Annotated in this window: 212 protein-coding genes, 2 tRNA genes, 1 other RNA gene and 1 riboswitch (1 of these 216 cut by a window edge); of the genes, 106 read left to right on the top strand and 109 right to left on the bottom strand. The window is 48.0% G+C overall.

Going from position 1 to position 230,686, the window contains the following annotated elements; translation table 11 throughout:
• On the bottom strand, positions 1-1,142 hold the 5' portion of the coding sequence (locus ABD846_RS11020) for a trypsin-like peptidase domain-containing protein (RefSeq protein WP_344826688.1). 325 nt of this gene lie to the left of the window's left edge; the window shows 1,142 of its 1,467 coding nt (coding positions 1-1,142); its start codon is at positions 1,140-1,142; its stop codon lies beyond the left edge, outside the window.
• A 213-nt stretch (positions 1,143-1,355) separates the two neighbouring features.
• Here ABD846_RS11020 and rnr point away from each other — a divergent pair, with 213 nt between their 5' ends.
• From rnr to ABD846_RS11005, 3 genes are all read left to right on the top strand, one after another.
• Positions 1,356-3,395 (top strand): ribonuclease R, encoded by a 2,040-nt coding sequence (gene rnr / locus ABD846_RS11015; RefSeq protein ID WP_344826685.1) that lies wholly within the window; start codon positions 1,356-1,358, stop codon positions 3,393-3,395.
• A 430-nt stretch (positions 3,396-3,825) separates the two neighbouring features.
• The gene (locus ABD846_RS11010; RefSeq protein WP_344826683.1) at positions 3,826-5,445 is read left to right on the top strand and encodes a hypothetical protein; all 1,620 of its coding nucleotides are present in this window, start codon (positions 3,826-3,828) and stop codon (positions 5,443-5,445) included.
• 10 nt (positions 5,446-5,455) lie between these two features.
• Entirely contained in the window at positions 5,456-5,890 is a 435-nt protein-coding gene (locus ABD846_RS11005) for a hypothetical protein (protein WP_344826680.1), read from the top strand.
• Between the two features lie 177 nt (positions 5,891-6,067).
• Here ABD846_RS11005 and rnpB read toward each other — a convergent pair.
• Positions 6,068-6,432: RNase P RNA component class A (rnpB, locus tag ABD846_RS11000), an RNA gene on the bottom strand.
• Between the two features lie 342 nt (positions 6,433-6,774).
• Positions 6,775-6,887: riboswitch (SAM riboswitch) on the top strand.
• Positions 6,888-7,065: 178 nt separating this feature from the next.
• Between rnpB and ABD846_RS10995 the strand changes: the two genes are divergently transcribed.
• Together ABD846_RS10995 and ABD846_RS10990 are read left to right on the top strand one after the other, a co-directional pair.
• Positions 7,066-8,250 carry a trans-sulfuration enzyme family protein gene (locus ABD846_RS10995; protein WP_344826678.1) on the top strand — a complete coding sequence of 395 codons (1,185 nt, stop codon included), beginning with the start codon at positions 7,066-7,068 and terminating at the stop codon, positions 8,248-8,250.
• 36 nt (positions 8,251-8,286) lie between these two features.
• The gene (locus tag ABD846_RS10990; RefSeq protein ID WP_344826675.1) at positions 8,287-9,558 is read left to right on the top strand and encodes a homoserine dehydrogenase; all 1,272 of its coding nucleotides are present in this window, start codon (positions 8,287-8,289) and stop codon (positions 9,556-9,558) included.
• Here the strand turns inward: ABD846_RS10990 and dprA are convergent.
• Complete coding sequence (gene dprA / locus ABD846_RS10985; protein ID WP_344826673.1) at positions 9,555-10,679, bottom strand: DNA-processing protein DprA; 1,125 nt, start codon at positions 10,677-10,679, stop codon at positions 9,555-9,557. The genes ABD846_RS10990 and dprA overlap by 4 nt on opposite strands.
• A 46-nt stretch (positions 10,680-10,725) precedes the next feature.
• Here dprA and ABD846_RS10980 point away from each other — a divergent pair, with 46 nt between their 5' ends.
• The 4 genes from ABD846_RS10980 to lptC all read left to right on the top strand — a co-directional run bounded on the left by ABD846_RS10980 (position 10,726) and on the right by lptC (position 13,946).
• Positions 10,726-11,229 carry a DUF6438 domain-containing protein gene (locus ABD846_RS10980; RefSeq protein WP_344826670.1) on the top strand — a complete coding sequence of 168 codons (504 nt, stop codon included), beginning with the start codon at positions 10,726-10,728 and terminating at the stop codon, positions 11,227-11,229.
• A gap of 114 nt (positions 11,230-11,343) precedes the next feature.
• The gene (locus ABD846_RS10975) at positions 11,344-12,096 is read left to right on the top strand and encodes a type III pantothenate kinase (RefSeq protein WP_344826668.1); all 753 of its coding nucleotides are present in this window, start codon (positions 11,344-11,346) and stop codon (positions 12,094-12,096) included.
• 25 nt (positions 12,097-12,121) lie between these two features.
• The gene (gene bamG / locus ABD846_RS10970) at positions 12,122-13,360 is read left to right on the top strand and encodes a BamG family beta-barrel-assembly machinery protein (RefSeq protein ID WP_344826665.1); all 1,239 of its coding nucleotides are present in this window, start codon (positions 12,122-12,124) and stop codon (positions 13,358-13,360) included.
• A gap of 115 nt (positions 13,361-13,475) precedes the next feature.
• Positions 13,476-13,946: an LPS export ABC transporter periplasmic protein LptC gene (gene lptC, locus ABD846_RS10965; RefSeq protein ID WP_344826662.1), complete on the top strand. Its 471-nt coding sequence runs from the start codon at positions 13,476-13,478 to the stop codon at positions 13,944-13,946.
• A 30-nt stretch (positions 13,947-13,976) separates the two neighbouring features.
• On the opposite strand, the gene ABD846_RS10960 is transcribed toward lptC, so the two are convergent.
• Both ABD846_RS10960 and ABD846_RS10955 read right to left on the bottom strand, forming a co-directional pair.
• Positions 13,977-15,149, bottom strand: coding sequence for an AIR synthase related protein (locus ABD846_RS10960; protein ID WP_344826659.1), 1,173 nt, complete (start codon positions 15,147-15,149; stop codon positions 13,977-13,979).
• A gap of 66 nt (positions 15,150-15,215) precedes the next feature.
• Positions 15,216-16,715 (bottom strand): murein hydrolase activator EnvC family protein, encoded by a 1,500-nt coding sequence (locus tag ABD846_RS10955; protein ID WP_344826656.1) that lies wholly within the window; start codon positions 16,713-16,715, stop codon positions 15,216-15,218.
• Positions 16,716-16,823: 108 nt separating this feature from the next.
• Between ABD846_RS10955 and ABD846_RS10950 the strand changes: the two genes are divergently transcribed.
• Both ABD846_RS10950 and clpB read left to right on the top strand, forming a co-directional pair.
• Positions 16,824-18,776, top strand: coding sequence for a M1 family metallopeptidase (locus tag ABD846_RS10950; protein WP_344826654.1), 1,953 nt, complete (start codon positions 16,824-16,826; stop codon positions 18,774-18,776).
• 188 nt (positions 18,777-18,964) lie between these two features.
• Entirely contained in the window at positions 18,965-21,568 is a 2,604-nt protein-coding gene (gene clpB, locus ABD846_RS10945; protein ID WP_344826650.1) for an ATP-dependent chaperone ClpB, read from the top strand.
• A gap of 76 nt (positions 21,569-21,644) precedes the next feature.
• Here the strand turns inward: clpB and ABD846_RS10940 are convergent, their stop codons facing one another.
• A complete protein-coding gene (locus tag ABD846_RS10940) occupies positions 21,645-23,003 on the bottom strand; it encodes a DUF58 domain-containing protein (protein WP_344826647.1) in 1,359 nt (452 codons plus the stop codon).
• A 189-nt stretch (positions 23,004-23,192) separates the two neighbouring features.
• Between ABD846_RS10940 and ABD846_RS10935 the strand changes: the two genes are divergently transcribed.
• Both ABD846_RS10935 and ABD846_RS10930 read left to right on the top strand, forming a co-directional pair.
• Complete coding sequence (locus ABD846_RS10935; RefSeq protein ID WP_344826644.1) at positions 23,193-23,888, top strand: ferritin-like domain-containing protein; 696 nt, start codon at positions 23,193-23,195, stop codon at positions 23,886-23,888.
• 11 nt (positions 23,889-23,899) lie between these two features.
• Positions 23,900-24,715, top strand: a complete 816-nt coding sequence (locus tag ABD846_RS10930) for a ferritin-like domain-containing protein (protein ID WP_344826642.1) — start codon at positions 23,900-23,902, stop codon at positions 24,713-24,715.
• Positions 24,716-25,107: 392 nt separating this feature from the next.
• Here ABD846_RS10930 and tatC read toward each other — a convergent pair whose 3' ends face one another.
• Both tatC and tatA read right to left on the bottom strand, forming a co-directional pair.
• Complete coding sequence (tatC, locus tag ABD846_RS10925; protein ID WP_344826640.1) at positions 25,108-25,935, bottom strand: twin-arginine translocase subunit TatC; 828 nt, start codon at positions 25,933-25,935, stop codon at positions 25,108-25,110.
• Positions 25,936-25,950: 15 nt separating this feature from the next.
• Positions 25,951-26,160: a twin-arginine translocase TatA/TatE family subunit gene (gene tatA / locus ABD846_RS10920; protein ID WP_344826638.1), complete on the bottom strand. Its 210-nt coding sequence runs from the start codon at positions 26,158-26,160 to the stop codon at positions 25,951-25,953.
• Positions 26,161-26,306: 146 nt separating this feature from the next.
• On the opposite strand from tatA, the gene ABD846_RS10915 reads away from it, so the two are divergent.
• From ABD846_RS10915 to ABD846_RS10905, 3 genes are all read left to right on the top strand, one after another.
• Positions 26,307-26,975 carry a YceI family protein gene (locus tag ABD846_RS10915; RefSeq protein ID WP_344826636.1) on the top strand — a complete coding sequence of 223 codons (669 nt, stop codon included), beginning with the start codon at positions 26,307-26,309 and terminating at the stop codon, positions 26,973-26,975.
• 102 nt (positions 26,976-27,077) lie between these two features.
• Positions 27,078-29,246, top strand: coding sequence for an FUSC family protein (locus ABD846_RS10910; protein ID WP_344826634.1), 2,169 nt, complete (start codon positions 27,078-27,080; stop codon positions 29,244-29,246).
• Positions 29,247-29,266: 20 nt separating this feature from the next.
• Complete coding sequence (locus ABD846_RS10905; protein ID WP_344826632.1) at positions 29,267-30,040, top strand: SDR family NAD(P)-dependent oxidoreductase; 774 nt, start codon at positions 29,267-29,269, stop codon at positions 30,038-30,040.
• On the opposite strand, the gene recN is transcribed toward ABD846_RS10905, so the two are convergent.
• From recN to ABD846_RS10870, 7 genes are all read right to left on the bottom strand, one after another.
• Entirely contained in the window at positions 30,041-31,702 is a 1,662-nt protein-coding gene (recN, locus tag ABD846_RS10900; RefSeq protein WP_344826630.1) for a DNA repair protein RecN, read from the bottom strand.
• A 33-nt stretch (positions 31,703-31,735) separates the two neighbouring features.
• Positions 31,736-32,191: a hypothetical protein gene (locus ABD846_RS10895; RefSeq protein ID WP_344826627.1), complete on the bottom strand. Its 456-nt coding sequence runs from the start codon at positions 32,189-32,191 to the stop codon at positions 31,736-31,738.
• Between the two features lie 23 nt (positions 32,192-32,214).
• Positions 32,215-33,189 (bottom strand): glycosyltransferase family 2 protein, encoded by a 975-nt coding sequence (locus ABD846_RS10890; protein ID WP_344826624.1) that lies wholly within the window; start codon positions 33,187-33,189, stop codon positions 32,215-32,217.
• A gap of 15 nt (positions 33,190-33,204) precedes the next feature.
• Entirely contained in the window at positions 33,205-33,786 is a 582-nt protein-coding gene (locus tag ABD846_RS10885; RefSeq protein WP_344826621.1) for a DUF4199 domain-containing protein, read from the bottom strand.
• Between the two features lie 5 nt (positions 33,787-33,791).
• Positions 33,792-35,060, bottom strand: coding sequence for a dihydroorotase (locus ABD846_RS10880; protein ID WP_344826618.1), 1,269 nt, complete (start codon positions 35,058-35,060; stop codon positions 33,792-33,794).
• A gap of 4 nt (positions 35,061-35,064) precedes the next feature.
• Positions 35,065-37,092, bottom strand: coding sequence for a BatA domain-containing protein (locus ABD846_RS10875; RefSeq protein ID WP_344826615.1), 2,028 nt, complete (start codon positions 37,090-37,092; stop codon positions 35,065-35,067).
• A gap of 84 nt (positions 37,093-37,176) precedes the next feature.
• Positions 37,177-38,700 (bottom strand): amino acid permease, encoded by a 1,524-nt coding sequence (locus tag ABD846_RS10870; RefSeq protein WP_344826612.1) that lies wholly within the window; start codon positions 38,698-38,700, stop codon positions 37,177-37,179.
• 164 nt (positions 38,701-38,864) lie between these two features.
• On the opposite strand from ABD846_RS10870, the gene ABD846_RS10865 reads away from it, so the two are divergent.
• Positions 38,865-39,749, top strand: coding sequence for a hypothetical protein (locus tag ABD846_RS10865; protein ID WP_344826609.1), 885 nt, complete (start codon positions 38,865-38,867; stop codon positions 39,747-39,749).
• Here the strand turns inward: ABD846_RS10865 and lipB are convergent.
• Positions 39,746-40,480, bottom strand: a complete 735-nt coding sequence (lipB, locus tag ABD846_RS10860) for a lipoyl(octanoyl) transferase LipB (RefSeq protein WP_344826606.1) — start codon at positions 40,478-40,480, stop codon at positions 39,746-39,748. The genes ABD846_RS10865 and lipB overlap by 4 nt on opposite strands.
• A 152-nt stretch (positions 40,481-40,632) precedes the next feature.
• Here lipB and ABD846_RS10855 point away from each other — a divergent pair, with 152 nt between their 5' ends.
• From ABD846_RS10855 to ABD846_RS10845, 3 genes are all read left to right on the top strand, one after another.
• Positions 40,633-41,124, top strand: a complete 492-nt coding sequence (locus tag ABD846_RS10855) for a YajQ family cyclic di-GMP-binding protein (RefSeq protein WP_344826603.1) — start codon at positions 40,633-40,635, stop codon at positions 41,122-41,124.
• Positions 41,125-41,148: 24 nt separating this feature from the next.
• Complete coding sequence (locus ABD846_RS10850; RefSeq protein WP_344826601.1) at positions 41,149-44,568, top strand: DUF4175 family protein; 3,420 nt, start codon at positions 41,149-41,151, stop codon at positions 44,566-44,568.
• Positions 44,569-44,789: 221 nt separating this feature from the next.
• Positions 44,790-45,179 (top strand): hypothetical protein, encoded by a 390-nt coding sequence (locus ABD846_RS10845; protein WP_344826598.1) that lies wholly within the window; start codon positions 44,790-44,792, stop codon positions 45,177-45,179.
• Between the two features lie 73 nt (positions 45,180-45,252).
• Here ABD846_RS10845 and ABD846_RS10840 read toward each other — a convergent pair whose 3' ends face one another.
• Together ABD846_RS10840 and ABD846_RS10835 are read right to left on the bottom strand one after the other, a co-directional pair.
• Positions 45,253-45,882 (bottom strand): response regulator, encoded by a 630-nt coding sequence (locus tag ABD846_RS10840; protein ID WP_344826595.1) that lies wholly within the window; start codon positions 45,880-45,882, stop codon positions 45,253-45,255.
• 25 nt (positions 45,883-45,907) lie between these two features.
• Positions 45,908-47,827: a tetratricopeptide repeat-containing sensor histidine kinase gene (locus ABD846_RS10835; RefSeq protein WP_344826592.1), complete on the bottom strand. Its 1,920-nt coding sequence runs from the start codon at positions 47,825-47,827 to the stop codon at positions 45,908-45,910.
• Positions 47,828-48,205: 378 nt separating this feature from the next.
• Here ABD846_RS10835 and ABD846_RS10830 point away from each other — a divergent pair, with 378 nt between their 5' ends.
• Together ABD846_RS10830 and ABD846_RS10825 are read left to right on the top strand one after the other, a co-directional pair.
• Positions 48,206-48,709, top strand: coding sequence for a LytTR family transcriptional regulator DNA-binding domain-containing protein (locus ABD846_RS10830; protein ID WP_344826589.1), 504 nt, complete (start codon positions 48,206-48,208; stop codon positions 48,707-48,709).
• 275 nt (positions 48,710-48,984) lie between these two features.
• Positions 48,985-49,599, top strand: a complete 615-nt coding sequence (locus ABD846_RS10825; RefSeq protein ID WP_344826586.1) for a hypothetical protein — start codon at positions 48,985-48,987, stop codon at positions 49,597-49,599.
• 218 nt (positions 49,600-49,817) lie between these two features.
• Here ABD846_RS10825 and ABD846_RS10820 read toward each other — a convergent pair whose 3' ends face one another.
• The 8 genes from ABD846_RS10820 to ABD846_RS10785 all read right to left on the bottom strand — a co-directional run bounded on the left by ABD846_RS10820 (position 49,818) and on the right by ABD846_RS10785 (position 61,735).
• Entirely contained in the window at positions 49,818-52,649 is a 2,832-nt protein-coding gene (locus ABD846_RS10820; protein ID WP_344826583.1) for an outer membrane beta-barrel protein, read from the bottom strand.
• A 274-nt stretch (positions 52,650-52,923) separates the two neighbouring features.
• A complete protein-coding gene (locus tag ABD846_RS10815; protein ID WP_344826580.1) occupies positions 52,924-54,747 on the bottom strand; it encodes a T9SS type A sorting domain-containing protein in 1,824 nt (607 codons plus the stop codon).
• Between the two features lie 126 nt (positions 54,748-54,873).
• On the bottom strand, positions 54,874-55,182 hold the full coding sequence (locus ABD846_RS10810; protein WP_344826577.1) for a rhodanese-like domain-containing protein: 309 nt from the start codon (positions 55,180-55,182) through the stop codon (positions 54,874-54,876).
• Between the two features lie 11 nt (positions 55,183-55,193).
• A complete protein-coding gene (locus tag ABD846_RS10805; RefSeq protein WP_344826574.1) occupies positions 55,194-57,044 on the bottom strand; it encodes a T9SS type A sorting domain-containing protein in 1,851 nt (616 codons plus the stop codon).
• 56 nt (positions 57,045-57,100) lie between these two features.
• A complete protein-coding gene (locus ABD846_RS10800; RefSeq protein ID WP_344826570.1) occupies positions 57,101-57,958 on the bottom strand; it encodes a PASTA domain-containing protein in 858 nt (285 codons plus the stop codon).
• A gap of 10 nt (positions 57,959-57,968) precedes the next feature.
• A complete protein-coding gene (locus tag ABD846_RS10795; protein ID WP_344826567.1) occupies positions 57,969-58,964 on the bottom strand; it encodes a D-alanine--D-alanine ligase in 996 nt (331 codons plus the stop codon).
• A gap of 263 nt (positions 58,965-59,227) precedes the next feature.
• Positions 59,228-60,814, bottom strand: coding sequence for a DUF349 domain-containing protein (locus ABD846_RS10790; RefSeq protein WP_344826564.1), 1,587 nt, complete (start codon positions 60,812-60,814; stop codon positions 59,228-59,230).
• A gap of 141 nt (positions 60,815-60,955) precedes the next feature.
• Complete coding sequence (locus tag ABD846_RS10785; RefSeq protein WP_344826561.1) at positions 60,956-61,735, bottom strand: DUF4197 domain-containing protein; 780 nt, start codon at positions 61,733-61,735, stop codon at positions 60,956-60,958.
• Positions 61,736-61,877: 142 nt separating this feature from the next.
• Here ABD846_RS10785 and ABD846_RS10780 point away from each other — a divergent pair, with 142 nt between their 5' ends.
• From ABD846_RS10780 to ABD846_RS10770, 3 genes are read left to right on the top strand one after another with little or no spacing between them, the layout of a single operon-like run.
• Positions 61,878-62,705, top strand: a complete 828-nt coding sequence (locus ABD846_RS10780) for an alpha/beta fold hydrolase (protein WP_344826558.1) — start codon at positions 61,878-61,880, stop codon at positions 62,703-62,705.
• The gene (locus ABD846_RS10775; protein ID WP_344826555.1) at positions 62,702-63,844 is read left to right on the top strand and encodes a glycosyltransferase; all 1,143 of its coding nucleotides are present in this window, start codon (positions 62,702-62,704) and stop codon (positions 63,842-63,844) included. The genes ABD846_RS10780 and ABD846_RS10775 overlap by 4 nt, the downstream gene beginning before the upstream one ends.
• 13 nt (positions 63,845-63,857) lie before the next feature.
• On the top strand, positions 63,858-64,268 hold the full coding sequence (locus ABD846_RS10770; RefSeq protein ID WP_344826552.1) for a hypothetical protein: 411 nt from the start codon (positions 63,858-63,860) through the stop codon (positions 64,266-64,268).
• A gap of 54 nt (positions 64,269-64,322) precedes the next feature.
• On the opposite strand, the gene ABD846_RS10765 is transcribed toward ABD846_RS10770, so the two are convergent.
• The 4 genes from ABD846_RS10765 to ABD846_RS10750 all read right to left on the bottom strand — a co-directional run bounded on the left by ABD846_RS10765 (position 64,323) and on the right by ABD846_RS10750 (position 70,283).
• Positions 64,323-65,462, bottom strand: a complete 1,140-nt coding sequence (locus ABD846_RS10765) for a pyridoxal phosphate-dependent aminotransferase (protein WP_344826549.1) — start codon at positions 65,460-65,462, stop codon at positions 64,323-64,325.
• A gap of 83 nt (positions 65,463-65,545) precedes the next feature.
• Positions 65,546-66,052 (bottom strand): response regulator, encoded by a 507-nt coding sequence (locus tag ABD846_RS10760; RefSeq protein ID WP_344826546.1) that lies wholly within the window; start codon positions 66,050-66,052, stop codon positions 65,546-65,548.
• Positions 66,053-66,146: 94 nt separating this feature from the next.
• Entirely contained in the window at positions 66,147-68,771 is a 2,625-nt protein-coding gene (locus ABD846_RS10755; RefSeq protein ID WP_344826543.1) for a tetratricopeptide repeat-containing hybrid sensor histidine kinase/response regulator, read from the bottom strand.
• Between the two features lie 24 nt (positions 68,772-68,795).
• Positions 68,796-70,283 (bottom strand): peptide MFS transporter, encoded by a 1,488-nt coding sequence (locus ABD846_RS10750; RefSeq protein ID WP_344826540.1) that lies wholly within the window; start codon positions 70,281-70,283, stop codon positions 68,796-68,798.
• A gap of 153 nt (positions 70,284-70,436) precedes the next feature.
• Here ABD846_RS10750 and ABD846_RS10745 point away from each other — a divergent pair, with 153 nt between their 5' ends.
• The 3 genes from ABD846_RS10745 to ABD846_RS10735 are packed head-to-tail and all read left to right on the top strand — an operon-like array spanning position 70,437 to position 72,923.
• The gene (locus ABD846_RS10745; RefSeq protein WP_344826537.1) at positions 70,437-71,312 is read left to right on the top strand and encodes a YicC/YloC family endoribonuclease; all 876 of its coding nucleotides are present in this window, start codon (positions 70,437-70,439) and stop codon (positions 71,310-71,312) included.
• Positions 71,313-71,326: 14 nt separating this feature from the next.
• On the top strand, positions 71,327-71,947 hold the full coding sequence (locus ABD846_RS10740) for a gliding motility lipoprotein GldH (RefSeq protein ID WP_344826534.1): 621 nt from the start codon (positions 71,327-71,329) through the stop codon (positions 71,945-71,947).
• 4 nt (positions 71,948-71,951) lie between these two features.
• Positions 71,952-72,923, top strand: coding sequence for a sensor histidine kinase (locus tag ABD846_RS10735; RefSeq protein WP_344826531.1), 972 nt, complete (start codon positions 71,952-71,954; stop codon positions 72,921-72,923).
• Positions 72,924-72,931: 8 nt separating this feature from the next.
• On the opposite strand, the gene ABD846_RS10730 is transcribed toward ABD846_RS10735, so the two are convergent.
• Genes ABD846_RS10730 through ABD846_RS10720 form a run of 3 tightly spaced genes read right to left on the bottom strand, consistent with a single transcriptional unit; the run spans position 72,932 to position 74,631 of the window.
• Positions 72,932-73,351, bottom strand: a complete 420-nt coding sequence (locus ABD846_RS10730) for a hypothetical protein (RefSeq protein WP_344826528.1) — start codon at positions 73,349-73,351, stop codon at positions 72,932-72,934.
• Between the two features lie 20 nt (positions 73,352-73,371).
• Positions 73,372-74,037, bottom strand: a complete 666-nt coding sequence (locus tag ABD846_RS10725; protein ID WP_344826525.1) for a hypothetical protein — start codon at positions 74,035-74,037, stop codon at positions 73,372-73,374.
• Between the two features lie 30 nt (positions 74,038-74,067).
• A complete protein-coding gene (locus ABD846_RS10720; protein ID WP_344826522.1) occupies positions 74,068-74,631 on the bottom strand; it encodes an RNA polymerase sigma factor in 564 nt (187 codons plus the stop codon).
• A 120-nt stretch (positions 74,632-74,751) separates the two neighbouring features.
• Between ABD846_RS10720 and ABD846_RS10715 the strand changes: the two genes are divergently transcribed.
• Positions 74,752-75,105 (top strand): carboxymuconolactone decarboxylase family protein, encoded by a 354-nt coding sequence (locus tag ABD846_RS10715; RefSeq protein WP_344826519.1) that lies wholly within the window; start codon positions 74,752-74,754, stop codon positions 75,103-75,105.
• Positions 75,106-75,118: 13 nt separating this feature from the next.
• Here the strand turns inward: ABD846_RS10715 and bshA are convergent, their stop codons facing one another.
• A complete protein-coding gene (bshA, locus tag ABD846_RS10710) occupies positions 75,119-76,321 on the bottom strand; it encodes an N-acetyl-alpha-D-glucosaminyl L-malate synthase BshA (RefSeq protein WP_344826516.1) in 1,203 nt (400 codons plus the stop codon).
• Positions 76,322-76,341: 20 nt separating this feature from the next.
• A complete protein-coding gene (locus ABD846_RS10705; RefSeq protein ID WP_344826513.1) occupies positions 76,342-77,478 on the bottom strand; it encodes a glycosyltransferase family 4 protein in 1,137 nt (378 codons plus the stop codon).
• Between the two features lie 73 nt (positions 77,479-77,551).
• Here ABD846_RS10705 and ABD846_RS10700 point away from each other — a divergent pair, with 73 nt between their 5' ends.
• From ABD846_RS10700 to ABD846_RS10690, 3 genes are read left to right on the top strand one after another with little or no spacing between them, the layout of a single operon-like run.
• A complete protein-coding gene (locus ABD846_RS10700; protein WP_344826510.1) occupies positions 77,552-78,583 on the top strand; it encodes an endonuclease/exonuclease/phosphatase family protein in 1,032 nt (343 codons plus the stop codon).
• Positions 78,584-78,589: 6 nt separating this feature from the next.
• A complete protein-coding gene (locus tag ABD846_RS10695) occupies positions 78,590-79,858 on the top strand; it encodes a M28 family metallopeptidase (RefSeq protein ID WP_344826507.1) in 1,269 nt (422 codons plus the stop codon).
• Positions 79,859-79,869: 11 nt separating this feature from the next.
• Positions 79,870-80,565 carry an SIR2 family NAD-dependent protein deacylase gene (locus ABD846_RS10690; RefSeq protein ID WP_344826504.1) on the top strand — a complete coding sequence of 232 codons (696 nt, stop codon included), beginning with the start codon at positions 79,870-79,872 and terminating at the stop codon, positions 80,563-80,565.
• On the opposite strand, the gene ABD846_RS10685 is transcribed toward ABD846_RS10690, so the two are convergent.
• The 3 genes from ABD846_RS10685 to ABD846_RS10675 all read right to left on the bottom strand — a co-directional run bounded on the left by ABD846_RS10685 (position 80,562) and on the right by ABD846_RS10675 (position 83,180).
• Positions 80,562-81,506, bottom strand: coding sequence for a YihY/virulence factor BrkB family protein (locus tag ABD846_RS10685; RefSeq protein ID WP_344826501.1), 945 nt, complete (start codon positions 81,504-81,506; stop codon positions 80,562-80,564). The two genes, ABD846_RS10690 and ABD846_RS10685, sit on opposite strands and share 4 nt — an antisense overlap.
• A gap of 165 nt (positions 81,507-81,671) precedes the next feature.
• Positions 81,672-82,229 carry a calcium-binding EGF-like domain-containing protein gene (locus ABD846_RS10680; RefSeq protein WP_344826498.1) on the bottom strand — a complete coding sequence of 186 codons (558 nt, stop codon included), beginning with the start codon at positions 82,227-82,229 and terminating at the stop codon, positions 81,672-81,674.
• Positions 82,230-82,313: 84 nt separating this feature from the next.
• A complete protein-coding gene (locus tag ABD846_RS10675) occupies positions 82,314-83,180 on the bottom strand; it encodes an N-acetylmuramoyl-L-alanine amidase family protein (RefSeq protein ID WP_344826495.1) in 867 nt (288 codons plus the stop codon).
• A gap of 108 nt (positions 83,181-83,288) precedes the next feature.
• Here ABD846_RS10675 and ABD846_RS10670 point away from each other — a divergent pair, with 108 nt between their 5' ends.
• The 7 genes from ABD846_RS10670 to smpB all read left to right on the top strand — a co-directional run bounded on the left by ABD846_RS10670 (position 83,289) and on the right by smpB (position 91,000).
• Complete coding sequence (locus tag ABD846_RS10670; RefSeq protein ID WP_344826492.1) at positions 83,289-85,931, top strand: putative LPS assembly protein LptD; 2,643 nt, start codon at positions 83,289-83,291, stop codon at positions 85,929-85,931.
• A gap of 50 nt (positions 85,932-85,981) precedes the next feature.
• Positions 85,982-87,244, top strand: a complete 1,263-nt coding sequence (locus ABD846_RS10665; RefSeq protein ID WP_344826489.1) for a sugar MFS transporter — start codon at positions 85,982-85,984, stop codon at positions 87,242-87,244.
• An 11-nt stretch (positions 87,245-87,255) separates the two neighbouring features.
• Positions 87,256-88,053 (top strand): hypothetical protein, encoded by a 798-nt coding sequence (locus tag ABD846_RS10660; RefSeq protein WP_344826486.1) that lies wholly within the window; start codon positions 87,256-87,258, stop codon positions 88,051-88,053.
• 56 nt (positions 88,054-88,109) lie between these two features.
• Entirely contained in the window at positions 88,110-88,637 is a 528-nt protein-coding gene (gene pyrR, locus ABD846_RS10655; protein WP_344826483.1) for a bifunctional pyr operon transcriptional regulator/uracil phosphoribosyltransferase PyrR, read from the top strand.
• Between the two features lie 41 nt (positions 88,638-88,678).
• Complete coding sequence (locus ABD846_RS10650; RefSeq protein WP_344826480.1) at positions 88,679-89,611, top strand: aspartate carbamoyltransferase catalytic subunit; 933 nt, start codon at positions 88,679-88,681, stop codon at positions 89,609-89,611.
• 103 nt (positions 89,612-89,714) lie between these two features.
• Positions 89,715-90,542 carry an acetyl-CoA carboxylase, carboxyltransferase subunit beta gene (gene accD / locus ABD846_RS10645; protein ID WP_344826477.1) on the top strand — a complete coding sequence of 276 codons (828 nt, stop codon included), beginning with the start codon at positions 89,715-89,717 and terminating at the stop codon, positions 90,540-90,542.
• An 8-nt stretch (positions 90,543-90,550) separates the two neighbouring features.
• Entirely contained in the window at positions 90,551-91,000 is a 450-nt protein-coding gene (gene smpB, locus ABD846_RS10640) for an SsrA-binding protein SmpB (RefSeq protein WP_344826474.1), read from the top strand.
• A 9-nt stretch (positions 91,001-91,009) separates the two neighbouring features.
• On the opposite strand, the gene ABD846_RS10635 is transcribed toward smpB, so the two are convergent.
• Together ABD846_RS10635 and ABD846_RS10630 are read right to left on the bottom strand one after the other, a co-directional pair.
• Complete coding sequence (locus tag ABD846_RS10635; RefSeq protein WP_344826471.1) at positions 91,010-93,046, bottom strand: hypothetical protein; 2,037 nt, start codon at positions 93,044-93,046, stop codon at positions 91,010-91,012.
• A gap of 21 nt (positions 93,047-93,067) precedes the next feature.
• Positions 93,068-94,060, bottom strand: a complete 993-nt coding sequence (locus ABD846_RS10630) for an AAA family ATPase (RefSeq protein WP_344826468.1) — start codon at positions 94,058-94,060, stop codon at positions 93,068-93,070.
• 134 nt (positions 94,061-94,194) lie between these two features.
• On the opposite strand from ABD846_RS10630, the gene pfkA reads away from it, so the two are divergent.
• Positions 94,195-95,166: a 6-phosphofructokinase gene (gene pfkA / locus ABD846_RS10625; protein WP_344826465.1), complete on the top strand. Its 972-nt coding sequence runs from the start codon at positions 94,195-94,197 to the stop codon at positions 95,164-95,166.
• Positions 95,167-95,168: 2 nt separating this feature from the next.
• Here pfkA and ABD846_RS10620 read toward each other — a convergent pair whose 3' ends face one another.
• From ABD846_RS10620 to ABD846_RS10610, 3 genes are read right to left on the bottom strand one after another with little or no spacing between them, the layout of a single operon-like run.
• Complete coding sequence (locus ABD846_RS10620; protein WP_344826462.1) at positions 95,169-97,049, bottom strand: OmpA family protein; 1,881 nt, start codon at positions 97,047-97,049, stop codon at positions 95,169-95,171.
• Between the two features lie 41 nt (positions 97,050-97,090).
• Positions 97,091-97,717, bottom strand: a complete 627-nt coding sequence (gene rsmG / locus ABD846_RS10615) for a 16S rRNA (guanine(527)-N(7))-methyltransferase RsmG (protein WP_344826459.1) — start codon at positions 97,715-97,717, stop codon at positions 97,091-97,093.
• Positions 97,708-98,916: a glycosyltransferase gene (locus ABD846_RS10610; protein WP_344826456.1), complete on the bottom strand. Its 1,209-nt coding sequence runs from the start codon at positions 98,914-98,916 to the stop codon at positions 97,708-97,710. Before ABD846_RS10610 ends, rsmG begins: the two co-directional genes overlap by 10 nt.
• 18 nt (positions 98,917-98,934) lie before the next feature.
• Between ABD846_RS10610 and ABD846_RS10605 the strand changes: the two genes are divergently transcribed.
• The 3 genes from ABD846_RS10605 to ABD846_RS10595 all read left to right on the top strand — a co-directional run bounded on the left by ABD846_RS10605 (position 98,935) and on the right by ABD846_RS10595 (position 100,826).
• Positions 98,935-99,591 (top strand): tetratricopeptide repeat protein, encoded by a 657-nt coding sequence (locus tag ABD846_RS10605; protein WP_344826453.1) that lies wholly within the window; start codon positions 98,935-98,937, stop codon positions 99,589-99,591.
• 5 nt (positions 99,592-99,596) lie between these two features.
• Positions 99,597-100,148, top strand: coding sequence for a hypothetical protein (locus ABD846_RS10600; RefSeq protein WP_344826450.1), 552 nt, complete (start codon positions 99,597-99,599; stop codon positions 100,146-100,148).
• A gap of 66 nt (positions 100,149-100,214) precedes the next feature.
• Positions 100,215-100,826, top strand: coding sequence for a superoxide dismutase (locus ABD846_RS10595; protein WP_344826447.1), 612 nt, complete (start codon positions 100,215-100,217; stop codon positions 100,824-100,826).
• Between the two features lie 65 nt (positions 100,827-100,891).
• On the opposite strand, the gene ABD846_RS10590 is transcribed toward ABD846_RS10595, so the two are convergent.
• Positions 100,892-101,761, bottom strand: coding sequence for a sigma-70 family RNA polymerase sigma factor (locus ABD846_RS10590; protein WP_344826444.1), 870 nt, complete (start codon positions 101,759-101,761; stop codon positions 100,892-100,894).
• Between the two features lie 270 nt (positions 101,762-102,031).
• On the opposite strand from ABD846_RS10590, the gene ABD846_RS10585 reads away from it, so the two are divergent.
• Together ABD846_RS10585 and ABD846_RS10580 are read left to right on the top strand one after the other, a co-directional pair.
• Positions 102,032-102,415: an START-like domain-containing protein gene (locus tag ABD846_RS10585; protein ID WP_344826441.1), complete on the top strand. Its 384-nt coding sequence runs from the start codon at positions 102,032-102,034 to the stop codon at positions 102,413-102,415.
• Positions 102,416-102,469: 54 nt separating this feature from the next.
• The gene (locus ABD846_RS10580; protein WP_344826438.1) at positions 102,470-102,817 is read left to right on the top strand and encodes a hypothetical protein; all 348 of its coding nucleotides are present in this window, start codon (positions 102,470-102,472) and stop codon (positions 102,815-102,817) included.
• 56 nt (positions 102,818-102,873) lie between these two features.
• Here the strand turns inward: ABD846_RS10580 and ABD846_RS10575 are convergent, their stop codons facing one another.
• Positions 102,874-103,377, bottom strand: a complete 504-nt coding sequence (locus ABD846_RS10575; RefSeq protein WP_344826435.1) for a DUF1761 domain-containing protein — start codon at positions 103,375-103,377, stop codon at positions 102,874-102,876.
• A 229-nt stretch (positions 103,378-103,606) separates the two neighbouring features.
• Here ABD846_RS10575 and ABD846_RS10570 point away from each other — a divergent pair, with 229 nt between their 5' ends.
• A complete protein-coding gene (locus ABD846_RS10570) occupies positions 103,607-105,640 on the top strand; it encodes an alpha-ketoacid dehydrogenase subunit alpha/beta (RefSeq protein WP_344826432.1) in 2,034 nt (677 codons plus the stop codon).
• A gap of 113 nt (positions 105,641-105,753) precedes the next feature.
• Here the strand turns inward: ABD846_RS10570 and ABD846_RS10565 are convergent, their stop codons facing one another.
• The 3 genes from ABD846_RS10565 to ABD846_RS10555 all read right to left on the bottom strand — a co-directional run bounded on the left by ABD846_RS10565 (position 105,754) and on the right by ABD846_RS10555 (position 108,108).
• Positions 105,754-105,960, bottom strand: a complete 207-nt coding sequence (locus ABD846_RS10565) for a hypothetical protein (protein ID WP_344826429.1) — start codon at positions 105,958-105,960, stop codon at positions 105,754-105,756.
• 98 nt (positions 105,961-106,058) lie between these two features.
• Entirely contained in the window at positions 106,059-107,498 is a 1,440-nt protein-coding gene (gene asnS / locus ABD846_RS10560; protein WP_425568031.1) for an asparagine--tRNA ligase, read from the bottom strand.
• A 40-nt stretch (positions 107,499-107,538) separates the two neighbouring features.
• Positions 107,539-108,108 (bottom strand): inorganic diphosphatase, encoded by a 570-nt coding sequence (locus ABD846_RS10555; RefSeq protein ID WP_344826426.1) that lies wholly within the window; start codon positions 108,106-108,108, stop codon positions 107,539-107,541.
• Positions 108,109-108,498: 390 nt separating this feature from the next.
• Between ABD846_RS10555 and ABD846_RS10550 the strand changes: the two genes are divergently transcribed.
• The 6 genes from ABD846_RS10550 (at position 108,499) to ABD846_RS10525 (ending at position 114,404) form a co-directional block, all read left to right on the top strand.
• Entirely contained in the window at positions 108,499-109,338 is an 840-nt protein-coding gene (locus tag ABD846_RS10550; RefSeq protein ID WP_344826423.1) for a MotA/TolQ/ExbB proton channel family protein, read from the top strand.
• A gap of 121 nt (positions 109,339-109,459) precedes the next feature.
• Positions 109,460-110,122, top strand: a complete 663-nt coding sequence (locus ABD846_RS10545; RefSeq protein ID WP_344826420.1) for an ExbD/TolR family protein — start codon at positions 109,460-109,462, stop codon at positions 110,120-110,122.
• A 52-nt stretch (positions 110,123-110,174) separates the two neighbouring features.
• Positions 110,175-110,765 carry an ExbD/TolR family protein gene (locus ABD846_RS10540; protein WP_344826417.1) on the top strand — a complete coding sequence of 197 codons (591 nt, stop codon included), beginning with the start codon at positions 110,175-110,177 and terminating at the stop codon, positions 110,763-110,765.
• A gap of 42 nt (positions 110,766-110,807) precedes the next feature.
• Positions 110,808-111,623, top strand: a complete 816-nt coding sequence (locus tag ABD846_RS10535) for an energy transducer TonB (protein ID WP_344826414.1) — start codon at positions 110,808-110,810, stop codon at positions 111,621-111,623.
• Positions 111,624-111,727: 104 nt separating this feature from the next.
• Positions 111,728-112,144 (top strand): hypothetical protein, encoded by a 417-nt coding sequence (locus ABD846_RS10530; protein ID WP_344826411.1) that lies wholly within the window; start codon positions 111,728-111,730, stop codon positions 112,142-112,144.
• Between the two features lie 13 nt (positions 112,145-112,157).
• Positions 112,158-114,404 (top strand): poly(ethylene terephthalate) hydrolase family protein, encoded by a 2,247-nt coding sequence (locus ABD846_RS10525; RefSeq protein ID WP_344826408.1) that lies wholly within the window; start codon positions 112,158-112,160, stop codon positions 114,402-114,404.
• 74 nt (positions 114,405-114,478) lie between these two features.
• On the opposite strand, the gene kbl is transcribed toward ABD846_RS10525, so the two are convergent.
• Both kbl and ABD846_RS10515 read right to left on the bottom strand, forming a co-directional pair.
• Positions 114,479-115,666, bottom strand: coding sequence for a glycine C-acetyltransferase (kbl, locus tag ABD846_RS10520; protein ID WP_344826405.1), 1,188 nt, complete (start codon positions 115,664-115,666; stop codon positions 114,479-114,481).
• A gap of 70 nt (positions 115,667-115,736) precedes the next feature.
• Positions 115,737-116,225, bottom strand: a complete 489-nt coding sequence (locus tag ABD846_RS10515) for a PaaI family thioesterase (protein ID WP_344826402.1) — start codon at positions 116,223-116,225, stop codon at positions 115,737-115,739.
• Positions 116,226-116,251: 26 nt separating this feature from the next.
• On the opposite strand from ABD846_RS10515, the gene ABD846_RS10510 reads away from it, so the two are divergent.
• From ABD846_RS10510 to ABD846_RS10495, 4 genes are all read left to right on the top strand, one after another.
• On the top strand, positions 116,252-117,922 hold the full coding sequence (locus ABD846_RS10510; protein ID WP_344826399.1) for a hypothetical protein: 1,671 nt from the start codon (positions 116,252-116,254) through the stop codon (positions 117,920-117,922).
• 126 nt (positions 117,923-118,048) lie between these two features.
• Positions 118,049-120,781 carry a 2-oxoglutarate dehydrogenase E1 component gene (locus ABD846_RS10505; RefSeq protein WP_344826396.1) on the top strand — a complete coding sequence of 911 codons (2,733 nt, stop codon included), beginning with the start codon at positions 118,049-118,051 and terminating at the stop codon, positions 120,779-120,781.
• A gap of 76 nt (positions 120,782-120,857) precedes the next feature.
• Positions 120,858-121,805 (top strand): arginase, encoded by a 948-nt coding sequence (locus tag ABD846_RS10500; RefSeq protein WP_344826393.1) that lies wholly within the window; start codon positions 120,858-120,860, stop codon positions 121,803-121,805.
• A gap of 1 nt (position 121,806) precedes the next feature.
• Positions 121,807-122,280, top strand: coding sequence for a 23S rRNA (pseudouridine(1915)-N(3))-methyltransferase RlmH (locus ABD846_RS10495; protein WP_344826390.1), 474 nt, complete (start codon positions 121,807-121,809; stop codon positions 122,278-122,280).
• Between the two features lie 75 nt (positions 122,281-122,355).
• Here the strand turns inward: ABD846_RS10495 and ABD846_RS10490 are convergent, their stop codons facing one another.
• The gene (locus tag ABD846_RS10490; protein WP_344826387.1) at positions 122,356-123,027 is read right to left on the bottom strand and encodes a hypothetical protein; all 672 of its coding nucleotides are present in this window, start codon (positions 123,025-123,027) and stop codon (positions 122,356-122,358) included.
• 109 nt (positions 123,028-123,136) lie between these two features.
• The gene (locus tag ABD846_RS10485; RefSeq protein WP_344826384.1) at positions 123,137-124,384 is read right to left on the bottom strand and encodes an MFS transporter; all 1,248 of its coding nucleotides are present in this window, start codon (positions 124,382-124,384) and stop codon (positions 123,137-123,139) included.
• A gap of 96 nt (positions 124,385-124,480) precedes the next feature.
• Between ABD846_RS10485 and ABD846_RS10480 the strand changes: the two genes are divergently transcribed.
• The 8 genes from ABD846_RS10480 (at position 124,481) to ABD846_RS10445 (ending at position 130,070) form a co-directional block, all read left to right on the top strand.
• On the top strand, positions 124,481-125,743 hold the full coding sequence (locus ABD846_RS10480) for an ABC transporter permease (protein WP_344826381.1): 1,263 nt from the start codon (positions 124,481-124,483) through the stop codon (positions 125,741-125,743).
• Positions 125,744-125,753: 10 nt separating this feature from the next.
• Positions 125,754-126,251, top strand: a complete 498-nt coding sequence (locus tag ABD846_RS10475; RefSeq protein WP_344826378.1) for a phosphoribosyltransferase family protein — start codon at positions 125,754-125,756, stop codon at positions 126,249-126,251.
• An 11-nt stretch (positions 126,252-126,262) separates the two neighbouring features.
• The gene (locus tag ABD846_RS10470; protein WP_344826374.1) at positions 126,263-126,775 is read left to right on the top strand and encodes a GNAT family N-acetyltransferase; all 513 of its coding nucleotides are present in this window, start codon (positions 126,263-126,265) and stop codon (positions 126,773-126,775) included.
• Positions 126,776-126,820: 45 nt separating this feature from the next.
• On the top strand, positions 126,821-127,795 hold the full coding sequence (ftsY, locus tag ABD846_RS10465; RefSeq protein ID WP_344826371.1) for a signal recognition particle-docking protein FtsY: 975 nt from the start codon (positions 126,821-126,823) through the stop codon (positions 127,793-127,795).
• 78 nt (positions 127,796-127,873) lie between these two features.
• Complete coding sequence (locus tag ABD846_RS10460) at positions 127,874-128,422, top strand: DUF6580 family putative transport protein (RefSeq protein ID WP_344826368.1); 549 nt, start codon at positions 127,874-127,876, stop codon at positions 128,420-128,422.
• Between the two features lie 48 nt (positions 128,423-128,470).
• Positions 128,471-128,716 (top strand): hypothetical protein, encoded by a 246-nt coding sequence (locus tag ABD846_RS10455; protein WP_344826365.1) that lies wholly within the window; start codon positions 128,471-128,473, stop codon positions 128,714-128,716.
• A 234-nt stretch (positions 128,717-128,950) separates the two neighbouring features.
• Positions 128,951-129,631 carry a bacteriocin fulvocin C-related protein gene (locus tag ABD846_RS10450; RefSeq protein WP_344826362.1) on the top strand — a complete coding sequence of 227 codons (681 nt, stop codon included), beginning with the start codon at positions 128,951-128,953 and terminating at the stop codon, positions 129,629-129,631.
• Positions 129,632-129,638: 7 nt separating this feature from the next.
• Positions 129,639-130,070, top strand: coding sequence for a DUF1573 domain-containing protein (locus tag ABD846_RS10445; protein WP_344826359.1), 432 nt, complete (start codon positions 129,639-129,641; stop codon positions 130,068-130,070).
• A 205-nt stretch (positions 130,071-130,275) separates the two neighbouring features.
• On the opposite strand, the gene ABD846_RS10440 is transcribed toward ABD846_RS10445, so the two are convergent.
• From ABD846_RS10440 to ABD846_RS10420, 5 genes are all read right to left on the bottom strand, one after another.
• Positions 130,276-131,139 (bottom strand): TraB/GumN family protein, encoded by an 864-nt coding sequence (locus ABD846_RS10440; RefSeq protein ID WP_344826356.1) that lies wholly within the window; start codon positions 131,137-131,139, stop codon positions 130,276-130,278.
• Between the two features lie 6 nt (positions 131,140-131,145).
• Complete coding sequence (locus ABD846_RS10435) at positions 131,146-131,892, bottom strand: ZIP family metal transporter (protein WP_344826353.1); 747 nt, start codon at positions 131,890-131,892, stop codon at positions 131,146-131,148.
• 143 nt (positions 131,893-132,035) lie between these two features.
• Positions 132,036-132,878 (bottom strand): hypothetical protein, encoded by an 843-nt coding sequence (locus tag ABD846_RS10430; protein ID WP_344826350.1) that lies wholly within the window; start codon positions 132,876-132,878, stop codon positions 132,036-132,038.
• 131 nt (positions 132,879-133,009) lie between these two features.
• Positions 133,010-133,939, bottom strand: a complete 930-nt coding sequence (mdh, locus tag ABD846_RS10425; protein ID WP_344826347.1) for a malate dehydrogenase — start codon at positions 133,937-133,939, stop codon at positions 133,010-133,012.
• A gap of 125 nt (positions 133,940-134,064) precedes the next feature.
• The gene (locus tag ABD846_RS10420) at positions 134,065-135,519 is read right to left on the bottom strand and encodes a DNA recombination protein RmuC (RefSeq protein ID WP_344826344.1); all 1,455 of its coding nucleotides are present in this window, start codon (positions 135,517-135,519) and stop codon (positions 134,065-134,067) included.
• Between the two features lie 42 nt (positions 135,520-135,561).
• Between ABD846_RS10420 and ABD846_RS10415 the strand changes: the two genes are divergently transcribed.
• A complete protein-coding gene (locus ABD846_RS10415; RefSeq protein WP_344826341.1) occupies positions 135,562-135,909 on the top strand; it encodes a TfoX/Sxy family protein in 348 nt (115 codons plus the stop codon).
• A 335-nt stretch (positions 135,910-136,244) separates the two neighbouring features.
• Here ABD846_RS10415 and ABD846_RS10410 read toward each other — a convergent pair whose 3' ends face one another.
• The 5 genes from ABD846_RS10410 to ABD846_RS10390 form a co-directional block, all read right to left on the bottom strand.
• Positions 136,245-136,706, bottom strand: coding sequence for a hypothetical protein (locus tag ABD846_RS10410; RefSeq protein ID WP_344826338.1), 462 nt, complete (start codon positions 136,704-136,706; stop codon positions 136,245-136,247).
• A 37-nt stretch (positions 136,707-136,743) separates the two neighbouring features.
• A complete protein-coding gene (locus ABD846_RS10405; protein WP_344826335.1) occupies positions 136,744-136,929 on the bottom strand; it encodes a CsbD family protein in 186 nt (61 codons plus the stop codon).
• 121 nt (positions 136,930-137,050) lie between these two features.
• On the bottom strand, positions 137,051-140,509 hold the full coding sequence (locus tag ABD846_RS10400; RefSeq protein WP_344826332.1) for a hypothetical protein: 3,459 nt from the start codon (positions 140,507-140,509) through the stop codon (positions 137,051-137,053).
• A gap of 58 nt (positions 140,510-140,567) precedes the next feature.
• Positions 140,568-141,290 (bottom strand): ATP-binding cassette domain-containing protein, encoded by a 723-nt coding sequence (locus ABD846_RS10395; RefSeq protein WP_344826329.1) that lies wholly within the window; start codon positions 141,288-141,290, stop codon positions 140,568-140,570.
• A gap of 249 nt (positions 141,291-141,539) precedes the next feature.
• Positions 141,540-142,202, bottom strand: coding sequence for a peptidase associated/transthyretin-like domain-containing protein (locus tag ABD846_RS10390; RefSeq protein WP_344826326.1), 663 nt, complete (start codon positions 142,200-142,202; stop codon positions 141,540-141,542).
• 122 nt (positions 142,203-142,324) lie between these two features.
• Here ABD846_RS10390 and ABD846_RS10385 point away from each other — a divergent pair, with 122 nt between their 5' ends.
• Positions 142,325-143,419, top strand: a complete 1,095-nt coding sequence (locus ABD846_RS10385) for an Mrp/NBP35 family ATP-binding protein (RefSeq protein WP_344827512.1) — start codon at positions 142,325-142,327, stop codon at positions 143,417-143,419.
• Between the two features lie 113 nt (positions 143,420-143,532).
• The gene (locus ABD846_RS10380; RefSeq protein WP_344826324.1) at positions 143,533-144,720 is read left to right on the top strand and encodes an Omp28-related outer membrane protein; all 1,188 of its coding nucleotides are present in this window, start codon (positions 143,533-143,535) and stop codon (positions 144,718-144,720) included.
• Between the two features lie 20 nt (positions 144,721-144,740).
• Here the strand turns inward: ABD846_RS10380 and ABD846_RS10375 are convergent, their stop codons facing one another.
• Positions 144,741-145,334, bottom strand: a complete 594-nt coding sequence (locus tag ABD846_RS10375) for a hypothetical protein (protein ID WP_344826321.1) — start codon at positions 145,332-145,334, stop codon at positions 144,741-144,743.
• Positions 145,335-145,665: 331 nt separating this feature from the next.
• Here ABD846_RS10375 and infA point away from each other — a divergent pair, with 331 nt between their 5' ends.
• The 7 genes from infA (at position 145,666) to rplQ (ending at position 149,535) form a co-directional block, all read left to right on the top strand.
• The gene (gene infA, locus ABD846_RS10370; protein WP_425568030.1) at positions 145,666-145,884 is read left to right on the top strand and encodes a translation initiation factor IF-1; all 219 of its coding nucleotides are present in this window, start codon (positions 145,666-145,668) and stop codon (positions 145,882-145,884) included.
• Positions 145,885-145,909: 25 nt separating this feature from the next.
• On the top strand, positions 145,910-146,026 hold the full coding sequence (ykgO, locus tag ABD846_RS10365; protein ID WP_133992781.1) for a type B 50S ribosomal protein L36: 117 nt from the start codon (positions 145,910-145,912) through the stop codon (positions 146,024-146,026).
• A gap of 47 nt (positions 146,027-146,073) precedes the next feature.
• On the top strand, positions 146,074-146,454 hold the full coding sequence (gene rpsM, locus ABD846_RS10360; protein ID WP_344826304.1) for a 30S ribosomal protein S13: 381 nt from the start codon (positions 146,074-146,076) through the stop codon (positions 146,452-146,454).
• A gap of 114 nt (positions 146,455-146,568) precedes the next feature.
• A complete protein-coding gene (gene rpsK / locus ABD846_RS10355) occupies positions 146,569-146,970 on the top strand; it encodes a 30S ribosomal protein S11 (protein WP_344826300.1) in 402 nt (133 codons plus the stop codon).
• Between the two features lie 136 nt (positions 146,971-147,106).
• The gene (gene rpsD / locus ABD846_RS10350; RefSeq protein ID WP_344826297.1) at positions 147,107-147,712 is read left to right on the top strand and encodes a 30S ribosomal protein S4; all 606 of its coding nucleotides are present in this window, start codon (positions 147,107-147,109) and stop codon (positions 147,710-147,712) included.
• Between the two features lie 142 nt (positions 147,713-147,854).
• Complete coding sequence (locus ABD846_RS10345; protein ID WP_344826294.1) at positions 147,855-148,853, top strand: DNA-directed RNA polymerase subunit alpha; 999 nt, start codon at positions 147,855-147,857, stop codon at positions 148,851-148,853.
• Between the two features lie 157 nt (positions 148,854-149,010).
• The gene (gene rplQ, locus ABD846_RS10340; RefSeq protein WP_344826291.1) at positions 149,011-149,535 is read left to right on the top strand and encodes a 50S ribosomal protein L17; all 525 of its coding nucleotides are present in this window, start codon (positions 149,011-149,013) and stop codon (positions 149,533-149,535) included.
• Positions 149,536-149,776: 241 nt separating this feature from the next.
• On the opposite strand, the gene ABD846_RS10335 is transcribed toward rplQ, so the two are convergent.
• From ABD846_RS10335 to ABD846_RS10320, 4 genes are all read right to left on the bottom strand, one after another.
• Positions 149,777-150,349 carry a hypothetical protein gene (locus tag ABD846_RS10335; RefSeq protein ID WP_344826289.1) on the bottom strand — a complete coding sequence of 191 codons (573 nt, stop codon included), beginning with the start codon at positions 150,347-150,349 and terminating at the stop codon, positions 149,777-149,779.
• Between the two features lie 114 nt (positions 150,350-150,463).
• A complete protein-coding gene (locus tag ABD846_RS10330) occupies positions 150,464-150,874 on the bottom strand; it encodes a DUF4783 domain-containing protein (RefSeq protein ID WP_344826287.1) in 411 nt (136 codons plus the stop codon).
• A 570-nt stretch (positions 150,875-151,444) separates the two neighbouring features.
• The gene (locus ABD846_RS10325) at positions 151,445-152,617 is read right to left on the bottom strand and encodes a trans-sulfuration enzyme family protein (RefSeq protein ID WP_344826285.1); all 1,173 of its coding nucleotides are present in this window, start codon (positions 152,615-152,617) and stop codon (positions 151,445-151,447) included.
• A 32-nt stretch (positions 152,618-152,649) separates the two neighbouring features.
• Positions 152,650-153,072 (bottom strand): OsmC family protein, encoded by a 423-nt coding sequence (locus ABD846_RS10320; protein ID WP_344826283.1) that lies wholly within the window; start codon positions 153,070-153,072, stop codon positions 152,650-152,652.
• A gap of 66 nt (positions 153,073-153,138) precedes the next feature.
• Between ABD846_RS10320 and ABD846_RS10315 the strand changes: the two genes are divergently transcribed.
• The gene (locus ABD846_RS10315) at positions 153,139-154,155 is read left to right on the top strand and encodes a homoserine O-acetyltransferase family protein (RefSeq protein WP_344826280.1); all 1,017 of its coding nucleotides are present in this window, start codon (positions 153,139-153,141) and stop codon (positions 154,153-154,155) included.
• Between the two features lie 62 nt (positions 154,156-154,217).
• Here ABD846_RS10315 and ABD846_RS10310 read toward each other — a convergent pair whose 3' ends face one another.
• Positions 154,218-155,102, bottom strand: a complete 885-nt coding sequence (locus tag ABD846_RS10310) for an NAD(P)H-binding protein (RefSeq protein ID WP_344826277.1) — start codon at positions 155,100-155,102, stop codon at positions 154,218-154,220.
• Positions 155,103-155,237: 135 nt separating this feature from the next.
• Between ABD846_RS10310 and ABD846_RS10305 the strand changes: the two genes are divergently transcribed.
• Complete coding sequence (locus ABD846_RS10305; RefSeq protein ID WP_344826274.1) at positions 155,238-155,606, top strand: winged helix-turn-helix transcriptional regulator; 369 nt, start codon at positions 155,238-155,240, stop codon at positions 155,604-155,606.
• A 42-nt stretch (positions 155,607-155,648) separates the two neighbouring features.
• Here the strand turns inward: ABD846_RS10305 and ABD846_RS10300 are convergent, their stop codons facing one another.
• The 11 genes from ABD846_RS10300 to ABD846_RS10250 form a co-directional block, all read right to left on the bottom strand.
• A complete protein-coding gene (locus ABD846_RS10300; protein ID WP_344826271.1) occupies positions 155,649-156,149 on the bottom strand; it encodes a hypothetical protein in 501 nt (166 codons plus the stop codon).
• 17 nt (positions 156,150-156,166) lie between these two features.
• Complete coding sequence (locus ABD846_RS10295) at positions 156,167-157,252, bottom strand: efflux RND transporter periplasmic adaptor subunit (RefSeq protein ID WP_344826268.1); 1,086 nt, start codon at positions 157,250-157,252, stop codon at positions 156,167-156,169.
• Between the two features lie 26 nt (positions 157,253-157,278).
• Positions 157,279-160,503: an efflux RND transporter permease subunit gene (locus ABD846_RS10290; RefSeq protein WP_344826265.1), complete on the bottom strand. Its 3,225-nt coding sequence runs from the start codon at positions 160,501-160,503 to the stop codon at positions 157,279-157,281.
• Between the two features lie 57 nt (positions 160,504-160,560).
• Positions 160,561-161,937, bottom strand: coding sequence for a TolC family protein (locus ABD846_RS10285; protein WP_344826262.1), 1,377 nt, complete (start codon positions 161,935-161,937; stop codon positions 160,561-160,563).
• 93 nt (positions 161,938-162,030) lie between these two features.
• Positions 162,031-162,354, bottom strand: coding sequence for a hypothetical protein (locus ABD846_RS10280; RefSeq protein ID WP_344826259.1), 324 nt, complete (start codon positions 162,352-162,354; stop codon positions 162,031-162,033).
• Positions 162,355-162,598: 244 nt separating this feature from the next.
• A tRNA-Glu gene (locus ABD846_RS10275) sits at positions 162,599-162,670 on the bottom strand.
• A 70-nt stretch (positions 162,671-162,740) separates the two neighbouring features.
• Positions 162,741-162,812, bottom strand: a tRNA-Glu gene (locus ABD846_RS10270).
• A gap of 66 nt (positions 162,813-162,878) precedes the next feature.
• Positions 162,879-163,649: a triose-phosphate isomerase gene (gene tpiA / locus ABD846_RS10265; RefSeq protein WP_344826256.1), complete on the bottom strand. Its 771-nt coding sequence runs from the start codon at positions 163,647-163,649 to the stop codon at positions 162,879-162,881.
• Positions 163,650-163,673: 24 nt separating this feature from the next.
• On the bottom strand, positions 163,674-164,861 hold the full coding sequence (locus tag ABD846_RS10260) for a GlmU family protein (RefSeq protein WP_344826253.1): 1,188 nt from the start codon (positions 164,859-164,861) through the stop codon (positions 163,674-163,676).
• A 66-nt stretch (positions 164,862-164,927) separates the two neighbouring features.
• Positions 164,928-165,179, bottom strand: coding sequence for a type B 50S ribosomal protein L31 (locus tag ABD846_RS10255; RefSeq protein ID WP_344826251.1), 252 nt, complete (start codon positions 165,177-165,179; stop codon positions 164,928-164,930).
• Between the two features lie 87 nt (positions 165,180-165,266).
• The gene (locus tag ABD846_RS10250) at positions 165,267-165,791 is read right to left on the bottom strand and encodes a TlpA family protein disulfide reductase (protein WP_344826247.1); all 525 of its coding nucleotides are present in this window, start codon (positions 165,789-165,791) and stop codon (positions 165,267-165,269) included.
• A gap of 145 nt (positions 165,792-165,936) precedes the next feature.
• Between ABD846_RS10250 and ABD846_RS10245 the strand changes: the two genes are divergently transcribed.
• From ABD846_RS10245 to ABD846_RS10225, 5 genes are all read left to right on the top strand, one after another.
• Complete coding sequence (locus tag ABD846_RS10245) at positions 165,937-167,061, top strand: Re/Si-specific NAD(P)(+) transhydrogenase subunit alpha (RefSeq protein WP_344826244.1); 1,125 nt, start codon at positions 165,937-165,939, stop codon at positions 167,059-167,061.
• Between the two features lie 11 nt (positions 167,062-167,072).
• Positions 167,073-167,396: an NAD(P) transhydrogenase subunit alpha part 2 gene (locus ABD846_RS10240; RefSeq protein ID WP_344826241.1), complete on the top strand. Its 324-nt coding sequence runs from the start codon at positions 167,073-167,075 to the stop codon at positions 167,394-167,396.
• A gap of 22 nt (positions 167,397-167,418) precedes the next feature.
• Positions 167,419-168,849 (top strand): NAD(P)(+) transhydrogenase (Re/Si-specific) subunit beta, encoded by a 1,431-nt coding sequence (locus ABD846_RS10235; protein ID WP_344826238.1) that lies wholly within the window; start codon positions 167,419-167,421, stop codon positions 168,847-168,849.
• A 409-nt stretch (positions 168,850-169,258) separates the two neighbouring features.
• Positions 169,259-171,505 (top strand): RelA/SpoT family protein, encoded by a 2,247-nt coding sequence (locus ABD846_RS10230; protein ID WP_344826235.1) that lies wholly within the window; start codon positions 169,259-169,261, stop codon positions 171,503-171,505.
• A gap of 13 nt (positions 171,506-171,518) precedes the next feature.
• Positions 171,519-172,034: a hypothetical protein gene (locus ABD846_RS10225; RefSeq protein ID WP_344826232.1), complete on the top strand. Its 516-nt coding sequence runs from the start codon at positions 171,519-171,521 to the stop codon at positions 172,032-172,034.
• Position 172,035: 1 nt separating this feature from the next.
• Here ABD846_RS10225 and rlmB read toward each other — a convergent pair whose 3' ends face one another.
• From rlmB to ABD846_RS10195, 6 genes are all read right to left on the bottom strand, one after another.
• On the bottom strand, positions 172,036-172,812 hold the full coding sequence (rlmB, locus tag ABD846_RS10220; RefSeq protein WP_344826229.1) for a 23S rRNA (guanosine(2251)-2'-O)-methyltransferase RlmB: 777 nt from the start codon (positions 172,810-172,812) through the stop codon (positions 172,036-172,038).
• Between the two features lie 15 nt (positions 172,813-172,827).
• Positions 172,828-173,538, bottom strand: a complete 711-nt coding sequence (locus tag ABD846_RS10215; RefSeq protein WP_344826226.1) for a YebC/PmpR family DNA-binding transcriptional regulator — start codon at positions 173,536-173,538, stop codon at positions 172,828-172,830.
• Positions 173,539-173,612: 74 nt separating this feature from the next.
• Positions 173,613-173,942: a hypothetical protein gene (locus ABD846_RS10210; RefSeq protein ID WP_344826223.1), complete on the bottom strand. Its 330-nt coding sequence runs from the start codon at positions 173,940-173,942 to the stop codon at positions 173,613-173,615.
• 9 nt (positions 173,943-173,951) lie between these two features.
• A complete protein-coding gene (locus tag ABD846_RS10205) occupies positions 173,952-174,572 on the bottom strand; it encodes a MiaE family protein (protein ID WP_344826220.1) in 621 nt (206 codons plus the stop codon).
• Between the two features lie 76 nt (positions 174,573-174,648).
• The gene (locus ABD846_RS10200) at positions 174,649-176,127 is read right to left on the bottom strand and encodes a hypothetical protein (protein ID WP_344826217.1); all 1,479 of its coding nucleotides are present in this window, start codon (positions 176,125-176,127) and stop codon (positions 174,649-174,651) included.
• Positions 176,128-176,224: 97 nt separating this feature from the next.
• Complete coding sequence (locus ABD846_RS10195) at positions 176,225-177,376, bottom strand: hypothetical protein (protein WP_344826213.1); 1,152 nt, start codon at positions 177,374-177,376, stop codon at positions 176,225-176,227.
• Positions 177,377-177,487: 111 nt separating this feature from the next.
• On the opposite strand from ABD846_RS10195, the gene proS reads away from it, so the two are divergent.
• Entirely contained in the window at positions 177,488-178,969 is a 1,482-nt protein-coding gene (gene proS, locus ABD846_RS10190) for a proline--tRNA ligase (RefSeq protein ID WP_344826210.1), read from the top strand.
• Here proS and ABD846_RS10185 read toward each other — a convergent pair.
• From ABD846_RS10185 to ABD846_RS10155, 7 genes are all read right to left on the bottom strand, one after another.
• Positions 178,966-179,583, bottom strand: a complete 618-nt coding sequence (locus ABD846_RS10185; RefSeq protein WP_344826207.1) for a TrmH family RNA methyltransferase — start codon at positions 179,581-179,583, stop codon at positions 178,966-178,968. The genes proS and ABD846_RS10185 overlap by 4 nt on opposite strands.
• A 73-nt stretch (positions 179,584-179,656) precedes the next feature.
• On the bottom strand, positions 179,657-179,926 hold the full coding sequence (locus tag ABD846_RS10180) for a hypothetical protein (protein WP_344826204.1): 270 nt from the start codon (positions 179,924-179,926) through the stop codon (positions 179,657-179,659).
• A gap of 122 nt (positions 179,927-180,048) precedes the next feature.
• Positions 180,049-181,203 carry an aminofutalosine synthase MqnE gene (gene mqnE / locus ABD846_RS10175; RefSeq protein ID WP_344826201.1) on the bottom strand — a complete coding sequence of 385 codons (1,155 nt, stop codon included), beginning with the start codon at positions 181,201-181,203 and terminating at the stop codon, positions 180,049-180,051.
• Position 181,204: 1 nt separating this feature from the next.
• Complete coding sequence (locus tag ABD846_RS10170) at positions 181,205-182,512, bottom strand: zinc-dependent metalloprotease (protein ID WP_344826198.1); 1,308 nt, start codon at positions 182,510-182,512, stop codon at positions 181,205-181,207.
• Positions 182,513-182,522: 10 nt separating this feature from the next.
• Complete coding sequence (locus ABD846_RS10165) at positions 182,523-183,119, bottom strand: bifunctional nuclease family protein (protein WP_344826195.1); 597 nt, start codon at positions 183,117-183,119, stop codon at positions 182,523-182,525.
• Positions 183,120-183,185: 66 nt separating this feature from the next.
• A complete protein-coding gene (locus ABD846_RS10160) occupies positions 183,186-185,708 on the bottom strand; it encodes a DNA gyrase/topoisomerase IV subunit A (RefSeq protein WP_344826193.1) in 2,523 nt (840 codons plus the stop codon).
• 144 nt (positions 185,709-185,852) lie between these two features.
• On the bottom strand, positions 185,853-186,275 hold the full coding sequence (locus ABD846_RS10155) for a DUF4190 domain-containing protein (protein WP_344826190.1): 423 nt from the start codon (positions 186,273-186,275) through the stop codon (positions 185,853-185,855).
• Between the two features lie 108 nt (positions 186,276-186,383).
• On the opposite strand from ABD846_RS10155, the gene ABD846_RS10150 reads away from it, so the two are divergent.
• The 4 genes from ABD846_RS10150 to ABD846_RS10135 are packed head-to-tail and all read left to right on the top strand — an operon-like array spanning position 186,384 to position 190,260.
• Positions 186,384-187,352, top strand: a complete 969-nt coding sequence (locus tag ABD846_RS10150) for a stage II sporulation protein M (protein ID WP_344826187.1) — start codon at positions 186,384-186,386, stop codon at positions 187,350-187,352.
• A gap of 19 nt (positions 187,353-187,371) precedes the next feature.
• Positions 187,372-188,067, top strand: coding sequence for a DUF4129 domain-containing protein (locus ABD846_RS10145; RefSeq protein WP_344826184.1), 696 nt, complete (start codon positions 187,372-187,374; stop codon positions 188,065-188,067).
• Positions 188,064-189,296 carry a DUF4350 domain-containing protein gene (locus ABD846_RS10140; RefSeq protein ID WP_344826181.1) on the top strand — a complete coding sequence of 411 codons (1,233 nt, stop codon included), beginning with the start codon at positions 188,064-188,066 and terminating at the stop codon, positions 189,294-189,296. The genes ABD846_RS10145 and ABD846_RS10140 overlap by 4 nt, the downstream gene beginning before the upstream one ends.
• Complete coding sequence (locus ABD846_RS10135) at positions 189,271-190,260, top strand: AAA family ATPase (protein WP_344826178.1); 990 nt, start codon at positions 189,271-189,273, stop codon at positions 190,258-190,260. The genes ABD846_RS10140 and ABD846_RS10135 overlap by 26 nt, the downstream gene beginning before the upstream one ends.
• Here the strand turns inward: ABD846_RS10135 and ABD846_RS10130 are convergent.
• The 4 genes from ABD846_RS10130 to ABD846_RS10115 all read right to left on the bottom strand — a co-directional run bounded on the left by ABD846_RS10130 (position 190,257) and on the right by ABD846_RS10115 (position 192,854).
• The gene (locus ABD846_RS10130) at positions 190,257-190,679 is read right to left on the bottom strand and encodes a hypothetical protein (RefSeq protein WP_344826175.1); all 423 of its coding nucleotides are present in this window, start codon (positions 190,677-190,679) and stop codon (positions 190,257-190,259) included. The genes ABD846_RS10135 and ABD846_RS10130 overlap by 4 nt on opposite strands.
• Positions 190,680-190,752: 73 nt before the next feature.
• Positions 190,753-191,346, bottom strand: a complete 594-nt coding sequence (locus ABD846_RS10125; RefSeq protein WP_344826172.1) for an alpha-ketoglutarate-dependent dioxygenase AlkB family protein — start codon at positions 191,344-191,346, stop codon at positions 190,753-190,755.
• Positions 191,339-192,310 (bottom strand): YitT family protein, encoded by a 972-nt coding sequence (locus ABD846_RS10120; protein ID WP_344826170.1) that lies wholly within the window; start codon positions 192,308-192,310, stop codon positions 191,339-191,341. Before ABD846_RS10120 ends, ABD846_RS10125 begins: the two co-directional genes overlap by 8 nt.
• Positions 192,311-192,407: 97 nt before the next feature.
• Entirely contained in the window at positions 192,408-192,854 is a 447-nt protein-coding gene (locus ABD846_RS10115; protein ID WP_344826167.1) for a type I restriction enzyme HsdR N-terminal domain-containing protein, read from the bottom strand.
• A 128-nt stretch (positions 192,855-192,982) separates the two neighbouring features.
• On the opposite strand from ABD846_RS10115, the gene ABD846_RS10110 reads away from it, so the two are divergent.
• Positions 192,983-193,714 (top strand): C40 family peptidase, encoded by a 732-nt coding sequence (locus ABD846_RS10110; protein WP_344826164.1) that lies wholly within the window; start codon positions 192,983-192,985, stop codon positions 193,712-193,714.
• On the opposite strand, the gene ABD846_RS10105 is transcribed toward ABD846_RS10110, so the two are convergent.
• From ABD846_RS10105 to plsY, 3 genes are all read right to left on the bottom strand, one after another.
• Positions 193,688-194,347, bottom strand: a complete 660-nt coding sequence (locus ABD846_RS10105) for a spermidine synthase (RefSeq protein WP_344826161.1) — start codon at positions 194,345-194,347, stop codon at positions 193,688-193,690. The two genes, ABD846_RS10110 and ABD846_RS10105, sit on opposite strands and share 27 nt — an antisense overlap.
• A gap of 41 nt (positions 194,348-194,388) precedes the next feature.
• Complete coding sequence (locus ABD846_RS10100) at positions 194,389-194,715, bottom strand: DMT family transporter (RefSeq protein ID WP_344826157.1); 327 nt, start codon at positions 194,713-194,715, stop codon at positions 194,389-194,391.
• Positions 194,716-194,785: 70 nt separating this feature from the next.
• On the bottom strand, positions 194,786-195,442 hold the full coding sequence (gene plsY / locus ABD846_RS10095; protein ID WP_344826154.1) for a glycerol-3-phosphate 1-O-acyltransferase PlsY: 657 nt from the start codon (positions 195,440-195,442) through the stop codon (positions 194,786-194,788).
• 97 nt (positions 195,443-195,539) lie between these two features.
• Here plsY and ABD846_RS10090 point away from each other — a divergent pair, with 97 nt between their 5' ends.
• Positions 195,540-196,094: a glucosaminidase domain-containing protein gene (locus ABD846_RS10090; protein WP_344826151.1), complete on the top strand. Its 555-nt coding sequence runs from the start codon at positions 195,540-195,542 to the stop codon at positions 196,092-196,094.
• Here the strand turns inward: ABD846_RS10090 and ABD846_RS10085 are convergent.
• Entirely contained in the window at positions 196,069-197,313 is a 1,245-nt protein-coding gene (locus ABD846_RS10085; RefSeq protein ID WP_344826148.1) for an O-antigen ligase family protein, read from the bottom strand. The two genes, ABD846_RS10090 and ABD846_RS10085, sit on opposite strands and share 26 nt — an antisense overlap.
• Before the next feature lie 374 nt (positions 197,314-197,687).
• Here ABD846_RS10085 and ABD846_RS10080 point away from each other — a divergent pair, with 374 nt between their 5' ends.
• The 4 genes from ABD846_RS10080 (at position 197,688) to lpdA (ending at position 202,941) form a co-directional block, all read left to right on the top strand.
• Positions 197,688-198,986: a heparinase II/III domain-containing protein gene (locus ABD846_RS10080; RefSeq protein ID WP_344826143.1), complete on the top strand. Its 1,299-nt coding sequence runs from the start codon at positions 197,688-197,690 to the stop codon at positions 198,984-198,986.
• Entirely contained in the window at positions 198,979-200,175 is a 1,197-nt protein-coding gene (gene wecB / locus ABD846_RS10075; protein WP_344826140.1) for a non-hydrolyzing UDP-N-acetylglucosamine 2-epimerase, read from the top strand. Before ABD846_RS10080 ends, wecB begins: the two co-directional genes overlap by 8 nt.
• Before the next feature lie 158 nt (positions 200,176-200,333).
• On the top strand, positions 200,334-201,395 hold the full coding sequence (locus tag ABD846_RS10070) for an MraY family glycosyltransferase (RefSeq protein ID WP_344826137.1): 1,062 nt from the start codon (positions 200,334-200,336) through the stop codon (positions 201,393-201,395).
• A gap of 139 nt (positions 201,396-201,534) precedes the next feature.
• Positions 201,535-202,941, top strand: coding sequence for a dihydrolipoyl dehydrogenase (gene lpdA / locus ABD846_RS10065; RefSeq protein WP_344826133.1), 1,407 nt, complete (start codon positions 201,535-201,537; stop codon positions 202,939-202,941).
• Between the two features lie 371 nt (positions 202,942-203,312).
• On the opposite strand, the gene ABD846_RS10060 is transcribed toward lpdA, so the two are convergent.
• Positions 203,313-203,501: a helix-turn-helix domain-containing protein gene (locus ABD846_RS10060; RefSeq protein WP_344826130.1), complete on the bottom strand. Its 189-nt coding sequence runs from the start codon at positions 203,499-203,501 to the stop codon at positions 203,313-203,315.
• A 168-nt stretch (positions 203,502-203,669) separates the two neighbouring features.
• Between ABD846_RS10060 and ABD846_RS10055 the strand changes: the two genes are divergently transcribed.
• Entirely contained in the window at positions 203,670-205,091 is a 1,422-nt protein-coding gene (locus ABD846_RS10055) for an exonuclease domain-containing protein (RefSeq protein WP_344826127.1), read from the top strand.
• Here ABD846_RS10055 and pdeM read toward each other — a convergent pair.
• The 5 genes from pdeM to ABD846_RS10030 form a co-directional block, all read right to left on the bottom strand.
• On the bottom strand, positions 205,088-205,738 hold the full coding sequence (pdeM, locus tag ABD846_RS10050; protein ID WP_344826124.1) for a ligase-associated DNA damage response endonuclease PdeM: 651 nt from the start codon (positions 205,736-205,738) through the stop codon (positions 205,088-205,090). The two genes, ABD846_RS10055 and pdeM, sit on opposite strands and share 4 nt — an antisense overlap.
• A gap of 5 nt (positions 205,739-205,743) precedes the next feature.
• The gene (locus tag ABD846_RS10045; RefSeq protein WP_344826121.1) at positions 205,744-208,179 is read right to left on the bottom strand and encodes a ligase-associated DNA damage response DEXH box helicase; all 2,436 of its coding nucleotides are present in this window, start codon (positions 208,177-208,179) and stop codon (positions 205,744-205,746) included.
• On the bottom strand, positions 208,166-209,773 hold the full coding sequence (locus ABD846_RS10040; RefSeq protein ID WP_344826117.1) for an ATP-dependent DNA ligase: 1,608 nt from the start codon (positions 209,771-209,773) through the stop codon (positions 208,166-208,168). The genes ABD846_RS10045 and ABD846_RS10040 overlap by 14 nt, the downstream gene beginning before the upstream one ends.
• Positions 209,760-210,788: a ligase-associated DNA damage response exonuclease gene (locus ABD846_RS10035; RefSeq protein WP_344826114.1), complete on the bottom strand. Its 1,029-nt coding sequence runs from the start codon at positions 210,786-210,788 to the stop codon at positions 209,760-209,762. Before ABD846_RS10035 ends, ABD846_RS10040 begins: the two co-directional genes overlap by 14 nt.
• Positions 210,789-210,887: 99 nt before the next feature.
• A complete protein-coding gene (locus ABD846_RS10030; RefSeq protein WP_344826112.1) occupies positions 210,888-211,268 on the bottom strand; it encodes a hypothetical protein in 381 nt (126 codons plus the stop codon).
• A 130-nt stretch (positions 211,269-211,398) separates the two neighbouring features.
• On the opposite strand from ABD846_RS10030, the gene htpG reads away from it, so the two are divergent.
• Both htpG and ABD846_RS10020 read left to right on the top strand, forming a co-directional pair.
• On the top strand, positions 211,399-213,291 hold the full coding sequence (gene htpG / locus ABD846_RS10025; RefSeq protein ID WP_344826109.1) for a molecular chaperone HtpG: 1,893 nt from the start codon (positions 211,399-211,401) through the stop codon (positions 213,289-213,291).
• Positions 213,292-213,407: 116 nt separating this feature from the next.
• Entirely contained in the window at positions 213,408-215,030 is a 1,623-nt protein-coding gene (locus tag ABD846_RS10020) for a T9SS type A sorting domain-containing protein (RefSeq protein ID WP_344826106.1), read from the top strand.
• Between the two features lie 47 nt (positions 215,031-215,077).
• On the opposite strand, the gene ABD846_RS10015 is transcribed toward ABD846_RS10020, so the two are convergent.
• Positions 215,078-216,043 carry an AAA family ATPase gene (locus tag ABD846_RS10015; protein WP_344826103.1) on the bottom strand — a complete coding sequence of 322 codons (966 nt, stop codon included), beginning with the start codon at positions 216,041-216,043 and terminating at the stop codon, positions 215,078-215,080.
• Between the two features lie 76 nt (positions 216,044-216,119).
• Between ABD846_RS10015 and ABD846_RS10010 the strand changes: the two genes are divergently transcribed.
• The 5 genes from ABD846_RS10010 to ABD846_RS09990 all read left to right on the top strand — a co-directional run bounded on the left by ABD846_RS10010 (position 216,120) and on the right by ABD846_RS09990 (position 219,170).
• Positions 216,120-216,464, top strand: coding sequence for a nucleotide pyrophosphohydrolase (locus ABD846_RS10010; protein ID WP_344826100.1), 345 nt, complete (start codon positions 216,120-216,122; stop codon positions 216,462-216,464).
• Positions 216,465-216,468: 4 nt separating this feature from the next.
• Entirely contained in the window at positions 216,469-217,164 is a 696-nt protein-coding gene (locus ABD846_RS10005) for an SDR family NAD(P)-dependent oxidoreductase (RefSeq protein WP_344826097.1), read from the top strand.
• A 75-nt stretch (positions 217,165-217,239) separates the two neighbouring features.
• Complete coding sequence (locus ABD846_RS10000; RefSeq protein WP_344826094.1) at positions 217,240-217,830, top strand: LemA family protein; 591 nt, start codon at positions 217,240-217,242, stop codon at positions 217,828-217,830.
• A 66-nt stretch (positions 217,831-217,896) separates the two neighbouring features.
• Positions 217,897-218,358 (top strand): TPM domain-containing protein, encoded by a 462-nt coding sequence (locus ABD846_RS09995; protein ID WP_344826091.1) that lies wholly within the window; start codon positions 217,897-217,899, stop codon positions 218,356-218,358.
• Complete coding sequence (locus ABD846_RS09990) at positions 218,355-219,170, top strand: TPM domain-containing protein (RefSeq protein WP_344826088.1); 816 nt, start codon at positions 218,355-218,357, stop codon at positions 219,168-219,170. Before ABD846_RS09995 ends, ABD846_RS09990 begins: the two co-directional genes overlap by 4 nt.
• Before the next feature lie 3 nt (positions 219,171-219,173).
• Here ABD846_RS09990 and ABD846_RS09985 read toward each other — a convergent pair whose 3' ends face one another.
• Positions 219,174-220,232, bottom strand: coding sequence for a DUF4421 domain-containing protein (locus ABD846_RS09985; RefSeq protein WP_344826085.1), 1,059 nt, complete (start codon positions 220,230-220,232; stop codon positions 219,174-219,176).
• 110 nt (positions 220,233-220,342) lie between these two features.
• Between ABD846_RS09985 and ABD846_RS09980 the strand changes: the two genes are divergently transcribed.
• The 4 genes from ABD846_RS09980 to ABD846_RS09965 all read left to right on the top strand — a co-directional run bounded on the left by ABD846_RS09980 (position 220,343) and on the right by ABD846_RS09965 (position 228,333).
• Positions 220,343-220,951, top strand: a complete 609-nt coding sequence (locus ABD846_RS09980; RefSeq protein WP_344826082.1) for a peroxiredoxin family protein — start codon at positions 220,343-220,345, stop codon at positions 220,949-220,951.
• 285 nt (positions 220,952-221,236) lie between these two features.
• Positions 221,237-221,371, top strand: a complete 135-nt coding sequence (locus ABD846_RS09975) for a hypothetical protein (RefSeq protein WP_344826079.1) — start codon at positions 221,237-221,239, stop codon at positions 221,369-221,371.
• A 44-nt stretch (positions 221,372-221,415) separates the two neighbouring features.
• On the top strand, positions 221,416-227,418 hold the full coding sequence (locus ABD846_RS09970) for a T9SS type A sorting domain-containing protein (protein WP_344826076.1): 6,003 nt from the start codon (positions 221,416-221,418) through the stop codon (positions 227,416-227,418).
• 135 nt (positions 227,419-227,553) lie between these two features.
• Positions 227,554-228,333: a M90 family metallopeptidase gene (locus ABD846_RS09965; protein ID WP_344826074.1), complete on the top strand. Its 780-nt coding sequence runs from the start codon at positions 227,554-227,556 to the stop codon at positions 228,331-228,333.
• A gap of 73 nt (positions 228,334-228,406) precedes the next feature.
• Here ABD846_RS09965 and ABD846_RS09960 read toward each other — a convergent pair whose 3' ends face one another.
• Positions 228,407-229,186: a porin family protein gene (locus tag ABD846_RS09960; protein ID WP_344826071.1), complete on the bottom strand. Its 780-nt coding sequence runs from the start codon at positions 229,184-229,186 to the stop codon at positions 228,407-228,409.
• Between the two features lie 94 nt (positions 229,187-229,280).
• Between ABD846_RS09960 and gldB the strand changes: the two genes are divergently transcribed.
• Both gldB and ABD846_RS09950 read left to right on the top strand, forming a co-directional pair.
• A complete protein-coding gene (gene gldB / locus ABD846_RS09955) occupies positions 229,281-230,339 on the top strand; it encodes a gliding motility lipoprotein GldB (protein WP_344826068.1) in 1,059 nt (352 codons plus the stop codon).
• A 6-nt stretch (positions 230,340-230,345) separates the two neighbouring features.
• The coding region (locus ABD846_RS09950; protein WP_344826065.1) for a DUF3078 domain-containing protein at positions 230,346-230,686 on the top strand (341 nt) is incomplete at its 3' end.

Raw genomic sequence — 230,686 nt, 5'->3', positions numbered from 1 at the left:
ACACTGGTGCTTTGCTCACGGCCGTTACGCAGGTAGGTGACGCTGATATGATCCCCCGGTTTGTAGCGTGCAACCTGTTCGTTGAGCTCCGGTATGGTAGTTACTTTGCTGCTGTTGATCGCCGTAATGAAATCACCTTTCTGAATACCTGCGGCTTTTGCACCACCTTTATCTGATACTCCGGCAACAAATACGCCTTCCGTTTCGGTGAGCTTATACGTTTTGATTTCATCCGGAGTGGCGTATTTGAAGTCTCTCGGTTCGATGCCCAGGAAACCGCGTTGTACCGTACCATACTGGATAATATCGGCTGCTGCTTTTTTTACGATGTTTGCCGGTATGGCGTAAGAATAGCCGGTGTAGCTTCCGGTGAGCGAAGCGATGGCAGAGTTGATGCCGATCAGCTGACCTGTGGCATTTACAAGCGGACCGCCGCTGTTGCCCGGATTTACCGCAGCATCTGTTTGTATGAACGATTCTATCGCCGAACGTCCCCTTGTACCTGCGGCACCGATCGTGCGGCCTTTGGCGCTCACGATACCGGCCGTAACGGTGGCGTCAAGAGAAAGGGGATAACCCACCGCCAGTACCCATTCGCCGAGGTGCACATCATCGGAATTGCCGAATTCCATAAAGGGCAGGTTTTTCTCGTCGATCTTCAGAATCGCGATATCGGTTGAAGGGTCGGTGCCGATCACTTTGGCTTGTCTGGTATTACGGTCGTTAAAAGTAACTGTAACCACATCGGCGCCGTTCACTACGTGGTTGTTGGTAACGATATATCCGTCGGGAGAGATCACCACACCGCTGCCGGAACCCATTTGCTCGGGTGTGCGGTATTGGCGGAAATAATTATCACCGAACATTTCTGCAAAGGGGTCTCGTGCCACAACCGTACGGGAGTTAATGGTTGTCTTAATATGTACGACTGCCTTTACGCTGCTTTCCGCCGCATTACGGAAATCGACGGGCGCGCCTTTGACGGGCCCGTTTTCAGAGCTGTAGCTCACATAATTCACGGGTAACTGTCGGGAAGAATCCCAGAGTACCGGGTCGCTTTTTGAAAACTGTTTGACCGCAAAAATCGTGCCCACACTGGTGAGCGCGGCTGTAAGGATTACGGGAACAAGATTGCTTTTCATGATTTGTTGTGTTTTGCGTATCCAAAAATAGAAATCAGTAAAAATTGGAAAAAGTTAAATGGAACTTCCGTTTACGGATTTAACGGTTTTTTAAATTGCTGTTCATGGAAGTTACCCATACCTCCGGCACCTTCGCAGCGTGCAGGAGGCAACGGAATCCGGCACGTAATAACTATCTTTAAGCAATTACAAAAAAAAGCGTAGTTCACCTTTATGGGACATAAGCATATAAAAAATAAAAAGAGCCGTCCGGGACAGGAAGCAACAAAAGTCCTTTCGCTGAGCGGGATTATAGATATTGCCCGTAGCGGCATGGGGTTTGTGGCAGTGGAAGGACTGGAGCGGGACATCGTTATTTACCCGGAAAACCTGAACACTGCCCTTAAGGGGGATAAAGTGAAAGTGGATGTGATGGTACGCAAAACACGTGACAATAAGCGTGTGGAGGGTGTGGTGAAAGAAGTGCTGGTGCGTAAGCAAAGCGAGTTTCTCGGCAGGCTGGATGTAAAGCCCACATTTGCGTTCCTGGTGCCGGACAATGAAAAAGTACCGGTTGATATCTTCATTCCGATCGATAAACTGAACGGTGCAAAGGACGGAGACAAAGCAATGGTGCGGGTGACTGAATGGCGCCGGTCGAAAAATCCGGTTGGAGAAGTATTGCGCGTGCTCACGCAGGAAGATGCGAATGAGATTGCAATGCAGGAAATATTAAGTGAGAATGGTTTCCCCCTGGATTTTCCGGACGATGTTCTGGAAGAAGCAGCCCGTATACCGGATGTGCTGGACAAAAAGGAGATTGCCCGCCGGGAGGATTTTCGCGATGTGCTCACGATGACCATCGATCCGATAGATGCAAAAGACTTTGACGATGCGATCTCACTTCGTACGCTGAAAGGCGGTTACTATGAAGTGGGCGTGCATATTGCGGATGTGAGCCATTACCTGCAGCCGGGAGGCCCGCTGGACGAGGAGGCGCTGAACCGCGCTACCAGTGTGTATCTTCCGGACCGTGTGTTGCCGATGCTGCCGGAACACCTGAGCAATATGCTTTGTTCGCTGAGGCCGGATGAAGATAAATTTACGTTCTCAGCTATTTTTACGATCAATAAAAAAGGTAAGGTAAAAGATTACCGCATTGCGAAAACTGTGATCCGTTCCGACAGGCGCTTTACCTATGAGGAAGCACAGGAGATCATTGAGACCGGTGAAGGTGATTATGCCAAAGAAGTGCTCACGCTGGACGCCATCGCGAAAGCATTACGGGCAGAGCGTTTTGAGCATGGAGCGATTAACTTTTCTTCCTCAGAGGTACGGTTCCGACTGGATGAGCAGGGTAAACCGATCGGTATCGTGGTAAAAGAAAGTAAAGATGCGCACAAGCTCATCGAAGAACTGATGTTGCTGGCGAACCGGTACGTTGCCGGGTATGCGCAGGAGTTTACCTATAAAGGGAAGCCATTGCCGTTTCCGTACCGTATCCACGACCAGCCCATAGAAGAGAAGCTCAGCGCCTTCGCGTCATTTGCTTCCAAATTCGGCTATCGCCTGAATCTTCAGTCGCCCGAACTGATCGCACGCTCATTCAATGAAATGCTGAAAGAAGTGAATGGCAAGCCGGAGCAGCATATGCTGGAATCACTGGGCATCCGTACCATGAGCAAAGCGATTTACACTACGGAGAATATCGGGCACTATGGTCTGGGTTTTGAGCATTACTGCCATTTCACCTCGCCGATCCGACGTTATCCGGATGTATTGGTACACCGCATTGTGCACGATCTGCTGCGCGGCAAAGTCGAGCCGGTAAAGGGACTGGAAGAGATGTGCCGCCATTGCAGTGATCAGGAACGGAATGCTATGGAAGCAGAGCGTACAGCGACGAAATACAAACAGGTGGAGTATATGCAGCAGTTTGTGGGAGATGTGTTTGAGGGCGTGATCTCCGGTGTAACTTCTTTCGGGGTGTTTGTAGAGACCATTGAGCACAAATGTGAAGGTATGCTTTCGGTAAATGATCTTTCCGCTATAGACCGCTTCGATTTCTCCGAATCGGAATATGCGCTTGTAGGTAGATATACCGGTATCCGGTTTACGATCGGACAGCACCTGATGATACGCGTGGTGCGTACCGATCTCGATAAACGTCAGATAGACTTTGAGCTGGCTGAAATGCCTGCACAAAAAGTTGCGAGAAGGATTGCGAAGGGAAAGGATAGGCAACAGGAGCAAAAGAAAAAACGCAAAAAATAGACTGGTGCCGTGCTTCTGAACTTTTCAAAGTGTAATTAAAAACGGGATTTTGCTGCCCCCAAAGGTAAAACTTATTGGGGGCATTTTTATGCGCCGGAACATCTAATTTCATTGTTTATGTTAACCATAAAATTGGATTCTATCATAAGTATGTAATCTTATGATTTTTAACTTAATTGGTACTTGCGAGCTGTTATTGTAATTTGTATTATTCGCTTATTTCAATTGATTATTAATTGCTTTAGTATATATTTTTTAAAAATTTGTTCTGATTTTTTTTTGCTAGCTTTAAATTTCTCTTTTATTTTGCTCAAATATCACGGCCACTATAAAGAGCAGTCTTTAGCTATTATGACTGTTTTTTATCGCGAGATTGTTTACAAATTTTGTATACAATAAGACATTTACAATACGATAAAAGAAACAAAAGATGAATAGGAAAAAAAGCAAAATTTTAGGCTTGGCATTAGTAGCATTTGTTATATTTGGATCATGCAAAAAAGATGATTTCACTTCGTCGGGGAAACGCAATCTAACCTCGAAAAATTCTGACGATTATTCACATTCGATAAATTTGGGAACTCATTTGCGTAATCCGTATACTATCAGCGTAATGGACAGCGCGAAAGCTATCTTAGAGCTTAGCAGTCCAACCGACGCTTCTAAATTTATCGTAAGAGTTACACATAGATATGTGAAGTTTAAACCACAAACCTGGGACCAATATGATTTACTTGTCGCAGATACTAGTTTGGACTTGTATGATTACCCGTTGGATTATGAGGTTAGTATTGGAGATGAATATCACGACCCGCAAGTTCCGATAGATTCGCCAACTTATCAATATGCAGCGGTGCCAGCAAACTATACTTTTTTATCCAATGTTCCGTATGAAATATTGGCAGACTTATATTTGCCGGAACAAGATCCCAATTTGTTTTTTGACGGACTATCTAATTCCGATCTGATAAATAAGCTCGTGGATAAAGCAATGATGCTTACGGGCAATTTTGACGATACAATTGGTACAGAGGCTTATACGGGTAACAATCTTAAAACAACTTTTGATCCTTCAGGAAATGTACAGATATATGATTATGGATTTACACATCCTTCGCCTGCATTTACAAATAAATATATTCCCTTAGAAGGCGTAAAAATCCGTGCAAGACGTTGGTTTACTAGTAGGTGGGCGTATACTGATGCTGCCGGCAACTACGTTATTAGACCAGGATTTAAAAGGCCAGCCAATTATTTGTTGGTATTTGAAAGAAAAGACTTTGACGTAAGGAAGGGCACTTTTGGGCAAGCCACGATTAACGGACCAAAATCAAATTTGCCATGGAATTTATTTATATCAGATAGAAGGCAGTGTTTTGAAGGGCATATATTTAGAGCGGCTTTCGATTATTATTACGATTGCATATCAGGTATAGGAAGGCCTCCAATAAAAGGTTTCTTAAGGCCAAAAGTTAAGATTGCAGCTCATAATAAGGACAAGGCTTATAATGCTCAAACCCATCCTTGGGTAAGGTTACTTGGATTTTATTCAATGATTGACGTTTGGAAACCAGATCGTGCCAGCGCCGAAATTTACAGTACCACAATTCACGAGCTGGGTCATGCTGCTCACTGGGACAGAAATCACCGTAAATATAACGCATGCGAGAATAAGGTTGCTGAAAGCTGGTGCCGAGGAATTCAATATGTATTTACACAGCGTGAATACTTGGATAGGATGGGACTTACGGGGTTTGATTTTTGGCAAGGTTGGCAATATCTTAGCACGTCAAACGCTACAGATGTAAAACATATGCAAGACGGCTATACTCCAATTGTAATTGATCTGATGGATACATTCAATCAAAGGGTGTACGGTAATTCGTGGGTAGATGATAAAGTTTCTGGTTTCTCAATACAGGAAATTTGGAATACCTTGAACACCGCAGAAACTTTGGATGATTGGAGAAATAATCTTAAAGCTTTGGGGAAGCCGGGGGTTAATCCGAGTGATTTAGATGATTTGTTTGACTACTATATTTCCATATAAATTACAAAAGATGAAAAATATAATTTTAGTTTCTACAATATTAATGTTGTCTGGTTGTGGAAAAACGATTATAGACTATGGTAATACGGCACAAACGAAATTTGTAAATAGCCTTTCAACAACGGTTACCTTGGACGCATATTCAAGTGGGAAGATCGGTTTATCCTCAAATATTAGTCCTGGTGATACATTTTCTTTAAATGACAAGGAAGAAGGGACGAGGCCGGGATTTTTCAAATACGATTCTTTAAAACTTCAAACCTCAGGTAAAAGCAAAGTTGACGTTAACTGTTTTAATCTAAATTCTGATTCAGAAAAGGCACGTTGTAGCAGCGATACTGTGAATATTTTTGACTTTTCAGATTATGCAATAATTAGCGAAGGAGATCATAGCTCTGTTTATTTTTATAGTATTAGTTACGCTGATTCCCTGGAGATGAAATAATTGTTTCAAAAATGCATCTCTGTTTTTGGCTTTTATGTTGACTGTTTTATCCCGTTGTTTGATATTGCCGACGATGCGACATGGAAACACGAATATGTTCGCTGTCTAGCGTTTCATAAACTACAAATATGTAAAGGAAAGCCCCGGCGCATGCGCCGGGGCTTTCCTTTTTTTAAAAAAACTACAAACCGTTAAGCCGGATTCTGTCCCTCCCGGAGGAAGTGGCCGTCATTTATCTGCGATGCTGTTCACACAACACCTGTATCTGCCTACCCGCATACATCGGGCGAGCAGCCCTCAATCGTATGCCTATTGGGCATTTCAGCACGCAAGGTTTACCCCGTACTACCGTTACCGGCAATACGCACAGTTGCTTAAGCTGTGTTTTCACCCTTACCCTTCAACCAGTTCGGGGCGGTTATTTTCTGTGGCACTTTCTGTATTTCCCTTGCAGGAAACCGCAGCCGTTAGCTGCTGCGCTGCTCTGTGCTGTCCGGACTTTCCTCCCCGGACAAGCCCGAGGCGACAGCCTCGCTTTGTAGTGCTGCGAAATTAATTAAGAAAGTCCAGCTATTGAAATTGAAAGTTATATATGGTAATTTTATTGCAGAAACCCTGCAGCTATGAGACGTTTTCTGTCGTTTGTGCTTATCTGTTGCCTGTTTGCATGCTGTTCGGCTGAGCAGAAACAGATTGCCGTTTACCATACGAGTCTGCAGGTATTCGGCTTCGGGGGCACATGCGCTTATCCGGAAAGAATAAAAAATATCCCCATGAAATGCTTGTCTGTAGCGGTTTTCAGGCACTTGCATCCTCCTTTTTCTGAAATTTTTTTGGAAAATAGAAAAACAGGCATTTACCTTTGCATCAGTTCTTCAAAAGATTACTTATCAAGAAAGGCAGAGGGATTGGCCCTGTGAAGCCTTAGCAACCTACCCGGTGTAATAGCCGTCGAAAGGTGCTAACTCCAACGTACAAACAGTACGGAAGATAAGTCAGTATTAGTTTTGATCATCAGGCTTTCGCCTTCAGATAATTAAAGCTCCTCTGACTTGTCGGAGGAGCTTTTTTGTTTGTTCCGGTTTTTCCGGCGCAGATGATAAAGCACTCCGGCAGGCATTTCTGATAAGTTTTTTTTGTGGCGTAAACATTCGTAAACAAAAAACATACATATCATGAGCTTCGCTACAGAAACCATTCACGCCATTCCCGTTTGCCCGCTTACAGGTGCAATTGCAGTTCCCATTTACCAGACGTCCACCTTTGTGCAGGAAGCTCCCGGCGAACACAAAGGGTTCGATTATGCACGCAGTAATAATCCAACGCGTAAAGTGCTCGAAGACCTGATCGCGCAACTGGAGCACGGTGCAGCGGGAGCGGCCTTTGCCAGCGGCCTTGCGGCGATCGATGCAGTGGTAAAACTGCTTTCGGCAGGAGATGAGATCATTGCGGTGGACGATATTTACGGCGGAGCATTCCGGCTGTTTACGCAGGTTTACCAGAAATTCGGTATCAGCGTAAAATACGTGGATACCTCCGATCCGGAAAACGTTGCTGCAGCTATCGGTCCGAAAACAAAGCTTGTATGGCTGGAGTCGCCGAGTAACCCGACACTCAAGATCAGCGATATTTCGGCCATTGCAGATATTACCAGGGCACATGGTTTGTTGCTTTGCGTGGACAATACCTTTGCCTCTCCTGTATTGCAGCGTCCGCTGGATCTGGGTGCAGATATCGTTCTGCATAGCGCAACGAAATATATTGCAGGCCACAGTGATCTTATCGCCGGACTGGTGGTGACAAAGACAAAAGAGCTGGGCGACCAGATCCGCTTCATTCAGAACGCCAGTGGAGCAATACTGGGTCCGCAGGATTGTTTTCTGACAATCCGTGGCATTGAAACCCTGTCCCTGCGCGTACTTCAGCACTCACGCAATGCCTACCGTCTGGCAGAGGTATTGCAGCAGCACCCTGCGATCGACCGGATTTATTACCCGGGATTGCCTGATCATCCGAATCATGCCGTAGCTGCAAGGCAGCAAAAGGCTTTCGGAGGTATTGTTTCATTTACACTGAAAGATGATACTGTCGAGGCAGCTCGGACTGTTGTGAGCTCCTGTCGGTACTTCAAGCTTGCTGAAAGTCTCGGCGGAGTAAAAAGCCTTATCTCTCACTCCGCGTCTATGACGCATAAGACCATTCCCGCAGAACAACGTCGCAAGGCAGGAGTAGCGGACAGTCTCATTCGCCTGAGTGTCGGACTTGAAGATGTGGGCGATCTGATCGTGGATATCAGTGAAGCGCTTTCCCTGTTACCCGAAGTTGCGGAATGGAATGAAAATCTGAACGTGCAAGCATAAAAATTATCTGATAACTGTCTCAACAAAAACGAAAAAATGTCTCAACAAAAAAAGAAACTCGTAATCGGCCTGTTTGGCTTTGGTGTGGTAGGTGAAGGATTGTACAGGGTGTTGCAGCAGACACCCACCCTCGATGCGACCATTAAAAGTGTTTGTATCAAACATCCGGATAAGCCGCGTAATGCACCGCACAGCCTGTTTACCACAGATGCGGAAGCATTGCTGAACGACCCGGAGATCAATGTGATCGTAGAACTGATCGACGATGCCGATGCCGCGATCCGCATTGCGCGAAGTGCGTTGAGTTCCCGTAAGGCACTCGTGAGCGCCAGCAAAAAAATGATCGCCCGGCACCTGCCTGAACTGCTGGAATTGCAACGTCGCTACGAAACACCGTTTTTATATGAAGCGGCCTGCTGCGCCAGTATTCCCGTGATCCGTAATCTTGAAGAATATTACGATAACGACCTGCTGCGCTCCGTGCAGGGAATCGTCAACGGATCGACAAATTATATTCTTACCCGTATTGCCGAGGATAATCTGAGCTTCGGCGCAGCCTTGCAGCTCGCGCAGGAAAAAGGTTTTGCAGAAAGTGATCCATCGCTTGATATCGAAGGCAAGGATGCTGTTTTCAAACTTGCCATATTGCTCGGACATGCATATGGTATTGTACATGAGCCGGAGCGGATAACGCATGCAGGAATCACCGGCATCAAGGAAGGAGATGCGGTTTTTGCACGGGAAAAAGGATTTAAGATCAAGCTGATTGCGCAGGCTTCCAAACTGAAGAATGGTAAGGTGGCTGCATTCGTGCTGCCGCGCTTTGTACACCATGACAGTAATCTGTATCTCGTGAGCAATGAGTACAACGGTATTGAAATCGGGAGCGGGCTTGCCGATAAGCAGTTTTTCTGCGGAAAAGGCGCCGGCAGCTTCCCTACTGCTTCGGCTGTATTAAGCGATCTGTCTGCGTTGCGCTATGATTACCGGTATGAGTATAAGAAATTGCTTGCCAACGAATCTGACCGGCTGAGTAATGATTTTTACCTGCATGTATATGTAAGCTTCAGGAAACTGCACCAGGTACCGCATCATTTATTTGCGCGCATTGACGAATGGTCGAGCAACCAGCATGGATGCTCTGTTTCCGGACTTATTCACTTCTCACGTCTGGAGCACGACTGGTGGAAGCAGGATTTTGTATCCCTGATTACCTATCCCGACGCGGTGGTAGACCGTGAAGATTTTGAGGCATCGGGTAGCCTTGAACCGCTACAGGCAGAGTGGCGCGAAGCAAGCGTACACTAGCTCAATGCATACCGCTTGCCCGGCAATGTTTTGATGATGCCCTGCATTTCGAGATGCAGGAGTATGCCGGCGAGCGAAGAGCTATCCCATCCGGATAGGAGCAATAATTCATCTGCATGACGGTTTGTGCCATCCTGAAGCAGGTCGATCAGTTTTTGCTCTTCGGCAGAAAGGTGCAGCATCAGTTGCTGCGCCTTTTTTATTGTCTTTGCCGGTTGTTCCCAGGACATCAGCTTCAGGATATCTTCTGCCGATGTGACGAGCGCCGCCCGATTGTCGCGTATAAGCGCATTCGTGCCGGAGGATTTAGGGTCGTCGGTTCTGCCCGGGAACGCGGCGACTTCACGGCTGTAGGAATTGGCAATGCGGGCGGTAATAAGGGCACCGCCCGTCCGGTCGCTTTCCGTAACCACACATACGTCGCACATGCCCGCAATGATGCGGTTGCGGGAAGGGAAGTTGCCTTTCTCCACTTTGATCATACGGCCGAATTCCGTGAGCAGACAGGCGCCCGGTTCCGTCATCTGCCGTGCAAGCTGGCGGTTGGCAGACGGATAGATCGTATGCAGCCCGTGACCCAGTACACCCACGGTAGGTATCTGGTGCTGCAAGGATTGTTTATGTGCAATAGTATCGATACCCGCGGCCAACCCGCTTACCACCACGAGGTCCGGAACACCGGCCAGCTCATTTATGAGCTGCGTCGTGATTTTGCGGCCGTATTCAGTGAGGTTGCGCGTACCCACAACGGCGATCATGCGTTTGCGGTTGAGCAGGAAGTCGCCTTTGTGGAACAGCAGCAGCGGTGCATCGGGGCAATGTAACAGTCTTTCCGGAAATGCTTCGTTCTCCCGGAACAGAATCCGGATCTGCTCCCTCGTGGTAAACTCCAGCTCCGCTTCCGCATAGCGTTTCCCGTTCCCGCTTCTGATGGCTTGCGCCCGGGTTTCACCGATTCCCTCTATTTGCAGTAATTGCTTCAGGGAAGCTTTAAATACGGCTGCGGCAGATCCGAATGTTTTCATCAGATCTGAAGCCAGTCGCGGTCCTACCTGTTCGGTATAGTACAGAGCCAGTCTGCAAAAATCTTCCATTCCTGAATCTTCTGTTTTTTTTGTCATATAGTTTTTGCTGAAGCGGTTACCTTTGTTCAAATTCAAGAATCATATGCCACGTCACACGTTCAAAGTTTTATTATTTCTGAGTATCATTTTTTCCTTTGCCGGGGTGCAGGCCATGCATAAGGGCAAGAAGAAACAGAAGACTGCCAGTGCTGCCGTTACCAACAAAAGCGGTCTTAAATCTGTACTCATGGGCCGCTCGGCCTGCTTCGGCACTTGCCCGGTTTATTCGGTTGAGGTATTTGAGAACGGTATGGTTCGCTACATCGGTAAATCGCATGTGGAGCGCGTAGGTACTTATGAGAAAATGGGTAGCAAAAACGATGCCGTAAATCTGTTCAACGATTTTGCCGTGATCCGTCCGGATACATTGCACCGTATATATAAGCAGAAAATAGCCGACCTGCCTGGCTTTTATTTTTTCATTTCTTACGCAGACAGTGTTCATAAAGTATTGAATGCGGATGCCGGTCCTGAGTTTTTACGCGATTGGGCCAAGCGCTTCGATACTTTCGGAAACGTGGACGACAGTTGGAAAAAGGTTGAATAATAACACGAACTAATGTGTAGGGGATGGAGCAACAACAAAATGTTGCTCTTTTTTTTTGGCTTTTCCGGCCTGGGCATTATCTTTAACCCTATTCAACCCGAAAACAACTCGTCTATGTCTACATCTAAAATTTGTGTCGATTGGGGAAATACCCTGGTAAAAATTGCCCTTTTTGATGAAAATGATAAGATTACGGAACGCTATTCCTTAAAGGCGGAAGAAGTGGTGGATCAGTTGCACCGGGAGATCGCGCCTCGTCGCAGCTTCTCCGGAGCGATCGTAAGCTCCGTGACCAACCAGCACCATGAGCTCGTGGAAGCATTGCGCGAGTTGACACCTCTTGTAATCGTATTGGACAATAAAACCTCATTGCCCATCCTGAATGCCTACAGTTCCGCCGAAAGTCTCGGTGCCGACAGGGTGGCACTGGCATGTGCAGCATATGGAGCGCATCCGGATAAAAACTCATTGGTTATTTCCGTGGGAACCTGCATTACGTATAATTTTATTGGTAAAAACAGGACTTTCCGTGGTGGTGCAATATCACCCGGCCTGCAGATGCGCCTGACCGCAATGCATGAACATACCGCAAAATTACCTTCCGTAAAAGTAGACGGGGATCTGATGCTGGTAGGCTACGATACAGAGTCCTGTATGCGCAGCGGCGCTATTTTCGGGGCTGCAGCTGAAATCGATGGAATGATTGCAATGTATGAATCACAGTATCCGGACTTTAACGCAATCTTAACCGGCGGTGATGCACCCATCTTGGCGGGCAAACTGAAAAATAAGATATTTGCAGACCCTGAAATTCTGATGAAAGGGCTGAATCAAATACTCAAGCATAATGTTCCTAAAGCCCGCTAGACTTTTCATTACCATTCTGGGGTGTTTGCCCTTTCCTGTTCTCGCTCAAAATATCAGTCGTCCTTACGAGAATAATCCGTATTCACGATACGGTGTAGGGGAGGAATTCAATGCAATCAATCCCGCAATCAAGGCCATGGGAGGCATTTCTGCGGTTTATCAGGATCCTTATATTGTCAATACAGAAAATCCGGCTTCCTACGCTACCATAAAGAACTTCACTTATGAAGGCGGTGCAGAAGGTCGTTCCCGCACTATTATTTCAGGCAACAGCCGGTATCGTACCGGTGCATTTGCCCTTTCCTATCTGAACCTGGCGATCCCGATGGGTAAATATGCCGGTGCGGTGATCGGATTTAAACCGGTAACCAAGGTAAACTATTTATTGTATGATACCGTTCAAAGCCTTATAGGGCCTACATCTTACGAATACAGTGGCACCGGGGGGCTCAATAACTTTTTCATTGGGGCTGCAGCTAAGATCAAAGGCTTGAGCGTGGGTGTGAATTTCGGTTATATGTTCGGCACGATCCGCCAGTCCAACTGGTACAAAACAACCGTTACGACCAACTACGTGAATAACTCTGAGTTTATTTCCTCCAACAGTATGGGAGGTTTTAATTTCAAGCTCGGACTTACCTATGAGCATGATCTGGGTAAAGACTATATGCTCCGCATAGGCGGAACTGCCGATCTGAGTCAGAAAATCAATACAGAAGTAAGTGAATTCTGGATATCCCATCCTTTCTATTCTTCGGATACCACTGGTTCAGATACCGCCTATTCCGTAAAAAGTGCCATGAGGAAAATTACCTTGCCCGGCTCTTATTCCGGAGGTATTTTCCTGGCTAAAGGAGATCGTTGGGGCGTAGGGGTTACCTATAAAACGACCAACTGGAGCCAGTTCAGTAAGCCCAATATTATTGACTCGATCGGATCAAGTGCCTATAAGGTTGCTCTGGGAGCGGAATATACTCCCAATGTGCTCAGCCTGTACAAGTACTGGCAGCGTGTTACTTATCGCGCCGGATTCAATCTGGGTAACGATTACGTGAGCATCAACGGTAAGCAGGCCAACTATTATGCCGCAACGTTCGGATTGAGCCTGCCATTCCGCCGCACAAACGATCGTATACACACATCGTTTGAGATCGGGAAACTGGGTAACAGTGCAAATGGTTTGCTGCAGCAGAATTTTATCCGTTTCAATATCGGGGTTTCTTTCAACGACAAATCATGGTTTGTGAAGCGTAAGTATGACTAACCGCTATTGTTATTTTTCTTCAATGCATATTGCCCGGCTTTTGTTGTCGGGCTTTTTGTTTTGTGCATTACCGGCCTGCAAAAATTCGGATGCGGATATCAACAAAGTCCGCACTATGGACGACCGGAAGATGAAGGATCATGCAAACGATGTTGTGATCTATTACAGCGATCGCGGGCAGGTAAAGGCGGTGATCCATGCGGCTGAAATGTTTCGCAACGAAGCCGCAAACCCCTCCTACACAGATATCCGTAAAGGCCTGAAAGTTGAATTCATGAACGACAGCCTGGAGGTGGAAAGCACCCTCACGGCACGATCGGCTAAAATATTTGAGGGGGAAGGAAATGTGATCGTGCGCGACAGTGTGGTTGTCGTTAATAAAAAAGGAGAACGCCTGGAAACGCAGGAATTGGTATGGAACCAACGACTGGATAAGTTTTACACCACCAAAAACGTGGTTATCCGTACTCCGCCAGATCAGGTGATGAATGGTACCGGTCTGGAAGCCAACGCCGATTTTACCTGGTATAAGATCACGAAACTCCGTGGAAACATCACGGTCCAGAATGAAGAAATCCCGCAATAATATTGCGGGATTTCTGTTTCATAAGGTATGCTAACGATACTCGAAGGTTCCCATCGGGCTGTCTACGACCACTTCTTTTGTGTCTGAAGCTTCTACCCGGCCTGAGATCTGCGCATCTATACCAAAACTTTTCGAAATAGCTATGATGGCTGCTGCCGTTTCCGGATCGGTATAAAACTCGAGTCTTTGTCCCATATTGAATACTTGGTACATTTCCTGACCGGAAGTGCCTGCCGATTCCTGGATCATCCGGAACAGCGGAGGCACCGGCAGCAGGTTGTCTTTCACCACGCGTAAGGGTTGCGGCAGGTAATGCAGCACCTTGCTTTGTCCCCCTCCGCTGCAATGAATAATGCCGTGTATCTTATCAAAATATTGTTGCAGCACTTTCAATACTACCGGCGCGTAGGTGCGGGTGGGAGAGAGGATCATTTTGCCGACATTGAGCGGCGTCTCCGTGGCGTCGGTTACGCTGAAACGACCGTTGTACACAACTTCCCGCGGGATATTGGGATCAATGCTTTCGGGGTATCTGGCAGCGTATTCCTTTTGCAGCATCTCGTGACGGGCACTGGTCAGACCGTTACTGCCCATTCCGCTGTTATAGCTATCTTCGTAAGTAGCCTGTCCATAGGAAGCCAGTGATACGATCACATCGCCCGCTTTCATTTTTTCTGTGGTTACCAGTCGGTCGCGGCGCATACGGCAGCTCATTGTGCCGTCTACGATCACGGTGCGGACGAGGTCGCCTACGTCTGCCGTTTCACCACCCATGAGGTGTACGTCTATTCCGTATTCAGCCAGCCGGTTGAAATACGATTGTGTTCCGTTTATGATCGCGGAGATCACTTCTCCCGGAATCAGGTTTTTGTTGCGGCCGATGGTGGAAGAATAAGTAAAGGGCCCGGTTGCTCCGACGCACAGAAGGTCGTCGATATTCATCACAATAGAGTCGATCGCGATACCTTCCCATACGCTCAGGTCTCCTGTTTCGCGCCAGTATACATAGGCAAGCGAAGACTTGGTGCCGGCGCCATCCGCATGCATCAGATTGCAGTACGCATCGTCGCCACCCCAGTAATCAGGGTAGATTTTGCAAAAGGCGTTGGGAAACAGTCCTTTGTCCAGCTTGGCAATAGCCTTGTGAACATCTTCTTTCTGGGCTGAAACCCCTCTTAAATTATAGCGATTTTGATCAGACATCAGGTTTTGTTTTACCGAAGCGCAAAGGTAATAAACAAACCCGTAGACTGTTAGCCCTCAGGCGACTTACATAGGAGCAATCCAGGACTGCGGATTCATCTTATCGCCTCCTTTCCATACCTGGAAGTTAAGGATAGACACACCATCCTCGTTATTACCTACGGTACCGATGCTTTGTTTGGTATTCACATTATCGCCCATTCTCACGTCCACAGAGGAAAGTCCCGAATAAACCGAAAAATATTTACCGTGATTGATCAATATGGTTTGTCCGAGTCCTGCGATGGAAATGATCTTCGTTACGGTACCTTCAAATACGGCTCTTGCTTTCGCGCCGCGTGTAGTCTGGATGTCGATACCATTGTTTTCTACTTCCACGCGTGTGGCCACGGCATGTTTGTGTTTTCCGAACTCATCAACCACCACGCCGCTGGACACGGGCCAGGGAAGACGTCCACGATTGTTTTCAAAACCTTTCGTAAGTTCTGCGGTTTCCGGTGTTGCCATAGGCGTGTAGTTGTTACGCTGGCGCTGATGCGGTGTGTTGTCCACGGTGTTGGCGACCGGATGATAATTGGCTCCTGCTCCGTTTGCTGCCGTTGGTTTATTGTTTGCACCGGAAGCTGCTGTTGGGCCGGTTTTTCCGGTATTGGGAGTTCCGCCTGTTGCGGGAGCTGCCGGTACGTCATATTTCGCACCTCCCGCCAGGATCACCTTGTTGCCGCCGCTGCCATATACACTTCCTGAGGAGTTGGTTTTTTCCGCTGCAAGTGCCGCAGCAGCTTTGCGCTCTTCTTCCTGCCTGCGGCGGCGTTCTTCCTCTTCCGCTTTTTTACGTGCCAGCTCAATTTCCTTGCGGATCGCATCGGCAATTGCGTTATCGAGCCGCTTGGTCATTTTGCGCTTGTTCTCCGCATCGGCCATCAGCTCTTTTTCGCGGCCTTTCAATTCTTCCACTACTTTATTCGTCTCATTTTTCTCCGCTTCCAGTTCCGTTTTCTGTTGCTCCTCCGTAGTCAGCAATTGTCCTTTCTGATTCTTTGCATTGCTGAGCACCGTAATTTTCTGCTCGATTTTGTTTTGGGTATTCCTGATCGCAACAACCTGATTGCGGCGGAAATCGCGGTATTTTTTCATGTACTTCAGGCGACGCAACACATCATTGAAGTCGCTGGCCGAAAAAACAAAAGCCAGCGTATTATAGGAACTGCGGTTTGCGTAAGCATAGCGTATGGATTGGGCGTAGCGTTCCTGCTGCACTTTAAGGTCGCTTTTCAGTCCTTTCACTTCAGAAGCGGAATTGCGGATATCCTTATCCAGCGCATTCAGTTCCATGTTGATATTATGGATCAGTCTTTCGCGCGCAGCCAGCTTGGCTTTCAGCGCATTGAGCTGACTCATGCTTACTTTGTGATCTTTTTTGGTTGCCTCAAGTTGTTCCTGAGTTTCCTTAAGTGATTCTGCGAGCGCCTGCCGCCTTTTCTCCAGTTCACTGCGTGAGGTCTGCGCACCGGCAAACAGGCCGATGAATAACAGGCAACATAATAAAACCGCGCTCTTCTGCATGTACTTAGGAATTTACGTATCCCGACAAAAATAGTCAAATATTTACGAAAGGCGCTTGCTTTTGGCGAGGTGGTTTTTTGTTATTTTGTGAGGTATAAATCCGCTGCCATGACCCGTTTCGTCTCTCTTCTATTACTGTTGCTTGTGTTTACGCGTATCGCACGTGCGCAGGAAGACGAAGCGTATTGCAAACAAATGTCGGCTGTTCAGGAAAATGAAATGCGCATTGCCGAACGCCGCCTGCAGGGACGTATCACGCGTGTCACGGCTTCGGAGGACATAGATATACATTATCACCGTTGCAACTGGTATGTGGATCCGGCGGTAAATGCTATTTACGGAACAGTCACCACTTATTTTTCCGCACTCCGCGATCTGAATACCGTTTATTTTGATCTTACCTATAATATGCTTGCCGACAGCGTGCTGTATCACGGAAAGCGCCTGTCTCACGGCCGCAGCGGTGATTCTTTATCCTGCCCGCTGCCGGTGGGTATCTCTTCCGGTTCTTTCGATTCAATAACCGTGTGCTATCATGGTGCACCGCTCAGTTCCGGTTTCGGTTCCTTCGTGCTCGGAAAGCATGCAGGCATTCCCGCTATGTTTACACTCAGCGAACCTTACGGAGCAAAAGACTGGTGGCCATGCAAGAATTCCGTAGATGATAAGATCGATTCGCTGGATGTGACAATCCGCACGCCTGTAGCCTATACCGGCGTTTCCAACGGACTTCGCACAGGTTCTTATACTTCCGGAGATACGGCTGTGAATATCTGGAAACACCGGTATCCCATCACCAGCTATCTCGTGGCAATCGCTGCAACCAACTACCAGAAGTTCGATAAGCGTGTGCAGTTGGGATCGGTGCTGCTGCCTATGGAGACCTTTTGTTATCCCGAAAGCTTTACCACTTTTGAGTCGCAAACGCAATCAACACTGGACGCGCTTCAGCTGTACCATAATCTGTTCGGACCTTATCCTTTCCTGAAAGAGAAATACGGACATACACAATTTGCCTGGGGCGGCGGAGAGGAGCATCAAACCAATTCATTTGTGAAAGATCCCGGAGAATCGCTTTGTGCGCATGAACTGGCTCATCAGTGGTTCGGCGATAAAATCACCTGTGCTGCTTTTACGGATATATGGCTCAATGAGGGCTTTGCAACACATTCCGCTAGTATGTTTATGGAATCCCGGCATCCGGAAAGCACGCTGACGACACGCCGGTCTGAAATCAGCAATATCACATCAAACCCCGCAGGTTCTGTCTTTGTAGATGACACTACATCCGTAAGCCGCATTTTTGATTTCCGGCTTACGTACCTCAAAGGATCTCATTTGCTGTATATGCTGCGCCTGCAGATGGGTGACGCCGCTTTCTGGCGCGGAGTACAGCAATACCTGAAAGATGAACGTCTGGCGTACCGCTATGCGCGGACCCGTGATCTGCAGCAACACCTGGAAGCCTCATGCAACTGTACGCTCGATTCATTTTTCCGGCAATGGGTATATGGTCAGGGATATCCATCTTACCGTATCGATTGGACGCAGATCGGTACGGAGACCGTTAAATTCCGGATCAGCCAGTCGACATCTCATTCCTCGGTAGCTATGTTTCAACTAAAGGTCCCGATCCGCTTTTACGGCAAAGACCGCGATACCACCTTGCTGGCCGACAATCAGAGCAATGGACAGTTATATATACGGGATATCGGCTTTGTCGCGGATTCGGTAGCTTTCGATCCGGATCTCTGGCTTATCTCCGGAAACAACCGTGTGCAGCGCAATGATTCGCTTGCTGCGCCGGACCGTAATATTGTAATTTACCCGAATCCCTTCCACGAAGAATGTGAAGTAATGCTTACGGATTTTCCGGGTGCTTATGCCGCGGTCATCATGTACGGTGCTAACGGGCAAACGCTGTTCAAAAACGTGCAACCCCTGTACCAGGGTAAAGCATTTGTGCGTATAGACGGACGCCGGCTTGCAGCCAGTACTTATTTCCTGTTGCTGATCGATCAGGACGGACGCAAAACAACTGTTCCGGTTCAGAAGTTTTAAGCTGCATTACACAACCCTAAATGTCTGCTAAAATTGCAGTCTTTTTAAAGCACGACCGCCTTTCTGGCATTGGTACACCTGGCTGTTGCGCCATTTTTTCTTAAATTCATTTGTGGAAAATAATTTGAAGTATAGTAGGCAGCACAACCTGAAAAAAGTGTGTGTATACAAACTCAAAAACGACCCGTATGAATTTAAATAATTTCACAATCAAAGCGCAGGAGGCAATTCAGGCAGCGCAGCAAAGCGCATATAACAACCAGAGTCCGAATATCGAGTCGGGGCATCTGCTCGAGGCATTGCTTAATGACGATAACGGCGCGGTTTCTTTCCTGCTGAAAAAGAACAACGTGAATCTCGCGCATCTGCAATCGAAGCTGAAAGAGCAGATCGGCAGATATGCAAAAGTGCAGGGTACGGAGCCCGCGCAGACCATCAGCCGGGATCTGAATAATATTGTACTGCGCAGCAGCGCGAACCTGAAGCAATTCAAAGATGAATTTGTAAGCGTGGAGCATTTGTTGCTTTCCATGCTGCAGGTAAACGACGAATCCGGCAAGTTGCTGAAAGATTCAGGATTGACGGAAAAAGGGCTGATCGCTGCGATCCAGGAATTGCGTAAAGGAGCTACTATCAACTCTCAGACCGCCGATACACAATTCAATAACCTGCAGCGATACGCAAAGAACCTGAATGAACTGGCGCGTGAAAATAAGCTGGATCCTGTTATCGGGCGCGATGAAGAGATCCGCCGCACGTTGCACATCCTTTCCCGCCGGTCTAAAAATAACCCGATCCTCGTCGGCGAACCGGGTGTGGGAAAAACCGCTATCGTGGAGGGACTTGCACACCGTATCATTAACGGTGATGTCCCCGACAACCTGAAATCCAAGGTGATCTACGCACTGGATATGGGCCTGCTGATTGCGGGTGCCAAATATAAAGGCGAATTTGAGGAGCGTCTGAAAGGCGTGGTGAAAGAAGTGGCAGAAAGTGACGGGTCCATCATCCTGTTTATCGATGAAATACACACCCTGATCGGTGCCGGTGCCGGCGGAGAAGGCGCTATGGATGCCGCCAATATCCTGAAGCCTGCTCTTGCAAGGGGCGAGCTGCGCGCTATCGGTGCTACGACCCTGAATGAATACCAGAAGTATTTTGAAAAAGATAAGGCACTGGAGCGTCGCTTCCAGAAAGTACTGGTGGATGAACCAGGTGAGGAGGATGCGATTTCTATCCTCCGCGGATTGAAGGATCGCTACGAGAGCCACCATCAGGTGCGTATCCTCGACGAAGCGATCATCGCAGCCGTGCAATTGTCTTCAAGATATATCACCGACCGTTTCCTGCCGGATAAAGCGATCGACCTTATCGACGAATCGGCTGCCAAGCTGAAACTCGAAATGAACTCCATGCCGGAAGAGCTCGATGAGCTGGAACGCAGGATCCGCCAGCTGGAAATTGAACGCGAGGCCATCAAACGCGAGAACGACGAAGAGAAATTGAAATCACTTTCTCAGGATATCTCTTTGCTTACCGTGCAGAGGGATACGCTGAAGGCAAAATGGCTCAACGAGAAAGAGATCGTGGACCAGATCAATCATGCCAAGTCGAAGATTGAACAATATAAGAACGAGGCGGAACGTGCTGAGCGGGAAGGTGATTATGGTAAAGTAGCGGAGATCCGGTATGGCAAAGTGCAGGAAGAAGAAAAGGTTATTGCAGATCTTTCGCGTCAGCTGGATGAAATGGACAGTCAGCACAAACGTTTGCTGAAAGAGGAAGTGGATGCCGACGATATCGCTGAGAATGTTGCAAAAGCTACGGGTATTCCAGTGCAGCGCATGTTGCAAAGTGATCGTGAACGACTGTTGTCGCTGGAAGAAGAATTGCACAAACGCGTAGTGGGACAGGATGAAGCTATTTCCGCAGTGGCGGATGCCATACGCAGAGGACGTGCCGGTCTGCAGGATCCGCGTCGCCCGATAGGTTCCTTTATCTTCCTCGGTACGACCGGAGTGGGTAAAACGGAATTGGCAAAAGCGCTCGCCGATGTATTGTTCGATGACGACAATATGATGACGCGTATCGATATGAGCGAATACCAGGAAAAACACAGCGTAAGCCGTCTGGTGGGTGCGCCTCCCGGATACGTCGGTTACGATGAGGGAGGCCAGCTTACCGAAGCGGTACGCCGTAAGCCTTATTCCGTTGTGCTGCTGGACGAAATTGAAAAGGCGCATCCCGACACATTTAACGTCCTGCTGCAGGTGCTCGACGACGGCCGTCTTACCGATAATAAAGGCCGGGTGGTGAACTTCAAGAATACGATCATCATCATGACCAGCAATATGGGAAGCCATATTATCCAGCAGAATTTCGAGGATGTGAATGACAAGAATCTGGATGAAGTGGTGGACGCTACGAAAGAACAGGTGATGGATTTGCTGCGTCAGACATTACGTCCGGAATTCCTCAATCGCGTGGACGATGTGATTATGTTCCATCCGCTGATGCGCAAAGAGATACGAGGTATTATCCGCATACAGATGAATGCGATCAGGAGTCAGCTGGCAAAGCAGGGTATTGAGCTTGAATTCTCAGACTACGCGGTCGACTATCTTGTGAACAATGGCTTCGATCCGCAATACGGAGCCCGTCCTTTGAAACGCGTAATTCAGAAAGAAGTGATCAACCTGCTCAGTAAGAAGATTATTGCAGGTGAAATAGATAAGACAAAACCCGTGCTGATCGACGTATTTGACGGCACTGTGGTGATGCGCAACAACTAGGTCTGAAAGTAAGCAGGAACAGCATAAAGCGAGGTTTTCTCAGCAATGAGGAAGCCTCGCTTTTTTTTCAGTTGCTTTATGAATGGTGCTGCTTCAATATCTGCGCAATCGTTTTTTCGTTTTTAAGTACACGACGACGCAACGGTGTGAGTACCCAGTTTGCTTTCAGTTTGGCGAGCCTGTCTGTTCCGGGAAGGAATAACAGGCGGGAGATCCAACGGAATACATACAGGTTGCGGAAGCATTGTGACAAGGGCACAAACATAATACGTAAAGACGGATCGGCCTCTTCGATGATCTGTTCAATTTCCTTAGGATCGCTGAACGAGTGTACAAGCAGCACACTTCCTTTTTTTGTTGAAAAATAAGCGCGTAGCGAAAGATCTTTATGCCAGTCGCTGTTGCTCACAAGCCGCTCCACCTGGGCCCTGCTGTCTGTACTGCCGCCTGTTCTCAGTTCCTGATCCGGGATATATTTCACCTGCCATTCTTTTTTTGACAGTTCATTGTACACAGACCACACCTGGGATTTATAATAGTTCAGCATCTCCGCGGCATAAGCTTCGTTGCCCGAGGTCGTCAGGTCTTTATAAAAACTTGCATAAAAGTAGATATGTGATGCATAAGGCTCCATGCGTTCAGGAACGCGTACCACGAGACTTCTGTTGCGCGCAAATAATTTCCAGACTATTCTGCGCACATCGTCCCCGGATTCATAATCCTTGTAGTTCAGGTATTCCCCTTCCACTTTACGTAGCTCGTCGATACGCACATCCAGTGTGTCCGTTTTCTTGGGATTGATGTTTTCTTCCGGCAGTTCCAGCTGAGTGGGTGCCTGGTAAAAAGAACCGGACAAGGGTTGGGCGACCGGCAGGGAGATTAATTGCAGGATGTCTTCAAAAAACAGAATGCCGCCTTTTAACTGGTATTCTTTAATGTCGGGCAATTGCAGCCTGTTTTTACCGGTTACCGCAGCTCTGAGCAATGAATTCTTTTTGCGTTCTGAAGACTGCATACTGAACTTATCCGTCAGTTGCAGGTCGTCATAATACAACCTTCCCTTTATATAGCCCAGTAAAGGTTTCCAGGCTTTGGGCAGGCGTGCATTCAGGAACGTGCCTTTTTTGCGGGTGTCGCCGGATACGGTTATTTCCAGTTTTGATCTGCCGTTCCGGTACAACCACAGGAAATATAACCAGCTGCCCAGCGTGCTGATCAGCGAGAGCCCGACGAATGCCAGCAATACCCATCCTGCATAAGCAGACATAATCCGTATAAAAGGAAGCGTGGCATTTTCCGGCTGCTCTTTTACTGATGGCGCCTGCAACAGTCGTATGCCGGAGTACGTAACTATTACCGCAATGAGCGTATTGCGTGTAAACGGTAAATACTGCAACCGGTAGCGTAATTTTTTAAACAGGTTTTTTCCTTTCATGCCGCACAATGTTACAAAAGAATGGCATATCTATTTGTTAGATTTTGTGAAAATAAACAGTCGCTTCAGGCATTTCCTGCACGCAGGGCTGCAAATCGGAAATTTCTTTAGGGAGATTGTAAAACCGTTCTTTCTTTTTTCTCGTACCTGAATTGATAAACACTTTTTCAAAAAACAAAAACCTACTTTATGAAACCAGAAAAAGAAACAACAACGGCACAATCTTCTATTGTGCAACCGGTTTCGCGCCGGCGCTTCTTCACACTGGCGGGCATCGGAGTGCTTGCGGCCTCCACCATTGCTTCCTGCAAGAAAGATGATGCACCTATGGTTACGGACACCTCTATCGATCTCGGAAGCGGAGACGTAGGTATCCTTAACTACGCTTACGCGCTCGAGCAGCTGGAGGCAGCCTTCTATACCAAAGTTGTCTCCTCATTTTACAGCGGAGCCACTGCTGATGAAAAAAGCCGCCTGGCGGAGATCCGTGATCACGAGATCGCACACCGCGAATTTTTTAAGAATGCATTGGGTTCCAAAGCAATTCCCGGACTTGAAGTGGATTTCTCGAAAATCGATTTTACCAGCAGGGACAGCGTATTGGGTACTGCAAAGGCGTTTGAAGACCTGGGCGTATCTGCTTACAACGGAGCAGGTCAGCTCATTGTCAGTGCCGATTACCTGCTGCTGGCCGGTAAGATCGTTTCAGTAGAAGCGCGCCATGCAGCTTACATCCGCGACATGATTTCCAATGGCTCATTTGCAGATGCAACTGCTATCGATGCGAATGGACTGGATATGTCTAAAATGCCGTCTGAGGTGCTGTCAATCGCTTCCGGCTTCCTGAAATCTAAAATCACTGCAAACAATTTACCCACCTCTTAAAAATTTGTCCAATGAATTTCGGTAATATTTTAAATCAGATAGGCAAAGTAGATCCGGAGGTTTTCGAAAAGACATCCGGTCGCCGCGACATATTCAAACATTTCGGCACGAAGGTTGCAGTAGCTGCCTTGCCAATGGCTTTAGGCTCCATGTTCAAAAAGGCATACGGTAAGTCCACTTCAGCTATCGGCGATGTGCTCAATTTTGCGCTTACGCTGGAATATCTTGAGGCGCGTTTCTACAACACAGCTACGTTGAATGCATCTCTGTTTCCTACAACAGCGGCATTCAATGCAATCAAAACCATCGCCGGTCATGAGACCGCACACGTTTCGTTCCTGAAGACTGCTATCAGCAGCATGGGAGAAACTCCCGTTTCCGAGCCTACATTCGACTTTACTGCCGGAGGAACTTTCCCGGGCGTGTTTTCGGATTACGCGACCTTTCTTGCCGTTGCGCAGGCATTTGAGGATACAGGTGTGCGTGCCTACAAAGGTCAGGCAGGTAACCTGATCTCCAGCAACGCCGTACTTACCGCTGCATTACAGATACATTCCGTTGAAGCAAGACACGCTTCTCATATCCGTCAGATGCGTAAAGCAAACGGGTTCGGTGATGTGAAGCCCTGGATCACCGGTAATAATTCCGGCATCGCTTCTTCCGCTGTGCAACCTATCTATAACGGAGAAGAGGTCACAACTCAGGCGGGTGTGCAGATCGTAAATATCAATGGCATGAGCATCAGCAGCGACGCCGCTTCTGAAGCATTCGACGAAGCGCTGAGTAAAGACCAGGTGCTGGCCATTGTCGATCCATTTATTGTGTAGTTATTGGTTTTAGTTTTAGTGTACAATTGGTACAAATCCCGACTCTTTCAAGAGCCGGGATTTTTTGTTTACAGCAAGTTGCGTCGATAACGTACCGCGTGTTTAACAGGTACGCGTGTCTCTGTATTCGGTATCTGCGTGAAGCTTCCGCCACCAGGAACGCGTGTATTTCGTTGTGCATTGCTGCAGGAAAAGGCTGGCTCTTGAAAGAACCGGTCTTTTTTTATGGTAAGTTGTACAGATACTGTTCGATGTCTAACAGGTATGCGTATCTCTGTATTCGATAGCAGCGTGAAGCCTCCGTCACCTAGAATGCTTGTATTTCGTTTGTGCATTGCTGCACGAAAAGGCCCGGCTCTTGAAAGAACCGGGCCCTGGAAACCAGTAATGGTTTATTTGTTTTTAACGCGATGTACTGCTGCGCTGATCCAGATGCTTACATGATACAATCCTGCGAGTGGTATAGCCACAAGCCAGATGCTGAGCCAGTCGGGAGGAGTAACGACTGCCGCCAGCACAAAAATGATCAGTACTGCGAACCTGTAATAACGGCGCATCAGTTCCGGGGTGAGTATAGAAAGACGTGAGAGGAAATAGACAAGCACGGGTAGTTCGAAAACGAGTCCCATACCCAACACCAGATCATTCAGTGTGTCATAATAATTGTATATGGTAATAATGTTCTGGAATTGAGGACTGAGTTGGTAGCCCGCAAAGAAATTGATCGTGAATGGTACAATGATAAAATAGGCAAACAATGTACCGGCAACGAATAAAGCGGCCATCCAGAAAACGATGCCTCCGGTACGCTGAATCTCCTTCTCGGTCAGTGCGGGTTTAACGAAGCGCCACAACTCCCACAGGATGTAGGGAGACGCGATAATAATGCCCGCCACCAGCGAAGCAGAGAAGCTCATCATGAATTGTCCGGAGAGTTCCGTGTTCTGAAAGCTGATTGTTGCAGACTGCATGCAGAGGGCATCCGTATGCAGTATTTTGCCCAGGCGGCAGAACATCCGGTAGGAGATAAAATCCGGGTTAGCCGGGGCCAGTAATATATGCGTGAATATCCATTCTATATGAAAGAAACACCATCCTGCCGCTAACAACACCACACAAAGTGCGCGTACGATATGCCATCTGAGCGACTCAATGTGATCCGTAAGCGACATTGCTCCGGATGGATCTTTCCAACGGGTGAAACTGCTGATTATGCTCATGACAGTCCGTTTTAGCTATTCAGTTTCGCCTCTTTGATCCGTATTGCCGGCGGCGCCGTCTTTGGCATCTTTGAATTCTTTCACTCCGCGACCAAGTCCGCGGGCGAGTTCCGGTATTTTCCTGCCCCCGAAAAGGACAAGGACAACGAGCAGGATGACCAGCATTTCAGAGCCGCCGGGCATGGAAATCAGCTGTGTGAGATGGGCTAGTTTTGCAGTATACATAGGTTTAGCGTTTTAGTATACCTTCATGTACGCAACAACGTGGTTTTTGGTTTTTTTTCCGGCATGGTTCCATTAATGTAACCATATTATATATGTTTCGTGTCCGTGCCTTATCTTTACGGTTCAAACCAAGAACATACTAACTTATGAAAAAAACATTATTGACATTCGCTGCCGCAGGCATGTTGCTTGCATCCTGTCAGGACGCACCTAAAGCAGACAATGCTGCTACAGGAGAAGCGCAGGCCGTACCAATGGCTGATTCCAACGTAAATGCTGCCTATATGGTAGATCTGGGTGAATCCCGCGTTGAATTTGTCGGCACCAAGCCCGTAGGAAAGCACCACGGCATTATCGGCGTGAAAGAAGGATCTGTTTCCGTGGATGCGGACATGATCAAAAGCGGAAAGATTGTAATGGATCTGAATACGCTCCGAACCGATGATCAGGACAGCACGGGTAACGCGAAGCTTACCGGTCACCTGATGAGCCCCGATTTCTTCGATGTGGCTAAATATCCTACTGCGGATTTTGAGATCACTTCGGTAACTGCCGGCGTAGACACATCTGTTAAAGATCTGGTGATGAAAGATGCTACCCACACGATCACCGGTAACCTCACAATGAAGGGTGTATCCAAGAGTGTGAGCTTCCCTGCTAAAGTGATGATGAGTGCGGGTCAGGTCACTGCGGATGCAAATTTCAATATCGATCGTACCCAATGGGGACTGAGCTACGGTAATGACAAATCGCTGAAGGATAAATTTATCAGCCCTACCGTAAATATCCAGATGCATGTGGTGGCTAAAAAATAATGTGTAAAAGTTCATTAAAAAAGATCCCCCGCGAGGCTTTCTCCGGGGGATTTTTATTTTTGCATAAAGCCGTCGCCTATCAAGCCGCTGTCGATATATAAAGTGCTGGGTCGTCTCGTGGAAAGCGAGCGTTATGAGCCTATGCTTTCCTGGGGTATTCGCATGACGATTGCCGTGGTGGCTCCGTTGATCTACGGTATTTTATCCGGGCATCCCGAACACTCCATGTGGATTATCGTATCGGCGGAAAGTATCGGTTGGGTTGAATTGAAAGGTTCCTTTGCGCAGCGCACGCGCTTGTTGCTGGGAGGCGCTTTCCTGGCCCTTTTGTTCGGTTTCGCAGGGTCGCTTACTGCCGGAAGCCTGCCTTTGAGTCTGCTGTGCATGATGGTGGTGGTATTCATCGCTTCCCTGTTTAAAAACCTCGGGGAGCGGGGTAGTGGTCTGTCGCTTACGGTGTATGTGATGTTCATTATCGCTAATGCATATCCGCTGCAGGAAATGAGTGCGATATGGGAGCGTTCGTTTTACATCGGGATAGGAGGATTGTGGTCGCTTTTTGTCGGTGTGGTGGCCAGCCTGTTTATTTCCGAGCAGACACCTTTCAAAAGATCAATCGCGTTTATCTGGAAATCCACGGCAGGACTTGCCGCAACCATTGATATGGGATGGGATGGCAAAACCTCTAAAGCAGGGCTGCGAGAAATATATCTGAAGCAAAAAGAGATCAACAGCAGTATCGATTCCTCATTACAGCTGTACGATAAACGAGCCTATCATCCGAATCATGAAAGTGTACAGGCGCATGAAATGGCCAAGCTGCGTAAAAATGCCTACCTCACCGGTGCCACGCTGATGGCAATAGCGCAGCAGCTGGAAGGTGTGAAGATGTCCGCTTTACCGGGGGAAGTGCGGCAATCGATACATGCCATTCTGAAGTCGATAGCGGTTATCTGCGAACGCATGACGGTGTATACTGTGGCCCCGAAACCGGAGGAGGAAGTGTTGCTGCGCTCCCGTATGATACGGCTGCAGAACATGATCGACCTCGTGCGGGAGAGCACGGTTCCTGAAGAAGAGCAACGATCGGTGAAATATGTATTGCACTATACCGGAAGGATCATCCGGCTGATAGACGAAGCGATCAGTCACATCAAAGCCGTGGATGGCGACCCTAAAGTATACCGTTCGTATTCGCTGATGAAAACCCTGTTGATACTGCACCATCGTCACTGGATGGACAGTATCAGGCGACTGGCAAATATCAATACACATTCATTCCGTTATGCGATCCGTACGGCACTGGTAGCCACCCTGGCGCTGTTCATCGACAAATATTTTGAGATCGATCACGGCTACTGGCTGCCGTTTACCGTTATGATTGTGGTGCAGCCCTATTTCGGGGCGACGCTGAAAAAGGCATTGGACCGTATTCTCGGTACCATCAGCGGAGTGGTCGCCGGAGGTTTGTTGCTCGCACTGCCAGCTGAGTTTCATATGAAAGAAATATTGCTGATGACGAGTCCGGTGTTAATGGTCTATTTTCTCCGTAAGCAATACAGCCTTGCCACATTTTTTATCAGTATTTTCCTGGTTGCCCTGTTTGCTGTGGAGAACAGTCTCGACAATTCAGTGATCCTCACACGCGCCCTATGCACCATCGGGGGTGCTGCGCTGGCGGTAATCGGCGAATTCGCATTGCTGCCTACCTGGGATAAGGACTGGCTGCCGCGTCATATAGCAGAAGCGATCAATGCCTCGTTCAATTATTTCCTGTTCACTTTTCAGCCGAATAATTTCAGTTCACTGCACCAGTGGACGCACTACCGGCGTCTTGCAGAATCGGCCAACAGTAATGCTTTCGATTCCTTTAACAGGTATCTCGCCGAACCTACAAGTAAGGACAAAGACTTTACGGTGCATTACCAGATCATCTCACACTGCATACGCGTGATCCGGGAACTGAATAACTACCACCTGGAGGCGGATACTGTTCCCGGAAAAATGAGTGTGGCTGCATTTGCCGAACCCCGTATGCGCATTGCCGAATGCCGGGAATTGTTTTCGGAGATACTTGCCCAGCTGGCAGAGCTCCATATCAGCGTGGAGCCGGACAAGCGGCCGGTGGAAATAGAGGACGACCGCATCAGTCTGATCCCGGTAAACGCAGAGCAGCAAATATATCTGGACAAGCTTGCTGTAGAGCTCAATGCGTTTAAACGCGATATGAAACGCTGGCAGTCGCAATACACCGTGGAGCGCGAATCTTAAAATGTTTGTACTTTGCCGCCATGAAACGAAACATCTTTGTTACAGGAGCCACCTCCGGTTTTGGAAAAGCCATAGCACGATTGTTTGCAGCACATCAATACGACCTGATCATCTCCGGTCGCCGGGAAGAACGGCTTCAGGAGCTGAAAGCGGCATGGGAGCAGCAGTACGGTGTTAAGGTGATCACCCTGTGCTTTGATGTGCGCGATCGTGATGCGGTGGATAAAGCCATAGGGGCGCTGAAACAACAGGTGGATAAGATTGATATCCTGGTAAATAATGCCGGACTTGCTGCCGGTATGGCTCCTATAGATGAAGGAAATGTGGATCATTGGGAGCGCATGATCGATACCAACCTGAAGGGATTGCTGTATGTTACGCGCCAGATAGCTCCGATGATGCGGGAACAACGATGCGGACATATTTTCAATATCGGATCAACCGCAGGTAAACTCGCTTACCGCAACGGGAATGTTTACTGTGCTACAAAATTCGCGGTGGACGCATTGTCTCAATCCATGCGCATCGACCTGCTGCCATATGGGATAAAGGTAACTGCCATTAATCCCGGTATGGCCGAAACGGAATTTTCTGTTGTCCGTTTTGATGGTGATGCAGAGAAGGCGTCGAAAGTATATGAAGATGTGCGGCCTTTGCAGGCGGAGGATATTGCAAGCGCAGTGTTTTATTGCGCAAGTCTTCCCGCCCATGTGTGCATCAACGATCTTACGATGACCTGTCTTACGCAGGCCAACGCATTTTACTCCATAAAAGAATCGGAACGATTGAAATAGCTATTCGGTAATCAGTTCGCGCGCATTGGAAATGGCGGCCTCGCTCGGCTGTTCTCCTCCGATCATGCGTGCAATCGCCAGCACTTTTTCTTCCGGATTTAAGATCCTTACGTTGGTATTGATCTTGCCTGATCCGGATGCTTCCTTATACACGTAGAAGTTGGTTGCCCCTCTGGCAGCAACCTGCGGCTGATGAGTGATGCAGATCACCTGCCGGAACCGCGCAAGCTCATGCAGCAGGCCACCGACTTTACGGGCCGCTTCGCCCGATATGCCGGTATCCACCTCGTCAAAAATAAGGGTGGGGAGGTGGATCGCCTGAGCGATAAGCGTTTTGATGCAGAGCGCAATACGGCTTTTTTCGCCACCGGACGCTGCTTTGCCAACGGGTTGGAAATTGCCGCTCTTGTTTGCATCGAGCAAAAATGCGACCTGGTCCAGTCCGTATATGCCGGGTTTGGCAGCAGGAGCCACCTGTATGGAAAATACGGCATTGGGCATACCCACGTCAGCCAGCATCCGTGTGATCTGAGCTCCGAGATCCGGTGCTGCTTTTTTGCGCGCTTTACTCAGCTGTTCGCCGGTATTCTGTAGCTGGACGGCCGCTTTATTCAGCGCGGTTTCCAGTGTGGCTATTTCTTCCTGCAGGTTCAGCGTGCCTTTGAGTTCTTCGGCCAAGTCCGACCATATGCGCAAAAGTCCTTCAGTGTCCGGTACGGCATGCTTTTTCTGCAGACGCACGCCCAGGTCGAATCGTTCCTGCAACAAGGCCATCTGTTCCGGGTTCAGGCTCACTTTGTCTTCCAGGGAGCCTAATTCGTTTGCGATGTCTTTGATTTCGGCGTAAGACGATTGCAGCCTTTCAAACAGGGGTGCGATTTCCGGCATCAGATCTGTGACGCTTTGCAGTTGCTGCGCCTGCCGGCGCAATTCAGTTGCAATGGGCTGTTCCCCTTCGTCCAGCAGATAGCGGGCCTGTTGCAATACACCCAATATTTTTTCTGCTGATGCGAGTCGTTTGATCTGTTGTTCTGCGTCTTCTATTTCGCCAGGTTTGAATGATGCCTGTTCGAGTTCGTCAAACAGGAATTGCTTGTAGTCTGCCTCTTTTTGCCAGTTGTCCTGCAGTGCTTTTTTTTCGTTCAGGGATTTTTGCAGCGACTGATAACGGAGAAACTGATCTTTATAGGCCGTATACAGCTCTTTGTTTCCGGCTGTTGTATCCAGCACCGAAACCTGGAAATCTTCATCTTCTATGCTGTGGTTGTCGAACTGCTGGTGCAGGTCTACAAGCAGCGCGGTAAGTTCATGCAGTACGCTTAAAGTAACAGGTGTGTCATTGATAAAAGCGCGGGATTTTCCGGAGCTGCTGATCTCCCTCCGGATGATGCATGGGTGTTCCTGATCCAGTTCGTGCTGGCCGAGCGCAGCAGTAAAAGCATCGTTGCCCTCTGTCTCGAAAGTCGCTTCCACCACACATTTCTGTTCTTTATTAATCAGTACTGAGGTGTCGGCACGTTCTCCGAGGATCAGGGATAATGCACCGAGAATGATACTTTTACCGGCACCCGTTTCCCCCGTCACAATATTCAGGTTTGCTCCGGGCCGGATCGTCAGTTGCTCAATAATAGCGTAATTGGAAATCGAAAGTTGCGAGAGCATACAGCAGTGTTGAAAAGCAGTTTTTCCCGTGGGTTATTTCATGATGTCGATAGCGGCATCATAGTTGAAGTACCGGCCATTCACCGTGTAACCACTCAGCTCATAACCGTATTGGTTGTTGTTGCGGAGAAAGCATTTCCCGCAGGTGATTTTATTGCCGGTAAAGCTGGTGATCTTATAAGTTTTCCCGAGGCGAATCACGCGGAGTAAGTAGTCGTTGTTGACACTCATGCTGCCGGTGTTGATGCGGAAAATATTCGTGTCGCTGGTCGGCTCCACTTTTACAAAAGAAGAGTCTTTAAGTTTGGTAAAGCTGGTCTGGCCTTCGTACACCAGCAAAGTGACACTATCATTCACGTCTGCGGAGCGGAAGTTGTAGAGCTCAATCGTATTGAACTCAATGGCAGGGCATGCTCCCTTCTTACTACAGCAGGCAGCAAAGAAAAATGCGGCCGCACCCAATCCTGTCAGTATCTTCCAAGCCTTCATTGCGATATGATTATTCAGCTAAATTAATGATTTTCTCCGGTTTGCGGTTGATGCTTTAATCTCAGTGTTTCTTCCACAAGGTATTGATTCCTGTCTGAAGAGCTACGGGACACCAGCTCGGCGATGAAGCCCGTAAGAAAGAACTGTGTTCCGAGCACCATTGTGGTGAGCGCTATATAAAATGCAGGCTTATTGATCAGGCTTCCCTCAAAGAAAAATTTCGAAGCGATCAGATAAAGTGTGATAAGGAATCCCACCAGGAATGCAGCTGTGCCCCAGAATCCGAAGAAGTGCATCGGTTTTTTGCCGAAGCGGCTGATAAACTGGATGGAAAGCAGATCCAGGAAACCGTTGATGAAACGTTCCCATCCGAATTTGGATACGCCATATTTACGGGGGCGATGCTGCACCACTTTTTCTCCTATGCGCGGGAAGCCTGCCTGTTTTGCGATCACCGGTATAAAACGATGCATTTCGCCGTATACCTCAATGCTTTTGACAACTTTGCGGCGGTAAGCCTTGAGCCCGCAGTTCATATCGTGGAGCTGTATTCCGGACACGAGCCGGTTCACTCCATTATATAGTTTGGAAGGCAGATTTTTTGTAATGGCATTATCGTAGCGCACTTTTTTCCATCCGCTCACAAGATCATATTCATCGCTCCGGATCATCTGCACGAGTTCCGGAATCTCATCGGGGCTGTCCTGCAGGTCTGCGTCCATTGTAATGACCACCTTGCCTGATGATGCTTTGAAGCCCTCATTGAGCGCGGCGCTTTTGCCATAATTGCGCTGGAATTTGATGCCTTTCAGCGCAGGGTATTGCCGGGATAATTCCTGAACCACTTCCCAGCTGCTGTCTTTACTGCCATCATCCACCATAATGACTTCATAGGCATACTGATGTTCCGTACATACTTTATGTATCCACGACATCAGCTCCGGTAAAGATTCTTCCTCGTTATACAGAGGAACTACTATAGAAAGGTCAAGCGACATATACAGGGCTCAGGTTTAATTGAATGATGCGGCAGGGCGCTCTTTTTTGGTGATCATCGAGACGATAAAGCCCAGAATACTTTGCAGTACAATCATAGAGGCCACACTGAAGGCCAGTCTGCCCGGCTGTGTACTTTTAGCAAGACTCTCATCAAACTCCGCCATCTTTTCATTGATTGTAGCTTCGGGAACTTTTACTCCGGCCATAAACTCATAGGTGGCGGTTTTCATACGCTCCACACACTCCGGGTCAATCCACTTGTTGTAGATCAATCCGTAAACGGTACTCATTATTGAAGAAATCAGCACCACAAGAAAAACAACCCTGAACGCCTCCTTAATATTGATATAGCCTCCCAGCAAACTGCGTTGTCTTCTGATCGCAATCACATAAAAGGTGATGGGTGCTATAGCCGCAATTACCAGGATATTCGTAGCGATAAATGCGATATAGTTCGCTTTCAGCACATACAGGTAATTGATGGTCGTAAGAAACATCGTCACGAAGCCCGCCATCAGTCCGTAACGGATACCGATCGCATTTTTGCTGACCTCGGGATAAACGCTGTTGTTTTCTTCAAAAGCCGTTGATGACATATTGGTTATTTTTTGTGGGTGAGTGAAATCTGTTCGCCGCGCATAATTCCTATTACGGATCCGTTCAGCCTCTGTCCGATAAACGGATTATTGGCCGACCTGGAAACCGGACGCTCTGTTAGTGTTTCCATGCCGGTGCTGAACAAGGTCAGGTTCACAGGATGATTCTTTTCGATCGATGCCGGTTCCAGTCCGAACAATACCCTTGCTCTGGCACCAAGCGCATCTGCAATGCGTTCTGCAGATACCTGCTCCGATAAGGTATTCCATATTACCGGGAAAACAGACTCCTGCAGGTTCATTCCGGAAGCTGCATAATCGAATTCTTTTGTTTTTGCGTCCCAGTCCTGCGGATGGTGATGCGATGCAATGCAATCGATTGTTCCGTCCTTCAATCCTTTTACCAGCGCTTTACGGTCCTGCTCGCTGCGGATGGGCGGGGTTACCTTATACGCAGCGTCGTAACTGCGCATGATCTCATCATTCAATACGAGGTGATAAGGTGTAACGGAACAGCTGATATTCAGTCCCTCTTTTTTTGCTTTACGGATCATATCCACCGATTCAGCGGAGGAAATACCGGTGACATGCAGCCTGGAGCCCGTATAGCGCAGCAGTTCTATGTCTTTATGAAGTGCGATTGTTTCTGCAATCGCGGGTATGCCGGGCATGCCCAGACGTGTGCTTTCAGGGCCCTCATGCATCAGTCCGCCGGCCGCGAGCGAAGCATCCTGGGGGATCTGGATCAGCGTGCCATCAAATGATTTTACATATTCCAGGGCCTTAAGCATCAGGTTGGTTTGCTGCACGGGTTTCCATCCGTCGCTGAAAGCAACTGCCCCTGCGGACTGCATGTCGAGCATCTCGGCCAGACTTTTACCTTCTTTATTATGGGAGACAGATCCGATAGGATGTATACGGACAATATTGCCTTCGGCCTGTCCTGATACAAATTTCACCTGCGCTTTAGTACTCATGGCCGGCTCTGTGTCCGGGGCAACGAATACTTCCGTGAAACCGCCTGCCGCCGCTGCTCTGAGTCCGCTTTGTATTGTTTCTTTGTGCTCGTAACCCGGTTCGCAGTAGTCTGCAAAAATGTCCACCCATCCCGGGCTTACACACAATCCTTTTGCTTCAATTGTTTTTTTTGCAGTGGTCCTGAGAGATTTGCCGATCTCCGTAATTCGCCCTTTATCAACAAGAATATCAACGGTTTTTAAATGGTAAGATGAAGAGCCGTCGATTACTTGCGCGCCGCGAATCAATATTGCCATAGTATTAAGTTGTGGTCGTATTCTTTTTGAAGTGGTTTTTGCTGAGCAGGTACACTTCCAGCAGCAGCATTCCGAGCGCTAAAATACTACAAAGTTTCCACAGCGGGAAAGAAGATAGTTCGCTGCTTTTTACCGCTTTATTTTCGGCATCTGCCTGCTGCCAGGAATCTCCCTTCCGGCTCCAGGAAGATCTGAGTGCGCTCAGCGACCAGCAATCAAGTTCACTTTCGGCCCGGTTGTTATTGACGCCGATCAGCGCAGTGTCTCCGGCATTGGTCGCCAGCGTATAGAAACCCGTTTGTGTCAGGTTGCCTGCAGCATCTACCCATACTCCTTTCCCATCGGCTTTTTGAGGGGGGATAAGGTCGGTGCCTGCGCCGAGGATATGGAACATAGTGCGGGCATCTCCGTTGGGCCTTGGAATAAATACCGCCTGCTGCTGCCCCGCGCATACAGAATATACGTCACCGGTCTGCGACAAACTGGCCATCTGGTAGAGAAACGGTACAAAAAAGTAACTGTCCTGAAAATTGCTGAATGCAGGATCCGCCGGGCTCGAGCACACGTACAGGTGCGCATTTCCCACGTCGTACACCGAAAAGAAAGGATCACCGTTCCGGAAACTCAGCAGGTTTTGCTGATTGCTGTTGATCGAAGCTTTCACCGGGTAATGCATCCGTACATAAGGTAACTGTATGTTTTCCGGGATACGCTCAAACAAATCCTTTACCATCTGGTGTCCGGTCTGCAGATCGGAAACCATCTGTGCGCTGGTGTCGGGCGTCCCGAATGTAATGTTGCTGAAAGCGCCTACAGTGTTGTTCACGCCGGTCAGATCCATATCCGCAGCGGGGAAAATACATACGTTCACGCCGTCGTTCAGCGCCTGTGACAGCTTTTGGGCCTGTGCAGCATTCGTCGTTTTGAGTCCCCCGAATAAGATCAGGTTGAAGCGTGTAAGGTCTTCAGGTAAATTGCCGGATACCGCTTCGGTAACTTTAAAACCGGAATACGAGCGCAATGCGGCATTCAGAAATACATTGGGCGCCTCCTGCACGAGCAGGATCGATAGGTCTGAAGCGCTTTTCGCGGCAATCAGCAGTGTGTCGTCAAAATGAACGGAGAGATCATTAACAGACAGGCTGATACGTTGCCATCCGTTCCGGTTCGTTTCAAAAGAAAGCGTGTCAAATCGTTCTTTCTGGTCTCCGAAATCAACTGTCGCTGCGCTTTTTACGGTGCCATCCACCCAAAGCTGCAATACATTTTTTTCTTCGGGGCGGGCGCCGGAGTAACGCGTGCGCACAATCAGCCGGTTCTGTTTCCCTGTTTGCAGGGAGGGATATTCCAGGAAGGCAGTGTCTATATACACATTGCTTTTATCCGGTTTACCCTGAATCTGTACTCCGTTGAAGTGGATATCCGCAGACAGTTGTGCCGCCGCGTCCGTACGGAAGATGTTCTGCTGAAAGTCGGAAAGATAATACAACTCCACGGCACCTTTATCCTGGCAAAGCCCCTGTATCATCTGCAGCGTATGCTCCGGGGTGCGGAATGAAGGCGAGAGCCTGATCCGTTCGATCGCATCCAGTGCAGCCTGTACGCCTACCGGTTCATAAGAAGCGGGAGCGTCGTTGCTGAATATCAGGAAAGACCCTTTGTGGGTGTTTACGAGATGTTTTGCATTTTCCCGCGCAATGTCGAGCAGGTTGCGCTGGCTTTTTCCGGCAGACATACTGAGCGAATTGTCGATATAAATGGCAGTAAGTGCCGATTCATTTTTTGTTTTCGAGCCGGAAAAAAAGGGTTGTGCAAATGCCAGCACCAGCAGCATCAGGAATAACAGGCGCGTCAGCAAAAGCCACTTATGACGCAACTGGGATTGTTTCTGGGACTGCAGTTGCAGGTTCTTCAGAAAACGACTGTGGGGGAAAAATACCGTTTTATACCTGCGCAGATTGAACAGGTGGATGAAAACCGGGATGGCGAGCGATAGCCCGGCCAGCAGGAAAAACGGGTTTACAAATTGCACAGCTCAAATATAAAGGAATGTACTGAAAATCAAACGGCGGCAGGTTTTTGTTTCCTGCCGCCGTTACTATCCTGTTTTTGCCGGTTACTGCTGTTCAAAATCACTCGCTTTCGGGAGGATATCCTTCACATTCGTGAGTTTACTGTGCTTGCGTCCATAGGAAAAATAGATCACCAGGCCCAATGCGAGCCATATGATCAGACGCAGCCAGTTTTCCATACCAAGTCCGAAGATCATCAATCCGCAAACGATAATGCCGACAATGGGCAGGAACGGTACCAGCGGTGTCTTGAACTGACGGGGAAGGTCCGGATCGGTCTTACGGAGTATGATTACCGCAGCACAAACCAGTATGAATGCGAACAGCGTACCGATGGAAGTCATATGGCCTACCACTTCTCCGGGGATGAAAGCGGCGAACAACCCTACGATCACCAGAATGATCAGGTTGGCTTTATAAGGTGTTTTGAATTTCGGGTGTATTGCGCTGAACACATTGGGCAACAGACCGTCTTTGCTCATAGAGAAAAATACGCGGCTTTGTCCGAGCAGCATTACCAGGATTACCGAGGAAAAACCGGCGAGAATGGCTACGGTCACCAGTTTCCCCAGCCATTCATAGCCGGGCATGAAAGTGTTGATGGCTGCAACAACGGACGCTTCTTTGCCGCTGGTGCGGAAGAATTCCACCGGCGCGAGTCCGGTAAGCACATGCGCAAACAACAGGTATAAAACGGTGCAGATACCCAATGATCCGAGAATGCCGATAGGCATCGACTTTTTAGGGTTTTTGGTTTCCTGGGCAGCGGTACTCACGGCGTCAAAGCCAATGAACGCAAAGAATACGGTACCCGCTGCTCCGAGGATGCCCATCAGTCCTCCGAAATGGTGCTGCACGCCCATATGGTCTGTAAATGTGCCTGCAGGCGGAATATAAGGAGTATGGTTCTCTTCCTTTATGAACTGCCATCCCAGAGCGATGATCAGCAATACAATGCTTACTTTGGTGACTACAATAATACCGTTCACCAATGCTGATTCCTGGGTTCCCTTGATCAGGAGCAGACTCAGTAACGCTACAATACCGAGCGCAGGTATATTCATGACACCATATTGAACTGCTCCGAGGGCGTCCGGAAGGGAGTGCTCAAAAGGAGAGTGACACCATTCGTAAGGGACAGGTGGCATATGGAAAACCTGTACCAGCAGGTTGTTCAGATATTCGCTCCAGGCAATGCCCACCGTTGCGGCGCCTACTGCATATTCCAGCACCAGGTCCCAGCCGATGATCCACGCCATCAATTCACCCATTGTCGCATATGTATAGGTATAAGCACTGCCCGAAATAGGAATGGATGAAGACAATTCAGCATAGCACAGGCCAGCGAGGGCACAACCTATCGCAGAAAGAATAAACCCGATAGTGACGGAAGGTCCTGCACTTTCAGCCGCTGCCGTGGCGGTACTTACAAATAGTCCCGCTCCGATGATCGCGCCGATACCAAGGGCGATCAGCGATCCGGAACCGAGAGTTTTCTTAAGACTTGTTTCTCCGCTGCCAGCGTCAGCGATGATCTTGTCCAAAGGCTTTTTAATAAATAAGCTCATGTACGTATGTATGGTTATGGCCGATAAAGATAATTGTTTGTCATTGATTGCAAAAAAAGCTTTAAAGCGGGGTGAAGTATATAAGAGTGTGGGTAAAATGCCGGCAGATCATAATAGTGTTTCTTTGGTTTGTCTGCCTCATTTTTTTGCTGTACGTTTGGCGGATGTTTCCGATCAATAGACTACTGCTCCGATCTGTTATAGTTTCCGTTTTTCTGCTGGTAGCCGGTTCCGTTTATGCACAACCCATGCTGCCTGACCTTACCTGTGTTACACAAAATGGTATTAATGTGATCACATGGAATTGCCAGTACGACGGGATCAAGTCTATAGCCGTACAGCGCTCATCCGACAGTTCGGTAAACTATACCACAATTGGGTTTGTGAAGCAGACGCAGAAGGGTGTGCAATTTTATCTCGATGGCCATCCGATACCCGGAAACAACTGGTATCGACTCAAAATTATTTTCGGCTCTGATCTTTCCTGGACTTCCAACCGGATCAAAGTGAAAATCGACAGCAGCCAGGTGAAGCAGAGCGCAGTATTGCCCTCAAATGATTCGTTACAGATACTTGCCTCCAAACTACAGGTGAAGAAGGTAACCGTGGATACGGTGAATGGTAAAGTAAATACTAAATCCGTGATCACCAGTACTGTTAAGCCTAAACCCGCTACGCAGCCTCTTATCGACAGCTCCGCGAAAGCTTCCGGCGGTGTCCCGGTCATGCCCGTGAAACCTGCAGCCCCTGTTATCAGCCTCGAAATACCTGATATCGACAATGTAAATGCTTACACGTATATCAAGTCTCAGTATGTATTTACCAATCCGTTTACAGGTCACGTGAGCATTGAGATTCCCGATGCGAAAGGCGGGAAATACAGCCTCGAATTTTTCAACAGCAAAGAAGAAAAAGTGATAGAAGTTCCACGCGTGGAGGAACCGGTCATCATTCTGGATAAGCGCAATTTTCAGAAAGTAGGAGTATACCGTTTCGATCTGTACAAAGCGAAACAGAAAGTCGAAACAGGGTATATCACTATTTATTAAACAAGGGTAGGGATTTCCTGACGGACCATTTCTGCACCGAAGACTGCTTCAAAATGGCCGCTGATCTTGCTGCGAACTTCTTCCATATCCACTTTATGCCCCAGCTCCTGCTCCATTGACGTTACGCCTTTGTCAACAATACCGCAGGGGACGATGTAATTGAAATACTGCATGTTTGTATTGACATTCAGCGCGAAGCCGTGCATGGTTACCCAACGGCTGCAGCGCACACCCATCGCGCATATTTTACGCTCCTTGCCTTTAATGCCCACATCCAGCCATACACCGGGTTCTCCCTGAAGGCGTTCCCCTTTGATTCCCCATGCTCCGATAGTCCGGATAATCACTTCCTCAAGCGATCGCATGTAACGTCCGAGGTCGGTAAAGAATTTTTCAAGATCAAGGATCGGATAACCCACTACCTGGCCGGGACCATGATAGGTGATGTCACCCCCTCGGTTTGTTTTATAGAAGCTCACGCCCAGTTCCTTCAGTCGGTTGTCGTTCAATAGCAGATTTTCCATCAATCCGCTTTTGCCGAGTGTATAAACATGGGGATGCTCACAGAAAAGAAAATAGTTGGTGGTGTCCACGCTTTTGTCTTTTTCCTCCTCGCTCTTGCCAAACCACAGGCTTTTTACATCCAGGTTTTTTTTCAACAGAAATTCCTGGGCGTCCCAGGCTTCGCCGTACTCAATATTGCCCCAGTTGTCTGTGAAAACCCGCTGCATACTTAGATTAATTTCGGTGCAAGGTACGCTATTTGGCTATTCGCAAACCCTTTCACACTGCTAAAAATAGCCTGTACCTACTTAATTCTCAGTAAAAAAATCTAACTTCACGTGTAAGATTTTTCTTCGTTTTAAAAAGATGTACGTTTGTTATGCCTTCATTTGATATTGTTAGTAAAGTAGACCTTCAAACCCTCGATAACGCAGTAAATGTAGCTAAAAAGGAAATTGAAAACCGTTTCGATTTCAAGGGTACACATGTGATGATCGAACTCAATAAAAAAGATTTTACCATCAACGTGGAAGTGGACAGTGATATGAAGTTGCAGCAGGTGGAAGACGTTCTGCTTACCAAGGCGATGCGTCAGGGCCTTGAGGCCAAATGCTTTGATGCCAGTAAGGAGCCGAACGCTTCCGGTAAGTTTATCCGCAAGACGATCCAAGTGAAGAACGGACTGGATAAAGATATCGCCAAAAAGATAGTAAAGCTTATCAAGGACTCAGGCCTGAAAGTACAGCCGGCGATTATGGATGATACCATCCGCGTCACCGGTAAGAAAATTGACGACCTTCAGGCGGTGATGAAACTCTGTAACGGTGCGGATCTTGATGTGCCTTTGCAGTATCAGAATATGAAATCATAGTCAATACCTTCCTATCCTTTAATCATGAACAGTTACGAGGAACTGCTGCGGCGTCTGGATGATTTTGTGCGTAAATACTACGCCAATCAGCTGCTGCGCGGTATTCTTGTACTGCTGATCTGTCTGATCGCGTTTGTTCTGGTGGTAAGTGTAGGAGAATTCTACCTGTACCTGCCGGTTGGTATACGAATCGGGATAGCCGTATTCTTTACAGGATCTTTTTTACTCGCTTTGTCATTTTGGGTGATCCGTCCGCTTGCGGGAATGGCCAGAATAGGTAAGGTATTGTCGTTCGAAGATGCCGCCCGTATTATCGGCAGCCATTTTCCGGAGGTCAGCGACCAGCTCCTGAATATCCTGCAATTAAAAGAACAGTCAGACCCGCGCGCAAGTGCAGCGCTGATCGAGGCGAGCGTGGGGCAGAAAGTACGTTCTATTTCTGTTGTTCCGATATCTCGGGCTATAGACTGGGGGCGTAACAGACGTTATTTGCCGGTATTGATACCGCTGCTGCTCACCGGCACGGTATTGTTATTTGCAGCACCCGATATATTCCGCGATGCTTCTGAGCGTTTATTACGACCGACCACGGAGTTCGTGAAGCCGGCACCTTTTGATTTTGTACTGTTACATCCGGACCTCCATGCGCTGCGCAACAGTGATTATGTACTCGAAATCGAGGTGAAGGGGGCTTCGCTTCCCGCATCAGTGTCTGTCGAAACCGCCGGAGAACAGCTGCCTATGGAGCCGCTACCCGGAAACCGTTTCCGCTATACATTCAGGAACTGTACCTCAGACGTCAGTTTCCGTTTCTACGCTGCCGGATATTACTCGCGTACCTATACGCTGAAGGTGTTACAGCGCCCGCTGATGTCGGGCATGCAGCTGCAGCTTGACTATCCTGCATATACAGGTCGCAGGCCGGAACAGAAAAACGGTCTGGGAGATATGGTGATTCCGGTGGGTACAAATGTTCGGTGGAATATTGCTACCGAACATGCAGATGCCGCTTCGGTGGTCTGGGGCATGCAGGCGCCGGTGGGCATGCAGCAGGATAAGAACGGGCATTTTGAAACCAGTGCGCGGATATTGGCCGACACCACTTACTCCCTTGAATTGTTCAATGCAGAAAGTAAAGTTACCGAGCGCTTGCCTTACCGTATCCAGGTTATTCCTGATAAAGCGCCTGTTATCCAGATGCAGCGTTTCTCAGATTCCGTAAGCGGAACGCAGATTGTGCTGAATGGCTCTGCGGGCGACGACTACGGTATTGCACGTATCGTATTTCACTACCGGGTTGCAGATGCGAATGGTAAAGAGATCACTGCAAAGCAGCAACTGCTGAAAGGCAATTCCGGTATCGCCACGTCGTTCCAGCATTATTTCGATATACAAACCATTTCGCTTGCATCCGGCCAGCACCTGGAATATTACGTGGAGGCATGGGATAACGATGCCGTACATGGATCAAAATCATCAAGAACCGAGACGTTCACGTACAATGCGCTGGACAATCATCAGCTGGATTCCGCTATCAACAATAACTCAAAACAGATCAATGCGAGCCTCAGCAACAGCAGCCGGCAGAATGATAAGATGCAGCAGCAGATGGAATCCCTGGAAAATAAGCTGCTGAATAAGGAGAGCTCCGAATGGCAGCAGAAGCAAGCCATGCAGGAAATATCCAGATTGCAGGAGCAGATGAAGCTTAACCTGGACCAGGTGAAGAAGCGGCTGGATGAGCAAATGCGGCAGACTGCACAAAAGAACCTGTCCGATGATCTGAAGGAGAAACAGGAAGCCGTGAAAGAGCAACTGGATCAACTCGCGAACAAAGAGTTGAGTGAGCAGATGAAAAAGTTGCAGGAGATGATGGAGCGGCTCAACCGGGATAAAAACAATACGCAGAATTTCCAGCAATTGCAGGAAATGCAGGAAGAGAACAAGTTGTTCTCGATGGACATGGAACGTTTGCAGCAGTTGATGCAGAAGCTCGATGCGCAGATTAAAATGGAAGACCTTGCCAATAAAATGGAGCAGCTTGCCAACAAACAATCTGCATTGCGTCAGGAAACTGCAAAAGGCCAGAAAAGCGCGGAGCAACTGTCTAAACAGCAGTCCGAACTGAAGAAAGAACTGCAGCAGGCGATGCAGCAGGATTTTAAAGACATGAAGCAGGCACTGGAGTCGGTAAAAGACCAGCAGCGCCAGAATGTATCGCAGGAACAGCAACAGGGAGAGCAGGCCGGAGAGCAAATGCAGCAAAGTGAAAAGAGCCTTCAGCAGAACCAGGAAAATCAGTCGGAGCAATCGCAGAGTAAAGCCGCACAGAATCTGCAGGAAATGGCCGAATCGCTTCGTAAAAAGTCATCAGGAATGGATGCCGAGGAAATAGAAATGAACATCCGGGCGGTGCGGCAGATACTCACAAATCTCGTTCGCCTGTCATTCGACCAGGAAGCGCTGATCAATTCCGTACGTACCACTAACACCGGGGATGCGGTTTACCTTGCTAATGTGCGTAAACAAAATGTACTGCATACCAATTCCCTGACCATACGCGACAGTCTTTTCTCGCTCAGCAAAAAATTATTCAAGCTTTCAGCGAGCATCAACAAGGAGACAAACGAACTCGAGAAAAATATGCGTCTCTCTCTATCCGGCCTCGAGCAGCGCAACGTAGTGCAGGCGGCAACGCGTCAGCAGTATGTAATGACACATGCGAATAACCTGGCACTTATGCTGAACGAGATACTGAGCAATCTGCTGCAACAGCAGAATCAAAATCAGAACAAGGGCGGTGGCAGCGGTTCCTGTTCCAAGCCCGGCGGGTCTAATCCGAAACCCGGTGCAGGCAAGCAGCTGAAAGACATCATCAGCAAACAGCAGGGTCTGGGTAAAAAGATGAATGAAGCGGGGAAACAACCGCAGCAGGGATCTTCTTCAGGTAAAAAGCCGGATGGAAAATCACAGGGACAGAGCCAGGCAAACGCACAGCAGAATGGTGGTTCAGACGGAGATGCACAACAGCTTGTACAACTCGCGCAGGAACAATCTGCACTGAGAAGACAACTGTCCCAACTCAACCAGCTTTTGAACAGCCAGGGCAATTCCTCAATAGCGAAGGAGCTCCGCGAACTGCAGGAACAAATGGACCGTAATGAGTCTGATCTGGTGAACCGTAATTTCGATGCACAGTTTTATCGCCGTCAACAGGAAATCCTGACGCGTATGCTGGAAACGGAGCAGTCGTTGCGTGAGCAGGAAGAAGATACCAAACGCAGTTCGCGCAATCCGGACGAAATAAGCCGCCCGGTGCCACCAGAGCTCAGGCAGTATTTGGAAGACAACCGACAGCTGAAAGAACAATACCGTACAATCCCTCCCTCTCTGAAACCGTACTATCGGTCACTGAACGACAGATATTTCGAACAAATTAGATAGCCGTCATGATCTAATTTTACGCAAGTGTTTCATTAGTAGTTGTTTAAGAGGTGTGTAAAAATATTTTTTCAACTTAGATATGTGAAACGATTTATTAGTATATTTATGTTGTAAAATTATTGTTTCACCTTTCAAATTAACCTATTATGCTGTTTGCACGTTCTTACAGGTTAACCTCTTCTTCTTCAGTAGAAGCAATTCGCAAAGCAATACTGGGAGATATGTTCAGAGTACATAACCTGGAATTTGAAGTTTACGAAAGTGATGACTGTATCAAGATTATTCCTCACGCCGAAAATCAGAAAGATCTAAAAACGTTGCCCATTACGCACATTGATCTCAAGAACGACGGAAAAGAAACAAACCTAAGGGTCTCCTACAAGATTAGAAAAATCGATCAGGGAGGCCCTTACCTTTTGATGATATTCTGTGTATTCATCCTGATCGGGGCAATCGCGTTTTATATTTACAAGGAGCAGACACTGGCTTTACTGTTCCTGGGAATTTTCGTTGCATTCTTTGGTACATTCTGGGCTAAAATGCAAACCGGTTATTTCGATTATGTATCACAGATCAGAAAGTATCTTAAGGATAAAGCAATGGCAAAATAAACCCTTCCAAAACATTTATATAACGATAAAGGCGTCACCACATGGTGACGCCTTTATGCTTACCGGCTTTGGCTTATCGGCCGAAATATTTATTCAGCGCTTCTGTTCTGTTATTTGCGTGCAACTTTCTGTAAATATTATGTATATGCCATTTCAGTGTTTTTACGCTGATATAGCACAGCGAGGATATCTCCAGATAGGAATGGCCTTTTGCAAGCAGGTCGAGAATATCTTTTTCTTTCGGTGTGACGTTTACGTCAGCGCTTTGTTCCGCTTCCGGGATTTTAGAAGGAAAATACTGCAGCAGTTTTACAGCGATGCAACTGCTGATCGGTGATTCTCCGGCGTGCAACTCTCTGATTCCGTCCAGTATCTGGTAGGGCTTGCTCTTCTTCACGATGTACGATTGCGCTCCTGCTTTCAGCGCCTCAAATACATTTTCATCTTCTTCATGCACAGTAAGCACCATAAACTTGGTGTTTTCACAAAGAGGCTTCATATTACGTACCACGTCAATGCCGCTGATATCAGGTAGTCCTATATCAATCATAACAACATCCGGCTGATACTTTAATATCTGCTTCTGCGCTTCATGTCCGTACTTCGCGATGCCCAGTAATTCAAAATTATGGTCGCTTCCCAATATGGCGCGCAGGTATATCTGTTGTTCTACGCGGTCCTCTACTATAAATACTGAAATCATCCTGTTGTTAGTTTTAGTGTAAAGATTATTGTTGAAAAGGGAAATAAATGGTTACGGTTGTACCGCCGCCCGTAGTTTCTGTCCATTCCACGGAACCCTCTATCTGCTCCATACGACGCTTCAGATTGTCGAGACCGTAATGCGGCCGCTCGTCGGCGGCGAATACCGGCCGGGCCGGTATTCCTACGCCGTTGTCGCTGATGATTATCAGCAATGCCCGGGAATCAGCCTCCACGCGCAGCATGCATTGGGTTGCCTGAGCATGTTTCACAAGATTATTGAGCGCTTCTTTTGCACATAGGTAGATATTCCGGCGCTGATACCCGTCAATCTTCCTTTCCGGCTCAGCCAGATGTTCCTCCCACCTGAAACCGATTCCTGCTTCTGTGATGAATTTTTTTGCAAACGAAATAATAAAGCTGCTGAGGTTGCGCAGGGTGTCGTTTTGGATGTTCAGGTTCCAGATGATTTCATTTACCTGCAGGTGCAGTTTGTTAGCCGACTCCTCAATGATCGAAAGCGTCCAGTCGTCAGTATTGCCTTCACGCACCAGTTGCACTGCCATCAGTGTGGAAGTAAGTGTCGATCCCAGGTCATCGTGCATCTCACGCGAAATGCGTTTCCGTTCATTCAGCAGTTTTTCCTGGTTTTCCAGTTCCTTTTCTTTTTGAATCTGTTCCAGCTTTTGCTTCTCCAGTTTTCTTTCTCTTACCCGGAAATAGATGAGTGAAAATGCTCCGGCCAGGGAGGCAGCCAGAAGAGTCAGCAGCAGGATATTGGATGAGCGTTGCTTTGATATAAGCGCATGCTGTTGGGTAATGGTCCTTTCTGCGCCCAGTTTTTTCAGTTCTTTTTCGTAATCGTTAATGACGCTTATATTGATATTCTTCAGCTCTTTTTCCTGAAACTTCAACGCTTCTTCCAGAGCGGCAATAGCCTTCCTGTCCTGTTGTTTATACTGAAAGATCTGGGATTTTATGTAGGCAAGTCCGTATTTATCTTCCGCGCTGAGCAAGGCTGTATCCACAGTTTGCTCCACACGCCGGAGCAGGGTGGCAGCCTCGTCAAACTTTTTATTGCTGGTGAGGATCAGCAACATTTCGAGATATACTTTTTCTGTCCTGTGCCTGGGTAATTGCAGCTTTTCACCGATGCTGACAGCCATACGGATATATTTTTCGGCAGAGTCCGGTTGATTTCTCTTCAGAAAGTCATCTGACAGGTTCGAATATATGGCGCATAACAGGGTACTGTCTTTTTGCCTGTAACTCATTGCTAACCCTTCAAACAGAAACCTGCGCGCATCCGAGTCAATGGTGTGCGCATAAACATATGCATTCAGCATAATACTCACGCCTGGAGGGGAAGGCGTGTCACGTGCGTACCTGATCAGCGGCTCGTAATACTGCATTGCAAGCTTGAAATTCTTTTGCAGTGAAGTTGTTTTTGCCAGTCCCGAATACAGACGCTTTTTGTCAAGTGTATTTAAGGGTTGGGGTATTTTCAGCGCTTTTACCAGGAATATTGCTGAAGAGTCCAGTTCATCCAGGTCGCGGTACAAATCTCCGGAAACCATATATGCCATTCTTAATACGGTGTCGCAGTGCGTCTTTTCAGCAATCTGGTATAATGTGTCGATATAGAGACGGCAATCATCGAATTGCCGGGTGATGCGGGATAATGCTGCTAAATCATTATAAGCTTCGGCAGCCAGGTCTTCACGCGATGAGTGCCTTACGATATCCAGGATTTTTTTTGAGTAGCCGATTGCTTTACGATGGTCGGAATTGCTGATCAGGTAGAATGTATCCCGCAGTCTGTCAACTGCGGCGAGGTCGGGTTTATCGGTTCTGAAATCATCGACGGTGTATTGCCTGCGGCAGGAAATATGGCATAAAGCCAATATGCACACTAGTAGTGTGAGGTAACGGGACGGGTGAGACATGGATGGTGGTGAATTTCCCGACTAAAGTAGTGTGATAATTTGTTATATGGGAGTTTTTGCACAGAATCCAATACAAAAGTAGTGTCTCTTACTACGTTCTTTTTTTGCGAAAAATCTGCTCATTGCCCAATGATAAGTATGTAGAAAATACTTTATCAGTCATATACGGACATGTGTTTTATTTATATTACATTTTTATTTTTTTGATTCCAAAAAGTATGGGTAGGCAGTAGGCAAATGGATATTTACAGCAAATAATCCCTACAAACGTAGTGTGTGAAAAGCCATGGCATGGAATCAGATTTGCTGTTAAAGGGAATAAGTGATTGTAATGCCACGCAGAAGGTGGCTTAATCTTTAATCCATAGGTAGTTTAACATGAAACAATTCTTTACATTCCGACGTGGAGGCCGTACGCTTATTATTACAGGTGGGAACATCGTAACGATGGAAGCATTTGGCAGTTACACAGAAATCTGCCTGCTGGACGGTTCTCATATCCGCGTATCCAAAAACCTGAAATTTCTGCTGGCTCATTTTTCAGATTGTGATTTTTTAGTGCGCGCGCATCGTTCCTGGGTTATTAACTTAGATCTGGTAAGTCGTCTGCTTCCCGGAAGGCCTTGCTCGGCTTTGCTGAAAAATGGTTTACGCATACCGCTCGGAGCAGGTATCTGCGACCAGATTTCAGCCCGCCTCGAGCTTCGTCAACAAAATGGTCCTAATCTGCAGAGCGCATTATCCGTGGAAGCTGCATTTTGCAGTTCTCTTTCTTCCGGATCGGAATGGAATTACCTCTCCGGCGATACGATGGGGCCGGAGTTTAAGCGTCCTGTAGTGTTCCGGAATTTTTCGTACACCTACGCCACACCTGACAAATAACAACACTAGCTACCTTCCTGCCAGGCCCGTTATAGCGTTAGGCAATACAAACACGGAAGGACACAGTTGTGCAGTCATTTTTTTGATATGACCGGAACCACTGTTTGCATTTATATGTATATTCGATATTCGAGTTACTTTATTATAGTTTTGAATCGCAAATTCCGATTGCGCAGATTGAAGTATCTTGTGCCGATTTTGTTCTGTAATTAATTGCGGGGGATATCCGTCGACGATAATTGTGGAATGTATTTGCTAATAAACAGCAAAGAAATATGACCCTGGAAGAAATACAAGTGGAACTGTTGAAAGTGTCTCCTTTTAAGCAGTACAATACCAGACCGCAGCCGGGCTGGGATAAGAAAGCATCTTTTTTGTTTCGGTCTTCTACATTTGAAGATCTGAGCCGCCAGATTCAGGAAGCCGGCGAAGAGGAAACCTTTGGCGAATATGTTCAGGACCGCTGGCGCGGCTACCTGTTCAAAAAAGCGATACTGGAAATGATGTTGCGTTTTAAATATGTAACACCCGATCCTAATCGCCCGAGAATAGCCGACATCTGGGTAGGTAAAATTCCTTTTGATGTAACAGTAGCATCATTTCCGGCTGCCTGTCCGTTTGACTACGATCAGGTAAAGGCAGACCCGATAAACCTCATTCGTTTTTTATACCACGAATCCCTGCACGGACCCAAATTTATGGCAACCAACAGGCTTTTTGTGATCGTGTACCGGAAAGACGGTCGTCACTGGATGATGGATCGTAACCTCGAAAGGGTAGAGCAGTCCGTAAGCCGATACTTCACGAAATTCAAACGGTCGCGTCTGAAAGTATTCACAAGTCGTGACGGACAGGTTGCGTTTTCGGATATCGTCTGGGTAGAGGTATAATTTCTCTGATGGTTATTCTGTAACAACTATAGCATTTATTGTAACGACCGGTGCCAACATCGGTCGTTTCTTTGTGTTGTAATTGTAAGCAAAGCATTACAAAAAAAACGTTGCAGAAATCCGGTCCCAAGGGCCTCTTTATACTGTGTTTGTTTTTTAGTGGAGACAGAAAGCCAAAAGAGCGATTTACTTAAGTAAATCGCTCTTTTGTTACGTAGCTAGAAACCCGGTCCACCGGGAGGTGGCGGTGCTCCTGGAGGCGGACCATTCTGGAATATCCTGCGACGCATTTCGCCCTCAGGACTTTTATCTTCTTCCGGCATTTTGGCCGTTCCTTTGAACTTGCGGATAGTATATGTCAGCCGCAGCATCGCATAGCGTTGCAATACTGTCGTTTTGGAGTCTTCCACATAATAGTCGTTTACTGTCCGGCTGATACTTTTGTTCTGGTTCAGGATGTCGAATGCATATACTTCCAGAAGCAGGGATTTGTCTTTAAGCAGCTTGTAACCCAATGATGCATTCCACAGGAAGAAGTTCTGGTTATAACCTTCTCCCAGCCCCGTATACAGCGTATGATTGATATTCGTGTTGAACACCATGCGCTTCAGGAAAATGATGTTGATCTTGGCCGAAGATGTCTGTGAATAGTAATTGTAGTTGGATTGCGGCTGACTGCTGCTATTCGCAATGGTATAGGCGCCGTTGCTGGAAATAGTGAAGTCTACATTTTCACTGATATTGCTGCCCAGCACGAAGCCGAGGTTCAATCCATAATTTTTTGTTTTGTTCAGCACATCATTGATGAGTGAAGGCGTTTGTGTGTAGCTTATTCCTGTGCTCAGGTTCAGATTGCTTTTCACTGCTTTGAGGGGCAGACTGTAGTTGCCGAATGCATTTATTTTCGCCATGCCGTTCAGGTTTACAGGCATACTGATCTGAACGCCTTCGGGAGATACGCTGGTGCTGTTGCCGATGTAGTCGCGGGTAAAAGTTGCGTTCGCAAAAATAAACAACCCGTTCCCTTTACCGGGGCTTGTTTTGCCATAGTGCATGAAAACAGAGTTGGTGTAATCCTGTTTCAGGTTGGGGTTACCCGTTTTCAGCTGCAGCGTATTACTGTTGTCGATGACATTCTGTAGTTGCGTTATGGTAGGCGCGTTTGTGCTGCTTCTGTAAAAGATACGCAGGTTCTCCGTTTTGGAGATTTTGTAGCTCATCATCGCCTGTGGCAGGATATTCCGGAATGTCCGGTTGATCGCCTGGTTTTGCGGGTAGGTTTGTAAACCCTGAAGGTCTGCTATCTGGCCGTTGAGCGTGGAATTAAAGTTGAACTTATCACTGTTGTAACGATAGCCGATTCCCGCTTTATGGTAGGTATAATCATTTTTAAAGCTGTTGCTGACAGAGTCTACCGGTATTGTGTACTGGCCGGAAGCGTCTTTGGCAAAGCTCAGCTTTTCAGATTCGTTGTGTGTGATCGAGGGGTTGTAGTTGATCTGCAACTGGCTCTTTTTGCTTAAGGGTTCTGTATAGTTTAAGCTGCCGGCCCAGGTTGTTCCCAGTGTGGTCTGATTATTAACCTGATCAGTCGTTGTGGCAGAATCTATATAGTCCGTACTCGAATAGATAGTTCCGTCTCCGTCTTTTGTATTTACACGTGTATCGAGATTTGCGGAAATGGTACGGCCCTGTTTGTGAAATTTATGGCGATAAAACACCGAGTTGGAAAAATTGATACCCGAGTTTTTATTCGTGGTAGTATTCTGTAAGCTGGTTCCCCGGGTAGAATTATTGATCAGGTTGCTTCCTGTCAATGTCTTATCCGTCTGATTGTCCTGGTAGCTCACCTTAGGTGTGATGAACAATGAATTGTTGCTGTCGATCGTCCATTCAGCTCTCGCAGATATGCGGTGATTGATATTAATGCTGTGCGTGCGCGATTGCTCGTTATAAACGAGGCTGCTGTCCTGATTCTTCAGCAGATAGGTTCGGCTCAGATCTGTTTCCGTATTGTTTTCGGCGCGGTTGAAGAAGTAACTGCCGGTTACAGCGAGCGATTTGGACCAGTTGTCGGTGTAGTTAATACCTCCGGACTGGGTTTGGGTAATCCCTCCCTGCTGACTTACCAGGAAGTTTGAAGCAGCTCCGCCTCCGGGTCCGCCGCCACGGTTTCCGCCACCACCTCGGTTTCCGCCACCGCCAAATGTTCCGCCGCCGGATGAGGAAGAAGTAACACCGAGCAGGTCGTCTGTGCTGAAGTTCTGCTGGTTGATATTGTTGGCCATGCCTACAAGCGAGATACGGCGGTTGCCGTTAAAAAAGTTCAGATTTAAGGAGCCCGTGTAACGGTTGTCGTTATTTTTTGTGTCGAAGCCGTCGCCTGCGCTTATCTTTCCGAATACGCCGTTGTTGCGGCCTTTTTTCGTTTTGATGTTGATAGTCTTTTCAGAATTCCCGTCATCGAACCCTGTAAATTGGGCCTGGTCGCTCGCTCTGTCAAACACCTGTATTTTATCTACAATTTCCGAAGGGAGATTCTTGATGGCTGCATTCGGATCGTCACCAAAAAATGGTTTCCCGTCTACAAATACTTTTTTTACTTCTTCTCCGTTTACTTTCAGTGTTCCGTCAGCGGTACTCACACCTGGCATTTTGTTCAGCAGGTCTTCAGCAGTTGCATCCGGATGGGTTTTAAACGCCGCCGCGTTAAAGGCAGTGGTATCTCCGTTTTGTTCGGCTCTTACGGCAGTCCCTTCAACGGTAACCGTTTTCAGTGCCTTTTCGTCCCGGAGCAGGCTGATTTGTCCGAGTGCGGTATTGTCAGTGACTGTAATGCGCCTGCTTACATTGCGGTAGCCGACATAAGTTCCTTTCAGCATATAACTGCCGGAAGGGACATTGTTCAGTTCAAAATAACCGTCCGCATCACTTTTGATTCCGAAAGTGCTGGTATCTCCGGGTTTCTGCAGTTGCAGCGCGACTCCCATAACGGGCTGGCCGTCTGTACTGTCCACAAATGTTCCGCTGATTTTATACCCTTGTGCCATCACCGGCAGCGTTGCTATCGACAGCAATAGGAGTAACAGGAATGTAAATCGTCGTAAAAAGTTGCAATAATTCATTGTGCTAAAAAGTGTGGGGTGCAATCCGTTTCAGACCTGTATTTTTATAAGTCGTTTAAAACGAGCTGCAAAAATGATTTAATTACTGATTGGCGGGAAAAAAAAGTGATGAATTTGGTCTTTTAACATTGTATTTTAAGATGACGCAAACAAAAAAAGCACCTGCAGTTGCAAGTGCTTTATACAAATGGACGAAATTTTATTGTTTCACGAAACGTGCTGTCGCCTGTGTCCGGTCATCGGTAGTAACCTGAAGCAGGTACATGCCCGCACGCAGACTTTGGATATTTACGGATGTGGTTCCGGCCGCAGAAGTCGCCTGACGTATGATGCAGCGTCCGTTCATATCCAAAACCGTGATCACCGAACCCGGAACACTGTTTTCGAGATACAATACTTCGCTGGCCGGGTTGGGGTATATACTGATTGCTTCGGCAAGTGTATTTTCCCTGATATCCAGTCCGATCAGGTATATCTTGGAGGAATGGAATGTATCAGCGTCCACAATTCCGGTAATAATAGTGGTGTCATTTTTTGACGGAGCGCTGAATTGCGACCAGACATGATTGTCCGTGTCGATCGCCGGATTGTTAACCGAGAAAGAGCCCTTGGTCGCGGAAAATATGCCGCTGATGCTTCTGTAGCTTAATGTATCGAGAGAAGATCCGTCGCTGCCTGCCAATGTTGCCTGAACTCTGAAGGTTTTGATTGAAGGGGTGATCGGAACGTCTTTGTTCAGATGCCAGCTGATCGTCGCGTAATTGGTCATTCGGCCACAGTAGGTGCCCGGACGGTCCTTCACAAGACCTGTTGTGTCATTTGATCCCCACCATACATAACCCGAGGTAAACGTAAGTGCGGTAGGGTCCAATGCCGGGCTGTTATATACTTCGGGCATGCGTACGCCTCCTGCGGCGGGATTATAGATGTGACAGGCATTAATGGTGACGCTCATCGGCTGAGAGCCGGCGCTGTTGTAAATTGCCGCCACAGGGGAAGTATTGCCGGTTACCGTGCCGCCATACAGGGTCATATTCCCATTCACGTTATAGATGGCGCCTCCGAAGTTGAGGGTTCCCGTAACTGCCGGGATGGTATTGTTAGTAATATGGAATTGATCGGTTCCGAAAATATCGCAGTTATTGGTCCAGATTCCTCCGCCATAGGTGGTGGCTGTATTACTGCTTACCCAGCTTGAGTCCTCAAGAAAAAGCGCATCATTAAACGCCGCAATGCCTCCGCCATAAGCCGCACGGTTATTTTTTACCGTTGCATAGCCGGCAATGGTACCGCTACCGTATGCGCCGCCTCCTGCTTCCACTGCGGAGTTGTTGTCGATCATACCATTGTCGGTGAGCATGAGTCCTGCATTTGCAGTACTGAATATTCCACCGCCGCTGCCGTCTGTTTTATTGTTGGCAATACGGCCTGAGCCGCGGACAATCACTTTCTCAAAGCCATAGATTCCACCTCCGGTCTCCTGAGCATAGTTGTTGGAAACAACAGCGTTTTCTCCGACAATAACTCTGCCTGCAGCATAAATACCGCCGCCGTTTGCATAGGTGCCAAAGCAGGCATTGTTGCTAACCCGTGCTGTTCCGGAAAGAGAGATTACGCCCGATCCGATATTATAAATGCCGCCGCCCGCGCCGTCAGTAACGGAGCCATTCTGCAGGGTGAGGCTCTGGAGATCCAGATCGCCTGAGTATACGATAAATCCGCGTCCCTTATGTTCAGCATCAATGACCGTAACATTGCCGGCAGCATCGGCTGTGCCGGTCAGTTTGATGTTTTTGCTGATCTGAATATCGTGCTCTTTGAACGTATTCGGACTTAACACGAGTGAGTCGTTTGCTGAAGCTGCTTTTATTGCCGAATCAATCGTGCCATACCGGGGTAATACAATTACGCCCAGGTGAAAGCGTGTTACCGTTTGTGCCCCGGCCTGCAACGAAGCGCTTAAAGCTGTTAAGAGCAGCGTATTTTTGCCGATGTGTGAAAAGCAGGATAAAGATTTATTCATGCAATACGATTTTAAAATTACCGTTGAAAAATGGTGCCTACAATGGTACAAAAAAAAGATGTGATTGCCAACGGATCGTTAAAAAAAAGCCCCGCTCTGAGCGGGGCTTTAAAAATGGACTGAAATTTATTTTTCGATTTCGCTTTGCCAGGCAAGTATGCCTCCGGTGACGTTGTGTACATCCGTAAATCCGGCCTGTTCCAGCATCATGCACGCCTGGAGACTGCGTTTCCCGGAGCGGCAATACACATATACGGGCTCATCCTTCATCGACTCGATTGTGTCCAGTTCGAAGCTCATGATTTTTCCGAGAGGCAGGAACGTTCCTCCGATATTGAATGCGGCACGCTCATCAGGCTCGCGTACGTCAATCAGATGTAATGACGGTTGTTCATCCATCAGGGATTTAAGCTGTATAACGCTTACTTCTTGCATTGTAAGGGTATTTATAATTTTTGAAAATGAGTGGTCAAAGGTACCTGATTTGCGGGAGAAACCGTAAGTACGTAGGAGCCGGGTTGCAGGTAGGATATATCCACAGCGGGCTCGTCCGGTTGCAGTGTACCTGTGGCAACTGTTTTTCCGGCAATATCGAGAATACTGTAAACTGCGGCGCGTTGTAACCGGATTGCCACCTGAAGTGTGGCAGAAGCAGGATTCGGATAAACCTTAAATGTGTTTTCTGTATGGCTCAACTCTTCCACCGAAGAAGGAATAATATCCTGTCCCAGAAGCGGCCGGATCATGATCGCACCGTCTACCGTGGAGGCATTCCATACGTTCAATACATTGAAATACGCATGATTGCCGGTTTTCCTATTCCGGTCGAGTCCGAAATAAAGGCTGTCACTTCCGCTTAAAGCCGGCTGTGTGGTTCCGATATAGAATGTGCCTGCAGGCAGCAGCACCGGTTTGTCGAATTTATAGATCCAAAAATGGTTAATGGTATCGCGATAGCGGGGTTGCTGATTATCCAGCTGATACAACACCTTATCCGTTGTGGAGCCTCCATATGCGATAGACTCATACACCATCAAACTGACATATTTGTAGCTGGCGGTAGGCACTTGCCGGCCAAAATAAATAGCTACGCCCCGTAGTGTATCCGGCTTGTTGAGATGGTGCTCTATCGCGAGTTTTCCCGGAAGGGTAGGGAACAGGTTCAGGTAATAGCTCATCTCAGCTGTCCCATCGTCGTAAGCGAGGTAGTTATCGAATACCTGACTACCGGTGATCGTGTCATTATTACGGTGATTGTCTCCGCTTACAGGATTCATCCAGAATGTATGCCCGAATGAGATGCGGTCATTGATACCTGCGGAGGGAGTGGCGCTGTATGTTCCGGTTGATACCGTAGTCGTGCTTCTGCCCCCGATTGTTTTAGAGCCTGTCGAAGCCGTTGTGAGCACACTTCCCGAATTGTCTGTCGCAATGAATCCCGTTCCTGAGGTGGATTGGGCGGTAGTAAAGTTGTTGCGAATGGCAGATCCGATGCTGACCGCTCTTTCAGATCCCGATGCTGCGATATATTGCCTGTAAGGCATGGAGGTATAATCGCCCAGTAAAGGAGACGGATCCTGCACGAAGGCCACGTCATTGATCATGGTGTCGTTTCGATTACGCCCTGCAGCCAGTTGAATATAATCTACATTCCAGATATCGTCGTTGATGCCGATAGATGCTTTGTTCACAAAGCGGAACTGAAAATCCGCGTGAAAAAAGGAAGTGTCGGTTACAGGGATCATTGCCTGAAAAAAGTCATGGTTCACGGTGTCGCTTATTCCCCACACTTTTTTCCATACAGCACCGGTCCGGGGTTTGAAATAAAGCATCAGTGAGTCGTACCGGTCAGGCAGGAAACCATTGCCTCCCGGTTGATATACGAAGCTCAGGTAGAGGCTGTCGCCCGGGTTGTAACTGCTCAGGTCGATGGATTTCGAGGTAAGTGAATCGGCGTACCGCGTAATGTAAGGATTTGTTGTGTCGTACGGCATGCCATACTGGCTCAGCGCGTCGAAGGTTGCACAGCCACGGCTCACCGGATTGTAGCACATGGTATTGTTAACGTACACTTGTCTGCCTGTCCAGCGCGTTGTGTCCGGGATGATGTCATATCCGTCGAAATCTTCGAAGAAAGGCAGGCTAAGGGCCGTTGTCTTTGCTGTCGATCTGCCTGCGTCGTAGCGGACAAAGGGATTATACATCAAAGGACCTGTGCATTCCTGAGCGGTTGCATTTTCAGAAAAGAATGCTGAAAATAACAGAATAAGCCCGAAGAAAGCACGTATATGTCGCATGATGAAAGATCAGGGTTGTTTTTATTAAACGCCTTCAGAAAAGGATTCGTATAAATTTATTCCGTTACAGTTGCGGAGTCAGGTTGTCCCTTAGCACGTGGGCCCGGGTCAATGTCCGTATCAGAGGGGTTTTGCTTGAAGTAAAATCCGAGTTCATCGCCTTCACGCAGTTTATTCGGATTGCCTATTTCGTTAAACGCGGTTGGTACCTGCCGGTAAACGATTGCAGAAGCGGTGTCAGAAATCTCATCTCCTGCAACGGCTGTAAAATGCAGGTTGTTTGCCGAAAGCATAGCTACCGCTTCAGCGTAGGATAATCCTACGATATCCGGAACGTCGAAAACAGTATTCCCAAGCCCGTCGCCCAATACGAGGCTGATGATGCTTCCCTGCGGTATCATCTGCCCGGGACGAATCGGTTGTCCATTGAACAACTGTTCCAAAACAGCGCCTTTGGCTATGTCCGGACGGTAAGTAGTATCTCCCAGTTTCAGCTTGGAACTGCTGAGGATCATCATTGCGCTGCGGAGCGATAAGCCGGAAAGATTCGGCATAGGTGTTTTGGGCGGTTCGGCTTTGTTGACTGTGAGAAATATCGTTCTGCCTGGCTTTACCACTTCGCCCACATCCGGCTGCTGACCCAGAACCATCAATGCTTTGGAAGAAGGATCGTACGACGAATCAATCTGTACATCAAAGCCCACTGTTTTCAGCTGACGTTCTGCGTCTTTCAGACTTTTGCCTACAATATTCGGAACTTTCACTTCCTGTCCGTGACCGGTGATCCACCCCAGCAGGGCAAAAAAACTAAAATACAGAACCACACATACGCCGGCTACCAGCAATATACTTTTGCCGAGTGAGTTGCCTATCCGCGATGAGGTTTGTGTTTCCTTTTGATTCGTGTTTTTCATCAGCAGTTCATTATCTTCTGTTCAATGCTTCTTCCAGCAAGGCAGTATAAAAATCTGTCAGTTCAATACCCGCGCAACGTAATTGCTGCGGAACTATGCTGGCCTCTGTTTGTCCCGGCATCGTATTTACCTCCAGGAAAAATAACTTGTTTGTTCCTTTCTGCAATATGAAGTCCATGCGTACAACACCCCGGCAATTGAGGTAACGGTATAGCTGGCATGCTTTTGACGATAGTTCCTTCAGCGTGTCATCTTCGATGCGTGCGGGCGTTACTTCGCGGGTATCTCCTTCAGAATATTTTGCGTCAAAGTCGAATATCGCAGATTTTCCCAACACGATTTCCGTAGGTGGCAATGCCTGCAACTGACCACCGAGGTGGTATACGCCGATCGTCAGTTCACGTCCTTCGATAAATTCTTCAATAAGTACCTGGGTATCTTCTTTGAATGCTTTTTCAATAGCAGGCAACAGATCTTCCACGCTGTTTACCTTGCTGATGCCCAGACTGGACCCGCTTTCGTTGGGCTTCACAAAAAGCGGCATGCGCAGATGCTCAAGGATCATACCGATGGAGTAGGGCTGGTCTTTAAACAGCAATACTGAATTGGCGATGCCCACGATGTGCGCATCTTTTACTACTTTATTGCAATTACTCTTGTTGAAGGTAAGAGCAGATACAACTGTATTACAGGTAGTGTACGGAATATCCATCATGTCGAGGTATCCCTGTATACGCCCATCTTCGCCCGGGGTGCCATGCATCGCGATAAAGGCGGCCTCAAAACGGATTTTTGTACCTTCAATCGTCAGGCTGAAATCATTTTTGTCGACGGAGATTTTTTGTGTTCCGTGCTCATGAAACCAACCTTCTTTATTAATGATTATTTTAAAGACATTGTATTTGTCTGCCGGCAGTTGCTTCTGAATGTTTTCGGCGGTCTTCAGTGAAATAACGAATTCTCCTGAATAGCCACCTGCCAGCAATGCAATATTCTTAGGGGTCATAAGCGCGTATAAATTTCGGATCAAAGGTAACTGAAAAAATCCGGCCGCCCTTTCTGTTTCAGTTTATTTAAGAGAGGAAATTATATCATGTACCTGACATAAGACACACGGCGTGTAAGACGAGTGTACCTGGCATAACACTTTGACGCATAACGCCGGTTTACATATGACATGGCGGCTCTTTGTGCACGGCTTATATGCAACAAAATGGTTGACTCGCGAAGGTTTGCAACCGTTTTACCTGAAACCGTTTCCCGGGTTATTTACATGGAACCGTTATCATCAAGGTTTTCGCGTTGTTCTGCTTTATGTACCTGATTTTTCAGGTCTTCAATGCGACCGTTCCTTTTACTGATGCGCTCTTCAATTTCAACAATCAGGTTTTTCATGTGCGCCCTTAGTTCGTCCGCTTTGGGGCCATCCACATTGTGTTCTATATTCTGACGCAACTCATCAACCTGTGCCTGATCTTCAGCATTTTCAGACTCCATGTTCAGCAGGGTATTGCGCAGCTGGATGTTATGCACTTCTTTATGCTTTTCAAAAGCTTCGCGGCGGCGCTCCCTGTCCTCATCTTTTCTTCTGAAGAAATGCTTGCGCGCAGAAATGAATTGCTCCCACAGGTGCTCCTTATGTTCTTTGCCTGCATGGCCGATACTTTTCCATTCTTCAAACAACTGATTCAGTTCTTCCGTCGCCTCTTTCCAACGCGTACTGTTTTTCAGGGATTCGGCCCTGTCTATCAGTGATTGTTTCTTTTTTAAGTTCTCGTCGAGCATGTTTTTATACTCGTTCGAATGGGCTTTTTTCGCATTGAAGAAAGCAGTTTTCGCGGCGGAGAAACGATTCCAGAGATCGTTGTTATGCTCTGCCGGTGCCTGACCGGCTTTTTTCCATTCGTCCATCAGATCGTTGTAGGCCTTTGCCGTTACACCCCAGTCTGTACTGTCGCGCATGGCTTCCGCCTTTTCAACCAGTGCGATCTTGATCGCATAATTCGCTTCCTGTTCAACTTTTATCTGATCAGTATGTAGTTTTTTGCGGTCGTAAAAATTATTTTTTGCGGCAATAAAGCGTTGCCAGAGCGCTTCGTTTTTATCGGGAATAGTGCGACCGGTTTTCTTCCAGTCTTCCATCAGCTGTTTGAAAATTTCTGTGGTCTCTTTCCAGTTTTCGGAATCGGCAAGCGCTTCGGCTTTGTCTACCAGCTCCATTTTCAGGTCGAGGTTTTGCAGCATTTCTTTGCTGATGTCTTCCTGGTGCTGGCGCTTTTCTTCGAAGAAATGTTCTTTTATTTTTTCCAGCTTATCCCACAATGCGTCATTCCGTTTTTTATCCACGAAACCCAGTGTTTTCCACTGTTCGCTGATATCTTTGAGCTTTTGTGTGATATCCTTCCAATTGTTATTGGATACGCTTAATCCTTCCGCTTCTTTTACAAGGGCCTCTTTAGCTTTATAGTTATCATCGATTTGCTGTTCAATCGAATTGTGCCAGCTCCGGATTTTATGCTGCAACGCTTCGATATCGCCTATGGCATTTGCATTTTCCACGCTTTCTTTCAGGCGCGATAACCGCGAGAGCAATTTTGTTTTGTCTTCATTTGTGCCCCATTCCTTCTCAAAATCCGTGAAATGCTTTTCGATATCCCGGAATTTATCGAGCAGATTCTGAATCACAGTGTCGCCTGTTACATGGTTCAGGATGGAAACCACGCGGTCTCCCAATCCTTTAACGGTCAGCGATCCTTTCTCATCGATTGAACAGTATTCTTTACCCTGGAATGGTTTGTTGTCCCACCATAGTTTCAGTTGTTCCTGAGCGGTTGCAGATTGCGTTGGCGTATCCATAAAAACAAATTGCAGATAATTATAAGGACCTTGAAGGTACTGATAAATTTTAAAATGTAAATAGCGCAATGAGTGAATCTGACAAAAAAATAACCCCTTCGATTCTGAAGGGGTTTATCTTGTTATTCGTTGTTTGTGAGTCTATTTCATCACGGAGCCGAAAACGCGGGTGATCAGGTCGCTTCCTGTTCCCACAGGGTCTTTCCTGATTGTTTTTTCCTGCTGGGCGATCGTCACGAAGAGTCCGCTTAACGCGCGTTCGGTGATATACCCTGTAAGATCAGTGTTTACTTTGTTTTTGATAATGGGTAACGAATTGTAACTGGTAAATACCTGCGACCAGAGTTGCTCCACATTGTATTTGCTCATAGAGCTGGAAATAATGGGACGGAATGCTGCTGTAAGCTGTGGCGTAGTGCGTGTTTTCAGCAGTTGTGTTGCCGCATCGTCAGAACCTTTCAGGATTTCGATACCATCATAAATTGTGAAAGACGAAATGGTGCTTGCGAGGATTGGTAATGCCTTGCCGGAAGCGTCTTCTGCGGCGCGGTTCATCGAAAGTACCAGGTTGTCCATCAGTTTGCCGAACCCGAACTGGCGCATTTTTGACTCAATTGTGCGTACTTCCGGGGGCATGAGTATCTTAATAAGTGCATTGCCGAAAAAGCCATTGGTGGCAGAAAGATTTTTAGTGGCAGTCTGAGCACCCAGCTGCAGTGCTTCGCGCAAACCTCTGACTACTTCATCATTACCCAGCAGATTGGAAGATACCGGCTGTTTGGTTGATCCATTGGACTGCGTGGTACTGATACCGTTGCCGGAGCCGGATTTGATCTTATTCAGAAGACCGCTTACACCCTGCGCTTTAGAATAGTTGATGCACGCGGCGATCATGAGTAACGACACCAATGCTTTTTTCATAGAAATGTTGCGTTTGAATTTTAAACACAACAAATATAGTGCCAAAATTCAGTTTTCCGAAGCAAGCAGGACTAATACCAAATGTATTTTCCGCGTTTGCTGTTTAATATGTAATTTACAGCTACTTTATTCTGTTTGAGCGATGGATGGACAATCAGGGTTTATTTCAGTAGCCGGTCAGAATCTGCATTACATACGTTTTGGCACCGGTCCCAGGGTAGTGGTTGTATTTCCGGGCTACGGTATGCAGGCAGCGGCCTTCTCGTTCCTGGTCCATGAAGACTATTCCGTCCTGAGCTTCGATCTGCCTTTTTCCGGTAAGTCGGAATGCACGCCGGGTTTCCGTATGAAACGCGCCGACCTCAGCGCGTTGCTGCACGAAGTAGCCAACGAATTTCATGTAAAAAAAGTGGGTCTGGCCGGATTCAGCATTGGAGCACGGGTGTGCTTGTGCGCTTTTGAAGCCGCTCCGGACAAGGTTTCCCATATGGTGCTGGCCGCTCCGGACGGGCTCGGTAAAGAGTGGCTCTATCGTTTTGTGACAGGAACCGCTGCGGGAACCCTGTTGTTCAAAAGGTTTATAGGTAAAGGAGAGCGCTACATACGTCTGCTGCAGTTCATGAATGCCCTGAGCATTATGCCCCACCATAAATTCCGTTTTGTCATGCAATACATCCGTACCGCTGAAGCCCGCGAACGGCTTTTTAATATCTGGATGAGTCTCTCGGAACTGATGCCGGTTCTGGAAAAGATACGGCGAGAAAGCAGCAACAGGCAGGTTTCCGTACATATTCTTGCAGGTAATGCAGACACTGTAATTCCCTTACGCACGATCAGAAGTTTTGCCAAACGCGGATCTCAGGTATTTTTGCACTTATTTGAACGCGGTCACAACTTATTGCAGTTCGATGAAGTGAAGGGGACTTTCTGCTCCAGGCTCTTTAACGTGACCGCTACCGCTAAGACATGATACTGACCGGCCTGTTTCTGTTACTTACTGCGGCATACCTGCTGCTTTTTGTTTGTTATCTGTATGGATGGCTGCGCACACCTGTTGCAACCACCGCGGCCGGATTTGTCCCGGATGAATCTGTTTCCGTAGTCATCGCTGCACGCAACGAAGAAGCGGTCATCGGAGCTTGTATACAAAGCCTGCTCGCTTTGCATTACCCGGTACATCTGCTTGAAATAATTATTGTGGACGACGATTCGTCCGATGCCACGGCGGCCGTAGTATCGCAGTTCGCGCGGGAAAACGTGCGTTGTATCCGGGCTCCCCGTCCTGTTGCTTCGGGTCCGGGATCGGCGTTTAAAAAGATAGCGCTGGATGCCGGGATTCATGCCGCGAAAGGGGAACTGATCGTTACCAGTGACGCCGACTGTACGTTCCCGTCTGAGTGGCTGAACCAGATCGCGTTCCGGTACAGGACCGGGCATCCGGTAATGATTGTTGCACCTGTTCGCTTTCAAAATGACGGTTCCCTGTGCGAACGCTTCCAGGAGTTCGACTTCATGACGATGCAGGGAATTACGGCTGCCACCCGCTATTGGAACTGGGGTGTTATGTGCAACGGGGCTAATCTCGCTTTTTCTAAAGAAGCATATCAGTCGGTGCAGGGATACAACGGGATAGACCATATCATTTCCGGAGATGATTACCTGCTGATGCTAAAGATGCTGCAGCATTATCCGGATCAGGTCTGTTACCTGAAGTCTGCCGGAGCCGCAGTTGTAACGCAGCCGCAGCCAGACTGGAAATCTTTCATACAGCAACGGTTGCGCTGGTCTTCAAAATCGGGCAGGTATTCGGATCCTCGTATGGCTTTTATACTTGTACTGGTTTATCTGTTCAATGTGTCATTGCTGCTTGCCTCAGTCGGCGCTGCATTCAGCCTGTTTCCCGTTCGGCTGGTATTGCTTTCTTTCCTGTTGAAGGTATTTGTGGAAACAGTGTTTCTTGCGTCAGTGCATCAGGTTTATCCGCTCCGGAGAAGTTTATGGTATTTCCCTCTGTTGCAACCGTTACACATAATTTATATAACTTTAATTGGCGGGATGAGCCGCTTCGGCCGTTTTGAATGGAAGGGTCGTAAGGCTGTGCAATCCTGATAAATACGTTGATATGGGAAAATTATTTATCGGACTATTGCTCGCATTATTGCTGGGTATCACCGGATATATTTATTGGTTTTACTATCGCAGCTATGGTGACGGATTACGGGAAGGGTATTTCCAGAAGTTTTCACGTAAGGGAAATATATTCAAATCCTATGAAGGCGAATTGCTGCTGGATGGCTTCGGTCCGCGCCGTGTGATGCGCAATGCGTCTCTTTCTGCCAACTATTTTTATTTTTCCGTGGTAGACGAGGCTATTGCAGATTCGCTCGAGCGATGTGTCGGAAAAGTAGTTACACTGCATTACACACAATATCTGCGATCACTTCCCTGGCGTGGCGATAATTACAACGGACGTAATTCTGAAAAAGGGCAGTATATCGCCGACAGGATTGTAAAGTTAGAGGAGCTTGAATAAAAAAAGCGGACACCCGTCAGGTGACCGCTTCACTGATATAAATAATATTATCGCTTACTGCAGCAGGCCCAATGCATATTCGATGCGCTTGATCGCTTCAATCAGGTTATCCATAGAAGTTGCGAAGGAGATGCGGATGTTGTTCGGACTGCCGAATGCAGCGCCGTCCACCACCGTTACAAGCCCTTTATGCAGCAGGAACATGGCAATATCTTCCGAGGTATTCATTACATCTTCCCCGTCTTTTTTCCCAAGGAAGGCGCTGATGTCGGGGAATGCGTAAAATGCGCCGGAAGGATTGTTGATCCTGATGCCCGGTATTTTTGCAAGACTGCGGATCACATAATCTTTACGTTCTCTGAACGCCTTTACCATATCCATACTGGGAGTATTGTCTTCGAGCAGGGCTGCTACAGCGGCTCTCTGCGCGATGGAATTGGTGCCGGAAGTGAACTGAGATTGAATTTTTTCACAGGCAGCTGCGATTTCTTTTCTTGCGGCAATGTAGCCCAGGCGCCAGCCTGTCATCGCATAACCTTTGGAAAAACCGTTTACCAATACAACGCGGTCTTTAATAGTATCGAACTGAGCAATACTTTCATGCTTGCCGGTATAATTGATGTATTCGTAAATCTCATCACTGATGATGTAGATATGCGGATGTTTTTCAAATACCGATACGAGCGCCTGCAATTCTTCGCGTGTGTATACACTGCCGGTAGGGTTGCAGGGTGACGAAAAGATAAAAAGACGGGTTTTGTCGGTAATGGCGGCTTCCAGTTGTTCCGGACTGATTTTATAATCGTTCTCGATTCCACACGGTACATACACAGGTACGCCTTCCGCAAAAGAAACCTGCGCTCCGTAGGTGACCCAGTAAGGGGTAGGGATGATCGCTTCTTCTCCCGGATCGATCAATGCGAGTATGGCATTGGCCAGCGATTGTTTGGCGCCGGTGGACACAACAATCTGGTCCGGTGTGTACTCAAGTTGGTTATCGTTTTTCAGCTTGGTACATACCGCGTTTCGTAACTCTGGTATGCCCGCAACGGGTGTATATTTCGTGTATCCTGCCTCAATCGCTTTTTCAGCTGCGGCACAGATATGTGCGGGTGTTCTGAAATCCGGTTCGCCCAGGCTCAGATCTATCACGTCCATTCCCTGTGCTTTCAACTCGCGGCTAAGCTTAGCCATTTTAATTGTCTGTGGTTCCGATATTCTGTCTAGTCTCTGGGCTAATTGCATGAGTGAAAATACTTAAAAAATGCTACGATCGGCTAAAGTCTGCCACCGTTTAACAATAACAAAGCGCTGAGTACCAGTATTCCGATCATCGCAATAATGAGAAAGCGGATGCTCTTTTTGGAAGATTCATATGCAAAACGGGATTCTTCCAGTTCCGCGATCCGCTTGAGCGTATTTTCCATTTTGGAAAAAGTGGTTTCTCCTTTTACGATATAATCGTAAGCTCCGTATTTCATACTGTCCACAGCTACCTGGATCTTATCCTGGCCGCTGACCATGATCACTTGCGTATCCGGATATTGTTCCTTGATCTCGCGCAGGATCTGTACGCCGTTTTTTGCCGCGTTATTATGGGCATTCAGATGGTAGTCGAGAATAACAATAGCCGGACTCAGGCGCATGTTGCTCAGGGCTTCCTCACCATTATCGAACAGATGAAACGAAAAGTTGAAACGCTCGGCAAGATAGTCCTTCAACATCTCGTTCTGGATGGGTTCGTCATCCACCAGGAAAACTGTCTGGTTTGGTTTTTTCGCCATAATATGGTTTTTTATTTGGTTAGTATAAGTTTACTGCAAGGTATTGCAGAAAATTCTAAAGTGGAAATTCCCGGCGTTGTTTTTTCGAAATGCTTTACCGGCCGATATATGCATTGAGTTCGTCGAACGCTTTCACACATACTTTGTCCAGATGCGCCGCAAGATCTGCGATCATCCGGATGTGGGCCGCTTCTCCGGCACTGTGCTCCAGGAGGAATACGTGGCTTGTTTCTTCCGGAACACCCATATACCCCAATTGCGGTTTGAGGGAATGTGCGGCAATCTTAATGGCCTCCAGATCTTTCCTGCCAAGCGCATCTTTTACCTGCTGCAGCAGTTTAGGTGCGTTGTCCAGGAACATCCTGATATATTTTTCCTGCTTTGCCTTGTCTCCGTTTGTGAATTGTGTGAGGAAAGCCATATTGGTCACCTGTTCGGGAATATCCAGCGCAACGGTACCTTTCTTTTGCTCTTCCGCTACCGTCTCTATATGCGCACCGCCGACCATCTCGCTCATTTTGTTCAGCAAGTCGTTTTGCTCGAACGGCTTCGACACATACGCGTTCATGCCGATGGAAAAATAAGTTTTCACATCCTCTTCCATCACGTTGGCCGTCATGGCAATCAGTTTCGTTTCGTTTTTCGGCGCAGGCAGCTGACGGATGATCTTCGTTGCTTCAATGCCGTCCATAACGGGCATGCGTATATCCATAAGCACCATGTCGTAGTCATTTGCCTTTACCTTATCCACCGCTTCTTTTCCATTTGCCGCTACATCGATACGGATACCCGGCAGCAGTGATTTAAGCGTTTCCGTAGCTACCATCTGGTTGAATTCATTGTCTTCGGTAAGCAGTATGTAGCAGTTCTTCAATCGCCCGATCATTGCAGGGTCGATGGTCTGTGGCTGTGCTTCGGCCTGCATTGCGGTTGCGCGCTCAAAAGGTATCTGCACACTGAATACACTCCCTTTTCCCAGCTCCGAGCTTACGTTGATCGTTCCGCTCATCAGCTCTGTCAACTGCTTCGAAATGGCAAGTCCCAGCCCGGTGCCGCCAAACTTCCTTGTGGTATCCGACGAGGCCTGACTGAAACTTTCAAACATCTGCTTGCGGAACTCTTCCGAAATGCCGATGCCCGTATCTTCCACATCAAAACGTACCACAAATTTTTCATTAACATCACTGATCAGCGTTGCCTTCATTTTTACATAGCCCTTTTCGGTGAATTTGATCGCATTGCCGCAAAGATTGATCAGGATCTGCTGCAGTCTCGTGGGGTCTCCGAGCAGATTCTCCGGGATCGATTCGTCGTATTCAGACTGTAGCTCGATGCCTTTTTCTTTCGCTTTCAATCCCAGCATATCTGAAATGACGTGGATGACCTTTTTTACCGAAAATGAGGTTTTTTCGATCGTCATTTTCCCGGCTTCAATCTTGGCAATATCGAGAATGTCGTTGATGATCACCAGAAGATTATCTGCCGATTCACTGATCGCATTCAGATATTTCAGCTGCTCCGGAGTCGGATTTTTTTCAAGCAGTAAATTCGTCATGCCCACAATCGCATTCATAGGAGTGCGTATTTCGTGACTCATATTGGCGAGGAACTGTTGTTTCAGCTCCGCTGTTTTTTCTGCTACTTCTTTCTCTTTGTTCGCAAGCTCCACCTGCTGGCGGATCTTGAGGTTGCTTAATTTGTTCAGCGTGGTCTGCTGGAAGATTTCTTCCTTCAGCTTTTCAAATGTTTTCAGATGCCTGAATGCTTTGGGGATATCACCCATAAGGTCATACAACTCACTCAGGGTTTCATGCAGACTCATCACATCATGCCTGCGACGGTATTGCACGGCCAGGTCCAGTGTGTGGGTCAGTATTTTCTGCGCCTCCGGATATTTACCGTAGCGCATCTGCAGCAGCGCAAGATAGTAGCGGCAGGAGATCTGCACTTCCAGTTGACCCATTTCGTCAGCTTCCTGGAGCCCCCGCTGCAGGTAATACTGAGCCTGTTCGTTGTTGCCGAGTTTATAGTTGACTTTCCCGATTCCGCTCAGCGACAGGGCATGCATCCCCGTGCCTTTATCGGAATGTTGCAGGTTTTCTTCAAAATAGCCCAGCGCTTCCTTGAGTTCGTTCTGCTTGAAATAAATATTACCCAGTACATGGTACAGCAGGTTCAGCCGGTGAATGCTCTCTTCCCTTTTTAATATCGGAAGTGCTTTCAGCGCAAACTCAAGCGCATTGTCGTAGTCGTAGAGATCGTAGTGTATGTAGGCGATACTGCTCAGGTTTACTGCCTGAGAAGCAAGGTCGTTCTGCTGCTCATTCAGTGCGAGGGCGTTTTCAAAATTATTCAGGGCATTTCCGAGGTCTCCGATGTCACGGTAGATATGCCCGAAGTTGTTATAGATACGTGCCAGCAGCGAGCGGTCTTTGGCTTCCAGCGCCATTTTTTCGGCCTGCTGTAAGGTACGGAGCCCTTCGTCATAATTACCCTGTTGCCAGAAGCACCATCCACGGATGTTCAGTGCACGCCCTAATCCGATCTTGTAGTGGATTTCATTCGAGAGCTGCTCGATCTCCCCGCTTATTTCCAGCGCCCTTTCTATATCATAGTTCCGCACTTCGATGGCCATTTCAACCATTTTATTGATGCGGTCTTTGGGTGTTTGGATCGTTTCCAGCTCGGCTGCAAGCTCGAGATATCTTTTGCTGTCCATAATCGGTTATTGGCGTACTGAAAATTATTTTACATCCTGCATCAGCTTACGGATAACAGGTGAGATGCAGATCAGTATCACACCTGCCACCAGCGAGTAAGTTGCCAGCTGGTAATATCCGTCGGTATAAGCATGCAGCTTGTCCAGCAAACTGGCACCTTCATTCGATTTTGATATTTCCGCGCCCAGTTTTCCGGCTGCCAGCTGACCAAACGCGCTCGCCAGGAACCAAAGACCCATCATCATGCCGAAAAGTCGTTTAGGGGATAGCTTCGTGATGATCGACATGCCAATAGGCCCGAGACAAAGTTCACCTATCGTTGTAACGAAATAGGCAAGTGTAAACACATTCAGCGATGCAATGCCGTCTGCTGTTGCGAAAAAGCGCGTATAGTAAAACAGGTAAAAGGATGCAGCCAGAAACAGGAAGCCGATCCCGAATTTGATCAGGGTATTGGGTTCGATTTTGCGTTTGGCAAGCCATATCCAGAGCAGGCCGATCACCGGACTTAGCACGATCACGAAAAAAGTATTAGAACTGTTGTTGACGATATTCGGGTCTATGTCGATTCCCAGCAGATTATGGCCCAGGTTGTCTTTGGCGAAGAGGGATAATGAGCCTCCGCTTTGTTCGTAGATCGCGTTAAAAAGAAAATAGAAGAAGATGAAGGAAAATGCCGCCACCAGCTTTTTCTGGATATTGGCCTGACCCACTTTGATCACCTCATAAATAAAATATCCCACGGCAGCCGCGCCTACGGTATACATGAAGTAGTCGGTGTATTTCGTGTTTTTCACCATGATAAAGATCAGCGGAATGCTCGCCAGAGAAAGCACATATACCGCGATCTCACGCGCCATTCGTTTGGGAGCAGGCAAGGTTGCGAGCGGAGACTCTCCTATCGGCCCGAGGTGTTTTTTCGTGAACAGGAAAGTGAGCAACCCCAATGTCATTACCACAGCGGCGGCCATAAAACAAAGGTTCCAGGAAACGTATTTGCCCAGGTAGATGCACAACGCACCACCCAATAGCCCCCCAACGTTGATCCCGGCATAGAAGAGCCCGTAGCCCGCATCCCTGCGGGAATCGTGCGGATGATACAGTTCGCCTACCATCGACGATATATTCGGTTTAAAGAACCCTGTTCCGATAATCGAGAATGCAATACCGAAGTAAAACATTTGCTGTGGTGCAAATGCGATCAGAAGGTTTCCCAGTATCATGACGATGCCGCCAAAAAACAGCGAACGGCGGAAGCCCAGTATCTTATCGGCGAAGATGCCTCCGATAAACGTAAACGCATATACGAAGGCCTGTATCGCGCCGTATTGCAGGTTGGCAGCATCATCTTTGAGCAAGAGTTGATCCACCATGAATACGGTGAGTACCCCGCGCATACCGTAAAAACAGAAGCGTTCCCACATTTCGACGGTAAACAGATACCATAACTGTTTCGGGTATTTCCCTTTAAAGTCCTGGATTTCGGCTAAAGTGGGCGTTGTTGTCTGCATGAGCTTTATTTTAATGGCACCAAAATAAGTGATATTTTCACATCCTAAGCGCTTTTCAAGCAGACAGCGCTGATAACGCCGGAAAATATTTTTGATAAATGCTGTTTTTAAAATTCCTTTCCGGATTTTTGCAGACAAAGTTTAACCACATTTATGTTGTATTCAATGACCGGCTTCGGCCGTGCGGAAGCTGTCTTAGGGGCTTTCCAGGTGCTGGCTGAAGTGAAATCTCTGAACGGGAAGCAATCAGATATCAATACGCGTATTTCACCGCTATTGCGCCCGTACGAGCATGAGATCCGGAGTCTGGTAAATAACAGGCTCACGCGGGGAACCATTGATCTGACCATGACGGTGAAGCAGGACGGGGTGGCCAAGCCAATGTCTATCAACGTGCCGCTTGCCGTTAATTATTACCAGGGGATGAAAGCGATTGCCGAACAACTCGGTCTTCCCACAGAAAACGTTCTCGCGACGCTGATGTCGCTGCCCGAAGTGGTGGCTGCCGATCAGGAAATGCTCAGCGAGGAAGACTGGCTGGCAATTAAGAATGTATTGGAGCAGGCGCTTAAAAATCTTTCACTGCATCGGGAGAAAGAAGGCGTAGTATTGGAAGCCGACCTGCTTTCCTGCATTTCTGCAATAGAGAAAGGGTTACAGGAAATTCTTCCGTTCGAACCGGTGCGTATGGAAAAGCTGCGCAGTAAAATGCTGAATGGCCTGGAAGAAATGGTCGGTGTCGCCAACGTCGACAAAAACCGCTTTGAACAGGAACTGATCTACTACATCGAAAAAATAGATTTTTCGGAAGAGAAGGTCCGTCTTACCCAACATTGCAACTACTTCAGGGAGATCATCGCGGGTAAAGACGAGGTAAAAGGCAAGAAGCTGGGTTTCGTATTGCAGGAAGTAGGGCGTGAGATCAATACTCTGGGCTCAAAAGCGAATGATGCTTCCATCCAGAAGATCATCGTTGGCATGAAGGATTACCTGGAAAAAGCAAAAGAACAAGTGTTGAACGTACTTTAACTCCGTCTTCTATTATGAAAATATTATCCCGTGTTGCTTCATTCCTGCTGTTGCTGCCGCTGTTCCTGATCGGAGGCTGCGTTCAGTCTCCTTATTTTCAAAAGACCTACGATATACCGGGCAATAAATGGAAACTGGACTATCATCCTTCATTTGTACTCGATATTGAAGATACCACGATCCATTACAATATCTCCTTCCTGATCCGTCACACCAATAATTACCCGTATTCGAATATCTGGCTGAAACTCGGTATCAAAGGGCCGGGCGACACTACATTCACAAATACACGTGTTGAAGTGCCGCTGGCCACTCCGCAGGGACAATGGCTGGGTACCGGTATGGGCGAGATTTATGAACAACGCCGGATGATTGTGGTAGACCATAATGCAATACCGGTCACGCTTGATCTGGTGTCGCTTTCAGAAAATTCATACAACAATCTCTTTTCAAAAAAAGGCCGTTACGAGATCCGCCTGGAACACAATATGCGCGATAATATGCTGCCGGATGTGTTGCAGGTGGGATTGCGCATCGAAAAAAGTTCCAAGCGCAGCAATGATGTAAAGCAGCCCGCAGTAAAGCTTCCGGGCACAGACACCTCGGCAACTTCCGTACGACCACCTGTTTCCTGACCATATGAAGACAACCGGTATCTTATATCTGTTGCTGCTCGGTTATATTATTGCGGCGCTTTCTTTCTGGTGGGTAAGCCTCGAGAAACAGAGTCGTATTATTTATGCGCAGGAACTGTCTTCGCTGGAGGCTTCCAAGTATGAATTGCGGAATAAAGAAACGTACCGGCAGTTGCGCGCAGATATAGAGTCCGAAAAATCCAAGCGCAGTAAGCAATACCTGGGTGAAGGACTTACTTTCCTTTTTGTGATCCTTGTGGGCTCTTCGGTTGTATTCACCACACAACGTCTGAGTGCGAAGCTGGGCAGGCAGCAGAATAATTTCATGCTTTCGGTTACGCATGAACTCAAATCGCCGATTGCCGCTATCAAGCTTACTTTACAGACGTTGCAGCGTCATCAGCTGGACGAAGAGCGGAAAGCCAAATTGCTTGGTAAATGTATCGACGAAGCGGATCGCCTTAATGAACTCTGCAATAATGTATTGCTTGCGTCGCGCGTAGAGGGCGGGCAGTATGCGGGACAACGCAGCATGGAAGATATAAGCGAGGTGGTGCAAAAAGCATTCCTGGTCTATTCTGGACGTTATCCGGATCGTTTTCACCTGAAATCTGCCGATGCGGATGTGCGTGTGGAAACCGATGCCTCTCTGCTGGAACTGGTGCTGAATAACCTGCTCGAAAATGCAATTAAATACACACCGTCTTCCACTCCCATTGAATTAGAGATCGGCGCTACTCCTCAAAAAGTGTCTATTTGTGTGAAAGACCGCGGAAACGGCATTCCTGATGGGGAGAAGAAAAAGATATTTGACAAATTTTACCGCATCGGTAATGAGGATACGCGCAAAACAAAAGGTACAGGACTGGGCCTGTACCTTTCTAAAAAAATTATCCGGCAACTGGGTGGAGAACTGCTCGTAAAAGACAATAAGCCTTCAGGAACGGTTTTCGAAATTCAATTGCCGTTGAATTAAGCGAACTGCTAGCGTTTTCTCAGCTTTTCGATCAGCATTTGTTTGAATTCCCTTTCGGCCTGGTACAGATCCACCAGTTGCTGGGCACTGATCACCCTCAATAATTCGGCCTTATACTTTTTGCTCAGTTCGAGGTCTTTTTCCTTGTATTCGATATTGTCATCAATAAAGCGATTGGCATCGTAGCCGTCCACATCTCCTCCGCGACCCCGTGCAAACTGATCCCGGTATACACGGCGTAAAGAAGCACGCTCATCCAGGTAACGGTTATACACTCCCCAGAAGCGGGCATTTTGCTCCGGTGGTAAATTCAATCTTTCAGTAATATAAGCGACGCGCAGGTTGCGTACGCGTCCCGATCCGTCTCCCTGTGCCTCCGCTTGCCAGCTGAACAGGATCATGATCAGTATTGTTATAAATCGTTTCATTGTGTTGCAGTGTTTTTCGTCTAGTTCCACCCGGTTTCGTCCAGGTAGTTTCTGATCTCCTCGCTGGACAAATTTATGTCTAATTTGCCATTATCGGCAGACTCTGAAGATGCGAGTCCGTTGATAATAATATCTGTGTCGAAATCATCCAGGTTTGCTTCCACATAATCACGGATATCTTTCTGGCTGGCAGCCTGAGCGAAAGCCGGATTATGCTGGTTGTGAATGTTTATAACGCCCAATCCGACAAAAAGAATCAATGCAATGGATGCGGCGAGGCGTACCGTTCTGAACAAAGGCACCCGCTTGCGCTCGGGCAGTACCATATGATTACGCGCTTTTACAAGCACTTTTTGCGGCAACTGATCGAAATAGTTTTCCGGAACATTAAACGGCATTTCTTTAGACCATGATTGTCCCGGCTCCTGCTCCGAAGCGATTTTTGCGAAAATATTGTTGTTTAATTGCCGGAAATAATCCGCCCCGGGAGCCACAAACGGCATTTCCTTTTTCAGGGAAAGCTCCGGATCCGGCATGCTGATAGCAGAAATAGTTTGTTCCAGCTCCGAATGCATTTGAGCAAAGTAATTGCCCGGAACCTGAAATGGCGTGGATAATGGAAGTGTCGTCAAAACATCGGCCCCTAACTCTTGCAATTCATCGTGAATATGTTTTGCGCGTTTCATAAGACTGTGACTGTTAGATTAGTTAAAGGTTTAATGATCTTTTAAAAAGGCTTCTATTTTTTTCACTGCATGGTGGTAAGATGCCTTCAATGCTCCTTCGGTGGTGCCCAGTACTTCGGACATTTTTTCGTAAGGCATTTCATCATAGTATCGCAGGTTGAACACCAGTCTTTGCTTTTCCGGCAGGGTTTGAATAGCCTGTTGCAGTTTCCACTCTATCTTATTGGCATCATATCCCTGTTCCGATTTCAGACGGTTGCCCATTCCGTTGCCTTCTTCATCGTCGCTGATGGTAATGGAACTCCGGCGTTTCTGCTGTTCCATCCAGGTAAGCGTTTCATTCGTGCCGATCCGGTACAGCCAGGTGTAAAAATTAGATTCCTCCCGGAACTCACCGAGCGCACGCCACACTTTTATAAAAACATTCTGCAATATATCGTTCGTGTCTTCATGGTGGATTACCATGCGGCGGATATGCCAGTACAGGCGCTCCTGGTAACGGCGGATCAGTTCGGAGAACGCCTTTTCTTTCCCGGCTTCCTCCCTGAAAGCCCGTAGCAGTTCACTATCACTTAATTGCGTCCAGTCAGCCATAGATTTTCTTTATCCGGTATTTTTATTTTAGATGTCCCGAAAATAGCAAAGTTTACCCTACCGGCACAGAATTGTACCTTATTTTTGAGAATTGTCTAACAAAACGAAAAACAAGAGTTTATGGGTCAACTGATTGAGGAATTCGATGCCTACCGTTCGAAGATGAATGAAGTAATCCTCGGTAAGCAGAACAAGGTGATCAACCGCCTCTTTAACCTGGATACCAATACATATGCAGCAGGGGCGCTGGATGTTAAAACAAAAGAAATGCTCGGACTGGTTGCCAGTATGGTGCTTCGTTGCGATGATTGCATCAAATATCACCTCGGAAAATGCTTCGAACAGGGTGTTACCACAGAAGAGGTGTATGAGGTATTCGCTGTCGCAAATATAGTCGGCGGAACGATTGTCATCCCACACACGCGTCGCGGCGCTGAATTCTGGGAAGAGTTAACTGCATCCGGCGCGCATTAGCCCCGGATGCTCCTTACGAAAGCACTGTTGTTTGCTTTTGTGCGTGGTAGGCAGCAATCGTCTCTTTATACAGTTGCTCGTACACCGGAACGATCTTATCCCTGTCGAAGTTTGCTGAATGCTCCAATGCATTAGCCTTAAACTGATTCAGTGTTTCCGTATCCTTCAGGATGCTGACAGCACCTTTAGCCATATTGTCGATGTCCCCTACATTGCTCAGGAAACCTGTTTTACCGGGAATATTGATTTCGGGTAAACCGCCGGTATTGGTGGAAATAACCGGTACGCCGCAGGCCATTGCTTCAAGTGCTGCCAATCCGAAGCTTTCATATTCGGAAGGCAGGATGAACAGGTCTGTAATACTCAGGATCTCGTCCACCTGTTCCTGTTTGCCCAGGAAACGGGTATCGTGACAGATATTCAGGTGGCGGCACAACTCTTCGGCACTGGGTCGTTCCGGTCCGTCGCCGATCATCAATAATTTACAAGGCATCTGTTTGCGCACGCTTGCAAATACGCGGATCACATCTTCCACGCGTTTCACTTTCCGGAAATTGGATACATGCGCCAGGATTCTTTCGCCTTCGGGAGCCAGCATTTTTTTGAAATGCTCTTTGTCCAGGTGTTGGAACCGCTGCGTGTCCACGAAGTTGGTGATCACCTTTATATCTTTCTGGATGTCAAAGAAGCGGTAGGTTTCCTGCTTCAGATTTTCTGATACCGCTGTGATCGCGGTAGATTCATTCATGGAGAAATTCACTACCGGCATATATTTCGGGTCCCGCCCCACAAGTGTAATGTCTGTTCCGTGCAGGGTGGTGATAAAGGGAATGTCCTTACCCTGTTTTTTAAGGATCTGCATGGCGAAATAAGCTGCAGACGCATGAGGAATGGCATAGTGTACATGTAGTACGTCGAGATCGTTATTGCTGATCACATCCACCAGCGTTCCCGTAAGCACGGTTTCGTAAGGCAGAAAATCGAAAAGAGGGTAGGAAGGAACGCTTACTTCATGATAGTAGACATTGGGATGGAAATGCAGGCGAACGGGTTGCTGATACGTAATAAAATGTACCTCATGCCCCTTCTCCGATAAAGCCATTCCCAATTCTGTCGCCAGCACGCCGCTGCCGCCGAATGTGGGATAACATACAATGCCTATTTTCATAATCGCAAAAATATTCGCTACAATCCGCAATTGAGCGATACTTTTCAAAATTAGGACATAGTTTTTTATTATCGTTCAAGGCTTACCGAAAGATAACAATTTACCATCCGGTTGGTCAATGCTGCCGGATCGAATCGTGCGCGCACATATTCCGCTCCTTTTATTGTGCGTGACAACGCCTGTGCCGGGTCGTTCAGTATGGAGCTTGCAGCCGTTATGATGCTTTCCGGATGGGCAGGATCAATGTAATAAGCGTCGGGGCCGGCTGCTTCCGGCAGAGAAGACAGTGACGAGGTGATAACAGCTGTGCCCGACAGCAGCGCTTCCGCCACGGGTAATCCGAATCCCTCATACGAGGAAGGGTATATCAGCGCGGCTGCCATCTGGAATATAGCCTGCAGGCTTAAACTGTCGTGCACGTTTTCTTTCCAGATAAATAAATGCTCCAGTCCCGCTTGCCGGATGGCTGCTTTACAGGCATCGGCATAAGGTCCGCCACGCCCTACGATAACGAGCGGGATTTGTTTCTCCCTGAGCCCTTGTTCGTACGCAGTAATTATCGATTTCAGGTTTTTGCGTGCTTCCACGGTGCCCACATACAGGAAATAGCTTTCAGGAAGCTGAAATGTTTCCCGGACTTTCGCAAGTTCCGCCTCACTTCTCCGGTGGTAAAAATGATCACGGCAGCTTTGATAGATTACCGAAATCCTCTCCGGATCTGTTCCGTAGAAACGTACAATGTCATTCTTCGTGTGCTCGCTGATCGCGACAATCCTGTCGGCAACTGCACAGGCATGCCGGAATTTGCGGTCGTAGATCATACGTTCGGCGACACCGTAAGTTTCGGGATGTACTTTAAAAATCAGGTCGTGGATCGTAACCACACTTTTGATGCCTGAACGCTCCATGCCATAAGGAAGTTCATTGCTCAGTCCGTGATAGAGCTGAATGCCCGTTTGCTGCAGATCCTTTACAATGGAAAAGCTTCGCCAGTACGACTTGATCCGCGCTTTGGACTTATGCAGGTGCACATGATCCTGTTGTGCCAGCATCGGGTCCAGTAGCGTTGCGTCGGCAGACGGGCTGAACAGATGGTAGTCGTGTTCGGGGTGAAAGGCGGCAAGATGCTGTACAAGACTGCGGCTGTAATTGCCCAATCCTGTCCTGTTGCTCACCGCTCTTTTTGCATCAAACCCGATTTTCATGCTGCGAAAATAATCCAGAAATATGGAAGCGCGGCATTCCTGTCTCTCTTATACAAGTGCTACCTTTGATCCTATGTACAGAAGAATTTTAGCCGTTGGATTATTATGGAGTTTGCCGATCAGTTTATCCGCCCAGACGCACAAAGGAAGCCTGTTTACGGCGATCGCTTTCTACAATCTCGAAAACTTTTTTAACCCGGCCGATAATCCAGATACGGATGACGAGGATTTTACGACCACGGGTTCGCACCGGTATACGGAAGAGGTCTTCCGGCAAAAGACCGGTAACATGGCATGCGTACTGTCGCAACTGGGTACAGATCTCTGCCCGGAAGGCGCGTCGGTGATCGGCGTTTGTGAAGTTGAGGACGATTATGTATTGAAATCGCTGGTCAGCCATCCGCTACTGTCCGGACGGCACTACCGTTTTATTCGTTTTGACGGTCCGGATAAACGCGGAATCAATGTTGCGCTGATATACAGACCGGACGCATTCAGAATGCTGCAGGCAAGGAACGTGCCTGTGGATCTGCGCCCCGCAGGTGGGGGCTTCACCAGGGATATACTCTGGGTAACGGGCATATTACGGGGTGATACCGTTCATTTGCTGGTGAACCATTGGCCCTCGCGAAGTGGTGGAGAGGCGGAGAGTGCGCCTAAAAGAGCCCTGGCCGCGGCTGAAGCAAAGCAGCTCATAGCGACGATCAGCAGTAAGCAGCCCGGTGCACGTATTATATTGATGGGTGATCTGAACGACGATCCCGTAAGCCCCAGTGTGGCAAAGGTTTTGGGTGCAACATCCAGGCAGGACAAAGCAGGTGCTGCATTGTTATATAATCCATGGGTCTCTTTTTACGAAAACGGTTATGGTACTTTGTGCCATAATGATCACTGGAACCTGTTCGATCAGATATTGCTTTCGCCGGCCTGGCTCAGCACGGAAAGCGGACACTGGCAATTTTACAAGGCAGCCGTATTCGATAAGGATTTCCTGAAAACACGTTCAGGCCGTTATAGGGGATACCCGCACCGGAGCTATAACGGTAACCGCTGGATCAACGGATACAGCGATCATTTTCCCACAATTGTTTATATCACCAGGTAGCCGTTTATGAAACGAATCGCTTTTATACTGATCTTAATCGTATCTACTGTGCAGGTCTTTGCGCAGGACATGAACTATATTAAAAGAACGATCAATACACTTTGCGGGACGAGCTTCGGCGGCCGCGGGTATGTGCACAACAGCCGCGATAAGGCGGCGCGGTTTATCGCGCGTCAATATGCCGAAACGGGTCTTCGCACATTTGCCGGTGCACCGGAATACTTTCAGGAATATACCTTTCCCGTGAATACGTTTCCCAACCGTATGGACCTGGTTATCGGGAAAAAGACGCTTGAAGCGGGTGCCGCATACATCGTCGACGCAAGATCTTCCGGTTTTCGTATGGATGAGCGCAGTAAAATGCAGCGGGTGAATCTCTCCCGGGTAAAGGACACCGCAGCCTGGACAAAGCTACAGGCTGATTTCAAACCAGGAAAAGTGTACTGCCTGCAGCATTTAGATACGCTGGCCAAGCGCCTGCACCGGTCCGCGGCTTCTCTTCTGGAGAGTCTTCCCGCAGCCTGCTATATAGTGCCGCAACATGCAAAGCTTACATGGACAGTGTCCACGGGTGTTATCCCGGCTACCGTATTGTATGTGGCCGATACTGCCATGCCGCGTGGCCGTAAAGTGACCGTAAATGTAGAACAGAAGTTTTTGCAGGATGCGCCGAGCAAAAATGTAATCGGTTATATCCCCGGTACGGAATTTGCCGACAGTTTTATTGTTTTAACGGCGCATTATGATCATCTCGGGAAGATGGGCGCACGTGCAATATTCCCCGGGGCAAATGACAATGCCAGCGGAACAGCCTTCAATCTTGCGCTGGCTAAGTATTTCGCTGGAAAGCCTCCACGCTACTCTGTTGCTTTTATTGCAACGAGCGGAGAAGAAGCAGGTCTGCTGGGTTCACAATATTATGTGCAACATCCCGTTTTTCCTCTGGAGCAAATCAAACTACTGATTAATATAGACCTGATGAGTGATGCGAGCGACGGTATTACGATCGTTAATGCAGTACAGCAGCGGCGGGCTTTCGATACGTTGTCGCGTATCAACAGAAGCATGCAATTGCTGAGCGCGGTAAAATCCAGAGATAATGCACCTAACAGCGATCATTTTCCGTTCACGCAGGCCGGTGTGCCGGCATTGTTCATTTACGCAAATGGCGGAAAAGGATATTATCATGATGTATTCGACAAACCGAAAGAATGGTCTATGAATCGTGTTCCCGAGGTGTTTCGTTTGCTAACCACATTTATTGAACAGCAATAAATAAGCAGAAGATGAACAGGAAGAATTTATTGGTGCTTACCGGTGCAGGCATCAGCGCTGAAAGCGGATTGCAAACCTTTCGCGATGGCGACGGACTTTGGGAAAACCATCGTGTGGAAGATGTGGCTACACCGGAAGCCTGGCACCGTGATCCGGAATTGGTGCTCAACTTCTACAATATGCGCAGACGGGCCTGCGACGCCGCGCACCCTAATGCGGCACATCTGGGCCTCGTATCGCTGGAAGACGATTTTGAGGTGCGTATTGTGACGCAGAATATCGATACCCTGCACGAGCGGGCCGGATCATCGAATGTGCTGCATCTGCACGGATCTATTGATAAAATGCGTTCGGAGCGCAACGAACAGGTACTTTACGATTACGACCGGGACCTGAGTCTGAACGATTTCGCACCCGACGGCGGACGTTTCCGCCCCCATGTGGTATGGTTCGGTGAGGCCGTTCCGAATATCCATACTGCTGCCGAGTGGGTGGAACACTGGGCGGATATTATCGTGCTGATCGGTTCTTCGCTTGCGGTTTATCCCGCGGCCGGACTGCTTACCTATGCTCCGTCACACTTGCCTAAGTATGTTTTGGATAAACGTATACCCGACGTAAAAGCGGTGAGTAACGTATTTCCTATCGAAATGCCTGCCTCGCTCGGTATTCATGAACTGGCCCGTCTGCTGCGCGAAGACGCTTAAGCATCCGGTACAACAGGGGCCTGTATCTTCTGGGTTTTATGAATTCTGCCCATCAGAATCGATACATTCAGATCATAGCCGAGCATAATAATGCGTGTGTTGATCGACAACCAGACGAAGGAGGCGATCAGCGTACCAATAGAACCGTAAACGCGGTTGTAATTCAGGAAATGATTAACCGCATAAAAGAATATCGCGGAAGAGATGATGCACATGCCCGTCGCGAAGACGGCTCCGGCAGACACAAATTTGAACCGGTGTGTGAGCGATGGCCCGTATATGTAAATGCAGGAAATAGCACTGAAAATGATAAAAAACAATAGCAAGAGGCTGGAAGCCCTGATGAGCAGCGGGCTTCCGAATAATTCTTCCAGCCAGCTGTTCAGGGTCTCGGTCTGAAGGATAAATACCACAATACTGGCCAGCGCCACACCGATCAACATCGTTGTAAGCTTGATAGCGGCCCATCGTCTTTGAAGTGCGGTGCGTACAACATATACTTTATGATCTTTGTCGAAATAACGCATGAGTCCGATCACGCCATTGGATGAATAGAAGAGCGAAAGCAGGAGCGAAAATGACAACAGCGAACGTTGTTCTTTATTCAGGAAATCACTGAGCACTTTACTGATTCCCTTGTATGTTGCGTCGTTCGGGATCATCAGCTTCAAAGTCGTCAGTATTGTGATCTGCACATTCTGCAGTGGCAGATAAGGTATCAGCGTAAAAAGGAACAGCAGGGTAGGCGGTAAAGCGGTCAGAAAATTGTAAGTAACTGCCGCGCAACGGTCGCTCAGATTTACATTGTTGAGATTCTGAACGAAAAAGCTCCCTGTTTCATACAGCGATACTCCCTGGAAGCCCGGCAGAATTTTGCTTTGGGCCCAGCGTTTGATTTTCACCGCCGGTGCGGATTTGAGTATCAGGTTTTTGATGTTCACCCTTATACGGCTTGTGCTTCAAAAATAATACGGATCGCTTATAAATAAGCGCTTTATACGAACTGTTTTTACAGATTGCCGTTGGTACGGCTGAATACTGCAATAAAAAAGGACCTGCGCTGCGGCAAGTCCTTTGTAAATTTTTTACCAGATGTTGGTGCCCGTTTATCGGTACCAGGTAGAAGGAGTTCCCACAACAAAACCGAAGTCGTCAACGTCTCCGTTGTTCATATTGGTGATCTTATATTTTAGGATCAATGTTTCGTGGTTGCCGTAGAATGTTTCTTTGGTCAGGTATCCTATACCCTGTACTTTTTTATTGTCGATATTTTGTTCCGGAATAGTAATGGTGTCGCCTTTTACGACAGCATTTACAAGTCCGAACGTAGAGTTATTCAGATTGAATACCTGTACATCGGCATTGTTGGCTCCGGGAAGTGCGGAGTTCTTTATAGAAGCCACATATTGGGTAGTCGGGGAGATGGTTCCCTGTTCCTGAACGTTCCAGGTACCGGTGAATTTATCACGTGTAACTACTTCGCACATAGATCCTTCATATCCGGGAGCGCATTCGCAGGAGCCTTCACTTTCAATGCATTTGCTACCATTCTGACAAGAGATCGTCTTGCATTTATCTCTCTTACAGGATGTTAAGGAAATGGTGGAAAATATAGAGGCAGCTCCTAAAGCAGACAATAAAACAAGTTTAACACTCTTTTTCATGTAGTTCGAAGTATTTACAAGGCTTAAAAGTAGAAAAATCTATTCGAAAAGCAAATAATTGTGAAAAAATCTTAAAAAAAATCGTCAGTTCGCGCGTTCCAGTTCTCTTTTGTAGGAGCGGATTGCATCGAATATTGCCCAGGCGATTTCATTCTGACCATACTCGGTATTCAGGTATTGCTCTTCATCCGGATTATTGATGAAACCGGTTTCTATAAGTACGCCCGGCATTACGCATCCGGCAATCACTTCCCAGCCTGCCTGCTTTACCCCCAGGTCCTTACGTCCTTTCAGGGCAAAGTTGTTTTGTACTTTCTGTGCGAAAGTCACACTCTGCTTCAGGAAAGCCTGCGAATACTGTGCAATGATGATCGCTGTTTCCGGATCATTCTCATTCAGCAATCCCGGTTCTTCCGTAACGGTTTCGCTGTATTCCGAAATTGCATTTTCTTTCTGCCCGAAGCGGTGGAGCCCCAGTACATACGTTTCTGTCCCGTTTGCGCCGGTTTCTCTGTGGTGTATGGTTTTGTAAACCGGTATAGTTCTTTTTTTACGGCCTTTCCCGACTGTTCTGGATCCGGTGCGGATCTTTTCGTAGGAGCCGGGACTTGAGTTCACGTGTATCGCAACGAACAGGTCTGCCCCCGCCTGGTTGGCTATTTTATGGCGGTCGGGTAGCGGGATGAATACGTCGGTGGTGCGGGTGAAGATAGATTTCACTGACTTAAGGCTGTCGTTGATGAGTTTGCCTACTTTCAGGCTAATTGCCAGCGTAATATCTTTTTCATTCATCATCCCGGCCCGTCCGCGGGCTCCGGCATCGTGGCCGCCATGACCCGCATCCAGGCATACCAGATTCAGCTTCTGGGTCTGAGCCGACACCTTTCCCGACGGCAACAGCAGAAATGTTGCAGCAGAAACAGCGAGTAATAAATACTTTTTCAGCGTCATTATCGTATAATATTGATCGTTTGTAATTCGTCGTTATTTAATAACTACTTTTGCAGCCATTTTATGTCTGTGTGCGGTAAAATTATTCTAAAAAAGCCAGCTATTCAAATGCAGCATTTTTGCATGCTTTTGTTATTGCTGATGCTTGCCGTTTTCCCTGCACGCGCGCAGAAAAAGATATTGCGCATAGCCGCCGATACTGTTGCGAGCGGTACCGAAGCCGCAACTCTGAAAGCGGATTCCTCTGAAAGTGATTCCGTGAAACTGGCGGCGAAGGATTCCCTGAAAGGAAACGCATCGCTGGAACAACTGGGGCTGAAAGTTTCCCCGGACGCTCTGTCTGAAGTGGTGACAAGCCACGCCGCAGATTCATCCATGATGGATGCCCGCACGAACAACTTTATATTATATGGTAAGGCAAATGTTCAATATGATGGCCGTAAGCTTTCCGCAGATCAGATCGACTTCAATCAGTCGTCGAATATAGCCAGGGCCAAATACATTCATGATACGGCGAGAACAAAGCCGGATATGCCGCTGTTTGAGCAGGGCGCGGAAAAATTTACCTACGACAGTCTGCAATACAATTTTAAGTCGTCGCGTGCCATTGTGCAGAATGCGCGCAGTCAGTACGGTGAAGGATATGTGCATAGTCAGCAGGTGAAGCGCAATGCCGATCAGTCGCTGTACGGCTGGCAAAATGTTTATACCACCTGTTCCTTACCCGAACCGCATTTCGGGATCCGTACACGGAAGATCAAAGTGATCCCGGAAACGGCAATTGCGTCCGGCTCCGCCAATATCGAAATAGAAGGTGTTCCCACTCCTTTGTTCCTGCCATTCGGCTATTTCCCGATCAATAACGAAAAACACAGAAGCGGGTTTATCCTGCCGACCTACACTACGGAAGCCGCGCGGGGACTCGGTCTGATGAATGGAGGATATTATTTTTCACTGAATGATTATGCCGACCTGAAGTTGCTGACCACTATTTACACGAAGGGAAGCTACGCGATAGGAATACAGAGCAACTACATTTCGCGCTACCAGTATAATGGACAGCTGCAACTGAATTTTACCCAGAATAAAACCGGCGAGTCTTACGAGCCCGGTAGCTTTATTCAGAACGACTACAAGATTTACTGGGTACACAATAAGGATGTGAAATCCCGTCCCGGTGTATCTTTCAACGGTAAGGTGGACGTACAGTCGCAGAAATACAATTCCCTGAACAGCTATACTCCTTCCCAGATCCTGCAGAGCAGCTACCGTTCCAACCTTACTTACGCCAAAAGCTGGCCCAATAAGCCATACTCACTTACATTAAGCGCTACATACGAGCAGAACAATATCTCCCGTCAGACAACCTTCAACGCTCCGAACGCTTCTTTTTTCATCAGTAATATTGCGCCTTTCCAACGCAAGCGACCGGTGGGAAACACGCGCTGGTATGAAAAGATCACCGGTACCTACACTGCTGTGGCGGTTAACCAACTGATATTCTACGACACGGCGTTTAAGCTGAATAAACTGCAGTTCTCCGATTTTCAGAACGGTATTAAACACTCCATTCCGGTGAGCGCCAGCTATTCTGTACTACGTTTTCTTACCTCCACCTTTAATGTGTCTTACAACGAATACTGGAATACGGAGCGCAGGTACCGCCGCTATAATGCTGCCGATGGTAAAATAGATACCACAGACGAACGGGGATTCTTTGCAAGCCGGGATTTCAATGCCGGTATTACACTGGCTACGCAGATTTATGGAATGAAAATGTTCAAACGGGGTACAATCAGAGGTATCCGGCACACAATCCGGCCGAGTGTGAACCTGAACTATCACCCGGATTTTGCGAAGAAGCCTTTCAATTACGGTTACGCAACAAATCTTGACACCTCTTCGCGCATTACCTATCTCTCTCCTTACGAAGGCTCTGTTCTGGGCGGCTATCCGGCGCTGGGACGTAACGGATCTGTCGGCTTCACGCTGAACAATAACCTGCAGATGAAAGTGCGCAACAAAAAAGATACGGCAACCGGGTTTAAAAATATTCCGATCCTCGACGCGTTCGACATCGGTACCGGATATAACCTCGCCGTCGACTCTTTTCAATGGCAGACAATCAACATTTCGGCGCGTACCAATATTCTGAACAAACTGAATGTAACGGCTTCTGCAGTATACGATCCTTATAATTACGACTATACACAGATGCGCCGTACAGCCAGGACCATGGAAGCCGCAGGAACCGGGTTGGCACGGCTTACCGCTGCTAACGTAGCTTTGAATATGTCGCTCCGTTCGAAACCCAAGTCTGTTTCCCGCAACGACAGCCTTGCCAACAGCGCGGATTACAAAGCGCTGATGCGTAACAACGGGTATAATAATTACGTGGATTTCAATATCCCATGGAACCTCAACTTTTCTTACGCGCTTACCCTCACCCGCACCCCGTCCGCTTATTCCCGGAAAGACACTTCAATCGTGAACCAGAACATCATGATTACCGGCGACTTCAATTTCACGCCACGCTGGAAGCTCGGGTTCAGTACCGGATACAACCTGGTGAACAAGCAGGTATCGACCACCTCCATTGACGTCTACCGCGATATGCACTGCTGGGAAATGCATCTGAACCTGATACCGTTCGGCGACCGCCGTTCGTTCTTTTTCACGCTTAACGTGAAAGCCCAGGTGCTGCAGGATCTCAAGCTCACCCGGCGACGCACCTTCTTCGATCAGCAGTAGGGCTTGTGAGGTCAGGCGAAAATGTATTACCTTGGCTGCGCAGATTATCTATGAAGAAAAATTATACGTTTGCGCTGGTCGTGATTGCGGCGCTTTTTTTTGTTTTCGGCTTTATCACATGGAGCAACAGTCAGCTGATTCCCTATCTTAAGATTGCTTGCGAGCTTACGGATACAGAATCTTACCTCGTAGCGACGGCTTTTTTTGCAGCCTACTTTGTTATGGGTATTCCCTCTTCTTATGTATTGAAGCTTACCGGTTTTAAGAAGGGAATGTCTCTCGGACTGCTCGTTATGGCCGGAGGCGCTTTGCTTTTTGTGCCTGCCGCCAATACCCGCAATTTCCCGTTGTTCCTGACCGGATTATTTATCATCGGTTCCGGGTTGGCTTTGCTGCAGACTGCTTCCAATCCCTATGCAACAGTACTGGGGCCGATTGAGAGCGCTGCGCGCAGGATCAGTATTATGGGTATCTGCAATAAGATCGCCGGAATATCTGCGGTATACATATTGGGCAGTATTGCCTTGTCCGATGTGGATGCGTTGAAGGCGCGCTTACCTTTATTATCTGACACAGATCGTGCAGCGGAACTAAATGCGCTAGCACAGAGGGTCGTACAACCGTATGAGATTCTCGCATTATCGCTTGCTTTGCTCGCCGGTATTATCTGGATGATCCGGCTCCCGGAAATAGTGGAGGAAGAAGCGCACCCCGAAGATTCTGAATTTACTGCAGGAAAAACGAGTGTATTACAGTTCCCGCACCTGGTATTGGGCGCATTTGCTATTTTCTTTTATGTAGGTGTGGAGGTGATCAGCTACGATACCTTCGCGGGCTTTGGCGAGGCGCTCGGCTTCACGCTGGAGCAATCCAAAAGCTTCGCAACCTATACCGGCTATTGTCTGCTGGCCGGCTATGTGTTCGGCATTGCGGCAATTCCCCGGTTTATTTCGCAGCAGTACGCATTATTCCTGCTCACCTTGCTCAGTATCATATTGGTGCTGGTATCCATGTTTACCGGCGGATATGTGGCTGTTGTGGCATTTGCCTTGCTTGGCTTTTCCAACTCTGTTGTCTGGCCGGCCATCTGGCCGCTCGCGATCAACCATCTCGGACGTTTTACCAAAACGGGTTCCGCGCTACTGATCATGGGCATCGTCGGAGGTGCGGTACTGCCTCCGCTTTACGGGGAATTTGCCAGGGCCATCGGGTCAAAACAACTGGCATACAGCCTGATGATACCGTGTTACCTGTTCATTTTATATTTCGCATTCTCCGGGTATAAACTTGGTTTAAAACCTCGTAAAGATTAAATTTCAGTTATATGATGCGCCGGGTATATTTCCTCTTCTGCTGTTGCTGCTGCGCGTTTGTATGCGGTGCACAGCAACTTACCCTGCTGAAGGAGTACCCGATAAAGGCGCGTATGCTCCAGGTGGACGAACTGGGCAACGCGTATATTGTGCGTGCAGACAATGGTCTTGTGAAACTCAATAGTAACGGTGACAGTCTGGCCAACTACGTAAGTGTCGCAAACGGAGAGATGACGTACCTGGATGTCACCAATCCATTGCGCGTACTGGCATTGTATCGCAGTTTTGCCAAACTGGTGGTGCTCGACAGGATGCTTGCACCGAAGAATGAGCTGAACCTCCGCAAAGTAAACCTGGTAAACTGTAACGTAGTTGCCTCTTCGGCGGAAGGTTTTCTATGGGTCTACGATCAGTTCAATGCCTCTTTAAACAAGCTCGATATGGACCTGAACCCGGTGATTCAGGGGTACGATCTGCGCCCGCAGCTGCAGGAGCGTCCGGCCCCCGTTTCTCTGGTAGAGCGGGAAAGGAAAGTGTATATGGCAGATTCTGTGTTGGGGGTATTGGTTTTTGATCAGTTTGGTTCTTACCTGAATACGCTGGAAATAAAAGCAACCGGGAAAGTGGTGGTATTGGGGGAACAGTTATTTTACCTGAAGGGGCATGTGCTTGAGGCTTACGATATGAAGTCGTTTTCCGCTAAAAGCCTTCAGTTGCCGCAGGAGGCAATGGTACTCGACTTCGGACTTACCGCTGACAAGCTGTTTTTGCTGTATCCTGATCGCGTGTCGATCTTCCGGCTGCAATAAAACGGTTTTTATTATTGCGTTTCCTGCGTTATTTTTGGACCAAAATAGCGACAAAATTGAAGACCCTTTTAGACAGGCATCAGCTTCATATTACTTTGCAGCGTCTGGCGCATCAGTTAGTCGAAAATCACCTGGATTTTTCAGAAACAGCAATCATCGGGTTGCAACCCAGAGGTGTTTATTTCTCCGACAGGATCATCTCCATACTTAAAGATATTACCGGTAACAACGATATTGTCTACGGACGTCTCGATTTTACGTTTTATCGCGACGACCTGCACAAGGACAAAGGCCTGCAGGCACCCGATCGCACCGATATCAATTTTGAGATCGAAGGCAAGAGGGTAGTACTGCTGGATGACGTGCTGCATACAGGTCGTACCACCCGCGCGGCTATGGACGCACTGCTGGATTTCGGACGACCCAGGGAGGTGGAGCTTATGACGCTTATTGATCGCCGGTTCAGCCGGGAATTGCCTATTCAGCCGGATTACACCGGGTTGAGTGTAGACACGCTTTTTGAGCAGAAAGTGAAAGTGCTCTGGAAAGAGAAGGACGGAAAAGATGAGGTAGTCCTGCTTTAGGACGGGTATTTTTTAAAACGCTTAATTATTACAATAACGCAATGTCATTATCAGTGAAGCATCTTCTGGGGATAAAAGAACTCCAGACACAGGATATCGAGACTATTTTTACCACCGCTGATAATTTCAAGCAGGTATTGCAACGTCCGATTAAAAAGGTGCCGGCTTTGCGCGATACTACAGTCGCCAATATATTTTTCGAAAACTCAACGCGTACCCGCACCTCTTTTGAGCTGGCTGAAAAGAGGCTGGGAGCAGATGTGGTGAACTTTGCCGCGTCTTCGTCTTCTGTAGCGAAAGGAGAAACGCTCATCGATACGGTGAAAAATATCTTATCGATGAAAGTGGATATGGTGGTAATGCGCCATTCCGCGAGCGGGGCTCCCTGGTTTCTTGCACGGCATATCGATGCGAGCATCATCAATGCAGGCGACGGAGTGAACGAGCACCCTACACAAGGATTGCTCGACGCATTTTCCATGCGGGAGCGTATCGGCTCGCTGAAAGGTAAACGCATAGCAATTATCGGGGATATTATGCATTCGCGTGTGGCCATGAGCAATATTTACTGCCTTCAGAAGCTGGGTGCTGAAGTGATCGTGAGCGGTCCGCCCACACTGATCCCGAAACACATCGCTTCTATGGGTGTGAAGGTGGAATACAATGTGCGCAAGGCATTGATGCAATGTGATGTTGCAAATGTGCTGCGTATCCAACTTGAACGCCAGCATAAGCCGCTTTTCTCCTCTTTAAGGGAATATGCGCTGTTTTACGGTATCAATAAGGAAATGCTGGACAGCCTTCAGAAAGATATCCTGGTGCTGCATCCCGGTCCGATCAACCGCGGTGTCGAAATCAGCTCAGACGTGGCAGACGGTGGACAATCCATCATTCTGAACCAGGTAGAGAACGGGGTGGCTATTCGTATGGCAGTTATTTATTTATTGAGCGGCAACCGGGAAATGCCCGCTTAAAGAAAACTGGGATGCCCTATATTTGCAGGCCCGTTTGTAAAAGCGGATTTATTACTAATAATATTAATCAGTATAACATATGTCCTCTACGTGGTTTAGAAGAATGAAAAAGGGAGTGCTTACTCATACGCATGAGAAAAGGGAAACTCCTGATGGATTGTGGCACAAATGTTCTGAATGCCGTATTACTATTACTCAGAAAGAACTTGCAGAGAACTTGTATGTATGCCCTAAATGCGGCCTGCACAACAGGATCAATTCCCCCGAATATTTTAAGATCATTTTCGACGAAGGCAGCTACCAATACCTGTTCAGTAACATCAGTTCGGTAGACAAGCTGGGCTTCGTGGACCTGAAACCTTATTCCGCCCGCCTTAAAGACGCTTTGTCCAAAGATCCTGAGGATGCGCTGTCCGTTGGTGCCGGTACCGTAAATGGTCAGGGCCTTGTAGTAGCCTGTATGAATTTCAATTTTATCGGAGGCTCTATGGGTTCCGTGGTAGGGGAAAAAATCAGCCGTGCAATTGATTATGCGATCGAGCATAAAATGGCTTTGCTGATCATTTCCAAATCAGGAGGTGCCCGTATGATGGAATCTGCATTCTCCCTGATGCAGATGGCCAAGACCTCAGCGAAACTCACGCGTCTCGCAAAAGCGGGACTGCCGTACATTTCACTGATGACCGATCCTACTACCGGAGGTGTTACTGCATCATTTGCCATGCTGGGCGACATCAATATCGCGGAGCCGAAAGCACTGATCGGTTTTGCCGGACCCCGTGTGATCAAGGAAACGATCAAAAAAGACCTTCCTGCAGGATTCCAGCGCTCAGAGTTTCTCCTCGATCATGGATTCCTTGATTTTATTGTAGAACGTAAACAATTAAAAGATAAGCTCAGTCAGACGATCGACTGGTTTATGAGTAAATAACCCCCTCCTTGCAGTCCAGTGTTTTCATAAAGAATAAGCCTGCCACTTTTGAGTACGCCATAGAGGACAGGCTCAAAGCAGGTATTGTCCTTACCGGTTCGGAGATCAAATCGGTGAGAAACGGACGTGTGAGCTTTAATGACGCCTATTGCCTGTTTCACGACGGAGAGCTATGGCTTAAAAGCTTGTTTATCGGAGAATATGCAAATGCCGGTTACGCGAGCCATGCCACCACGCGGGAGCGTAAGTTACTGCTCACGAAAAAGGAATTGCGCAAGTGGGAGAATAAGATCAAAGAGAAAGGGCTTACCATTATTCCACTTTCCGTATTTACGAACGAAAAAGGTTACGCAAAGGTCGAAATCGGGCTCGGGCGCGGTAAGAAGCTGCACGATAAACGTGAATCGATCAAGAACCGCGAAGCGGAGCGGGATATAAAGCGCTTCCTCAAACGGTAATACTCCCGGCTATTTTTTTACTTCCTTCCTGATTGCTTTTTCTGCAGATTCTGTACCCCCGATATTGCACAGTCTGAGGGCAACATCTTTTCCTGCCTGCGTGGCATCTTTGTAGGAAAATGACTGCTCTTTTACGATGACGCGTCCCTGAGCGTCGATCAGCCGGTATTGCAGTTGTTTGCGATTGTTTTGTGTGTAGAAGCGTATGTCTGCATAGCAGGTATTGCTTCCGGCAGCTTCAAAATCAAAATTGCAGTTCTTCAATGCGGCAATCGCTGCCGCATCATTACCGGAAATACGCAGTCGCAAAGGCGCTTTCAATCCGCTGAACGGGACCAGCTGCGGATAACTGCGCATGAGTTCGTAAGTCCAGCGCGCGGCGGCTTTGGGTTCCTTTTCTTTCAGCGCACATTGGGCAAGCGCTTCGTAAGTCCTTGCGAGCAACAGTTGTTCATACTCTTTGTCTGTTGTCTGATCCTGCAATATCTGAAGCAACAGAGCCTTCGCTTCCTTCGTTTTGTCCTGTTTCAGTTTCAGCTTGGCAAGAAACAACCTGAAATATTTATCAACGGCTTTGCGCTTGTTTTCCTTCAGTTCCTTCTCGAACCGTTTGACAAAGAATGCGGTGCTGAAATCTTTAATCAGGAACCATACTTCATCCCATCCTACGGTGCTCTCCGAGCTGAACAATTTATATACAACGCGGTCGCGTTCCGGGTTTTCTGCGAACTGATTGATGATCAGGTATTGCAGCATCAGGCGCTCCCCGCTCAGTTTGCCGAGTTCGCCCAGCACAGAAGGGCTATACCACCAGTCTTTGTGTTCAAAACGCTGCAACTGTATTTCCTGCTCTTTCTGCATCAGGCGTTGCAGTTGTATGGAAAAGTCATAATGACTCTGACCGAGCGTTGTGCCGATGTGCAGTTCTTTGAATCCTGCCGCTTTTTCGAGTGCTTTGTTTGCGTTTGTAAGCTGACCATCGTACGCGAGCGCACGGGAAAGTGCTATGTTGTACCATCCGAAGCCGGGCGTGGATCCGTAGCCTTTGATCATGCCGTTGCATAATGCGACAGCATCTTTGGGAGCCGCTTTCCCGATGTCCAGGATGCTGGTGTAATAGGCCCATTCCTGCAATCGCTTATCGCCGGATTCCACTCCGGAAGCGATCGAATATTCTTTCGCAGCCTGACGGAAATCACCGCATACAGATTTGAAGTTGGCATAGTTGTTATGCGGGAGCGCATTATTGCGGCGCATCAATCCGAAATATTTTTCTGCCGAATCGATCTGCAGTGCATAAGAATACAGGATACACTTGTAATGATACACTCCCATTTTGTCGGCGACATCATAACCGGGCATGAACAGTCCGTCGTTGTATTTCCGGTTACGGGCAAGCATTTGCAGGCTGCTGTCCAGGTAGCGCATTGCGAGCGCTTCGTTTTCTTCCAGGGAACCTTTCAGGAAACTATATCTGGCATTGGTGTAAAAGCGATAGCGGTGTGTGATCCACGCAAGGAAATTATAAGGGTCCAGTATAAACTCTCTCTGGAATTTCCACTTCAAAGTCCTGCGCATCAGCGCAACAACTTTTTCAGGCTGCTCCGTATTGGCATAGCATTCACGCAGGGAATACCCGATACGCCCGTAATCCACCTGGTAATTGTACACCGGATAAAAGACCTGTATATTGGAAGAACGTGTGGACAGCTGTTTGCCGTAATCACGCTCCAACAGGTAAAGCGCCTTTTCGAGCGGCGCAATCGCGTTTTTATAACCTACATAATCCGCAGCATGATCCATTTTATAAATGCCTTCAAACATCCATCCCACATAATAAGAACTGTCGATCCGAAGAAATTCGCGCGAGCGGGGAAGCCCGTCTTCGCTGGTAGGATCAACTCCCGATCTTTTCGCGTCGATCTCATAACGTTGTGCTGCTTTCTGCAAAGCTTTGGATTGGGCGATGCCATCTGCAGGGAACACGAACGCGACTGCCAGTAAACAGGCGTACAGTAAGCGATATGAGCGGTCAGCTATTCTCATCTGTTATTGCGGGAATGCTGTTTATTGGTGGATTTTGAGGCGCGCGAGTCGCTCAGCTTCCTTACGGATCACCGATCTTAATGCCTGCTGGCGGCCTTCTTTATTTCGATATAAGAGACGATGGTCCAGTACGTCGAATGCGATTTCCTGTACATCATCCTCAATTACAAAGCTGCGGCCTTTTACCAACGCATAAGCCTGCAGGCAGCGTATGAAAGCAATGCCCGAGCGTGTGGAGGCGCCGAGCTGAATGTCATTGTGACTGCGGGTGTCACGGACAATGTTGCTTACTGCACGGATGATTTCTTCGTGAATGAATACTTCGCGTGCGCTCTGTTGCAGTTGCAGGATGTCTTCCAGCGAAAGTACCTGCTCCAGCGTTTCGAGGTTATGCGCGATGTTGAGGTAGTTGCGATAGATGTCCATTTCCGTTTGCTCATCCACATAACCGAAATAGATCTTCATAAAGAAGCGATCGAGTTGTGCCGCCGGAAGCGGGTAGGTGCCCTCCATTTCTATAGGGTTCTGCGTCGCAATCGTAAAAAATAACTGTTCCAGTGGATAGGTCGTATCGCCTACCGTGATCTGGTGTTCAGCCATACACTCCAGCAATGCGCTCTGCACTTTCGGTGAGGCACGGTTGATCTCATCGGCAAGCAGTATGTTACAGAACAGTGGGCCTTTTTTGAAGATAAACTCATTGTTCCTGTCGTCGAAGATATGGGTGCCGATCAGGTCCATCGGCAGCAAATCTGGTGTAAACTGAACCCTTTTAAAGGCTACGTGTGCTCCCTGATAATGACCGGCTATCGCCTGCGCCAGTGTTCTTGCCAGCACCGTTTTTCCGGTGCCGGGATTGTCTTCCATAAGAATATGCCCTCCGGCCAGCAGGCAGGTGATTACGCGTTCTACCTGCGCCTGCTTCCCCCGGATCACTTTGCTGATCTGTTGTGTCAGCAACTGAATTTTTTCAGTGGGAACATAAGGTGCGGATTCGTTTTGCATGAGCTCCATCGGAACAGTATGTTTAGGTTACAAGGTTACTTATTCTCAACATAAAACCGAAACGACGGCTGATAATATTTTTATAAAAGATTAGCGGATTGATTTCCGGCTGAATAGGTACTTTTAAGTTCAAAAGCAAAAGAATGAAACGTATCGGTGTAATGACATCCGGAGGCGACAGCCCGGGTATGAACGCGGCTATCCGGGCTGTGGTTCGGACGGCTATATATCATAAACTGGAAGTGGTCGGGATCAGGAGAGGGTACCAGGGGATGATTGATAATGATATGTCCGTGATGCAGACAACCGATGTGTCGAGTATTATACAACGGGGCGGGACCGTCCTTAAAACCGCACGCAGTAAAGATTTTATGACTCCCGAAGGGATGAAGCAGGCATACGATAATCTTCAGGCGCAGCACATCGACGGATTGGTTCTGATCGGCGGAGACGGTACGTTCCGTGGTGCCAACGCGTTCTTCGACCAGTATGCAATTCCTGCGGTGGGTTTGCCGGGTACGATCGATAAAGATCTCTCCGGAACGGATTTTACGATCGGTTTCGATACGGCAGTGAATACTGCTGTGGAAGCAATTGATAAGATCAGGGATACGGCTGATGCCCATAACCGCATTTTTGTGGTTGAGGTAATGGGGCGTGACGCCGGTTATATAGCCTTGTACAGCGGGTTGTCCTGTGGCGCGGAAGATATCCTGATACCGGAGCTGAAAACGGACATGGGAGAGGTGGTGACGCGTATTCTCGACGATAAGCGCCGTAAGAAAGACGTGCATATAATTGTGGTAGCAGAGGGTGATGATTTCGGAAATGCCGAAGCCGTGAAAGCCGTGCTCACCGATTCCGTTCCCGATGCAGATATACGTGTGTGTGTGCTGGGGCACATACAGCGCGGTGGGGCTCCCTCCATGGCGGACAGGGTGCTGGCCTCCCGTCTCGGATATGCTGCCGTAAATGCTCTGTTACGCGGAGAAAAGCAGGTGATGATCGGGCAGATCAATAATGAAATTGTAAGTACACCTTTTAAAGAAGTGGTGAAACAAAGCGCGCAGATCCCTGCAGATATGGCCGAAATGACAGTGGTACTTACGGCCTAGTATTATTCCATCCAGCGGATCACCAGCTCCACACGGCGATTCATATCCTGGTGTTCGGGACTGTCGTTCGGCAGGAGCGGACTCGCATCACCAAATCCTGTAGCGCTGATTACAGCCGGATCAAAGCCGCATTCAATGACGGCGGCTCTCACGTTGTTGGCGCGTATACTGGATTTCTCCGTATTGATAATCGGCGTTCCGCTGTTATCGGTAAAGCCGTTTGCAAAAATGCTGATGTCCGCTTTTCCTTTCCAGGAGGCTAAAGCGGTTTGGATCATGACCTTTTGAGAATCGCTGAGATCCGTCACGTTTTTCGCGAATTGCAGCAGCAGCAACAGGCTGTCGTAGCTGGGACGCACATAGCCATTCGGCAGTAATGCATAGTCGAAAGTGCACCATTGAGCGCATGCCGAATCAAAACGGAGGCTGCCGGTCACCGGACTGTAATTGAACGCGCGCACCTCATAATTAAAGTTCTTATGTAAGGGCAAGCTCATAAGGATACTGCCGTCGCCCTCATTGGCATGGTATTGCGCCACTTCGTTCCCCGACTCGTCCGTTATCGTTACAGAGCCTAATAAGGCAGGTTGATGACTTACGCTGTCGTAGATGCGGCAATAAGCAAACACGGTCGGTTCCGGACTCAGGTCTTTAGGCACCGTGGTATAATAAATGTCCGCACTGCCATCCCTGTCGCTCGACAGGTAAGCCTCCGAGCCGTCCGGCATTACATACAGCGAAAGTTCATTAGCTCCGGAGTTGATCGGTACACCGAGGTTTGTCAGGTCTTTCCATGACGAGTCATTGAGTTTCCTGGCGGCAAAAATGTCCGAACCTCCGAGGCCGGGATGCCCGTCAGATGCGAAGAATAGCGTTTTCCCGTCTGAGCTGATAAAAGGTGAAGTTTCATTTCCTGCCGTATTGATAGCCGGGCCAAGATTCACCGGTATCTGCCATAACCCATAGGCAAAACGCGTTACCCATATGTCCAGTCCGCCATGCCCCCCGGGACGGTCACTTACAAAATACATTTCGGTGATATCCGCAGAAAGGGAAGGCATGCCCTCATACGCGGGTGTATTGATTGTTGCGCCGAAGCTTTCTGCTGCCGACCAGGGCTGGTCATTTGCAGTTCTGTAAGCCAGATACAGATCGTATCCGCCACGTCCCCAGCCATTCTCCGAACGGTTGTCGCTACGCATGAAAAACAGGTAATGATCGTCTGCAGTTATGGTCATTGCCGACTCCTGTGCTGCCGTATTGGGAGGGTAGCCCATATTGCGTGCCGTAAACCATCCGCCGCAACTGTCGGGCTTAGCATAATAAAAGTCTTCATTGACGCCATTATTGCGGCGCGTAAAAAAAAGTGTTTGTTTGTCTGATGACAGCGATGGAAATATTTCTGCCATCGGAGTGTTGATACGCTGATCAAGTTTGTATACCCGGTTCGTATCCCGCGGAATGCTGTTGCGTATGGCTATGGTGGCGTCCGTGATGATCTTTTTTACCTCTTCGTTCTGAAACCCGCTGAACCTTGCCATAGTGATAGCGGAATCCGGCTTCCCCGCATGCAGGAATGCATTCGCGGCAGGCAGCGCAAATTTGGATTTGCCGGGAATTGCTGCCGCGGAAGAAAATAAACGCGCCGCACGCAGGTAAAGATGCGCATCGCAATACCAGGCCCCGAGACATTTGATCGCGTCCTCGTAAGCCGGATCTTTCTCTAAGGCAAGTTGTGCTGCATGAAAAGCTTTAGCAGTGTCTTTCCTGGACTTATACCAGTTCGCTTTATACAGGAGTTTTCCGGCACGACTGCTTGTCTGGGCTCGGGTCAGGCCAGGAAGAGAAAGGAGCACTAAACAGACGAATAGCAGCTTGCGCATCAAACGTCAAATCTATTTAAAAAAAAGGAGAAGGCATAACCTTACCTGGGTACATACACTACATACTTTTCGTCAAATCCGGGTTCGTCGAAAAGCATGTTTACCGGAAGCATGCGCGGCCGTAACCCGGATTCTGCAAATTCCTGGCTCAGATCACCACCTTTCAGGCAGATGAGCCCGTTTCCGTATTCCTCGCTCTGATGCCCGGTGCGCAATATCGGCTTTGCCCATTTCCACAGATCACCCAATGGCGCAACCGCCCTGGAAACGGCGAAATCAAATTTCCGGTCTTTAATATCTTCCACACGGGTATGCCGTACTTCCACATTCTTCAATCCGATGGCAGCTGCGATATCTTCAACCACTTTCAGTTTCTTGCCAATACTGTCGGCCAGCAGGAACCGTACATTCGGAAAAAAGATCGCCAGCGGAATGCCGGGAAAGCCGCCGCCGGTGCCGATGTCCACGATCTCGCATCCGTCGTTGAAATTGGCTGCGGCCGCGATGGCAAGGGAATGCAGGACATGTCTTTCGTAGAGGCTTTCTATGTCTTTTCGGGAGATTACATTGATCTTTTCATTCCAGTCGGAATATAGCTTTTGCAATGCGCCGAACTGAGCCAGTTGTGTCTCGGTGAAGTCAGAGAAATATTGCAGAATTATGTCCATTGTTTCTTGTTTTTGAAAAAGATGTAAGGGCTGAGCAGCAGGTGGTAAAGCAGCCACAGAAAATCCAGCAGCGGAAGTTTCAGGTTGATCCTTCTTTCGTGCAGATTGCTGGCGGCTGTCGACCATAAACTCCATGCAAATACACAGCGCAATAACATCATTGATGCTACCAGGTAGCCTAATCCGGCGCAATATAGCACGATAAAGCAAATCCACATAAGGCCATGTGAACCCGCGTACAGTGCAAGCAGCAACTGCACGGTCTTACGGTACAGTTTACCGGTAGATACATGTCTTTGTTTCTGAGCGATCCAGGATGTCACTGAATCGGGGGCATCGGAATAGGTGAATGTTTTCGGGTCTGCGATACAGGTGTAATTTTTCCTGTTGGCCGTAAGCCGGATGAGCAGATCATCGTCCCCGGAAGGAAGGAGGGACCAAAGCGGGTCTTGCTGGGCGCGCAACAGCAACGCCTTTTTGCAGGCGAGGTTGCGGCCTACAGCCATATACGGAATGCCGGATTTGCCGAATGTGGAGTACAGCAGAAACGTATGCAGTGTTTCCCAGCGGATAAATGAGTTCAGCAGGCCAGGATGATATTCATAAGCGCCATAGCCCGCTACAAGCTCTTTTCCCTGATTCAGTGGTGCACTCATAACAGAGGCCCACATATCTGAAGCCGGGTAACAGTCTGCATCGCACAGCAACAGATTTTCGTACTGCGCAACTGCGGCGCCGCGGCTCAAAGGATATTTTTTTCCGGGAAAGGTCCTTGGTTCTGCTTCGCTTACCGTAATAACCCTTAAATGAGGATGGGAGGCGGCAAGTGATGCAAGAAAGTCGGGGGTTTCATCCGTGGAACGGTCATTGACCACAATAATTTCCCAGTTGCCTGAATACTGCTGACTGAGCAAACGGGGAAGGCTGATCTGCAGCCGGTCGGCCTCATTGTGCGCACAAAGGATGATGCTGAGTCCGGACTGTTGCTCTGATTGCCAAGTTTTTTGGCTGCGGGTAGCTGCAGAACACCAGAGTATCCACAGGGAGAAAAGGGTCTGTATTGCCGTACAGACACAAAAGATGTAAAAAAGCAGCATCATCGCTTTGCAAAGAAACGAAATCGGGAGCGGATTGGGTGATATGATTGTGTTACGCGGATTTTCATCGTTTTCATCGAAATTACCGATTAACTTTGCCATCCATTTTATAGAGAAATCATGAATAGTAAATTAAGACATTTTATCGTTTTCAACCGACTTCCGATTGCCCTGTTGCTGATTGCGCTTGGTTTTTTGCTGGGCTTTAAAGTGACCTGGTGGATAGCCTGGATTCCCATGCTGGTCGCTGTACTGATGATCGTAGCGCATTTCATGATCGGCCCCATGTCGCTGATACAGACATATATCGAGACGGGAGATATGGACGGCGCGGCCAATCTGCTGGGGAAAGTGAAATATCCGAACCTGCTGTATAAGCCTGTACGTTCTTCTTATCATATGCTGCAGGCCAACCTTCACACGATGGGGGATGATCTCGAAAAAGCAGAAAGCAGTCTGCGCAAAAGCCTGGAGTCCGGCATCACGGAAAAAGGCTTTGAAGGGACGGCTTACCTGCAGCTGGGTGCCATCGCACAGAAAAAAGGTAATACGAAAGAAGCTTATGAAAATATCCGCAAGGCAATACAGCTGGGCCTGCCGGACAAAGATAACGAGGCGTCCGCTTACCTGCAGTTGAGTGCAATCAGCATGCAGCGCCGTGATTTCCGCGCTTCCAAGCAATATTTCGCCAAAGCGAAAGCCTGTAAAGCAACCAACGAACAGATCGTGGAGCAGATCAAAGAAATGCAGAAATACATCGCCCGGATGCCGGGATAAGCAGCATGCAGGAAATAGAACCATATTACAACTGGCGGCATCTGTACATGGCTGAGGAAGACGAAAGGTCTCCCTTCTATGGACGTACGTACAGCGAATTCGAATATTCGAATACCGTGTACAACTACTACATTCATCCTCAATGGGACGAATTCGGTTCGCGCACCCTCTACCTGAAAGTGCTGTATGCAGACTACGATTTTAATTTCGCGATTATCGAAATGATCGGGGAGTGGAACGATGCCATAGAGAACGACATCATGCAGCTCAAGCGGGAACTGATAGACGAGATGATTGCAAAAGGTATCCGTAAATTCATCCTGATACCGGAGAATGTACTCAATTTTCACAGCGACGACGTTGATTATTACGAAGAATGGCTGAACGATATCGCGGATGAAGGAGGATGGATCGTTGCCGTAAATATGCCGGCTTCCACACAGTACGATTTTACCCGGATGCACCTGGATCGCTATGTGCACTTAATGGATATCCCGAACTGGCGTACTTTCCAGCCACTCGATTTTTTTAACATGATCGATAACCGGATGTTATAGGCCACAAACAGCAAAGCGCTTACCTTTGAATCCGATAATTTTTCAAACAAAAAACCAATTATAGTTATGTCATTTACCTTACCTGAGCTGCCTTACAGCTACGATGCAATGGAGCCCGTTATTGATGCTGCAACGATGGAAATCCACCACAGCCGTCATCATAAAGCTTATGTAGATAACCTGAATAAAGCCCTGGAGGGATCTGCCGATGCAAATGCTTCGCTGGAAGACCTGATGCGCAATATCAGCAAGCACCCTGCTGCTGTACGTAATAACGGAGGTGGTCATTACAACCACTCGCTTTTCTGGCAGATCCTGCTGCCAAGCGGCAAGAGCAGCGCTCCAAGTGCAGCACTTTCCGAGGCAATCAATAAAGCATTCGGTTCTATGGATGCGCTGAAAGAAAAAATGAGTACCGCAGGTGCCACGCGCTTCGGAAGCGGATGGGCATGGCTGTGTGTGAACGATCAGAAAGAGCTGGCGGTATGCTCTACGCCAAACCAGGACAATCCGCTGATGGACGTTGCCGAATGTAAAGGAACGCCTGTTTTGGGTATTGATGTTTGGGAACACGCTTACTACCTGAAGTATCAGAACAAACGCCCAGATTACCTGGCTGCCATCTGGTCTGCTATTAACTGGGAAGAAGTGAGCCGCCGCTATGAAGCTGCACTGTAAGCTGACTTTTAAGTATAAAAAAGCCCTGCATGTTGTATGCAGGGCTTTTTGATTTTTGTAATAGTTTAGTTGCCGAGGAATGCTTTTAATAGTTCACAACGATTGGTGGAGCGCAGCTTGAGAATAGCTTTATCCTTTATCTGACGTACGCGTTCGCGGGTCAGGTTGAAACGCTCTCCGATATCTTCAAGGCTCAGCGCATTTTCCACGCCTATGCCGAAGTAATATTTCAATACGGCGCGCTGACGCTCTGTAAGCGCGCTCAACGAACGCTCGATCTCACAACGGAGTGAATCATTATGAGCGATCTCATTATCAGTAGAAGATGCGTTGGGGTTTTCGAGTACATCGAGCAGGCAGTTTTCCTCACTGTCCGAAAATGGCGCATCTACAGAAATATGACGGGATGCAACACCCAGGGTTGTTTCGATCTCTTCGATCGGGAGGTCAAGCAACTCCGCGAGTTCTTCCGTGGAAGGCTCTCTTTCGAATTCCTGCTCCAGTTGTGAGTAAGCTTTAATGATTTTATTGGAAAGGCCTACCTTATTCAGCGGCAGGCGCACAATGCGTGATTGCTCGGCGAGTGCCTGGAGGATAGACTGGCGGATCCACCATACTGCATAGGAGATAAATTTAAAACCACGCGTTTCGTCAAAGCGTTGGGCCGCTTTTATCAGGCCCAGATTGCCTTCATTGATCAGGTCTGAAAGCGACAATCCCTGATTCTGGTATTGCTTGGCTACAGACACCACAAAACGGAGGTTCGAATTTGTGAGTTTTTCAAGCGCTTTCTGATCTCCCTGCTTGATTCTGATAGCCAGCTGCACTTCTTCTTCAGGGGTTATAAGATCAACCTTTCCGATCTCCTGCAGGTACTTTTCAAGCGATTGGCTTTCCCGGTTGGTGATCGACTTTGTGATTTTAAGTTGCCGCATTGACATAGTGTGGTTGTTTGGTTTTAGTTTTAGAAAATCGTTGTTATCAATGATTTTTCACGGTATTTCCTGGTAGGGTCTAGCAAATCTATGTATCCTATATTTAATAACCAAAATTAATTAAGGAAGAATTAACACGCGCCAGCACTGGATTTGCTGCGTTTTGAAGATTGCTTGTGTTTTTTTTAGGCTTTTTTATTTTGAATTCTCAGCCCTTTTTCTATTATTGCACCACGTCAGTTGTAATCAGACAATACGTATATCGACCTTATGAAGCAATCCAAAATTATGTACACGCTGGAGTTCCCGATTCGGTGCTCCCCTCAGATATTATTCGAATTTATTGCAACACCTGTTGGATTGCAGGAATGGTTTGCAGATGAAGTGAATCAACGCGAGAATCAATATAGTTTTTCCTGGAACGGTGCAGTGGATTATGCCGAACTGCTTGAGGAGTTCGAAAACGAATACGTTCGTTTTCGCTGGGAGTATTACGGTCCGAACGAGTTTTTTGAATTCCGTATCGAACAGAGTCCTGTAACCAACGAAACAATTCTGAAGATCACCGACTTTGCAGACAAAAATGAGCTGAAAGATGTAGAGCGTCTGTGGACGCAACAGGTAGGCGAACTGAAACATCGTATCGGAAGTTAGGTCCGGTGCCGGATAGATTAAGAATGGCTCTTTACGGGCATTAATTGATTAGGTATGTTATTTCTTTTGTTAGCCATCGTCTCCGTGAGTCTCAGTAACGCCCGGAGAGCTTCGGCTAAGGGATTGAATCCCGGAGTATGGGGCGGACTGACCTCGCTGATGTTTATTGCGGGTCTGTTTCTTGCCTGTACAGTACTTTGTTTTATTATCCTCGTGCAACATCCTGCGATGATGGAACTGGTTCAGAAAAATGATCGCGCAATGCTGGGGCAGATGGTCAATAAGCTGTTTGAGCAGCACGACCTGCTTTATGTAAGTTTGATATTCGGCGGGGGATTCGGAGGATACCTGATCGTCCGTTACCTTCTGGAAAGAAAAAAGCCTTTGTCCGACACTCAGTAAAAATAAAAACGCCCGAATTACATCGGGCGTTTTTGCTATTATTTGTTCTGACTGTACTATTTCCATGCGCAAAGCACACCGCCCATAAGCGCGAACGAAATGGCCCAGTAGCCGAGATGGATCCATACGTATTTCCATGACTTTCGCTCGAACATGGCGTTAATGCCGATGATCGGCAATACCAGGAAAACAGAACTCAGGATTCCATGGAATGCGCCGTGCTTGAATGTCCGGAATTCAGAACCGTATCGGGTCATGATCGTCTGATACAGCGCGCCGGTTTCGGTGGAAGGATTCGCCAGATCCTGCTGATGATGGGCAAACAGAGATCCGATGTGGAACTGATGGATCACGAGCATTTGCAGCGCCAGCGCCAGCATAAAACTGAATACAAACGACAGGCTGAAAATGACGGCCATATTCGCTCCTTTCATTTTCTCTTCATTCATCCCGGATTCTCTCATCCAGGCATTGCCGACCACTTTGGGATTATACCAGATAAAGCCCATAATCATCGGGATAAGTGCTGCTGCCAGCACTGCAATAAAATTGATTTGCATAAAATTTAAAGGGTTGATTGGCGGCTAAAGTAACAGGCGGAACCCATTACATAAATATTATTGTAAAAAATCCCCCCGTTTTTCCCCCCTTTTGTGATAAGAGCATTCCGGAGCTCATATACAAAATACCCGAAACTGAGTTTTGACAGGCATTCGTGCTTATTTTTGCGGACTCAAAAGCAGCTCTTCCGGAGCGTTCCATACCATTCCAATGCTAACCAAAGATACAATGCTAAAAGCCTACCGGCTGATGATGTCGGCCCGGGCTATGGCAGAAACCTACGAAGCAAACCGTCCGATATGTAAATATGTGCACAGCACGTCCAGAGGTCACGAAGCGATTCAGCTTGCTACCGCGATGTTATTGCACCCCGACGACTGGGTTAGTCCGTACTACCGCGACGAAAGCCTTATGCTGGGAATGGGTTGGCGCCCCTACGAACTGATGCTGCAATTGCTGGCCAAAGCAGATGATCCTTTTACCGGCGGAAGAGCGTACTACAATCACCCTAACAGTCGCCGTGAAGCGTTTCCCAAAATTATCCACCAGAGCAGTGCGACAGGCATGCAGGCAATACCGACAACCGGCGTAGCCCAGGGGATAAAATACCAGGAAACACAGGGCCTGAAGGACTATAAGCTGCCTCCTGTAGTGATCTGCTCACTTGGAGATGGCAGTGTCACAGAAGGAGAAGTAAGCGAAGCGTTTCAGTTTGCCTGCCTGCATCAGCTTCCGGTAATATACCTGGTTCAGGATAATGACTGGGGGATATCCGTAAGCAGCGACGAGGCCCGCACTATGAATGCGTTTGAATATGCTGCAGGATTCAAAGGTCTGGAGCGCGTACAGGTGGATGGCAGCGATTTTGAAGATGCCTACAAAACGATGGAATACACCATTGATTGGGTGCGTAAAGAACGTAAACCGATCCTGGTGCATGCCAAAGTGCCTTTGCTCGGGCATCACACTTCCGGAGTACGTAAAGAATGGTATCGTACGGAAGAAGACCTCGCGAAGCACATGGCTAAAGACCCGGCTCTGAAGCTCCGTAAGAAGCTTTTATCCAAAGGCATTACGGAAGCACAACTCGATGCGATCGAGGCAGAGGAAAAAATAAATATCGAACAGCAGTTTGCGGAAGCGGTCGCTGCACCGGAACCTGATCCCGCATCCGTGACGGATTTCGTATTTGCGCCAACCCCCGTAACGGAAGAGCGTGGCGTACGTACACCGGCCGGTAAGGAGAAAGTAATGATGGTGGATGCAGCATTGCACGCTATTGAGGAAATATTACACACACATCCCAATGCCTTGTTTTACGGTCAGGATGTAGGGCGCAGACTTGGCGGCGTATTCCGCGAAGCAGCCACGCTCGCCGATAAGTTCGGCGATGAACGTGTATTCAACACCGCGATCCAGGAAGCTTATATCATTGGTTCCACAATCGGGATGAGTGCATTAGGACTGAAACCTATCGTGGAAGTTCAGTTTGCCGATTATATCTATCCTGCAATCAATCAGCTCGTAACCGAGATCAGCAAATCCTGCTACCTGAGTTGTGGAAAGTATCCCGTCTCCTGCGTGTTGCGCGTGCCAATCGGTGCGTACGGCGGCGGCGGTCCTTACCATAGCGGAAGTGTGGAGAGCACGATTGCTACAATTAAAGGCATCAAGATCGCTTATCCTTCCAACGTCGCGGATATGAAAGGTTTGATGAAAGCGGCACTGCTGGATGGCAATCCCGTGGTCATGCTGGAGCATAAAGGCCTTTACTGGAGCAAGGTTCCGGGAACTGAAGAAGCGCGTATGCCAGAGCCGGATGCGGATTATGTATTGCCGTTCGGTATTGGCAACGTTGTATGCGAAGCCGACACTGAAGCCGTGGAAAACGGCGAGTCGATCTGCGTGATCACTTACGGAATGGGCGTGTATTGGGCAAAAAATGCCGCCAGGAAGTTTCCCGGAAGAGTTGAGGTGGTGGACTTACGTACGATTTACCCCTGTGACGAAACATTGGTATTCAATACGGTGAAGAAGCACGGGAAGTGTCTCGTGCTTACCGAAGAGCAATTACGCAACTCATTCTGTGAGGCACTGGCGGGGCGCATCGCGCAAAACTGCTTTGCGAGCCTCGACGCACCCGTGCAGACAATGGGAGCTTTGGATCTGCCTGCAGTGCCGATGAATATGGGACTGGAAGCGGCTATGCTGCCTAATGTGGATAAGGTGGCAGAAAAAATAGAGTGGTTGCTGAACTATTAAGCCGATACTTTTTACAGCACTCCCGGCATTTTGCCGGGAGTTTTTTTATGCAATTTTGGAGCAAAAAAAAACCTCAAACCGAAGTTTGAGGTTTTTTAAAAACAATCTTAAGACTATTTCAGTTTGCAAGAACCGCCAAGGATTGCATATTGAGTGCTCAATGCATTACACATGTCTTCAGCTTCAGATTTCTTAACTTTTTTCTCAGTTTTTACATCTGTAGTCTGACCTGCAGCTGTACAAGTACAAGTGTACTCTTTCTTGCAGGAAGTCAGGGAAATCAGGCCCAAAGCGGCGATAGCGAAAATAACTTTTTTCATTTTGTTTGTTTTGTTTAAATAGTTAACGTTAATGCCGCAAAAATATAAGCTTTGTTTTGAAATTCAAAAATATTTTAGGCTTTTTTTGGCGTATCGGATTAAAATTCCGCGTTTTTGGGTGTGCGCGGGAAAGGAATTACGTCGCGTATATTCGTCATACCTGTGACAAACAGCACGAGGCGCTCAAATCCTAATCCGAAACCCGCATGCGGAGCGGTTCCGAAGCGGCGTGTATCCAGATACCAGTACATTTCTTCCGTAGGAATATGCATTTCTTTCATGCGCTGTTCCAGTTTGTCCAGGCGTTCTTCCCGCTGGCTGCCGCCGACAATTTCCCCTATACCCGGAGCCAGAATATCCATTGCCGCAACGGTTTCCTTTCCCGCCTCGCAGTTGTCGTCCTGGCGCATGTAGAATGCTTTGATCGATTTGGGATAATTGGTCACGATCACCGGCTTTTTGAAGTGCTTCTCCACCAGGTAGCGTTCATGCTCGCTTTGCATATCAATACCCCAGGATACTTCGTATTCAAACTTCTTCTTTTTGTAATGCGGACTCTGCAGCAGAATGCTGATTGCTTCTGTATAAGTAATGCGTTCGAAATCGTTGTTGGCAACAAACTCCAGCTTTTCGATCAATCCCATTTCACTGCGCTCCTGTTGCGGTTTCTGTTTTTCCTCATCGATGAGTCGGGTCGCAAGGAATTCCAGGTCTGCACGGTTGTGTTCCAACGCGAATCGAATGACGTACTTGATGAAGTCTTCCGCCAGATCCATATTCTCTTTCAGGGTGTTGAAAGCCACTTCGGGTTCTACCATCCAGAATTCAGCCAGGTGACGTGCGGTGTTGGAGTTTTCGGCGCGGAATGTTGGTCCGAAAGTATATACTTCACCTAAAGCCATGGCAGCAAGCTCTGCCTCGAGTTGCCCGCTTACAGTAAGATTGGTGCTCTTGCCGAAAAAGTCTTCTTCAAAATTCACACTGCCATCCTCGTTTCTCGGCGGATTGTCGAAGGGCAGGGTAGATACGCGGAACATCTCGCCGGCACCCTCTGCATCGCTTGCGGTGATGATGGGTGTATGCATATAGACAAAGCCACGCTTCTGAAAAAATTCATGTATGGCAAAGGCAAGCGAGTGGCGGACTCTGAATACCGCACCGAAAGTATTGGTGCGGAAGCGCAGGTGGGCTTTTTCTCTCAGGAATTCCAGGCTCGGACGATTCTTGAGCTGTAGCGGGTATTCATCACCGGGACATTCGCCCAGCACTTCAAGTTTTGTTACTTTAATTTCTACTTTCTGCCCTTTACCCTGCGATGGAATTACAGTACCTTCCACACTTACGGCAGCGCCATTGCCTATTTTGCGAATCAGCTGTTCGTCCGTGTCCAGATCAATGACTGCCTGAACGCTATCCATACAGGAGCCGTCATTGATAGCAATAAACTGATTATTGCGGAAGCTGCGGACCCAGCCTTTCACAATTACGGAATAGTTTACCTGATCTGAAGTGAGGATTTCTTTGATTTTCGTTCGCACGGGTTGAATATTTTAATCGTAAAGTAAATATCAGTAAAATTTACAGCGATACTGCTCCGGAAAGAAATTTTTCCGCGTAATCGTTAATGCTGTGCTGGAGGATTTTTTTAGCGAGACGCGCGCCCTGGAACTCTTCGATCTTCACTTCTTTTTCCTCAAGGCGTTTGTACTCTTCAAAGAAATGACGCATCTCCGCAATGAAATGAGGAGGGAGTTCGGAAATATCATTGATGTGTTTCACGCTCATATCATTTGCACACACCGCAATAAGTTTATCGTCGGCCTCGCCCTGATCCAGCATACGCATCACACCGATCACCTTCGCTTCCACGAGGCACATAGGCTGCATGTCGATCTGGGAAATCACCAGGATGTCCAGAGGGTCTTTGTCATCGCAATAGGTGCGGGGTATGAAGCCGTAGTTGGCAGGATAATAAACGGAAGAGTAAAGTACACGGTCCAGTTTCAGCATGCCAGTATCTTTGTCCAGTTCGTATTTGGCGCGTGAACCTTTGGGGATTTCGATAATCGCGTTTACGGTTTCAGGAACATTGCTGCCATAGCTTACTGAATGCCAGGGATTAAAGTTGATGTTTTTAGAAAGATCCATTGTCGTCATAATGGGCGCAAAGGTAAGAAAGAAAAACAGCGCCCCGCGCGCTTTTTTACGAAAAATGCATTGCTGCTGAACCATCGCGGCGCCGGCAGCACGGTGCGCTCGCTTATACAGGACAAGTGTCGGGAAAATGTCCGGAGAGGTTTCCTTAAGGGTATTATAAAAGCCTTGTTTTGTGCCCGGACAATAAAAGTCTTCAGACAGCGTTACTACCTTCTGTAACAGGGTTTCAGCAGTAGATAAGCATTCAATATTAACTGTGTAATAATTTTTCAGGCAAAAATTGTTTTTTGTCACCCGCCCTATATCTTTGCAAGCATCAAAACTGTTTCGTACAAACCAGAATAATAAACGAATAAAACCAAAAATTAAAAAACAACAATTATGGCAGAAGTAAAAACAGCCGCTCCGAAGACAGCGAACACGGGTAACGCAGGTAAACCGAAGAATACCAGTGGATTCATGATCAATCTTCTTTTCGTGCTCGGAGCAGTAGCTTTGGCACACATTATTTTCTATGTGGTTTTCGGTAACCAGTCTCACTTCCTGGACGAGCACAAGCACAAAGCAAAAGACTTCATGGGTACTTTGTACACCGGTGGATGGGTTGTGCCGATTCTGATGTCCACATTGTTCGTTCTGATCATTTTCATTATCGAGCGCGCCCTGTGTATCATGAAAGCTAAAGGTAAAGTACCTGCCGGCGAGTTTGTACGTAAAGTGCAATACCACCTGGCCAACAAAAATATCGACGCTGCACTGGCTGAGTGTGATAAACAATCAGGTTCTGTTGGAAACGTAATGAAAGCCGGTCTGCTCAAATACCGCGAAATGACCAACAACCATGAACTGGATAAAGAGCAGAAAGTACTGAGCATTCAGAAAGAAATCGAAGAAGCTACAGCGCTGGAACTGCCTATGCTTGAGAAAAACCTGGTGTTCCTTTCCACGATCGCTTCCGCTGCAACCCTCCTGGGATTGTTCGGTACCGTATTGGGTATGATCCGTTCTTTCGCTGCGATGAATACTTCCGGTTCTCCTGACCCGGCTGCGCTCGCAGGTGGTATCTCTGAGGCGCTGTTGAATACCGCTACAGGTATCGGTACATCTTTCATCGCGATCATTATGTATAACTTCTACACTACTATCATCGACGGAATCACTTTCGGTATCGATGAGAGCGGCTTTACTTTGACTCAGAGTTTCGCTGCCAACTATAAATAATCGTCTTCCGGGGAAAGAGGGCAGATAAATCCCTCTTTCCTTTATGGAATTTTATTTGTGACGACTCTTATATGCAGCCGTCGCGGAAGACTAATCAGTTGTAGTAGATAAAACAGAACTTATGCCAAAATTAAAAATGCCCAGAAAGAGCACGCACATCGACATGACTGCGATGTGTGACGTAGCGTTCCTGCTGCTCTCTTTCTTCATGCTGGCAACCAAATTCAAACCTGATGAGCCGGTAGTGGTGGTTACTCCTGCCTCTATTTCTCAGGTAATTCTTCCGGATGCAGATATCATGCTGATCACGGTAGATACCAAAGGCCGTGTATTTTTCTCTGTCGACAACAAAATCATTCGTAAGAACCTAATTGAAGACATGAACGAATACAAAGGTTTGAATCTTACCGAAAATGAGATGAACGCATTCGCGATCGGAAGCTCTATCGGTGTGCCATTCAATCAGTTGAAATCTTATTTGTCTTCAGATCCGACCACACGTCAGGCGATCGACAAGAGCACTCCCGGAGTGCCTGCAGATACCAGTGTGAACAACCCGGATAATGAACTGGCTGCCTGGATCCGTAGCGCGCGTAATAATAATCCCAAACTGCGTATCTGTATCAAAGCAGACGGTGAAGCGGCTTATCCGAGCGTGCATAAGATCATTGCAACACTCGCAGGCTGGAAAATATTCAAGTTCAATCTGATTACGAATCTGAAAGCGGTACCTCCGGGTACTTATGCTGCGGAAGCAGCTGCAACTACTACCGCTGCCAAATAAGGAGCGATCAGTAGTGTAAGACATATTATTAACGAAAAATAGCTAAAATCCAATGGCTGAATTAGATACCTCCTCGGGAGGGGGGCATAAGAAAGGCGGGGTCAAAAAAGGCAAGAAATTGTCAACGAGAGTGGACCTTACTCCGATGGTGGATTTGGGTTTCCTTTTGATTACCTTCTTCATCTTTACGACTACCATGTCTAAACCAAAGACAATGGAAATCAACATGCCGTTCAAAGATGAGAATATGAAGGATGAAGAAAAAAGCCAGGTACCTGAGAGTGCTGCGCTCACCATTCTTCTGAGTAAAAATCATCGTGTTTATTATTACGAGGGAATCGGTTCTGATCCCGCAAATCCTCCTAAGTTAGAAGTAACCACATTCAAAACTCCGGGCGGAATCCGTCAGGTACTTATCGATAAAAAGAAGGCAGTGGAAGATCTCGTTCGCGCAGGTCGTCTGAAGTCTAATGAATCAGTAACCGTGCTCATCAAACCTGATGACAACAGTACTTACGAAGACTTCGTTGATATCATCGATGAAATGCCGATCAACGGTATTAAAAAGTACGCTGTTGTGGATATTTCCCCTGTCGACAAAGAATTTATTGCTTTGACAGAAGCTGCTAACGGAGGAGGGTAGGCCTCTTTGCAACTCTAACTGATTTTTCAAAGAAACTTACAAATGGATATTAATAAAATTCTTAAAGCCGATTACCTCGATATTATTTTCGACGGGCGGAATAAAGCTTACGGAGGATACGACCTGCGTAAACGTTATCCGGAGCGTATGAAAAAGTCCGGAATAGTAATTCTGGCTATTGCAGTTGTAGGATTAGGCTATAATGTTTTTGCCAATCGTGCAAAAAAATCGGCTCCGCCGCCACCGCCTCCTGTGGAAGTGGTGATGAGCGAACCGCCACCAATTGACGATAAGCAACCACCGCCACCACCGCCGCCGTCTGAACCACCGCCACCGGTGAAGCCTACGGTAGCATTTACTCCTCCTGAGATCAAGAAAGATGACGAGATCAAGGAAGATAAACAAATGGTGGAACAGACAGAGCTCAAAGATGCTTCTGCAGGTCTTACCACGCAGGCTGGTGATGTAAATGGTATTGACCCGGGCATTATTGATAATCCCGGAACAGGTTCCGGTGTTGTGGAAGCTGCGCCTCCGCCACCCGAGATCTTCAAAGTGGTTGAGCAGATGCCGGAATTCCCTGGCGGTGAAGACGCTTTGTACAAGTTCCTTCAGGATAATGTTCAGTATCCTCCAAAGGCGACCAACGCCGGTAAAGAAGGTACTGTCAGTGTAAAATTCGTAGTAAACGAAGACGGTTCTATCTCCAATGTGGAAGTTGCACGTCCTATCGGTTTTGATATGGATGAAGAAGCGATCCGCGTTGTGAAGAAGATGCCGAAATGGAAACCCGGTAAACAAAACGGTAAAGCCGTAAAAGTTTATTATCGCGTTCCTATCCGCTTTGTACTGCAATAATCTTTAATGCTATTTTTTCGAAGGCCGGGACATTGTCCCGGCCTTTTTTCATTATGATTCGTCGGTTAAACGCTTATATTTGTTGATACACTAAAAACCATCACATGTTAAAGCGCTCCCTGCTGTTTTCTTGTTTTATCCTGCTCGCTCTGTTTTTTACACCAGGTTTTGTGCAGGCCCAGACGCTGCCCAACTGCTCCGTTGAAAGAGTGGTGCCGGATTCGTCGGGGAATATGGCGTTTACCATAAAAGGCGATAAGGATTTTTATGTCGGCAATGCGCAATTCGTTTTGCATATAGGCAAATCCGTATTCACACTGAACGATCAGGACGGGCCATATCTTACGTTTTACATTCCGGTACGGGAATTCAAAGCCATCCCTGAAGGCGCACAGATATTCCTGAAATACGGCGAAGCGCATAGCGACGAAGATGAAGAGATTCTTGCAGACGCCTGCCGCCGGCAAATGGGGCATTACCGTTCTCTGGGCTTGTTTTCAAAAGACATGATTCACCGATAAGCCCCTGACGACCATGAAAAAAATCCGTATTTTATTTGTGCTGACTTTCCTGTCGGTCCTTTCCTTTGCACAGACAACACCTGATCCGGGCCTCCCGGGGACCTACGCGGTATCCCGTGATACTTTCGATTTGGGTGACCTTGCATTCAAGCCGGACAGTTTCGCCATGAATGTGGAAATGCGTGGCGTGGTATATTATCCCACAGGACTTGCCGGAGGCCCTTATCCTGTACTCTTCCTGATGCACGGACGCCACGTTACCGCGTACAACGTATCCAATCCCTCCTTTACCAATCTTACCTGGCCTCCTGCAAGCGGGTTTCAGAGTATTACTTCGTTTGAAGGATATAACTATTTCGCGCAACTCATGGCGAGTCACGGCTTCATCGTTGTGTCGGTATCCGTGAATGCGATCAATGCACGTGATAATGCCCGTTCCGACCTCGGAATGAATGCACGGGCCCAGACACTGCAGCACTATTTGGATCTGTGGAACGCCTACAATACAAGCGGTGGGGCTCCGTTCGGGACACGATTCGTAGGTAAGCTGGACATGCAGCGTGTGGGTACAATGGGACATTCGCGTGGAGGAGAAGGTGTTGTTTATCATGCTTTGCTGAATCAGTCGCTGGGCAGCCCGTATGGTCTGAAAGCAGTGATCACACTGGCCCCTATCGACAACGGACGCAAAGTGCTGAACAATATTCCGTTGATGAACATTGCCCCCTATTGTGATGGTGATGTGACAGCTTTATCCGGCGTGCATTTCTATGATGATGCGCGCTACAATATTGCCGCCGATACAGCCCCCAAGCACTCGGTATTGCTGATGGGCGCCAACCACAATTTTTTTAATACCGTATGGACGCCCGGCTCATACATCGCTGGTACATCTGACGATGGAGACGATCTGTTCGGTACCACCAGAGACGCTTACTGCAGCTCCAAAAGAACGGGAACAGGCAGGCTCGATACGGCTACTCAGAAAGCTGCTTTTTGCTCCTATGCGGCCGCTTTTTTCCGCAGGTATGTTGCCGGGGACACCAGTTTTGCCCCTATACTTGAAGTGTCAGACAGGGTGCCTCCGGTATCTTCAAAAATGCCTTCCGGTAAAGTGTTTGTTTCCTGGCATCCGGGCGCCGATAAACGTTTGGACATAAACCGGATTCAGTCGGCTTCTGAAGAAGTAACCAATACCCTTGGAGGTGCAGTTTCCAAAAGCACGCTTACGGCTTACGCTATATGCGGCGGAGGCGGAACAATGACCAGTTGCGGGATTGCTTCGTCTGCCAATCAGGAGCCGCATAAAGGATCGTCCACCGCGCCGGGTATGGCGCAACTGAATATGCGCTGGGCCAGTAAAACCGACTACTGCACCAACGAATTGCCTGCTGCTTACAAGGATGTATCAGGTTATGCCGCGTTGAGTTTCCGTGCGGCGGTCAACTTCCGGTATGCAGCTGCCACCACAGATTTTACTGTAGCACTTACCGATTCTTTCGGGCACGTGGCGCGTGTAACCGCCAGCCGGATGTCCGGGGCTTTATTTTACCCTCCCGGATTGACATCCGGTGCCGTACCTAAAATTCTGTTCAACACTATTAAGATTCCCCTGGACAGTTTTACCGGTGTGAATCTGACGAAAATCACCGGCATACATTTCCTGTTTGATACGCTTACTGCGGGCGCGATACTGATCGGGGATCTCGCACTGGTGGCATTCGAAGACCGCTGCAGCAATATTGCTGCTTCATTTGCCGATACGGTTGGCAGCGGCTATACCGTTCGTTTCGGCGACGAATCTGTAACAAACAGCGGCGATACCTTATTCTATCATTGGAATTTCGGAGACCCGGCTTCGGGGCCTGCAGATACTGCGTCCTCAGATCACCCTGTTCATGTATTCTCTGGAGCGGGTACTTACAAAGTTTGTCTCGTCCTGAAAGTGCGTCGTCCGAGCGGTAATATCTGCCGTGATACGTTCTGCCGGAATGTGCTGCTCGTGCCCAATGGCATCCGGGAACAGCAGCTTTCCGCTCTGAATGTATACCCGAACCCAGCCAGAGACAGGCTGGTATTAGGCGGGATCAATAATGGCGATGTGTGGGAAATGAAAACGATTCAGGGGCAGCTCATTGTCCGTGCGATTGCCGATAAGCCGGAAGTTTATTTGCCTGCATTCCTGTCCAACGGCTTATATCTGGTGACAATCCATACGCAGGCCGGCAGTAAGACGTTTAAGGTGCAATTGCAGCGCTAGTTATAGTTTGCAGCGAATAACAAAACCCGGACAAATGGTCCGGGCTTTGTTCGTTATTGTATATGCCAATCAGGTTATTTGATCACGCCAAGCTCTTTACCTACTTTGGTAAATGCCGCAATAGCTGCATCCAGATGACGCTGATCGTGCGCTGCTGATATCTGAACACGGATACGGGCCTGGCCTTTTGGTACAACCGGGAAGAAGAAGCCGATTACATAAATGCCCTCTTCCAGCATACGTGCCGCGAATTTCTGTGCCAGTACCGCATCGTATAGCATAACCGGACAAATAGGATGGGTGCCTTCTTTAATGTCAAATCCCGCTTCTTTCATTTTACTGCGGAAGTAAATAGTGTTCTGCTCCAGTTTATCTCTCAGTTCGGTTGTTTCACTGAGCATATCCAGCACCGCAATGGATGCACCCACCACAGATGGGGCCACCGTGTTGGAGAACAGGTAAGGCCTGCTGCGTTGACGCAACATTTCGATCACTTCTTTTTTGCCGCTTGTGAATCCTCCGGAAGCACCGCCCAGGGCTTTTCCAAGAGTACCGGTGATAATGTCGATCTTCCCCATTACGCCGCAAGCCTCATGCACACCGCGACCTGTTTTGCCCATGAAGCCGGAAGAGTGGCTTTCGTCGATCATGATGATCGCATCGTATTTAGCAGCAAGGTCACAGATTTTATCCAGTTGCGCGATGGTGCCGTCCATGGAAAAAACCGAGTCGGTTACGATCATACGTGTGCGCGCGTCTTTATATTGAATGAGTTGCGCTTCCAGGTCGGCAAGGTCGTTATGTTTGTAGCGTGCACGCTTTGCTTTACAGAGACGTACACCGTCGATGATGGAAGCATGGTTCAGTTCGTCGGAGATAATCACATCCTCTTCATTCAGCAACGGTTCAAATACACCGCCGTTTGCGTCAAAGCACGCTACATAGAGAATCGTATCTTCGGTCCCCAGGAATTCTGAAATCTTTTGCTCCAGTTTTTTATGAATATCCTGTGTCCCGCAAATGAAACGGACAGAACTCATGCCGTATCCGCGATCATCGATCGTTTTTTTTGCTGCCTCAAGCACTTTAGGATGGGAGGAAAGTCCGAGGTAGTTATTCGCACAGAAGTTCAGCACTTTCTGTCCGTTCACCATGATTTCCGGACCTTGTTCCGAATCGATCACACGTTCTTTTTTCAATAATCCGTTCGATTCGATTTCATTTAATTCGGCGCTGACACGCTCATAAAATTTTGAAGACATGTATCTGATATTTTTGTTTGTGTGTAATTTCAGGGAGCACAAATGTACGCTTTCCCTGACTTTACTGCGGTTAGGACGAAGGTTTATCTGCAACGGATTTTTTCATCCCGGTAGAGACCAGATTGCTGGAGGCCTTTGCAAGGATGCGGTTTTCTTCGTCGAAAACCGAACATTCCACGTTCACAATTTTTTTTCCTGCCCGCACTACATGGCTTTTTGCCCAAAGTCTCTTGCCATCGGGTATCGCATACAGGAAATCGATACTCAGGTTGAGTGTGGTATAATTTTGTTCACTGCTGAGGCTGAGTACGGCCCAGCCGATGCTTTCATCGATCACCAGTGCCATCATACCGCCGTGTATATGTTTGTACGGATTGGTCATTTCCGGACGCACGATCAGGCTGATCGTTGCGTTACCGGGCGTAAATTCCTCCAACTTGAATTGCAGCCAGTTGCCGGCTTCGGAGGGTGATCCGCTGATCGTTTTGCCTATATATTCTTTAAGGTCCATCGGGCTTTCCTGAATTTCGGCGCAAGGTAATCCAATATCTGTTTGCACAACGATATTGTTGTATTTTCGTCGCAATGAGCGCATGGAATATTTCGCCTTTTTTTAATTGGATCAGCAGTAAGCCAATTCGTTTGTATCTGGGTTTCTGGCTGCTATTATTTGTATTGTATTTTCCCGCCCGTGAGGCCGGCTTTGTAAGCGATTACACCGGGTGGCTTTACGACTTGCAGCATAGTTCGTTTGCCGATCACATCAACAGAAAACACTTCGTTGTTCAGAGTCTGTACCAGTTGTCGCAGCTGATTACCTGGGCCTTATTCCAGGTGCTGGGAACACATGCTTTCCTGTGGCACCTCGTTCATATCAGTCTGCATGCCTTGAATTGTCTGCTATTGTTTCGTTTTGTCGCAGGCCTGGGGTTGCCCGGACAGAAGCGTATTTACGTATGGCTTGGCTGCCTTTTATTGTGTGTCCGTTCGGGCTTGTCAGAAGTGATTGTCTGGGAGGCATCGTTTCATTATCTGCTGGGTACGCTGCTGATGCTGCTTGTTCTGCGTAATGCGCAGTTGTGGCTGGTGTCACAAAGAATCCGTTACGCAATAGCTGCGTGTGTTGTCTATGCGTTGTCGACTTTTTCCATAGAATTGTTTTACGTAACTCCTTTGATGGTATTGATGTTGCTGCCTTTAGTCTGTCGGAAAGGCGCGGCGCAGCAGTCATTATCAGTGCGGTTCATTTGTCTGTTTACTTTGCCGCAGGCACTTTTGCTGGTGTTGCATTTCTCGCTGGTACACTTGTTTTACGGTACCTGGCTGCCGCACATCAGCGCCGACAACGCAGCGTCCATACCTTATACGGAGTTGTTCGCCCGTGCTCCGCGCTGGCTCATCAACGAGCTGTTACAGGCACGGTTTATGAAGCAGGAATGGCGTGACCGCCTTTATGGCTTTTTCGGTGAGCCACTGCTGACATTCTTTTTCTGGGGAATATGGTTATTGATGATCCCGGAATTACTGAATAAGCGCAGGCCGGCCATCAGCAACATATTGTTGTATCTGCACGCTGCCCAAACCATATGCCTGCTGCTTATCGCGCCGCTGAATTTTCCGTCTGCGTTTGAAGTTGTCTATGACCGGTACAGTTATTTTTTCAGCATGTTTTTGTGGATTGAAATTGCATTGCTTTTGTCGCTGATCAGCCGGAAGTTGCTGCGGATATGCTCATTTGCGTTGTTACTGCTGGTACAGGGATTGTTTGCATTCCGGGAAAGTATGAAATGGGGCAGGGCTCAGGATCAGATCCGCTCGCTTATCTCCGGACTCCCGGATCACACGGATAAAAAAGTACTGTTGCTGAATATGCCGCATAGTATAGATGGTATTTATATGATTCCGCCTAATCCGCAAAATGAAGCGCAGTTATTGCGTAACCTGCTGTATAAACCCATCAGTTACGAATTGATTGATGTTGCCGGAAACAACATGCACAGCTTTTCAGACGGTGCGCATGCCCGCGTGGTGGACGACAGTACGGTGGATTTTGCGCTGAACCAGTGGGCTACCTGGTGGTGGTATGATGAGCGGGGGCTGGTAAGCCGGGAAACACCTTATTTCCGGCTGGAATCGCGTGAATACGACAATCGCATTACACTGAAGGGCAACCCCGATCAATACCTCCTGTTGTTTCAGGTGGGAGATCACTGGAAAAAAGTGGATATGCGCAGGAAGGGTGTGGATCAATACTAAAATAGCAAAAAATTACCCGGCCTGTTTAAATGCTATCGCTATTTAACTGTAATCTGACTATCTTTGCCCTTACCTGAAAAGGTTCACGAGTCTATTTCTATATCAATTTTCGACTTTACAAAAGCAATGCAAGACTTCTCTTACCTGACGAGTTCTCATCCGTCCTATATCGAAGAGCTGTACAAAGAATATGAGAAAAACCCCTTAGCCGCCGATCCTGAATGGAAGAAGTTCTTCGAAGGATTTGACTATGCATCAGGCAGAAGCAACGGTAACGGAACGGTTGCCTCAGCAGCCACTCCGGAGCAGCTGACAAAAGAATTCGCAGTATATAAATTAATTCAGGGCTACAGAAGCCGGGGACATCTGTTGTCCAATACCAATCCGATCCGGCCGCGTAAAGACAGAAAGGCAGAGTTGAACCTCGCAGATTTTGGTCTTAGCGATGCTGACCTGAATGGCACTTTTGCAGCGGGACAATTCGTGGGAATGCCCAATGCGAAATTGTCGGACATCGTCGAGAAACTCAAGAAGATTTATACCAATCATATTGGTATTGAATATACCTACATCAACAACAGTGCTAAACAGGAGTGGGTTCGTAACCGATACGAATCGCTCATGATGGAGGACATCTCGCAATCCACGCGCCGCCGCGTACTGGAGAAACTGAACGAAGCTGTTATTTTCGAGAAGTTCCTGCACATGAAGTATATCGGACAGAAGCGCTTCGGACTCGACGGAGGTGAAAGCACTATTCCTGCGCTGGATTTTATTATCGCACAGGCAGCTGATGCGGGTGTACAGGAAGTGGTGATCGGTATGGCTCACCGCGGTCGTCTGAACGTACTGGCGAATACAATGGGTAAGCCCTACGAACAGATATTCTCTGAATTTGAGGGCGTGATTCCACAGGATAGCTCAATGGGCAGCGGAGACGTAAAATATCACCTCGGTTACCGCTCGGATGCAACCACGCCGAACGGAAAGAAAATCCGCCTGCAGCTTGCACCAAACCCATCCCATCTGGAAGCGGTGAACCCGGTTGTTGCCGGCTTTGCACGCGCAAAATGTGATGCACTCTACAATAACGAATACCAGAAAGTACTGCCTATCCTTATTCACGGAGATGCTGCCGTTGCAGGTCAGGGTATTATCTATGAGCTGCTGCAGATGAGTAAGCTGGAGGGCTACAATAACGGGGGAACGATACATTTTGTGATCAATAATCAGGTAGGTTTTACCACTGATTTCACGGATGCCCGTTCTTCAGACTACAGCACCAGCATCGCGTCTATGGTTCAGGTGCCTGTGTTGCACGTAAACGGCGACGATCCTGAAGCTGTTGTGCGCGTATGTATGCTTGCGGTGGAATACCGTCAGCAGTTCAATGACGACGTGTTCATTGATATGGTCTGCTATCGTCGTTTCGGACACAACGAAGGGGATGAACCGAAATTCACCCAGCCGAAGATGTACAGCGTGATCGAAAAACATCAGAATATCCGCGATATCTATGCGCAGTTCCTGCTGGATCATGCCGATAAAGAGGCGCAGAATCTTGCTAAAGAACTGGAGAAAAAACTGTGGGATGAGCTGCAGCAGAAACTGGACGCAATAAAAGCAAACCCGCTCCCTTACAGCTACCAGGAACCGGATCTTCCATGGCAGAAAATGCGTCGTGCTACAGAAAAGGATTTTGAAAAATCTCCTAAAACCGCAGTTGCCGAGAAAAAGGTAAAAGAGCTGTTTTATGAGATTATGAAAGTGCCGGATGGCTTCAAGCCCCTGCGTAAGATCGATAAGCTGCTGCAGGATAAAGTGAAGTTTTTTGAAGCGGAAGGTAAATTCGACTGGGCTACAGGAGAACTGCTGGCCTATGCTTCGCTGCTGGCTGAAGGACACGATGTGCGCCTGAGCGGAGAAGATGTGAAGCGCGGTACATTTTCACACCGTCATGCGGTGTTGTATGACGAGCAGACAAACGAGCAATACAGCCGTCTGCAGGGCAGCGCCAAAAAGGACACTCATTTCCATATCTATAACTCTTTGCTGAGTGAATATGCCGTAATGGGCTTTGAATACGGATACGCAATGGCCAATCCGGATGCACTCGCAATATGGGAGGCACAATACGGAGACTTCGCAAACGGTGCTCAGATCATCATTGATCAGTACCTGAGCGGGGCAGAGCAGAAATGGTCTGCTATGAATGGTCTGGTGTTGTTGTTGCCTCACGGTTACGAAGGTGGAGGACCGGAGCACTCTAATGCCCGTCCTGAACGCTTCCTGCAGTTGAGTGCAGAACTGAATATGGTGATCACCAATATTACTACTGCCGCCAACTTCTTCCATGCCTTACGCCGTCAGATACAGTGGGATTTCCGCAAACCGATGGTGAATTTCTCTCCGAAAGCGAACCTGCGTCATGCGCGGTCCTTCTCTGCGATCGAAGAGTTTTCTAAAGGCGGATTCCAGGAAGTGCTGGACGATCCGTTTATCAAAAATGCAGCTTCAGTGAAGAAAGTACTCCTGTGTACGGGTAAGATGTATTTCGATCTGAGCGAAAAGCAGATAGCCGACAACCGCGAAGACGTGGCTGTGGTCCGTTTGGAGCAGATCCACCCGATTCCGGTAAAACAATTGCAGGAACTGCATAAAAAATATAAAGGAGCCAATTGGACATTTGTACAGGAAGAACCGGCAAACATGGGTTGGGTCGGGTTCCTGAAAACAAATTTCGAAGCATTTGACATGAAGTATCTGAACCGTCCTGCGAGCGCTTCCACCGCTACAGGCTTCGGTAAAGTACATGCCAAAGAACAGGCTGCGCTTGTTGAAAAGGCATTTGATAAATAAGCAGTAATTTTACAAAAACAGGGAAGGGTGGAGCGATTCACCCTTTCTTGTTTTAGAATTTATAAAGCAGGATACAATGAGAAACATAAAGCTGATAGAAGTTCGTTCGGAAATAGGTGCGGGCACGCGCGGAGCCAGTCTGGGCATAGACGCGATCAAAATTGCCGCATTGGATTTCATGAGCAATTTTTTTGTGAACTTTCCTTCTGAAGTCATTCCTGACCAAAATAATCTTTTATACGAGCCGGTGGCATCACCCTATGCCAAACGCATACACGGGGTGCATACAATGTATGAACGAGTGTCGGCAGCCGTTTGTGAAACGATCAAATCCGGTATCTTCCCGGTAGTGTTTGCAGGTGATCACAGTACAGCCGGCGGTACGATTGCGGGAATTAAAATGGCTAACCCGAAACGCCGTCTCGGTGTGATATGGATCGATGCTCACGCCGATCTGCACACACCTTATACATCCCCTTCCGGTAACATGCATGGTATGCCGCTTGCTACGGCGCTTGCAGTCGACAACCTGGAACACAAAGTGCATAATCCGGATGCTAAGACGGTTGATATCTGGAATAAGCTCAAAAATATGGGCAAGATCGAGCCTAAGATCAACCCTGAAGACCTCGTGTTTATTGCGCTCCGCGATTATGAAAAGGAGGAAGAAGCGATCCTGAAGAAGTATGGAATCAAAGTTGTTCCCGTGCAGGAAGTGCGCCGTAAAGGTGTGGAAAATGTGGTGCGGCAGACGCTGGCTCACCTCAGCAAGTGCGAGGATATTTATGTTTCCTTCGATGTGGATAGCCTCGACAGCTCTATTTCCCGTGGTACCGGCACCCCGGTAAGCAATGGGCTGAAAGAAAAAGAGGCCGAGGATCTGATCGCGGCATTAATGCAGAATTACAAGATCTGCTGTATCGAAGTCACAGAAGTAAATCCCACGCTGGACAAGGAAAACCTGATGGCTGAGATCGCTTTCAATATCATCCGCCGTGCCGTAAATATCCTGCTGCTCAACTGATATGCATATAGAAATATGGTCGCTCGGCAAGCCCAGTGACGCTTTTATAGAGCAGGGGGTACAGCAGTATATTGCTAAAACGAAACCCTGGAACAGCGTAGAGCTTGTGGTATTGCAGGTGCCCAAACGTGATCTTTCATCTGATGTGCAGCGCGCCAAACAGGTGGAGGAAGACCTGTTGCTCAAACGCCTGCAACCCAACCATTACCTGGTATTGCTGGATGAGCGCGGTAAAAGCCTGAACTCCGTTCAGTGGAGCCAGCAGTTTCAGCAAATGATGAATCAGGGTGTTAAGACACTCGTTATACTCATCGGCGGCGCTTTCGGCGTGAGCGATACCATACGTCAGAAAGCCCGACAGACATGGTCGCTGTCCAGTCTCGTTTTTCCGCATCAGCTCGTGCGGCTGATCGTAGCCGAGCAGGTCTATCGCGCTTTCAGCATCCTGAACAATTCCCCATACCATCACGAATAGTGTTGCCGTTGTTAATAAGCAAAAAGCAGGAGGGCTTGTCAAGCCAAACCCTTCTGCTTTTGTAGGTATCTACATCTATTCCTGAGTGAAGGAAAGAACAGTGCTTCCGTCTGGTGGAGCGCTAATAGTAATCATTCTTGGGGATGTTGAAAAAACTCCTTTATATGTTGGGTCATCAGCCACAAAGCAGGTGTTATTATCACAGTTCAGAACAACTTCAAAATGATCACTTGATCCAACTTCTTTAAATGACAGTGTATTTGCAGCGCTTTGGCTCACTATATAATGACCATTAAGCATCTCAACTCCATCATAGAGATCACGATAAAAGTAATTTCCTGTCATTGCAGAGGCACAGTCATATGGAACATTTAGCTTCATAGAAGCACTTTTTTTTACGCCGGATGTTGAAGTGCCGGTAACGGTAACAATAAAACTGCCCGTGGAGACCCCTCCGGAAGGGGTAAGCGTTAACGTGGTGCCGAAGGTAGGAGTGCCACTCTGACTGCTGAATGTCCCGGTCATGCCGGATGGAAGTCCCGAAACACCCATGGTTACATACTCCTGATTACCGGAAGTATATTTGATTTCAAGCGGAAGCGTGATGGAAGAACCGTTATAATTCTGATCGCTTAGTCCGTTAATAGTGAAAACAAGCTCATTCTTCTTGTCGTCTTTCTTACAGGAAGTGAACAGCGTGGAAAGTAACAGGCATACAGTTACGAGTCCCGATAGGATTTTTTTCATGGGTTGTGTTTGTTTAGTTTCCTGCGAAGCTAAACGATTCTGCCCTTTTATACAACACATTATGGCGTATAGGTATGTTTATTCTTGCCCGTGTCTAGTAAGAGGATTGTTACTTTTTTAGTTTTAAAGTGCGCAGCGAAGGGACCAGGAAGAAAGTGAACAGCACGACAGCGATGGTCATTGATCCCCCGAATACAACGGAATTCACCGTGCCCATCCATGCCGCGGTATAGCCGCTTTCCACTTCGCCGAGCTCATTGCTGGAACTGATAAACATCGTGTTTACAGCCGCCACACGTCCGCGCATTTCATCCGGAGTATGCAGTTGCAGGATAATGCCGCGGATCATCACGCTTACCGCGTCGAACATGCCGCTCAGGGTAAGCATGGCGAGGGAGAGTCCGAAACTGGTGGAGGTTCCGAAAATAATTATTGTAGCGCCGAATCCGGCAATAGCTGCGAGGAGTTTCATGCCCGGTTGTTTTTCGAGTGGCATAAGCGAGAGGATCAGCATCATGCCTATTGCTCCTATACTCGGTGCAGCCCTTAAAATGCCGTATCCGAGTTCGCCTACCTGGAGAATATCTTTGGAATAAACCGGTAAGAGAGCTGTTGCGCCCCCGAACAATACCGCAAACATGTCCAGCGAGAGTACGGAAAGGATCACAGGTGTGTTGAATACAAATTGCAGCCCCTGCTTCAGGCTTTTCATGATCGGCTCCTTGTCCTTTTTTAGTATATCCTGTTTCGGGATAAAGATCATGGAGACAAACGGGACAAGAAGTACTGCTGCCACAGCGACCAGGCTCCACAAAACACCCACTGTGCCAATAAGCAGCCCGCCGGCCAGGGGACCAAGCACCGCGCCGATATACCATGAAGTGCTGCTCCATGCAGAAGCAGACGGGAGTTTGTCTTTATTCACGAGCAGTCCCAGCATCGAAAAAGTTCCGGGTCCTATAAACGAACGGATCACGCCTCCGAGCAATATGCCCAGGAAAACGAGTCGTACCGTGGCGTAAGTGGATAGTGCCGATCCGTGGAAAATGCTCAGTCCGGAAAAATAAACGGCAAGCGTTATATACGCGATAGAACACAGTAACAGCAGCTTTTTCTTCTCCTGCTGGTCTACAAAATGTCCTGAAAAAAAACTGCAGCCGATCGCCGGAATGGCTTCCCACAACCCCAATTCACCCACCAGCTTCACATCATGACTGATGTCATAAACCCAATACGCGAGAATAGTTGTTTGCATGTTCAGCGCACCAATCAGGAAAAGACGGAAGCTCAGGTAACGCCGGAACAGAGGAAGTTTCAGAACCTCGTTCTTAGACAGGAAATGATCAAGTAAAGACAAAAGAAATTGCTTTGGAATGACCACAAATGTAGGGTTTTCACAAAAAAGAAAAATGTAAAATCCGGGGCAATAATTACATTTGCTGCACGCGCGGCTATGAGGAATCAACTTTCCAAAGTGATCAATATCAGTTTTGTTCAGGCTTTTCAGGAACTGAGGGCAAACAAGCTGCGCAGCACACTTTCGCTTACCGGTATCACCATCGGGATCTTTTGTATTATAGCGGTATTCACGGTTTTAGACAGTCTCAAAAAGCAAATTAAGGATGAGGTGGCCACACTCGGAAACGATGTGCTGTATGTTGGTCGCTGGCCCTGGATGGATGAAGGCGGTGAGTATAAGTGGTGGGAGTTCTGGAGAAGGCCTTCCATGACAATGAACGAACTGCATGCCGTTCAGGCGAATGTGCCGGAAGCCGGTGTGGTGGCGCTGCAGCTGAGTATCAATGGTAAAAGTGTGCGCTACAATGACAACGATCTGACAGGCGTAACGGCTTGTGCGGTGACTGCAGGGTTTGAAAGGCTTCAGAATATCGATGTGGCAGACGGACGTTATCTGAGTGCGTCGGAAGTGGAAGGGGGCGTTCCGGTTGCCGTGATCGGGCAGGAGGTTTACGACCGCCTGTTCAGTCCCGGTGTCAGTCCTATTGATAAAAAGATCGGTTATCTGGGTAAATTGTATAGTGTTGTGGGGCGTTTGCGCAAGACCGGCCGCAACGCAGCGGGGTTTGACTTCGACGATTGCATTATTATTCCTTATGGATCAGTCATGTCCGCTATCGATGTGCGCTCATTTAATTATGATCCTTCACTCATGATCAAAGCCAAGCCCGGTGCCCCGCTGGATGAGATGAAGTACAATGTGCAGGGTGCATTGAGGGCGGCAAGAAAGATAAAGCCCGGGCAGCCGGATGATTTTGCGATCAATCAGCTCAGTCAGGTTACCGAACGCATGAATATGATGTTTGGTACGATCAATGCGATTGGTGGGGTTATCGGCGGGATATCTCTTATCGTGGGCGCTTTCGGTATCGCCAATATTATGTTCGTTACGGTAAAAGAGCGTACAAAATATATCGGGTTGAAAAAGGCTATCGGGGCACGTTCCCTGTTCATTCTGATCGAATTCCTGATCGAAGCCATATCATTGAGTGTGATTGGCGGAACCATCGGTATTCTGCTTGTCTGGATTATTGCATCGCTTGTGAATCTCAGTTCCGACGAACTTCATCTCGGCCTGTCCGCGCAAAACATATTTATCGGTATTTTTACCTCGGCTTTTGTCGGGGTTGTTGCGGGATTTATCCCCGCGTATAAAGCCTCTAAGCTGGATCCTGTGGTAGCGATCCGGTCCGTGTAATTTATAGCAAATGCAAACAGGAACACTTATTTTAAGTCCGGAGCAGATCGATCTCAAAATCCAGAGAATGGCCTTTGAGCTTTGGGAAAAGAATACGGATGTCAAAGAACTGTACATGATCGGTATCGCCGGTAGCGGACAGATCCTCGCCTCGCTGCTCGCGGAGCGGCTCCGCGCGATCAGCAAACTCAAAGTGAATCTTGAGATACTGAAGATCAATAAAGAGCGTCCGTTGGAAAATATGCCTGAACTTCCCTGGAAGCTGGATGGTAAATCCGTGGTGCTTGTGGATGATGTTTCGAACTCCGGCAAGGTATTGCTGTATACGCTGAAACCTGTGCTGGATCATTTTCCCAAAAAAATAGTGATTGCCGTACTCGTGGATCGCAGACATAAATCCTATCCGATCAACCCCGATATAGTAGGCTATAGCCTTTCCACTACATTACAGGAAAACATCCTCGTGCAGAGCGACGGAGAAAAGTTGACCGGAGTATTTCTTAACTGATCAGCAGCGCAGTGCATACTTCCTCTATTATTGTAACTATTACAGACGACACAGCTTTACTGCGATCTCTCGCGGAGCGTTCGTTTCTGCCCACGTATAAGCCGTTTATCAGTGAAGAGCAGGTGCTGTATATGTTTGAACGCATGTACGCATCCGAATCGCTGGAGCGGCAAATTCGGGAACTGGGTCATCGCTTTTTTATTGCGTATAAAGAGAACGAACCTGCAGGATTTGCTTCGCTTGAATGCAACTGCGGGATAGCGGGGGCAGCCAAGTTGCAGAAATTGTACGTGCTGCCTGAATTTCAGGGCGCGGCAATCGGCTTTTCGTTGATGAACGCAGTGGAAGCATTTGCAGCAAAGCAGGAACAAAACGAAGTATTTCTGAATGTGAACCGGTATAATAATGCAGTATCTTTTTACGAGCGTCAGGGATATCGTATTTATATGGAAGAAGACATCGACATCGGTAACGGTTATTTTATGAACGATTACCGGATGCGCAAATCGCTTGCCGCAAAATAATAATACCTTTGCCCCTCAATCAATCAACCTTTTCAAAAATAAGCAATGGGCTTTTTTGACAAATTATTTAAAAGAAACAAAGAGCAGGAAGAACAGAAAGTAGCGCTGGACGAAGGTTTGAAAAAGACCAAAGAAGGTTTCTTTTCGAAAATAACAAAAGTTATAGCGGGGAAGGATAAGGTGGACGAAGAAGTGCTGGATGAGCTCGAAACAGCACTTGTGAGCGCAGACGTGGGCATCGGTACTACTGTAGAGATCATCCGCAGGATAGAAGAACGCGTTGCTAAAGACAAATATGTAGGCGCTTCAGAACTCAACCGTTTATTGCAGGAGAGTATTATGAGCGTGCTGACAGACGCTCCCGGCAATGAATTCGAGACATTTGAACTGCCCGCAGATAAAAAACCTTATGTATTGCTGGTGGTGGGCGTGAACGGAGTGGGTAAGACAACAACCATCGGCAAGCTCGCTCACAACTTTAAAAAGGCCGGTAAGAGCGTAGTTCTTGGTGCCGCTGACACATTCCGCGCAGCTGCCGTTGATCAGCTCACAATATGGAGCGAGCGCGTGGGCGTCCCTATCGTTAAGAAGGAAATGGGCAGCGACCCCAGTTCGGTTGCGTTCGACGCCGTGCAGAGCGCTATAGCGCGCGATGCCGATATCGTCATCATTGATACTGCAGGGCGCCTGCACAATAAAGCGCACCTGATGGAGGAACTGAGTAAAATCCGCCGTGTTATCGCTAAGAAAATGCCTGATGCACCACATGAGGTGTTGCTGGTTCTCGACGGAAGTACGGGACAGAATGCGCTGGAACAGGCCCGTCAGTTTACCGCTGCTACCGATATTACCGCACTTGCCGTTACCAAACTGGACGGTACGGCGAAGGGCGGCGTAGTGCTTGCCATTGCAAACCAGTTCAAAATACCCGTTAAGTACATCGGTGTGGGGGAAAAAATGGAAGATCTCCAGATTTTTAACAAAGAAGAATTTGTCGACAGCCTTTTCAGCCTGCAATAGCGGGGGAACCAAACTGTTAATTTTTGTTTTGTAAATGCCGCAGAGGTTGTTTATTTTTGCGACAATATTTTTTGAAAGATGAAACAGAATCAAGTCGTTTTTGCGCTCGTATTGGTTGCGCTGGCCGTTATTTCCAGAGTGCTTTGTGCTGAGATCGGAGCATTTAACTTTGCACCGGTTATCGCGATTGGCCTTGTAAGCGGTATGCTGATCCGTGATGCGAAACTCGCGCTGGTTGTTGCATTGTCAGGGCAGTTTCTTGCTGACGTATTCTTCCAGGCTTTCCCTACAGATACCAACACCGGCTTTTACGGTTTGAGTCAGTTCTTTGTATACGGCGGATTACTTGCTGCAACACTTGTCGGACGCGTATTTGAGAAAGTAAATGTATTGACGGTTGCCGGCGGTACGCTGATGGCATCTCTTACTTTTTTCATCATTTCCAATCTGGGCTATTTTGCTCAGGGATATAACGGTTACACCGCAGGCGGTCTGGTAAAAACATTTGCTGATGCAATTCCCTTTTTTAAAAGCAGCCTTACAGGTGATCTGATCGGAAGCGCAGTATTGTTCAGCGCCTATTTCGCCGTTAAGTTTGCATTCCCGGCTCGCCTGAAAACAGCATAAAATAATAACTTCTCATTTCACAATAGCATTAAAGAAATACACAATAACATGGCAAAGAAAATTCAACCTACTTCCCGCCAGAAAATGATTTTGCTGGTACACGTGATCGCGTTTACCGTTGCAACGATAATTATGTGGACTACCTACGATAAAGGTGCTACCGGCTGGGTATATCCCTGGCCCGCATGGTTTACTGCTGCATGGGCTTTGTCTCTTGTAGGCCATATCTGCGCATTGTTTACTTCTTATGAAGATCCGGGACTGGATGAATTCAATCGTCTGAGCAATAACTAAGTTTATCGCAATTTTATATAAGCCATCCTTCGGGATGGTTTTTTTATGCCCTTTACTGTTTTTTCGTAAAAGTTTCGTGATTCCCCGCAAAATTGACAAGTATCTTGTACTCTACTATTCAATCCGGAAGGGCCTGATATTTAATAAGTCTATTTTTACTTATATAAAAATATTATATAATTTTATCTTTGTCTGGCACGCTTATTGACGCATATCGTGATAAAATCCGATACTATGCGACTTAGATCTTATACAAGGGTGCTCCTTGCAACTATGCTCAGTTGTCTGGTTCTTTCCTGTTCCAAAAATGCAAAAGTACCTGTCGTAAGATTTCAGGAATCTTCAGACCCGGACGAAAATGTTCGTCAGGTGCTGTCCCGCACGTCCGATATTGATCAGTATACGCTTAGCGATATGCGTGCCTATTCGGCATCCACGCAAATTCTGATCTTTCAGCATCTCGGTCCGGCAGGTAAATTCCGGCTGGTACAGGAGCGACTCAAAGACGCGATAGACCGGGAGGCCGATCACACGAAGAAAGAAGTTATTGCCGGGTTACTACGTCTTGTTACTCCCGCTGTTTACTGCCCCGGAGGAGACAGCAGTACCATGGCCTCCATTGACAGGTATGTAGAGTCTGCTATCCCACTGCTCGGCTACGATTACGTTAAAGCGCTTGTTACCACCTGGCGAGGTAATGATGAGTCAAGCGCGTTTGTTTTTTCCGGACAAACAGGAGGGCGCGCCACCGGCGGGACATTTGGAGGTGACGGACCAATTATTTGTAATTGCAGCAGAGAGTCGGATTGGTGTATTCCAGGCTTTACCTGTTCTCCGCAATTCTGCGGCTTAGAGTCGGGTTGCGGTACACTTTGGGGGCACGAATGTGACGGAATGTGTCATATTAACCGGTAATAACCTGATGATGAAATTCCGAAAACAAATCGTCACCGCTCTTTCCTTACTGCTCCTGACTACAACAGGCTGCGTGCCCTCTTCGAGCAACGGAAACGAATATCAGGGAAATGACAGTTTGCTGCTTACCAGTATACAATGGAAAGATACTCTGTTGCAATTAGGAGACATCCATTCCGGAGTGTCTTACCAATTGTCCTTCCCGTTCCGGAATACGGGCAGTAACCAATTGCTCCTGCTGTGCGTGGAAAGTACATGCGGCTGCACGCTGATCGACGACAGTTGCCGGAAGCCGGTGGCCGCGGGACAGGAAGGCGCCATCGCCGCACAATTTAAACTTACGGAGCCGGTGGGATTCGTTGAACGGAAAATATATGTCATTACGAACACCGCAAAAGAATTCCAGGTATTAAGGATAAAGGCCAACGTAAAAGAGTAAAAGCAGGGTAGGAAAAAATACCCGATCCATTATTGAAGAAAAAAACAATCAGATGCCCAAACCCAGATCCTTTACCTGCAATTCGTGTTTATCCGTATTGCCGTTATACACCATCCTGTTGATCATGATAGAAATGTGGGCCATTCCTGCCCAGACCTGTGCTCCTTTGACTGTATAGAGCGGATGTTTCGGGCGGCTGGTTTGGCTATTCGACCGCAATTACCTGGTATCCTTCTTTTCTGAGCAGGGAGATAAGTCCTTTTAAATGACCGGCGCCTACTGCAAAAAATGTATTTCCATCAGACATCATCTGCTTCATAGGAGCTATCCATTTTCTATTCCGGTCATCAATCAAATGTCCTGTTTCAAATCCGCTTTCCTTCGATTCCTGTTCGAGCATCTGCTGCAACAGCGCAAGGTCTTGCTGTTTGTATGCGTTAATCAGCGCTTTCATTTCCTGCTGATCGTCTTTTTCGCCCCGCGCCACACTTGTCAGTAATGTAATAATACTGTCTGTAGGTATTGTACTGATGGCCTCAAGCTGTTCCGAGAGTGTTTCCAGACCTGCAACTTCGATATGTTTGTTCTGTGCGCTTTCGAGCAGTTTCATTTCATAAGAAACCGGATCCTGTTTGCAGGGGGAGCTGACGGATAATGTACTGTACAGAAAATACAGACCTATCGGTTTCATACGTTCTGCAATGGACAGTTCCTGGTGTAATGTGTCGCGTATATATGCAGCAACGGCTTCGTATGCAGCGTCTGAACGGAAATAATCGCGTAGCGTTTTCCCGGAAAAATCCATCAGTTGCATTGACGCTTCCGTCATCAGGCCCGGATCGGCAATGTTCATTTCGAAGCAGACGCGGCTGCATTTTTCAAATGAAGCCTGCATCGATTTCGTCCAGAAATAATCTTCCGGGCAAATAATGTGTATTGTTCCGAAGAGAAAAGATGTTTGTTTTCCATCTGCGCTGCTGATACGCCAAAGCAGTCCTTCGTTGTTTTTGGCGTGTGAGATAGTTACCGCGAAGAGCAGCGAAAAGATAATGATGTGCAGCGTTTTCATATTGATCTAATGGAACAGCAAAGTAATGGTGGCCAGGGCAACTCCTGCAATAATTGCAATTAATTTCTGGCGGGTGAGTGCGTGCTGCTGGGTTCCGCTTTCATAAAAAATCGTTGTTGCAATGTGAATGAAGGCACCCGCAACAACAGGTATCACCGCCCCGAGCACGTTCGAAATGGCAAAGTAGCGCTGCCCCAATACCGATGCCAGAATACTGGACAAGGGTGTGAACGCGGCAAACAATACCATAATAGCGATTGCCTGTGGGCCATTTCCTTTCACGCTGCGCAACATGGAACCGATGATAATGATTTCCGGTAATTTGTGCACCGTCACTGCAAAGTACAGCGAAGGATCCGTGCCCGGCATGCGGTAATTGAAGCCAAGCGGAAATCCCTCCATAACGGAGTGAATAGCCAGTCCGCCCAGGATAGAGTAAAGCGGGATAGAGTGGTCGTGCGCATGTCCTGAATGGTGATGGAAATGATTGTGCCCATGCTCGACCCCATGTGTAAAGCGTTGTATCAGCAATTGCAGGAAAAAACCACCGAGAATGAAGATTCCGGCTTTATGCCCCTGGTCCTCCACTGTTTCCGGGATCAGATGGAGTAGTGTGATGCCCAGCAGGAAAGATCCCGAGAATGCCAGCAGCAGGCGCATTGTCCTTTCTTCCGCCAGCGGCAGGTTCATCGCCGCCAGTCCGGCCAGCAATGTAACAGAGAAAAGTAAAAGATTCAGCAATAGATGTGGCAAAGAAGTTCGGTTTAAAAGCGGGAGACAAGAGCGCAAAGTTAAAGCAAAGGGAATGAAACCGCTTGCAGAAACTTTTGCTATCGGGCAATAAAAAACAGGTATACAACTGCTTGTATACCTGTTTTTATTGTGGCCGGATATTTTTACCGGTGCAAAGTGATCGTCCGCGATTTGCTGCCCACAGTAAGTGTGGCAACAGCATCGCAGGTGCCGCTTCCATAGTCAAGTGTCCGTGTTTTGCCCGTTCCGGAGGGCACAATTTCGATCGTCCCCTGTGTGATCCAGTCGCAGCTTGTCGCGATGATCAGCGGACTGGTGATGGTACCTGTAAAAGCGGAACTGTCCACGCGGGTTACCGTACCGCTTCCCGTAACACTGTAAATATCATCAAGGCGGGTTTTGGTGCTTTCCCCGTTCGTCCAGGTGCGCGTTCTGCTGCTGGTCCATTTTTTAGTTCCTGCACTTTTATCCAGGATAATCGCACCGTTCACATCAATAGAGAAGTAGCTCTGCCCACTGCTGTTTTTACCTTTATTACTTACGGTTCTCGTTCCGGTGAGCTGGTTGTCATTGAAATAGTAGTTGTCAAAGCTCAGCGTATGCACATACCCCGAATCCCGGTAATGCCCGGTATATGTCATAATAATTTTCCCTCTTCTGTATACGCCGTCTGAACAGAGACAGTCTGTTGGTCCGAAATCAATGGTGATTTTGCGTGTGGCGGAAGCTGTGTCATAAGTAGTTGTCGCACAGCCGCCGGTGATGCGGTAAGTGCTCATGTCGCCGTCCATGGACGCCTGATCGGCAATACTTTCCACATCTTCAAACGCTTTTTCAAGTTGAACCTGATCACTTGCATAAGCGGCGTCGGTATCTGTAGGTCCGGAATTATCAGTAGCATCTTTCTTTTTACAAGATGCGCAAAACAACAGGCCTGCGGCTACAGTAGCAGCAAGCGAAACACTGAGGGAGAATTTTGATTTCATTGTTTGCAGATTTTGCCACTGTAGACGGTGAATCTTGATACAGGTTTAGCGGACTGTAAAAAAAAATTAAAAAAATAACCCGGTGCGGATTATGCCACACCGGGTTGTATGTATTCTTCTGATCCGAATGATTAGAGCGTGCTCAGTACGCTGTTCATATTGCGCACCGCATCTGCTGATTTATTGAACTCAGCTTGTTCGTTTTCATTCAGTTTATAATCGATGATTTTTTCCCAGCCATTTTTTCCGATCACAACGGGAACACCCAGGCAGATATCATTCTGGCCATATTCTCCGTTCAGGGAAACGCAGCAAGGGAATACTTTTTTCTGGTCGCGGACAATGCTTTCCACGAGTGCAGCTCCGGCAGCTCCCGGTGCGTACCAGGCAGAAGTGCCCAGCAGTTTGGTCAATGTGGCACCGCCTACCATTGTGTCTGCAGCCACCTGTTTGAGTTGTTCTTCATTCAGGAAGTTGGATACGGGCGTACCGTTGAGTGTCGCGAGACGTGTCAGCGGGATCATGGTAGTATCTCCGTGTCCGCCGATAACAGTTGCGTGCAGGTCGCTCTGAGAACAATTCAGTGCTTTTTGCAGGTATGTTTTAAAGCGTGCGCTATCCAGGATACCGCCCATTCCGATCACACGGTTTTTAGGAAGCCCTGTTGCTTTCAATGTCAGGTAGGTCATCGTGTCCATCGGGTTGGAGATCACCACGATGATAGCGTCGGGAGAATGTTTCAGCAGGTTTGTTGCAACATCTTCCACAATTTTAGCATTGGTGCCGATGAGCTCTTCACGCGTCATTCCGGGTTTACGCGGAATGCCTGAAGTGATCACACATACAGAAGATCCTGCAGTTGCAGCATAGTCTCCGGTAACACCGGTGATGCGTGTGTTGAAACCGAGCAGAGAAGCAGTTTGTGTCAGATCCAGCGCTTTACCTTCGGCAAAGCCTTCTTTAATGTCTACGAGTACTACTTCTTCCGCGATTTCGCGTCTTACCAGGTTGTCGGCACAGGTAGCGCCCACAGCGCCGGCACCTACTACGGTTACTTTCATTTGTATGAATTTTTATGAAGGATTAATGAATAATCTTTTTTGCGCAGCGAAGGTAGGGAATTTGCACATTTTGCGCCGGCAAACTATCACGATTTAGCAATTTTTGCAACAGTCCGACGCACAGGCTAATCGTTCGTTTCACCGTCGATACGCCGTTTGGCTTCCTCTTCGGGTAAAGATTCCAGGTGACGCAGTTGCCGGTTGATCTGCCGGGTGCGCCTTCCCACGAGTTCGTCTATATCTTCCCCTGCTTTGGAAATGCGTTCCTGAGCCTTTTGCAGGGCTTCGCCGAATTTTGAAAATTCTGTTTTTACCGCGCCCAGTGTTTTCCGGATCTCACCGCTTCGCTGCTCCAGCACCATGGTCTTGTAACCGAAAGATACCGTGTGGAGTATTGCCGAAAGGGTAGTGGGACCAGTGATGATCACCTGGTATTCGCGCTGGAGCAGTTCCATAAGCGCCGGGCGCCGGGTTAACTCGGCATACAGACCTTCTATCGGCACGAATAGCAGTCCGATATCCGTGGTGTGCGGGGGCGCAATATATTTGTCCCGTATGTCCCGGGCCGATTTTTTGATCGCCTGCTCCAATGCTTTACCTGCAAGTTCTGCAGCTACGCTGTCATTGGCGTCGTACGCTGCCTGCAGGGCGTAATAATCCTCCAGCGGGAATTTGGAATCGATAGGCATCAGTAGGGGACCCTGCTCCGACTGTACCTGTGGTATTTTTATTGCGAACTCCACGCGCAAAGTGCTTCCCGGCTTTGTGATACAATTCACCTCATATTGCTCGGGTGCGAGCAGCTGCTGCAGAATATTCGATAATTGCATTTCGCCAAAGGTGCCGCGTGTCTTTACGTTGGACAGTACGCGTTTAAGATCGCCCACGCCTATTGCCAGTTGCTGCATTTCCCCGAGTCCTTTGTGCACAAATTCCAGTCGCTCGCTCACCATGCTGAAAGACTGATTCAGTCTTGTCTGTAAGGTCTGTTCCAGTTTCTCATCTACGGTTCTGCGCATCTCGTCCAGCTTCTGCTCATTACTTTGTTGCATCTGACCGATACTGCGCTCCACACTTTCACGAACCAGCTTCTGCTGGTCCTGCATCTGGCGGTGGAGGTTGTTTTGCTGGTCGGCAAATGCGCTGAGCTGTTCCCGTATACGTTCCCGGTAGTCCTTAAGCGCCGCCTGCATGTTCCCTTCAAACTGTTTTACATTGTTCCCGAACTCTGTCCGCTGCTCTTTTGCCGATTGCTGATGCTGCACCGACAACTGTACAAGGCTTTTTTCTACCGACTGCCTCAGTTGCTCCAGTGATGCGGAGCTGGTCTGCAGTAGTTGCTGTTGCTGCATCAGGAAGGTTTGCGTAAAGCGATCCAATTGCGCCGAAAACTCCTCACGCATCATACTGGCCTGTAAGGCCTGCTCCTGGCGGCTGATCTGTAATTCGTTCCGGATAAACTGTTCCGACTGCTGCGTGCGGCCCGTCTCATCGTTGGTATTTTTGTGCGAGCGGATGACCAGAAACGTAAGCAGAAGCAAAAGTATCAGGCATCCTGCGAGCATCCATAATTCCAGCATCGATTTTTTATTTAAAAGTAGCGCAATAACTACATTTGAATCATGGCATTTAATGAGCAGCTGTCCAACAGGATCAGGGAAGCATTGGCGGCACAGCCGGATGTGGAAGAGAAATATATGTTCGGCGGCGTATGTTATATGGTGAATGGTAAAATGTGCACCGGTGTTATCGGAGAGGATATGATGTGCCGTATTGATCCGCTCCGCGAGGAAGAATTACTTGAAATGCCGGGTTGCAGAAGAATGGATTTTACAAGCAGGCCTATGAAAGGATATCTGTATGTGAGCGAGGAAGGAACACGGAGGCAACGGGATTTGTTGTTCTGGATAACGCAATGCCTGGATTACAATCCTTCGGCCAGAGCCTCCCCGAAGCGCAAACGCCCGTGACTTCTGTTTAGAGGTTTTTATGAACTTTTTTGTTCACGAAATGAGACTGAACAATATTTTCGTAAAAAAATTATGTTTTCTGCAAAAAAGCCCTACTTTTGTTAGGTGAGTGTGGCGTCGGCTGTAAGGCCGGTTTGTGCATAAAATGCCGTACAGCTTGCGGCGCAAACCAATAACTTTTTATATACAGGCAATCCGTTCTTTTGGACGGATTGTTTTTTTTTATTGCAGTAAAAACAAACACCCGCATCAGGTAAGTGACGCGGGTGTGTTGAAAATAGACCCCTTCTTGTCTATTAGCTTCTTCGATTTATATATACGGTCTGTCAGTAGTATTATTTCTTCATCTCCTGCAGGTTGTTCTGCAGTTCATCCAGGGAACGGTTATAGTCCGTACGGAAGCTATTCCAGTCGCCTTTGTTTTTTTCATAATCGTCCAGACGTTGACGCAATTGTTTGTTCTGTGCCTGCAGATCATCAATATGTGCTTTGAATGCGTCTTCTGTCATTTCGTTGTCCGCTTTTCTCTTTTGTTTGCGCAGTTGAGAGATCAATGCATCATTAGCATCGATTTTTGCGTTTGTCTCTTGTTTGAATGCCTGCCATTCAGCGTCGGAAACAGCTTCCTGGTGCGCGTCAACTGCATCTTGTTTTGCTTCTGCCAGATCTTGTCTTGCATCTGCTACAGCTTCGTTAGCATTTTCTTCTTTTTGCTGTGGATTAGAACAAGCTACCATAGATGTTGCAGCGAAAAGTACGAACGCCGCAGCGCCGATGTTCATGATTGTTTTTTTCATAACGGTTTGTTTTAAAAATGAAGTGAAAGTTGATGTATTAGAGGTCAGCGATGATTTTCGTGACTTCGTCTTTTGTTTTTCCGAGTTTGGTTTGAAGACGTCCGTACAATTCATCGTCTTTTCCTTCTTCATACATCAGATCATCGTCAGTCAGTTCTGCATACTGTTGTTTGAGTTTGCCTTTCAACTCATTCCATCTTCCTTTGAGCGTTGTGGTGTTCATATCTCGTGTTTTTTTGTGAACATTGTTTTTACATCACAAAAGTGCGACTGATCGCTCAGGCTGCTGTTATAAGATTTTGAACACTTGTTTATATGATTTCCAGTTATCCCGCTATTGAAGGCTACAAGACAGCCTTAAGGCTCATGCGCCCTGTGTTGATAACCGCGTCCGATCCCGTTTTCCGCCCTTCATATTCAATGAAGAGTTCAATTCCGCGACCAAGTTTCCTTTGCCAGTTCAGATACCATAGCAGGTTATTCCCCTTTTTCAATCCGTCCAGCATGAAATAGGCAACCGGAGATGAAGCGCGGCCGGAATAGTTGATCTGGCTATAGGTTATTCTTAATTGGATGATTCCCGTAGTTGCCTGGCTGAGTCTCGCTTCCAGCACTAAAGAGCGCAGGTCTGCTTTCTCACCGCCGTACAAAGGATCATTTGTTCGCTCTTCATAGCGACCAGAGGTGGAAATGCGCAATGATGATTTGTTCAGCCAGATCAGCGCAGGTTCGATCGCTTTATATTGCTGCCTGTAGGAGCTGCCGTCGTTTACAGCTGATATGTTGCTGCGTAAGCCTTTGCGGCCTCCGAGTGTAATTGTCCAACTGCGCGACAACGCGGCCCTGAATTTCAGGTAGTCCTGCCTGCTCTGCGTTTCGGTAAGGCCGTAGTTCAATAATTGCTTCCCGGAGTTGTTCACTGCATTGTAGTCGATTCCCCATTCAGAACTGTTCCGGTTGAAATAAAAGCTGTTGTTGAGCGTGGTGGCTGTTTGCAATACTGTGCTGTCTGCAAAGCGGTTTTCTGCGGGGTTGAATACTGCTTCTCCGGCATCTTTGAGTATTTTGTTATTCAGTTGTATCGCCAGCTGCGCCGAAAAGCGGGATAAAAATTTACTCCATGCCTGCCTGCGTCCTTCCAGCAGATTTGCGGGATCAAGATTGACGCTTTGGTTAAACATCATATTGTTCACCCGTATGTATTCGTTACTGATGGAGTAGACGCGCACATACAGTTTCTGATCAGGATACAAGGCTGTTACAAATTCATTAAGCTGCTGCAGTCCATCGTTGTTATAGTCGATCCAGTTATACACCCCCTGTCCCGCAGGTACCTGCAGGTAAGTGAACGTTCTCTTCTGTTCCTGCCCTGTCCCCAATTCATAGAGTGTGGACCAGACCACGGATCTTTTTGCCCATATTCCGTCATATTGCATACGCCCCAGTACTGTCTCTTCGGGCCTGAGTGCAGCACTGCTGTCTGTTTTTAAATTCCGGTAAGAGCCCGTCGCCGAGAACTGATGCAGCCTGCTGTTCAACAACGATAGCTGCAGGTTTACGTTATCACTGCTGGTATAGCGCTTGAAATCATAGCCGGCTATTGCAAAATCACGGCGGTTAAAATAAGTCAGATTATAGCTTATTTTCTCAGGCGTTCTGCTGCGCAGGTAAACGGTTGTAATGTCGAAGTAAAATGAGTTTGCTGCAAGCGTATCATTTGATTTATTCCGCACCTCATTGTGTTCCACCGAATAGCTGCCTCCGAGTGTATGCTGTTGCCGTGCACCGATATTAACAGCGGTAAATACGGAGGGCTTGAACAGTTTTACACGGTTCTGGCTGTCTTCTGCCTGCATGTAGCTGAGCAGAAAACCCGAGTGCACCAGTTTCCGGTCAACCTGGTAGCTGACCATGTTTTTTAATCCGCTGTAATCGTTGCCACGCAGGTATTTGCTTACCGTGTAATCCAGCACTCCTGCTTTACGATGTGCCACCCGAATTGCATAGGTGCCCCAATGCTCGTCCGGACTGATGCCGGACAGCGGGACGCTCCAGTCTCTCCCGAACTCAACACTGCGGTAGGGTGCAATCGCGCGGAACCGGCTTTGTACATATTCGTATTGTATGTAGTTTTTTATTGTCCAGTTTGCCGCAGAATCTTTTTTGCTGCCCGGATGCCGGGTGTCTTCATAAATAATTTTTGAGGCAATGCCTTTGTGCGACGCATTGTCCAGTTGTGAAAAGGTGTTCGGATCCTTATCGCTTCCGGCAAGTTCCACGTAGAAACTACGTACACTGTCGATCTTATATTGTGCCGCTATGCTTGCAAACCGGTGCGCTTTGGGCGTGATGATCAGGGATACTGCTGCATAATCGCCGCGCTTTTGCGACCCGGAAGGAGGTATCCACTGATATACGCGTCCGTTGGCGTTGGATCCTGCAAGGGTGTAATCGCCTTTACCGCTGCCGACGTAGGAGAAGCCGACAGTGTACAGGGTTCCGCTGTTTGTTGTTGTGTATTCGAATATAGAATCGTAGCTCACTCCTGCAATAATTGTGTCTTTGATCCGGTATAATATCTTATTGGCGGCAAAAGTGTCTGCTGCGATATTAGGCATATAGGCATGCTGAATGCTGTCGCCCAAAGAGGCCAGGAAATTTTTCTGATCGGTGCTGAGTGCCTGCTGATAGCTTTGATTCCTCGCGTCCTGATTGCTGTAAGCATTTAATTTCAGCTGCCAGTGTTTGCCGATATTCAGCTCGTCATAAGCATACAGCATGGAGTTCAGATAGTTGTTGGTCCGGTACTCAAACTCCACCTGTATCCTGGAAAACCGGTTGATAGGCCTCCGGGGCATAAACCTGATCTCGTTTGTATTGTAATTGATAATATAGTCCGCATTTTCCCCCCGCTCCTGCAGCATATTATCCACATACACTTTTTCTGTTCCTGCAAGCACCACGAACAGCTGTTCGCCATTATTCCCGGTAAGACGGTAGGGGCCCTGATTTCCCTCCTGACCATTAAAGATATTCCGGGCAAACTCGCCTTTTGCCACCGAAGCGCTCAGGCCGGACCGATTGAACAGATGCTTGCCGAGTCGGTCTTCGCTTTGCAGGAATAGTCCCTGTGTTCTTTTCGTGAAATTCAGAAAATACGCATCGGGTTTGTTGAGGTTGTAATCTCCCAGCATCATACTACGCCTGTTTTTACTCAGTCGCACCGATATCTGGTCAAACTCCTGTAAGCTACTCGTATTGCCGTCCGGCTGAAACGGAATGGTATTGTCGGTTAATGCAGCTTCAATTTTGATACTGTCCGGCAGATAGCCACTTGCCTGCAGGTTGAAGTTGGAATTGGATACAACGTCCTGATTATTGCCCACTGAGAAACTACGGCCATAGCTGCCGTTTAGTTCCAGCTGATCATTGTCCACAAATTTTCCATTGCTTTGTTGTGCAGGTTGATTGAAACGGTAGGTGTTGTTGATCAGCTCCGTGCCTTTATGCTGCAGGCTCTGTGTAAAATTCACCGGTAACAGCCTGTAGCTGATCCAGACCGAATCGCTTGCAGGCCTGCGTATCCAGCGGATGGTTGCAGAAAGCGGGTCGATGGTATAATCAGTGCTGTCGGTTTGCAATATAAATGCGTGGGCGATGCTGCCGGTATCTATGCGCAGACTGTCTCTTACAGGTATTTTTTTCAGACGCTTATTGCTTAATCCGGCTACCCGGTTCTGTGCGACGCCGGAAGCTCCGCAAAAAAACAGGGTCAGCAGCAGGAAAAACAGGTGGCGCGGCAAGCTCTCGGAAATATTTATAGCAAAACTTATGCAAAATAGTCCATTCTTTGTGAAGTCGCTACTCCGGAAGATATCCGCCTGCAGCGAGATCATCCCTGCCGCGGCAAATCCAGGTTTTGCCATCCCTGAGCAGATAGAGCCGGTCGCAGATCCGCAGCACGGAATCGTAATCGTGGTCGCTGATGATAAATCCCTTTTTGTTCCTTTCTTCTTCTATCCATTCCTGTACCTGTTCCCGCGCTACGGGGGGCAGTGCGCTGAACGGCTCGTCCAGCAATACAAACATCGATTCTTTTTTGATCAGCAGGAAGATTTCTGCGAGCCGCGACATGCCGTAAGACAGTTCTCCGATCTGCTCATACTCCAATCCCCGGAATTGCGGTACCCGTTCGGTAAAATCACTTACATTCAGCTCGAATGCACCGAATGCTTTGTGAAGGGTAAGCCCGGGCGGTAAGAACGGAAATTGCGGCAGCAGGGCTACCCTCCACGGTTGTTTGAAAGCCGGTTGCGCTTTTACGCCGTTGATCCGGATGATGCCGTCCTGCGTAACGGTACTGCCGAAAATAATCTGCAGCAGGGTGCTTTTGCCACAACCGTTACGACCGAGAATGCCCGTAACAGATCCTGTTTCACATCGAATGCTGATATCTGAGAGAATAAGGCGATTATTGTAACTAAGCCTGATGGAATCGGCTTCCAGAGTGTTTTTTACCATAGCAATACGGGAAGTAGCATCCCTGAGGTAATAAGCAAATCTGTTGCCAAACTCCCAAGCCACAATGTTTTTTTATCCAGTCCTCTGTTGAAGAAAAAATAGTAACGGGAGCTTATATATTGATTGTAGAACAGGTAGGTACCTGCGGCCAGTGCCATTTTCAATAGTAAATCGGATACGAGCGTATTCCAGTCTTTCCCATTGATAACAAAGAAATACAGGAAAATGCAGTTCAGCAATACCGATGCGAAAGCGTACTGCCGGTAAAATCTGAGTATACCTGATAATTTACGGTGCACTGTACCCATGCCATCAATAGCTGGATGTCTTTTTCTTTTTGCTGCGGAAGTCACCACGTTTCCATGCCTGGATAAACTGGGCCCAGGCGATAGGGCTCATAATCTGCATCGGGGGGCGCATGCCTTCGTAAGAAGCACGCTGCGCGATACTGCGCATTGCATAGGATGCTCCTTCGTGTCCGTCAGGGTTCATGGTGGTGGCCATCATGCGCATCATCGCCAGATCACTGTTTTTACGGGCGATCTCATATTTGTCGTCTTCCGGCTGGAAGTGTTCGAATACATACCGGAAACTTTCTTTGGAAGGCAGGGCATGAATCACTGTCTCACTCAGGAAGAATGTGTCCTGGCTCAGCAGCTTCACCATCGAAAGCGTATTCGATTTAAAATCTTCGGGGATCACATATTCGGATGGGGTATAGCCCAGGCTGCGGAATTGTATGGTATCACCTTTGAAACATACAAGCACAAAAACTCCGGATTCACTTGTATATACACCGCGGTTCTGGTTTTTAACCGAAACGATCACGTCAGGAACACCGTACAAACTGTCGCTCGTCATTACCACGCCGTTTACCTGTACCACACGGTCGAATGCCAGCTGAGCCTTGCCTTTGAAAGGAATAAGCGCAATTAAGGCAAGAACACAAAGCGGTAAATGGAAAATTCGGATCATGGTGTGACTGGTATTGGAATCAGTAATACGTTTATTAAAAAACAATTCGGGGATATAGCTACAAAGGAAAACGCTTATGCTTAGTTTTGCACATTATTTGTCTAATTTAACAAACGTTTTTGATGATAACAAAAGAGTCTGTACTGGACGCGTTGCGCAATGTGGACGACCCGGATTTACGTAAGGATATTGTGACGCTGGGTATGGTGAAAGACCTATCAGTAGAGGGAAACCAGGTGTCGTTCACTGTTGAACTCACCACTCCTGCCTGCCCTATGAAAGATATGATAGAGAAGGCCTGCCTGAATGCGGTTCGCATGATGGTAAGCAAGGATGCGGAAGTGCACATCAATATGACTGCGCGCGTAGTCTCAAACCGCCGTGACCGGCAGGATGTACTTCCCGGTGTGAAAAATATTATTGCAGTCGCATCCGGAAAGGGTGGGGTTGGTAAATCCACCGTATCGGTAAACCTGGCTCTGGGACTTGCCGCACAGGGTGCGAGAGTAGGGCTGATGGATGCCGATATTTATGGCCCGTCGATACCGATCATGCTCGGTATACGGGATGAGCGCCCTAAGATGGCGGATGTGAATGGCAAGGGAATGATCGTACCGGTAGAAAAATTCGGCATTAAAACAATGTCTATCGGCCTGCTGATCGATGAAAAGCAGGCTGTGATATGGAGAGGCCCTATGGCAAGTTCTGCGCTGAAGCAATTTGTTACGGATGTGCTTTGGGGAGAACTGGATTATCTGATCATTGATCTGCCCCCGGGAACAGGAGATGTGCACTTAACTATCGCACAGACGATTCCGGTTACCGGAGCGGTGGTCGTATCGACACCACAGGCAGTTGCGGCCGCAGATGCGCGCAAAGCCGTTATGATGTTCAAACAGGAACATATCAATATCCCTGTTCTGGGAGTGGTGGAAAATATGGCTTACTTCACTCCGGCCGAATTGCCTGAAAATAAATATTACATCTTTGGCAAAGGCGGTGCCGCTAAAATGGCCGATCAGTTTGAACTGCCTTTCCTGGGAGAACTGCCGTTGATCCAGAGTATCCGTGAAGGCGGGGATATGGGTATCCCCGCTGTTATTGACGAGGATTCTCCTGCGAGAGCACGTTTCCTCGAGCTAGCAGGTCAGGTCGCACAGCAACTGGCGATCCGCAACGCAACAATGGCACCGACTCAGGTGTTGGAGATCAACTAAGCAATGAGATCTGTTTTATTAAAGGCATACCATATATTGGTATGCCTTATTTGTAAATACACGTTTTGAGGTTATATTGCAGATATTGTTTTGTATAAATAACTGCTTAGTCCATGAAAAACATAATACTCTTTTGTTCCATTATCCTGTTATCGGTTTTTGCTTCCTGCAAAAAGAAAGAAGACACCAAGCCAACTATCAACCCGGTATTTACAATAACGGGCCTTGTCGATCAGAACCTCGTAGTGCCCGACACGGCGGATATGTCACTGAGTGTTAAACAAAGTCAGGGTGCGTCCGAAAAAGTGACACTTTCTGCTGAAGGATTGCCGGCTTACATTACAGCTGCTTTTACGAATGTGTCCGGAACCCCACCTTTTGAATCCGGGTTGTCTTTGTATGCGGATAAAGGGGCTGTTATGGGCACCTACGCCGTCAAGGTAAACGTAAAAGGGGATGTAAGCGGCGTTGTCGGAAGCTTTACAATGAATATTACCGTTGGAGCAAATAAGGATGGGACTTTCGGAAGAGATACGACGTATGTATCCGCTCCCGAAAGCCAGCAAAGCCGCAATGTTTTTTTTGAACAGTTTTCCGGCGCGTCCTGTATTAATTGTCCCGACGCAAATACATTAGCCTCAAGCCTGAAAAGTACATGGGGGGATCGACTGGTGTTGGTAAATTATCATACGTACAATGCAGGAGCGATTTTTGCTCCGGTGAGCGGAGTAAGTAAGTATGACTTCCGTGATTCTTTGGCTACGCAGATCAGTTCATATCTGTTTGGCGGCCTCTATGCTATACCGGCAGCAAGTATTGACCGGGTAGCAGTAGGAGGAAATATGCAGATATCCCAGGATAACTGGACCTCGCAAACGGGCAGCCGCATTGCGACAGTGGCGCCTGTGAATCTGACATTGAATGCGACCTACAGCGCATCGGAAAACACGGTTACTGTCAAAGTGCATATTGCCTATACTCAAACTGTATCAGCAGATAATATATTGACCATTGGCGTTATCGAAAGCGGTATCGTCGACGCGCAGGCGGCTACCGCAGGAGTGGTTCCCGATTACGTGCATGATTATGTTTTCAGAAAAAGTCTGCTTCCGTCGGCAACGGGATTGGCAATTCTCAATAAATTGAATACAAAGGAATCCGGACGCGTGTATGAATGTGCGTTCAGATTTAAACCTTCCGGTGCCTGGAATCTTGATAAATGCCGTATTGTTGCCGCGGTAAGTAACAATTCATCAGCCGGTAAAGCGGTCTTGCAGGCTCAGTCTGTGCCACTGAAGTAACGACCTTATTACTGAGAATCTCACCGTATCTTTTTCTGCACAAAAAAGCAGGCGCCCAGCTGAACAGAAGGCGTGAACAGCCATTCGTATGAATTTTTCGCATAGACATCGCTTTGGACCTGCCGGTATATGCTGTATTCATTATAGCTTATCCGGACGCCTCCTCCTACAAAAGCACTGAAACCAAGGTTGTAGCGCTCATTGGGGTTTCCTAACAGCCATTCCCTGCCCAGGAGTTGTTTGATTCCGGTGACGACAGACTGGTTTCTGTCGTTAACATAATAGGTATATCCCGGATCACCGCTTTTTTCGGTCTGCTCCCAGTAGCGTACAAAAAGATCAGATTGCCAGAAGCTGCGTCTTTTTTTGCCCATGCGGTATTTCGTGCTCGCGCCGGCCAGAAAGCCCTGTGCTTTATTTTCTAAGAAATACGGATTGCCCCATTCGAACCCATCGAGATCCTTGGCTGCATCTACGGGAGTCCAGGCTTTATACCTGTAACCGGCAGAAAGACCCCAGTCCCATCGCCGGTTCAGCGAACGGAAATAATGCAGCCGGAATTCACCCATGATGATTTGTGGGATATTGAGTTCGAGCTGCCAGTGTCTGGCCATCGAAATGCTGTCCGTATCCGGGTGTGCATTTTCCCGGGCCGTATCCTGCGCGCTTGTAACAAAGCAGATGCAGTTACAGACAAATAATGAAATTAGTTTTAAGCGATTGTTTTTCAATTGTGACGGTTGGAGGTTGTGGCAAATATGTCTGTTTTTAGCCACACTTCAAAATAAAAAGCAACGATTATTTTGCCGAATTTCATCGGGAGGCCAGATTTTTCTTTTGCGGACATAGCATCCGGTGACGGCTTATTTTATAACGGATTAGATGTTTCAGGAAAAAAAATTATTTTTTTGGTAAAATATTCTTACTTTTGCAATCCCTAAAAATATGGCTAAACAGTCCCTAATTAAACAAGACGGTACGATCGTTGAAGCAATGTCTAACGCTATGTTCCGCGTGAGGCTTGAAAATGGTCACGAAATACTGGCGACAATCTCCGGTAAAATGCGTATGCACTATATCCGCATTCTGCCTGGTGATAAAGTAGGGGTGGAGATGAGTCCGTACGATTTGAGTCGCGGGAGGATTATTTATCGTTATAAGTAGTTATTTCATAATAAAGTAAACAAAAATGAAAGTAAGAGCAGCAATTAAAAAACGCAGTGCAGATTGCAAAATCGTACGTCGCAAAGGCCGTCTGTATGTGATCAACAAAAAGAATCCCCGTTTCAAGCAACGTCAGGGATAATTAATGATTGCGAAAGCATTATTGAAAATTAAAATCAACACACATAAATGGCTCGTATAGCTGGTATAGATTTACCTAAAAACAAGCGTGGCGAGATAGCGCTCACTTACATTTACGGAATCGGCAACTCTACTGCCCGTTACATTCTTGAGAAAGCTGGTATCAGCATGGATAAGAAAGCAATGGAGTGGAACGACGAAGAGCAGACTGCAATCCGTAATATCATCAACAGTGAGTTTAAAGTGGAAGGCCAACTGCGTTCTGAAGTTCAAATGAACATCAAGCGTCTGATGGATATCGCTTGCTATCGCGGATTACGTCACCGTAAGGGCTTACCCCTGCGCGGTCAACGTACCCGTACCAACAGCCGTACCCGTAAAGGTAAGCGCAAAACTGTTGCAGGTAAAAAGAAAGCACCGAAAAAATAGTAGCGATACTATTCGTTTCGTCGCCGGATCTGTCCACTGGTGCTACAGGGAGGGGCGAAACAATGCTGAGGCAATCAGCATAATGTATTTAACGATTACCTTTTTGAACAAAAAATGGCAAAAGCACAATCATCTGCAAAAGTCGCTGCTAAGAAGCGCATCGTGAAGGTAGACGCACACGGAGATGCACACATCAACGCTACCTTTAACAACATCATCGTGAGCCTTACCAACAAGGCAGGACAGGTTATCTCCTGGTCTTCTGCCGGTAAAATGGGTTTCCGCGGTTCTAAGAAAAATACACCGTATGCCGCTCAGATGGCAGCTGCGGATTGTGGTAAAAAAGCAATGGACGCCGGCTTGAAAAAAGTGGACGTTATTGTAAAAGGACCGGGTTCAGGCCGCGAAGGTGCGATCCGTTCTCTGGCTGCAATCGGACTGGAAGTAACTTCCATCAAAGACGTAACTCCGATGCCGCACAACGGATGTCGTCCTCCGAAAAAACGCAGAGTATAATATATTTCTGAATTTAGTAACCGGGTGGGTCTGCGACTCACCCGGATTCAACTTTTTAAATATCCGGCCGTATCTGCTTTTACGATTTTTAGATGAAACGTCCGGCATTAATGCAAAAATCGACAAATAACTTACAATGGCACGTTATACAGGACCAAAAAACAGAATCTGCCGTAAATTCGGCGAGCCTATCCTGGGATCAGGCAAAAACCTGCAAAAGAAAAGCACACCTCCCGGTATGCACGGCGCAAGCAAAAAGCGCAAATCACAGTCTGAATACGCTATTCAGCTGAAAGAAAAACAAAAAGCGAAATACACTTACATGGTGTTGGAGAAACAATTCCGCAACACTTACGTGGAAGCTTCCCGCCTGAAAGGTGCTACCGGTGAAAACCTGGTAAAACTGCTGGAAAGCCGTCTGGACAACGTGATTTACCGTATGGGTATTTCTCCTACGCGTCCTGCTGCACGTCAGCTGGTTTCTCATAAACACATCACTGTTAACGGTGAAATCGTGAACATTCCTTCTTACCGCGTAAAACCGGGAGATGTGATCGGGCTGAAACCTAAGAGCAAAGTAAACACCGCTATCCTGAGCCTGATTCGTCCTAAAAACCCGAAAATCAGCTGGGTTGAGTTCAACGAAAAAGATCTTCAGGGAACTTATCTGGCAAACCCAGAGCGTGAAAGTGTTCCGGAAAATATCAAAGAGCAACTGATTGTAGAGTTGTACTCTAAATAATAAATACCCGTGAATGCTGCAAAGTGTTCACGGGTTTACTTCCCAGGCGCGTAAGCGGTCAATATTTGTTTTTTTTACAGATTTTTGTTATCTTTCGCCGCTAAAAAATTAAAAACGAACACTAAACAATAGCATTATCAATATGGCAATATTGAATTTTCAAAAACCAGATAAGATTGTTTTACAAAAAGCAACTGATTTTGAAGCGCAATTCGAGTTCCGTCCCCTGGAGCCCGGTTACGGCGTAACAATCGGAAACGCGCTGCGTCGCGTATTGCTGTCTTCTCTGGAAGGATACGCCATTACAACCATCAAGATCGCCGGTGCGGATCATGAGTTCGCTACCATCAAAGGTGTTCTGGAAGATGTAACAGAAATCATTCTGAACCTGAAGCAGGTGCGTTTCAAAAAAACAGCTGAGCAGGAAGTTCATTATGACAGATGCGAACTGAACATAAAAGGTGGTGAATTCACTGCCGGTATGATCGGTGAAGCATTGCCCAACTTCGAGGTGATGAACCCCGAACTGGTTATCTGCAGCATGGAGCCGGGTACAACATTCAATATTGAACTGACTATCGGTAAAGGTCGCGGTTATGTGCCTTCAGAAGAAAACCGTCCTAAAGACGGTGCACTGGGTATCATCGCTATCGACTCTATTTTCACGCCGATCAAAAACGTAAAATATACGATTGAAAATACCCGTGTGGAACAGCGTACGGATTTCGAAAAACTCATTATGGATGTAACCACTGATGGTACCATTCATCCTGAAGAAGCGGTTAAAGAAGCTTCCCGTATCCTGATCCAGCACCTCATGATCATCACAGACGAGAATATCTCTCTGGACAGCAAGAAAGAAGAGCGTGAACACGTGGTAGATGAAGAGACACTGCAACTGCGCAAAATCCTCAGCACTCCGCTGGAAGATCTGGAGCTGTCTGTTCGTGCATTCAACTGCCTGAAAGCCGCTAAAATCAATTCTCTGAGCGAACTGGTGAATTATACCCAGGACGAACTGATGAAGTTCCGCAATTTCGGTCAGAAATCACTGTCTGAAATCGAGCAGGTGCTGCACGAGCGCGGATTACATTTCGGAATGGATATCAGCCGCCTGAAAAGCCTTTCTAAAGATTTCTAGTAAGTAACCGAATACTTCCGGTGCGTGTCCCGCGCACCGGAGTTTTTATAACAACGTGTACCCGGTGATACGGGAGGGATGCACAGCACCATCCGTAATTCTTTGACACGGTGCGGAAGGTACGGCCGGAAGGTCTTTTTTAAAAATTATTGTCACAATGCGTCACGGAGACAAAATCAACAACCTGGGTAGAAAAACGGCTCACCGCCACGCCCTGATGAGCAACCTTACTAAAAGCCTCATCGAACACAAACGTATCGTCACTACTTTGGCAAAGGCAAAAGCACTGCGCGTATATGCAGAGCCGCTGATCACCCGCTCTAAAGTAGATAACACACACAACCGTCGTATCGTATTCTCTTACCTGCAAAGCAAAGAGGCCGTTAAAGAACTGTTCGGTGTTATCAGTGACAAAGTTGCCAGCCGTCCCGGCGGTTATACCCGTATCATCAAACTGCCTCGCCGTATGGGTGATGCTGCTGATATGGCTATGATTGAACTGGTAGACTTCAACGAAATTTATGTAAAAGGCGGAAAAGCTGCTGACGCTAAGAAAACACGTCGTAGCCGCCGTTCTACAGCTAAAGCAACTACTGCACCTGCTGCTGAAGAAACAGTAAGCACTGCAACAGAAGCGCCTGCTGCTTCAACTGAAGAAACCTCAGCTGAAGAAAATGCGTAAGCTATTAAGAAGTTGTTTTTAAAAAAGGCGCCCAAACGGGCGCCTTTTTTAATGATATGCTGCTTCTGCCGGAAAATTGTTTGTTGACCCAATAACCTCCCGGAGATCAGTTGCTGCTTTACAGGCGTGTATGCGGCCTTTTGAGGCGTTTATATGGAGAAATGCCTCAGAGTCTCCGATAAGGCAAAAAAATAGCGGGCATTCTTAAAAGAATGCCCGCTATGGTATATTGGGGAATAGCTTAATTCGCCAGAATCATTTCGTATTGCAGCGACGCTTTACAATTCAGAGGTACAGTAACCGCGCGACGTGTATTGCCATAGAAACGGTAGCGGATACTGTCGCATTTGAAATAAGACGCCAGGTTCGGGTCATACCATGTGGGAAGACTCAATGTGTAGGCGGCAGTGTCAACGATATCGTTTGCAACAGCAATACGCAGGAGATTACCATTTGCTGCAGAAGAGATACACAGGTTGGCCATATGGAAGTTGCGGAAATTGTTGTTTGCATCTGCAGTTGCTGAAGTAAGGATACAGGATTTCAATTTCACGGATTGAATGCTGTTGAGCGTATAGTCCTTATTGAAGCTTTTCACGAAGCTGTCCATGTTGATCATAAAATCAAACCCCTGGATGTTATCGTATTCTCCGGCTGCAGGAATGAGCGGCACCTGGAAGGACAGGTCGGCCACCAAAGCCTGCGTAGATTCAGACTTATTGTAGTTGCCTTTGTCTTTGTTACAAGCTGTAGAAAGAGACAATATACCCAAAGTGGTGACAGCAACAAAAAGGCCGATAATGGTTTTTTTCATAAGTATGGAATACTAGCGTTGTTAATGCACTGGCTTCAAAGTTAATGTTGCAGAATAACTTTTCAAAGCACTTACTGAAAAAAAGGTTAAAAAAACGAAACGCTTGCGGAGCAGCTATTTTACGATTTTTAGTTCTTCGATAAAGAATTTGCCGGACCGTTCTTTCACATAGAAGTATAGCTTGAACGTACCGCTCTCTGTAAGTGCCGATCCGAGGATATAGCGGCCATCACCCAAAGGCGTCGACCCGGTATAATCTACCTTAAACGACTTCGGTTTGTGCTTTTCGTAAAAATCATTCAGAATAAGCAGCGCGTGCCCGCGCGTAAGCGTGCTGTGTGTGTTGATGTAAGTAAACTCAACGGTGTTATCGAAAAACGTGGAAATCTCTTTTGTATCCAAAGCGTTGATCGAAGAGTGGATGTTTTGAATCAGCCCATTCATACTCTGCTCCGGCATATGCGCTGCAACCGGTGAGCACCGGAAAAGCAGCATAAGCATCGTGTAGAGTAATCGCTTCTTCATGTATAGCATTACTTTAGCCAAAAGCGTGCCACATTTTACAAGCTTACCAAAAAACTTTGCAAAAATACATTTGCATCAATTGTATATCAAAGCTGGTTTATAGGTTGATATTTTATAAGTTGATGATCAACAATGGTTTATTTTGATTATCATCTACGCAGTGATGCTGCCCGTGCGCTGCCAAAAAAGTAATATGGTGATTATAAAGTTATTCACAATGCATTTTCGTAAACTTATCGCACATTTTGCAAAGTAAAAAAAACAGGTTTAGCCCTGAACACGGCTTGGTCATGTTATAGGGATTACACACCTTATTCCGCTTAACGGAATTTACGAAAGCTACCGGCGCATGTTTACCCAAAAAATATCATGCGCCGGGGAATTCATTTTCGGGGGAGACAGTCGCGCTCCGGCTGTGTGATTCCTGCTCTCCGCTTAAACCGGAGGCTTGAACAACTGCTGAGGAGAGGGTACTTTTTCAGGCGTGGCCAGCGAGCTGCGGCATCACCGGGTTTATGCCTTCGATGTGCAATCCCGTTTTTGAGCTTTTTGATACGGCAGGACTTTTCTTTATAATGCACTTTGTTCCAGCGCCTGTACGATATCCGCCAGTATATCTTCTTTTGCTTCCAGTCCCGCGCTGATGCGTATAAGTCCCGGCGTGATACCCACAGCCAAACGCTCATTTTCGCTGAGTTTCGCATGCGTGGTGCTTGCCGGATGTGATGCAATGCTGCGTGTGTCGCCCAGATTGGCGGTCAGCGACAAGAGCTGAAGTGCGTCCAGAAAACGTCTGCCGCTTTCCGATCCGCCTTTTAGCTCGAAGCATACGATCCCGCCTCCGTTTTTCATTTGCTTTAGGGCAATATCATACTTGGGATGACTTTTCAGGAATGGGTATTTCAACGATGCGATAGCAGGATGTTGTTCGAGTGATTGTGCGAGGAACAGTGCATTGGATGCATGACGCTCCATACGCACGTCGAGTGTTTCAAGGCTTTTGCTCAGCACCCATGCATTAAAAGGCGATAATGCAGGTCCGGTGCTTCGGGCAAATGCGTAAATTTCTTTTATCAACTCTTTCCTGCCCACAATCACACCTCCCAGCACACGACCTTGTCCATCCAACCATTTTGTAGCGGAATGAACCACGAGGTCTGCTCCCAGTTCAAGAGGTGTCTGTACAACCGGCGTGGCGAAGCAGTTATCTACATTCAGCAAAACGCCATGTCGCTTTGCAACTCTGGCGATCATCCCGATATCCAGTATGTCCAGTCCGGGATTGGTCGGGCTTTCCAGGTAAATCATTCTGGTATTCGGACGTATTGCCTGCTCCCATTCCGCTTCTGAAGCGCCGGCAGGTATATAAGAAGCATCTATCCCGTATTTGGGAAGATATTTTGTAATGACCGTATGGGTGCTTCCGAAGATTGCATCGCAGGACAACAGGTGATCCCCTTGTTTGAGCAATGCCATGATCGATGCAAAGATCGAGCTCATACCGCTTGCCGTTGCGTACCCTGCTTCCGCGCCTTCGAGGGCCACCATTTTATCCGTAAATTCCTGTACGGATGGATTGCTGAAGCGGCTGTAAATATTATCGTCCGTTTCGTCTGCAAAGGCTGCACGCATTTCTTCGGCACCGTCAAAACAAAAACTGCTGGTGAGAAAGAGGGGAGTACTGTGTTCCATCTCTGCGGTACGGGGCGTCTGGATGCGAATGGCACGTGTGATTTTCTGCATGATATTTCCGGTAGTTATGGTATCTCTGACAATTATCCTTTATGTTCTGCTTTCCATTCGATAACGCAGCCGGCTGCACGTAAAGTTGCCGCAACGGAACAGTATTTATCTATCGAAAGAGCACAGGCCTTATGCGCCTTATCCATATCCACATTACCACCGAAACGGAATGTGATGTGCACATATGTCCACAATGCGGGTTCTTTATCTTTCTCGCGCTCCGCCTCTATGATCATCTCAATATCTCCGATCTCCTGACGTTGCTTCTGCAATATCGAAACAAGATCTATTCCGCTGCATCCGCCCATGCTCATCAGCATAGCCTGCATAGGTCGTACACCACTGTTATTGCCGCCGATCGTTGCCGCCGCATCCATGCGCATAGTATGCCCTTCAGCGTCTTTCGCCTCAAAAGCGAATGCATTATCTGCTCTGTGTAATTCCAGACGAACCATTAAAAAGTATTTCCTGCAAATGTAATCGATTCATGTCCTTACTTTGCCCTCAATTGAAAGGATGCTATGGCTTTATTGCATTACACGGAAGGTCTTACGCTGGAAAGCGGTATTCATCTGTCCCATCTGGACATTGCCTATACCACTTACGGGCATTTTACTGCCGGAACCAGCAAGGTTGTATGGATATGTCATGCACTCACTGCTGATTCGGATCCCGCGGAATGGTGGAAAGGACTGGTGGGTGAGGACTATCTGATCAATCCGGACACCTACTTTATCGTGTGTGCAAACATCCTGGGTTCCTGTTACGGAACAACAGGACCGCTGAGCAATAACCCCGCAACCGGAAATCCCTATTATTCCGACTTTCCGGCTTATACGATCCGCGATATGGTGCGGGCACATCAGATATTATGCCGCCATTTAGGGATACAGGAGATTTACCTGCTGGCCGGTGGTAGTATGGGAGGATATCAGGCGCTGGAATGGTGTATGATGGAACCAGAGCTCATCAAAAGGGTATTCCTGATTGCCACGTCTCCGGCAGAGAGTGCATGGGGAATCGCGATACACACGGCGCAACGCCTTGCTATAGAAGCAGACCCCGGTTGGAAAGAGCATCATGCAGCGGCCGGAGCAAACGGTCTCAAAGCGGCAAGAGCTATCGGGATGCTTACCTATCGGGATTATGCGGCATTTCTGGCATCGCAGTCAGACCCGGATACAGAGAAGACGGATGGTTTCCGGGCTGAATCCTATATCATTTACCAGGGAGAAAAGCTGGTGCGTCGTTTTCATGCATACAGTTACTGGTTGCTGACAAAAGCTATGGACAGCCATCAGCTGGCGCGCGGCCGCAATGTAACGCCGGAGCAGGCGCTTCAACTGATACGTCAGCCGGTGTTGGTCATCGGCATTACCAGCGATATGCTTTGCCCGCTACGGGAACAGCGGTATATGAAAGAACATATCCCGGATGCGAAGCTGATCGAGATTGATTCTTTATTCGGTCATGACGGATTCCTGATTGAGACCGCGCAGATCAGCCATCATCTCGGTGAATGGCTGCGCAATAACTAAACATGTACGATAAGACGAAAATAAGGGAAGACGCTGGTCTTCCCTTATCTGCAAAAGTTGTTTTAAGCTGAGAAGTGCGAAGCAAATTCCTGTGCATACGCTTCCAGTTTCGTTGCGCCTTGGAGTGGCTTTCCGGAATCGTTGAAGTGCTGCTGTATAGAGCCATTGCGTAACCCCGCTCCCATTTCCGTGTACAGAGCGGCAATCTCTTCAGGCAGACCGGCCTGCGTCATTCCTCCCATCGATTGCTCATCAGTGAACTGCACCCAGGGAAGTTCCGGTTTGCCGATAGCAGCACCGATCAGGCGGGCGTAATCATCTGCACTGCGCAGATCGCTTACGATATACTGCACATCTTTCCCATTTCCGGGTTGCACCAGCGCCTCAGCTGCGGATGCTGCGATATCTTTAGGGTGTACGAAGGGGATCAGCGTAGATGCCGGGTAGTTGGCGCCTACAATACCCGCAGTTTTGATCAGTGGAATATCGTTATGACTGTTCGTGTAGAAATAGCCCGCACGCAGAAAAGTTACGTTTACATCTTTGAGTTGCCCGTACAAACCTTCGATCTGGTGAAGACCGGCAATAGGACCATTGCCGCCGGCCTTGTCCGCTCCAATGCTGCTGAGCATAACCACTCTTTTCACATTTGCGGCACCGATTGCCTGTGCAAAGGCTTTTCCCGCAGCCACAGTACCGGCAATAATATCCGATCCGCCCATATTAGGAGGGGTCATGGCAAATACGGCGTCTGCTCCGGTAAAGCTCCGGGTGAGAAAGTCAGCATCTGTCACAGAACCAACCGCGGCTTTGGCGCCTGCCTGTTCGATTGCTGCGCTGCGTTCGGCATTGCTGGTGACAACCGTTACATGATGGCCTGCTGCTGTAAGTTGCGGTACGAGATGGCGGCCGATGTTCCCCAGGGAACCTGTAATTGTAATGTTCATTGTTTTGGAATTTTTAGAACACAAAGGTATTTTTGTACTTACTTTTATACAAGTACTTACCCTAAAGTAGGTATAAGTTGTGAGAGCAGTATCTCCGGAATTACTTCAATTTTGAATTTGTATACCTGACTTTTTATGACAGCAATCAAACCGAGTTCCACTATCCAGGAAAATAAGCAGCAGCTGCTTGGACTATGCCCTGTGACGTATCTTATGGAGCGTATAGGAGCGTACTGGAAGCCTATCATCCTGTATCACCTTTTCACCGGAGATAAGCGGTACAGCGAATTGCGCCGCGCTGTTCCGGCCATTACGGAAAAAGTACTGATCCAGCAATTAAAGCAACTGGAGGCGGACGGACTTGTTACGAGGAAAGCGTTGCCTGTAGTGCCACCGCATGTCAGTTATGCACTTACCCGTTCCGGAAGGGGTTTAATGCCGGTGATCGAAGCGATGGCGCAATGGTCTTTCCAGGAGCAGGCGGGCTTATTCAAAGAGTCTTAACGCAGCGGCGCCGGGACGACGGTTCGTGTCCGGCGGGTGAGCCTAATAGGGGACATTGATCTCGAAGCCGCCAACCACTACGCGTGTCTGTGCGCCGTTAAAAGAACCCGACAGGGCTACCTCGAATGTACCGGTTATACTCTGACTGTCGATGGCGCTGATGATGATCTGACCGCTTACCAGACTGTCGGGGTAGAAATCGTAATAATCCGTAGTCTCGCTCAATGCTATGTTGTGTATTGACGGATTTTTATAGATTCCGGTATCTGTAACGTTCGGCAGGTACAGGTTGAAATGCTCATTGTGGTATCCGTCGGCCTGAAGTGTGGCCGTTCGCGTCATCGGGTCATAATTGCCGTTTATGGTTTGCATATTTATAGGGTATACATCTTCTGAAAATTTTACATTCAGGAACGATCCCCGGTGAATCGATTTATCCTTTTTGCAGGAAGCAATTCCGGCCGTCGCAATGAGAACGAGCAGTACAACATATAGCTGACGGGGTGCAATTTTCAGGAATAACGGATGAAAGCTGGTTTTCATAATCTTAAGGTTTTCGGTTAATGTATCGGTTCATTTTCTTTGATGTCGTCTGTGGGATGCAGCATAACCGGTATGCCTCCGGACAGCTGACCAAATATTTCGGAGGAGTCGCCTTTTCTCAATCCTTCCCGCACATCCACGAGATGCGCCTTTCCGTTTTTTTCGGTTACAACGTACATGCGCTCCGTGGAGCGTACAATGGCGGATGACGGGACGATCAGCGATTGGGTGGGAGAGGATAAGGGAATATCTACTTCGGCATACATCCCTGCTTTCAAAAGCTGCTGTGCGTTGGGCACGTCGATTTCTATTGCTTCCGAACGCTCACTGCCGAGGGCCTTTGCCATGCGGCTGATCTGGGCGGTAAAGGTTTTTCCTGTAAGCGCATTGAATGAAAAGCTGACCGGATGTTTTGAATCGATCTTGTCGACATAATCTTCCGGTATCATCACTTCCAGTCTTAGTTTGCCGGAAGCCTCCAGGATAAACATCGGGGGATCGCTGGCTTTGTTACCGCCTACGAGCGCTCCTTCAGATACATTGCGTTGCACGATGATCCCGTCAAACGGTGCCGTAATGGTCAGGTATTTATTGATGCTCCCGGAAGAGAACAGGTTTGCTTTCTCTGACTGTACGGCTGCCTCGTCGGCTTTCATACGCGCTTGGGCCATGTCCAGCTCCAATGGAGCTACGGCTCCGGGTTCTTTTGCGGCCTCCTTCAGCCGGGTATACCGCTCCCGGCTTGCGGCGGCTGTTTGCTGAATCTGGTCGTATTTGGACATGGCTGTTTGCAACTGGGATTCTATTTCCGGCGCTTCCAGTTTGGCCAGCACCTGTCCCTTATGTACAAAGTCGCCTCGATCGACGAGCAGTTGTTTTACAAACCCGCTGACCTTTGGGAAAATACTTACCTGCTCATAGGGTTTTAACTGACCGGGAAGTTTCACCGAAGCCGCGAAAGAACCACAACAGATGCGGCCCAGCTGTGCTGTTCCTGTGGATTTTTTTTGCTTGCTGGAAGTTAAGTCGGCAGGGTGCTGCTCCACGGAGCAGGCTTCTGTAAGAGAGGTGAAGATCAGTATTAATGGAATGAGATATTTCATGAGTTTGCTACTGTTTTTTTGAATGGTTAATGCTGTTGTTCATTTTCCGGCATCAGTGATGGGGATGTATAGGTGGTTTTGCGCTGCACCAGGGCAAAAACCTGCGGCAGAATAAATAAGGCTGCTAAGGTGGACGCAGCGAGTCCTCCGATCACCGCACGGCCTAACGGAGCACTCTGTTCTCCGGCTTCCCCCATACCGGACGCCATCGGTATCATCCCTGCTATCATCGCCAGACTTGTCATCAATATCGGGCGCAGACGGATGGAAGCGCTGGTAATTGCCGCTCTTGCAGCATCACGATACTCCAGACGCAGTTTTTCTGCATTGGTGACGATCAGTATCGCATTGGCGACAGACACGCCGGTGGACATAATCATACCCATGTATGATTGCAGGTTCAGTGTGGAGCCGGTAAGCAGCAAGGCGATGAGTGATCCGGCGATTACTGCGGGAACGGTGCTGAGTACGGTAAGCGAGAGTTTGAAGGACTGGTAGTTCGCTGCAAGCAGCAGGAATATCACGAGGATCGCAAACAGCAATCCTTTCTGCAGGCTTCCGAGTGTTTCGGTGAGCAGACTCGACATTCCGCGAACTTCTGTAATGGTGCCTCTAGGAGGTGTTCCGGCTGCTTTTACTGCTTTCTGCACCGCTGCAGTAGCAGTGCCCAGATCTTTTTTGAATATATTGGCGCAGACCGTCAGGTACCTGCGTGGCCCCGACCGGTCGTATTCTCCCGGTACATAGTCCGTGGTAAATTGCGCAACGTCTCCCAGTACCGGAGTGCTTTGTCCTTTTACCAGCGGTATCTCACGCAGCTCGTTCAGGTTGTTCATCACATACTCCGGTACCTGCACCTGCACCTGGTAAGTGTAAGCTTTAGCCTCATCCAGCCATTGATTTTTTTCCGTAAAGCGGCTTGATGAAGTACTTGCGGTAACCGAGCGGGCAATATCCTGGATGTTCAACCCCAGTTGTGCCGCTTTGATCCTGTCTATGCTGATCGCGATAACGGGTACCCTGAGCGGTTGGGCTATCTGCACATCGCGCAGATAAGGTATTTTTAAAAGCTGCTGTTCGAGTTTGCCAGCAAATGACTCGATATCGTGCTGGTCTTTTCCCGCCACCCTGATTTCTATAGGTGAAGTCGCACCCTGGCTCATGATCTTTTCAGTCATGTCTATGGGTTCGAAGGATACGCGCAGGGACGGTAGTGAGTAAGCAATATTTTTACGCAACATATCTTTTAGCTCATCCATGTTTACTTTGTAATCTTCTTTCAGATTTACCTGGATGATCGCTTCGTTGGTTCCTGTATTGAACAGGTAGAGATTGCTGGTTCCGTAGCTGGAAGGAATCAGTCCTATGTAGGCGGAGCTGATCGCAACACTGTTATCCACCGTAGCGCTGATGATCTGAAGTACTTTTTGAGTGGCCGTTTCCGTGCGCTCAAGACGGGTACCCTCCGGCGCTTTGATGCGGATCTGAAACTGCCCGTTATTGATGCGGGGCATCATGTCTTTTCCGATAAAAATGAATTGGAAACCGGCCAATAATAAAACGATGATCAGATAACCAGCCACGGTTATTTTGCTGCTGCTCATGATTTTTGTGAGCAGCCGGGTATAACCTGTTTTCACACGTTCGAACATGTCGTTCTGCCCGGGAAAATCCTTTTCCTGCTCGGCATGGCGTGTAACCTGTTCTTCTTCGTTTTTGTCTAAAGCCTCGCCCGCATGGGCATGCACGCGGCCATGTTCATAGTGCTGATAGCGATCGGGTTTAATCATCCAGTTGGCAAGAATGGGAACCAATGTTTGTGCCGTAATAAAGGACACGATCATCGTAAAACCTATGGAAAGCGACAGGGGCAGGAACATCGCTTTGGGCACACCGGTCATTAAAAATGAAGGAGCGAACACCGCGAGGATACACAGTAGTATCAGCAGCAATGGGAAGAAGATTTCGGTACAGGCATCATAGATCGCCTGCCGTTTTGTTTTTCCCATTTCAAGATGCTGATGAATATTCTCTATCGTAACCGTAGCCTGATCGACAAGAATACCTATTGCCAGAGCCAGTCCGCTTAAGGTCATGATATTGATCGTCTGGCCCGCCAGGCTGAGCATTAGTATGCCGGTTAAAATAGATACGGGTATGGTGATAACCACAATAAGGCTGCTGCGCAGATCCCGCAGAAAGAAAAGCACCATAAGGCCGGTCAGCAATGCTCCCAGGGCTCCTTCGGTAACGAGGCTTTTTACCGAATTGATCACTGCTACGGACTGATCGAATTCATAGGAAATTTTCACATCGGCAGGGAGTAGCGTCTGTATATCCGGTATTTGTTTCTTCAGGTTTTTCACGACCTCCCAGGTTGATGCATCTGCGGTCTTCACGACAGGAAGATATACGGAACGCTTACCATTGATCAATGCATAATCGACCGTAATGTCCGCCGCATCCGCCACGCGGGCAACATCCCTTACCAGCACCGTAACGCCGTTCCTGTTGACCACGGGTATATTTCCGAATTCGTCTACGCTTTTGATCAGGGTATTAGTGGTGGTAATGTACATGGTGTTGTCCATCCGCAGGTTGCCGGAAGGAGACATGACATTGAATTTTGCAAGCGCGGTAACAACCTCGTCTGCAGTGATTCCATAGCTACGGAGTTTTGCCGGGTCAACGCTAATCGTGATTGACCGAGAGTTGGCGCCGAAAGGAGGAGGCGCGGAAAGTCCGGGTATGGTGGAAAAGGTAGGGCGTACACGTGTGGCGGCCAGGTCGTAGATTTCTTTAAGGCTGCGTGTGGGACTGGATAAGACAAGCTGGCCTACCGGCAGTGAAGATGCATCGAAGCGCACAACCTGCGGCGGTAATGCACCCGGAGGGAAAAATTTCATCGCCCTGTTTACCTGCAGCGCCACCTGCGCCGAGGCTTCCGCCATGTTCGTATTTTCATAGAAGGTCATTTTGAGCATCGTCAGACCCTGTATGTTTTTTGTCGAGATGCTTTTTACTCCGTTCACGTACAGGAACTGGTCCTGAAGCCGCGTCGCAAAGAAGCCTTCCATCTGTTGCGGCGACATGCCGCCATACGACTCGATCACATATATTGTCGGCAGGTTGAGCTGCGGGAAGATATCAATAGGTATATTGAACAGAGTGATAACAGAGAACAGCAAAAGGCTGAACGCAATAACAATGACGGTAATGGGTCTTTTCAGAGCCCCCGAAACCATAGACATACTTGTGGATTTTTTAAATGATTTATGTACTGCTTCGCGTGGAATGCTGCGGGATCATTACAGCAGGTTAACTAACTCCTGCAGGCGCCCTTCCGTCACCACACGCTGAAGCAATGTTTCACTGTATTTATATCTGGCCAGGATTGCATCCGTTTCTGCCCGGTACAACAGGTTGATGGCGGCGTTCAACTCCAGTATGTCCGTAAGTCCGTTGCGGTATAGCGCCAGCTTCTGCCGGTACGCAGCATTCGCCGCTTCCAGTTGCAGGGGAATCAGCTGCAAACGTTGTATGCAGGTCGCGAGATCTGCATTAATACTATTGAGTTGCAGTGACAAGGCGCTCCTTTGTTCCTGCAGTTGTCTGGCTACATAGTCAGTGGTGGCTTTTTGTACCCTCAGCTGCAGCTGTTTTCTTTTCAGGTCGAAGATGTTGTATACGAAACCGACGCCTACCAGATAATTATTCCGCTCAAAGCCGAATCCTGTCGGCAGGGGGCGGAAGTCTCCTGTAGGGGTGAGGGATGACCCGCGGCTCCATGCAGCAGCATCAAGTGTGATTTTTGGGTTGTAACTCCGGCGCACCATAGACTCCCGGTTCAGGCTGTTTTTATAACTCAGTTCGAAGGGCAGTACAAAAGGATTATTTGCAGCGTCCGCCGACCAGTTGTCAATAGGTGGGAGTAGCTCAGGGAACTGACGTATTACAGCCGTATCCGCAATCAGGCGCCCCGTGTCCAGTCCGCTTAAGGCGCTTAATTGCAACTGGGTCCGTCTGAGCATATTGTGGAGGTCGATATAATTTAATGTAGCTTTCGAGAGTTCGGCTTCGGCAATGCTGGTGTCTACGCCGGCTCGCACTCCGGCTGTCGCAAGCGCTTCTATCGAGCGTTTGATTTCCTCATTACGGGCGATGTTGTTTACCTGTACGGTTAACAGCTCCTGAAGCTGGCAAAGCCGCAGGTAATTGTCTATTGTGGCTGCCTGTAATTTATAGCGCGAAAGGGAGAGCCTGGCCTGTTCTATCTCCATATCGGAGGAAGCGACATTCCGTTGTGCGGCGTATGCCCCGAAATTGCAGATCTCCCAGCTAAAGGCTGCGATGCCGAGATCAGTAAGCAGTGTGCTTGCATTGGCATCAGTTTGTACCCTGGAGTTCCCGGGGACAATTCCGTAGGAGAAATATCCGCCGGGCAGATTGTTATTGGTGCCGATATCGGCCTGGTAACTGAGCTTTAGTGAGGGCAACCAATTGTAGGCTGTCGCGTCTACCTGCGTCTGGCGTATACGGACAGCGGCAGCGTCTGTGAGCAGCGCGGGTGCATGACGCTCAACCTGAACCAGCAACTCTCTGAGTGAGACAGGTTGTTGCGAAAAGCAATGGGACGCATAAAATGCGAATGGAATGAAAGCGCAAAATCGCTTTATGGAATACATAGCAGATACTTAACGGTAATAATGACGGAAGCGGCGTTAAGAAAAACGCAGATCGGTTTTGCCGCGGACGATTCATCGCAGCTTCTGTCTTTATCAGACTGTTAGTTTCTGTTCTTTGAGATATATTTTACGTTCCGGAAGGATGCGGTAGTGAATATTCAGCAGGTGCCTTGCCGCTATAACACCGGATAATGCAATCTGTTTTTTCAGATATCCTTTGTTGATCGGATCTATTTTGGGGAGGGAAGCTTTTGCACGGATTGTCTTAACCAGTCCGGTAGCTCTGCTGACATAATATTTGCTGCGCGAGCGGGAGAAGGAGTTTGTTTCGTGGCGATGGTGATGAACGGTGTGTGCCGTCAGCGGACGCAGCGCTATCCGAAGCGTAGGCTTTATCGTAACCAATAAGGTTAGCAAAAAAAGCATGCATCTGAAAAGTCGGGTAGCTTTCACGAAGCCAAAATTATACTTATTGGGAATCGGGCATGAAAGTTTTTTGTTAAGCGTTAGGTAAACGCCGGGAATGCGCTGAACGCGCGGCTTTCATTACCTGACATCCTCCGCTGGTTGAGTGGCTTTGTATGTTGTTCGCCTGGGTTTATTTGTAAAGGAGCAATTCTATAAAACAAAAATCCCCGACTGAAGGCCGGGGATTTTTTTGTAGCACGTACGGGAATCGAACCCGTCATTCCTCCGTGAAAGGGAGGCGTCTTAACCGATTGACCAACGCGCCGTTCGCCGTTAAAGGCAAATGCAATCAATCTTTCAAAGCAAATCCCCAACAAAAAGTTGGGGATTTTTAGTAGCACGTACGGGAATCGAACCCGTCATTCCTCCGTGAAAGGGAGGCGTCTTAACCGATTGACCAACGCGCCATTTCCCGTTTGGGAGTGCAAAGATAATCAACCTTTTGTTCCCTCCAAATTTTTTCGGAAAAATATTTAGCGTGTGCTGACCATCGCACGGATGATGCCCAGGAAATCGTCGGCCAGTAAAGAGGCTCCGCCAATGAGTCCGCCATCCACGTCCGGACAGGAGAACAACTCCACCGCGTTGGATGCCTTACAGCTGCCGCCATACAGAATGCTTGTCTGCTGGCTGATGCTTTCGCCATATTTCGCTGCAAGCACTCCCCGGATATGAGCATGCATGTCCTGCGCCTGCGCCGCACTTGCAGTACGACCTGTACCGATAGCCCAGATAGGTTCGTAAGCGATCGTTACCTGTGCCATTTGCTCAGCGCTGAGGTGGAAAATACTCTCGTTCAGTTGTTGCTCCACAAAAGCATTCTGAGTGTCTGCATCGCGGATGTCCAGCGATTCCCCGCAGCAGAATATTACATGCAGATTCGCAGCCAGTGCGGCATCCACTTTTTTCGCGAGCAACGCATTGTCTTCATGGTTGTACATACGGCGTTCGGAATGCCCGATGATCACAGACTGAACACCTGCCGCCTGCAGCATGCCGGCAGCAATTTCACCCGTATAAGCACCCGATGCCTGGTGGTGACAATTCTGTGCAGCCACGCCCACATTTGCTGTATCCTTTGTCTGTGCAACAGCCTGGCATAAATGCAGAAAAGGGGTTCCGAAAATAACCTGTTTTTGTGCAGAAAGTTCCGGAAGCTGCTCCAGTACCTGCTGTACGAGCGCCTGTCCCTCAGTAACGGTGAGGTTCATTTTCCAATTGCCGGCAACTATTTGTTTACGCATATCTTGGTGTGTTTTTGTGTGTTTTTAATGTGAATGTTTACGATGGTCGAATACATATTGCAGCATCGCTTTTTCGGCTTCGCTCATTGTTTTTCCGCGGCGCTCCATCATGCGTCCGGCAGTTTCCATCGCTTTATCGAACTGGTACACTTCGGTGCTGTCGCAGGCGCCCCAGCTGAATGAAGGAACAAACTTGTCTGGGAAGCCGCTTCCGAAAATATTTGCACTGACGCCCACTATAGTTCCTGTATTGAACATGGTATTGATCCCGCATTTAGAATGATCGCCCATCATCAGCCCGCAGAACTGAAGACCTGTATTGATCAGCTTATCCGCATCTTCGTCCCATATCTTTACGAGGTCGTAATTGTTTTTCAGGTTGCTGCAGTTGGAATCGGCGCCGAAGTTGCACCATTCGCCCACAACCGTATTGCCGAGAAATCCGTCATGGCCTTTATTGCTGTTGGCAAAGAATACCACATTGCTTACTTCACCGCCTACTTTACAACCGTCGCCGATAGTGGTGGGTCCGTATACTTTCGCGCCCATTTTCAGCACCGCATGTTTTCCCAGCGCAAACGGTCCTCTTACAAGGCTGCCGTCCATAATCTCTGCGTCTGCGGCAATGTAGATGGGGCCGGAAGAAGCGTTCAGGATACAGGGCGCAATTACCGCTCCCGGTTCGATAAATATCTGTCCGGAATTCACCGTCGTTACATACTCCGGAACAGGTGCAGAACTGCGGCCCTGCGTAAGTAATGCAAAGTCTTCACCGATTGCTTTTCCGTTCTGCCGGAATATATCCCACACCTGTTGCAGACAAGCAGCGGAGCCATCGTATACGACCATGTCGTTTGTCTGTGCAAAAACTTCGAATGACTCATACGGTTTTGTCCAGGACTCATCCGTGCATACGGCAACGATCATGGTGCCGGCTATAAGGGCTTGCCCGGCCTGTAATGATGAGACGGCTTTCCACAGCTGAGCATCTGCAAACACGGCTCCGTTCAGATAAAGACAGGCACCTGCTCCGGCATGCGGAAATACACCCTGCATATAATCCGGACACAAAGTGCTGGTGTCCGTCGCACAGAAATGTTCCCAACGTTCGCGCATGGTCATGATGCCGCAGCGGATATCTGCCACGGGACGGGTATGCGTGAACGGAAGCAGTTGCCTGCGCCAGTGAGGATCGAATAAAACGTAGTTCATTGTGCTTATAAAAAAAATCCCAACGAAAGTCGGGATTTAATAAATAACGGGAAAAAGAACCGTCGCTTAGGATTTCTTCGCGTAACGGTTTTTGAATTTCTCGATACGTCCTGCCGTGTCAACGAATACAGATTTACCGGTATAGAACGGGTGAGAAGTATTGGAGATCTCTATTTTGATAACCGGATACTCGTTACCGTCTTCCCATACGATCGTTTCTTTGGTGGCTGCTGTAGAGCGTGTCAGAAATGAAGTTTCATTAGACATGTCTTTGAATACTACAAGACGATAGCTTTCCGGATGGATACTTTTTTTCATTGCTAATAATTTGTTTTATGTATGGATTTTGCCATACTGTTTACGAAATCGTGTGCGAAGGTACGAATTTCTCTGCTGTTTGTTTGTTTATTTTAAATATTTTTTCAGTTCTTCAGCCGGTTCTTCGCCCATCTGGAATTTTTTGAGGATTTTTCCGTCGGGTCCTACCAGGAAAGCCTGCGGAATATAGCTCACACCGTAGATTTCCGCTGCCTTGGAATGCCAGCCACCCAGATCGCTCATGTGGTAAGGCCATGCCAGTCCGTCTTTTTGAATTGCCTGTACCCAGGCGTCTTTAGACTGATCGAGGGAAACGCTCACCACTGTGAATCCCTTTTTGGCATTTTTAAAAGTTTTGTCTTTAAAGTCATTATAGGTTTTTACCAGGCCCGGATTTGAGCGGCGGCAGGGGCCGCACCACGAAGCCCAGAAATCCAGGATGATATAGCGTCCTTTGTTGATTTCGGAAAGCGTAAGCTTCTGGTCGTTCGGGTCGTTGAAAACAAGTTCCGGAGCTTTTTGTCCTACCTGTATGGTTTCGTTGGAATACTGGGCCGAAACATGGAAGCAGGTAGCAGCAGTAAGGAACAGTACGGTCAGGAGTTTTTTCATTGTCGGTTGTCTGTTACAAGGTTTTAAGTCCGTAAATGTAAACAAAATTCACGCAGGACGATCAGACAACAGCTTTTTTCGAATGCTTGGAAACCACGATTTTTTATAATATCTTTCGTTTTTACAACCTAAAAGCAACAGCATAATGATTGTAGGTGTTTTAAAAGAACAGGCTCCGGAGACAAGGGTTTCGCTGGTCCCCGAAGTGGTGCAGGCGCTGCGTAAAATGAATATTACGGTATGGATGGAACCGGGGGCAGGTGCACAATCGTTTTATACAGATGCCGCTTATACAGATGCCGGCGCAGATTTGAAAGATGCCGCCGGTATCATTGAAGGTGCAGATATCCTTTTGTCTGTTCATCCCGAAAATCTGGATGAGATCCGTCGGGAAAACCTGGTTGTCATGGGCGTGTTTCAACCCCTGTTCAACGGGGCTCAGATGCGAGATTGGGCCAATCGTAAGTGGACGGTTTTTTCACTGGATACGATACCGCGCACCACACGCGCACAGAGTATGGATGTGTTGAGCTCCCAGGCAAATATCGCCGGTTATAAAGCTGTGTTGCTTGCCGCATACCAGTATGGTCGCTATATGCCGATGCTGATGACCGCTGCGGGCAGCATTCCTCCCGCCAAGGTGATGATATTGGGCGCGGGTGTGGCCGGATTGCAGGCGATTGCTACAGCACGCAGGCTCGGGGCGGTGGTGGAAGTGTTCGATACGCGGCCGGCAGTTAAAGAAGAAGTAGCGAGTCTCGGTGCTAAATTCATTGAAGTGGAAGGCGCAGCCGATGCTTCCGGAGCCGGTGGCTATGCTGTAGAGCAATCAGAAGCATTTCAGCAAAAGCAAAAAGAAAAGATCCACGAACATATCCGCAGGAATGACATCATTATCACCACCGCGCAGATTCCGGGACGTAAAGCTCCGGTGCTGATCACGCGGGAAATGATTGAGGATATGAGGGCGGGATCCGTGATCGTCGATCTGGCGTCTGCTACCGGAGGCAATACGGACCTGACAAAAGACCGTGAGACGGTGCAGCACAAAGGTGTTTCTATTATCGGCAATTCGGCACTTTCGGCTCAGATGCCGGCAGATGCCAGTCGCTTATATGCCAAGAACGTGCTGAACTTCATGAAACTCCTTATTGATGCAAACGGCGGACTGGTCCTGAATTTCGACGACGACCTTGTAAAGGGTACCTGTATTACGCACAACGGACAAATAACCAATGAACGCGTGGCTGCAACAATTGCTTCATCTTAAAAATTAATTTTATGGACTTTATAGAATCCCTGTTTTCCGATCCTGCAGCGTATCGCCTGCTTACGATCGTGATATTGTCAATATTTCTTGGTGTGGAGGTGATCGGCCGCGTCCCGTCGGTGCTGCATACCCCGCTGATGAGCGGAGCCAATGCAATTCATGGCGTCGTGATCATCGGTGCGATCATTGTTATGGGACAAGCTCCTCCCGACGATTATCTCGCCCTCATACTGGGCTTTCTTGCGGTGATCCTCGGTACGCTGAATGTGGTGGGAGGTTTTGTCGTAACAGATCGTATGCTCGAGATGTTCTCCAAAAAGAAAAACAACAAGTAATCTTTAAACTTCAACAGGCATTATGGATTTTCTTTCTAATTCCGGCGTTCCGCCTACGGACTGGGCCAATATCTTCCTGAATATCTGCTACCTGATCGGATCGGTCACGTTCATTCTCGGATTGAAAATGCTGTCTCATCCCGATTCGGCAAGAAAAGGTAATAAAGTCGCGGCCTTTGGTATGGGGCTGGCAATTGCGGCTACCATATTTTTATATAAAGACGATCACGGCTACCGTCTGGGTAATTACGGCTGGATTTTCGCAGGACTGGCAATCGGTACCGTATTAGGTACACTTGCAGCAAAGAAAGTACAGATGACCGCGATGCCGGAAATGGTGAGTCTGTTCAACGGAATGGGAGGGGCCTGTGCGATGCTGATTTCCGTAATCGAATACCATCATACGGAAAACCCTCCTACAGGTATGTTGCTGGTGATCGTTCTCGGTATGATCATCGGTACGGTTTCCTTTGCAGGAAGCATCATTGCCTGGGGTAAGCTGAACGGGAAAATAAAGGACAAGGTGATCCCCGGCGCGCAGGTTGTCAACTTTGTGTTGTGGGGAGTTCTTCTGGTGTCTGCTGTTGCGGTAATTGGCGGGTTCAGCCAGGAGCCATGGCTGTTTTACACGATTCTGGCAGTGGCAGCTGTTTATGGTGTGCTTTTTGTGATGCCTATCGGAGGGGCGGATATGCCTGTGGTCATTTCCCTGTTGAATTCTTTCACGGGCGTGGCGGCTGCTTTTGGAGGATTTCTGTACAATAATCCCGTAATGCTTACCGGGGGTATTCTGGTAGGTTCTGCCGGAACGATCCTCACCATGCTCATGTGCAAAGCGATGAACCGTTCTCTGAAAAACGTACTTGTGGGTGCATTCGGCGGTACAAAAGCAGGTCGACCTTCAGCGGCCGGTGAGCAGGGTAGCTATAAAGAAATATCACTGAACGACACCGCAACGCTTATGGCCTATGCAACCAAAGTATGTATCATTCCCGGTTATGGTCTGGCAGTGGCGCAGGCCCAGCATGTCTGCCATGAAATAGAAAAAATGCTAACCGAAAGAGGGGTGGAGGTCACTTACGGTATCCACCCGGTAGCAGGACGTATGCCGGGTCATATGAATGTATTGCTTGCAGAAGCGGATGTTTCCTATGATAAATTGCTGGAAATGGAGGATGCCAACGATCAGATGGCTTCTACGAATGTGGTGCTGATATTGGGTGCAAATGATGTTGTGAATCCCGCTGCGAAAGAAGATCCTTCCAGTCCCATTTATGGCATGCCGATCCTGGAGGTGGAAAAGGCCGATCATGTGATCGTGAATAAACGGAGTATGAAACCGGGCTATGCAGGTATTGAAAACGCTTTGTTTTTCCGTCCCAAAACATCCATGTTGTTTGGTGATGCAAAGAAAGTACTGCAGGAGCTCGCTTCAGAATTAAAGCAGATATAGTAAGATTTTTATTTGTGTGTAAAGGGTACGTGCGCTGCACGTGCCTTTTTTTATGATGATCCGATCCAAAAGCGCACAAAAAAAGCGGTCCTTAAGAATAAAGACCGCCTAACCAATAAACCGTATATAAAATGAAACTACTTATATCTAGCAAATACCGTGCCAAAGTCTGTATCTGTGATTCGATTAAAATATTTTTTTTGAATAAAATTAAAAAGCATTCAAAATAAAAAGGTCCCTAGGAATAGGGACCTTTTAAACCAATAAACCGTATATAAAATGAAACATATAGTATGTAGCAAATACCGTGCCATACTTTCAAATTGTTTTATTTTTTCTAAAAAATATTTTATCAGCATTGGCGATTTGGTAGATATAGGTACGTGGTTTAAATTGGCAATAGAAATTTATGGGAGATTACAACTTAAACGAAGAAGAAGAAAAGAAGCTCATTCTGAGAGAATACCGCGCTTTGCTCCGCGCTTTGAAATCGCGCATAAAAAAAGGGGACAAAAAGCTGATTCGCCGTGCGTTTGAAATTTCGGCCGATGCTCATAAGGATATGCGCCGCAAATCCGGTGAGCCGTACATTCTGCATCCGCTTGCCGTGGCACGCATTGTGGTGGAAGAGATCAGCCTGGGCGTGACCTCCGTTATATGTGCTTTACTGCACGATGTTGTGGAGGATACCGAGCTTACGCTTGAAGACATGCAGCAGGAATTTGGCACTACCATTGCCAAGATCATCGACGGACTCACAAAAATTGCCAACGTGGTAGACGGCAATGCCGAAACTTCGATGCAGGCAGAAAACTTCCGGAAAATTCTGATGGCGCTTGCCGAAGATCCGCGTGTGATCCTGATCAAGCTTGCTGACAGGCTGCATAATATGCGGACGCTCGGAAGCATGGCGAGAGATAAGCAACTGAAAATATGTTCCGAAACGACTTATATCTATGCACCGCTCGCACACCGTCTCGGTCTTTATGAAATAAAATCCGAGCTCGAAGATCTCGCGCTGAAATACACACAACCGGAAACTTACACTTCCATAGCGAACAGGCTGAAGGAAACGAAACGTGAACGCACGCGTTATATCAACGAATTCATCCGTCCTATTAAAGAGGAACTCGTTAAGGCGGGATTTAACTTCGATATATACGGCCGTCCGAAATCGATCAATTCAATCTGGAATAAGATCCGGACAAAACATGTGACGTTTGAGGAAGTGTACGACCTGTTCGCGATCCGTATCGTGCTAGATTCTGAATATGAAAAAGAGCGGGAAGACTGCTGGAAGGTATATTCGATCATAACAAACTTTTACCGGCCCAGTCCCGAACGATTACGCGACTGGCTGAGCGTACCCAAGGGAAATGGCTATGAGGCGCTGCATACAACCGTAATGGGCCCGGGAGGGCGCTGGGTGGAAGTGCAGATAAAGTCCGAACGCATGAACGCGATTGCGGAAAAGGGACTTGCAGCTCACTGGAAATACAAAGAAGGCGTTCCGAAGCCACAGGAAAATAAACTGGATGCGTGGCTGCATCATCTGCGCGATGTGCTGAACAGTCCCGATACAGATGCGCTGGACTTTATGCAGGATTTCAAGCTGGATCTGTTTACCGAAGAGATCTACGTGTATACGCCGAAAGGTGATATGCGTGTATTGCCGAAAGGGGCCACGGCACTTGATTTTGCATTTGATATCCACTCTGAACTGGGCGCGCGCTGTATCGGTGCGAAAGTGAATTATAAACTGGTGCCACTGAGTCATGCGCTGAAAAGCGGAGATCAGATAGAGGTGATCAGCTCCGGCAAACAGAAGCCGGGCGAGGACTGGCTGAACTTTGTGGTAACAGCGAAAGCCAAGTCGCGTATCAAATACTACTTAAAGGAGCAGAAACGTAAGATCGCCGAGGGCGGCAAAGAAATTGTGGAACGCAAATTGTCTCACATGGGTGCGGCAATGAATGCACATAATATTGCCGAACTGGTAACACATTTTAAAAAGCAATCGGCTCTGGATGTATTCTACGCGATTGCCGTAGGAAATATCGACATCAAAGAACTGAAAGACTTTTCAGTGAACGGAGACAAGCTGGTGCCCCCTGCAAAAGTGCAGGAACTGAAGCATGCCGCACCTGCTCTTTCCAATGAAGAAATACAACGCCAGAAGCCACCCAAAGGGACGGAACTGATTATATTCGGTGAGTCTTCTGATAAGATATTGTACAAGCTCGCGCAATGCTGCCAGCCTATCCCGGGAGATGATGTGTTCGGATTTATTACCGCGGGCGAAGGATTGAAGATCCATCGGGCCGACTGTCCGAATGCGGCTCGCCTGCTATCACATTATGGTCACAGGGTTGTCAAAACCAAATGGGCTAAAAACAAAGAAATTTCTTTCCTCAGCGGTGTGCGCATCACAGGTCTTGACGATGTGGGCGTTATCCGTAAGATCACGAATATCATTTCCGACAGTCTGAATATGAATATGCGCTCCATCAGTATCGACTCGCAGGACGGTATTTTTGAAGGAACGATCATGGTGTATGTGCATGATAAGGACGAATTCGAGCGTCTGTGTCATGAACTTGCAGGGTTAGAGGGTATTATAACGGTGGAACGTCTGGAAGAAACGCCGGAAAAATAAAAAACAGCAACATTTGTCACTACCGGGCCGGAACGATTATTATCTCGAGGCGCTGACGCCATCCGAGCTCGCTTTTCTCCAGAAGAAGGCCGGTAAGCAGGTACGCACATACCGTTTGCTGGTGCGGATATTGCTGATAGGTGCCGTCTGTATCTCGTTTGCCGGCGGCTGGAAAAATGTACGCAGTGACAAATGGCCCTTTAATACGGTCACGGTTTTTTCCTGGGAAAATTACTTTATCACACTCCTGATTTTATGTGTGCTTTTTTTGTTTGCCGTACGCTTTTCCCGGCGCACGGAACTCTCGAAGATCATCAAGGATATGAAGCAGCGGGTAAAAGTGGTGGAACGGGTGATGATCGAAAAGAAAACGTTCCTCCCGCACAACAATACGTTCCATTTTTACCTGAATTCTGCCACCAGGTTGAGTATACAGGTGGAGGAGCAGGACTTTATGATATTGAACGAGGGGGATGAGATAAATATAGAATATTCCCGGAATGCGGGAGTGTACTTCGGATATTTTTAGATCACTGAAGCAGCCGTTGCTTCGCTGCTTCATATAAAATCATTCCCGCAGCTACAGATACATTGAGCGAATCAAAAGAGTTGGCCATAGGAATATGTATGAGCTGATCGGCACGTTTAATCACATCTTTGCCGATACCCGTATCTTCTGCTCCCATTACAATCGCTGACGGAGCCGTAAAATCTGCTTCAAAAACAGGCACGCTGGCTTTCAGATGTGTACCCAGTACCTGTATCCCATTCAGGCGCAGAATATCTATCGCCTGCGGTACGGAAGGAATGCGGCAGAGCATGATCTGCCTGAGTGCACCGGCGGATGTTTTAATGGCTTCTTCCGTAAGCGATGCGGCGTGGGATGTGGGAAGGATCAGTCCCTGGGCTCCGCAGCAAAGCGCGCTGCGTGCAATAGCGCCCACATTACGTACATCAGTTACTCCGTCAAGCAATACGAAAAGCGGCACTTGTCCTTTATCGGTAATAAAGCTGATCGCTTCCTGCAGGTCTACATACTCCAGCAGGCTTGTCCAGGCGATGACTCCCTGATGCTGCGTTTTTGTCAGGTTGTTCAGTTTCTCTACCGGTACCTGGCTTACGGGGACGTTCCGTTCTTTTGCCAGTTGTTTGATATGGCTGATATCTTCGCCGGTGGCGCTTCTCAGCAGGAAAATCTTTTCTACGGACTGCCCCTGCTCCAGTGCCTCTGCGACAGGCTTGCGACCTACCAGCAAAGGCAATGGAGATTTGGGTCTCGGGGAAAAATGTTTTTTACGGTGTTCCATCAATACGGTTAATGGTTAAGCCATATTGTGGAATACGAGCTGTACGTCATCATCTTCTTCCAGGCGCGCGATCAGTTTTAAAACGTCCTCAGCCTGTTCGTCGCTGATGGCGACCGTATTTTCGGGGATCCACTGGATTTCTGATGAGACAGGAATGATATTTCTTTCCTCCAGTGCTTTCTGCATATTGCCAAAGTCGGTAAATCCGCAGCGCACGATCAGGTTGCCTTCAGAGTCTTCACCTAGTTCTTCCAGTCCGGCATCAATGAGTTCCAGCTCAAGGTCTTCCGGATTCAATCCCTCCGGATTCAGCTTGAAGGTTCCGAGGTGCTTGAACATAAACCCTACGGAACCGCTGTTGCCGAGGTTTCCGCCGCCCTTATTAAAATGGGAACGTACGTTTGCCACGGTGCGGGTGGTATTGTCTGTAGCAGTAACCACCATCAGCGCAATGCCATGAGGCCCGTATCCTTCATAGATAACCTCTTCGTAGTTGCTGGTATCTTTTCCGAGTGCGTTTTTAATAGCCGATTCGATGCGGTCTTTAGGCATGTTCACGCTCTTCGCATTCTGAATGATACGGCGCAGCGCAGGGTTGGTGTTTGCGTCGGGGCCGCTTTTTTTAACGGCGATCACGATTTCCTTTCCGATACGGCTGAATTGTTTTGCCATACGATCGTAGCGGGCAAACATGGTGGCTTTCCTTACTTCAAATATGCGACCCATAACTCTGTGTTGTTAATTTGTCTTGATTTTGGACGGCAAAATTAACGGTAATTCTCCAAAAACGGAAAGGTACTTTACCAACTCAGGTCACTGTCGGTGTCGCGATTGGCCGGGTTTTCTTTTTTAGAGCGTACCGACGCCAGGCGCCTGTCCAGGATGAGTTTTGCAATTGCCAGGTTCACATCCTGCTGAAGCATCGCCTCACGCAGCAGATCTTCCCGGACGTCTATTTTGTACATCAATTGAAAAAAGACACCGCTCTGGTGCTGCAGCATATACGCCACGCGGTCGGCAAGTGCAGCCAGCAGTTGTTCTTCACTGATATAATCCAGCACTGCCGGTCGCAGATCTTCCGGGAGTCCGGCATTTAGCTGCTGTTGTTGCTTTGCGTTCAGGTCTGACATTGTCCGTTTTTAGTGTATACGGTCTCCTTTAATCTCCAATTGCTGCATGATCTCCGCTTCATAGTCAAGATACTCCTGCCAGCGTTGTTCCACCTTTTCCGGTGCCATATACAAAGCTGCCAAGTCGATCATCAGGCGGTAATGGCCTGCTTCGGCCACCATGAACTTGTGATAGAATTCACGCAGCTGCGCATCGTTTACGTATAAAGATAAAAGGCGGAACCTTTCACAGCTCCGGGCTTCGATGAGCGCAAATCCGATCAGACGTTCCGCAACGCGGTCCATGCGCTTGTCGTGTTTCCGTTCAAACGCGCGCAGCGCATTCACATAATGGTCCTTGCGCTGTCGCCCCAACGGAAGTCCCCGTTTATCCAGCTCTGCGAGCACAGCTCTGAAATGGCCCCATTCTTCCGTCACCACAGGTGCAAGCGCGCGTACCATCTCGGTACATTCTGAAAACGTCTGTATCAGCGAAATGCAGGAAGTAGCCGCCTTTTGCTCACAATAAGCATGGTCTGTGAGTATGTCTCCGATGCTCAGCTGGGTAAGATCCACCCAGCGGGGATCGGTAGGCAGTTTCAGGCCCAGTACGTGTTTGTGATCTTCAGGAACAAGTGGGGTAGTGCTCATAAGGCGAAATTAGTAAAGCGCGTATAAAAAAAGACCACCGGCATATACCGGTGCTCAAAAAGATATTCAAAGGGCATTACAGTTTCCAGCCAACCGTAATCACGCCATAAGTAGGGCTGTTCCTTATTTCGGCTACCTGTGGCTGGTTGTAGCCATTAGCCAGCACGTAGGGCTGTTCGTATGTTTTGTAATAGCTTTTCGTGATTGCGAAGTCTATGAAAGATTGCTCAAAGCGATATCCGATCCCGAACGAAAAATCATTGCGGTCGCTCATGTACAGTTTTTGTTTGAACGGAGAACCGTAGAAGCCATATCCGCCGCGAACCATGAATTGATCAAACCGCAATTCCAGTCCTGCACGTAAGTTGGATGCACCGGTATACAGCGATTTGATGTAACTGTTGTACTGCTGTTGCTCGGTCGGAAAATTTTCAAAGTGATAACGCATGGTATTGTAGGTTACGTACTCATAATCCATCGACAAAAAGCCATATTTACCAAGGATGCCTGTTGCGCTCGCAATCACTTTCATTGGAGATACATAAGTATACTCAAACTGGTTCTGAGGCGAAGAAATGCCATTCGTTCCGAATACGTTGCTGGTAACGGAAATATCGTTATCCGATGTTTCTTTGAGCGTATAGAGCGTAGGAGTATGCACTGCCAGACCTGCTCTGAAGTAATTGTTGAATTTGTAGATCATACCGAGTTTCAGGTTGACTCCGGTTCCGTTGGTACGAACGGATTCATTGTAGCTGAAGTGATCAAAACTGTCGGATGTAGCTGCGTTAATCGTTTCCTCATACATCGTTGAGTAGGATTTGTGATTCAGGAAGTCGATTCCCAATGTACCGCCGATCAGTAATTTGTCCCGGTAATTACCGCCTGCGGATATCGCCATTTCGGTAATACCGCCTTTTTCCTGTACGGTTCGTTGCTGATTGATGCCTGATGTGTAAGGGACCAGCGAAAGCAAATTGCCTGAAAGCAGGTACGACTGGTATCCCAGATAAGCAGGGGTGCCCGCGCCCTGGTTCGGACCTACATCATCCGGATGAGATAAGGCATCCGCTTCAAAATACTGGCTTGCAGATCCGTTATAGCTTGTCCCGTTATAATTATAGGTCCTGTTGAAATCAGCAACACGGTTCAGTCCGAAGCCGAAGCTGGTGGACTTCCAGTCGGCGCGGTCGTAATTTTTTGAAGAAGCAGCATCCGTGAACACCGCACCCATATTGTTGAATCCGAAACGCACGTTGTTGTCGTCGCTGGATTTTCCCTGCCATATGCTGTTGTTGCTGCTGAAACGAAGTCCAGGTGTGAACATTACTTCCGAGCTTCTGTAGATGCCTATTCCGGCAGGGTTCACGCTCAGGGATGAAAAGTCTCCGCCTACGGAGCCCAGCGTATTGCCGAAGCCCATTGAGCGTGCCGTCCCGAACGAATTGTACTGTCCATACTTGCCGAGGTTGAGGACGTCCTGCGCATATGACGACTGGGACAATGCCAGCGCGGCAGTCATCATACCTATTCCTGAAAATGCGCGTAATTTCATCTTGTTGAGATTATTTAAGGTGAGACATAAGAACACAACTTATCCTGCTGCATAGCGCAACCGATAAAAAGGAAATACGTTGAAATACTGAAAGTTTTTAGCGACGACCTCCGCCGAATCCGCCCATGCGGCCACCACCGCCTCCGCCACCGCCGAATCCGCGGGCAGGAGCGCTGTTGAATGAAGGAGAAGCCCCGCGACCGCCACCGAAGCTCGGTGCAGACTGACGTTCGAAACCTGCATCAGCCGGACGGGAGCGGAAACCTCCCTGCTGTTGATCGGGCATCGTGTTCTGAACACCTCTTCCACCCATTTCGGTCATTGCAGGACGTCCGCCACCGGAAGGCATATTCATCGAAGATCTTTGCGGAGCCACATCATTATAATTGTTGTACTGGCGTCCGCCACCTACGTTACCAGCATTGCCGCCGCCGAAAAATCCTCCTCTGGGGCGCATTCCGGATGACTGGTTATCCACCTGACGCGGATTTACATTCATGCCTGAATTCGGACCTGCATTGCGCATAATCGCACCGGACATTCTTCCCCCTCCTGGTACGGAAGAATTGTACGTCCTGCCGATGTTATTGTTCGCAATATTATTCATGGAAAAGCGCGGACCATAAGTCACACCGCGGCTCGCAGCGCCGCCCCAGCCGTTGTTATATCCTGAATATAATCCGGCGTAGTAACCATTCCAGTAGCTGCCGTAATAACCACCGCATCCCCAGTTGCTGTAACCCCAGCCACCGTAATAGGAAGGATAATAAAAGCTGTTGAACGGACTATAACCATACCAGTTCTGCCATCCCCAGTAAGAACTCCAGTAAGGACCGCCACCGAAGCTGATGCCAACGCCTACGTTATTCCAGGGGCTCCATCCCCAATAAGGATCCACCCAATAAGGGTTATACCAGTAAGGGTTGGAAAAAGTGCTGAAATAGGGACGTGCATAAAAACTGGACGATCCAAAGCGGTTGATCGAAGACGAATAATAATAATTATCGTCGTCGTTGTAATCAACGTAATTGTCGCCGCTGTATGCAGAGGTGTTATTATTGAAATTATCATCCGACGGACGATCATAGTCTGATGCATCCGATGACTGATAATTGCTGCGGTCTTTTTTATGTTTCGAACTCACCGGTCCGTTCGAATAAATATCATCCTGATAAGTATTGCCACTTTGCGCCTGCGCTCCGGTAGCCAGAGTGAGACCGAGTACTGCTGTCAGCATTAAAGTTTTCATCGCTAAAAAGAATTGATGATTATAGGAGCATTTAAAACTCAACCCGAAATTACTACATTTGCCGCGCAGTAATTGCAAACTAGGATATAAAATCAAAAGGAAAGTTTAAGGATGGGCAATTCATTAACAAGTCGTTCACAGGACTACTCCCAGTGGTATAACGATCTGATATTAAAAGGCGGACTTGCCGACTATTCGGCGGTCAGAGGTTGTATGGTGATCAAGCCTTACGGCTTTGGCCTCTGGGAAAATATGAGGGATGTGCTGGATCGCAAATTTAAGGAGACCGGGCATCAGAATGCTTATTTCCCTTTGTTCGTACCCAAAAGCCTGTTTGAGGCCGAGGAAAAAAATGCCGAAGGTTTTGCCAAAGAATGTGCCGTGGTTACGCATTATCGTCTGAAAGCGGACCCTGACAACAAAGGAAAGCTGATTGTAGACCCGAATGCGCGTCTGGAAGAGGAGCTGGTGGTACGTCCCACATCTGAAGCCATCATCTGGAATACTTATAAAAACTGGATACAAAGCTATCGCGATCTGCCGATCCTGATTAACCAGTGGGCGAACGTAGTGCGCTGGGAAATGCGTACGCGGCTGTTCCTTCGTACGGCCGAATTCCTTTGGCAGGAAGGGCATACAGCCCATGCTACCAAAGCCGAAGCCATAGAGGAAACAAAGAAAATGCTTGATGTGTATGCCGACTTCGCCGAGCAGTACATGGCATTGCCGGTACTGCGTGGTGTGAAAAGTGCAAACGAGCGTTTCGCCGGCGCGGAAGATACCTATTGTATTGAAGCGCTGATGCAGGACGGGAAAGCTTTACAGGCGGGTACTTCACATTTCCTGGGGCAGAATTTTGCCAAAGCTTTTGACGTGAAATTTGCCGATAAGGAAAATAAGCTTGAATATGTATGGGCAACTTCCTGGGGCGTTTCCACCCGTCTGATCGGTGCGCTGGTAATGGCGCATAGTGATGATGAAGGACTGGTGATTCCCCCGCGTATTGCTCCTTTACAGGTGGTGATCGTTCCGATTTACAGTAAGGATGAAGCCATGAAAGCCCGCCTGGATGCAAAAGCCGGCGAGATCATCAAAGAACTGCGCGCCAAAGGCGTTTCTGTGAAGTATGATAACGACGACAGCAATCGTCCGGGGTGGAAATTCGCAGAACACGAATTGCGCGGCGTTCCCGTGCGTATTGCTTTAGGTCCCCGCGATATGGAAAATAACTTAGCCGAAGTGGCGCGCAGGGACACAAAGGAAAAACTGTCTGTTTCGCTTGACGGTATCAGCAATTATGTAGCTGATTTGCTGGAAGAGATCCAACAGCAAATGTTCAATAAAGCATTGAAGTTCCGTGAAGAAAACAGCAGAAATGCGGATACCTGGGAAGAGTTTGTCCGTCTGCTGGATGAACAGCCTGGCTTTATTTACGCACATTGGGACGGCACTCCGGAAACGGAGGAAAAGATCAAGGAGCTTACCAAAGCGACGATCCGTTGTATTCCTCTGGACAATCCACAGGAAGAAGGAAAATGCATCCTTACAGGAAGTCCTTCTGCTCAGCGCGTAGTCTTTGCGAGGGCATACTAATCAATACTGCCTTTTTCAGATTGAGAGTTGTATCGTTCGGTCCACCGGGCATACAACTCTTTTTTATGCGCCACATCCAATCCGCCACCGCCATCATACATGCCCGCAGCCTGACGCTGCCGGTATGCTTCATAAAGTGTCACAGCACAGGCGACGGAAACGTTCAATGATCTGATCATGCCTTTTTGCGGTATCATGAAATTGTCTTCGCAGTGATCCAGCAGTTCATTGGAGAGCCCGTATCGTTCATTGCCGAAAGCAAGCGCTATACGGCCTGTCAGATCCATTTCGTAGAGAGAGTGCGCACCGGAGCCGAGGTGGGTACCCCATATTTTATATCCCCTGTTCCTGATGGCCGCAACGCAATCCGGGAGATTATTGTACGAATGGATACTGGTCCATATTTCGGCGCTTCTGGCAGCGCGGCGTCCGGCAAGCTCGATTTCCCTGTTGTCCGTATCCAGCAGGTATATATCCTGAACGCCTACAGAATCTGCGCTGCGGAGTATGGCAGCTACGTTGTGCGGGTCTTTCACGTTTTCCAGCAACAGTACCAGGCTTCCCTGTCTGTTGGCTAATACTTCCTCAAACCGTGCTTTTCTTTCTGGTCGCATGAGATGTAGATGTAAGCAGATGAAAAAAGCATCCCTGGAAGAGATGCTTTTCTGATAAATGGTAATTGTTTTTCTAGTAGCGGTAACGACTTCCACGGTAATGATACGGATCTCTTCCGCCTCTGTGGCCGCGCCAGTCGGACCGATATTGGTTTTTGTAATTTTTTCCTCTGGAAGAAGTCCGGATAGCTTTACGGTTATAATTTATCGTGGTGGTGCGTGGGGGCGGTGCCTGACGGTATTGCGGACGACCTCTGTGCCTGAATAAGAAACAGGAAGAGAACGTCGCAGACATGGCGAAAGCAGAGAGTACCAGCAGGAATATAGTAAAGAATCTACGCATTGTGTTGTTGTTTAAAGGTGGTGTCATTCAATTTCGTACGAAAGGATGATCACCTCTTAAGGACGAAGATAAAAAATAAATTTCCTGAAAGCAAAACTTTAAAGAAGGTATTTTTTGCTTTTTTATAACGCTTGTTCCGCTCCTTCGTACACCTTAAGTTCGTTGTAACGTGTATCGCGCTCTACAGGCACTTTACCAACCATGCGGATCAAATCGCAAAGGTCGTCGGTGCTCATGGTGGGGATCTGTTCTTCAGAACCCGCCATTGAATAGATCCTGGTGGTATCGTCTATAGTTCCGTCCAGGTCGTTTACGCCGAAAGAAAGACTGAGTTGCGCATTTTGTCTTCCGAGCATAGGCCAGTATGCCTTCAGATTGCGGAAATTGTCCATAAACAGGCGTGATATGGCATACAGGCGCATGTCTTCCACCAGGCTGATTTCTCCCAGATGACTCATGTCATTGTCACCGCTGCGGTATTTAAGCGGAATGAAGCAGTTAAACCCGCCTGTTTTGTCCTGTAATGCGCGTAAGCGGCTCATATGGTCGATGCGATGCGCATAAGTCTCATAGTGACCATACAACATCGTGGCATTGGTAGGCATATCCAGCTTATGCGCGGTTTCGTGAATCAGCAGCCACCCATCAGCATCCACTTTATCCGGGCATATTTTTTCGCGAATTTCTGCATCGAAGATTTCAGCTCCGCCGCCCGGCAAAGACTGTAACCCTGCTTCTTTCATTTTTTGCAGGCCTTCTTCCACACTGAGTTTTGCCTTGCGGAACATATAATCCAGCTCTACGGCGGTAAAACCTTTAATATGTAAGTCGGGGCGATGTGCTTTGATTTTCTGCAGCAGTTCACAGAAGAATTCAAGGTTCATTTTAGGATGTACACCCCCTACGATGTGCACCTCGGTAACGGGCTGGCCATCATATTTACGCACCATATCCATCATCTGCTCCATACTCAGTTCCCATCCTTCATCACGATGCTTGTACAGTCGTGAGTAAGAGCAGAAATGGCAGGTAAATACGCAGACATTGGTAGGCTCAATATGAAAGTTTCGGTTGAAATACACTTTATTGCCGTGCAGCCTTTGTGCCGTAAAATTGGCCAGGGCGCCGACAAATGCCAGTTCTCCTTTTTCAAAAAGGGCTATTCCGTCTTCTTCACTGATGCGTTCGCCACGGTATATTTTCTGTGCAATGGTTTTAAGTTGCTGGTCCTGTGTCTGATCTATGATCGCTTCTATTCCGCTGTTAGGTTGTTGCATTTTATTGCAGGATTATTTTCTCTTGAATATTTTGGTTGTTGCAGATGCACTGTACAAAGTAAACGCCTTTGGCCAGATGGCTCATATCGATTGAGACAATATTGGCTTCGGTCGTTTCTATTACTTTTTGTCCCATGATGTTGTATACGACCACGGATTTAACGGATGTACTCGCGTTATTGTAAGTCAGGTACAATATGCCCTTGCTGGGGTTGGGTCCTATATGTATTTTTTCGGGAGCAGTTACCTGCGTGTCGCTCAGGTAAGGGTTGAGCGTGAGCGAATAGGAATGACCGGTTTCTGCTACCTCGGACTGCATCACATTTGCCTGCTCCTGTGTGAACATATACATTGCGGTATCATCGGTATAGTCCATATAGTTCATGAACATAATACCGTTATCAGCCGGAGTGCATACATCGTAACGGGGGAATTTCGGGTTGCCGGTGGCCGCATCTCCTTCAAGCGGAGTGTCGCTGATGCCATCATCACCGTCGCAGGTTCCGCCATCGTCTCCCCAGGTATGCCAGATGTAGAAATAGTGGCCCATTTCGTGGGTGAGTGTACGGCCATGATCAAATTTGTTCAGGAAATACTGCGATGCACTTGTGCGCGCGCCGAATATTCCGGAATTGATCGCAATGCCCCATTCGGGAATAGTGAAATCTGAGTAGTAGGGTGGTGCAGTAATCCCGAGCACGGTTGCGGACGAAGCAGTGAGATTCGTCACCCATACATTGAGATACCGTTTCGGATCCCAGGCTTCTGTGCCGCCCGTAGCGGTGAATTTTACGCCTTTGGCAGCATTGATTGCTGAAAAGGAAGTGCCGCTTGCCACAATTTTTACATCATAGCCGGGCGTATATCCTCCGGTCGGATCTACATGAGCCGAAGCGAAACGGATGCCCACATTTGCATACAATGAGCTCCATACCGCCGGAACTTTGGATTTGTCGGCATTGGCGCCGTTAAAGTCGGCATTCAATACTTCGAGCTGACTGCGCACGCGCTCGGCAATGCCTGCGTTGCTGCCCAGTTTGATGTAGGTGTTTGTATCAACGACGATATGAAATACAACCGGAATCGGACCCGGGTCGGTAGCTGTTTTCATCAGCGCCTGCTGCATATTACGTGCCTGAATGGCTTTTTGAGCGGTAGCTTTCTTCAGATCCGTTTCCCGGAGCTTAAATCCCGGGAAGCTTTGCTCCATGCTGCTGCTCATGATCTCCTGGCCGCAACGGATCACATCCTGCGCTTTTGTGCATACTGCAAACAAAAGGGATGCGGTGATTAACAGGGATGATTTCATAGGTAAGCGTTTAGTCTTTGTTAGCCCTTGTATTCAACTCGTCTCTTATCTGGATCGCTTTCACATAATCCTCCTGCTCCAGCGCTTCATTCAATAATTCATTCAGTGTTTCCACGCTCATTTTTTTCAGGTCGCCCGAAGCGGCCTCTCCGGCCGACTGTGCCTGAATGGCTCTTTTTGACGGTCGCTCTTCGCTGTTGAGGAAGATGCCCGCCGACTCGATTATATTGTCGTATGTATAAATGCGGCAATGCGCCCTTACGGCTAAAGCCAAAGCGTCTGAAGTCCTTGAATCGATTTCGATATCTGCGCCGCCTTCCTGCGCGCAAACCAGCTTCGAAAAAAAGATACCTTCTTCCAGCTTGTAAATAATCACCTCTTTCAGTTCGATATCAAATTGTTTTATAAAGCCGAAAAAAAGATCGTGTGTCAGCGGTCGTGTCGGTTGCATACGTTCCAGAGCGACTGCAATGGCCTGTGCTTCAAAAGCGCCGATAACGATAGGTACGCGTCGCTGACCATCTATCTCTCCCAATACGATCGCATAGGAATTATTTTGTGTAATGCTGTGCGACAATGCAATGATCTCCAGTTCAATTTTTTTCATGAATCAAAATATTCCTTTCCTCAAAATTCCGAGTGACTATATGTATGTATAAAGGTACTGCTTTATTTAAAATAATGTTGGCCGCTCCGCGCTCGATTCCTCATTGGGTATCAACGTTATTTCCTTAACATCCGCGATGCCGAGTTTCTTGCCGACGGCTTTCCAGCCGGTTACCTCCGCGAATTCCGAAAGGGCAATCTGCTGCTCTGTCCATTCGCTTTTCTTTTTCCCGCTGCGCACGATGATGTTCGGTTCGCTCGCTGTACTTACTGTAGCCAGGTAATTGCCGGTGCCTTCTTTAATAAAAGAGAACTTGTTCTTCAGCGTATGTGTTTCCACCACAAAACGCTTTGCATAATACTGTCCGCTGGCAGCATCGTAATACACCGCAGAAACCACATCCTCCGGGTGGAACTTCTGAATATGCAGGGTATACTCCGTTTCATACCGGTTGGTGAGCTCAAAATCAGTGAGTTCATAGCTTCCGTCTTTATAGAATGCAATGATTTTGTCATCGTCTGCGAAGCGTCCGAGCAACATACCGTTCTCGTCTTTGTTGAGACGGCCGGTATTGGGGTCATACCATATTTTAAGGGCAGAAAGGGTCGATTTCCCTTTTTCCTTAAGCTTGATATTTTTGATCGGGTATTTGGTTACCTGGTTTCCGCCGGCGCTGCGGTTTTTGATATCAAGCGTTTCAAATGAAAAATCAAGGTTCTTTACGCGCGCCTTACTGCCCGGAGACAGGTTGATCGTCACCACCTCCGCTTCTCCGTTCGGATTGGCGCTGAAGTACAATACTTTGCTGGCGGGGTTCCCTTTTGTAAGATCGTATTCCTTATCGCGCGTAACCCCCGTAACATTGAAGCGTTTTGCAAAAGCAATGCCCGTTTTACCATCGAGATAAATCATGTTGTAAGTGGTGCGCTCGTCATTTTTACGGAAAATGTCCACATGCTCGATGTCTTTACCGATAAAGTTCTTATCGCTCACTTTCGTTACCTGCATGGTCCCGTTTCTGCGGAACACGATGATCTGATCGAGATCGGAGCAGTCAAAAAGATATTCGTCTTTTTTCAGTCCGGTACCGATAAACCCTTCTTTGCGGTTCACGTACAGCTTTACGTTGGCGATAGCCACCACATTCGCCTGGATCGTTTCAAACAAGCGGATATCTGTCTGGCGTTCCCGGCCTTTCCCGTATTTTTTAAGAATGCCCTCATAATATTTGATGGCATAATCGTTCAGGTGTTCTATGTTGTTTTTCACTTCTCCGATAGCATCGTTTACGCCTTTGATATGCTCGTCGGCCTTAAATGCATCGAATTTGGAAATACGTTTAATGCGTATTTCTGTAAGCCTTACGATGTCGTCCTGAGTGATTTCCCTGCGGAATTGCTTTTTGTATGGTTTCAATCCTTTATCGATCGCCTCCAAAACGCCTTCCCAGGTTGTTTCCTCTTCAATGTCGCGATAGATGCGCTTTTCGATGAATATTTTCTCGAGTGATGAAAAATGCCAGTCTTCTTCCAGTTCCGAAAGCTTTATCTGCAGTTCGCGGAGCAGGAGTGCTTTGGTGTCCGCAACCGACTGTTTGAGCAGGTCTGAAGCGCTTACAAAATGAGGTTTGTCTTCAACAATCACGCAGGCATTCGGTGAAATGGATATTTCACAGTCAGTGAATGCATACAGGGCGTCGATGGTCTGGTCGGTAGAAATGCCTGTAGCCAGCTGCACCACTAATTCCACTTCTGCGGCGGTATTGTCACTGATACTTTTGATCTTGATCTTGCCGGAGTCATTCGCTTTCAGGATGCTGTCCACGAGCTGGGAAGTCGTCACACCATATGGTACACTGCGGATCGCGACACTTTTCTTATCGATGTCCTCGATTTTTGCACGTACACGGACTTTGCCGCCCCTCGCGCCGTCGTTGTAATTGCTTACATCGACGTATCCGCCGGTTGAGAAATCAGGATACAGCTCAAACGGCTTATTTTTCAAATGCCTGATGCAGGCTTCCAGCAGTTCGCAGAAATTATGCGGTAATATCTTAGTGGAAAGTCCTACCGCAATACCTTCCGCCCCCTGCGCGAGCAGCAGCGGAAATTTCATCGGCAGTGATAATGGTTCGTTCTTGCGACCGTCGTAGCTCAGTTGCCATTCCGTGGTCTTGGGGTTGAAGGCTACTTCCAGTGCGAATTTAGACAGGCGGGCCTCAATATAACGGGAGGCCGCCGCGCCGTCCCCGGTACGCTCATCTCCCCAGTTACCCTGGGTTTCTATCAGCAGGTCTTTTTGCCCGAGGTTCACAATGGCAGCGCTGATGGAGGCGTCTCCATGCGGATGGTACTGCATGGTTTGTCCGACAACATTGGCGACTTTATTAAATCGCCCGTCGTCCATTTCCTTCATCGCATGCAGGATGCGACGCTGTACCGGTTTCAATCCGTCGGAAACCGCAGGTACCGCGCGTTCCAGGATTACATAACTGGCGTATTCCAGGAACCAGTTTTCATACATGGAACCTATCATTACCGAATCCTGGTTATCTGAATATTGTTGTTGTGGTCCGTTCTCTTTGCTCATACAATTCCGCTTTCACTAATACGTTTTCGTGGTAGTGCGCAAAAGTATCTTTTTATCCGCAAATCTGCGACGATACCCCGGAACGGAAGGCCGGGTTAAAATTGCGTCAGGTGTTTACGACCGGATTTCTACTGTGTGAGCTGTCTACCAGGAAAATACATAAAACAGTAAAACCAGCATGAGCAAAAACAGTAAGGCTTGAAAGATACCCAGGACCAGTCCTGCGACTGCCAGACCCTGAAATCTTCTGTTGGTTTGCAAGCCTATGATACCCAGTACTATGGCGGCTGGAAAAATGCCCAGAAGCCCGGTTACAAAAGCAAGTATCCCATATATGCCCGAGTCATTTTCCCGCACGGGCATATTATAGGAATGCTCTGTACTTGTTTGTCTGATCTCCTGGCTATTTGCGGCGTTGAGCAGTATTTCTGCTTTCTCCATGCGTTTTTGCAGCTTTTGCGCACGGGTGGTTTCCTGCCGGCTTAAAGGAAAGGCTGCCTGTGAAACGGTAATACAGCAATGGATCGCCAGCAGAGCGATGAAGATCAGTTTTCTAAGGAATGACATAGTGAGTGGATACTGCCGCTAAAATAGTCTAATAGTTTATATCTTATGTATTGTCGTCAAATGAATTTTCTTGAAAGTTTCATTTATCTTGCTCTTCATTTCCGAAATATGCGCGAAGGACGCTTTATCAGTAAATATAAAGACCGTTGGAATCAATATCAGGCAGAACCGACAGATGATCCTGATGTGCTCGCCCGTCGCTTTGCCTACCTGGTAGACGATCTGGCATTCGCGCGTACCTTTTATAAAGACAGTAATACCACCCGGTATATAAACGGGATGGCTGCCGATATCTATCTGAGTATTTACCGGAACAGGAAAGAAAAGGGAAATCGTTTTGTAACTTTCTGGACGACTGAGCTGCCGCTGATCCTGTTCCGTCATCGAAAAGCGCTCTGGTTTTCTTTCGGACTGTTTCTCGCATTTTTTCTTCTGGGGATGGCGTCTTCTGCGGTTGAACCGGACTTCGCCCGTGCGATTCTGGGGAATGCTTATGTGGATATGACGCTGGAGAACATCGAAAAGGGAGACCCGTTCGGTGTTTATAAGTCCGGCGATTCGTTTACCATGTTTCTGCTGATCGCGTGGAATAATATCCGCGTGTCGCTATTGTTGTTTGGTATGGGGATCAGCTATGGTGTCGGTACGTTTTATTTTTTATTCCGCAATGCGCTGATGGTAGGTGTTTTTGAATACCTTTTTTACCGGAATCACCTGGGCGGGGATTTCTTTCTTGTGGTGTTCATTCACGGAACGCTTGAACTGTCTGCACTTGTTATTGCCGGAGCTTCGGGGTTTATGATTGCACGTGCGCTGATCTTTCCCGGAACCTATACAAGACTGGCCGCTTTGCGCCGGTCTTCACTCGATGCGGTAAAAGTAAGCCTGTCTCAGGTTCCCGTATTGCTGATCGCCGCATTTTTCGAAAGCTACGTCACCCGTCACACCGAGATGCCTGTATGGCTGAGCATAATAATTCTTCTGTTGTCGTTGCTGCTTGTGGCGGGCTATTTCCTGTATTATCCCTACAGGGTTTTTCAAAAAACTCAATCCCGGTTACTTGAGCAGGCTGCGTAATATAATCTTCTGTTGGGTGATGATCCTGAGCTGCCTGCATTCCGCGAATGTAGCCGCAGCTGTTGAGGAGCAGAAAGAGCAGGAGGTACAGACCGAAACAGTTTTGTACACTCCTTCAGATTCCGAATGGCAGTCACTTACACGCGATAAACACTTCAGCTATGCGCATGAGCGGGAAGGTGCGCTTGAAAAGAAGCCTGCAAATCACTTTCTGAACGGATTTATAGAATCGCTTATTTCTTTTTTTACTTCCGCGGCGGGGAAAGCGATCATATGGCTGCTGATTGCAGCTGTGGCCCTGTTCATTATTGTGCGTGTTGTGATCCCGGAATTCCGGACGTCAAAAAGAAAGAAGCAACAGGATAACAGTCTGGCCGGCGATACCGGGAATCCGGAGAGTCCCGAAGACCTGGAAAGCGGGCTTTGGGAGGAGAAAATGGCACGGGCAGTGAGCGAGGCGCTTTACGCTGATGCAACGCGTTTTGCTTACCTCGCAATATTAAAGTTGTTATCGCAGAAAGGTCAGATCACGTTCCGTTCGGAAGCTACCGATTTTGATTATTACCGTGAGCTGACGGAAGGGACTTTAAAGGAGTCTTTTCGTAATCTGCTGCTGCGTTACCAGTATGCATGGTTCGGACGGTTTCCGGTTGCCGAAGCGGAGTGGCATCAGACCTACGTTTTGTATCAGAGTCTAAAAACCGCGATCAGATGAGTGTACGCTTAAGCCGGTACCTGTTGCTGTTTGTTCTGTTCCTGTCGGGCGGGTGTAAAAACGTATCGCGCACGAACTGGTCGGTGTCATTGAACCGGGAGGGAAAAGATCCCTACGATCTGTATCTGGGCTACCATTCTTTGCAATATTATCATCCCGAATCCGAGATCCGTATTTTGTCGGGATCGCTGGAATCGTTTCAGTCCGCTTCCGATTCGGCCAGGGAAATGATGTTGCTGATCGGCAGGGTAGTAAATTTTTCAAAGCAGGAGCGGGAACGACTTTACCAGTTTGTTTCTGAGGGGAACGACCTGGTCATATGCTCTTCAGGAATAGATCCGCAACTGCTGAACGACTTTCATCTCAGGCAGGAAGGCATACCGGAGAGCGATCCGCTGTCTGTGCTGAATCCGGCTGCGCCCAATGAAAAAGCCCTGTCTATTGAATCGCTGCCCGACGAGCGTTTTGGTATTTATGGCCGTAATATACGGGGGTATTTTGTGCGTACGACAGAGAGCCCGGACAGTACAGAATCTGAAGTGACGGAAGAAGGCTATGTACATGAAAGAGATACAACGCATCCGGACATTATATGCATCGCGCTGGGAGAAGGCCATGTGGTGCTTACCTCCACTCCCTTGCTGTTTACAAATTTTTTCCTGCTGCAACCGCACAACCGCAGGTATCTCGATGCATTCTGGAAGCACATAGGGCCTGATATTGCGCGTATTTACTGGGGCAATTTCCGGAATCGTAATCCTGAGATGTCTGATTGGGATGTATTGCTGCGTCATCCCGCTGTGCGAACTGCGATCCTGCTGGGTATTTTTCTGATGATTGTGTATCTGCTTGTTGAACGCAAGCGTAAGCAAAGGATCATTGCAGAGATACCACCGGTAGAGAATACATACGCATCTTTTATAGAAACGGTAGGCTTGTTGTATTACAATCATAAAGATCATCACAACCTGTGTGTGAAGCTGGAACAGCATTTTCTGGAATGGGTACGCATGCGTTTCCTGTTGCCGACAGAAGTGCTGGATGAGCATTTCATCGATGCGCTTTCCGCAAAAGCAGCGGTGCCCCGTTCGCAGGCAGCAGATGTCGTGTCAATGATTCATCGCATACGCTTAGGTGATGAGCCTTTAACCGATGCATTTTTGTTTGAATTTTACAGAACAATCAATTTATTTTACAGAGCAAATGGAACCGATGGATATAATGGATGATCAGCAGAACGCACCCGCTATGGGCGAAGCGTTCCGGATCGCCGAACTGCTCCGGCAGCAACTGGGTGAAATTATCGTAGGGCAGCAGGATATGCTGGAGTTACTCCTTGCCGGATTGCTGGCAGGCGGGCATCTGCTCATTGAAGGAGTTCCGGGCGTGGCCAAAACACTTACTGCAAAACTGCTTGCGAAAAGCCTGGATGTTGAGTTTTCACGAATCCAGTTCACACCCGACCTGATGCCCTCGGATGTAACCGGTACCAGCGTGTTCCATGCGCAGCAGGCCAGTTTTCAATTCCGCCGCGGACCCATATTCGCTAATGTTGTGCTGATCGATGAGATAAACCGTGCCCCGGCTAAAACGCAGGCAGCTTTATTTGAAGTAATGGAAGAACGGCAGGTAACGGTAGACGGCATCACGTATCCGATGAACAGTCCGTTTATGGTAATTGCCACGCAAAACCCGATTGAACACGAAGGAACTTATCGCTTACCTGAGGCACAGCTGGACCGTTTCCTGATGAAGATCAACGTCGGCTATCCTTCGCTTGAGGAAGAAGTGCAGATTCTGTCCCGTCAGCAGCAAACAGCCGTTGCACACCAGTTGGCAAGTGTAAACCCGGTACTGCATGCGTCCGATGTGCTGCGCGCTCAATCTGAAGTGCAGTCGGTACATGCAGAAGCAAACATCCTTCGCTTTACCGCACAGATCATTCATGCTACACGCAATCATCCTTCGCTGTTTGTGGGCGCCTCTCCGAGAGCTTCCATAGCATTGTTGCAGGTGGCTAAAGCAATAGCTGTTATACGTGGCCGCTCTTTTGTGATACCGGACGATGTGGCTTATGCAGTTGCACCGGTGTTACGGCACCGGGTAATGCTGACCCCTGAAAGAGAAATGGAAGGCGTGTCTGCCGATCAGGTATTGCGTGAGCTCCTGTCACATATTGAAGTGCCTCGCTAGGATTGCGTTTTTTCAATACGCCGGACCATACACTGAACGTCACGATCGTTTACATACCATTCCACGCAAATGCCGCTGGGATCGATGTCGGGTTGTTTCAGTATTTCCTGAAACGCATCGGCGATCTCATTCATTTTCTCCGGGAAATTATGAATAGTGATCTGGTAATAGCGACCTTCCTGAATGGTGTACTCGTGCAGTCCGAGAATATCCGCTTCCGTCGGATCGAGCTGCTCCGCAGCAGCATTATATCCGATCGTTCCGTCCGGTCTGGATTGTGACAGGCCAAAAAAGCGCCGCTGCGGATGCATCGGCATCATTTCGCGCAACTGATGATGTGTATCCTGAATCGTGTCGGGAAATTTCTGCGCCGGCAGACACAACACGTTTATATTTTCTGAAAGCAATACCTTTTCCATGACTCCTGATTTGACTTAAAGTTACTGGTGTATCCGACGTGTTGTTGCGGCAGCAGGCGGTTTTAAGGTATTCTTATCGATGCTCGGTAAAACGGCGGAATGTAAGGTTGATCCGCGCTTCGCGAACCGCAGCCATGCGGGGCAGACAGTGCTGCCAATGCTGCTGCAATGGCGGATACATCATAAGCAGAGAACCGGGTTCCAATAATACCGTTTCCGTTGTTTTGTCCCCAAGGTGCCTGAACCGGAACCGGCGCTGGGCTCCGAAGCTCAGAGAAGCGATCGGAAATCCGGGATCCATCACCGGTTCATTATCGCTGTGCCAGCTCATGCTTTCGGAACCATTATGGTACAGATTGGCAAGGCAGGAATTAAAGTAGTATCCTGTTTCCTGCAAAAGTCTGTCGCGGATCGACTGTAATTCCTGCGGAAACGGAAGCGCTTTTTTTACTGTTCCGGAATAGCGGTATTCGTACGATTTGTCGCCATACCATGCGGTTTTGCGCGCTGTGATAATCGTTTTTCCAAAGAGTTTTACTTCGTCCGGCTGCCAGTCGATTTCGTCTGATAATTTCCTGAAAATATCCTGTGCTGCAGCATCCGGAAAGAGTGCAGTAGTATAGGTGACAGATCCGTCCCTGTCAATGATCTGCAACGGGTTATTCATGCAGCGGGCGTTTTTTGATCATACCGCCTTTAGTGCTTTTAATACTGCTCATGACCATAAATGCATTCGTATCGATAAGCTCGATCTCGGTGCTCAGGCGGTTCAGTTCCAGCCGGGTGATCACCGTGTATATGATATCTGTATTGCGGGTTTCCCCGTTTTTGCCGTAGCCTCTTTTGCCACTGTAAACCGTTACGCCGCGTCCCATTTTTTCGATGATCATCTTACGGATCTCTTCATTATGCGAAGAGATGATCGTAACGCCGGTGTATTCTTCAATACCTTCCACGATAAAATCAAGCGTTTTAGACGCTGCGAGGTAGGTAATCATCGAGTACATCGCAATCTCCACAGACAACAGGTAGGCTGCAGCGGAAAAGATCAGTACATTGATCGCGATGATGATATCGCCGATCGTAGTACGCAGTTTACGACTCAGGTAGATGGCCAGCACTTCTGTTCCGTCGATCACTGCGCCGCCTCTCACCGAAAGGCCTATTCCCGCACCGAGGAAGAAGCCTCCGAAAACGGCGACCAGCAGGTTGTCGTTCGTAACGTCGGGGAAGTGGATCGTCGCGACGCAGAGCGCAAGACCACAGATCGCAAAAGCGGTTTTAACCGCAAACTGCTTTCCGATTGTGCGGAACGCGAGCAGGATAAACGGAATATTGATCAGTATCAGCAGCACGAACAGGGGGATGCCTGAAAGTGCGGATATCAATAATGAGATACCCGTGGCACCTCCATCTATAAAATGGTTGGTAAGCAGAAAGCCCTTGAATCCAAACGACGCAGAGAAAATTCCGGCGGCTATCAGCACGATATCTTTCAGCGTGCGCCGCGTGGATATTTTAAACTCCAGATAAGCTTTCGCCAGCATAAAAGACGAGAAAGTACGGGGTGCTTTCAGGCGATATCGCCGGGTGAGCCGTTTCGTAAAAAAATTCTGGAGCAGTCTGCGCATAGGCCGGTTTCTATTGGTAGGTTCGCTAAGATACCCGATTTCGGCCGAAGCATTTTGTGCCGGGCGCTTTTTTAGAAACTGTTATGATTTCCGCCGCTTATCTGGGGTATGCCGGGAATTGTGTCAGCCAGCGGATATCATTCACGTCGGTGGCGTCTGCGCAGCAATTGTCGTGTCCGTTACTGAGCAGCCAGAACGGAGCCGGAATACGCGAACGGTAATGCAGCAGCTGATGCAGTACTTTTTCGGATAACGGCACTTCGGGTGCTTTACACTCGGCAAGCAGCCATGGTTCACGGTGGCGGTCGTACACTACGAGGTCGTAGCGTTTTTTCAGCAGGCCGTAGCTGATCTGCCTTTCAATAGCGATCATGCCTGCCGGGTAAGCACACTCACGGATCAGGTAATGCACTAATGCCTGTCGTACATGCTCTTCGGGCGTGAGAAGCATCCACCGTTTGCGCAGAATATCCCATACACGGGTTTCCTGGCCTTCGGTACGTATGTTGAGCTGCAGGTTTTGCAGCAGATCGGCGGCAATCATAGAATGGCTGCAATTTACAAAGCCCTTTGCGTATCTGTATGTGGTACAAAAAATGTTACCTTAGCGTCGTCTATTTTTTATCGGTTATGGTTTTGTCTTACGGTATCTGTGTTGTCAGCGTCAGTCCTATGCATAAAGAGCCCCTGCACCGTTCGGAGCAGGTGAATCAGTTGTTATATGGAGATCGTGTCGAAATACTGGAATTAGATAATTTCTGGGCCAAGATCCGTGCTTTCGATGATGATTATGAAGGTTGGTGCCTCGTTAATCAGATTATGCCGGTGACGAAAAGGGAGTTCACCAAACCCGCCAAATACCTGAATGTATCGCATAAAGGGAGGCTTGTTTCCGAATACAACGAAATTCCCCTGCCGGTAGGTGCGGCATTACGGACACGCAATATGCTGCCTTCAGGCGAAAAGGTGAAGTTTAAAGGTAAAAAGGCGTTTGTGCCGGAGCTGAAGCCTTCGATGGAAAACATCGAATCCTGCGCCAGACGTTTCCTGGCTGCGCCGTATCAATGGGGCGGTAAAGTATTGCAGGGGGTGGATTGTTCAGGTCTTACCCAGGTGGTAATGAAGATCAATGGAATTCAGATAGCGCGCGATGCTTCACAACAGGCTATGCAGGGCGCTCCTGTCGCTTTTCTGCAGGAGGCGCGTTGCGGGGATCTGGCTTTTTTCGCAAACGAAGAAGGACGCATCAACCACGTAGGCATTCTGCTGGATGAACATGCAATTCTGCATGCTACGGAAACCGCCGGCTGTGTGGTGATAGATAAGATCGATCAGCAGGGTATTGTAAGTCGTACCCTCCGCAAGCGTACGCATGCGTTAAGACTCATCCGCCGCTTTTTTTAAGATCAGGATCCTGTTGATACCTATACTGATTACAGTTTCAGTGATAAAAAGGCTACCCGTCAGTTGTTGCAGGGCATTCCAGTCCTGCTCATTATTAATGATATAGTTGAACACAAGCGTTCCGCTCGTACTCAGCATGCGGGCGCAGTTTTTCAGGAAATCCTGTGTACATACAAAATGCGGTACAACCCGGTCCTGGAATATGTCCAATACAATAAGATCCCAGGTGCCCTGTTCTCTGCGGACCAGGTTTTGCACATCTTCGCAAATCCAGCGCACATTGGTTCGGTTATTCAGCTCCCGGCCCAGTCTCAGTATTTCTTCGTCAATATCCACCAGCAGGGTTTCCGGTAATGGCACCTTCAGGCTTTCCCATACTGATATAGCACTTCCCAGGCCGGCGCCGAGCACCAGCATATTGCGACAGGCAGGAAGCTTGCCCCTGATGTATGCGAAAGCTTTGGTTAGTGGCTGGTAATGGTCGCCATCCGAATACAGCGCCGACTCTGAAGCGAGCTGCCAGCGTCCCCGGAAATGATATAGTTTCATTTGCGGACTGGTGCGTCCTTCAAATGAATAGATGCGAACGGGATAAAAACGCGACAGCAATTTCTGAAATCGGCTAAGCTGCATGATATAATTTCCAGGCGTTCAAATGTAACGGATTTCGTGCTCTAATGAGATACGGCTTTTAGTCCCACAATAGAGCTGATCAGGGTAAACAGGAAAAATATACGCCAGAACGTTGCTGGTTCTTTGAATACAATGATGCCCACGATTGTTGTTCCCACTGCGCCGATACCGGTCCACACCGCATAGGCAGTACCCATCGGTAATGTCTGGGTGGCTTTTACCAGTAAGCCCATACTCAGGCTCAGCGCAGCAAGAAATCCTGCATACCACCATACGGCCAGGCTTCCCTGACTATGTTGTGCCTTGCCCAGGCAAAATGCAAATGCCACTTCAAATAATCCCGCAATGATGAGTAAAAGCCAGTTCATAATGGTATCGGTAATGAGTGCGTTATACACAGGAATAAAAAAGCCAGAGTGGAATGCTCTGGCTTTCTGATTAGGCTTCTTCTTTGTCCCGGCGCATTTTGCGCTTTTTGAAGATCGGTACTTTACTTTCGTTGCCATTCAGCAGCCGGCCTATATTCTTATGGTGCGTAAGCACTACCAGAAATGCGGTGCCGATAGCAAATATTTTATAGCTCAACTCGGGTTCACGGAAGATAAACAGGATGAGCAGCGGAAACGCAATGCTTGCACTGATGGAACTCAGGGATACATAACGTGTGGCTAATAACATCAGAAGAAATACTCCTACCAGGCTCACGGCAACAAGCGGCTGAATACCCAGTATCATTCCGAATAAAGTAGCAATTCCTTTTCCTCCTCTGAAGCCGGACCAGATCGGGAAGATATGGCCCAGAACAGAAGCAATCCCCAAGATCACCTGCAGGTTCACAAATTGCACCGAAGGTGTGGGGTGCCAGGAATATTGAGAGAGTAAAGACAATTTAACGGCCAGGAAGCCTTTTAATATATCTGCCGCCATAACGATGACGCCGGCATTCTTGCCTAAAACCCGGAATGTATTTGTTGCTCCGGCATTTCCTGAGCCATGCTCACGGATGTCAATGCCGTAAAATCGTTTACTTACTAATACTGCTGTTGATACGGAACCAATCATGTAAGCAAGTAACACGAGCAAAAAATCAGGCATAGTTATTAAGTCGCATTTAGTAAGTTACAAATATAGCGTTATTTTTGAAAATCGGAGGACCCGGAGAAGGATGCAGACCAATTTATAAATGGTTTATATGTTGCGACAATTCAGAATTTGCCTATTGATGCTGATGCTGTGTACCACGGCTTCTGTACGCATGTCTGCACAGGCACGTTCCGGTGCGGACTATGTAGAACGGTTCCGGCCCACGGCTGTGCTGTTGATGGAAAAAACAGGTATCCCCGCAAGTGTGATACTGGGTATTTCGATGGTGGAGTCGGCAATGGGGACCAGCAAAATAGCCCGGCTGCTGAATAACTATTTCGGTGTGAAGGGTAAGAACCATGTCAAATTCCGCTCGGCTTACAAGCAGTATGAAACGGCAGAGCATTCCTTTAAAGACTTTGTGCGGATCGTGCATACTAAAAAGTATTACCATCTGCTGAAAGGCACTAAAGATTATAAAAAATGGCTGAAGGCCATGAACGCGCATGGATATGCGGAAGCCAAAGGAAAATGGATCAAAGACGTATCGCAGATGATCACCCGTTATCATCTCGACGAAATTGATAAAGAAGACTATGTGATAGACGACGACGGGGACTACCTCTGGGGTGTGGATTCTACGCTACTGAAGTTTCAGGAGTAGTTTCGGTATGCTTGATCATCCAGAGCAGGCAAAATAAATACACAAATACCCCGAACTGCACTTCCAGCATCGGTTCCACCTGCATAGAAGCTAAAAGCGCAAACCAGGTGGCCAGACCGTAAAATCCGTTCCTCGACTTCCGTATGGTTTTTAAAGGGGCAATTACCCATATGAAGAAGGGTATCAACGTAAGTATACCTCCCACAAGCGCAACTTCAAGAAACTGATTATGGGGAACAATCCGTTCTTCGGGTCTCGTTTCCGGAGAATATTGCTCATACTTTTCCTTCATTTCAAGGCGCACATCCCCGGCTCCCACACCTGCGAGCGGGTGTTCCTTAAAGATTTTCCAGCCAAGATCATAAGACAGGAGCCGTCCCAGGTCTGAAACATTCGAAGCTACGTTGCCTGCACGATATTCGTTAAAACTGAATACCACGTAATAGAACTTCGCTTTAAAGGAAGGTACTTTCTTCAGGGATACATAGAAGGCCGTTCCCGCAATCAGTGCAATCGCCATTGCTACACGCCACCTTTTTTTCAGCAGCAAGTAGATAAAATAAAGGAAGGCAAAACTGTATAATACGAGCAAACCGCTCTTTACCGCAAGTACATGCAGGTATAAAGAAAAGAATAGAATCGCACCGATCAGAATGGCTTTACCTGTTTTCGTCAGCATTTTCCGGTACATGAAAAAATACCAGAATATTGTCCATGCGGTAAAAATGCTGAAGCGGATATGGTCTTTATAGGCAGGTGTGGGAAGCACTTTCGAATAAGAATATCCCCTGAGCACCTCTTCATAGTTACGGAAAAGGAAGGAAAGAGAGTAGGCGCATCCCCCCAGCATTAATACCAGCAACCCGTAAGTGAACACTTTCAGGTGTTTTTCGGGTAGTGCCGGCATCAGTCCGAATGCAAGCGGGAACAGCAGAAACGGAAGTTTTACCTGGATACGTTCCAGATAATAAGGAATGTCTTCGCTCCAGAACCAGGATATAAGATAGAGTCCCGTCCATGCAAGTCCCCAGAGCCAGTAGGTATCGCGGAACCATTTACGGGGTGAAGTATCCCAGATGGCATTCAGACAAAACAGGAACATTCCCAGGGAAAGGATCGCTCTTCCGCATAAAAAGCCGAGCACCATCATCAGTGCGGTCACGACAGCGAAAGTCGCCTTGTTTTTGCTGAGAAAATATACAGTTTTACTACTTTGCACCAGATTAAGCTTGCGGAAAAGAACGCAAATGTCGTTAACTTATTTTCTAAACAAAAGAGTATTTGACCGGAATCTTTGGCACGATCAGCAGGTATTATCATACCCTGCGTTATCTGCGGGCAGAACAGATTTTTTACAGATTATATTATCCTGTCAAGAAGATCGGGTACCGGCCACCTCGTGCAGTACCGGTTCCCCGGGACGTTTCTCCGGGACTCGGTATTCCGGTCTGTGAGCTTCATAAGGGCATTTACCGGGCAGAACGGCAGACCTTCCATCTGCTGAACAGGGAAATCTCATTCGGCAGGGAGATCAATTGGCAATTTCGCGGGTTCGGCTTGCTGTGGCAATTCCATTTATACTATTTCGACTGGTTGAAAGACGCGGATCTCTCATTGAGTGATCGTTTAAGCACCATTATTCATTTCATTGATAATTATAAAGATAGGCAAGTTGAGCAGAGTTCGTATACCACTGCATTGCGTACGCGAAACTGGATTGCGTTTTGTATTGAATCGCAGATATCCGATCCTAAAGTAACGGCGTTCCTGTTCCGGGAGTTGGACCGCCTGTCTCATTTTCCGGAATATGAGATCGGCGGAAATCATTTGCTGGAAAGCGGGATTTCGCTGGTATGGGGTGGCATATATTTTAAAAATAGCCGCATGCTGCAGATCGGCAAAAAAATAGTGACCAGAGAACTCCGCAGGCAGATCCTCCCGGACGGTTCTCATTATGAAAGATCAGTAGGATACCACACATTTATCCAGAAAAATATATTTGACCTGCTGCTTTTTTACAAACATGTTCTTGCGGAAGATGTTTTTTATAAAATTTTGAAAGATAAGTTTTTGCAAAGCTTATCTTATCTAAAACTTTTATCTGGTTCTGATGTTTTATTGCCCCAGTTCAGCGACTCTAATCCGGAAATGAATTATTGGTCGAACGAAATGACGAGTTTGGCACAAGATTTGTTTGATAATGAGATCGGAAGCGGTGTGCCTGTTGAGGAACCTATTGCAATAAAGGTTTTTGATCGTTCGCGTTTCCGTTTGTTCTTTTTTCGTGGGGAGATATTGGCAAAGGACCAACCCGGTCATGCACACGCCGATGCTTTTACTTTTTGTTTGCATGTAAATGGTTTGCCCTGTATCGTCGATCCGGGTGTTTCCACATACGATCCGGGTAGCAGCAGAAGCGCGCAAAGATCTACGGCAATGCATAATACGGTATTTGTTCCCGGTTATAATTCTGCGGACGTATGGTCGGGTTTCAGGGTAGGGCGCAGGCCTTCTGTTATTGCTTTAAATGAGTCGTTTAATACAATTGATTATAAGCATGATGGATACTTTAAATTATTTAAGTTCCAGCATCGCAGAACAGTGGTTTGTGAAACGGATGAGATTATAATCGGCGACGAACTGGAAGGTGTTTCAGTTTGCGACGGTGCTTATACGGGGTTGCATTTTCACCCTGATGCGCAGGTGACGTTATTGGAAAATGAAATTCTTGTTCGAGCGTGCAACATGCGGATTATAGTAGAAGGGGGTAGTGCCGAATTGAGTTCCTACGACTATTGTATTGGTTTTCATAAAACAGTATCTTCACAAAAAATAAGAATAAAATTTAACCGTAATAAAATAAAATTAATAATAAGATTTTCGGATGGATAAGCTGATTGACATAGTGGTGGGCGCGCGGCCGAACTTTATTAAGGTTGCAGCCATTATCAGAGAATTACGTACCAAATTTCCGGAACCCGGAAATGGGATCCGTTACCGTCTGATTCACACCAGTCAGCACTACGACAATAAAATGAGCGGCGTATTTTTTGAGGAATTGGATATTCCGCAGCCGGACATTAACCTTAATGTAGGTCATCTGAAAAGTACGGAACAGATCGCTACCATTATTTCGCGCTACAGCAGGGTGCTGATCGAGTCTAAGCCCGATATGGTGATTGTGCTCGGAGATGTGAACTCCACCGTTGCCTGTGCGCTTGCCACAAAAAAGACATATCCCGATTTACCTTTGATTCACGTGGAGGCTGGCCTGCGCTGTGGAGACCGGCAGATGCCCGAGGAGATCAACCGGATTCTCACCGATTCGATATCTGATTATTTTTTCACCACTTCGCGCCGCGCATCCGACAATCTGATGAACGAGGGCGTTTCCCCGGGTAAAATATTCTTCGTCGGAAATACGATGATCGATACACTTTACACGAACGAAAGCCGTCTGAAGCAACCCACATTCTGGAATACACTCGGTCTCGCCAACAAGGGATATTATGTACTTACCCTGCATCGCCAGGCAAATATTTCCAGCGGCGAAATACTGGGAACCTTACTTGAGTCGGTAGCAATGGCCGCCGAGGGTACAACCGTGGTCTTCCCGGTGCATCCGCATACGGAGAAAATGATCCATAATTTTGGTATTGAAGTGCATCCGAATATTGTGATGACCGATCCGATGGGATACCTGGAATTCAATTATCTGATGAAAAACGCACTTGCGGTGGTTACCGATTCCGGGGGTATTTCGGAAGAAACCACCATTATGAAGGTGCCATGTATTACACTCCGCGACCATACCGAGCGTCCTGAAACATGTCAGCTCGGAACCAATCTGCTGGTAGGTTCCTGCAACCCCGGGAATATTTTTGATGCATTCGATTGTCTGCGCGCAGGCAAATGGCGTATGGGCAAGGACCCGGAATTGTGGGACGGTAAGGCTGCCGAACGCATTGTGGATTTTGTGGCAGGTATACTGAGAAGCGGGAAAGAAGATAAGCACACTATTTATACACTACGCCCTAAAGCATTCGGAGACATCAGCTACAATACGATATTTCTGAATTAAGGTTCATTTAAATTTTGCTGTATTGCTTGTAAAAGCATTTTATACAACTATCTTTGTTAAAATTCTCCCTGGGCTGTTTAGCGGCTTGAACCAATATGAGTGGATTTCTACAAAACCAACATTCTGTCTATTTATATATTGCGGCCGTAATCCTATCTATGGCCCTCTGTGTAAGTGCGATTCCCAGGATTATATACATCAGCAAAAAAAAGAAATTGCTGGATCAGCCGGACAGCGACCGGAAAATCCATAAAGAAGTCATTCCGAACCTTGGTGGCATTGGTATTTTTCTGGGCTTCTCTGTTATCTCTTCACTGCTTATCAATTCTGCTGAATTCACGCAATGGAATTATGTACTTGCCGCGTCGCTCATATTATTTCTTACCGGTATCAAGGACGATCTGATTAATGTGAATCCTTCCAAGAAGCTGATCGCGCAGATCACGGCCTCCATGATTGTGGTGATGCTGGCAGATTTCCGCCTTGAGCACCTGCATGGTTTTTTCGGAATTTATGAAATGCCTTACTGGCTCAGCGTGCTGCTTACTGTGGTAGGTTGTACTTTTATCAGCAATGCCTTTAACCTGATTGACGGCATTGACGGGCTTGCGGGTTCTATAGCGGTTATCTGCACATTCTTCCTGGGTTTGGCTTTTGCCACAACCCATAATTACAGTCCTGCGATTATCTCCTTTGCTTTAATGGGAGCGATTATCGGCTTTCTCCGGTTCAACTATCAGCCTGCCCGCATCTTTATGGGTGATTCCGGTTCGCTTGTGATCGGTTTTGTCATTGCGGTTTTGTCTGTCGTGCTTACTCAGAAAGTAAAGCATTTCGAAGGAAATGTATTGTTCCACAGTCCGCGCGGTGTGCTGCTTGGTGCGCTTTCCTTACTGTTTATTCCTGTTTTCGACACTTTCCGTGTATTCGGTACGCGCCTTATGAAAGGTCGTTCACCATTCCAGGCAGATCGTACGCATCTGCACCATTACCTGCTTGATCTCGGTTATTCGCATATGAAGACTGTGATTATTCTTTCCCTCTGCAGCCTGGTGATTATCGGTATTACCTTTTTTATCCAGGACTACCCGGTTAACGTTTCGCTTTGCGTTATCATCCTGAGCGCATGTGCTTTGTTTACGTTGCTGTTCTTTATGCGCAAAAGTCGTATGAATCTTCCGGTAGAAAACAAAAGCAAAAAGAATAAACTGATTCTGTAATATTTGCGACAATATTCTGCGCAGCCGGGTGGCGTATATATCTTCAGTACCGTTAGCAAAATGAATGTGGGAATGTCGATATTTTGGCTACTTTTGTGCGCACATCAAACAAAAACTCTAAATAAAATCACAGCATATTATGTCTTATGATGTTATCGTAGTAGGAAGCGGTCCCGGTGGTTATGTTGCCGCCATTCGCGCTGCCCAATTAGGTTTCAAAACTGCTATTGTTGAAAGAGAGAGCCTGGGTGGTATCTGTCTGAACTGGGGATGTATTCCCACGAAAGCCCTGTTGAAGTCGGCGCAGGTGCTGGACTATGTGCATCATGCTCAGGATTACGGGGTTTCTGTAGACGGCGTTAAACACGACTTTGAAGCGATCATCAAGCGTAGCCGTGGTGTAGCCGATAAAATGAGCAAGGGTATTCAGTTCCTGATGAAAAAGAACAAGATCGATGTGATCAACGGCTTTGGAAAACTGAATGCAAAAAAAGAACTCGAAGTAACTGCAGCAGATGGTAAAACCACTGCTTATACAGCAAAGCATATCGTACTGGCTACAGGCGCACGCAGTCGTGAACTGCCTTCGCTGCCTATCGACGGAAAGAAAATTATCGGATACCGCGAAGCGATGACGCTGCCTAAACAACCGAAATCAATGATCGTTGTAGGTAGTGGTGCCATCGGGGTGGAATTCGCTTACTTCTACAGTTCACTGGGTGTTCAGGTTACAATCGTTGAGTTTATGGATCGTATTGTTCCCGTTGAAGATGCAGATATCTCCAAAGAACTGGAAAAATCTTTCAAAAAGAAAGGAATCACGGTAATGACTTCTTCTTCTGTGGAGAAAGCCGATACAAGCGGAGCGGGCGTTAAAGCTACCGTGAAAACCGCAAGCGGAGAAGTGGTTCTGGAAGCAGATATCCTGCTGAGTGCAGCGGGCGTGAGCACCAATATCGAAAATATCGGATTGGAAGCCCTCAATATCAAAACAGATAAAGGCCGCGTTACAGTTGACCCTTATTACAAAACAAATGTTGAAGGTATTTACGCGATCGGCGACATCGTTCCTGGTCAGGCGCTGGCACACGTGGCGATGAAAGAAGCGGTTATCTGTATTGAAGCTATTGCCAATAAAGAAGGTAAATTCGGACACGTACCTGAAGCACTGGATTACGGAAACGTTCCGGGATGTACTTATTGTACACCGGAGATCGCGTCCGTTGGTATGACTGAAAAGCAGGCGCGTGAGGCGGGTTATGAAGTGAAAGTAGGTAAGTTCCCGTTCAGTGCGAGCGGAAAGGCAAGCGCGGCCGGAGCATCCGAAGGCTTCGTAAAAGTGGTGTTTGATGCAAAATACGGCGAATGGCTCGGTACACACATGATCGGTGCAAACGTAACCGAGATCATTGCGCAGACAGTTGCTTCCCGTAAGCTGGAGACTACCTACCATGAGCAACTGGATGTGATCTTCCCGCATCCTACCATGAGTGAGGCTGTTAAAGATGCTATCGAGGTAGCATTGGGCGAGGCAATTCACCTGTAACTATTCCATTTTTAATAAAGAGCGCGCCGTGTCTGTAAAGATGCGGCGCGCTTCCGTTTCGTAAAGATCGATAAAAAAAAATAAAGGCTGCCTGTGGAAACAGGCGGCCCCTTTCACCAAATCATCACCATTAAAAACATCTTACAGGGAGCAGTTATTGCACAACGGCAATAACTGCGTTACCTGAGTATTCATTTTATATCGTTACTAATGAGTAGCGTTAATCGTCAATAGGCCACATCATTTTAATTGGTTGCTAATCGAAGATAGTTAACGATGCGAACTATCGATTTACATAATTCCCATAAAAGTTTACAGAATTCCCATATTTTGCAAATAAGCATAGGATATAGCTTCCGTAAACTTTAATATCAGGCAACATACAGTCGTTCGTCTACCTGGAACGCATCGAAGATACGCTTGCGTAATTCTTTACTCAGTGATTTGTGCCCATTCTCTATCTGTGTGATGGTCACGTTCGGAATGCCGGTTTTGGCGATCAGTTGCTTTTGTGTGAGGTTTCTTTCTGAGCGAAACTCTTTTAGGTTGAAGCGTCTCATAACATATAAGATTTGATACAAAAGTGCAAAACGAAGGACTGATGTTGTTTACAGGATTTTCTGATGTTTTTATATTTATTACAGCATTTTTTTAGCAATTGCTGAAAATTGTTCACTCAAAAAGGCGTAACTTTCTCATACTCCTCTGATTATAATAGTATCATCAAAATGGCCGGCTTATATGCGATAGTGGATATTGAAACGACAGGTTCTTATGCTGCCGGTTGTGGTATCACGGAGATCGCTATTGTGATTCATGATGGAAAAGAAGTGGTGAACCGGTATGAGACACTTGTGAATCCGGGCCATTCGATCCCTTATTTTATTCAGTCCCTCACCGGTATCAATGATGCCATGCTGGCGGACGCACCTTCGTTCCGCGAAATTGCACCTTATGTGTTTGAGCTGCTGGCACCCTGCGTGTTTGTCGCACACAGTGTGAACTTCGATTATTCCTTTGTACGCCATGAGTTGTCCAAGGCAGGATTTACGCTGAACACACCGCGTTTGTGCACAGTGCGCATGAGCCGGAAAGTACGTCCGGGGCTTCCTTCATACAGTCTCGGCAAATTATGCGACACGCTTGGTATTACAGTTGCCAATCGTCACCGGGCAGGGGGAGATGCCGATGCAACTGCTATCCTGTTCGGTCGTTTGCTGCAATGGGATGCGGCAGGGGATATTCCGAAAATGCTGGAGCGCGGATCAAAAGAGCAGATGTTGCCACCTAATGTTCCGCGTAAAGATTTCGATGCGCTGCCCACTTGTCCGGGTGTGTATTTTTTCCACGACCGGCAGGGCAAAGTGGTGTATGTGGGTAAGGCAAAAAATATCCGTAAGCGTGTTGCTTCACACTTTACCGGAAATAACACCGGCGCGCGCAGGCAGCAGTTTCTGCAGGATATCTGTGGTATTTCCTTTGAGCGTTGTGGTACAGAGCTTGCCGCACTGATTGTGGAAGTAACGGAAATCAAAAAGCGCTGGCCTAAATACAACCGCGCATTGAAGCGTTACGAACCTAAGTACGGCTTGTTTCTTTATGAGGATCGTCAGGACTATTGCCGGCTTGCGGTAGGTAAATACAATAAAAGTCATGTGGCGCTGCATGAATTCGGATCCCAGGAAGAAGGGCTGCGTATGTTGCAGGGCCTGTGCCGGGAATTCAGTCTATGTCCGGAATTGTGCATGATGGGTGATTGCGCCGGGCATTGTCAGGACCCGGACGGATTGCAGCTTCCTGCGCGCGATTTCCACGGACCTTCTGCCTCTTACAATGAAAAAGTCGTGGAAGCGCTCGCGTCAATGCGTTCTGAGCTTCCTTCGTTTTATATACTCGATAAAGGCCGCAACCGCGAAGAACGTTGTTGTATATGGGTGGAGAACGGCCAGTTGTACGGAATGACTTACCTGAATGAGGATGAAGTTTTTTCCGATGCGGCATCAATGCGTGAGCGCATAGAGCGGTATCCGAGCAACCGGTATGTGATGGATCTTATTTTCCAGCATGTGGAACGCTTCCCTTTTAAAATGCACCGTTTACAGCTAGCGGATCAGGAACAGGAAGCAGCCGGTTTATTTTATGAGGATTAGAACAGACGGCATACTGTTTCCGGCAATATGCCAAATGCACTGTCTCCTTTCTTTTGCTCCATGATCGCCAGACCCGTGAGGCTTCCGAAGGCTGGTAAGATGAAATGCGCTCCCTGCCTGTAAAAGCAGGCCAGTCTCACACGCTGGCGGGCGGGACCGTTCAGGACCACTCCCGGATGCAAATGTCCGCACAGGTTGATAAAACCTTCCGGAATGTTTGTGGCCGGTTTATGAGTGAACAGGAATATCCCTTCTGACAATGCATCCAGTACCTCAATGCCTAATGTTTCAAAAAGCTGTTGGTCGATGATGTCGTGGTTGCCGCGCAGCAATACAAAATTCAGGTGCTGATGGCGCTCAATCAGCGCGCGGAAACTGTCCCAATCCCTGTTGAAAGTACTGTGAAAAAGGTCGCCCAGAAACAATACCTGTTGCGGACTGTATTTGTCGATTAATGCAGCAAGCCGTTCGTAGTCGTTGTCCTGTGCCGATAACGGCATGGGCAGTCCTTCCCTGCGGAAATGACGCGCTTTACCCAGGTGCACGTCGGCGATGGCCAGCGCTTTCATATGGGGAATGTAAATCGCTTTTTCCGGGAGTAATGTAAGGATATAGTCGTTGATGCAGAGCTGCATAAGGGAACGCAAAGGTACTATTCTTCGAGGTGCTTCAGCATTTTCCGTATACGGTCTTCGAGTTTTTCGTTGCTGAATTTTTCCCTGAACCGTTCAGTCAGTATCGGGAAGCAGAAAGGGCTGAATTTCTGAAGCGTTACAATTTGTGCCTGTTGCTCCTGCATTCGGAGCAAAGCGTTCCGCAGTCGCTGTTCTTCCATCTGGAAGGTCATCACTTCGTCGAAAGCCTGTTGCAGCAGCAGGTTGTTTCGTTCCAGTTCCTCAAATACCGAAAAGAACAACTGTGCGGAAGCCTGTATATGCCTTGTCTTGATAGCTTCTCCGGGATAACCGCTGAAAATAAGTCCGGCAATATGCGCGATATCCCTGAAGCGACGTCGTGCCATTTCTGCGATATTCACGCTCTGCTGTATATCTGCCGAAAGATTGTCTGTGCTGAATAGTCCGCGCTGCAACGCTTCCGCGATCGGTATTTCCTGATCGCTGAGTAATTCGAATCCATAATCGTTCATCGAAATGGAAAAGCTCATAGGCTGTATCTGGCTGATACGATAAGAAAACAGCATGGCCATTCCTTCGTGAACATTCCGACCCTCAAACGGGTACACAAATAAATGATACCCTTCCTGACTGCGTGCTGTTTCAATCAGTAAGTCATTGGTATGCGGCAGCAGGGAGCGCTTTTCCTGCTCCTCGAACAGCGGTTTTAATTTCTCTATTTCGATATCGCGCGCGGCGTTCGTGCGGTGCTGATCGATCTTGTTGCGTATGGTTTCGGTAAGCTGCGACGACAAAGGCATTTTGCCTCCTTCCCAAGAGGGGAACACACCCTTTTTCGCATTGCTTTTGCGCACGAAGGCAGTCATGTCTTTAATGCGCACCAGTTCGAGGTTTCGTCCCGCAAACCAGAAGCTGTCTCCCGGTTTAAGCCTTGCAATAAACCACTCTTCAATAGAGCCGATCCTGCCGCCGGAAAGAAATTTCACCTGCATCATATTGTCGCTCACAATGGTACCGATGCTCATGCGGTGCCTCATAGCCACGCGCTTGCTGGTAACGCGGTACAATCCATCCTCTTTCACCACCTTATGGAACTCGTCGTAGTTGCCCAGTTGTTTCCCGCCATGTACGACGAAATCAAGGCACCAGTTGAATTCTTCGCGTGTAACGGACTGATAACAGAAGCAAGTCGTGACCTCATCGTACAGCCTGTCTGCATCGAAACCTTCCGATACGGCAAGGGTAACCATATATTGGATCAGCACGTCAAAAGAGCGGATGTATGGGATGCGCTGTTCAATCCTGTTTTCTGCAATGGCAGTACGCAATGCGCTTCCTTCAACGATTTCAAGCGAGTGCGTAGGTACAAAGTAGATCTTGCTCAAGGCGCCCGGCTGATGACCGCTCCGGCCTGCGCGCTGCATAAATCGTGCAATGCCTTTTGGTGAACCGATCTGGATTACGGCATCCACCGGCCGGAAATCCACGCCAAGATCGAGACTGCTGGTGCATACCACTGCTTTCAGTTTTCCTTCGTGCAGCGCATCCTCCACCCACAGCCGTAAGTCTTCGCCCAGAGATCCGTGATGAATCGCTATCTGACCCGCAAGATCCGGTTCCGCATCGAGCAGCCGCTGGTACCAGATTTCACATTGAGAACGGGTGTTGGTGAAGATAAGCGTTGAATGATTCGCGGCTATCACCGGTAACACTTTCGGCAGCATCTTCACGCCAAGATGCCCGCCCCAGGGGTACTCTTCCACTTTCTCGGGGATCAGCGTCTCTATCTCTATACGCTTGTGCAGGGGCGTACTGATCAGTTTTGATTTTTGCCGGTTCGAGCCGAGCAGAATGTCGATTGCTTCGTCGAGGTTGCCTATGGTGGCGGAAATGCCCCATATCATCAGATCAGGGTTCAGCGCTCTTAAACGCGTCAGTGCGAGCGCTACCTGTACACCGCGTTTCGAACCCACGAGTTCATACCACTCGTCAATGACGACGATTTGTACGCTTCCGAGCCGCTCCGGGTACCCTTTTTGTGCAAGCATCAGGTGCAGGCTTTCCGGAGTGCTGATAAGACCGTTCGGCAGCTTTTTTCTTTGCTTTGCCTTCTCCGACGCAGTAGTATCTCCCGTTCTGAGTCCTATGCTGTAGTCGAGTCCCAGCTCATCGCTTACGCGTTGTGTGGCCCGGAAAATTTCTTTTGAAAGCGCGCGCAGCGGGGTGAGCCAGAGGCAGTGCAAGCCAGAGTTATTTCTGTGATGATCAAAATACTGCTGCAGTATTCCGAACCAGAGCGCGTGGGTTTTCCCGAATCCGGTAGGAGCGTTCAGCAGGCCGGAATATCCCTTTGCAATAGCGTCCCAGCAGGCTTTTTGGAAGTCGTGCGCCTGCCAGTTATTGCGTGTGAAATATTCCAGCGCAATCGGATGGGATCGTTCAGCTTTGCTCATGTTGTTGCAATATAGCCAGTAAATCTTCTTTTGTATTGGCGGCGGCGGCGCTTTTGTCCAGGCGCCAGCGGGCAATCCGCGGGAAGCGCAACGCAATGCCTGATTTATGCCGGGGAGAGGGTTGAATGCCTTCGAATGCGATCTCAAACACCAACTCGGGTTCCACAGCCCGTACCGGACCGAATTTGTTCAGCGTGTGTTTTTTGATCCATGCATCCACCTCCGACATTTCTTTGTCTGTAAGCCCTGAGTAAGCTTTACAGAAAGGTACAAGGTCTCCCTGGTCCCATACTGCGAATGTGAAGTCGGTATAAAGATTTGCCCTTCTTCCATGTCCTTTCTGGGCGTAGATCATAACGCCGTCTATAGTGAGCGGATCTACTTTCCACTTCCACCAGGAACCTTTTCTTCTGCCGGTGCCATACGCGCTGTCGCGTCTTTTCAGCATCAGTCCTTCCGAAGATGTTTCCCGTGCGCGGTCGCGTTCTGCGGCAACGGTGTCCCAATCCGCACAGGCGAGATCCGGCGATAATTGCATGGGCATGCCAGGTGCGCTTCCATGCAGCTGATCCAGCAGGGCGGAAAGTCGCATCCGGCGTTCCTGTAGCGGCAGTGTGCGGATATCATTCCCGTTTTCTTCGAGCAGATCGTAGCAGATCATTTGCAGCGGTGCATCCGAAAGGGCTTTTTTAGTAAGCTGTTTGCGACCGATACGTGTCTGCATCACGTGAAATGGGAGGATCAGATCTTCTTTCACCGGCAATATTTCTCCGTCGATAACGGTACCGGAAGGAAGTAGTTTCGAAAGTTCGTGGAACTCCGGAAATTTATCAGTCAGTAGATCTTCACCACGGCTCCAGATAAACAGATTGCCTTCCCTGACGATGATCTGACCCCTTATGCCGTCGTATTTACGTTCAACGATCCAGTCGCTTACCTCACCCAATTCCGAAAAATCCTGCTCCAGCGGATAGGCGAGATAGAAAGGGTAGGGCTTCGAAAGGTCTGTTCCATGGTACTCTTCAGACATGAGTGCGGCAAGGTCTGTTGCTGCAGGATTCCATTGACCGCTGATGCGATGTGCAACTGTACTTTCATCGAGCTTATATACCTGTGCCAATGCCTTAATTATGATCTTCTCAGAAACACCTACGCGGAATCCGCCCGTGAGCAGTTTGTTGAACAGGAACAGGGACGAGCCGCTGAGACTGTTCCACATACCCGTTACATACGTCTTCTTCTCTTCTTCCGATGCCTGATGCAGCGATTGCAGTTCGTTAATAATCGTGTGCAGTGGTTTTTCGGAATGATCGGCTGCCGGAGGAAGTAACAGGCTCATCGTTTCTGCAAGATCTCCGGCTACATGGTACGATTCTTCAAGCAGCCATGCAGGAAGTTCGGTAAGTTCATATAGCCATTTCCATAACAAGCCTGTATTCACAGCCCTCTTAGGTCGTCTGCCGGATAAAATCGCAACGGCCCACACAGCGTCCTCTGCCGGAGCCCCGATCAGGTAATCGCGCATTGCGGCTATTTTTTCATTGGTCTTTGTCGTCTGATCGAATCGTTCGTATAGTGTACTAAACCCCTTCATAGTCTTTTCCTGTATCGTTATTGCTTTCCTCGAGCGATTCGCCGGTGAATTCCGTTTCGAGTTCCACTGCGTTGAGCCCGTATGCTTCATTGAGCCAGCGGCTGAAGGCTGATTTGTAGCCGTGCGTGGCATAAATATTCTCCGCTCCGCTTGCTTTAACTGCTTCGTTCAACTGATCCCAGTCGGCATGGTCGGAAAGGACAAATCCCCTGTCTGAACCTCGTCTGCGCCGGGCTCCCCTCAGCTGCATCCAGCCGCTGCAGATACCCCATTCCAGCGGCTGCAGGGATCGCATCCAGGAGCTGCCTGCAACGGAAGGCGGAGCAACAATCATTGCACCGCGGATGTCTTTCCGCGAGAGATCCGGTGTGATCCTGGTTGTTGGCGGGAGCTTACCGTCCAGGCTGAGGTACAGCTGATTGATATTGTCTACCGCGCCATGTGTGTAAATGGGCCCTATGTCCGGGTTTAATTGCCGGATCACCCGTTGCGCCTTCCCCAGCGAATAGGTCAGCAGGAGTGAATTTTTTCCGTTAAGCCGGTTCTGCTCCCACCATTCATTGATATTTTCATGTACCAGTTGCGCTTCAGGAAAACGGTATATCGGCAGGCCAAACGTGCACTCTGTGATAAAACTGTGGCATTTTACCGATTCAAACGGCTCGGAACATCCGTCGGGAGACAGTTTATAATCACCGCTTACTACCCAAACCTCACCCTTGTATTCGAGTCGCACCTGTGCAGATCCCCATATATGACCGGCAGGGTGCAGACTCAGCTTTACGCCGTTTATATCGATAATGGTTCCGAAAGGCACCGTCTGTACCTGTATATCGCTTCCAAGGCGGAGTTTCAGTACCGGGGCCGTGGGAGGAGAGCACAAATAGCTGCCCATCCCGAAGCGCGCATGATCCGAGTGGGCATGCGTTATCACGGCCTTTCCGACGGGGCGCCATGGATCGATATAAATGTCTGCCACCGGGCAGTAAATTCCTTTGGACGTGAACTGTAGCAAGCTTTCTGATTTGTTTAAAGATAATTAAACAACAAAAGCCATTGCCGGGAATGAAGCCCTGAAAGCCGATTTCAGTCCTTTTTTAACACAGTGACTAGCTTAGCCGCGCCATAGCTGTTTACGGGACAGTAGTATATAAAGCGACAGCGAGAGATAGGGCAGCGTGGACGCCGCTTCCATCCAGTGATGACTGAGCAGGTTAATCAGCAGCACGAAAAAGGCCAGTAATCCGCAAAGTAATAATGCTGACAGGGTGAGCAGAAAGCGGGGCCGGCGGCAGAAGATGGCATACAACAACAGCACCTGCCCGGCAAAAGGAATCAGGAGCGCCGGATGCAGCAGGTCTTTCCGGAAACCCCTCGCGAGTATGCCATATTCAAGTTGCGCGAATGTTCCTCCCCCGGACCCGTTTCCCCAGGAAAGAATACAGCATAAGAAGCTGAGGAAGGCAAGCAACAGCAATAGTCGGAGTCGTCTCATTACCTGTCAAAATTAAGGTTAAACGCTACCCGCGCAGTTCAAAGTCAATTGCCTGCTGTCAATTTGTCTTTCAGGCTTGCTTTGGTATGGAACTTGCTGGCAGTATATCATTAAAAAGCAATATAAGTATATGATACAGGAAAAAGGTACGATTTCAATTCACACGGAGAATATCTTCCCGATTATTAAAAAGTTTCTTTATTCCGATAATGAAATTTTCCTGAGGGAGCTGGTGTCCAATGCTGTCGACGCTACGCAGAAGATCAAACGACTTGCTTCCCTGGGTGAATTCAATGGTACACTCGGAGACCTTAAGGTGCAGGTGTCCGTGGATAAAGAAGCTAAGACCATCACCATCAGTGACATGGGTATTGGCATGACGGCCGAGGAGATCAAGAAATATATCAATCAGGTGGCATTTTCCGGTGCTACTGAATTCATGGAACAGTTCCGGGAAGCGAAAGATGCGAATGAGATCATCGGTAAATTCGGTCTGGGCTTTTATTCAGCATTTATGGTGGCGGATAAAGTGGAGATCAATACACTTTCTTACCGCGAAGGAGCAAGTGCTGCGCGCTGGATCTGCGACGGTTCCACTTCTTTTGAGATCTCCGAAGGCGACCGTACAAATAGGGGAACAGACATTATCCTGCATATCAATCCGGAGAGTGAAGAGTTCCTGGAAGAATACCGCCTGCGTGAGATACTGAAGAAATACGGTCAGTTCCTGCCGGTGCCGATCCAATTCGGTATGCGTACAGAGCGCACACCCGACGGTGAGGATGAGGAAGGTAAACCGAAGTTCATCGAAACGGAAGTTCCCGACATCATCAACAACACCAGTCCCATCTGGACGAAAGCGCCTTCTGATCTTACTGATGAAGACTACCTGAATTTCTACCGTGAACTGTATCCGTTCTCTGAAGAACCGCTGTTCTGGATACACCTCAATGTTGATTATCCATTCACGCTTACAGGGGTATTGTATTTCCCGAAGGTGAAAAACGAACTCGAACTGCAGCGTAATAAGATCAAGCTGTTCAGTCGTCAGGTATTCATAACCGATGAAGTGAAAGATATCGTCCCTGAATTCCTGATGCTGCTTCACGGCGTGATCGATAGTCCGGACATACCGCTCAACGTATCACGCAGTTTCCTTCAGGCAGACGGCAATGTGAAAAAGATCAACAACTATATCACTAAGAAGGTTGCCGATAAGCTTTCGGAACTGTTTAAAGCTGATCGTAAATCGTTCGAGGAAAAGTGGAAAGATGTCAATCTCTTCGTGAAGTACGGAATGATCTCAGACGAGAAGTTCTACGATAAGGCTAAGGAGTTTGCATTGCTTGAAAACGTGCATCAGCAGTATTTTACCCTGCCGGAATACACGGATAAAGTAAAGGCAGAACAGACTGACAAATCCGGTAAAGTGATCTGGCTTTACAGCAATGATCCTGCCAGACAGCATACCTATATTACACAGGCGGAAAAGCGCAGCTATGACGTGCTGACAATGAATGGTCCGCTGGACAACCATTTCATTGCGCAATTGGAACAAAAACTGGAAAACACCGCATTGAAACGTGTGGATTCCGATGTGCTGGATAAGCTGATAGAAAAAGATGTGAAGATTGAATGTGTGTTAAGCGAAGAACAGAGCGCGTCTGTAAAAACCCTGTTTGAACAGACAATCGCTAACGGCACAATGAATGTACAGGTGGAGGGGCTGAGTCCTGATGAAATGCCGGTTACCGTTACTATGGATGAATTCATGCGCAGGATGAAAGATATGTCTAAGATGGGCGGAGGCATGATGGGCTTTTACGGAAGCCTGCCGGATAACTACAAGGTGTCTGTAAACGGTAATCATAAGCTCATCAAGCGTATCCTCGATACAGACGATCAGGAAGTGAAAGCACGGCTGGCGAAGCAGGCATTCGATCTGGCGCTTTTGTCGCAGGGCATGCTCTCGGGAGCAGACCTGACTGCATTTGTGGAAAGAAGCGTCTCGCTGATCGACTAACTATATTTAGTTCCATAGCCGCTATTTTTATGTAAAAATAGCGGCGTTTTTATTGGAAATTAGAGATAAAGGTATTATTTTCATGATAAAATTAACCATATCTAATTCCGATACGCATGAAACACACTTTATACAAAAAGCTCCTGGCAATCATGTTTGCCGGCAGCATAAGCCCGCAATTGTCGTTTGGACAAACGATATCCGCTGACGCCAGGTATCTGGATATAAACCAGATCAAAGCCATACATATGGTGCACGGCGATATGTGGTATAATACGTCCACATTTGCATCCGAATTTGAATATCCTCAGGGAACCGGTAAAACGGCATCTTATACAGGCGGGCTCTGGGCAGTGGCGCGTGATGCGAACGATACATTGTATGCCGCGACTACTTTATACAGGTCGTTGGGTATTGATTTCTGGCCAGGTCCGTTGGATAATACGGGTTCCTGCTCTCCTGCCACAAGCGCTGCATGGGGAAGGATATGGAAGGTGAATCAGAGTGATATTGCTACATTTCGTGCGATGAGCAGCCGCACGGTGGCAACTACACCTGAAGATATATTGCGCTGGCCTGCCAAAGGAAATATGTATGCCCAGGGTGCGGCCGGTGCCGCACTTTCTATTACAACAGATATGGCGCCGTTTGTTGATGTTGACGCGAACGGTTCATATGATCCGATCAAAGGTGATTATCCGGATATCAAAGGCGATCAGATGCTCTGGTGGGTGATCAATGATAATACAGAAAAGCATACCATGTCGAGAGCGTATCCTATGGGTATAGAATACCGGATCAGTGCGTACGCTTATAGTCGGGGTACAGATATTGATCGTGTACTCTATTATGAGTATGAGATGTATAATAAGTCGACTATCAAGTACAAAAATTTCCAGTTTGGTCTTTTCTCGGATGCAGATCTGGGTTGTCGTTACGACGATTACCTGGCTTTCGATTCTGTTCACCGCATGGGTATAGAATATAACGGAGAGATTCCCGATTGTCCAGACCCCGCTTACTACGGTAGCCATCCGCCAATGGCCGGCTATTCACTCTTGGAAATTCCGGGTGATGTATACCCGGGTTCAATGCTGCCTGCAGGAGGATTCAATACGTTTTCCGGCACCTTAATAGGTCCTGACAGGAATCCCAGAAAGGCCTCGGAATTTGAAGCGTACATGCAGGGAAATGATGCGGATGGTCATCCGCTACCCGGATCGCCCTATCTCTATTCCATTAAAGATGGTGCCGTAATGTGTGATTCAAAATACACCTTAAAAGATCAGCGTTTTGTCATTTCCACCCATGGCTACGATTTTCAGCCGGGAACAAAGGCCAAAGTGGCTATGGCAGTGATGCTCACAGACACGTTGGGGTATGCCTGCGGTACGATAACAGACTTTACGCCCATAACGAACCTTGCTGATAGTGTATGGCAGGTCTACTGGCATCCGTTAAAGCCTTTAAGCGTTGCAGAGATTGCGTCATTGGACGGTCGTCTGCGTATTTATCCGAACCCGGCCCAGCAAAGCTTATACCTTAGTTCATTTACAGGTAAGCGTCTGGACGCAGACCGTATGCAGGTGTACGATATATTGGGACGCCGTATGAGTGTGCAGGTACAGCAGCAGGGTAATGGTTTACAGATAGGACTGGAGCATCTTGCATCCGGGACTTACCAAGTGATTTATCAGGATGAGGAAAAGCGCGCGGGCGGCAGCTTTGTAAAGCAATAAAAAGACAAGTGTTAAAAAGCGGGCCGGTATAGGCCCGCTTTTTTTGATTACAGTAATTGCCGGATCAGCGACTCCTGGCTGAGCCCTTCTGCTTCTGCGCGGTAATTGCGTACCACACGATGCCGCAAAACGGCTTCTGCCATTGCTTTCACATCCTCGATGTCGGGGGAATATTTTCCTTTCAGCAGAGCATGGCATTTTGCCGCCATCACCAGGTATTGCGAAGCACGTGGACCTGCTCCGTAGGCGATATATTTTTGGGTGATTTCCGGTGCCGTGTCATTTCCGGGTCTTGTTTTCTGAGACAGGGCCACCGCATATTCCAGCACATTATCCGCTACAGGCACCCGGCGTACAAGCGCCTGGAACTCCTGGATATTCGCGGCATCCATCACTTTATGCAGGTCGGCAGTATAAGCACCGGTCGTATTTTTTACAATGTCCACTTCTTCCCGGAAACTCGGGTAATCAAGCCGTATCATAAACATAAAGCGGTCCAGCTGCGCTTCCGGAAGCGGGTAAGTTCCTTCCTGCTCGATAGGGTTTTGTGTGGCAAGTACGAAAAATGGCGCGGGCAGCTTATATATGGTTCCTCCGGCGGTCACATTTTTTTCCTGCATCGCTTCCAGCAGTGCCGCCTGTGTCTTGGGGGGAGTACGGTTGATCTCATCAGCCAGAACAATGTTTGCAAAAATGGGTCCTTTCACGAAGCGGAAATTCCGGCTTTCGTCCAGTATTTCAGCTCCCACAATATCGCCCGGCATCAGGTCGGGGGTAAACTGGATGCGCTTGAAGGAGAGATCCATCACATCGGCAACCGTTTTGATCAGCAGTGTCTTGGCCAATCCGGGAACGCCTACAAGCAGTGAGTGTCCGTTGCACAATATGGAAATAAGCAGTTGGTCCACCACCTGCTCCTGTCCTACAATCACCTTGGCGATCGTCTTTTTCAGCGTTTCAAATTGTACCTTTAGCGCGTTGGCCGCTTCCACATCAGAAGAATATACAGACATACTTTGGTCAGGGTCTTTTAAGTGAAGCGTAAGGTCATCATTTTTAAGAATACTAACAAAAAACTTTACTTAAAAAATGCAGGATCTCAGCTTACGCGAAGCGCAGCAGGAAGTTGATCAGTGGATCAGAACCGTGGGCGTCCGGTATTTTTCGGAGCTTACGAATCTCGGTATCCTGATGGAAGAGGTAGGCGAACTGTCGCGGCTGATGGTGCGCAGTTTTGGCGAACAGTCTTTTAAAAAGTCTGATGAGGGAAAAGAACTGTCCGACGAGATGGCCGATGTGCTCTGGGTGCTGCTTTGTCTGGCCAATCAGACGGGCGTGGATCTGAGCGAGGCTTTCCGTAAGAACATGGATAAGAAAACAAAGCGTGATGCAGACCGTCATGCGCAGAATGAAAAACTAAAAAGCGATCAGTAACAGGATGCGAAACGCAGTGATAACGGGAGGTTCCCAGGGAATTGGAGCGGCTGTGGCCATGAAACTGGCGCAACAGGGTTTTGCTCTGGCCATTTGTGCCCGTAATGAAACCGATCTGCAAAAGATCGCTTCTGAAGCACGGGCCGCCGGAAGTCCGGCAGTACACGTGTTTTCTGTGGATCTGAGCATGCCGGATGGTGCCGGTCGCTTCGCAGCCTTTGTCCGAAGCCACTTTCAGCAATTGGATATACTCGTCAATAATGCCGGACTTTTTTTGCCGGGTCAGCTCCGCGATGAGCCGCAAGGGCAGCTCGTGATGATGCTGCAATTGAACGTGATCAGTGCATATGATCTTACCCGGGAAATGATTCCGCTGATGGGAAATAAAGGACATATCTTCAACATGTGCTCCGTTGCCAGCCTGAAAGCTTATCCGAACGGAGGATCTTACAGCATCAGCAAATATGCGTTGCTTGGCTTTTCTGATAATCTTCGGGAAGAATTGAAGACATCGGGTATCCGGGTAACGGCGCTTTGTCCCGGCGCCACACACAGCCGCTCCTGGGAGGGCAGTGGTGTGCATGAAGATCGGATTATGGCGGCATCGGATATTGCCGATACGCTCTGGTCGGCTTATACGCTTTCGGCGAACGCTGTAGTGGAGACGGTAATTATTCGGCCGCAGCTCGGCGATTTGTAGGCGCTTTTCATTGCGCGGGATCGCGAAACATATATCTTTGTATCATCAAATTTTAAAACAAAAACAGACACAATTATGAAAAAGGCATTACCGGTTTTGCTCGTTCTGCTCGCAGTTATTTTTATCGGCGGGTGTATGTCCTGTAACATTCAACGCAACCTGGTTACTTTAGATGAAGATGTAAAAGCCAAATGGAGTCAGGTGCAGAATCAGTACCAGCGCAGATCTGATCTGATCGGGAATCTTGTGGAAACAGTAAAAGGTGCGGCTAATTTTGAAAAAAGCACACTTACCGCTGTTATCGAAGCGCGTGCAAAAGCCACCTCGATTAAAGTGGATCCGAATGATCTTTCTCCCGAAAAACTGAAAGAATTCCAGTCTGCGCAGGGAGAACTGAGCCAGGCTCTGGGCCGGTTGATGGTAGTGAATGAAGCTTATCCCGAACTTAAGACAAATGAAAACTTCCTGAAACTTCAGGACGAGATCGCAGGTACGGAAAACCGTATTGCTGTTGAGCGCAAGAATTATAACGAGTCTGTTCAGGCGTACAACGTGGAAACGCGTAAATTCCCGAACAACCTTTTCGCGGGAATGATGGGCTTTAAAGTGCGTGGTACTTTCGAGGCAGATGCTGCTGCGCAGAGTGCTCCGAAAGTGAAGTTTTAATCAGTTAATCATCAGGCGTAACGTGCTGCCCTAAAAGGTAAAACGTTGCGCCTTTTTACTTCTGTTATGTTCTCTTTTTTCAAAAAAGACAAAAGTCTGCTGCCCTCCGCCGACTGCGCGGTTGTGGTGAGCGCGGTGAAAGAGGCCGAGCGTCTTACCACCGGTGAGATACGCGTTTATATCGAGTCTCACTGCCCGATGGTGAATCCCATTGACCGTTGTGAACAACTGTTCGTGCAATTGAATATGCATGAAACAAAGGAGCAAAACGGTGTGCTGATCTATCTCGCGCTGCGCGACCGTCAATTCGCTATCGCGGGAGACCGTGGTATCAATGAACTCGTGGGCGGCAATGCTTACTGGCAACAGGCGGCTGAATCACTAAAGGGATTTCTGAAAAAAGGCGCCATTGCAGAAGGAATAGCATCCTGTGTCCGCTCTGTCGGCAATAGTCTTGCGACACACTTTCCTTACAAAGGCGGGGATAATATTAATGAGTTACCGGATGAAATCGTGTTTGGGAAATGAGGAATAAACAATACTTTTTTACAAAGGGCCTGAAGCAGTTCTTGCTGCTGTTGCTCCTTGCGCTGCCTTTTTGCTCTAACGCAGCTGACGGCGATTTCCCCGCGCAACCTAACCCGCCTGCGCTGGTAAACGACTTTGCACATTTTCTTTCCGACCAGGAGCGCGGGACCCTCGAGCAAAAGTTGCGAAGTTACCGCGATTCAACTTCTACTGAAATCGCCATAGTCACCTTACAGAGTATCGGTCAGTACGATATTGCCGACTATACGGTGCAATTATTCAATAAATGGCATGTCGGCGGGAAAGAACACGATAACGGCGTGCTGATCCTCGTTGCCAAAGAACAGCGTAAGATCTGGATAACCACCGGGTATGGCATGGAAGGCGCACTGCCGGACGGGTTGCTCGGACAGATCATACGCCGGGAAATGGAACCGAATTTCAAAAGAGGGGATTATTTCATAGCATTTGATAAAGCAAGCGATGCCATTATTCTTGCGGCACGCGGAGAATATAAGGCTGATCCTTCCGATGATGATCAGGGCCGCAAATCCAAAGGAGGGCCTGGTACAGCTGTCATCTTGCTGATTGTTGTCATCGTGATCATTGCTGCTTCCCGCCGTGGCGGCGGAGGTGGCGGCGGCGGACTGCTGAACAGCGCAGGGTGGATCGCCGCAAGCATGCTCAGTAATCGTCATCGCTCCTCCGGTTGGGGTGGCGGCTGGGGAGGTGGATCTTCCGGCGGTGGTGGCGGATTCGGCGGCTTTGGCGGGGGATCTTCCGGTGGCGGTGGCGCCGGCGGCGGCTGGTAATTATTAATAGATACCGATCAGGTTTTTCTTTAAAGTGAACCTGCGTGCAAAAGAAATGCGGAAATTTCCCGCTCCGAATTCCTGTCTCGTGTAGATAAGCGGCGCGCTGCTGCTCAATAAGGTGCCGTAATACTGTATTCCTGCAAAGTACCTGCGCGAATTATAGCCCATGCCTAATCGCGCTGTGCTGAATGCGTCTGTGCCGATTCCCTGCGTACGTTCACCCGGTCCGTTAAGACTGCTGAAGTTGACTCCTATGCCGGCGGTGACTGCAGCCGTGATGAACAGGTGCAGGGGCAGTACAATCGTATATCCATATCCTGCGTGCACCTGCGAGCTCAGAATGGAGGATCTGTTGAAATGCAGATTGTCGAAATAATTGTCCTGACTCGGGTTTCCGGGAATAATGGAGGAGTCGGCAGCGATACGCGTAAGGTTCACACCGCCCCCGATGATCGGAGATCCTGCACTGCGCAACTGGGTTTCATTTTGCAGAAACGCCGCACGGATCGAAAATTTCTTGCCATTAAGCAGGTATTGGGCTGAGAAGCCTAAATTGGTAAAGCGTATATCCGGCCTTATGTACACCGGATCCTGCGCCGTTCCGTCCTTAAGAAAATTGTATTCCGGCATGTAAAATCCACGGTAGTGCTGAAACAGCACGTCCATCGTGAGTTTTCTCCCGTAAAAATGGGTTTGTAGGTCGAGGAACCGGGTTTTTCCATGTTCTTTGGTATCGTTGATCAGCGGTAGATTAAATCCTATATTGAGTCCTAACACACGGTAGTTGAATCCCGCTCCTATGTTGAATGGCGTGTTGGGGAAATATTTCGGGTTGTAGGCGAATCCTTTGTCATGCAGCCCGTAACTGTAGTACCGGCGTGCTCCAAAAACGCGTAATGTGAGATCGCGGTGATAATCCCCTATATATTTTCTGTTGGGAGGTTCCGGAACAGGCAGCCGCAATACTGTAGCTGTATCCGTTTTTTTTTCCTGCGCGTACAGGGCAGAGCAGGAGGTTGCCAGGCAGATTAAGGTGAAAATTCTTTTGTGAAAAGGCAATTGTTTACGGTTTAGCACGCAAGATGGTCTTTTTTATGGGTTTTGCCTCGGCGGTTATTTTAATGATTCTTTAAAGCGTGTATATTTGAGGCAATCAAAATCCGATCAACATGCACGCTTCCTTTCTGAAAAAGACAGTATTGTCCGCCATTTTCCTGGTTGGAATGCTGGCCGACGCATCTGCGCAGCTTTACCCCGGACAATTTGCACCATCTTTTTCGGCAAAGGACATTGACGGCCGTTTTCACTCGGTGGAGCAATACAAAGGCCGTAAAATACTGATGACCTTTTACCGGAATATTAGCAGTTTTCCGTCTTTGGCGCGTTTTCTGGAAATAGAGCAGCAAAAAGAATATTTCCGTTCCAAAGATATTGTCGTTCTGGCCGTTTTTCCTTCAACGAAAGAAGTGCTGCAGCGTTTCCGTGATACGGCTGCTTACTACCAGATAATCATTTCTGATTCCGAACAGGCTTTGTACCGGCTTTTTGAGATCGGTGACCAGGCATCGTTCCGACCTAAATTGCTCGGTCATAAAAAGCCCGCAATCAAAGTGGAGAAAAGTAAATTAAAAGGTATAGAAGAAAAAGGTATGTCTGATAAAGCACCTGCCGATATACTGATTGACGCCGGAGGCAATATTTTTAACAGTTATTACGGAAAATATGAATCTGACCATATTCCGCTTTCGAAATTGAAAGAACTCATTGATTCTCTGTAGGCGCGGTTTCACGCGGTAAAATATTTCGTAAAAAAAGCAGCATTAGATTTTTCTTTACAATTATAGAATCTTCCTTAAATGTCTCGCGCATATGTGTAAGCATCTTTTTATGAGGTGCTTACACATTTTTTTTATACCATAAAATAGGGTTTTGGTTCAGCTATATGCGGTTTGGTGAATTGTTTATGCATTTTGGTAAACTAAATATGCGTTTTCACAAAGTTTTGGAACGGTTTTTGCATGAAATGGGTCAAAGCATAAACGTTTTATTTTAATCCCAATTGTATGAATGAACTGCCCCAAAACCTTAATCAAATCTCGCTGGAGAAAAAGCTGGATTTGATCGAAAGTTTCCTGAATGCGTCTACTATCGATTCCGGCGCATCCGAGACAAACGAAATATTGGTATTCAACAGCTAATATTTTAAAATTCGATCTTATTTAATTTTTTTGACAGCAACCGTATGAAAAAACTTTTATTCATTTTAACTCTTTGGGTTTTTGCCAAAGACGTCTCGGCCCAATGTCCGAGTTACGTAGCAAGGAAGAAAATGGCTTCCTCATTTCACAGTTCCGTAGTTATAACCAACGGAGACTCCGTTCGTTATTGGGGAGAGGCTTCCAATGCCAGTGGTAGTGGGGCAGATGTGCTTTCCCCGCTCACGCTCACCGGCTATTCCGGAACTCCTGTCAGCGTAGCTGCAGGTAGTGCATCCAGTACAAACCACCAGTTGTTCCTGCATACCACCACTGCTATTTACGGTTGGGGATACAGTAACAAAACTATCCGTGGTAATGTAACTGGTAATATCGGCCTTTCTACAGTTCCGCTACCTTCCGGTATCACTATCTCAGATGTCAATTTCATTGAGGCATCCTGTGGTGCGCTGGCCATCGTTACGAACTCCGGTTCAGTGTACGTACGTCAGGGTGGTGATAATGCTTCCAGTGCACAGACCTCTCTCATTTACGGAGATTCCACAACAGCGCTTGATACGGCATGGCACCAGGTTAAAACGAGCACCGGTGCTACATTCCTTACCGGCGTAACCAACTTTTCGCTGGGTGGTCGTGCAGCAATGGCACTCACCGGCTCCGGAACAGTTTATGTGTGGGGAGATCAGGTATTTAAAGGAGATGGTTCTGCGGCCGCTGTTTTCGGTTATGCGCGAGCCGTAACGTTGCCTGCCAGCGTCTCTGCATCTGATATAAACATCAATACACGTTTCGTGTATGATGCGAACCTTGCTACTGCGGCCCAGTATATTCTCGGTACCAATGGTAAGATGTATGCTCTCGGAGAGGGTTACCGCGGAGCGTTGGGACAGGGTATTGAAACCGATTTCACCACCTGGCAGACGGTAAAAGCTCCGGGCGGAGCTTCGGATCTTTCCAATATCGTACAAATCGGTACCAACAACCCTTATGTAATCGGAGGAACCGGTAATACCAACTACAATGCCGGTGCATTAACCTCTTCCGGTAATCTGTACCTGTGGGGCGATAACCGTCGTCACATGCTGGCGTCTGATACAATTTATGCTGCGGACAGTCAGCAATATCTCTATCCGCATTTGCCGGCGAACTTTACATTGAATAACGCTACGATCGGTTACTTCGAAATGGGTGGCCACACTACAGCGGCGTTCCTTGCTTCAACGAGTAAATTCTGTTATGTAGGTCACAAGATCAACGGTAGTATGGGTGACGGTATCGTTACCAATGAAGACCGTTACACTTTCGACTGTATCAATACCCCTGAAGAATATATTTGTCCTCCGCAGACGGCAATCGGTTGTCCGCTGCCTTCGGCCAAAGATATCGTGGCATCTTCCATGCACGCAACCCTTGTAATTAACGGTCAGCCCACTGTCGCATTCTGGGGACAGGCAGCCAGCTCGGCAGAACCTGGTGTGGATATGGATGCACCCAAAACTTTATTCGAATATAATGGTACGCCTCTCGCCGTTGCGGCGAGTGGTACTTCAGAATCCACTGCCCCCGCTGCAACGCAGATGTGGCTGCAAACCACTCAGGGCATCTGGGGCTGGGGCTATTCCGGAAATACAATCAAAGCTAACCGCGCCGGCGTACTGCCGATCACTGAATCGGATCTTCCTTCCGGCGTGCTGGCTTCCGACATCAGCTTCATCCGTTCCAGTCGCGGTGGCCTTGCCCTCGTAACAACAAGCGGTGCGGTATGGATTAAGGCGGGTGCGGGTAGTGCCTGTTCAGGACGTGTTTATGGTACAGGTGTTACATCGCTTGATGGTGCCGGTTCTACCGTATGGCATCAGGTGAAAACAGGTGCGAGCACAAACCTTTCGGGTGTTATCGAACTGAGCTTCGCCGGAACTTCCGCACTGGCAATTACCAATTCCGGTACGGCTTATGTATGGGGTGACAACGTATTGCTGGGTAACAGCACTTCCGCTGCCGACCAGGCATATGCTACTCTGATGACGCTGCACTCAGACTTCTCTTCTTCCATGGTTCCGCGTTCTGCAGAAATCATCACCTCTCCCGGTATTGAAGCTGTTGTGCTGATGCTCGGTTCCAACAATAAATTGTATACACTCGGTCGCAACCTGAACGGTGCTCTGGGTACAGGTTCTTCAACTTTCACTACCGTAAGCACCAGCTGGAATGCCCTGTCTGCGCCAATCGGTGTACGTAAGTTGTCTTCTAACAACCCATATGCAAACGGGTTCTACTCACTTGGTGCGATCACCCTTACCGGTAACGTTTACCTGTGGGGTTCAAACAATGGTGGTATTATCGGTGCCGGCGCAACAGCCAACGTAACCACACCTACCACTGCTTCTACCGTTCCTACCAATGATGCGACTGCATTTGAGATCGGCGGTCACCACACAATTATCTATTCTAAGGCCTCGTCTCCTGCTTTTTACTTCTCCGGTCACGTACAGGGAGGTTCTAAAGGCGATGGTACGGCAGACGGTAACATTACTTCGTTCGCATTGGGCGGAAGCGTTACCAACTGTGCAAACGTTACCTTCAACATTTCCGGTAACTTATATAATGATGTAAACGGTCTTACCGACAACCTGGTAAACGGAACAGCCATCAGCACCGTGCGCACTACAGCGATGTATGCGAACCTGCTCGATGAATCAGGATACGTGATTGCGAGCACCCCGATCAGCGGCGGCGCTTACACATTCAATGGCTATCCTTTTGCCAATTACTATGTGCAGATTTCTCCGACAGCAGGAACAATCTTCTCTCTGGCGCCCACTACACCGCTGCCCGACAACTGGACTTATGTAGGCGAGCAGACCGGTACTACAGCTGGTTCAGGTGTTGATACAGGCTCTCCGGACGGTCGTATCCTGGTTGCGCTTTCTGCAAACAGAACAAACGTAAACTTCGGTGTGGAACAAAGACCTACTCCGAATGCGGCGACAATGCCTACACGTACCAATCCTAATGGTACTGCTACTTCCAATATCTCTGCCGGATTCACCGGTACCGATACCTCAGGTTCTATCTCTAAAGTGCATATCATCACCTTCCCATCAAATGCAACAAGTATCACGATCGGAAGCACTACTTACACTTCATCCACATGGCCGGCGGGCGGTGTTACTTACACCGTTTCCGGTACGGTAGTGGCAATTGATCCGGTTGACGGGGCTGTTACCGATACCCTGAGCTTTAAGGTCATCGACAATGCAAATGTCGAAAGCACGAATGCTGCAACGCTTCAGGTTCCGTTTATCCTGATACCACCGGTTGCAGTGAACATAACTTCGCAGTCGATCAACAGTCATAATGCGGAAACTGCGATACCGCAACTGCAGGCTTCCAGCCCAATGGGTACAGCGATCAGCAGCTATACAATCACGTCCCTGCCTACGGGCGCACAGGGTGTACTGTATTACTGTGCTACGTTCCCTCCAACCTGTACTTCCGGTGGTTACACTGCCGTTACTTCAGGTATGAGCCTTACCCCAAACCAGGCTGCGAGCCTGTTCTTCGATCCGGTTCAGACATTTACAGGTACTGCTACCTTCACGTACACTGCAACCGATGCGAACTCCCTGGTAAGTAACTCGGCTACCTTCACTATACCTGTGTATAACGAGAAGCCTGTTACACAACCTATCCGTACCACGCAGATCATCGATACCATGCACGCGGCGCCATTGCCTAGTCTGCTGGGTGCTGATGCTGACGGTACTGTGGTAAGCTATACGATCAACTCCGTTCCGTCTTCCACACAGGGTGTGCTTTCTTATTGCTCTTCTTCTGACGAGCCATGTACCGGCACCGTGACCACGATCACTTCGGGTACTACGATCACTCCCGCACAGATGGCTACGCTGAAGTTTGATCCTACATTAGGATTCTCCGGCGACTATACCTTCCAGTATGTTGCTACAGATGACAACGGTAATGTTTCTGCTTCCAGTCCGTTTACCGTTCCGGTGGTGCCTGTAGGTACAGCCAGCGGCAACAAACCTCCGATTGCGGAAAACGTAAAAGCCCAGGTGCTGAACAGCAGCCTCGGACGTACGGCTATCCCGAACCTGATCGCTACAGATCCTGACGGTTCAGTGGTAAGCTATACGGTCACCAGCGCTTTACCCAATGCTTCCACGCAGGGAACATTGTACTATTGTGCGTCAGGATCCTGCACCGTGGGAACACTTACAGCCGTACCTGCCGGAGCAACGCTTACTCCTGCTCAGGCAACGACCCTCTATTTCGACCCGGTTCAGACCTATACAGGAACACTGAGCTTTACATACACCGCTCTTGATAACGGTACTACTCCGCTTACGAGCAATACGGCTACTTACAGCATTCCGGTTAACAACAATCCTCCGATTGCCAATCCGACCAGTGTAAGTCCGATCCAGAATACAAAAGCAACACCGACCTTGCTGCCAACGCTTACCGGCAGCGACCAGGATGGTTCTGTAGTAAGTTTCAATATCACCAGCGTTCCGGCTGCTGGTTCCGGCACCCTGAAATATTGTGCTGCCGCTCCTTCTTCCTGTACTGCGGGCACGCTCACTACAATTTCCGGCCCTGTTACAGGTCTTACCCCTGCACAGGTTGCTACTTTGTACTTCCTGCCAAACAGCAGTTTCACGGGTAATTATGTGTTTAATTTCCAGACTGTGGACGATAACGGACTGGTAAGCCAGCCTGCATCAGTGACGATCCCTGTTGTTTCCGCTGCATTCGGTTCCGGCGAACCTCCGGTTGCGCTGAGCTACAATGCCGCTCCGATCAACAATACGAGTTCGGTAGCTCTGACTTCTGCGCTGAGTGCCACGGATCCGGACGGAACGGTGTCAAACTACACTATCAGAAGTATTCCTGCCAGCAACAACGGTGCTCTTACTTATTGCGTAACGCCTCCGTCTACCGGTTGTGGTACCGCGGTTACAGTAGGTACGGTAATGTCTGCTGCACAGGCTGCGACTATCACGTTTACACCGTCCACATCGTTTATGGGTGTTGCTTCATTCACTTATACGGCTACGGACAACGACAGTAACCTGAGCAACACGGGAACCGTTACCATTCCGGTGGTGAACAATCCTCCGTTCTCTCTGAATATCTCTAATCCAAGTGTTTCCCGTATGTCCGGCGCTTCCACACTGAACCCGCTGTCTGCCACAGATGCTGACGGAACGATCGCAAATTATGTGATCCAGTCAATCCCATCTGCAGACCAGGGTGTGCTGACGCTCTGTACCACGCCTCCTGCAACAGGTTGTGTGCCGGTAACAGTCGGCCAGGTGATCGCTCCTTCTGCGGTTAACCGACTTGCATTTACTCCTGATACCAATGCTTATGTTCCGGTAATTTCCTTCATGTATTCAGCTGTTGACAATACAGGAAATATCAGCAACCTCGCAACGGTAAATATTCCGATCATCAATGCTTTGGATCTGCCTGTGGAACTGATCAGCTTTACTGCTGTGAAACAAGGCGACCGCAATGCGCTGATCTCCTGGATTACCGGCGTGGAAACACCTGGTGTCCGTTATCAGCTGATGCACGGTACAGATGGTAAATCCTGGTCTTTACTGGATGAACAGTCTGCGCAGCTTGCGAAAGCCAACAACTATTCTTACCTGCATCAGAATGTTTCCAACGGAACTCACTTCTATCGCCTCAAAATGGTAGAAGCCGACAATTCTGTTGCGTATTCACCGGTAAGATCGCTGAGCTTCAGCAATGCACAAAACCTGTCTGTGATTTGTCAGCCAAACCCGGTTTCAGACAAATTGTACCTGACAACCAGCGATGGTTCCGCGCTTACTGCTGTTGCGGTATTCTCCAACGAAGGCCGCAAAGTGAAAGAAGTAGAAAATCTTGCTTCCGGTTCTGCTGTTGACCTGTCCGGTTGTGCTTCCGGTCTTTACCTGATCAAGGTAACCGATGCACAGGGACAATCTCAGGTGATCAAAGTAAGCAAGCGCTAATACTTTTGTTGCATATTTTATCCGAAGGGTCGACCAACTGGTCGGCCCTTCTTATTTCTGTAAAGATTTGCTATTGTTTTTACTGGCGGTTGCCAGGATTGTTTTCAGACCTACTTTTACAGCAACCATATTAATATGAAATACCTCATCGTATTGCTCGTCGTTACGGCTGTTATTGTGTTGCTGCGGAAGCGCAGAAAGGGTAGTGCAGATCCGGTCTCAGCGGAAGCGTCGGTCGAAATGCAGCGGCAGCTTGAAGAACATGTCGCTTTTTACCGCGAGCTGGACGATACGGGCAAGACCTTATTCCGGCAGCGGGTACAGCATTTCCTGGACACCACGCGCATCACTCCCGTGAAAGACGTGGTCGTTACCTCCTTAGATCGTTTGTATGTGGCATGCAGCGCGATCATTCCTATTTTTCACTTTACAGACTGGGGCTATAATAACCTCGATGAGGTGCTGATTTATCCCGGTGTATTTAATAAGGAATTCAGTATGGAGGACGCCGAGCGTAATGTTATCGGTATGGTCGGAGACGGCGCAATGCATCGTATGATGATCCTTTCGCAACCTGCTTTGCGTGCCGGTTTTGAGCAACATGGCGCCGGCAATACCGGAATACATGAATTCGCGCATTTGCTGGATAAAGCAGATGGCGCCACCGATGGCGTTCCTGAGTATATGATCCCTCACGAACTGATACAGCCCTGGATGCGGCAGATGCACCGCACGATCCGGGAGATCCGCAATGGGGAGTCGGATCTTAATCCTTATGCGGGTACTAATGAAGCCGAATTTTTTGCGGTTTTATCGGAATATTTCTTCCAGAAGCCGGAGCTGTTACAAGAACATCATCCGGAATTGTACGATGTGCTCGAAGCAACCTACAAAGTGAACAGACAGCGCGAATAATACGTTGCTGATCACCTCGTCTGCTCAAAAAAAAAGCCGGCACAAGGCCGGCAAAAATCTCTTCGGTGTATCATCAGAAATAAAATCCTAAGCGCAGCGAAAAGCTGTTCATGCGGGTATTCCCGTCGGTAAACTTCGGAAGTTTGTTGTTTTTAGTGGGATCTGTGGCATTAGGTGCAAAACCGTTATTGAAGAATACACCGATGTATGCATCGACGTTCTGGGATACGGCATATTGTATACCGGTTCCCAGGTTCATCTGGAACATTACCGGAGCCACGACACCGATTCCACCGGTCAGCTTTTCCTTCACGTCTGTTTTGTAAATGCTGTCGCCAAGCGTGCTGTTTTTCTGTACGATTTCATAAGTGGCTTTCTTGCCGATGTTAAATCCAATGGTAAGTCCGGCCTGTCCGAAAATGCGGAAATTGTTGATGCGGTCGGTCTTCAGTTTTATAGCAACAGGTAATTCTATATACTGTAAAGAATAATTCATGTGTGTTTTTGATGCCCACAACTCGGCTGCTGATGGGTTGGACGTTTCTATAATCCCACCTGTGCTGTTGATCTGCAGCCCGGTGGAAATAGCGTAATTGCCGGCGAATTCATAGTCAAACATCAATCCGTACATGAAGCTGAGCTTATTTCCCGCGCTTCTTTGTGTCTGGTTCCCGTCTTTCTCCGCTGAAGGCTTCATCCAGGCTAGTCCGGGAGCGACCACGGCACCGATACGCAGGCGGTTGAGCCTTTCTTCTGGAGCCTGTTCCGGTGCGGGGTCATAACCCGTCTGAGCATGGGTATGGAATCCGCCAAGCAGTGCACAGCATAGCGTAAGTAATTTTCGTTTTTTCATAGTCGGAAATCTTTTTTTATTCTGCTTAATATGTTCGATAACAGGCAGGGCTTACCTATTTTTGCGGTCAAAATTAATAACTTAAAAGAACTATATGCTGCGTATTCAATATAAAGATACCCTATTATTAAAGGGAATGGTATTTGCCGTGTTGCTTGGGTTGAGTGCCTGCGGCGGCGGCAATTCATCTGAGCACGTGCCGGATGTTTCCCGGGTGAAAGTGGATTTGCAGACACGTCGTTTCGATCGGGATTTTATCTCCATAGATTCAAATCATATCAGTGCGGGACTGGAACATTTGTACGGATCTTATCCCGAATTCCTGGACTTCTACCTGGATACCATACTGGCCATAGGCGTAATGCACCATTACACAGACAGCAGTGTGGCAGTATCCCGCGGCGTGCGCAGTTTCCTCACTTACCCGGATTACCGGAACCTGTTCGATACGATTGCTGTTCATTATCCCGATACGAAGAAAACAGACGAAGACCTCCTGAAAGGGTTTCAGTACATGCAGCATTACTACCCGGAATTTAAAATCCCCCGCGTTATTTACTTCAACTCGTTCCTTGCAAACTGGGGCGTGGTGTCTTACGAGGGAGGTATCGCTATCGGACTGGACATGTTCCTCGGACGCAACTTTCCATTCTACACATCGGTAGGGCAGCCCGACTACATGCTGATCAATTTCCGTCCGGAATCGATCGTGCCATCGGTATTCAATACGATCTATTTTGATTTTCACCCTTTCCGGGACGAAGAGCGTACGCTGTTGGATATGATGATCCAGAAGGGTAAGCAGCAGTATTTCCTGGAAAAAATGTTGCCATTTGTACAGCCGGAAGACCGGATCGGTTACACCGCTGATCAGCTGAAATGGTGCGAAGCAAACGAAGCGATGATCTATAATTTCTTTGCCGCCAACAATCTGCTTTTCGAAAAGAACTGGTCTAAAATGCGTCGCTATGTGGTGTACGGACCTACAACGAACGGTATGCCTGCTGAGAGCCCCGGTAATATCGGCACCTGGCTCGGTTACCGGATCGTAAAAGCATTTGCAAAAGAGCATCCCGAAATGACACCCGAACAGATATTCGCAACGGAACAAGCCGATCAGTTCCTGAAACAATCCAAATACAAACCAAAATAGCGTCAGATGAAAAACGTATCCCTTCTTCTACTAAGCATCACCACCGCTTTTGCCGCATCTGCACAGGTAATCACCGATTCGGATAAAGCCAAACCTGAATTCAAATATTACGGCACCGCCGATTCTCCGGGGAAATGGACTTACGGAGGCATTTTCAATATCGGCGGAAACCAGGGACTGCTGCACAACTGGGCTGCCGGCGGTGAGCTGGCTTCGCTCACCGTCAATGGTATCTTCAACGGATTTACCACTTTTACCAAAGGAAACCATGTCTGGGCAAACAACCTTGACCTTAACTACGGTCTGAACTACGCGTATTCCTACAGCTTCATTCCGCGTAAAACAGA

It is taken from the genome of Rurimicrobium arvi, from assembly GCF_039540495.1.
Taxonomy (GTDB): domain Bacteria; phylum Bacteroidota; class Bacteroidia; order Chitinophagales; family Chitinophagaceae; genus Rurimicrobium; species Rurimicrobium arvi.
Note: the sequence above shows the minus strand (reverse complement) of the source record. Positions and strands in the feature narration are given on the sequence as shown.

Coding starts and splice junctions, on each gene's coding strand:
- rnr (WP_344826685.1), top strand. CDS start 1,356: ATGGGACATAAGCATATAAAAAATAAAAAGAGCCGTCCGGGACAGGAA.
- ABD846_RS11010 (WP_344826683.1), top strand. CDS start 3,826: ATGAATAGGAAAAAAAGCAAAATTTTAGGCTTGGCATTAGTAGCATTT.
- ABD846_RS11005 (WP_344826680.1), top strand. CDS start 5,456: ATGAAAAATATAATTTTAGTTTCTACAATATTAATGTTGTCTGGTTGT.
- ABD846_RS10995 (WP_344826678.1), top strand. CDS start 7,066: ATGAGCTTCGCTACAGAAACCATTCACGCCATTCCCGTTTGCCCGCTT.
- ABD846_RS10990 (WP_344826675.1), top strand. CDS start 8,287: ATGTCTCAACAAAAAAAGAAACTCGTAATCGGCCTGTTTGGCTTTGGT.
- dprA (WP_344826673.1), bottom strand. CDS start 10,679: ATGACAAAAAAAACAGAAGATTCAGGAATGGAAGATTTTTGCAGACTG.
- ABD846_RS10980 (WP_344826670.1), top strand. CDS start 10,726: ATGCCACGTCACACGTTCAAAGTTTTATTATTTCTGAGTATCATTTTT.
- ABD846_RS10975 (WP_344826668.1), top strand. CDS start 11,344: ATGTCTACATCTAAAATTTGTGTCGATTGGGGAAATACCCTGGTAAAA.
- lptC (WP_344826662.1), top strand. CDS start 13,476: ATGGACGACCGGAAGATGAAGGATCATGCAAACGATGTTGTGATCTAT.
- ABD846_RS10960 (WP_344826659.1), bottom strand. CDS start 15,149: ATGTCTGATCAAAATCGCTATAATTTAAGAGGGGTTTCAGCCCAGAAA.
- ABD846_RS10955 (WP_344826656.1), bottom strand. CDS start 16,715: ATGCAGAAGAGCGCGGTTTTATTATGTTGCCTGTTATTCATCGGCCTG.
- ABD846_RS10950 (WP_344826654.1), top strand. CDS start 16,824: ATGACCCGTTTCGTCTCTCTTCTATTACTGTTGCTTGTGTTTACGCGT.
- clpB (WP_344826650.1), top strand. CDS start 18,965: ATGAATTTAAATAATTTCACAATCAAAGCGCAGGAGGCAATTCAGGCA.
- ABD846_RS10940 (WP_344826647.1), bottom strand. CDS start 23,003: ATGAAAGGAAAAAACCTGTTTAAAAAATTACGCTACCGGTTGCAGTAT.
- ABD846_RS10935 (WP_344826644.1), top strand. CDS start 23,193: ATGAAACCAGAAAAAGAAACAACAACGGCACAATCTTCTATTGTGCAA.
- ABD846_RS10930 (WP_344826642.1), top strand. CDS start 23,900: ATGAATTTCGGTAATATTTTAAATCAGATAGGCAAAGTAGATCCGGAG.
- tatC (WP_344826640.1), bottom strand. CDS start 25,935: ATGAGCATAATCAGCAGTTTCACCCGTTGGAAAGATCCATCCGGAGCA.
- tatA (WP_344826638.1), bottom strand. CDS start 26,160: ATGTATACTGCAAAACTAGCCCATCTCACACAGCTGATTTCCATGCCC.
- ABD846_RS10915 (WP_344826636.1), top strand. CDS start 26,307: ATGAAAAAAACATTATTGACATTCGCTGCCGCAGGCATGTTGCTTGCA.
- ABD846_RS10905 (WP_344826632.1), top strand. CDS start 29,267: ATGAAACGAAACATCTTTGTTACAGGAGCCACCTCCGGTTTTGGAAAA.
- recN (WP_344826630.1), bottom strand. CDS start 31,702: ATGCTCTCGCAACTTTCGATTTCCAATTACGCTATTATTGAGCAACTG.
- ABD846_RS10895 (WP_344826627.1), bottom strand. CDS start 32,191: ATGAAGGCTTGGAAGATACTGACAGGATTGGGTGCGGCCGCATTTTTC.
- ABD846_RS10890 (WP_344826624.1), bottom strand. CDS start 33,189: ATGTCGCTTGACCTTTCTATAGTAGTTCCTCTGTATAACGAGGAAGAA.
- ABD846_RS10885 (WP_344826621.1), bottom strand. CDS start 33,786: ATGTCATCAACGGCTTTTGAAGAAAACAACAGCGTTTATCCCGAGGTC.
- ABD846_RS10880 (WP_344826618.1), bottom strand. CDS start 35,060: ATGGCAATATTGATTCGCGGCGCGCAAGTAATCGACGGCTCTTCATCT.
- ABD846_RS10870 (WP_344826612.1), bottom strand. CDS start 38,700: ATGAGCTTATTTATTAAAAAGCCTTTGGACAAGATCATCGCTGACGCT.
- ABD846_RS10865 (WP_344826609.1), top strand. CDS start 38,865: ATGTTTCCGATCAATAGACTACTGCTCCGATCTGTTATAGTTTCCGTT.
- lipB (WP_344826606.1), bottom strand. CDS start 40,480: ATGCAGCGGGTTTTCACAGACAACTGGGGCAATATTGAGTACGGCGAA.
- ABD846_RS10855 (WP_344826603.1), top strand. CDS start 40,633: ATGCCTTCATTTGATATTGTTAGTAAAGTAGACCTTCAAACCCTCGAT.
- ABD846_RS10850 (WP_344826601.1), top strand. CDS start 41,149: ATGAACAGTTACGAGGAACTGCTGCGGCGTCTGGATGATTTTGTGCGT.
- ABD846_RS10845 (WP_344826598.1), top strand. CDS start 44,790: ATGTTCAGAGTACATAACCTGGAATTTGAAGTTTACGAAAGTGATGAC.
- ABD846_RS10840 (WP_344826595.1), bottom strand. CDS start 45,882: ATGATTTCAGTATTTATAGTAGAGGACCGCGTAGAACAACAGATATAC.
- ABD846_RS10835 (WP_344826592.1), bottom strand. CDS start 47,827: ATGTCTCACCCGTCCCGTTACCTCACACTACTAGTGTGCATATTGGCT.
- ABD846_RS10830 (WP_344826589.1), top strand. CDS start 48,206: ATGAAACAATTCTTTACATTCCGACGTGGAGGCCGTACGCTTATTATT.
- ABD846_RS10825 (WP_344826586.1), top strand. CDS start 48,985: ATGACCCTGGAAGAAATACAAGTGGAACTGTTGAAAGTGTCTCCTTTT.
- ABD846_RS10820 (WP_344826583.1), bottom strand. CDS start 52,649: ATGGCACAAGGGTATAAAATCAGCGGAACATTTGTGGACAGTACAGAC.
- ABD846_RS10815 (WP_344826580.1), bottom strand. CDS start 54,747: ATGAATAAATCTTTATCCTGCTTTTCACACATCGGCAAAAATACGCTG.
- ABD846_RS10810 (WP_344826577.1), bottom strand. CDS start 55,182: ATGCAAGAAGTAAGCGTTATACAGCTTAAATCCCTGATGGATGAACAA.
- ABD846_RS10805 (WP_344826574.1), bottom strand. CDS start 57,044: ATGCGACATATACGTGCTTTCTTCGGGCTTATTCTGTTATTTTCAGCA.
- ABD846_RS10800 (WP_344826570.1), bottom strand. CDS start 57,958: ATGAAAAACACGAATCAAAAGGAAACACAAACCTCATCGCGGATAGGC.
- ABD846_RS10795 (WP_344826567.1), bottom strand. CDS start 58,964: ATGACCCCTAAGAATATTGCATTGCTGGCAGGTGGCTATTCAGGAGAA.
- ABD846_RS10790 (WP_344826564.1), bottom strand. CDS start 60,814: ATGGATACGCCAACGCAATCTGCAACCGCTCAGGAACAACTGAAACTA.
- ABD846_RS10785 (WP_344826561.1), bottom strand. CDS start 61,735: ATGAAAAAAGCATTGGTGTCGTTACTCATGATCGCCGCGTGCATCAAC.
- ABD846_RS10780 (WP_344826558.1), top strand. CDS start 61,878: ATGGATGGACAATCAGGGTTTATTTCAGTAGCCGGTCAGAATCTGCAT.
- ABD846_RS10775 (WP_344826555.1), top strand. CDS start 62,702: ATGATACTGACCGGCCTGTTTCTGTTACTTACTGCGGCATACCTGCTG.
- ABD846_RS10770 (WP_344826552.1), top strand. CDS start 63,858: ATGGGAAAATTATTTATCGGACTATTGCTCGCATTATTGCTGGGTATC.
- ABD846_RS10765 (WP_344826549.1), bottom strand. CDS start 65,462: ATGGCTAAGCTTAGCCGCGAGTTGAAAGCACAGGGAATGGACGTGATA.
- ABD846_RS10760 (WP_344826546.1), bottom strand. CDS start 66,052: ATGGCGAAAAAACCAAACCAGACAGTTTTCCTGGTGGATGACGAACCC.
- ABD846_RS10755 (WP_344826543.1), bottom strand. CDS start 68,771: ATGGACAGCAAAAGATATCTCGAGCTTGCAGCCGAGCTGGAAACGATC.
- ABD846_RS10750 (WP_344826540.1), bottom strand. CDS start 70,283: ATGCAGACAACAACGCCCACTTTAGCCGAAATCCAGGACTTTAAAGGG.
- ABD846_RS10745 (WP_344826537.1), top strand. CDS start 70,437: ATGTTGTATTCAATGACCGGCTTCGGCCGTGCGGAAGCTGTCTTAGGG.
- ABD846_RS10740 (WP_344826534.1), top strand. CDS start 71,327: ATGAAAATATTATCCCGTGTTGCTTCATTCCTGCTGTTGCTGCCGCTG.
- ABD846_RS10735 (WP_344826531.1), top strand. CDS start 71,952: ATGAAGACAACCGGTATCTTATATCTGTTGCTGCTCGGTTATATTATT.
- ABD846_RS10730 (WP_344826528.1), bottom strand. CDS start 73,351: ATGAAACGATTTATAACAATACTGATCATGATCCTGTTCAGCTGGCAA.
- ABD846_RS10725 (WP_344826525.1), bottom strand. CDS start 74,037: ATGAAACGCGCAAAACATATTCACGATGAATTGCAAGAGTTAGGGGCC.
- ABD846_RS10720 (WP_344826522.1), bottom strand. CDS start 74,631: ATGGCTGACTGGACGCAATTAAGTGATAGTGAACTGCTACGGGCTTTC.
- ABD846_RS10715 (WP_344826519.1), top strand. CDS start 74,752: ATGGGTCAACTGATTGAGGAATTCGATGCCTACCGTTCGAAGATGAAT.
- ABD846_RS10705 (WP_344826513.1), bottom strand. CDS start 77,478: ATGAAAATCGGGTTTGATGCAAAAAGAGCGGTGAGCAACAGGACAGGA.
- ABD846_RS10700 (WP_344826510.1), top strand. CDS start 77,552: ATGTACAGAAGAATTTTAGCCGTTGGATTATTATGGAGTTTGCCGATC.
- ABD846_RS10695 (WP_344826507.1), top strand. CDS start 78,590: ATGAAACGAATCGCTTTTATACTGATCTTAATCGTATCTACTGTGCAG.
- ABD846_RS10690 (WP_344826504.1), top strand. CDS start 79,870: ATGAACAGGAAGAATTTATTGGTGCTTACCGGTGCAGGCATCAGCGCT.
- ABD846_RS10680 (WP_344826498.1), bottom strand. CDS start 82,229: ATGAAAAAGAGTGTTAAACTTGTTTTATTGTCTGCTTTAGGAGCTGCC.
- ABD846_RS10675 (WP_344826495.1), bottom strand. CDS start 83,180: ATGACGCTGAAAAAGTATTTATTACTCGCTGTTTCTGCTGCAACATTT.
- ABD846_RS10670 (WP_344826492.1), top strand. CDS start 83,289: ATGCAGCATTTTTGCATGCTTTTGTTATTGCTGATGCTTGCCGTTTTC.
- ABD846_RS10665 (WP_344826489.1), top strand. CDS start 85,982: ATGAAGAAAAATTATACGTTTGCGCTGGTCGTGATTGCGGCGCTTTTT.
- ABD846_RS10660 (WP_344826486.1), top strand. CDS start 87,256: ATGATGCGCCGGGTATATTTCCTCTTCTGCTGTTGCTGCTGCGCGTTT.
- ABD846_RS10650 (WP_344826480.1), top strand. CDS start 88,679: ATGTCATTATCAGTGAAGCATCTTCTGGGGATAAAAGAACTCCAGACA.
- accD (WP_344826477.1), top strand. CDS start 89,715: ATGAAAAAGGGAGTGCTTACTCATACGCATGAGAAAAGGGAAACTCCT.
- ABD846_RS10635 (WP_344826471.1), bottom strand. CDS start 93,046: ATGAGAATAGCTGACCGCTCATATCGCTTACTGTACGCCTGTTTACTG.
- ABD846_RS10630 (WP_344826468.1), bottom strand. CDS start 94,060: ATGGAGCTCATGCAAAACGAATCCGCACCTTATGTTCCCACTGAAAAA.
- pfkA (WP_344826465.1), top strand. CDS start 94,195: ATGAAACGTATCGGTGTAATGACATCCGGAGGCGACAGCCCGGGTATG.
- ABD846_RS10620 (WP_344826462.1), bottom strand. CDS start 97,049: ATGCGCAAGCTGCTATTCGTCTGTTTAGTGCTCCTTTCTCTTCCTGGC.
- rsmG (WP_344826459.1), bottom strand. CDS start 97,717: ATGGACATAATTCTGCAATATTTCTCTGACTTCACCGAGACACAACTG.
- ABD846_RS10610 (WP_344826456.1), bottom strand. CDS start 98,916: ATGGCAAAGTTAATCGGTAATTTCGATGAAAACGATGAAAATCCGCGT.
- ABD846_RS10605 (WP_344826453.1), top strand. CDS start 98,935: ATGAATAGTAAATTAAGACATTTTATCGTTTTCAACCGACTTCCGATT.
- ABD846_RS10600 (WP_344826450.1), top strand. CDS start 99,597: ATGCAGGAAATAGAACCATATTACAACTGGCGGCATCTGTACATGGCT.
- ABD846_RS10595 (WP_344826447.1), top strand. CDS start 100,215: ATGTCATTTACCTTACCTGAGCTGCCTTACAGCTACGATGCAATGGAG.
- ABD846_RS10590 (WP_344826444.1), bottom strand. CDS start 101,761: ATGCGGCAACTTAAAATCACAAAGTCGATCACCAACCGGGAAAGCCAA.
- ABD846_RS10585 (WP_344826441.1), top strand. CDS start 102,032: ATGAAGCAATCCAAAATTATGTACACGCTGGAGTTCCCGATTCGGTGC.
- ABD846_RS10580 (WP_344826438.1), top strand. CDS start 102,470: ATGTTATTTCTTTTGTTAGCCATCGTCTCCGTGAGTCTCAGTAACGCC.
- ABD846_RS10575 (WP_344826435.1), bottom strand. CDS start 103,377: ATGCAAATCAATTTTATTGCAGTGCTGGCAGCAGCACTTATCCCGATG.
- ABD846_RS10570 (WP_344826432.1), top strand. CDS start 103,607: ATGCTAAAAGCCTACCGGCTGATGATGTCGGCCCGGGCTATGGCAGAA.
- ABD846_RS10565 (WP_344826429.1), bottom strand. CDS start 105,960: ATGAAAAAAGTTATTTTCGCTATCGCCGCTTTGGGCCTGATTTCCCTG.
- ABD846_RS10555 (WP_344826426.1), bottom strand. CDS start 108,108: ATGGATCTTTCTAAAAACATCAACTTTAATCCCTGGCATTCAGTAAGC.
- ABD846_RS10550 (WP_344826423.1), top strand. CDS start 108,499: ATGGCAGAAGTAAAAACAGCCGCTCCGAAGACAGCGAACACGGGTAAC.
- ABD846_RS10545 (WP_344826420.1), top strand. CDS start 109,460: ATGCCAAAATTAAAAATGCCCAGAAAGAGCACGCACATCGACATGACT.
- ABD846_RS10540 (WP_344826417.1), top strand. CDS start 110,175: ATGGCTGAATTAGATACCTCCTCGGGAGGGGGGCATAAGAAAGGCGGG.
- ABD846_RS10535 (WP_344826414.1), top strand. CDS start 110,808: ATGGATATTAATAAAATTCTTAAAGCCGATTACCTCGATATTATTTTC.
- ABD846_RS10530 (WP_344826411.1), top strand. CDS start 111,728: ATGTTAAAGCGCTCCCTGCTGTTTTCTTGTTTTATCCTGCTCGCTCTG.
- ABD846_RS10525 (WP_344826408.1), top strand. CDS start 112,158: ATGAAAAAAATCCGTATTTTATTTGTGCTGACTTTCCTGTCGGTCCTT.
- kbl (WP_344826405.1), bottom strand. CDS start 115,666: ATGTCTTCAAAATTTTATGAGCGTGTCAGCGCCGAATTAAATGAAATC.
- ABD846_RS10510 (WP_344826399.1), top strand. CDS start 116,252: ATGAGCGCATGGAATATTTCGCCTTTTTTTAATTGGATCAGCAGTAAG.
- ABD846_RS10505 (WP_344826396.1), top strand. CDS start 118,049: ATGCAAGACTTCTCTTACCTGACGAGTTCTCATCCGTCCTATATCGAA.
- ABD846_RS10500 (WP_344826393.1), top strand. CDS start 120,858: ATGAGAAACATAAAGCTGATAGAAGTTCGTTCGGAAATAGGTGCGGGC.
- ABD846_RS10495 (WP_344826390.1), top strand. CDS start 121,807: ATGCATATAGAAATATGGTCGCTCGGCAAGCCCAGTGACGCTTTTATA.
- ABD846_RS10490 (WP_344826387.1), bottom strand. CDS start 123,027: ATGAAAAAAATCCTATCGGGACTCGTAACTGTATGCCTGTTACTTTCC.
- ABD846_RS10480 (WP_344826381.1), top strand. CDS start 124,481: ATGAGGAATCAACTTTCCAAAGTGATCAATATCAGTTTTGTTCAGGCT.
- ABD846_RS10475 (WP_344826378.1), top strand. CDS start 125,754: ATGCAAACAGGAACACTTATTTTAAGTCCGGAGCAGATCGATCTCAAA.
- ftsY (WP_344826371.1), top strand. CDS start 126,821: ATGGGCTTTTTTGACAAATTATTTAAAAGAAACAAAGAGCAGGAAGAA.
- ABD846_RS10460 (WP_344826368.1), top strand. CDS start 127,874: ATGAAACAGAATCAAGTCGTTTTTGCGCTCGTATTGGTTGCGCTGGCC.
- ABD846_RS10455 (WP_344826365.1), top strand. CDS start 128,471: ATGGCAAAGAAAATTCAACCTACTTCCCGCCAGAAAATGATTTTGCTG.
- ABD846_RS10450 (WP_344826362.1), top strand. CDS start 128,951: ATGCGACTTAGATCTTATACAAGGGTGCTCCTTGCAACTATGCTCAGT.
- ABD846_RS10445 (WP_344826359.1), top strand. CDS start 129,639: ATGATGAAATTCCGAAAACAAATCGTCACCGCTCTTTCCTTACTGCTC.
- ABD846_RS10440 (WP_344826356.1), bottom strand. CDS start 131,139: ATGAAAACGCTGCACATCATTATCTTTTCGCTGCTCTTCGCGGTAACT.
- ABD846_RS10430 (WP_344826350.1), bottom strand. CDS start 132,878: ATGAAATCAAAATTCTCCCTCAGTGTTTCGCTTGCTGCTACTGTAGCC.
- mdh (WP_344826347.1), bottom strand. CDS start 133,939: ATGAAAGTAACCGTAGTAGGTGCCGGCGCTGTGGGCGCTACCTGTGCC.
- ABD846_RS10420 (WP_344826344.1), bottom strand. CDS start 135,519: ATGCTGGAATTATGGATGCTCGCAGGATGCCTGATACTTTTGCTTCTG.
- ABD846_RS10415 (WP_344826341.1), top strand. CDS start 135,562: ATGGCATTTAATGAGCAGCTGTCCAACAGGATCAGGGAAGCATTGGCG.
- ABD846_RS10410 (WP_344826338.1), bottom strand. CDS start 136,706: ATGAAAAAAACAATCATGAACATCGGCGCTGCGGCGTTCGTACTTTTC.
- ABD846_RS10405 (WP_344826335.1), bottom strand. CDS start 136,929: ATGAACACCACAACGCTCAAAGGAAGATGGAATGAGTTGAAAGGCAAA.
- ABD846_RS10390 (WP_344826326.1), bottom strand. CDS start 142,202: ATGATCCGAATTTTCCATTTACCGCTTTGTGTTCTTGCCTTAATTGCG.
- ABD846_RS10385 (WP_344827512.1), top strand. CDS start 142,325: ATGATAACAAAAGAGTCTGTACTGGACGCGTTGCGCAATGTGGACGAC.
- ABD846_RS10380 (WP_344826324.1), top strand. CDS start 143,533: ATGAAAAACATAATACTCTTTTGTTCCATTATCCTGTTATCGGTTTTT.
- ABD846_RS10375 (WP_344826321.1), bottom strand. CDS start 145,334: ATGGCCAGACACTGGCAGCTCGAACTCAATATCCCACAAATCATCATG.
- infA (WP_425568030.1), top strand. CDS start 145,666: ATGGCTAAACAGTCCCTAATTAAACAAGACGGTACGATCGTTGAAGCA.
- ykgO (WP_133992781.1), top strand. CDS start 145,910: ATGAAAGTAAGAGCAGCAATTAAAAAACGCAGTGCAGATTGCAAAATC.
- rpsM (WP_344826304.1), top strand. CDS start 146,074: ATGGCTCGTATAGCTGGTATAGATTTACCTAAAAACAAGCGTGGCGAG.
- rpsK (WP_344826300.1), top strand. CDS start 146,569: ATGGCAAAAGCACAATCATCTGCAAAAGTCGCTGCTAAGAAGCGCATC.
- rpsD (WP_344826297.1), top strand. CDS start 147,107: ATGGCACGTTATACAGGACCAAAAAACAGAATCTGCCGTAAATTCGGC.
- ABD846_RS10345 (WP_344826294.1), top strand. CDS start 147,855: ATGGCAATATTGAATTTTCAAAAACCAGATAAGATTGTTTTACAAAAA.
- rplQ (WP_344826291.1), top strand. CDS start 149,011: ATGCGTCACGGAGACAAAATCAACAACCTGGGTAGAAAAACGGCTCAC.
- ABD846_RS10335 (WP_344826289.1), bottom strand. CDS start 150,349: ATGAAAAAAACCATTATCGGCCTTTTTGTTGCTGTCACCACTTTGGGT.
- ABD846_RS10330 (WP_344826287.1), bottom strand. CDS start 150,874: ATGAAGAAGCGATTACTCTACACGATGCTTATGCTGCTTTTCCGGTGC.
- ABD846_RS10325 (WP_344826285.1), bottom strand. CDS start 152,617: ATGCAGAAAATCACACGTGCCATTCGCATCCAGACGCCCCGTACCGCA.
- ABD846_RS10320 (WP_344826283.1), bottom strand. CDS start 153,072: ATGGTTCGTCTGGAATTACACAGAGCAGATAATGCATTCGCTTTTGAG.
- ABD846_RS10315 (WP_344826280.1), top strand. CDS start 153,139: ATGGCTTTATTGCATTACACGGAAGGTCTTACGCTGGAAAGCGGTATT.
- ABD846_RS10310 (WP_344826277.1), bottom strand. CDS start 155,102: ATGAACATTACAATTACAGGTTCCCTGGGGAACATCGGCCGCCATCTC.
- ABD846_RS10305 (WP_344826274.1), top strand. CDS start 155,238: ATGACAGCAATCAAACCGAGTTCCACTATCCAGGAAAATAAGCAGCAG.
- ABD846_RS10300 (WP_344826271.1), bottom strand. CDS start 156,149: ATGAAAACCAGCTTTCATCCGTTATTCCTGAAAATTGCACCCCGTCAG.
- ABD846_RS10295 (WP_344826268.1), bottom strand. CDS start 157,252: ATGAAATATCTCATTCCATTAATACTGATCTTCACCTCTCTTACAGAA.
- ABD846_RS10290 (WP_344826265.1), bottom strand. CDS start 160,503: ATGTCTATGGTTTCGGGGGCTCTGAAAAGACCCATTACCGTCATTGTT.
- ABD846_RS10285 (WP_344826262.1), bottom strand. CDS start 161,937: ATGTATTCCATAAAGCGATTTTGCGCTTTCATTCCATTCGCATTTTAT.
- tpiA (WP_344826256.1), bottom strand. CDS start 163,649: ATGCGTAAACAAATAGTTGCCGGCAATTGGAAAATGAACCTCACCGTT.
- ABD846_RS10260 (WP_344826253.1), bottom strand. CDS start 164,861: ATGAACTACGTTTTATTCGATCCTCACTGGCGCAGGCAACTGCTTCCG.
- ABD846_RS10255 (WP_344826251.1), bottom strand. CDS start 165,179: ATGAAAAAAAGTATCCATCCGGAAAGCTATCGTCTTGTAGTATTCAAA.
- ABD846_RS10250 (WP_344826247.1), bottom strand. CDS start 165,791: ATGAAAAAACTCCTGACCGTACTGTTCCTTACTGCTGCTACCTGCTTC.
- ABD846_RS10245 (WP_344826244.1), top strand. CDS start 165,937: ATGATTGTAGGTGTTTTAAAAGAACAGGCTCCGGAGACAAGGGTTTCG.
- ABD846_RS10240 (WP_344826241.1), top strand. CDS start 167,073: ATGGACTTTATAGAATCCCTGTTTTCCGATCCTGCAGCGTATCGCCTG.
- ABD846_RS10235 (WP_344826238.1), top strand. CDS start 167,419: ATGGATTTTCTTTCTAATTCCGGCGTTCCGCCTACGGACTGGGCCAAT.
- ABD846_RS10230 (WP_344826235.1), top strand. CDS start 169,259: ATGGGAGATTACAACTTAAACGAAGAAGAAGAAAAGAAGCTCATTCTG.
- rlmB (WP_344826229.1), bottom strand. CDS start 172,812: ATGGAACACCGTAAAAAACATTTTTCCCCGAGACCCAAATCTCCATTG.
- ABD846_RS10215 (WP_344826226.1), bottom strand. CDS start 173,538: ATGGGTCGCATATTTGAAGTAAGGAAAGCCACCATGTTTGCCCGCTAC.
- ABD846_RS10210 (WP_344826223.1), bottom strand. CDS start 173,942: ATGTCAGACCTGAACGCAAAGCAACAACAGCAGCTAAATGCCGGACTC.
- ABD846_RS10205 (WP_344826220.1), bottom strand. CDS start 174,572: ATGAGCACTACCCCACTTGTTCCTGAAGATCACAAACACGTACTGGGC.
- ABD846_RS10200 (WP_344826217.1), bottom strand. CDS start 176,127: ATGAAATTACGCGCATTTTCAGGAATAGGTATGATGACTGCCGCGCTG.
- ABD846_RS10195 (WP_344826213.1), bottom strand. CDS start 177,376: ATGAAAACTTTAATGCTGACAGCAGTACTCGGTCTCACTCTGGCTACC.
- proS (WP_344826210.1), top strand. CDS start 177,488: ATGGGCAATTCATTAACAAGTCGTTCACAGGACTACTCCCAGTGGTAT.
- ABD846_RS10185 (WP_344826207.1), bottom strand. CDS start 179,583: ATGCGACCAGAAAGAAAAGCACGGTTTGAGGAAGTATTAGCCAACAGA.
- ABD846_RS10180 (WP_344826204.1), bottom strand. CDS start 179,926: ATGCGTAGATTCTTTACTATATTCCTGCTGGTACTCTCTGCTTTCGCC.
- mqnE (WP_344826201.1), bottom strand. CDS start 181,203: ATGCAACAACCTAACAGCGGAATAGAAGCGATCATAGATCAGACACAG.
- ABD846_RS10170 (WP_344826198.1), bottom strand. CDS start 182,512: ATGAAATCATCCCTGTTAATCACCGCATCCCTTTTGTTTGCAGTATGC.
- ABD846_RS10165 (WP_344826195.1), bottom strand. CDS start 183,119: ATGAAAAAAATTGAACTGGAGATCATTGCATTGTCGCACAGCATTACA.
- ABD846_RS10160 (WP_344826193.1), bottom strand. CDS start 185,708: ATGAGCAAAGAGAACGGACCACAACAACAATATTCAGATAACCAGGAT.
- ABD846_RS10155 (WP_344826190.1), bottom strand. CDS start 186,275: ATGTCATTCCTTAGAAAACTGATCTTCATCGCTCTGCTGGCGATCCAT.
- ABD846_RS10150 (WP_344826187.1), top strand. CDS start 186,384: ATGCGCGAAGGACGCTTTATCAGTAAATATAAAGACCGTTGGAATCAA.
- ABD846_RS10145 (WP_344826184.1), top strand. CDS start 187,372: ATGATCCTGAGCTGCCTGCATTCCGCGAATGTAGCCGCAGCTGTTGAG.
- ABD846_RS10140 (WP_344826181.1), top strand. CDS start 188,064: ATGAGTGTACGCTTAAGCCGGTACCTGTTGCTGTTTGTTCTGTTCCTG.
- ABD846_RS10135 (WP_344826178.1), top strand. CDS start 189,271: ATGGAACCGATGGATATAATGGATGATCAGCAGAACGCACCCGCTATG.
- ABD846_RS10130 (WP_344826175.1), bottom strand. CDS start 190,679: ATGGAAAAGGTATTGCTTTCAGAAAATATAAACGTGTTGTGTCTGCCG.
- ABD846_RS10125 (WP_344826172.1), bottom strand. CDS start 191,346: ATGAATAACCCGTTGCAGATCATTGACAGGGACGGATCTGTCACCTAT.
- ABD846_RS10120 (WP_344826170.1), bottom strand. CDS start 192,310: ATGCGCAGACTGCTCCAGAATTTTTTTACGAAACGGCTCACCCGGCGA.
- ABD846_RS10115 (WP_344826167.1), bottom strand. CDS start 192,854: ATGATTGCCGCCGATCTGCTGCAAAACCTGCAGCTCAACATACGTACC.
- ABD846_RS10110 (WP_344826164.1), top strand. CDS start 192,983: ATGCATAAAGAGCCCCTGCACCGTTCGGAGCAGGTGAATCAGTTGTTA.
- ABD846_RS10105 (WP_344826161.1), bottom strand. CDS start 194,347: ATGCAGCTTAGCCGATTTCAGAAATTGCTGTCGCGTTTTTATCCCGTT.
- ABD846_RS10100 (WP_344826157.1), bottom strand. CDS start 194,715: ATGAACTGGCTTTTACTCATCATTGCGGGATTATTTGAAGTGGCATTT.
- plsY (WP_344826154.1), bottom strand. CDS start 195,442: ATGCCTGATTTTTTGCTCGTGTTACTTGCTTACATGATTGGTTCCGTA.
- ABD846_RS10090 (WP_344826151.1), top strand. CDS start 195,540: ATGTTGCGACAATTCAGAATTTGCCTATTGATGCTGATGCTGTGTACC.
- wecB (WP_344826140.1), top strand. CDS start 198,979: ATGGATAAGCTGATTGACATAGTGGTGGGCGCGCGGCCGAACTTTATT.
- ABD846_RS10070 (WP_344826137.1), top strand. CDS start 200,334: ATGGCCCTCTGTGTAAGTGCGATTCCCAGGATTATATACATCAGCAAA.
- lpdA (WP_344826133.1), top strand. CDS start 201,535: ATGTCTTATGATGTTATCGTAGTAGGAAGCGGTCCCGGTGGTTATGTT.
- ABD846_RS10060 (WP_344826130.1), bottom strand. CDS start 203,501: ATGAGACGCTTCAACCTAAAAGAGTTTCGCTCAGAAAGAAACCTCACA.
- ABD846_RS10055 (WP_344826127.1), top strand. CDS start 203,670: ATGGCCGGCTTATATGCGATAGTGGATATTGAAACGACAGGTTCTTAT.
- ABD846_RS10045 (WP_344826121.1), bottom strand. CDS start 208,179: ATGAGCAAAGCTGAACGATCCCATCCGATTGCGCTGGAATATTTCACA.
- ABD846_RS10040 (WP_344826117.1), bottom strand. CDS start 209,773: ATGAAGGGGTTTAGTACACTATACGAACGATTCGATCAGACGACAAAG.
- ABD846_RS10030 (WP_344826112.1), bottom strand. CDS start 211,268: ATGAGACGACTCCGACTATTGCTGTTGCTTGCCTTCCTCAGCTTCTTA.
- htpG (WP_344826109.1), top strand. CDS start 211,399: ATGATACAGGAAAAAGGTACGATTTCAATTCACACGGAGAATATCTTC.
- ABD846_RS10020 (WP_344826106.1), top strand. CDS start 213,408: ATGAAACACACTTTATACAAAAAGCTCCTGGCAATCATGTTTGCCGGC.
- ABD846_RS10015 (WP_344826103.1), bottom strand. CDS start 216,043: ATGTCTGTATATTCTTCTGATGTGGAAGCGGCCAACGCGCTAAAGGTA.
- ABD846_RS10010 (WP_344826100.1), top strand. CDS start 216,120: ATGCAGGATCTCAGCTTACGCGAAGCGCAGCAGGAAGTTGATCAGTGG.
- ABD846_RS10005 (WP_344826097.1), top strand. CDS start 216,469: ATGCGAAACGCAGTGATAACGGGAGGTTCCCAGGGAATTGGAGCGGCT.
- ABD846_RS10000 (WP_344826094.1), top strand. CDS start 217,240: ATGAAAAAGGCATTACCGGTTTTGCTCGTTCTGCTCGCAGTTATTTTT.
- ABD846_RS09995 (WP_344826091.1), top strand. CDS start 217,897: ATGTTCTCTTTTTTCAAAAAAGACAAAAGTCTGCTGCCCTCCGCCGAC.
- ABD846_RS09990 (WP_344826088.1), top strand. CDS start 218,355: ATGAGGAATAAACAATACTTTTTTACAAAGGGCCTGAAGCAGTTCTTG.
- ABD846_RS09980 (WP_344826082.1), top strand. CDS start 220,343: ATGCACGCTTCCTTTCTGAAAAAGACAGTATTGTCCGCCATTTTCCTG.
- ABD846_RS09975 (WP_344826079.1), top strand. CDS start 221,237: ATGAATGAACTGCCCCAAAACCTTAATCAAATCTCGCTGGAGAAAAAG.
- ABD846_RS09970 (WP_344826076.1), top strand. CDS start 221,416: ATGAAAAAACTTTTATTCATTTTAACTCTTTGGGTTTTTGCCAAAGAC.
- ABD846_RS09965 (WP_344826074.1), top strand. CDS start 227,554: ATGAAATACCTCATCGTATTGCTCGTCGTTACGGCTGTTATTGTGTTG.
- ABD846_RS09960 (WP_344826071.1), bottom strand. CDS start 229,186: ATGAAAAAACGAAAATTACTTACGCTATGCTGTGCACTGCTTGGCGGA.
- gldB (WP_344826068.1), top strand. CDS start 229,281: ATGCTGCGTATTCAATATAAAGATACCCTATTATTAAAGGGAATGGTA.